The sequence below is a fragment of the Algoriphagus limi genome, from assembly GCF_024919275.1.
In the GTDB taxonomy this organism is placed as follows: Bacteria; Bacteroidota; Bacteroidia; order Cytophagales; family Cyclobacteriaceae; genus Algoriphagus; species Algoriphagus limi.
On record NZ_JANWGH010000001.1, the window covers coordinates 1,235,310 to 1,465,995 of the forward strand.

Sequence of the window (230,686 nt, forward strand, 5' to 3'; positions counted from 1 at the left end):
GTCAAAATGCAAACTACCCTCCAATTGAGCGGCAAGTTTTTCCAACAAAGGCAATAGGTTAGGCTGGTCTGAAAGCATGGGATAAAAATAGCTTTATGACTAGAATAAAGAAACGGAGTGAATAGAAATAAAAGGGATAATCTATTTATATATGCCAGTTTGAAAATTAAGTCCATCTAGCTTTTCTTTGTCCAAAAGCTAAAACCCATGTTCTTCTACCTCTCCCAGTTTTTAAGTTTTTTGGCTATGCCTTTGACCATCGTGCTGATTTTGATACTTGGGGGTACAATCTTTTTCCGAAGGAAATGGGGCAAAAAGTTGCTTTGGGCCGGCATCGGACTTTTGCTCTTTTTCACCAATCCTTTCCTTTCCAATTTGGCTTTATTGGCTTGGGAACCTGATTTTAAGTCTTTTGAAGAAATTGAAAACCATGAAATAGGCATTGTTCTCACCGGAGTTACCAATATGAGCAAAACAGCTTATGATCGGACTTTTTTCAACAAGGGAGCTGACCGCATTACCCATGCCCTCCAACTCTACCGCATGGGCAAAATCAAAAAGATCCTAATCACTGGCGGACAGGGACTTAATCCTGTAAATTCTCAGACAGAAGCTGAATTACTCAAGCGCTTTTTAATGATGACAGGAATGCCGGAATCTGATATTCTAATTGAAGATCAGGCAAAAAATACGGCTCAAAATGCTCAGTTTTCAAAGGAATTTTTGGAACAAAAGGGATTCGATACCAATCAGAAATTTCTTTTGATTACATCTGCTTTTCACATGTATCGGGCGAAGGGCTGTTTTGATAAAGTCGGGTTGAATACCGAAACATTTCCCGTGGATTATTATTCTCACGATGTCAAATACGACATTCCTTCCTTGTTATTTCCCGATCCTTTTTCATTGGAATATTGGACAAAACTTTTCAAGGAATGGATTGGGATTGTGGTTTATAAGTTGGTGGGCTATATGTAATTGAGACAATCAGAACCTTCGACTCCAGATCCAATCCCATTTCCAGCCTTTTTGCTCCAACAATATTGGATGATAAGCCATTGCTGCCTTTGCTGTAGGTGCATCAAAAAATCGTTGATCATCTGTCAAAACAGCCTTTTGGTTTCCCTGCTCATCAGTCCAAATTAAATCCATAACCGCTGAAGGTATTTTTCGGGAATAATGGGAATCTTCCTTCTCAAGCCTGGATTTCAAACTCCAGTCGATTTCAAAACCTTTTGCTAAAATTTCAGGAATAGGAATATCTGGATCCGTACTTTGTGTTTTTATCCAATGCAAGAATTCACGCAACAAACTCAAACCGGGATTTTTCAATTGGTTAGGTCTAAAATCTTCAGGTTCAATTGAACTGATCACATGGAGCATTTTTCGTGAACGGGTGATAGCTACATTCAAGCGATTTTCAGCTCCTGATTTACCCAACAATCCAAAATTGGTTACCAGTTTGCCTTCTCGATTCGGTGCATATCCCAAAGACAAAATCACCTGATCAAACTCATCTCCTTGTACATTTTCAATATTCCTGATTTTGATTCCTTCACCCTGAATTCCTGCATCCCAAAGAGTCTCACGAATCAATTCCATTTGGAAATAATTCCCTGTCACGATCCCAATGCTATCATTAGGCTTTTGGGATTTGATTTTTTTCACTCGCTCCAAAACTGCATCCGCCTCCATTCTATTCACCTGATTCTCCCAAATCCCCTCCACTTTTTTCCAGGTAAATGGGGTTTTTCCAGCCTTGATTGTCTCATAATCCGGTAAGGTTTCCAGCCGATTTCCGTAGAAATGAGAATTGGAAAAATAAATTAATCCGGGGTCTGCAGATCGATAATGCCCACGTAAATTGAGATTTTCAAAGAAATGAGAAGCCAATTCCAATAATGATTCCGCCTCATATTCCAATCCTTCTTCATCTCCTTCCCACTTAATCTGATAAAAATCTGACGGACGAAGCTGCTTGGAATCGCCTGCAATGACCACTTGCTTCCCCCTCAGCATAGCCGGAAGTCCTCGCTCAACCGGACATTGGGAAGCCTCATCGAAAATCACCAAATCCACAACCTGCTCATCAGGAAAAACAGCAGAGATGGTTTCGGGACTTCCTAGCCAACAGGGCATCACTCTAAAAACCTCTTCTCCCAACTCCTCAATCAGTTTCCGGATTGGCCATCTTTGACGCTTCTTAGAAACCTGATGGTGCAACTCTCTATAGGTAATTCGGTTGCCCAATCGGTTATATTCCAGATGTTCACAAACTTGTTCCCGAACTTTCAACAAAGCTAGATGCTGAGAATTTTGACGTTTTTTGATCAATGAATCCTTTAGCTCTTGCATTTCTTGAACCAAAGTCAAAGAGCCTAATTGTGCTAAATCAGGGTATTTTGCTTCCAAAAATCCAATCCAAGCAAGTCGCCAACTATTCCAAAAAACTTGAAGTTTGTTTTCAAAACTACTTTCCGAAAAATCATTTGAAAGCTGAAACCCTAATTCCTTGAATTGCCAGTTTTCCAAAAAGTGATCAAAGGCTTTTAATTCTGAAAATACCTTCGGCCAGTTCAGCGGATTTTCCGGAAATGCGGACTTCAATCCCTTTGAAATAATTTCTTGTACATGTTCCAGACTGAGCCAATTTTTCCAAGAAAAAATCTGAGAATGAATGTTCTGATCTAGGTTTTGAAATGAATTAAAATTCTCTGAAAATTCAGAAAAATCCATTGAAGACCAATTCGCCCAATTTTGAATAGCCTCTAATGCATTCCAAGAATGATTCCAGTTCAACAACTTATCTATTTGCTGCAAGTCTTTGGAAAAATCCCCAGAAGGCTTGAAGAAAGTACTTTCAGGTAAATCTAAAATCAACTTTTGGATTTCGATTCTTGACTGACATTCCTGTTGAATTTCTTCTAAAACTCCAGTCTGAAATTTCATTCCCTCTTGATTCAAAATTTGGGAAAGAAGCGGAAAATCATTTTTTGAAAAGTGAATCTTTAATTTGCCCCAAAAGGACTGACTTTGAGGTAAGGCTTGGAACAGTTCTTTCTGTAGTGCTTCCAAATTTTCAGGTAAAGAATATTTCCAGGAATCTGATGCTTCTTTTGCTTTAAGAAGAACTGATTGGATGAGACGTAAATGCTCCTTTTGTTCGGAATTAAAAATCAACTTGAAGCTATTTTCCTTGTCAGGTAAGTTTTGAAAGGCTTTTGAAAGCTCCTGAACCTTGTCATTAAAATCAATCTCTACCCATTTTACAGCAATCAATTCCAAAATAGGTTTGCCTTGAAATGATTCAGGAATAGTTGATCGAAACTTTTCTAATTCAAGCAGAATATTTGAGATCAAGGAAAAGTCTGAAATATCCACCTTCGAAAATGAGATTCTTTTTTCCCAGAAGCTCTTTTTAAACTTTTCTTGGTATTGCTCAAAAATCTTAAAATCCTGTTCGAATTTTCCTGCCTGCTCAGCATTCATTTGAGTAAGGCTTGGATGCGAAAAATGTGGATCTTGAACACTTGCTTCTAGGTACAATGCCTTGACAGGAATACCTGCCTCTACATCGCTAAAAAGAGCTTTTCTCAAGTCTTCAAACTTTTCAGCCAACCTCGAAATAGTCTTAGAAAGTTGGAAAAGCTCCCGTTCCAATTGAATGGCATCAATTCCCCGATTTTGATTTTGGTAATCCTCAATGGATTCTATTTGGTTGCGGATTTTTTCAAAAAGGCCTTTTTGGTCAGCTTTAAAATCATGAACCAGAGCCAAAAAAGGCCCGAATCCCATTTTTTCTAAGCGCTCATAAACTACATCTAAGGCCGCTCGCTTTTGAGATACGACAAGAACCTTCTTCCCTCGAGCAATAAAATCTGATACTAGGTTAGCGATCAACTGGGATTTACCAGTTCCGGGAGGACCTTGAACCACCAAACTTTTCCCTTGACGGACTTTGGTTAAAGCTAACTCTTGAGATGCATCCAAAGGAAAAACAGGAAAAAGATTCTCTTCCCGAATTTCAGATTCTTGACTTTTAGTGGAATAAAAATCCTGAAACAAGTCTTCTAATGAAGCGCTTGGATATTGCTTTAGCAGCTTTTCATAATCAGAAAAAAGGAAGCTTCCTTTTTGAGCAAATTGTCCTAAAACGGCATAAGACTTCAAGCTAATTTTCCCTTCTGAAAACTGATGCTGATCTAGTGCTAGTTGTGAATTTGGAAAAGGAATCAGTCGATCTTCTAATAAATTTGACTGAACTTGAATCGCTATGTTTTCGGGAATAATTCTAGCAAGAGCGGTTCGAAATTCCAAAGGGTCTTTCGATAAGTTTTCCAGCAAATCATCAGTTAAATTTTCCGAGAGATCCTGCTTAGTCGCATGTCTCCATGCAAGAAAAAAGGCCGGATTCCATTGCCAGTTTCCTTGAACTTGAAGTCTCCACTCCCCTTTTTCTTTTTTTAATTGAATTGATTTCAGTAGCAAAGGAGCCCTTACCACTTGCCCATTTATCAATTTGCCTTCCGCAAAAAGCCAGGTCAGGTAAAGGCTTTGTTCACCTGTTTCCTCTTGGGTCAATTGATCCCGAAAGGCCATTCTTGCTAATGATTTGGAAAGCTGATTGACCTCTCCTAATCGGGAATCAAATTCGGGTAAAATTGAAATTTCCTTTTTCCCCTGAATCAGTTTTCTAATAATCTCAAAGGAGGATTCTCCATTCAAAAAATCGAGACTCATCAAATCGATCATTCCAGCCCCTTCAAGCTTAGGCAAATACAAAGACCTATTTTTGGTAGACAGGTCTGTCAGCCGATGGAGGTAAGTTTGGAATATCGATTCTGGCATTTATTTAAATGGCGAGTCTTTTTCTTTTGCCATTTGATTATAGACAATTCCGTCGAGAATTCCCGGCATCCATTTATTCAAAAACACCGCTAATTTTCCCTGAGAGGTCAAAACGATATCCCGCTTTCGTTTTACAGTTGCTTTCAAAATATGCTCTGCGACCTCTTCAGAAGTCATCATCTTTGATTCATCTCGGGGAGATTCTCCTTGAGAAGAACCATCAGCAGTTAGGGCAGTATTTCGAATATTTGAGGCCGTAAATCCAGGAGCAACTACCAAAACGTGAACTCCCTTTTTCATCACTTCCGTACGGAGTGCTTCAAAAAATCCATTCATGGCATATTTACTAGCAGTATAAGCTGTTCGGGCAGGAGTTCCTCTATAACCATTGATAGAAGAAACGCCTATAATTGAGCCTTTGGATTCCAAAATTGCAGGAAGACAAAACTTGGTAGCATAAACGGTTCCCCAAAAATTGGTATCCATCACTTTTCGAAAAACTTCCAAGTCTAAGTCCTGAAATAAAGCGCGCATTGAAATTCCTGCGTTATTGATGAGTACATCTATCCTCCCAAAGTGCTCCAAAGTCTCTTTGGCCATGCGCTGATTATCAGCTTCAGAAGCAGCATCAGCCAAAATTGGAAGGACATCAAAACCTTTGTTCTGGAGATATGCAGTTGTTTGATCTAGTTTTTTAGGGTTTCTTCCTGTGATTGCCAATTTGGCCCCTTCCCTTCCAAAAACCTCTGCACAGGCTTCACCGATTCCGGATGTGGCACCGGTAATGATTACAACTTTGTCTTTGAATTTCATGGATAAAATTTGTTGGGTAAAGATAGGGATTAGGAAGGAAAGGACGAATCGGAATCAAATCGCCCTTTTTCCCTAATTTTGCAGCCATGTCGAGAAAAATGAAAAATAAAGTCATCACCAACCTACTGATCGAGCGAATCGCTTCAGAAGGGAAATGTGTGGGATATCATGAGGGAAAGGTGGTTTTTGTCTCCAATGTTGCTCCCGGAGATATGGTTGATGTACGAATTACACGTGGAAAAAGCTCCTTTATGGAAGGAGAAGCCATCAATTTTCATGAATACTCCAAAGACCGAATCGATCCTTTCTGCTCTCATTTTGGGGTATGTGGGGGTTGCAAGTGGCAGCACATCAATTATGACCTTCAAAAGAATTACAAGCGACAGCAGGTCGTAGATCAATTTCAGCGAATTGCCAAAGTTCCCATTCCCGAAGTGGCTCCTATTCTTGGCTCTTCAGAAACAAAATATTATCGAAACAAGCTCGACTTTACATTTTCAAATTCTAGGTGGCTTACCCGAGAGGAAATCAACTCTGGGAAAGAATTTGAGCGAAATGCTTTGGGGTTCCATATTCCAAAAATGTTTGACAAGATCGTCGATATTGAACACTGCTATTTGCAAGGAGGAATATCCAATAATGTTAGAAACTCACTACGGGAATTTGCTTTGAGCAATCAGTTGAGTTTTTACGATATACGTAATCAGGTTGGGCTACTAAGAAATCTAATCATTCGAACAACAAGCATGGGACAGACCATGGTTATTGTTCAGTTTGGAGAAAATGATCCAGAGTCTATTCCAATGGTGATGGAATTTTTGAAAAATAAATTCCCTGAAATCACGTCACTTCTCTACGTCATCAATACAAAAGGGAATGAAACTTTCCACGATTTAGAAATCGTAAACTATGCAGGCTTGCCCTATATCGAGGAAGAAATGGAGGGTTTGAAATTTAGAGTTGGCCCAAAATCTTTTTATCAAACCAATTCCAAGCAAGCCTACGAGTTGTATAAAGTCGCAAGGGATTTTGCTGAATTAAAGGGAGATGAAGTGGTCTATGACCTTTATACAGGAACAGGTACCATTGCCAATTTTGTAGCAAAAAATGCAAAGCAAGTGATAGGAGTGGAATATGTTGAAGCGGCGATCGAAGATGCGAAGCTAAATTCTCAAATCAATGGAATAGAGAATACCTTATTCTACGCTGGCGACATGAAGGATATTTTGACAGAGGATTTTATCTCAAACCATGCAAAGCCTGATGTGGTCATAACTGACCCTCCACGGGCTGGTATGCATGAAGATGTGGTAAATATGCTTTTGCGCCTGGAATCGCCAACTATAGTCTATGTTTCCTGTAATCCAGCCACGCAAGCTCGTGATGTGGCTTTGCTTGCTGAAAAATACCAAGTGGAACGAATTCAGCCTGTGGATATGTTTCCTCAGACCTACCATGTTGAAAATGTTGTACGCTTAACACTCAAATCATGATTTCTGATTTCAACGATCCAGAATTGAACGGGAAATATTTGGGAACTATTTCCAGTGACTTTGTCAAAATCTCAGATGTATTAAAGGAGGCTGCTTACCAAGTCAAGTCAAGAGGATTTTCTGATTTTCCCATTTTTCCTATTTCTAAAGAGAAGCAACCCATAGGTCAGCTTTTTCTAGGAAAAGAAGAAAAGAATCTTGAGTGGAATTATTACATCACTTACATAGACGAATTCGTCCAACGAAAACTGGTAGCAGAAGATGCTCTGGAAGATTTCAAAAAAGCCTACAAAGATCCAGATGAATTCTGCTGTCTTTTTGTAATGGATGGGGCATTTACAAGTTTTGTGTATATCCCTTATCCTGAGGAATAAACAAAACGAATCAAAAAAATATAAGCCGTGATTGAAGCGAATCACGGCTTTTTTTCGTCCCAAAAAAAACAAAATAATTAAACCACTATGATTAAATCCACAGTAACTCAATTTCATTCTTTCAAAATCAAATTAGCTGCATTCGCTTCGATCGCTATTTTGGGTACTTCCTGTCTGAATGATATAGACACCCCAGTAAGTACTCCTGCAGCTTATGTTTCCATTTATCAAAGCTCGCCGGACGCACCAGATATGGAAATTTTCGCAGATGCAAATCGAGTAACTTCTCAGCCTTTGGGTTTTTCGGAGTTTATTGCTTACAGCCCTTTCTTTACAGGCGAGCGACTATTTCGTTTTCTAAACTCTTTAAATGGAGGAACCCTTCTAGAAAAGAATTTTCAGCTCGAAGTAGATGAAATTTACTCCGTGTTCGTTTTGGACCATGCAACAAGCCTTGATGCAAAGCTTGTCAAGGATGGATGGGAAGACCCAAAAGCAGACTTTGCTCAAATCCGATTCGCTCACCTTTCTCCTGATGCTGGAGAAGTATATGTTGAATTTTCAGAACTGGAAACGCCCATTTCGCCAAATACAGTGTTCAAGGATGTGACCGGATTTATTGAGGTAGAAACTGGCACCTATGATATTCTGATCAAATCCGTGGAAAACGGTGAAACCATTATGGAAATCAGCGAGGTGGAAATCAGAGAAAAAAACGTCTACACCCTACTGCTGAGAGGTTTATATGAAGAACCATCAAATCCAAATTCACTAGACTTACAATTAATTACCAACTATTTTGATTTATAAACCACAATTGGGAGCAATCCTGTTTAAAGTCAGATTAGGCGGAGTCGAAATGTAGTTGTTGAAACAACAAACCTCGACTTCGCTCAGTCTGATTAAAACACTTTTTTTACTTCCTGTATTTACTTTTTCCCTGACATAAAATTCACCTTGAAGGTTGCTCCAACCATCCCCGGGTTCTCTACAAAACCAGAAAAATCTGTCATCGGCAAATTATAAAAAGGCATAAAGACGTAATTCACTTGCTCATTTTGAAAAACTCGAAGATTCAGTCCGAGATTAAACGTAGCAAAAGGATAAAAACGCTGATTTGAACTTTCTAAACTCGTTTTCTGAACAACTGATTCCTGTCTTACGACAGCGCTATTTATTCCATTTCCAGAAACCACAACTTGCCGATTAACAGTCGACTCCAAATCAACCTCTTGATTAAAGGAATAGATATTCGAAAAGCCTGCCCGAAGAGAAACTGAACGACTTCGATTAAGTGGATATTGAACAAAAATTGGGAGCTCAAGCTGGGCCTGACTTAAAGTGATTTTATCTTGGCTCGGAGCAATGGAACTCGCAAACATATTTCCTGGACTTGAGGAAAATTGACTCTGTTGATTGAGGGAGTTTATGGCTAAACCAGTCCCAATTTGGAGTTTGTCTGAAACCTCCATAGCCATTGCCATACCCAGCCCCAAACTATTACTCGTCACTTCTGTATTTTGGCTAGTACTACTTCCTCCAAAAGCCGGAGAAAGTCCAACTTCCCAACCTAATTTGGAATCCTTGTCAGAAGTTTTGATAACGGGATAATTATTGAATGCATATTTTGGAAACTCAGTTTCTGGAGCTTTTGGAGAAAAAGCTAAATGAAATTGATCAAGACTTGGTTTTTCAACTTCGAATTCCAATACATCTAAAATTCTCTGCTCAATATTTGAAAAGTCCTCAACCCTAGTCTCGGCAAGAAAAACAAAATTCTCATCTCCATTAGATGTTACTTTTGAATCAGCCCTGTCAATTGTGTTTGTTTCCTGATCGAATTCATTTTCATTAGTTACCCCCAGGTCAGTCATTTGATTCCTTTGGGAGCTTTTATCAGTTTCTGAAAATTCCTGAATGGAAAGAGACATATCACTTTCTGTCCTTCTTCCCTCGGTTGCTTGAGTTTCGGAAGAAATAGAACCGGATTGATTTTTTTCCGAAAGCGTATTGGCCAATTCAAATTTTGACATATCAGCATTTCCAAACCACCACCAAGCCATTCCTATCACAAGAGAGGCAGCTATACCAGCAGAAATCAGTTTCCACCATGGAAGCACTCCTCCTTTTCGTTTTTTATCAAAGGCCTCCCAAGCCCCTATTTCGTAAGGATGAAAGCTCTCCTCCTGATGTTTTTTGAGGGAATTTGCTATTTCTTGAGCTAGCTTATCTTCCTGCATATTCTTTCAAATGAATGTGAACTAATTGACGCAGTCGGGATTTGGCGCGAGCCAAATACACTCGGGAAGAGCTTTCTGTGATTCCAAGCTTTTCTCCTATTTCGCGATGACTGTATCCTTCTACTTCATATAAATTAAAGACCAATTTATGGTCCTCCGGTAGCTGCTGCAGCAATTTGATCAAATCTTCATAGGCCAAAGCGCTCAGTGCATGAACCTCATGATAGACCTCATTTTGCTCAGTGATATCTTGCTGCATGGCGTATTTTTTATTTTTTCGAAACCAATCAATAGCAGCATTCACAGTGATTCGTCTCAGCCAGGCTTTGACCGACTGATATCCATCCAGGCTTTCGATAGAGGCAAAAAATTTCAAAAATGAATCATGAACTATCTCCTTTGCCAAGTCAGAATCTTTGGCATAGGACAAACTGATACTCATGACATAGCCATAGTATTTTTTAAAAAATAACTCTTCATGCTTGGGTGATTGACGTTTGCAACCGTCAATCAACTCCTCGTCAGACCAATTCAACAGTATAGAATTCTACAATGGATTAATTAACGTTCCTCTATTGTGTTTGGGTTTAGATTTGAATCATCACTTTATCTGGTACGATTATATTTTATCGTACGCTACATCAGGATAAAAATTTTCCAATTCTATTTCTTATAAAACAAATGTGAAGGTTCATTTTTTTTCTCAAATAAAAAGCCACTCCGTATCGGAGTGGCTTAGTTTAGCTTGATTTTAATTTCAAATTATCGGATGAAAAGCATCTCACGATACTTAACCAAAGGCCAGCTTTCATCATCCACAAGCAATTCCAATTTGTCAACTGCATAGCGAATTTTATCAAAGAAAGCTTCTTTAACTTCCTTCTGATAGCCTTTTGCACGATTGATTACGTCTTCCTCTTTATTGAGCTTACGACGCGCATCAATCATAGCATTTACATTAGCTTTCAATGATTCAATATGCTTCGAAACTTCCTTAATTGTTTCAACAGCAGCTGAATTATCTAATCCAAGTCCCTTCAAGCCGTTGGCATTTTGGATCAACTTATTTTGATAAAGAATGGCAGTAGGAATTACGTGATTCAAGGCAAGGTCACCCATTACACGGCTTTCAATTTGCACCTTCTTCATAAAATTTTCCAACATGATCTCATGACGGGCATGAACCTCTAGTGCATTCATTACATTATGTCTTGCAAAAAGATCCTTGGTGGACTTTTTAGTATAAACATCCAATGCATCAGGCGTATTCTTCAAGTTGGAAAGACCACGCTTCGCAGCTTCCTTCTCCCACTCCTCTGAATAACCATCTCCCTCGAAACGGATCTTCTTGGAATCCTTAATGTACTTTCTAAGAACATTGACAATGGCAATTTTCTTCTCATGTCCGGCATCCATTTCTTTTTGGATATCCTTAGCCATTTGCTGAAGAACCTCAGCTACAATTACGTTCAAGGTAGCCATTGGACCAGCTGAGTTGGAGCTAGAACCTACTGCACGGAACTCGAATTTATTTCCTGTGAACGCAAATGGAGATGTTCTGTTACGGTCTGTGTTATCAAGAATGATTTCAGGAATCTTGGAAATACCAAGCTTCATATACATGTTGTCACCCTTCTCGATCTTGATGTTTCCATTTTTCTCCAACTCATCCAATACTCCGGTCAAGGTCTCTCCCAAGAAAACAGAAATGATTGCAGGAGGTGCTTCGTTAGCTCCCAAACGGAAATCGTTACCAGCAGAAGCGATACTTGCTCTAAGCAGATCTGCATTGTCATAAACAGCCTTTACAGTGGCTACCAAGAAAGTCAAGAATTGAAGATTTTCTCGAGCTGAATTGCTTGGCTGGAACAAGTTAACACCGGTATCAGTGATCAAAGACCAGTTATTGTGCTTACCAGAACCGTTTACGCCAGCAAATGGCTTCTCATGCAACAACACTTTCAAGCCGTGCTTTTCAGCTACCTTATCCATCAAATCCATTAACAATTGGTTGTGGTCAACTGCCTTGTTGATTTCTTCGAAAACTGGTGCAACTTCAAACTGACCTGGAGCCACCTCATTGTGTCTTGTTGAAACCGGAATTCCCAACTTGTGAGCTTCGATTTCAAAATCCATCATGAAATCCTTCACGCGAGTTGGGATAGAACCAAAGTAATGATCCTCCAACTGCTGCCCTCTTGCTGGATTGTGACCGAATACTGTTCTTCCCGCCATTACCAAGTCAGGACGAGCAGCAAACAAAGCCTTATCTATCACAAAGTACTCTTGCTCTACGCCTAGAGAAGGAGATACTTTACGAACGTTTCGATCAAATAACTGACAAATAGCTACAGCTGCTTCATTCACAGCCTCCAATGATTTCAACAAAGGAGTTTTATAATCCAAAGCCTCTCCAGTGTAAGACACGAAGATGGTAGGGATACAAAGGGTTTTGTCAAAAATGAAAATTGGAGAAGAAGGATCCCAAGCGGTATATCCTCTCGCTTCAAAAGTGGAACGAATACCACCGTGAGGGAAAGAAGATGCATCAGGTTCTTGCTGAACTAATGCTGATCCTTTGAATTTTTCCAAACCTGCATGTGCATCGAAGAATGAATCGTGCTTCTCTGCAGTGGAACCAGTCAATGGCTGGAACCAGTGGGTGTAATGAGTTACACCTTTAGATAAGGCCCAAGTCTTTACGGCAGAAGCAACTTCTTCTGCTGTAGCCGTATCGATTTTGGATCCCTTATCGATAGCTTCCATCACTTTTTTGAAAACGGATGGAGCCAAAGACTGCTTCATTTGATTGATCCCAAAAACATTGGTTCCGAAGAAGTCAGAGATTTTTGGAGCAGGAGCTTCTACTTTTACCCGTGGTCTGGTTTGTACCATCGCAAGGGATTGTTGTCTTAATGTTGCCATATCTACAATAGTGGTTTAAAATATTACCCACAAAAATAGAAAAATACTGACTTGAAAAAGCTTTTGACCGTTTTTTAGAGCAGTTTTTTAAAAAAATTACACTTTTTTCAATGGATCATGTGTTTTTTGAACCCAAAATCGGAATTTTTTATGCTTTTGAGTCCAGATTTTACAAAATTGAAAACAAAAGGAGATTGATTACCTTTGCAGTCTCATTATCAGAAGGGAAATTGTGAAAAAAGTCGCCTTTTATACACTGGGTTGTAAGCTAAACTTCTCCGAAACCTCCACGATTAGCCGTCAATTTGAAGACAGAGGTTATCAAAAAGTGGATTTTCAGGAGAATCCGGACATTTTCATTATCAACACATGCTCTGTGACCGAAAACGCAGACAAAAAGTGTAAGAAAATTGTCAAGGAGGCTAAAAAGATTTCCCCTAACTCTTATGTGGCCATTATCGGTTGCTATGCTCAATTGAAACCGACGGAGATTTCAGAAATCCAAGGCGTGGATGCAGTTTTGGGTGCAGCTGAAAAATTCCGCCTTCTAGAATTATTGGGTGATTTTGCTAAAGAACAGGAAGCTAAAGTCTTGGCAAGTGAAATTTCAGAAGCAAAATCCTTTAATAACGCATACTCAATCAATGACAGAACCCGGACTTTTCTGAAAGTTCAGGATGGATGCAATTATGGTTGTGCGTTTTGTACAATTCCACTTGCACGTGGAAAGAGCCGAAGTAATACCATTGAATCCGTGTTGGAAGCTGCAAGAGAAATTTCCGCTACTGATGTGAAAGAAGTTGTTTTGACTGGAGTCAATATTGGGGACTTTGGGATCGTAGATGGAAAAAGACAGGAGCGATTTGCGGATTTGGTTTTTGCTTTGGATGAAGTGGAAGGAATCGATCGATTTAGGATTTCCTCCATCGAGCCAAATTTGTTAACCAATGAGATCATTGAATTTGTGTCCAAATCCAAGCGCTTTGTGCCTCACTTCCACATTCCCCTTCAATCAGGATCTAATACGATTCTTCGTAGGATGGGGAGACGCTATCTGCGGGAATTATATGAAGATCGAGTTTCCAAAATCAAAAGATTAATGCCGCATGCTTGTATCGGTGTAGATGTGATTGTTGGGTTCCCGGGTGAAACAGATGAGTTGTTTTTGGAAACCTACAACTTCCTCAATGAACTCGATATTTCCTATCTCCATGTCTTCACCTATTCTGAAAGAGCAAATACCCGAGCTGTGGAAATGGATAGAGTCGTTCCCATGAAAAAACGAAACGAACGCTCCAAAATGCTTCGGATTCTTTCTGAGAAAAAGCGCAGAAAATTCTATGTGGAGAATCTAGGAAAAACTTACACGGTTCTTTTTGAAGAAGATATTGAGGATGGAAAAATGCATGGTTTCACAGAAAACTATATTCGCGTTGCTGCGAAATATGACCCAATGCTCATTAATGAGACCAAATTAGTCACGCTTGACCAAATCAATCCATCTGGAAATGTAGAAGTTCTTGAGCCAGAGATGGTTTATGAAAAACATTGATAAAGTTGGCTTGAAGCCCCATTTATAAGATCTAACACTAATATCATCACTTTTAAATATTTATATTCCAAGAAAGAGTAGCATCACATGGCGTTCCTCTTTTCTTTTTCAATCTCTACTTATCTGCTATCAAAAAATTGCTAAAAAGCCTTCTTTACCTTTCCCCTATTTTTTTTATAAATTCAGCTCATACTTAAATGAATTTTTTGTGAGCAAACATACTTTGACAATCATCAAGGATGAACCGTGGCTGGAACCCTTCGCTCCAGCCATACAAAGCCGATTAGAGCGATATCATAAAGCCATACATGCTATTAACGAATCCATGGGAAGCATCCTGGAATTCGCCAATTTTCACACTTATTATGGAATTCATTTCGAACCTGTTCGGAATGGTTGGATTTATCGGGAATGGGCTCCTGCCGCACGCCAATTGTATTTGATGGGTGACTTTAATTGGTGGGATCGAAATTCCCATCCAATGAAACGGAATCATCGAGGTGATTGGGAAATTTTCCTCCCATACGATCAATATAAGCACACTTTTGTTCACCAAAGCAAAATCAAAGTGCGTGTCGTTGATGCCCAAGGACGTGACCTAGACCGAATTCCTGCCTATATCACAAGAGTGGTTCAGGATGAAAAAACGCATGATTTCACAGGGCAACTTTGGTTTCCTGATGAAGAATTTGAATGGGCAGATTCTGATTTTTCTTTAAAAGAAATAGCTCACATGCCTCTTATTTATGAGTGCCATGTAGGAATGGCTCAGGAAAAACTCGGAGTAGGAACTTACAAGGAATTTGAAAAAAGCATCCTTCCGCGAATCAAAGATGCTGGCTACAATGCCATTCAAATGATGGCAGTTATGGAACATCCATACTATGGATCCTTTGGCTACCATGTTTCCAACTTCTTTGCTCCCTCCTCTCGCTTTGGCACTCCTGAAGAGCTCAAGTCTCTGATTAATACTGCTCACCAAATGGGAATTGCGGTAATCATGGATATCGTTCATTCTCATGCTGTAAAAAATGTGAATGAAGGATTGAATGAATTTGATGGAAGTGACCATCAATATTTTCATCCCGGAGAAAGAGGCTACCATGAAGGCTGGGATTCAAAGCTCTTTGACTATGGGAAATGGGAAGTTCAGGAGTTCCTCTTATCCAATATCCGCTATTGGATGGATGAGTTTCATTTCGATGGATTCCGATTTGATGGAGCTACTTCCATGCTCTATCACCACCATGGACATACCTCTTTCGATTCAGCAGAAAAATACTTTGATGAAGGAGTAGATCAAGATGCACTACTTTATTTCCAATTAGCCAATACCTTGATTCACCAATTGAATCCCGATGCTATTTCTATAGCAGAGGAAGTAAGCGGGATGCCAGGACTTTGCAGAAAAATCGAAGATGGAGGAATCGGTTTTGATTTTAGGTTAGCTATGGGAATTCCTGACTATTGGATTAAGACCCTCAAGCATAAACTCGACGAGCAATGGGACTTGTTTGAATTATGGCATGAACTGACCAACCGGCCCAAAAAGGAAAAATCAATCGCTTATGCTGAAAGCCACGATCAAGCGCTAGTTGGAGACAAATCCTTGGCCTTTTGGCTGATGGATAAAGAAATGTACACTTCCATGTCAGTTCTTGAACAGAACCTCGTCGTGGATCGGGGGATTGCAATTCACAAATTGATTCGAATGCTCACCCTTTCATTAGGAGGGGAAGGTTATTTGAATTTTATCGGGAATGAATTCGGACATCCGGAATGGGTAGATTTCCCAAGAGAAGGAAATAATTGGAGCTATCAATATGCCCGAAGGCAATGGTCCTTAGTAGACACCCCTCATCTTCGCTATCAACAATTGGACGCATGGGATAAGGCCATGATTCATTTGGCTAGAAAATATGAACTCTTAGCACAGCCACATGCGACGCAATTATACTTGGAACCTAATAAGAAAATCCTTGCCTACGAACGTGGCGAACTAGTCTTTACCTTTTCCTTCCATCCTACTGATTCCTATTTTGGATTCCCTATGCCAATGCCAAAAGCTGGAGATTATCAGATCATTTTGCATTCTGACCAAAAGGAATTTGGTGGCTTCGAACGATTGGATAAAAAGCTTATATACCCTACGGATAAGGAAAATAAAGTATCGCTTTACATTCCAAACCGGGTGGTGATGGTATTGAAAAGAAAGAAGTAAAAAGCTAGAATTGATCATTTCAGACTTTTCTACACCAATATGAGTATATCAACTTCTTAATAATTCAACCCCATATGGATGAAAAAGAACTTGCTGAATTCTTATGTAAGTAAACTGCTTGAATCAATCGAAAAGCAGCTTTCATCCTATCTGAAAGAAAAAGACCCCGAATGTCTTCATAAGCTTCGGGTGGAAATCAAAAAAATCAAAGCCATCAATTCCTTCGCTCGAAAAATCTACGAGCGAGATTTCAATTCTGAATTACTCAAGCCTTTATTTAAAAAAGCAGGGGAAATCAGAGAGACAGAATTGACTATTCAACTTCTCAAATCACTTTCACCCTCTCCGAATAACCTTATTTCAAAAGCTGAGTCCCAAAAAAGCGAACTTGTGCTTCAATTTTTAAGCTCTGGGTCAGAATATTTCCAAGCAATTTCGGAATACAGGAATGAACTTAGATTTCCTGAAAAACTCGGAGATAAAAAAGTCATCAAAGAATTCTTTGACAAGGCGAAAGATAATGCTCAAAAAATCCTTCTAGGATATGATCGAGAAGGAATGCATACCTATCGAAGAAAAATCAAAAACCTGGTCTACATCTACGACGTCCTACCCAAAAAACTGCAAGAGGAAATTGATTTAGATAAAAAGCTAATCCTAAAGCAACAACATCAACTTGGGGAATGGCATGACTTATATGTTGCAGTTCAGATTCTTTCTAGCCTTAAAATCTCCAATGGTGCACAAGAATCCATCGAAAAACTGAAGGTAGGTGAGGAAGAACAATTCCGAATAGTCCTTGAGAAAATCAGATCGAAATTTCAATTATGATTGATACTGAAAGCTAGGGACTTCGAACTAATCAGGACTCCTACTTTTTAATTCCCTACCTTAAAGGGCTAAATCACTTCTGCTCAATCCCACTCACCATGAAAAAAAGCATTTTTGTAGTTTTACTTTTATTGACAAATCTATTCCCAGCTTATTCTCAAAGCCCGGAAGAATTCATAATCGGAACTAGACACCAAATTTTTTCGAATGTTTTAGAAGAGGAAAGATCCTATTGGGTGAGTTTGCCTCAATCCTATCATTCACCCTACTCTTCCTATAAAGAATACCCTATACTAATTATCCTAGATGGAAACGCCTTCTTTAGACATATTTCAGGAATGGTGGATTTCATGAGTGCTGATTCCTATAGGAACAGACGTATTCCAGAAATGATAGTCGTAGCAGTTGAGAATGTAAATAGAAATCGAGATTTTACTCCAGATAAAATAATCACTCGTAGACCTAATGATTTTGGCGGAGGAGATAATTTTTTGAGATTTCTTGAAGAGGAACTGATTCCAGAAATAGATCAAGAATACCGCACAATCCCTTATCGAATTCTTTTTGGCCACTCACTTGGAGGCTTATTGGCTACGCACGCATATATGAAGGAAAACACTCTTTTTAATGCTTTTATCGCAGCGGACCCAAGTCTAGGTTCCTGGGATGCTGAGACCATGGATCAGAAACTTGAAAAGCTGACACAAAACTCTTTTGATCGATTTATCTATATAGCTACTGCGAATTGGGGTAAAAGAAACATTCGCAACCGAGATAGACATGTGCGATTATATGAATCCTTTCATGCAAAAAGTGAGGTTGAATTTCCGGGAGAATTAGAATATTTTGAAGATGAAAATCATGCCTTGGTTCCTTCTATTGCATTTTACAAGGGGATCTCTTCGGTTTTTGAGGGATATGGTATCGATTATCGGGAAATTCAAAATGTAGATCAGTTACACAAACATTTTTCTATTCTGTCCGATCGCCTTTCTTTCCAATTTCTTCCAACTGAAGCACTTGTAAATCAATTGGGTTACAGCTTTTTGAGAAGGAATGATGAAACAGAAAAAAGAAAAGCAATTGAGTTTTTTCAATTGAACACTAAAAATTATCCCAGATCCTATAATGCCTTTGATAGTTTGGCTGAAGCTTTTGAAGGTGTCGGAGATACGGATAAAGCAATCATAAACTATCAGAAATCCCTTGAGCTTAACCCTAATAATAGCCATGCTTCCGAGAGAATAGCTACTCTGGAAGCATCAAAAAACTAAATGCAATCAATGGAATCCAAATCAAGGCTTATATTCATATCCATCCTTTCACTAATCCTTCAACCTGTTTTGGCTCAAGAAACCATTTGCCTTTCACCTACCCAATCTCACAAAATTGATTCTGAGTTTTTAAAGGAAACCCGTGAATATTGGGTTGCACTTCCTCTGAATTACTCTGACTCGATTTCTTACCCAGTTATCTTTGTATTAGACGCTGAATGGAGATTTGAATTGGTTCGGCAGATCGCCTTTGATCTAGGTGGCCATCACAAAATAGATCGATCAATAATTGTTGGGATCCCTCATATAGAAGTTGAAAAGAAAAGAGGACAGGATTTAACATTTAGCCATTCCAAGATTGAATTCGATGGGGATATAGTGGACTGGTACGATGACAGCAATTCAGGCGGAGCAGAAAAATTTTATGATTTTCTCACCAAAGAACTGATTCCTGATCTATCAAATAATTATCCAATAAATAATCATCATACGCTGATTGGTCATTCCTATGGAGGATATTTCGGGGCCTATATATTAGATCGTCAACATCCTTTTGAAATACTCCATTTGTACGATCCTTCTATTTGGTATAGTGATGGCGAGGTTACTCGAAAGCTAAAAAGCAACCCATCGATTAAACCTGTAAAAATCCACCTTACCTACCAAGGTAAGCCTGCTTTTCATCGAGAAAAAATAGAAGAATTCATCCAAGAGCTAGAAAAACAAAAAGAAAGCATCTCTCTTTCGGTTGAATTTTATGAACTTGAAAATCATTTTTCTATTTTTCTAGATAGCTTTTACAAGGGAATTCAACTGACAAATCACCCAGAAAAGAAATAGTTTTTTAAAGACCAGAGAATTATGAAAGGAGTCACAAGCATACTAATCTTCGCTCTCTTACTTTCAATTGGTTGCCAACCCCTTAAGCTCCCTGAGGAAAAATATTATCAGTTTTTATTCAAAAAAGATCATACCTATGAAAACGATGAGCTCCAGATCAGGCTTTCAAATCCAGTCATGGCTCCTCTTCGTGTGTGGTTGAGCACATCATATTCTCCCCTTCAAGACAAATTTGACGCGCTAAACCCAATTGTAATCCAAGAAAAGCAAGACACACTTTTGATTTTTTCTGAACTCATGGAATTTCAAGATGACATTGCCTACAAAATTTCTTTAGGAGATCCATACAAGGAAATCGAAGACACTTCTATCGAGCTCCCTTTTCCGAAAGGAAAATCATATAAAGTCATTCAGGGAAATAACACCAATTTTACCCATAGTTCAAATTACTCTCGCTACGCCTTAGATTTCAAATTTCAAATAGGCGATACCGTGGTCTCAGTTTCGGATGGCTATGTGGTAGGTGTGATAGATCAATACGAGCAAGGAGGACCTGATCCCGCATGGAGACCTTACAGCAACTTCATCACAATCTATGACCGAGAATCAGGTCGTTTTTTCCAATATGTACATTTGAAGCAAAATGGAAGTCTTGTCAAGGTAGGGGATCAAATAAGTAGCGGGCAACCTATCGGCTTATCTGGAAATACAGGACAGACAACCGAGCCTCACCTTCATTTCAACTGTCTGAAGCCTATAAATGCTGAGGGTGAGATGATTTCCCACCCTGTAGAATTTGTAGAAGGATACGATGGAAAAAAGATCAAAAAGGGAGATGTTCTAAGAAAATAAACTCTTTTTTTAGCAATCCATCCATCTTTGAAGGGGATAAAATAGACAGATAAAAAATTCCATTGGGGTAAAGAGGAAATCAAAGCATTTTTTAAAAATCCTCCGAATATCTTCTTAAATTAAACTTAAACTTCAAACACATTCCATGCCTCGATGTGCCTTCCTTTCCATAGCCAATACTGAGGGTTGGTTTATTGACGACGATCTTGTTCATCCTTTCCTGAAAGATGTTGGGTGGGAAATCAAAAATATCCCATGGAATCAGGAAACTAATTGGAATGATTTCGACCTAGTAGTCATCCGAAGCCCTTGGGATTATCAGCAGCATATAGATGAGTTCATGAAGGTGCTTGCTACAATTGATCTGTCCTCTGCCACCCTTCTCAATTCCTTGGAAATTGTAAGATGGAACATCCACAAAAATTACCTTTTTGAACTGGAGGAAAAGGGAGTTGAATTGGTGCCAACAATCCGGTTTCAAAAGTTGGATTCATTTCAGATCGAGGAAGCATTCGCTAAATTCGATACCGGAGAAATCGTAGTAAAACCTTTAATTGGGGCGAATGCAGATGATACATTTTGGCTTAAAAAATCAAATCAGGATGATTGGCAAAAAGCATTGGATGTTTTCCAAAACAAAGAAGGGATGATTCAGCCTTTTATGCAATCTGTGGTTGATGAGGGAGAATTTTCCCTGATGTATTTTCAAGGACATCTTAGCCATACTATCCTGAAAACAGTTGGAGCAGGAGATTTCAGGGTTCAAGAAGAGCATGGAGGTGGCGTGATAGCTATCCAAAGTCCCGAATCCTGCATTATTGCTGCTGGTGAAAAAGCAATGGCTGCTTTACCACAAAAGCCTTTTTATGCACGTGTGGATTTAGTAAGAACAGCCCAGAACTCAATGGCTCTTATGGAATTGGAGCTTATAGAACCTTGTCTCTATTTTCGGTTTGACAGGCACTCTCCTGAGCGATTTGCAAATTATTTGGATGAATATTGGAAAGGATATTAGTGGAAATAAACCAATTTCCATAATGGATTAAAGATCAATTACTCAAAAACCAAACAGCCCTATGAAATATAAAGTACATAAACTCGAGGTCAACCGTGACAATATGCAAGAAAAGCTAGAATGGTTTTTAAATAGGCTGGATGGAGAAATTGTTTCTGTTATACCAAACGTCCGCCCAACCTTCCAATTCATGGGAGCTACTGCAAAAGTTGACTATCTGTTGATAGTTGAAAAGCTCGGCTAAGTAGGCTTTGAAAAACCTTCAACCAAAATCAAGACTTAGAGTTCCTCCTTTGTGGAAAGCCTTCAAATTGAATTCTGGCAATGATTTAGTCGCGAAGTACCTTTTTCGAGCTTGATTAAAAAGCTGTCGAATACTTTCTGCAATAGGCCCCTCTCCTTTCATTCGTCGACCAAATTGACTGTCATACACAGTTCCCCCATGTAATTCAGCAATTTGATTCATTACTTTTTGAAATCGATCAGGATAATTTTTTTGAAGCCAATCAGAAAAAATTTGCTCAAGCTGACCATTTAATCTGACAACTGTATAGCCTGCTCCTAATGCACCTGCATCTGAAGCTGATTTAAGAATTTTAGGGATTTCATGATGATTCAATCCAGGGATAATCGGAGCATTCATCACAGCAACTGGAATATTTGCAATTGCCAATGCCTCTAAAGTTGCCAGTCTCTTTTTTGCACTAGCTGTTCTTGGTTCCATTTTCCTTCGAAGACCTTCATCCAAAGTTGTAATTGAAATATAAACCTGCACCAAGCCATCAGATGCCAAATCCTCCAATAAATCCAAATCCCTTAAAATCAAACTATTCTTGGTAATCAAACCGACTGGATGTCGATATCGGACAAATACTTTCAGCAATTCCCTAGTTATCCCCATTTCCTTTTCCAATGGCTGATAGCAGTCTGTATTTCCAGATAATGAAATCGGTGTGACTTTCCAGGATTTACTGAGAAGTTTCCTTTCTAAAAGTTGAGGAGCATTTGGCTTTGCCATCAATTTTGTTTCAAAATCCAATCCTGCTGTATAGCCATAGTATTCGTGGGAGTTACGAGCATAGCAATAAATACATCCATGTTCACAGCCTTGATAGGGATTTAAAGAGAAGCTTAATCCCAAATCTGGGCTTTTAATAGGATTGACAATTGATTTTGGATGCTCAATCCGAACTTCAGTTTTTATCTGAGAATAGAGAGGCTCATCCAATCCTTCCTGATGCTCAGTCACAATTTGCTGAGCCAAAAAGCGATTTCCAGACTGAACTTGAGCTCCTCTTCCTTTGAAATAATCTTTATTGTTGTCAACCATTTTGTCAAAACCTTGACAATCAGTTTACAAAAAGCTGAATAAAATCAAATCACATTGTCAAAAAATGTCGGATCAAACGATCAGGGAATTTTAAAAAGGGAAAATCAATAGTGAATGTTGGCTTACCGTATTAAAGTCACGCCATACCCGGTTCAATTCTCCTTCTTCTCGTGCAGCTTCCAAGCCGGCAAAAGGATACATCTTTGAATTCCATTTTCTACAGCTTTGAGTAAGTGATCGACTTACCTTACTGATAGCAGCTAGTTGTGGGCTTGAAATCTTACCTTCCTTTTCCAATTCATACCAAGCTTCCTCTACCTGTCGGTAAAAGTTCGATCTTTTTTTATCAATTGATTTTCTGCTTTTCTTTTCCACCTCTTCAAAATATTCCAAATACTTCTGATCTAATGGCTTCACTTTTTGCCTGTTCCAGAAAATTTCTCGGATAAGATCTTGAAAATGAATTGAAATACCCAGGATATTTACAGCCAAAGTCGCTTCAGCAAATTGCAAAAAAGGCATCTTATAGATGACTTCATTCCGAGTCACTTTCTCAGGTGAAATTTCAAACAATCTGTTTTCAGGGACATTTAAATTTTCGGTTTTAAAAGAATGACTTCCAGTGGCCTTCATTCCCATAAATTTCCAAGCATCTAAAATTTCGACCTCCTCCCTTTTAAGGATAAATGCTTTTACGATCGGATTCCCAAAGGAATCTAAAATCGGATCTCCACCTTCCCAAATCTCACAATTGGCGGTAAAATGGGTCGCATGAAGTGCCCCCGAAGCATAGGTCCAATTTCCGGAAACAAGGAAAAAACCATTTTTCTTTTCGGCCCTTCCTCCAACATACCCACTACCGGCAAAACAAACTTTAGGATCTGAAAAGATCTCTTTTGAAATCCTCGGGTCTAAAAATCCAACAAACCAAGCAGCACCTGCACAAAGAGTTACAGTCCACCCCAAACTCCCATCTAAAAGTGCCAATTTTTCTTCCACTCTCAAAGCTTCAGGAAGACTCAACTCCAAGCCTCCCAAATCTTTTGAAACAAAAAGCTTAAACCATTTCTGATTATAAATCTCTTCCAACCATTCCGGAATTAGCCGTCCTGATTTCTCGGATTTTGAAGCAAAGTCAGAATTAAATATTTCCTTTTTTAGCATGGATATAAAAATAAAAATCAGTGGCCTTCGAAACATGAAAACCACTGATTTTAAAGCACGAGACTAATAAACCTTATTATTTCTTTTTCTGAGCTGCCAACCACTCCATGATAGTAACTGGCTTTCCATCCAACATCACTGGCGAACCATCAAAATCAGTTCTAGCCGTATTGGCGTGTGAATAGATCCAAGACCAATGTCCAGGGTAGAGATAATCTTCTCCTCCATAAAACCCTGTAATGTCAGTAACATGTTCATAATAGCTAAAAAAGACATTTTTAGCACCAGCTTCTTTCAGTCTATGATACAAAGGAACTACTGTGACATCAGGTTGGGTAGTGTTATCATCGGCAGAATGCACAAACCAAATCGGAACATTCTTAATGGATTTCACTTGCTCATCAGAAATGAATTCATTGCTATACGCAAGTGCACTAATGTATCCCGCGGCAAAATAATCAGGATGCTCTAAAATCAATTTCAATGACATATACCCACCATTGGAACAGCCTCCCACATAAATCCGCTTAGTGTCTATATCTGGATTTTTTGTGACATAGTCATCAATCAAGGCAAAAAGAGCTTCATGATACACATCTTCCCGATCTCCTCTTGTGTAAGTTCCATCTTCAGACTGCATCCAAAAAGTAGGAGATTGTGGAACAAGTACATGAGCTCCTCCAAAAAGAACCTGAATATCATCGGATGCATAATTTGCTGCACGATTCCCAAGCAAGGCGATAGTTGGATCATTTCCACCTTCGCCTCCACCATGTAGCCAGATGATTAAAGGAGATTTTTCAGATTTGGCTTCAGGGGTAAAAGTGGCATAAGACAGCGATACCTTATCCTGATAATTGAAGACTGGATCTAAATCAAAATCATCCACGATAGGCATGATTCTACCGGATTCCTGGTCCCAAACTTGTCGATTTTTAGTATTGACAACAGTCACTTGATAATCAATCCACACATTTGAGGCTCGATTACCTACTCGCATGTATTGAATAGGAGAACCAATAGGTTGGATAGGACTGACTTCCAAAACAAGTGTCATATGCGAACCATCTTGCTGACGATTTCCATTTTCATCAGAGGGATAGGTATATACCACCGATCTCTTACCTGATCGTAATGCTTCAGGAATCTCTCCTTCATTAGAACTTCGATTTACAAACACCTCAAAATCAGATGGTCTTGCATCTGATGGTGCATTGGATAAAATTACTTTTTGAACTGCAGGTCCCCAGTCAAATCCTCCTATCACTAGCTTGTATGGGTCTGCGGCTACGGCCTCTATTCCCCCCATTCCAAACAAAATAGAGGAAAGGAAAACCAATAGAATGAATTGAATTTTATTTTTCATAGGTCAGTTTGAGTTTGAAAGAGGAAGATTACAAAATATTGTATTGAATATCAGGGAAATTACGCAAGCGGTGATTTCCTTTTTTCTGAATGAAAACAAAAAAAGCCCATTCTAAAGAGAAGGGCTTCTAAATGAGTTCAGAATTCGATATTTACTCAAATCCTTTTCGAATCTTATCAGCGATTTCAGCCAATTCCTCTTGACTGAGTTTTAATTTTGGACGCGTAAAATTAATATCATCCATAGTCCGAAGCGGAACCAAATGGACATGCACATGAGGCACTTCCAAACCAATTACAGCAACCCCAATTCGAGTACAGGAAATAGTTTGATCCATGACCTTAGCTACTTTTTGAGCAAATAGGTGTAATGCAGTAAGGTCCTCCGGATCCAAATTAAAAATATAATCCACTTCTTTTTTTGGAACCACAAGTACATGTCCTTTTACCAAGGGCATGATGTCCAAAAACGCAATATTTCGCTCGTCCTCAGCGATAATCTGAGCGGGAATTTCTCGATTGATAATTTTTGTAAAGATGCTTGCCATAATATCAAAAATAAAAAATCCCGGCGAATACCGGGATTAATTTTTATAATGAAAATTCTTTTTAATAAGTGATTTCCAAAATCTCAAATTGAAGCTTTCCTGCAGGGGCGTTGATTTCGGCAACTTCGCCGACAGCCTTTCCAACAAGTCCTTTTCCAAAAGGAGACGCCAAAGAAATCTTTCCTGCTTTCAAATCTGCCTCTTCTTCTGATACAAGGGTATATGTGACAACCATACCATTCTTGACATTCTTGATTTTCACAGTGCTCAAAATTCCGACCTTGGAATGATCCATTTTTGAATTATCCAAGACTCGTGCATTTCCGACAACCGCTTCCAATTTGGCAATTTTCAATTCCAAAAGTCCTTGTGCATCTTTCGCCGCATCATATTCTGCATTTTCGGAAAGGTCACCCTTATCTCTAGCCTCTGCAATTTGACGGGCAATATCGGCTCTACCCTTGGTCTTCAATTCTTGAAGCTCATCCTTCAATTTCTTAAGCCCCTCTTCTGTGTAATATTGTACTTTTGACATAATTGACTCGATTTATACAGCACCAAAAAATAAAGTAACGGTCGCCAAATGGAGACCGTTACCTTATTTTCACTTTGCGTTATGTGATCACAAAAATATAAAATCTGACCTCACAAACAAAATCCTCTCGTTTTTGAAAATGTTATCAACGGGACTCTTTCCCAAAAGCTTTCCTGATTTTTTTCACCAAAACCTGGTTGATTTTCTCATAGGATTCAAAGGTCCAGCCTGCAACATGCGGGGAAAAAACCACATTTTCCCGATTGGCTAATTTTTCAAATTCTGACTTCTGCTCTGGAGTGAATTTTTGGAATTTTTCATTTTCAAGTACGTCTAAAACCGCCCCTTTAAGAATCCCTTCATCCAAAGCCTCATTCAAGGTCTTAAAGCTTATTACTTCACCCCGAGCAGTATTGATCAACCAGAAAGGTTTCGCAAAAGATCGAAGTTTTTCAATGGTGAAAAAACCACGAGTTTCTTCGGTCAAAGGAACATGAATACTCAACACATCTGCCTCTGCTTTTAGCTTTTCCCAAATAACCTCTTGAATCTTATCTGTTCCAAAATCAATCTTATACTTATCGTATGCTAATATTTCAACACCAAATCCGCGAAGACGTTTGGCAAAGGCCTTTCCCATGTTTCCGTAGCCCATGATTCCAACCGTCTTGCCTTTTAACTCATATCCTCGATTACCTTCTCTATCCCAAATTCCCTTTCGCACTTGAGTATCTCCTTTAATCATATGATTGAAAAGAGCCAAAAGACCTCCTAGAGCATGCTCAGCTACTGCATCGCGATTTCCTTCAGCAGCATGGAAGAGTTGGATATTTTTTTCACTTAAATAGTCCAAATCAATTTGATCCAAACCTGCTCCTGCCCGTGCAATAAATTTCAGAATGGAGGCATGCTCCAATAAGTCACGATCCATGGGAGTCTTGGATCGAATAATTAAGCCTTCAAATTGATAGATTTCAGTCTTTATTTCTTCCCTAGTGATATCAGGAGCATTGACAACATCATGTCCATCTTTTTCCAAAAGCTCCACGATACTCGGGTGCATTTGGTCAATTATCAATATTCTCATGGATTACAAATTCAGTAAATACATAGCCACCCCAAAATAAACGGCCAATCCTAAAAGATCGTTGGTGGTGGTGATAAAAGGTCCAGAAGCTATTGCTGGATTGATCCCAAAGCGATTGAGAACGAGCGGAGTAACAGTCCCCATAAAAGATGCAAGCAGGACAACGCAAAACAGTGCTGTCCCTACCGTTATTCCAAAAATTGGCTCGAACCCGTAGAGGAAAACCACCACTAGAAATACAAAAAGGGCAAGAAGTAAACCATTGAGCATGGCTACTAAAGTCCCTTTGACAAAACGCTGCCAAGGAGTATCATCAAAAACCGATTTGGATGCCAAAGACTGAACAATCAAAGAAGAGGCCTGAATACCAACATTTCCTCCTGTCGCCGCTACCAAAGGAATGAAAGAAGCCAATGCGAGATATTTATTCAATCCATCTTCGAAAAATCCGATGATTTTCGCCCCCATCAAGCCCCCAATTACGCCAATCAATAACCAAGGTAAACGGGCTTTGGTAATCATAAAAACAGAATCGGACTCCTCAATATCTCCTGAGATACCGGCCATCGCTTGGATATCTTCATCCGCTTCTTCCTGCACAACGTCCAAGATATCATCGACTGTAATCCTTCCGACCAACTTGTTTTTTGCATTTACCACTGGAACAGATTCCAAATCATATTTACGCATGATAGCCGCGACTTCCTCTTGGTCCATGTAGGTCGGAACAGAAATCACCTCAGGCTCATAGATATCCTCGATTTTGGTGTTTTCACCAGCCAAAATGATTCTTTTCAAAGAAACCCTTCCCAAAAGCTGCTGACGGTTATTCACCACGTAAATGGAGAAGATTTTCTCAACATTCTCAGCTTGGCGACGGATTTCATTGATGGTTTGGATCACATTCCAATTCTTATTGGCTCGGATAAATTCCTTAGCCATGATACCACCAGCTGTATCTTCTTCATAGCGGAGAAGGTCGACAACCTGATCAGACTTGAGCCTATCCTGAAAATTGGAAATAACCTCTTCCCGTTCTCTCTCCCCAAGCAGATTCAACAAATCTGCCGCATCATCGGAATCCATCAATTCGATCAAGGAGGCGATTTCAGGATTTTCCAACTCCTTCAACACTTTCCCAAGATTCCCTTCATCCAATTCGATGAGGATATCAGCTGCAACTTGCTTCTCTAATGCACGGAGTACGTAAATCGCCTCATCCAGTGACAATTCATCCAGAATCGCAGCAATATCCGCCTCATTGACTCCATCCAGCGAATCCTTGATGAAATCCAAATCCTGATTCTCAATGCCGTGACGCAGGCTCTCAAGATATTCTTTCGAAAGTTCAAATTGCTTAATGATGTCCACGGGAAGCTTGGATTTGTTGGGTTAAAAAAACAAAATCAGCCACATCCAATTGCTCAGCTCGCTTGTCAAGCAAGGGATGCGATTTGAATGATTCAGAAAGTTGGAAAGATTTTAAGGAATTCCGCAAGGTTTTCCTTCTATTTCCAAAACCTCCTTTGACGACTTTTATAAACAGAGATTCGTCACAATCCAGATTTTTAGTCTGATTCCTGAGTAATCGAATCACCCCAGATTGAACCTTGGGTGGTGGATTGAAAACTCCTGGCGGAACAGAAAACAGGTATTCAATATCATAGAAAGCCTGAAGCAATACTGATAGTATTCCGTAATCTTTATTTCCTTTTGGAGAAGCGATTCGCTGAGCCACTTCCTTTTGAAGCATACAAACCACTTCCGTAACCTGATTCCGATATTCCAAGACCTTGAAGAAAATCTGACTGGAAATGTTGTAGGGAAAATTACCTGCAATGGCAAATGGATCTTTAGACCAATTGCTCAAATCCATTTTTAGAAAGTCACCTTCTAGGATATGGCCTTCCAGCTGAGGAAAATTCTTTTTTAAGTACGCAATCGATTCGGCATCAATCTCAACCACGTATAGCTCCTGAGGGTTTTCTAGGAGAAATTGAGTCAATACTCCCATCCCGGGTCCTATTTCAAGCACCCTTTTCGCTTCAAGATGACCTGTAACCGACCGAGCTATTCGCTGGGCAATGCTCAGATCGGTCAGGAAATGTTGTCCCAGATGTTTTTTGGGTCTGACTTTTTCCATCGAATAGCTCCGGTAAAATTTTATAAATTGCAGCCTAAAATTAAGACAATATTCCTAAAGGCCTACCTTCGTCTTGTTTTCTGCGGGGCGATTTTTGAATGATCTTATGACAGCAAAACCAACCAAACCCATCATTGGAATCAGCATTGGAGACATCAACGGCATTGGTGTAGAGGTGTGCATGAAAGCATTGCAGGACAATCGTGTCCACAAAAACTTCACTCCGCTGATTTACGGCCATGGTAAAGCACTTAGCATTTACAAGAAAATGCTGGATATGGAAGGGTTCAACTTTCTTCAGATTCGAAATTTGGATGAAATTCAACCCAAGCGAATCAATGTCATCAACGTAGTAGAAGAATGCCCAGAAATTATCCCAGGGGTAGAAACTCAAGAAGCTGGAAAATTAGCTTTAGAGGCTCTTCAGCAGGCAGTAGACGACCTAAAAGAAGGGAAAATCCAAGCTTTGGTTACCGCTCCTTTAAATAAAAACAACATCAATTCTGAGGAATTAAAGTTTGTAGGCCATACAGAATATATAACCAACGCCGTCGGCGCAAAAGACAGTTTGATGTTCTTAGTTTCTGACAGACTTCGAGTAGGCTTGGTGACAGGTCATATGCCTTTGACTGAGGTCAGCAAAGCCGTAACTGTTGAAAAAATCAAGCAAAAGGCCAACTTGATGCTGAAAAGTCTAGAACAAGACTTTGGAATCAACAGGCCAAAAATTGCAATACTAGGACTCAATCCCCATGCCGGCGAAGATGGACTTCTTGGAAAAGAAGAACAGGAAGTAATTCGACCAGCTATCAATCAACTGAAAGAAGAAAATAAATTAGTCTTTGGACCATATCCTTCCGATGGGTTTTTCGGAATGATGCACCAGACAAAATTTGATGGAATTTTAGCCATGTACCATGATCAGGGATTGATTCCTTTCAAATCAATGTCTTTTAGTGACGGAGTAAATTTTACTGCTGGATTGCCTGTAATTCGCACTTCGCCAGATCATGGAACAGCTTACAATATCGCTGGAAAAGGGCTGGCCGATGAAGGTTCTATGCAGGCTGCCATTTTCCTTGCCGCTGATATTCTGAAGCAACATTATGTCGAAATGGAAGAATCAGAAGAAGGAGCGTAAAATATATCTTGCAGAAAATTTCAAAAACATAAAAAATTAGCTATTTTTGCGGTCTTAAAATCGAGAGGAGAAGTCGTGAAATTCTTGCAGCACTTTGATATTGAGGTGATTAAATACCGAGAGGGTGCTCACGAACTGGAATTCCAGGTCACTGATCGGTTTTTTGAAGAATTTGAAGACAATGACCTTGTCAATAAAGGAAATTTGACCGTACGGGTCAATTTGGACAAGGGAGTCAATTTGATTGAAATGGATTTCAAAATCCAAGGTTCTGTTCACCTAACCTGTGATCGTAGTTTGGAAGAATTCGATTATCCTTTGGATATCGAAGAATCAATTATTTTCAAATATGGCTCTGAAGAAAAAGAAATTGATGAAAATATTTTCATGATCACCAGGGATACGCCTAGTATCAATGTAGCCCAATTGATTTATGAATTTATTTTACTAGCGATCCCTGCGAAAAAAATTCATCCAGATTATCGAAATGAACTGGATGAGGAGGAAAGCGAAGCCGAAGGACAGTATGTTTACTTTGACTCTGAATCCGAAAAGGAAGATGAATCTAAAAACGATGAACCGGAAAGCATCGATCCACGTTGGGAAAAACTAAAGAAATTAAAATAAAGAACTGAAACTCTTAAATCACGCATAAAATGGCACATCCTAAACGAAAGATTTCTAAAACCAGAAGAGATAAAAGAAGAACTCACTACAAATTGGAAGCTCCTGGTTTGGCTAAATGTCCTACAACTGGTGAAATGCACCTTCCTCACAGAGCTTTCTGGCTTGACGGAAAATTGTACTACAAAGGACAAGTTATCATTGAAAAAGAGGTTTTGGCTTAATTCCAAAACAAAATCCATAAAAAATCCACTTCTTCACGGGAGTGGATTTTTTGTTTTTTAACTCAAATATAATTCATTACAAATCAGCTATTTAGCATTTTGTAATTGGAATATTTTTGGTGGAAAGGGGCATTTATGATATTTTTGACCTTCTTTACAAAAAACCTTTCAACCTAAAGAATACACAGCCTTTTCGGAGGCTTTTCTAACCCAATTCGAATGGAGAAAATTAGAGCCATGATCACCGGAGTTCAAGGATATGTTCCAGAATATCGGCTGACCAACAAAGAGCTTGAAAAAATGGTGGAAACCAACGATGAATGGATCACTAGTAGAACAGGCATTAAAGAAAGAAGAATTTTAAAGGGAGAAAATCAAGGTACTTCTGTACTGGGAATCGAAGCCGCTAAAGGATTGTTGGAAAAAACCAACACCGATCCCATGGACGTGGAAGTAATTATCTGCGCTACTGTGACCCCGGATATGCCCTTTCCTGCAACTGCCAACATTATTGCTGATAAAATCGGCGCTAAGAAGAGTTTCAGTTTTGACATCTCAGCAGCCTGTTCAGGCTTCCTTTACGCCTTGCAGCTAGGAGCCCAGTTTATCGAGTCTGGTACTCATAAAAAGGTAATGGTCATCGGAGCAGATAAAATGTCTTCCATCGTAGATTACCAAGATCGAACTACCTGTATCCTTTTTGGGGATGGTGCTGGAGCAGTATTATTGGAGCCAGCTGAGGGTGACTTGGGAATTCGAGACGCCATTCTTCGTGCAGATGGATCTGGCGAGCCTTACCTACACATGAAAGCAGGTGGTAGCCGTAGACCAGCCAGTCATGAGACCGTTGAAGCACGTGAGCATTATGCGTACCAGGAAGGTTCAACAGTTTTCAAATTTGCTGTAACAAACATGGCTGATGTGAGTGCCGAGGTAATGGAGCGAAACGGCCTAAAAGGTGATGATGTAGCTTGGCTCGTTCCTCATCAGGCAAATAAGCGTATCATCGACGCCACAGCCAATCGAATGGGAGTGGGACCTGAAAAGGTGATGATGAACATCGAACGCTATGGAAATACTACAGCTGCAACTATCCCGCTTTGCCTTTGGGACTATGAAAAGCAGCTTCATAAAGGTGATAACCTTATCTTGGCAGCATTTGGTGGTGGTTTCACTTGGGGAGCTATCTATGTAAAATGGGCCTATGACCCAAAATAAATCAGTATAAACTCAAATTTAATATGGCATCGACAGCAGATTTTAAAAACGGACTCTGTCTAGAAATGAATAATGACATCTGGAGTATTGTAGAATTCCAGCATGTCAAACCCGGAAAAGGTGCCGCCTTTGTCCGAACAAAGTTGAAAAGTTTGAAATCAGGCAAAACCCTAGATAAAACTTTCAATGCAGGTGAAAAAGTAACTACAGCCCGAGTGGAAAAACGTCCACATCAGTTCATTTACAAGGATGATATGGGTTACAATTTTATGGACACCAATACCTTCGAGCAAATTCTGATTCAGGAGTCTTTAATCGAGCGTCCAGAATTATTGAAGGAAGGTCAGGAAGTGGATATTTTGATTCATGATGAAACCGAAACCCCACTATCTGTCGAATTACCTCCATTCGTTGAATTGATGATTACATATACAGAACCAGGAATCAAAGGTGACACTGCAACCAATGCATTGAAGCCAGCAACCTTGGAAACCGGTGCAACTGTAATGGTCCCGCTTTTTGTCGATCAAGACACCATGATTAAGGTGGATACGAGAGACGGTTCTTACTCCGAGCGGGTAAAATAAATTCAAGCTACAGGGTAAACCTGTGGCTTTTCTTATTTAATATCGAACTACTAGCCTATGAAGGCCTTAATTTAAAGACCCTATGAAAGCAAAAGAAATTCAAGAACTGATCGATTATATCTCTAATTCTGGTCTTGCAGAAGTAAAGATCAAAACGGAGGAATTCGAACTTTCTATCAAGAAGTATGCTGATCAAAATGTTCGCATGGTAGAAGCAGCTCCAGCACCTGTACCAGTAGCAACTGCTCCGGCTCCTGCCCCTGCTCCGGCTGCTGCAGCTCCAGCTCCTAGCCCAGCAGATTCAACTTCTAATTTGGTGGAAATCAAATCACCAATGATCGGCACTTTCTACACTAGCCCTAACCCTGATTCTCCAACTTTTGTCAATGTTGGAGATACTGTGAAAGCTGGCCAAACAGTATGTATCATTGAAGCCATGAAGCTTTTCAATGAGATTGAATCAGAAGTATCTGGTAAAATCGTGAAAGTATTGGTTGCCAATGCTACGCCAGTTGAATATGACCAGCCACTTTTCCTAGTTGATCCAGCTGGTTAATTTTTCACAAAACCCAAGAAATTGTGTTCAATAAAATATTAATAGCCAATCGCGGAGAAATCGCCCTTCGGATCATCCGAACCTGCAAGGAAATGGGCATCAAGACGGTTGCAGTTTATTCTACTGCGGATAAGGATAGTTTACATGTCCGATTCGCAGACGAAGCCGTATGTATCGGCCCTGCACCTAGCCGCGAATCTTATCTGAATATTCCGCGGATTATCGCTGCTGCTGAAATTACGAATGCAGATGCCATCCACCCAGGATATGGTTTCCTTTCTGAGAATGCAGAATTCTCTAAAATCTGTGAAGAGTACGGCATCAAATTCATTGGAGCTTCTCCTGATATGATCGCCAAAATGGGAGATAAAGCTACTGCAAAAGCCACGATGAAGGCTGCTGGAGTTCCTACTATCCCAGGCTCTGAAGGCTTACTGGATACCGTAGAACAGGGTATTAAGATTGCTAATGAGATGGGTTATCCCGTGATCCTAAAAGCTACTGCTGGTGGTGGAGGTAGAGGAATGAGAATTGTCCGGGGTGACAATGAATTCCAAAAAGCTTGGGATGATGCCAAGATGGAGTCAGGAGCAGCGTTTGGAAATGATGGTTTGTATTTGGAGAAATTCGTTGAGGAACCTCGACATATAGAAATACAAATTGTTGGTGACAGTAAAGGCCGAGCTTGCCACCTTTCTGAGAGGGACTGTTCGATCCAAAGAAGACACCAAAAACTAGTCGAAGAGACTCCTTCTCCATTTATCACAGAAGAACTTCGAAAAGCCATGGGTGAAGCAGCCATCAAAGGCGCTGAAGCTATCGGTTATGAAGGAGCGGGTACCATTGAATTTTTGGTTGACAAAAACCGAAACTTCTACTTCATGGAGATGAATACCAGGATTCAAGTAGAACATCCCATCACGGAAGAGGTTACCGACTTCGATTTGATCAAAGAGCAGATCAAAGTTGCTGCAGGAGAAAAAATCAGCGGTAGAAATTACTTTCCAAAGCTTTATGCAATGGAATGTCGAATCAATGCAGAAGACCCTGCCAATGGATTCCGTCCAAGCCCAGGTAAAATCCAAAACCTTCACCTTCCAGGTGGTCGAGGCGTTCGTGTAGATTCTCATGTATATGCAGGATACGTCATTCCACCTAACTATGACTCCATGATTGCCAAGCTGATTGTCAGCGGGCAAACTCGTGAGGAAGTGATCGTAAGAATGAAGCGTGCGTTAGAAGAATTTGTGATTGATGGTATCAAAACTACCATTCCATTCCACATTGCCCTTTTGGACAACGAACAATTCAAAGAAGGAAACTTCACAACCAAGTTCTTAGAGACTTTTGACTTTTCAGTTGTAAAAGCATAAGACTTTAAAACATCAAAAACCAAAAAGCCATCCCCCCGGATGGCTTTTTCTTTTAGAGTAGATTATTAAACTCATTCCTCTCTTTTTTATCATTAATAAAAGATCTTTTCTAAATTTTTTCCATAACTTAAAATTGAAAATCAAGCATTTAAGTATGGTATTTTGGAGGAAAATCACTTTTGGGCTTATGGCTCTTGCTTCAGTTCTTTTGGTCTCTTGTGGTCAAGAAAGAGAAAACTCCTCCAACCTAAATTCTGCAGATCAAATCAGCTACAACTTCCACATCCGGCCTATCCTCTCTGATAAATGCTTCGCATGCCATGGACCTGACGCTAATAAGCGGGAAGCGGACCTTCGTTTAGATGTTGAATCTGCTGCATTTGCCGCTTTGAAAGAGAATCCAAGCAGACATGCTTTGGTGGCTGGAGAACCACTAGCCTCAGAAGTTTATGTACGGATTACCTCCGAAGATCCTGCTGAATTGATGCCTCCACCAGAATCAAACCTAGCTCTTTCAGGAGAAGAAATAGCTTTGATTAAAAAATGGATTGAACAGGGAGCCAAATATGAACCCCATTGGGCATTTGTAAAAGCTGAGAAAACCACCCCTCCACCTTCCAATGAATGGGTAATTAATGAAATCGATCAATTTACCTTTCAAAAAATGCAGCAAGTGGGTTTAGAGCCCAATCCTGAAGCTGCCCCTTATGAATTAATTAAACGAGCCAGTTTGGACTTAACCGGTCTCCCTCCTTCCCCTGAAATGATTGATAGGTTTGAAGATTTTTCAGGTGAATACTCTTATGAGGACTTATTAGATGGATTACTAAGTCAACCTTCATATGGTGAAAAGCTGGCAATTCTTTGGTTGGATATTTCTCGATACGCAGATAGCTATGGCTACCAAGATGACAATATTAGAACGCAATGGCCCTATCGGGATTGGGTCATTCATGCCTTCAATAACAACCTTCCCTATGATCAATTTATCACTTGGCAATTAGCTGGAGACTTACTCCCCAACCCTACCAAAGAGCAGATTTTAGCTACAGCCTTCAACCGTAACCATAAATACACAGAAGAAGGTGGAGTAATTGATGAAGAGTATCGAATCGAGTATGTGTTGGATAAGACCAACACCTTTAGCAAAGGCTTACTGGGACTTACAATGGAGTGTGCTCAATGCCATGACCATAAATATGATCCTATTTCCCAAAAGGAATACTTTGAATTATTCGCCTTTTTCAACAATACACCCGAAAAAGGGTATGAAGGTGATGTCAGCATTTCCAAACCAGCCAAAACACCCATTCTTTGGATCGAACAGGATGATTTGGATGGTATTTTGAACTTCATCAATCATTCAGATACTAGTCGGCTTAGTGTATCTGTGATGGGTGAATTTGATGAAGAAAAATCCAGAACTACATATATCTTGGATCGTGGTGTATATGATGCACCAACTGAGCCCGTTTCACCATCCACTCCTACTTCCATTCTTGAATTTCCAGAAAATCTCCCTCAAAACAGGTTAGGATTAGCCCAATGGACCACAAACCGTAACAACCCTTTGACAGCACGGGTATTTGTCAATTTGATTTGGCAGGAAATTTTTGGAACAGGCATCGTGAAATCTGCAGGAGACTTTGGAATGCAAGGAGATCTTCCCTCTCATCCTGAATTACTGGATTGGCTAGCTGTGGACTTTATGGAAAATGGTTGGGATATCAAGCGATTGTTTAAGCAAATCATGAGTTCGGCGACCTACAAGCAATCCGCAAAAGTCAGTTCAAAACAGCTTGAAATTGACCCTGAAAACGTCTATTTATCCAGAGCGCCTCGACTTCGCCTTCCTGCGGAGAATGTACAGGATTTGGTTTTAGCGAGTAGCGGACTTTTAGTCAAAAAATTAGGAGGACCAAGCGTAAAACCTTATCAGCCTGAAGGAATTTGGGAATCAGCCTCTTCAGGAAGAGGTGAATTGGCTACTTACCGACAAGATCATGGAGAAAGCCTTTATCGGCGCGGTCTTTACAATTTCATCAAATTAACTGTACCGCCTCCAAAAGCCATCATCTTTGATTCCAGTAATCGAGATCGCTGTGAAGTTGGCAGAGGGCGCACCAATACCCCATTACAAGCATTGGTAATGATGAATGATCCATTGGTTTTGGAAGCTTCGCGAGTTTTAGCAAGCAGTCTTCTTGAAAAACATGAAGATATTCAAGGGGCTATGGATGAAGCATTTAGACGCATCGTCTGCCGACCTATCAAGGATAAAGAAAAAGATCTATTAGCCAACTATTTTGAGGATCAACTGGATCGATTTGAATCCAATCCAGATCAAATTAGACCGACCTTGGTAGTGGGTGAATATCCATTGGACTCTGATGCAATCAATCCAAAAACTGCTGCATTGATGCAGGTCATTGTGAGTTTGTACAATTTAGAAGAAACCATTACCAAAATCTAGGCATGGAAAAGGAATTATTGGAGCATGGGCTTAATTTGAACCGGAGGAAATTCCTATCGAGGCTAAGTTTAGGTTTAGGAAGTGCAGCTTTGGGATCGCTGCTTATACCTGACCTTTTTCGAGGTCAAAGCAAAGAGGAAGATGCCATTATGGTGGCTTTGCCTCATTTTGCACCAAAGGCAAAACGGGTTATTTATCTTTTTCAAAATGGAGCTCCATCTCAACTGGAATCTTTTGACTACAAGCCATTACTTCAAAAAAGCTACGGGCAAGACCTTCCAGAATCAATTCGAATGGGTCAACGCCTAACTGGAATGACCGCTGATCAGGAGCGTTTCCCATTAGTAGGTTCTTATTATGATTTTCAGCAATACGGTGAAAGTAGAGCCTGGATTTCTTCTATTTTTCCTTACACTGCCAAAGTGGTAGATGATCTTTGCATCATCAAATCCATGCACACCGAAGCTATAAATCATGATCCTGCTTTGACCTTTTTTCAAACTGGTGCGCAAGTAGGAAACCGCCCTAGCATGGGTTCTTGGCTGAGTTATGGTTTAGGAAGTGAAAACAGCAATCTTCCTGCTTTTTGTGTGCTCCTCAGCAGAGGAAAAGGAAATGGTCAAGGGGTATATAGTAAATTGTGGAGCAATGGGTTTCTTGATGCTACCCACCAAGGAGTTCAATTTTCTAATTCGGAAGATCCTGTACTTTACCTCCGTGACCCTCATTCTATGAGCCGATCAGAACGGAGAAAAATGCTTGATCAAATTGCCTCAATGAATGAGTTGAATTTTCAGGAATTCAACGATCCAGCGATCACCGCCAAAGTTCAGCAGTATGAAATGGCTTATCGAATGCAAACGGCAGTTCCGGAAATCACAGATGTTTCGAAGGAGCCGGATTCCATCGTGAAATTGTATGGCCCCGACTGCCTTGTCCCCGGAACTTATGCGGCGAATTGTTTATTGGCAAGAAAGCTTTCCGAAAGTGGAGTCCGCTTCGTTCAGCTCTATCATCAAGGTTGGGATCAGCATGGCAATTTACCTAATGAAATGGCACAGCAAGCAAAAGACGTAGATCAAGCTTCAGCTGCTTTGATTACAGATTTGAAGCAAAGAGGCTTATTGGATGAAACATTGGTGATTTGGGGAGGAGAATTTGGAAGGACAAATTACTGCCAAGGTAAAATTCAAGTAGATAATTATGGTCGAGATCATCATCCGAGGGCATTTTCAATCTGGATGGCAGGAGGAGGTGTGAAGCCGGGAATTGTCTATGGAAAAACTGATGAGTTTGGCTATAACATTATCGAAAATCCGGTTCACGTTCACGACTTTCAGGCAACTGTACTTCATTTACTTGGAATTGATCACGAGCGTCTTACTTTCAAGCATTTGGGCCGACGATATAGGCTAACAGACGTTTCAGGTCATGTTGTAAAAGATATTCTTGTCTAAATGACCAATCCGCTTTCCAAACTCAACTCAATTCTGGAAAACCTACTATTTGTTTGGCTGGGTCTTTCCTTTATTCTTTTAATTGGAGAAAAAGCGATCAGCCTACCTCCCATTCTTCAGGTAATCGGAAGAGGACACCCACTTCTCCTCCATTTCCCCATTACCTTGATCCTGATTGGAGTTATTTTTTTACTGTTTCCTTCCCTAAGAAATAATGAAACTTTCCGAGATATTGGAGCCAAATCCCTGCTGTGGGGAAGCAATTTGGCTGGAATCACAGTTATTGCTGGATTAATTCTTGCAAGAGAAGATTACGAAGGCGATTCATTACTTTGGCATCAATGGGCGGGTATGGTAACCTTTTGGGGAGCTTCCTTCATTTATTTTTTCCAAAAACGAAACCTAAAACAGATTGCTATCCCTGCGGTTGCATTAGGAATTTGTTTGACACTCACTGGGCATTGGGGAGCTAATATCACCCATGGAGAAAACTATTTACTCGCCCCTTTAAACCCTCCTGCAGAGCAGGTTCCTTTGGCAGAGGCTGAAGTTTTCGATCACGTCATCCAGCCAATCCTACAGGCAAAATGTGAAAGCTGCCATCGCGAAGGAAAGACAAAAGGAGAACTTCGAATGGATAATCTATCGGAATTAAAAAAAGGAGGAAAATCTGGTCCTTTCGTTGTTTCTGGAGATTTGACACAATCGCTTTTGACCCAAAGGATAAATCTTCCACTTGAAGAAGAAGAGCACATGCCTCCAAAAAATAAAGCCCAATTGACTGAAGAGGAATTTCAAATTTTGACAACTTGGGTAGAGTCGGGAGCAAACTTTGAAGGAAAATTGGTAGACCTGCCTCAGGAAAGCGAGCTTTTCCAACTGGCATCACTTCGGTTTAGCAGTGAAGATTCTTATGATTTTGAACCTGCTTCAGGTTCAACAATTGAGGACTTAAACACCTATTTCAGAAAAGTCAGTCCGATTTATCCCGAGTCTCCAGCATTGGAAGTTTCTTATTTTGGGATATCTGCATTCGAACCAAGTTCTTTAAAGGATCTTCAAAAAATTAAAGAGCAATTGGTCAACCTTCGACTGGACAAAATGCCCCTATCTGAAGTCAATCTGGATTTTTTAAATGATTTCCCAAACCTCAGAGAATTGTCTTTGAATTTTACTGAACTGACGGCAGGGCAATTGGAGAGTTTTCCTCTTCTAGATCAATTGGAGGGCTTGTCTTTGTCCGGAAATTCATTGACTCCAGACGCAATTAATAGAATAGCGGAAATGGAAAATTTGCAGAACCTTTTTCTCTGGAATACAGGATTAAACGATTCTCAAAAACAACAACTTTCCGAACAATTACCCAATACAAAAATTGATTTTGGATTTGAGGGAAAGGACATCATTCTTCCATTGAACAGTCCCAAAATCACTCAAGACCGGGTTTTATTTTCAGACAGTCTTCGAATAGAATTAAGCCACCCTATTCAAAGCACAACCATTCGATTTACCCTAGACGGGACTGAACCTGATAGTATTTCGAGTCCAGTTTATTCAGAACCTATTTATGTAAAAACTTCTGGAAAAATCCGTGCAAAAGCATTTGCTCCTGAATGGATTGGCTCAGAGGAGATCACATCCGTTTTTATGAAATCAGGCTTGAAACCTCAAAATGTCGAACTCCTAACTCAACCTAGTCCCAACTACAAGGCACAACTAGCTGAAACCCTTTTTGATCAAATCAAGGGAAAAAACAACCACACTTCTGGAGAATGGTTGGGATATAGCGACAAGGCATTTGAAGCTGAATTTTCCCTTGAAGAAAATCAACACCCTACAAACATCGGCATCAGTTTATTGTACCATGAAGGAGCTTATATCTTTCCTCCGGTTAAGGTGGAAATTATGGGGTGGAGGAATGGAAAAGCCGAAACTCTTATATCCGATCAACCCACCCAATCAGAAAAAATAAGAGAAATTAGATCTGAACTTCTGACTTATAAACTCCCTGATGGAAACTTTGAAAAAATCAGAGTGAAACTTTACCCCATCCAATCTCTTCCAAAATGGCATCCTGGAGCAGGTGCAAAAGGTTGGGTATTTATTGATGAAATACTCCTAAACTGATGACTCAGCAAAAAGCCTTTCTTCGCTACCAACATAAGATTGAAAAGAAACTACAACAAGCCTTTTCACAAGTAGAAGCCATTGAAAAAGCAGCCAATTGGGTTGCTGACTGTATTCAAAACTTGGGTTGGATTTATACCAGTGGCACAGGACACTCTCATCTTTTGGCTGAGGAAATTTTTTACAGGGCTGGTGGGTTTGCGAGGATCAAACCGATTTTAGATCCTCCACTCATGCTTCATATAAGCGCATCCGAAAGTTCTCATATCGAGAGGCAGGAAGGTTATGCAACCAAACTTTTATCCGGTTATCAAATCACTGATAAAGATCTCTTTTTCCTATTTAGTAATTCCGGAAGAAACGCTGTCCCAATCGAAATGGCAATGGAAGCCAAAAAGAAAGGTGCTAAGGTCATTTGCATCACCAATTTAGCGCACAGCCAATCGGTTGAATCTCGGCATTCATCCAATTTGCGTCTATTTGAGATTGCTGATTTAGTGCTGGATAATTTTGGTGAAATCGGAGATGCTTCTGTTCCTATTCAAGGCCAAAATGGAAAAGTTGGAGCAACATCTACTGTCATCGGTACTGCATTACTTCAAGCTATCTTATGTCAAGCTGTACAAATTCTAGTTGATCGTGGTGTAAATCCAGAGATTTTCATCAGTGCAAATACAGAGGAAGGAGAAGCAGCTAATGATCGACTAATAGAAAAATATAAAAGAGAAGTTCCTCCTCTTTAGTCTTCCAATTGACTCACATTGCTTCCTTGCCCATTAGGTGAAAAGGCCCGGAATCGAAGATTGGGCGAATAGGTAACAGGTCCGGAATAAAGCGAATCAGTTCTACTTGGAATTCCCCCATTAACTGTATAGCGAATTTCCAATCCCGGTAATTGAAGGTTCGCAAAAACCTGGTCTCCCACTCGCTTCAGCCCTGGAGCTGGAATTCGGATTTTATACCCACCTTGAAATGATTCCAAGCGAGGAAGTTCTACTTGAGCCACTTGATTGACAAAAACATTCCATTCCTTTAATCGAAGGGCTTTTTTTTCTTCTATTGATGTGGCGCTTGACCAATCCGGATCACCTTCCCAAGCTCGTTGCACCAAACCAAAGATCTTGGGAATTACATAGTATTCTAGCATTTCAGGAGATTTGACTGTCTCGGTCCACAATTGTCCCTGAATTCCCAAAATATTCTTTTTACCCTCTTCTGTTAAGACTTCGAAACGCTCTTTCGCTTTCTCCCAATTCCAATCCTTCCCATCAATGGTTTGATCATGTGAAAGGTAAAATTTCCCGGGAACAGACTTCCAGCTTTGATACATATCTCCTACGCCTGACCAGGTATGTCCTCGTTCGCGCGGATCCCAATCATAAGCCAGGTCGAAATAGTAGTTGGCACTGGAGCTAATCACTACAGGAAAACCTGCATTAGCCAATCGGTAAGCCATGTCTTCTCCACCCCAACCTGCCACAGCATTCCAAGCGTATAATCTCCATTTTCTTTCTGCAAAGTTGGGGTTGGGAACAACCTTCCCATTATCCGCTAGTTGCCCAATCTCTTCCCAACCAGCTTGCTGTATTCCTTCATTTTTTAGAAAGAATCCAATTCTAGATCGAAAGTAAGGGCCCAAATCTTCTTGTTTCAAAGACTTGTTTTCAGCCAAAAATTCCTCGCAAATCGGTGATTTTTCCCAAACACCATAAGGAACTTCATCACCTCCGGTATGAAAAACTTTCAAAGGAGTTCCCACTTCTTGATACATTCCTTTCATTTCCATCACGACCGTCTCAAAAAATCTGTAAACTGACTCTTTACAAACGCAAACTGTATTATCCCGGAAATTTTGAGCGGAGAGATATTCAGATTGATCTTCAGGATCGATCAATCGAAATTCTTCGGCTTTTTCTAGATTACCAGCCTGTTGAAAACGCTCATAGCGCTTTTCCATGGACTTGATGGCAGCACGGGAATGAGCCGGAAAACCAATTTCAGGAATTACTTCTATTTGTCTTTCCTGAGCATAGCGCAGAATCTCTTTGAAGTCTTCTTGGGTATAAAATCCAGTTCCAGGATACTTATCAGGAGAAATTCCAGAGCCATAAAATGGCCACTGAAAATCAGCTTCATCTGTGGAGAAACCTCTCTTGGAACCGTATTGAGTAAGCTCGGGTAAAGCTTCTATCTCAATCCGCCAACCTTCATCATTCGCTAAGTTGAAATGAAAAGTATTCAGCTTATATAAAGCCATTAAATCCAAGATTCGGAATATCTCTTCTTTTGGCTGGAAGTTTCGTGCGACATCCAGAAAAAAACCTCGATAGGAATAAGCTGGATAATCTTCTATTGATATTTGTGGAAGAAGTAATCCTTCAGCATTCCCTTTCCAAAAATCCGCAGGCTGCAAAGCCAAAAAGGACTGAACACCATAAAAAGCACCACGCTCATCACTTGCCAAAATTAATACTCTTCGATCCCTGATTTCCAAGGAATATCCTTCAGCAGGAAAACCATCTTTTTTAGAAACCCGAATTTGAATGGGCTTTTCAGTTTTCAGAATTTCCGGATTGTAATTCTCTTTAATTCGCTTCGTCAGGAAAGTAGCTGCTTTGGCAAAGGATTTATCTCCCACCACTGCCAAACCGGCCTGAGTAACCCATTGTGGCTCTCCATTGATTTTCCAGGTTTTAGGAGTTGGAAGAAAAGGCGGTAAGTCTTCTTTTGGCAATACAGACAATCCTTCATTTTGCTCGAATAATCTATCAGGTGTTGGAATAGGTAATTGGGATTCACCTGCCTGATTCCGCAAATCCCAAACACTCATTTCGGATTTCTCAAATTGAATATCCGGAACTATTGTACCATTTGCCAAAGTGAAAATGGGAGCATCAGGGGCATGATGATTTTTCAAATGAGGATTCTTACTTCGATAAGAAACAGTCAAAATTCCACCTTTTGGAATCGCAGCTTCTTTTCCTCTTCCTGTCAAGACAAAAAAATCACCTGCAAGATGGGTCAATTCAATTCCCGGGGATTCAATTTGAGCATTTAAGTCAAAAAAAATGGAGTTGAAATATAGCTTCCATCCTGACTCAATAGTTTGACCCGAATGATTTTCAATGACAAATTGAGCACGACTACCTGAAGAATCATCAAGCTGATTTTCAATTAACTCCCATCGAATACTTAAAGCTTCATTCATACTGGTTTGAGCTTCACAGGAAGTTAGCAAAACTGAAAAGATGAGAAAAAAGGAAAGTACAAATCTACTCATGAAAAGAATTTTATAGGAAGGCTAGAAATTTTCAATTTCCAATGTTGAAGACAAAAGCGCGGTATTTCAATAAAGCTACGAAAATGGCTCCGCCGAAAGCATTCCCCAATAAGGCGGTAGATTGAAACTCCAGGTAATCAGCAAAAGAAATTTGATCTGAAACCAAAAATCCTGAGAACACTTCAATACTACCAATGATGCTGTGATGCAAACCTGCAAAAGCAAGAACAGAAGTAATCAGAAAGATCATCACAATCCGGCTAATCGTATCCCGGGAAGAAGCTAATAGCCAGGAAAGCAAGCCCATTAACCAACCCGCAATCACTGCACTTACAAATACCACTGGAATTGTTCCATGGGTTACATGAAGGGCAATGGTTTCTATCACCGAGTATTCAAAAATACCCAAGCGAGGTCCTAACCAAACCAAAACTGCACTCATAAAATACCCTCCCAATAAATTACCTGCGATAACTAATCCCCAAAGCCGCATCATACTTGGAAAACTTCGCTTTTTATTCAGTACAGGAAGGGTAAGAAGAGCTGTTTGCTCTGTAAAAAGTATGCTTTGACCCAAAACCACTAAAATGAAACCTAAAGGATAAACAAGTGAAATACTTTTAAAAATCTCCTCCTGATCTACTCTTCCATCGAGATAGAAGTAAAAAGTACATAAAAGGAGAAAACTAAAGCTGATTTCTAAGCCGGCAGTAAAGGAACTCAATAAAATACTGCTGGTGCTTTTGTCGTAGGTTTCTAGCGCTTCAGTGATTTGATCCCTGAGGATTTCACCATGTGTTTTCGCTCCATCTGACCTTTTATTTTTCGTCTTATTGATATGACGATCAATTTCCAGCTGTCTCTCCCGCTCTAGTTGTTCGGGAGTTTTTTCTTTCTTATTCCAAATCATAAACCTAGCAAAGGGGGCCTATCCTAGTAGCTTCTACAAGCAGAGACAATTTGATTTTCAAAAGCCTTATCATTTCTCAAGATATCAAAAAAATCACCCAAAAACCTGGAAGTTTCTCTATACTCAGCAGGACTAAGATAGGATTCATAATCAGATGCAATTTCCATGATTCGACCTTCCTTTTCCAAAAATTCAGTTCTAACCTCATCAAATACATCTCGTTCTCTACAAAATCCCCTATACAAACGATCAGTCACCTTTTCAATATCAACCAGATTACTGACTTGCGCATACGGAGGATTCACTAATCCCGTCATGTCAAAATCATAAGCGAGAGGAATAAGTCTTTCTTCAGGGAGCAAAAGAATCTTTGAATTGTGGCGGAATAGGCTGGAAAAATCAGTATTTCCAATCAACATCTGAAAATAATCGTGGCGAACAGAAGGCAAGGGTTCCATCAGGCTTCCTAAGATCTTTTTACCCTCCAAAATCTCTCCATCAAACCGATCCGCTACATCATCATCATCTTCTAGTAAAAAACCTAATAATTCTATTTCTTCTTGTTTTCTATCATCCTCATTAATAAAAGTAATCCGCATCATCCGAGTCTGAAAGGTATACTCTGAAACCTCCTCAAAGATCTGATAGGCCATAAATTCCTTGGCCACATAAGAATCTGCATTTTTGGCTCTGGAGCATGGAAAAACAACTTTTAAGCTTTTGTTTTCTTCAAAAATGGTCCCTTCGCGATTTTTCTTTTTGATCTTCATCCTCAAAGGAGGATAGTAGCAATTGGTTAATCGGAAATTCCCTCTAACTCGAAGCTCCACCGGAATTTCCTCCCAGTTACCTTCTGAATCTTTCAACCAAATGATTTCATCCACGAAAGTGCTATCATTGGTGTCTTTCCGAATATCCTTGACAGAAAATTGCATTTTCACATCAATGATTTCATCCGAATCAAAAAGATCCCCTTGAGCAAAAGCTGGAAATGATAAGAGAATTAGTATGGCAAGTAAAAGACCAGAAAAGGATCTAAATAGCAAGTTAAAGTAGCGCATGAGAGAAAAATTTGACCTAAATAAAGTTCAAATAAGCTACAAAAAAATCCTGAAAATCAAGCTTTTCCCATTTAAATAATTCTATTTAGGTCGAGCTTCCCAGATACGCATAAATAACATGTGGGCCATTCTTCGGGCATGTTCTTTTGCAAAATCTGCTACCTCACCTTCGAAGTATTGATCAATGGTTTCGAACCATAATTCCAGCCAATTACCGAAATGAACCTGATCGATTTGATGATCAACAGCTTCATCGACATCTCTATGAACTTGAGCCGGATTAAATTTTCCTGCTCCCGGACCTGATTGCAAAAGAATGATCTCCCAAAAATCACTAAGATGTTCTAAGTGATGATCCCAATCATTAACCACATGATTGAAAACTGGTCCAAGAAGATCATGCGCACGGATTTTTTCATAAAATATCCGAACCAAAAAATCGATTTCTTCCCGACTTTCTATCGGTAGACGTCCTTTCATCCTATTTTAATATAGGAGCCAAGACTTCTAATTTTCCGTCAATTCCATTTGGAACAGGCAGTCCCAAAATCTGGCAGATCAAAGGATAAATATGGTAATTCTCAAAAGGCTCAATTACTAATCCTTTCTTGATTTGAGGTCCTTTTGCATAAAAAATCCCTTGCATCTCCTGAAAATCAGGACTATAGCCATGTTCACCAAATACATCGGTTTTGTTCATGGCAGAGCGGTTTTGATAGCGGAACATTCCACGGTCATCCGCCAAATAATATCCCAAATCTGGCATAATCAGCAGATCCCCCATCAAGTCTGAATGCAAACTCAAATCTTTATAATACTCCCGGTCAGCTACATCTACCACATGGATATGCTGTCCCCGGCTTTCAATTATCTCAATAACCTTTTCCTTCTCCGAAGGGTCAGTCAAATGAATATGGGCCAAAGCTCCAGAGTTCACTATGCGGGCATCAATTCCTTCTGTTAGCTCTGTTAGATTGAGGAGATTTTCCTTAGGAACATCTACCATCCCATGGTCTGAAACAATTACTATAGTTATTGGCAAATCTAAACTCGCGACCCCTTCAAAAAGAGCTCCCAATTCATGATCCAATCTATACAAGGTCTTTTTCAGTTGCTCATCATTGTTTGGACCATAACGATGACCGGCATCATCCATGTCTGAAAAGTACATGGTAATCATCTGTGGACGCTCGGTCTCGGGAAGCTGAAGCCATTCAAACACTTTTGAAATTCTCGTCAGATTCGGAACATTTCCATCATAGTCATAATAGTAACTTGGTCGAATTCCCTGTATATCCGCTTCACTACCCACAAAAAAATAACTGGCTGACTTCATTGCATTTTGCTCCGCCAAAACCCAAAGTGGAGTACCTCCATACCAAGTTCCATCTGTCACCACTTCCCGATTGGAAATGGAGTATTGCATTTTCTTCTCGGGATTCCAGAAATTATTATCCACCAATCCATGATGTTCAGGCTTCAAACCTGTAGCAATGGTATAGTGATTGGGAAAAGTCTTGCTTGGAAAGGATGGAATCAATCCCTTTGCGGCAGTTCCTTCTTTGATGAATTGACTCAGGTTCTTTGGCTGAAAACGCTCTACATAATCATATCGAAAACCATCCAGAGAAATTAAAATCACATAATTTTTCTGAGCTTCTTGTCCTAAGGAAAAAGCAAAAACCTGAATGACAAGAATAAGAGAAAGGACAAAGCGCCGCATAGTTTTTTGCTCAAAATTATTTAGCATCCCCCTCTAATTCAATCTATTTCTTAAATTATTTGCTCGACATATAAATCCATCCATGAAAACCCAGTATTTACTCCTCTTTTCTTTCTTATTAGCCTGCTCTCCGGAATCCCAACCGGAAGAGAAAATTGAACGATCCTCAAGTATCTACCTTGGATTAAGCGATGAAGAATTACTTGATACAGTTCAATATTACACCTTCCAATATTTCTGGAATGGAGCGGAGGAAAATTCCGGAATGGCACCTGAGCGCATCCATATAGATGGGATTTATCCTGATAATGATGCGCACATTATTACCACCGGAGGAACAGGAATGGGATTAATTGGGGTTCTTGGAGCTATTGAACGAGGGTGGATTAACCGTTCAGAGGCTGTGGCCAGATTCGAAAAAATGCTAAACTTTTTAGAAACAGCAGATCGCTTTCATGGAATTTGGCCGCATTGGCTTGATGGCAAAACGGGAAAAGTCAAGCCTTTCAGTCCAAAGGATGACGGAGCGGATCTAGTCGAATCGGCATTTTTGATCCAAGGCCTTCTAGCTGTTCGGGAATATTTTAAAAACGGCTCAGAAACGGAACAAGCAATCAGCAATCGTATCCAGAAACTCTGGGAAGAAATGGAATGGGATTGGCACACTCAGGGCGGAAAAAATGTATTGTACTGGCATTGGTCACCTAACTATGGCTGGGACATGAACTTTGCCTTAGAAGGCTACAATGAGACCCTGATCACCTATATTTTAGCGGTAGCCTCTCCGACACATTCAATCGATCCAGCGGCTTATCATGAAGGTTGGGCTCGATCGGGAGAGATTAAGTCTGCTAATGCAGGAGCTTTTGGCTATCCCCTTCAGCTTAAACATAATGGAGCGGAAGAAATGGGAGGCCCGCTATTTTGGGCACATTATTCCTACCTAAGCTTAAATCCTCATGGACTTCGAGATCAGTATGCTGATTATTGGCAAGAAAACCTTAACCAAACATTAATAAATCGGGCTTGGTGTATAGAGAATCCTGGAAACTTTGAAGGATATGGAGAAAAGCTTTGGGGATTAACTGCCTCTTACTCGACTGATTTTTACCATGCCCATCGACCTGGAGATGATACAGGTGTAATTTCTCCTACTGCTGCTGTTTCATCCATCGTTTACACTCCCAAAGAGTCGGTGGAAGTGATTCGGAATCTGTATGAAAATTATGGAGAAAAGGTATTTGGACCTTATGGATTCTATGATGCGATGAGTCCACACCATGACTTCTTTCCACAGCGCTATCTGGCTATTGATCAAGGCCCTATGGTAACCATGATTGAAAATTATCGGACTGGCCTGGGTTGGCGATTATTTATGAATGCCCCTGAAATCCAAGAAGGACTTCGGAAATTGAATTTTGAATTTGAGGTTCCTTGATTTATTAACTGAGCATCAATTTTACAGATGCAAATAGAAGCACGAAGGCTAGGAGGTATTTGAGGGATTTGACAGAAAACTTTTTGGCTCCTAGGTAAGCTCCTAAAATCCCTCCTGCTACAGTCAAAGGAACCAAAATCCATAATTCCTCTTTCAAAGGAAGTTGGTAAATACTGGCACCCAAAAAGCCTGCAACGGAATTCAGGAAAATAAAAAGTGCACTGAGGGCAGCCGTTTCTTTGACACCGGCCCAACCAAGCATAAGCACTATTGGCGTAAGGATAATTCCTCCTCCAATCCCAATCATTCCTGATAGAAAACCTATCAGCAAGCCTAACAATGGCCCCATCCACCACTTTCGCTCTAGCTTCTTTTCATCGGCAATAGGAAAAACACCGGCAAATTTCAAAGCGGGAAAGAGTAACAAGGCTCCCAAGACTTTCTTGTAAATCGAAGCATCCAGTAAAATCGTCCCCCCGAGATATGCCGCCGGAATGGAGAAGATAATCAAGGACCAAAATAACTTGGTCGGAAAGACTCCTGCTTTCCGATAATTCAAAAAGGAAGCCATGGAAACCATCATATTGAGAATCAAGGCGGTTGGTCGAATTTCTTCAGGCGCAAAGCCCAATAAGGCCAATATCATCAAATAAGAACTTGCTCCTCCATGCCCCACGGAAGCATATAAAAATGCCGCAAAGGGCATGAGAATAAACAGTCCGTAGTAAATCAGATCTTCCATTACCAAGGATAAAACTTTACCAAAGAACCAGCATCCAGCTTTTCAACTTCTTCAGGGATTTCTACAAAACCAGAAGCAGTTCCGAAAGAAATCAAGTTGAAAGACTCCTGACCTTGCAAAACCCGAATTTGACTTCCCAATTTCTCTGCCTTCAAAAATTGAGTTAGGGGAATCTTTTTTTCAAATCCTTCCATCAAAGGCAGTAATTCAAACCGTTCCCAAGAAGAATCATCCCCTTTCCAGGAAAGCAGAAAAGGTTTGACGTATTGCATAAAACAAGAAAGAACCGAAGCGGGATTTCCCGGTAGGGCAAAAACCATTTTTGCACCTTTTCTTCCTACGAAAAGGGGTTTTCCAGGTCGCTGTTTGAGTTTATAAAAAAGTGGCTCAACTCCATTTTCTTGCATTGCCACCTGTACAAAGTCATATTCACCAACAGAAATTCCACCTGTCACCAAAACTATATCTGACTCTTCCAAAGCCTTTGCTATGGACTCAATCACTTTTTCTTTATCATCAGAAACTTTTCGAGTAGTTATTTTTCCGATTCCCAAAGAGGAAAGCCAAGCTTCCAATGCAGGTCCATTGGCATTGTATATTTGACCAACTTGGAGTTGTTCACCAACATTTTTAATCTCATTTCCAGTCAATAGAAGGCTAACTGATGGATACTTCCAAGCCTTTACCTCTCCTACTCCCACAGAAGCCAACAAACTCACCATTCCTGGAGTAATTTTTTTGCCTGGATTGGCGATAACAGCCCCTTCCTTACACTGAGAACCACGGTAGCGCACATGACTTCCTTTTTCCAAATGATCTTTTTGGATAAAAATTTGATCTCCTTGTCGCTGCACTTTCTCCTGCATGATAACCGTATCCGCTCCTAGTGGAATTGGTGCTCCGGTAAAAATCCGAACTGCCTGTCCCTTTTCTAAAACTTGATCTCTAAAACTTCCTGCCGCGACCTCCCCAACTACTTGGAGAGAAATACCTTCCTCTTTATTTTTCAAAAAATCATCATCCCAACAAAATGCATATCCATCCATTGCGGAATTATCAAAAGAGGGGACATCCAATCGGGAAGTAATTGCCTCTGCCAAAAAATAACCGCAGGATTCTGAAATGGGTAAAGTAATAACCTTCCTATGAATTTGCTGTTTTTGTAAAATGGCCTTTGCTTCGGAAACGCTGATCATATTAGCCTCCAATTTTGATCATACTTCGATTAATAATCTGATCGGGATTGGCCTTCAAATAATCTGGATCAAATTGTCCTCCAAGCGCTTTGTGTTTACGAGAAATAGACAATCGGATCAATTTTTCTACATCCTCTCCTTTTCGTAGAGCTCCCAATAAATCCAGCTCTTCTTTTCCAAAAAGGCAATTTTTGATTTTACCATCCGCAGTCAGACGAATCCTATTACAACCTGCACAGAAGTTTTCGCTCATGGTAGTGATGAAAGCAAAGGTTCCTGCAAAGCCCGGAACTTTGTACTTTTTCGCTGTGTCGTGTTTTTTGTCTTCGAGCTTTTCGATGGAATATTTTTCTTCTACCAAAGTCAACATCTGAGAAGCTGTCACCACCTTTTTGCTTTTCCAGTGATTTCCGGCAAATGGCATGAATTCGATAAAGCGAACATGGAGAGGTTGCTTTTCTGTCAAAGCAACAAAATCACAAATCTCATCCTCGATTAATCCATGAAGGGCAACTGCGTTGATTTTCACACGGAAACCTTCATCCAATAACAGAAGGATATTATTCCAAACTTGCTCGAGATTATCTCTTCGAGTCAGTTGTATGAATTTTTCACGATTTAAGGTATCCAAGGACACATTAACCGAGCGAACTCCAGCTTTTTTCAACGCATCAATATGCTTATTAATTAAAACGCCATTGGTTGTCAGCGTAAGTTCGACTGGGTGATGAGATAGGTGTTCTAGGATTTCAGGAAACTCCTTTCGAACAAGAGGCTCACCTCCCGTTAATCGGATTTTTTTGACCCCAAGTTGAATGAAGGTTTCCGCTAGTTTCAAGATTTCATCCTTACTCATCAGCTTGGACTGGGGCATCCATTCCATCTCCTCCTGCGGCATGCAATAGGTGCAACGGAAATTACAATGATCCGTCAGCGAGATGCGCAAGTAATCGTGAATACGTCCAAATGAATCCTGAAGCATAGTGCTATGATAGAGATTATTAGCTGAAGATTAAAATGATTTGGTATCAAGCGGAAAATCCTGCTATGATTGGCCTGATTTACGGAATTGAGTGGGACTAAGATTTATCTGTTTTTTAAAGAAATTATTAAAATGAGTCACCTCTGAAAAGCCAAGCGAATAGGCAATTTCAGACACATTCCAGTTACTCTGCTTTAGGAGAATTTTGGATTCTTGAAGCAACCTTTCAGAGATCAATTGGGTAGTCGTTTTCCCTGTCATTTCCTTCACAGCCCGGTTCAGGTGATTCACATGAATATTGAGCTGATTGGCAAAATCCGATGCAGAACGCAATTGGATTTGCCTATGATTTTCATCGATGGGAAATTGTCTTTCCAGCAATTCCATAAAAATGGAAGCAATTCGAAGTGATGCATTTCCTAGCTGAGCAGTCTGTACCTCAGCAGGCTGCAGCTTCATCCCAAAATGAATCAACTCAAATACAAGGTTACGAATTCGATCATATTTGTATTTGTATTCAGAATCGATTTCCTCCTGCATCTTTGAAAAGATTTCCTCAACCTCAATAGCTTCCTCATCTGTCAACTCGAATACATGGGTTCCATTGGGCTGAAATACCTCATACTGATGGATTTGACCAAAATTCATGAAGAAATGAGGATTGAATATGCAGTAAATTCCTGACGTAATCTGATCTAAATGGTCCCATTTGTAAGGAACCATGGGGTTTGAAAAAGACAGGGCTTGTTTTTTTACCTCATAAACCCGGTCGGCATAATGCACCGAACTGGCTCCCTTTACCAACATCAATTTGTAAAAATCCCTTCTTCGATATGGGAGCGTTTTAACCTTTCCTTCCAAGTAAGGCTCTAGCCGAAAAATATTAAAATGGCCAAAGTCATTCTTTAGACTTTCAGGAATCCAGTTAAACTTCCTTTTATAAAACTCCTCTAATGTCTCCTTCTTCTCCATGATTATTTTTTTGAAAAGGTGCTGTTAAACTTATACAGCAAACTCAGGTTCCAAACTAAATCGTCTCCGGCAATGGTTGAATTGACTTTTTGGTTGAAAAAAGCCTGAAACTGTATAGGATAGTCTCCCTTTTTGAAAGTAAAAGCAGAATTCAGATAATAGCCCGAATTCTCATCCACACTCAGAAAAAATATCTGAGGATTAATCATCAAACTCACATCTGACACTAAAACGATCTCAGGCAAACCAATGTTCAATGCCAGAAAATCCGAGTTTTGAGGTCCTGTGCGCTGAAGTCCTGATCCATGCAAAAAATACAGTCCCAAGGAGAATTTATCAGTAATTTGATACTTGGAATTTAGCTCTCCGGCCACATAGCGGTTCGCAACAAATTCTTTAGAAGGCTTACCATCTACAATCACATCTCTTTCCTGAAAAAGAAAAGCAGGGTGACCTCCCACGGTCAATGTAAAGCGCTTGTCTTTTACCAGCTTATATCGTCCCCAAAAGACAAAAGACCAAGGTTTTCCATCCATCCCAAAGCGAATCATAGGGTCAAAGGATAGTCGCTCTCCCCCCATCGTAAGGTCAAAGAATACGGCTGGACGGCCCAAAGAGAAGGAAGGAATGATCGACACCCCATTATTGGTCGCTGTTATTGTTCCTCCAATATGTCTTTCAGGTGATTGAGAGGTATCCCCTTCCTGAGCCAGTAATGGAGATGAGAAAAGCAATCCAAGCATAATCGAATAAAGGATCGCCGTTTTAAGATTTTTCATTGTTTTATCTAGAAGTAGGGTGAATAGGTTGTGCTGAAATTTTCAGACGGGTGCAAAATTCAGCTAAAGAGGAAGAAAATCCTAATTTAATTCAAAGTAAAACTTATATTTTTCAAACAATTTTTCCTTTCCCCTTTTCATGATCCCCACACAAAAAAACTCCAAAATAGAGCATAACATCTCTTCGATAAATTATTTGAAAATTGTAACTAATTATTTGAAGTAGGTAGGTTTAAATGAAATAAATCAAGGAAATTTGAAAAATAAAAAATACTCTGATGTTAGAAATTGACGATTTAAGATTAAAAATAGGCTTTAAATAGTCATTTTGAAACAATAACTGCATGATATCTTTCATTCTTTAATATTTGAAACAATATGAAATTTCGTGAACTTGGAAGCAGCGGATTAAAAGTTTCCACTCTAGGTTTGGGTTGCATGGGCATGAGTTTTGGCTACGGTCCTCCCAAAGACAAACAGGAAATGATCCAATTAATCCGAAAGGCAGTAGAATTGGGTGTCAATTTTTTTGATACTGCTGAAGTTTATGGACCATTTCTAAATGAAGAACTCGTTGGAGACGCACTCTACCCTTTTAAAGGCGAGGTCGTGATTGCTACTAAATTTGGATTTGCTCCCGATGAAAGAGGACGGTGGACTCAATTGAATAGCCGTCCGGAACATATTAAAAAGGCTGTCGAAGGCTCCTTAAAACGATTGAAAATTGATTGCATTGATTTGCTTTTCCAACATCGGGTTGATCCACAAGTCCCCATAGAAGATGTAGCAGGAGCTGTCAAGGAACTAATTCAGGAAGGAAAAGTAAAGCATTTTGGACTTTCGGAAGCCGGAGTAAAGACCATTCAGCGGGCTCATACCATTCAGCCGGTGACTGCCTTGCAAAGTGAGTATTCCCTCTGGTGGAGAGAGCCTGAAGAGGAAATCATTCCAACTTTGGAAAAGCTTGGGATTGGATTTGTGCCTTTTAGTCCTTTGGGAAAAGGATTTCTTACTGGAAAAATCACTGAGGAAACTACTTTTAACCCAACAGATTTTAGAAATGACGTTCCTAGATTTTCCGAGAATGCAAGAAAGGCAAACATGGCTTTGGTCAATCATTTAGAAATGATTGCCAATGCTCATCAAGCTACTCCAGCTCAGATTGCCTTAGCTTGGCTTTTGGAACAAAAACCTTGGATTATCCCAATACCTGGAACCACCAAACTACATCGCTTGGAAGAGAACATAAACGCTACAAACATCAAGCTATCCCAATCAGAATTAATAGATATTGAAAGGTCAATGAAAGATCTTCATATTATGGGAAACAGATACCCTGAATCTGCTCAAAAAATGATTGACCGATAATTTGATTAGGCCTAGATGAAAATCATTGACGAGCTTCTTTAAAAAAGACTATTTCTTTCATTTGCAGCCAACATTTCAATATCGTCGCAAATTTCCTTTAGCTAATTAGTAGCTAATAAAATTTAATTCACTGACTCCCGAAACTCCTTTGGAGACATTCCAACTTGTTGCTTGAACAATCGGGAAAAGTGCTGGGGGTATTTGAATCCTAATCCATAGGCTATCTCTGAGATGGAAAGTTCTGGATCATATATTCGTTGTTTTGCGATTTCGATTAGCTTGAGCTGTATAAATTCCTGTGCACTTTTACCGGTTTCCTTTTTCACCAAATCACCAAAATAATTCGGGGAAAGATTCTGCTCTTTTGCAAAATAAGCCACAGAAGGAATTCCTTTTTCTTGTGCTTTTCCAGACCGGATATAGGATTTGAGTGCCGATTCGAATTGCTCTACCACGTTTCTATTGACTGAATCCCTGGTAATAAACTGTCGATCATAAAAGCGCTGGCAATAATTCAAAAACAGCTCAATCGCTGAAAGGATGACTGTTTTACTGTGCTTGTCAATTCTTTCAGAAAGTTCATCCTGAATCTTGAAAAAGCAATCCATTACGATTTGCCGCTCTTTCGGTGACATATGCAGCGCCTCATAAGTCTCATAAGAGAAAAAGTTATAATCATCGATTATCTCACCCAGGTGAGTTCCTAGAAGCAGGTCCGGATGAAAAAGAAGTGCATACCCCGACATTTTTGGTCGCTTTCCGATTTTCGAAATATTGATTACTTGACCGGGCCCAATAAACACCAACGTTCCTTCTTGGAAATCGTAATTCTTACGACCATAGCGGATTTCACATTCCTCCCCTTCCTTAAGAAAAACTCCATAAAAATGGTAACGAACCGCCTTTGTTCCCGGATTCTTAGGCCACTCACCCTTTGATAAATCCACAACAGTGACCAAGGGATGCATACTTGTTAATTTCAAAGGAGCGCAGTAGTCGTTTACGCTTTGGAGATCTACGATTTCTTCCATGGCAAAAGGATTTGAATCAAAAATAAAAAGAGTCCCTGGATAAAATGGCCTTTCTGTAATAATGGTATGTAATTCAGTAATTAGGTTAAGTGTTTTATAATTAATGAGATATAATTTTGAACTAAAACAAAATCAATAGGCATATGAAAAAATTACTCTTTGGACTGACCCTTTTAGTGCTGACTTCTACTTGGTCATTAGCACAATCCACTATTGAAAAAGAAGTTTATGAACTTTCCATGAACAAATGGAAATGGATGGCCGAAAAAGACATCGCCAAGCTCACTCCCCTTTTCCATCCAGAAGCGAAGTTTGTCCACATGAGTGGTACCTGGACCACTGCCCGAGAACTCGAGATTATCGAAACAGGTAGCATTTGGTACAAAAATACGGCAGTTCATGATACAGCCATCGAATTGTTTGGTAATTCAGCAGTTGTTTGGAATCGAATCACCCTGACAGCTCATGTGAGAGGAAATGATGTGGAAAATGAATTTACCGTTACGGAAGTTTACCAAAAAGAAGGCTCGGATTGGAAAATGTTGGCCTTGACCTTCAGTAGTGTGCGTGATACTCACGAGATTCAAAAGTAAGTATTGAAACCCATTGCCCCGGTCAGTGTCTCCACTGACCGGAACTTTAAGATAAATTAAATAAGTGAGGACACTCAATTCGGCAATCCATATAAAACTATCCATCATGAAAAAGACACTAATCAGTTTATTTTTAGTCCTTTTGGCCACGCAGGTCACTTTCGGACAAACTAGTCCCGAACAACAAGAGATCATCGAACTCTCCAAAACCAAATGGCAGTGGATGGCAGACAAAGAAGCTGACAAACTAGCAGAGCTGTTTGATGACAAGTCTGTCTTCGTCCACATGGGAGGCTCATGGGGAAAAGAGCGAGAAATCGACATCATTCGAAGCGGTGGAATTTGGTATAAAAAAGCAGATATCCATGAGGTTTCGGTAGAAATCATTGACAATACGGCCATCCTCCTCAACCGTATCACGCTAATAGCGGAAGTTGGGGGCAATGAGGTTACCAATCCGTTTGAAGTAACGGAAGTGTACATCAAAAAGGCTGATGGATGGAAGCTGGGTTCACTCTCCTTTACCCGATTGATGACTCCAGGTGGACAATAAACAATGAATGCGATGAGGAATATTTTCTTGGGGTTCTTCCTACTTTTTTCACTTTCAAGCTCCTGCCAAACTAATTCAGGAACGTCAGTGAAAAATATTCAGATGGATTCTGAAAAAATCCTCATCGTTTATCTCTCCCGAACCAAAAATACCAAAGCAGTTGCAGAAATGATTCAGCAAAAAGTTGGAGGCGACTTGGTCGAATTGGAACTGGAAAAACCCTATCCAGAAAATTATCAAGCCATAGTAGCTCAAGTGGCTAGAGAAAACGAAACTGGCTTTTTGCCTCCACTGAAAACGAAGGTCGATATTTTAAAATACAACACCATCTTCTTAGGTTTTCCTACCTGGGGAATGCAACTCCCCCCTCCTATGAAAAGCTTTCTGCACGAAAATGACCTGAGTGGAAAAACAGTTATTCCCTTCAATACAAATGCAGGATATGGAGTTGGAAGTAGCTTAAATACAGTGAAGGCCTTATGCCCGAAAAGTCAGATTTTAGAAGGCTTTTCTACAAAGGGAGGAATCGAACGGGACGGAGTATTTTTTGTCATGGAGGGAGAGCGGGAAATCGAAGTGAACAAAGAAGTGGAAAACTGGCTCAAAAAAATAGGGATGATGGATCAGGATAGTATATAAAGCTCAAAACCTTACTTTTAAATAAATCTTTGTCACATGCTACGAAAACTAACTTTCCTATTTGCCGCTTTATTCTTCATTTTCAATCTAAAAGCACAAACCAATCCTGTCCTAAAATTTTTCCCGGAGGGCACTACTCTTCATGGGAATATCCCCTACCAAGGCGATACGCTGAAAAAACATCTGTTGGATATTTACCTCCCTCCGAATGCAAAAGGAAATATACCGCTGGTGATTTGGGTGCATGGAGGAGGCTGGCTAAGTAATGACAAGTATGCGGATATGGGATACATGAAAGAAACCATAGCCCGTATTATGAATGAAGGTTATGCCCTGGCTTCAATTGATTATCGATTCAGCACTCAAGCTGTCTTCCCAGCTCAGATGCTGGATTGTAATGCAGCTGTATCTTACCTTTTCGAAAATGCTGATAAATATGGTTTCGACACCGAAAAGGTAGCCCTCATGGGGTTCTCTGCTGGTGGACATTTGGCTTCCATGCTTGGATTGTCCAAAAATCAAAATGTAGAAGCTTTTTTCCTTCCTGGAACAAATAGAAACTTCAAATTCAAAGCGGTGGTGGACTTTTATGGTCCTGCAGATTTAACGCTTTTCCCTGGCGCTGTCGACCCCAAATCACCAGAAGGTTTACTGATTGGAGCGGCTCCATTGGATAGACCGGATTTAGCCAAAGCAGCAAGCCCAGTTGCTTATGTAGATGAAAATGATCCTCCATTCCTAATTATTCATGGGGAAAAGGATGACTTGGTATCTCCCCGACAATCCCAACTCTTGAATTCTTGGCTCAAAGTGAAAGGTGTGGAGACGGAATTGATAGTGGTGAAGGACGCTCCCCATTTCGGTTCCATGTTTGACGTAGAGGAAATCCGAAATTCAGTCTTTTCTTTCCTCGAAAAACACTTAAAATGAGCCTATTAGAAAGATTTGTTTGAAAAGTATAAGTATAAAAAAATCAAGATTTCTAACTTGTAAGAGTACAATTAACCCTTACTGTCCAAAATGAGCAATCCCAACAAACTAAACCGAAGGTCTTTTCTAAAAGTCTCTGCTTTAGCAGGCGGAGGACTGATCCTCAGCTTTAATTGGCTGGCAGGATGCAAACCTGAGGAAATTGAAGAATTGGGACTTCCGAAAGAATGGTTTAGACTAAATGGCTATATCAAAATCGGAGAAAATGGATTGATTACCATTATGTCTCCTAATCCGGAAGGGGGTCAAAATGTCAAAACCTCCATGCCACTGATAGTAGCAGAGGAGCTAGATGCTGATTGGAAAAATGTAGTGGTCGAACAGGCTCCCTTGGATACCGATAATTTTACCCGACAATTTATAGGAGGAAGTCAGGCTATCCGAATCGGGTGGATTCCTTTGCGTACTGCCGGAGCAACAGCGAGACAACTTTTGATCAATGCTGCCTCCCAAGAATGGAATGCCCCTGCAGCTGAAATCACCACTGAATCAGGCTATTTGATCCATCAAGCCAATAATAAAAGGGCCCATTTTGGGGAAATGGCGTCTTTGGCAGCAACTCTTCCTCTACCTGAAAATGTAGAACTCAAGGATATCTCCGAATTCAAACTCATTGGGAAATCCCATAAAAATGTAGAGACCAAAAATATCATTACAGGAAAACCGCTTTTTGGGATTGATTACAAAAAGCCGGGAATGCTGATTGCCATGATTATTCATCCTCCAGCTCATGGGATGAAATTGAAATCATTCGACGACTCGGCTGCCAAAAACCTTCCCGGGATTAAAGGGATTTTTGAATTTAAATCCTTGCAAGATGATTACCCGAGGACATTTTTTGACACTGTTTCATTTACTGATTTGATTGCCATCGTCGGCGATAGCACTTGGCAGGTTCTCCAAGCCAAAAAGGCAATTAGCGCAGAATGGGAACCCATACAAGGCTATGAGGAAAAAAGGGATCGATTTGGAGCACCCGAAATTAGAATTGTTCCAACTGGACTTGAAAGCGAGGAAAGTCAGCGACTCAAAATGGAAGCCGCTGCTGAGAGCCCAAGAACTTTCAGAAAGGACGGCAATCCCGAACAGGCTTTTCAAAATGCAGCTCAAGTAATAGAGCGAACTTACGAAGCTCCTTTCCTCTCCCACAACTGTATGGAGCCAATGAATTTCTTTGCTCATGTGGAGGGAGATCGAGTGAATTGTGCCGGACCTCTTCAAAAACCGGAATTAACGGAGCAAGCACTTTCTCAACGGTTGGGTATTCCTGTAGAAAATATTGAAATCGAAATGACCCGCTTGGGCGGAGGTTATGGAAGGCGCTCCTATGCGCATTGGCTTGTAGAAGCGGCAGTTATTTCCCAAAAAATGAATGCTCCTATCAAGCTCATATATACTCGGGAAGATGATATGTCGGGAGGAATTTATAGATCCCGTTATCATGCTACTTATCGCGCTGCTTTAGATGAAAATAATCAATTGATTGGTTTTCATTTGATTGCAGGAGGCTTACCAGAAAATCCACTTTACCCAGATCGTTTCCCTGCAGGAGCAGTTGACAATTATTGGGCTGAAGGATGGGAAGTTCCTTCCAACCTAACAACAGGTTCTTTCCGGGCTCCCCGATCAAACTTTATGGCCGCTGTCGAGCAATCCTTTTTGGATGAAGTAGCTGAAGCTGCAGGAAAAGATCCAATTGACTTCCGCATGCAGCTTTTAGAGAAAGCCAAAGCAAATCCTGTTGGAGATAGAAATGACTATGACCCGGAACGCTATGCAGGAGTTTTGGAATTGGTAAAAAGCAAGTCAAATTGGGGACAGACTCCCGCTGGAATTTCAAGAGGAGTTTCGGCTTATTTCTGCCATAATAGCTACGCTGCACAAGTAGTGGATTTGAAAGTAGAAAATGGAGAAGTACAGATTGACAAGGTTTTCAATGCAATAGATTGTGGATTGGTAGTCAATCCGGATGCTGCCAAAAACTTGTGCGAAGGTGCAGTAGTGGATGGAATCGGAACAGCACTTTTTGGTGAGCTAAAGTTTAATCAAGGCATGCCTGACCGAATGAATTTTGATCGATATCGAATGATCCGGATGAAAGAAGCTCCAAAAGAGATTGAAACACATTTTGTAGAAAGTCAGATTGATCCAACTGGATTGGGTGAACCTGCCTACCCACCGGTTTTCGCAGCCTTAGCTAATGCACTGTATCAAGCGACAGGAAAACGATTCTACAAACAACCTTTCATTCATGAATTGATTGGATAAAAATGATTTCCTAAGCTTATCCGCTTGATTTATAATAGTTTCAGTTTGAATTTCGTAAGGTTTATCCCTCTTGGAATAATTATATTTAAGACTTAATTGAAAATACTATGGCTCAATTCAACCTCAATGTAAATGGAAAAACCCAACAGGTAGATGTAGATCCTTCTACTCCGCTTCTTTGGGTATTGCGAGATCATTTGGATCTTGTAGGAACAAAATTCGGTTGCGGTATCGCTCAATGCGGTGCTTGTACCATTCACTTAAATGGAACTGCGGTTCGCTCCTGTCAGCTTCCTGTTTCGGCAGCAGAAGGCGCCCAAATCACCACCATTGAAGGACTTTCTGAAAACGGAGACCATCCGGTGCAGCAAGCTTGGATGGAGCATGATGTTCCTCAATGTGGCTACTGCCAAGCTGGTCAAATCATGACTGCGGCTGCCTTGCTTCAGCAAAACCCTAATCCAAGCGATGAGGAAATTGAAAATGCAATGAACGGGAATATTTGCCGCTGCGGCACCTATTTGAGAATCAAAGCAGCTGTAAAAACTGCTTCACAGAAACTTTAAACCCTTTCAATCATGACCAAAGTAAACACAAAACTCGACCGAAGATCATTTTTGAAAGTTTCAGCATTAGCTGGAGGTGGCATGATGCTAAGCTTTAGCTGGTTGGCAGGTTGTAAGCCAACAGTTGAAGAAGAACTGGGATTGCCCAAGGAGTGGTTTGAATTAAATAGCTATATCAAAATAGGAGAAAATGGAGCTGTGACTCTTTACTCTCCAAATCCAGAATTTGGATCCAATGTCAAAACTTCCATGCCGATGATCTTGGCGGAAGAGCTTGATACTGATTGGAAAAATGTATGGGTAGAGCAAGCTGATTTTTATCCAGAACGATTCGACAGACAATTCACAGGAGGAAGTCAAGGTATCCGAATGGGATGGACTCCTTTGCGGACTGCTGGTGCTACAGCAAGAGCCATGCTGGTAGCTGCAGCTGCACAAAGTTGGAATGTCCCTGCAAATGAAATCACCACTTCAGCTGGAATGTTGGAGCATAAAGGCAGTGGTAAAAAAGCTAATTATGGTGAAATGGCTTCCCTAGCTGCCACCTTGGAAGTTCCTGAGGAGGTAGAATTAAAAGACATCAACGATTTCAAAATCATCGGTCAGTCCAAAAAGAATGTAGATGGACAAAAAATCGTAACAGGAAAGCCACTTTTCGGAATCGATCATAAGGTAGAAGGAATGAAATACGCTGCCATCGTACATCCTCCTGCTTTTGGTATGCGCCTCAAATCCTTTGATAAAAGTTCAGTAATGGGAATGTCAGGCATTCAGGATGTCTTCTCCATTAATGTATTCAAGGATGATTATGTCCAAAACTTTTTTGACACCACTACTTTCCCAGAGATTATTGCCATCGTAGGTAACTCTACTTGGGAAGTAATGCAAGCCAAAAAGAATTTGGTTGCGGAATGGGAAAAAGCTCCTGAAACAAAAATCGCAATGGCTGGATTCGGTGGAAACAGCATGGAAGTAACTGTTCCAGCAGGATTAGAGAATTCTTCCAGTCATAAATCAAGAATGGCTGAATTCCTAAAAAAGCCAGGAACAGTAGTTCGAAAAGATGGAGATCCTGAAGGCATGTTTAAAAAGGCTGCTAAAGTCATCGAACGAACGTACTCAGCTCCATTCTTGGCCCATAATACAATGGAACCTATGAACTGCTTTGCTGATGTTAAAGGTGATAGAGCCGTGATTTATGGTCCTACCCAGGCTCCTGAATTTATTATGGGTACAATTTCTAGTAGTTTGGGAATTCCTCGAGAAAATATTCAGATCAATTTAGCCCGTATGGGAGGTGGATTTGGAAGAAGGGCCTACAGCCACCACATGGTGGAAGCGGCTTTGATTTCTCAAAAAATACAGGCTCCTGTGAAGATGGTTTATTCACGGGAAGACGATATGTCAGCTGGTGTTTATCGTCCTACCTATTCTGCGACTTATCGAGCAGCTTTGGATGAAAACAACAATCTCCTTGCCCTGCATGTAAAGGCAGGTGGAATACCTGAATCTCCATTGCATGCTAATCGATTCCCTGCTGGTGCTTTAGATAATTACTTAGCCGAAAGTTGGGATATCCCATCCAATATCACAATAGGTGCTTTCCGAGCTCCACGATCTAACTTTATCGCTGGAGCTGAGCAAAGTTTCTTAGATGAATTGGCTGAGGAAATGGGAAAAGATCCAATTGATTTCCGTCTGGAATTACTTAAGCGAGCTGAAACTGATCCGGTTGGCAGCAATAATGATTATGATCCAAAACGCTATGCCGGAGTATTGCAGTTAGTCAAGGAAAAATCAAACTGGAGTCAAGCCCAATCAAATATCCACCGTGGTGTTTCTGCTTATTTCTGTCACAATTCTTATGTGGCTGAAGTCGTAGACACAGTCATCAAAGACAATAAGCCTGTAGTAGAGTCAGTCTATGCAGCAGTAGATTGTGGAATAGTAGTCAATCCTGATGCAGCTGCCAATATGGGTGAAGGTGCAATTGTGGACGGTATTGGAAATGCTTTCTTTGGGGAATTGGCCTTCAATAATGGAGCGCCGACAAAAACCAATTTCGATACTTACAGAATGATTCGACAAAAAGAATCTCCAAAGAAAATCGAGGTTCATTTTGTAGAATCCACCGAAAATCCAACTGGTTTGGGAGAACCACTCTTCCCTCCTGTTTTTGCAGCATTGGCAAATTCACTATACAAGGCAACTGGCAAGCGCTACTATGAGCAGCCATTTGCACCACAGTTGGAAATGGAAAATTTGAGAATGTAAGATTTGAATAAACCTTTGAGTTTTTCAAAACCTCGAAGGTTTACATTTAAAACAATTTTAACTGAATAGCCCGAGGAGAAATCTTCGGGCTTTTTTAGAATACTTGAAAAAGTTAGAAAACGTTCAACTGTTCAACGATGCTTCCATGCTGTCATTGATTTTGTCCAAATCAATGATATAGCCAGTTCCTTTCTCTGATAATATTGGCACAAACTTTCTTCCCCAAACAAATTCATTGTAGAGATAGGAAGTCCTGACATGGACAGAATCTGAATAAGCATCATTCATTCCTTCTACAGCTATTAAAATCTCTGTGTCCGAAGCAGCCATTTTCTCGGGTGTTTCTTTAAAAAATGGACTATCTGGAGTAATTGGATGAACTACCGTCCAGCTGGTTGAAAAGAACTGAATAAAATCCCGTTCCAAAGCTAGATTATAATACTTCCTGGTCAATTTCCCAGTTTCATCTTTTTCGTTTCGACTCATCATGACATTGACTTTTACATTAATCAAATGGCTATTCCGCTCATTGATCATTCTAAACATCAATCCATTCATATCCAGATAGGGTGATACCAAAATATTTCTACTGAATAAAATTTTCGGACTAGGGGTACTAAAGCGACCATAGACCAATCCCGTAATCAATGCAAACATCATCAAACCAACCAAGGCCTCCACAGCAGCCACTGCATTCGTCAAGCTTCCCAAAGGGCTGATATGCCCATATCCTACTGTGGTTAGTGTTTGACTACTAAAAAAGAAAGCTCCCCAAAAGGGAGAAACGAATTGGGTTTGCTCATCAATACCGCTGAGATGCTCTATTCCTATCGAGTAATATATACCTGCAAAAACCAGATTAACAATAAAATAGGAAAAGGCTATTACCAAAACGAATTCAAAAACCGGCATGGTAATCATCCGATGATAAAGATTGAGCCATGCCGAAAATGACTGCCCCTTTCTTTTAACATTAAAAGATCCATCAGGGAGGATTAACCTTGCACGATTACTTGTGGTGGCAGTACCAAATCCTGAATCTTTCCGATTCCTCTCCTCTTCTAATTTGGATATTTTCGCCCCGACTTTTTTACTCATTTGTGCTCATTTTTTGAAAAGAAAATTCACCAAAAACCAATAAGACTGTTGATTCTGCTCTTCGCTTAAAGAAAACAAAATAGAAATTTATCTCTACTTGCAGAAATCCATTTTTTGAGGATAGCCAAAGGAAGAGCACGAAAAAACTTATCCATATCAGAATAACAATTACTCACATTTCCCTTGAGAAGTAGCAATTATTCAGACTAATCAATAAATTCTGATCTCAAAACCCTAATAGCCTATGAAACCAATCACTTTAAGTAGAATTCAAGCTACTTTCCTGATTATTACTTTCCTTGTAGCATTTTCTCCGATAATAGCTTTCGGCCAACAATCCCCTTTAAAACCCCGAATTATCATCACAGCAGACCCCGAATTGGATGATAATAATTCTCTGATTCGAATGATTCTCTACAGTTCAGATCTTCAAATAGAGGGCTTAATCTATGCAAGCAGTCAGTTTCATTGGAAGGGAGATGGAAAAGGTACCAAGTGGTTTGTACCGGGAAGAGAGTATGATCGATTTGGAATGAATGAGTGCCCCTGTGAGTCTTGGAGGTGGGCTGATGATGAGCGATTTATTCATGAAATCGTGGAAGCTTATGAAAAATCGTATCCGAATCTAAAAATCCATAATTCTGATTACCCTAACCCGGAACAATTAAAATCAGTCATCCGATATGGAAATATTGAATTTGACGGGGACTACAGTAAAGATTCACCTGGTTCAGAATTGATAAGGGAATTAATCCTGGATGAAAAACCCGGAAAACTATTCATTACCGCTTGGGGAGGTGGCAGCACGATTGCCCGGGCATTATATTCTATACAAAGAGACTTTGAGTTTACTGAGGACTGGAAAGAAATTCAAGATAAAATCAGCAGAAAAGTAGTGCTTTTACCCTCTGGAGATCAGGATGATACGTTTGCCACTTACATCCGTCCCAATTGGCCAAATATCGAAATTCGGCAATTCCGTCAGGTACCAAGCTATGGCTATGGAGCACAAATCAGAGCTACTCCTGAAAATGCGCCTTTTTTAACTTCCCAATGGATGAAAGAAAATATCTCTGACAGCGGACCTTTTGGAGAACTTTATCGGGTTTGGGGCGATGGAAAGCAAATGGTTGAAGGCGATAAGGTTGATTATTTTGGATTTGCAGGGTATACCAATGAACAGCTTAAGGAGATGGGGTACTTTGTTTGGCTACCCGTACAAGAAAAAGGTTCTTGGCTAGGTGAAGGAGACAATCATACAGTAATGAACATGCTTGGAAATGGGCTTCGGGCATTTGAAAAAGGAACTTATGGCGGATGGGGAGGTAGAACCATTCTTACTGAACAACCCAGTCAAGTTCCTGGAATGGGCTCAACCGGATCGGCTGAAGATATGGCTGCTCTACTTTCTTCGCAAAATAGAGCGCAAAACGAATTAGAAGATTTCCCCAATTATTTCCCTGCAGCCCAACGAGACTTTGCAGCTAGAATGAAATGGTCTGTAAGTCCAAAATTTGAAGATGCAAATCATCCTCCCATGGTCAAGGTTCAAGGACCTTTGACCTTAGCTGTATCTCCCGGTCAAAAAATCAAACTACATGCTGAATCGAAGGATCCTGATGGCAACCAAGTAGAGCTTTCTTGGTATCAAACCCCAGTCAGTGGAAATGAAGTAAAAGCATCCTTTTCCCAAACTTCAGGCAAATCCATAGAGCTAAGTATTCCGGAAGATGCAATCCCCGGTCAAGAAGTTCATGTGATTGTGGCAGGCACCGATGATGGCTCCCCTAAATTGACAAACTATCAGAGGGTGACCATTATCATTAAAGGCCAATAATCCTTATAAAAAAATCCCCTGAAAATTCACTTCAGGGGATTTTTCAATTTAAAAATGTTTCCAACCTTGGGCTTTAATCTGTACGGCTGTTCCACTTTTAGTTACCAAGAATTTGCCTTCTTCTGCTTTGGTGATATGACCAATAAAATGGATGTCGGGATGCTTTTCCAATTTTGGAAAATCCTTCTGGTCAATTGAAAACAACAACTCATAATCCTCTCCCCCATTCAAAACACAGGTAATAGGATCAATTCCAAGTTCTACTGCCGTATCATAAGTCTGCTTGTCGATCGGAAGTTTGTCTTCATAAATGGTTGCCCCTACACCGGAAGCTTTGCTGATATGGAAAATTTCAGAAGCCAAACCATCTGAAATATCCATCATGGAAGTTGGAACAACTCCAAGGTCTCTGAATTCGTGGATGATATCCATTCGAGCATCTGGCTTCAATTGACGACCACTCACAATGGCATATTTTTCCAAATCAGGCTTCATATTAGGATTGGCTAAATACACCTGTTTTTCCCGCTCCAAAACCTGAAGTCCAACCAAAGCTCCTCCCAAGTCGCCAGTAACACAAAGAATGTCATTGACTTTGGCTCCACTTCGGTAAGTCACTTGTTCTTTTTTAGCTTCTCCGATAGCGGTAATGGAAATAACCAAACCTCCCCTTGAAGCCGTCGTATCACCTCCAACCAAATCCACTCCATAATGCTCACAAGCAGCATTTATTCCTGAATAGATGGCATCTACTGCCTCCACAGAAAAACGATTGGAAAGCGCAATACTCACAGTTATTTGCTTGGGAATGGCATTCATGGCTGCAATGTCAGATACATTCACAGCAACAGCCTTAAATCCCACATGAGGCAAAGGAGCATAGGCCAAATCAAAGTGAACTCCTTCCAACAATAAATCGGTGGTCACCACTTTCACATGGTCGCCAGCATCAATTACTGCCGCATCATCCCCAATTCCTTTTAGCGTGGATGAATTCTTGATTTGAACCTTTTCATTCAAATGATCGATGAGCCCAAACTCACCCAACTCACTTATTTCTGTTCTTTTTTCAGACATATCTTATTGTACCAAGTATTAAGTCCAAAGTACCAAGACTGCATATTTTCGACTTGGCATCTTTAAAGTCGGACTTTTTTCTACCTACGATTTACTACTTACAAATTCTTCTCTTGGCAAAGTTCTACCAACACCCCATTTGTGCTTCGAGGATGCAAAAATACCACTAATTTATTATCGGCTCCTTCTTTGGGTGTTTCATTTAAAATTTCAAACCCAGCATCCTTCAAGCGCTTTACTTCCAAATGAATATCTGCAACATCGAATGCTATATGGTGGATCCCCTCATTTCGTTTTTCCAAGTATTTGGCAATGGGACTATCCGGACGGGTAGCTTGAAGTAATTCCACTTTTGTTTCTCCAACTAGAAAGAAAGAGGTTTCCACACCTTCACCTTCCACTCTTTCGGATTTATATGCCTCTTTCCCCAACAATCTGGCAAACAACTCATTGGATTTTTCTAAATCCGCAACCGCAATCCCGATATGCTCAATTTTTCTCATGTTGATAATTCTTATATTTGTAAGTGAATTATTTAGAACGAGGGTGCGTTTACCCTGCTAAATAAAATTGGAAGACGTAAAGTTAAGAATATATGATCATCGTATCTGATAAGGCGAAAGAGCGGATTTTGGAATTAAAGAAAGAAGAAGGCCGAACCGAAAATGAAAACATCCGCGTATCCGTAAAAGGTGGTGGTTGCTCAGGATTGATGTACGACCTGAATTTTGATGCTCAAACTACCGAAACAGACCATGTTTTTGAAGACAAAGGAATCAAAATCATCGTGGATCGAAAAAGTTTGCTCTATTTGGCTGGAACCACGCTAGAATTTAGTGATGGACTTAATGGAAAAGGTTTTCAATTCATCAACCCGAATGCAAGTCGCACCTGCGGTTGTGGAGAAAGTTTTTCAGTCTGATAAAATTTAACGCAATTTGAAAGCAACCTTCGGGTTGCTTTTTTTATGGAAAAACTTAATGCTAAGTCCTTTTCCGGCCTCGTGTCTATTTTTTGTACAAATTCCTTTCCTCAAAATCCGCCTCAATCCTTACCTTTGGCGACAAATCAAGTCAATCATGGAAGAAGCAGTCAAAAAAATCCAACTCAACGATTTACACGAGGCCCTAGGAGGCAAAATGGTTCCTTTCGCAGGTTTTAATATGCCTGTTCGCTATAGTTCCGATAAAGAGGAGCATCAATGTGTCCGTCAGGGAGTTGGGGTCTTTGATGTTTCCCACATGGGAGAATTTATGGTTGAAGGACCAAATGCTTTGGAATTGATCCAAAAGGTGACTTCCAACGACGCTTCCAAATTGGTGGATGGACAGGCACAGTATTCCTGCTTTCCAAATCAGACTGGAGGCATCATTGATGACTTGATTGTATACAAGTTTGCAGATGAAAAATACATGCTGGTAGTCAATGCTTCCAATATTGAAAAAGATTGGAACTGGGTCAATCAGCACAATACCATGGGTGCCAAGCTCAAGAATATTTCAGATGAAATCTCCCTTTTTGCCGTTCAAGGCCCAAAAGCCATCGAGGCTGTTCAATCCCTGACCCCGGTAAATCTTTCCGAAGTAAAATTCTATCATTTTACTGTAGGTGAATTTGCGGGCGTTCAAGATGTCATTATTTCAGGAACAGGCTATACAGGTGCTGGAGGTTTTGAGATTTATGTAAAAAATGAAGATGCCGAAAAGGTTTGGAATGCCATTTTTGAAGCTGGAAAGGACTTTGACATCAAGCCAATCGGATTGGGAGCAAGAGACACCTTGCGATTGGAAATGGGCTATTGTCTATATGGAAATGACATTGACGACACCACTTCACCAATCGAAGCCGGATTGGGATGGATTACCAAGTTTACCAAGGATTTCATTAACTCTGAGGCATTAAAAGCTCAAAAAGAAGCTGGTGTAACCCGGAAATTGGTCGGATTCGTGATGCAGGAAAGAGGTATCCCAAGAGGGCATTATCCAATTGTCGATGCTGAGGGCAACTTGATAGGTGAAGTAACAAGCGGAACCATGTCTCCATCCATGGAAGTTGGAATCGGTTTGGGTTATGTCAAAACTGAATTCAGTAAACCAGGAATAGAAATTTTTATTCAAGTCAGAAATAAAAATCTGAAAGCTCAGGTAGAAAAACTTCCTCTTTATAAAGGATGAATCAATTAGAAGTTTGCTTTAGCCCTGAACTGATTCACTTGCACGATTTGGAAGGAAAAATCGTGGTGGTGGTTGATATTTTTAGGGCTACTTCTACAATGATCGCTGCTTTGGCAAATGGCATTGAAGAAATTCAAACCTTCGCCGATTTGGAAAGCTGTCGTTCCATGAGGGAAAAAGGCTATCTAATTGCAGGAGAGAGAAATGGGAAAACTGTTGAAGGGTTTGATTTGGGAAATTCTCCTGTAGCTTTTTTAGAGGAATATTATGGAGGGAAAAAATTGGCAATGACCACCACCAATGGAACCTTAGCCATTTCCAAATCCCAGTCAGCTGATGAAATTCTAATCGGAGCTTTCCCTAATTTTTCTTCAAGCATTCGCTATATCCAAGCACAACAAAAGGATGTCCTGATTCACTGCGCAGGCTGGAAGGGCCGTTTCAACTTAGAGGACTCCCTTTATGCAGGGGCTTTGGCCAAGGCTCTTGAAGGCACCCATTCAAGTGATGATGATGGAGCCTTAGCCATGAAAACCCTTTTCGAAAAAGAGGGACATCAACTCAAACAATACCTCAGTAAAGCATCCCACGCCAAGCGCCTTCAAAACCAAGGAATCGAAAAGGACATTGATTTTTGCCTGACTTTGGATTTGTATTACCTGGTGGGGAAGGTGGTTAACGATAGGGTAAGGCCAATTTCTTTTTGAGATACTGAAAACTTTCTTATTGCGCTAGGAAAGGTTACTTTCAGAAATTAAAGAAGCATCCTCTTTACCATTCTAGAAAAATGAAAACCTTCAACTACCAAAACAGAAACCTTTTTTCAGGCCCTCATTTATTAGGTTTAATTTTAGTATTGGTAGGAATTTTTGTTTTGATCAGCCCGTCTTTTTTAGAAAGTGGAAGTTCCTTGGAAAAAGTCATTACAATTGGAGTAGCAACTCTTATCATTGGACTCATCATTCTTTCATCCTACAGTGGGACCCTGCTCGATTTTTCGAAAAATAGGTATAAAAACTACTTTTCCATTTTGGGCTTTCGATTTGGAGATTGGAACCAATTACCTCAAATATCCAAAATTGAAGTACTTCCCTACAGCTATAAAAGTCAAAATGTACCCAATGGAATTAGCCCCACGCTTTCCGGAACAGTAAATTCTTTTAAAGTCAGTTTGTTTTCTAAATCCCATCAACGTGTCTTTTCTTTTCATTATTCCAAATTGAATAAAGCCGTCAAAAAAGCGAATCAAATTGCGGTTGATTCTAACGCGGACTTAATTATTTCGTCAATTCAATGAATTTGTTTTTGAGAAATAATGGAGACTTTATCTTTGGAATAAGTGTCCATTTTCCAAACAAAGATTTTCCCAATCCCCCCTTTCTTTCAGAACTTTCCAAAATTGCTGGTATTTTCAGGATTCCATTTAAACCAGCAAATGATGAAAAACCTTTTTGGCCTTTTACTGATTTGTCTACTCTTCTCCTGTCAGCCGGAAGAAAAACTTCCACGAATTGCTATAGCAGGATTAGCGATCGAATCCAGCACGTTTTCTCCAGCTAGATCTACGGCAGAATCATTCAAAGCACGAATCGGGGGTGATATTTTCAATTACTACCCATTTCTAGCCGATAGCTCTTCCAATCGAAGCCGGGCCGAATGGTTCCCAACTTTAAGAGGACATGCGATTCCTGGCGGTATGGTTACTCGCGATGCCTATGATTCTTTAGTCAATTTGACCTTGGATATGTTGAAAGAAAATCTGCCTTATGATGGACTTTTCTTTGATATTCACGGTGCAATGAGTGTAGAAGACTTAGATGATCCTGAGGGAGATTTTATCATCAAAGTACGAGAGGTAGTGGGTCCGGAAACCATAATTTCCACATCCATGGACCTTCATGGCAATGTTTCCCAGCGATTAGCAGAAAACACTGATTTGATAACTTGCTACCGAATGGCTCCCCATGAAGACGCCTTGGAATCAAAACAACGCGCAGTTGAAAACCTTCTCGATCGACTAGAAAGCGGAAAAGGAAAACCTGCCTATAAAGCCTGGATTCCTGTCCCAATTTTATTGCCAGGAGAAAAAACAAGTACTAGAATTGACCCAGGAAAATCGCTTTACGCAAAAGTGGATCCTCAGACAAAAAAAGAAGGAGTGATTGATGCGGCTATTTGGATAGGCTATGCTTGGGCTGATGAACCTAGAAATCATGCCGTTGTCATGGTAACTGGAGATGATGAAAAGGAAGTAAAAGAAAGTGTAGAATACCTTGCTCAAAGTTTTTGGGATGTTCGAAATGAATTTGAATTTGTAGCACCTGTGGCATACTTGAATGAAAGCTTGGAAATGGCTCTTAATAGTGAGAAAAAACCATATGTTATTTCCGATATGGGGGATAATCCAACCGCAGGAGGAGCAGGTGACGTTACTTGGACCTTAAATGAGATTTTAAAGCGTCCTGAATTCCAATCCGAAAATGGACCTGAGTTGATTTATGCTTCTATTCCCGGTCCTGAATTGATTGAAAAGGCCAAATCGGCACAAGTTGGTGAAAAAATTTCGGGATATGTAGGAGCTATGGTAGATGATCGTTTTGCTCCTCCAATTTTGCTAGAAGGAAAGCTTTTGGCAATCAAAGAAGGGGATCTTGATGGAAAAACTGAAATAGTCGTCCAAGTAGGTTCGGTAAAAGTAATTGTCACCGAAAAACGTAAGCCTTACCATCACGAAAAGGATTTTACAGACCTACAGCTTGATCCTCGAGGGACTGATGTTTTGGTTGTAAAAATTGGCTATTTGGTCCCTGAACTTTACGATCTCCGTGGAGATTGGATTATGGCTTTGACTCCGGGAGGTGTGGACCAAGACCTTCAGCGATTGGGATATCAGCGAATTAATCGTCCCATGTTCCCGCTTGATCCTGATATGGCAGACCCTGATTTAAGTGTTAGATGGATTAAAAAATCTGGGTCTTAAAGATTCGAAAAACAAGATCTGTATTCGGAGACTAGGTGATTTTTGTCATTAGAATACCGGCGAAAATCACCTAATATTAAGTATACCAAAAGTTCGAATACCATGATCAAGAAACATCCATTACAGGAAGAATTCCCGGAGTTTGAAGATAAAATCAGTCAATTGAAGGTAGAGGATGACTACTTTAAAAATCTCTTTAATGACTATGATGAGGTAGATCATGAAATCTACCGAATTGAAACAGAAACTGAGCCGGCATCCGATGAAACAACCAATCAACTTCACATCAAACGGATGCGTCTAAAAGATGAAATATATCGGATTTTGAAGGAAAACTAATTGAAAAGAGGCTGTCAGGTTTAGTCTTTTTGTCACATTGGGTTCTTTCATAGCTCTCAAGCAGGCGCTCAGTCTGACTAAGAATAAACTTAAATAACAGCCTCTTTTTTATTTCAACTTTTCATTATTTCGATGACGGTCTTTATCTCGAATATTTTTCTTTTCAAAATTCCGTCTCAAAGCTTCCGTAAGGTCTACCCCGGTTTGATTCGCTAGGCATATCAAAACCCATAACACATCAGCCATTTCGTCTCCTAGGTTTTTATCCTTGTCTGATTCCTTGAAGGACTGTTCCCCGTAAGTTCTAGCCATGATTCTGGCCATCTCCCCCACCTCTTCCATCAAGATAGTCATATTGGTTAGTTCATTGAAATAGCGAACTCCCACAGTTTTGATCCACTGATCAACAAGCTCTTGGGCTTCGGAAATTGTAATTTCTGATTTGATATCACTCATGTTTAAATAGTTCAAATTCCGGAACAAATAAAATGATTTTTCGAAGAGCAGCCCCAGATCAAAACAAATGAAGTTTTGATCTCTCATAATTTTGGAAATGAAAAAAATAAATTACCTCAAATAAATATTCTCAAATTCAATCACATAGATTGCTGAAAGTCTTTTTCAAAGTACCCACAAAACACCTCCACATGCATCCCAAACCTAGTTCAGTTGAAGAATATATCAGCTGGTTTTCTCCTGAGATTCAATCAAAGCTTCAGCAAATCAGAGAAATACTAAAAAAGGCCTTGCCAGAGGCAAAAGAAGTTATTAGCTATCACATGCCGGCATTTAGAACCTCTGAAGTCTTGGTTTATTATGCAGCTATGAAAAACCATTTAGGCTTTTACCCAACGAGTTCAGGAGTAAGTAATTTCAAAGACCTACTCGAGGATTACGAAACTGGAAAAGGGGTAATTCAAATTCCATACGATCAGGAAATCCCAGAAGAATTAATCACCCAAATCGCACTCTTTAGAAAAGCTGAGGCTAAGGAAAAACAAGAGCGAAAGCTTAAGAGGTGATTCGCTTGATTTCGTTCAGGAAGAAATCTATTTCAGCTTTGGAGTTGTAGATATGCGTGGATACCCGGATGGCGTTGAGATTTGCCTCATGAACTCCCCGGATCCGTATCTGCTTTTGGCTTAAAGCTGAGGCTATTTCACGATAATCCATTCTTGGAACACGAAATGAAACCACACAAATTCTTGATTCCCGTTCCTCAGGGGTTAGAATCTCCAATTTTTCAATTTGCTTCAAACCTTCATATAGATAGTCATTCAATTCCCGAATTCGAGCTTCGATTCTATCCCTTCCAATTTCTTCATGAAAATTTACAGCAGCCACCACCCCTACATGCATAGGAGTACTTTGAGTACCATAATCGTATCGATGAGCTGTATCTACATATCCTCCAAATTCCCTTTCATCTACCGAAAGTTTCCAGCTTTTTTCAGATTTTGCTCCAACTTGGTAAGCCTGTAATTGATCGAGCATTTCTTCTCGCACAAACAAAAAGCCACTACCATTTGGTCCAAGCATCCATTTATGAAAACATCCGGCATAAAAGTCACATCCTAATTCCCGGAGATTGAGTTGGACTGTACCTGCGCCATGGGCTCCATCAATTGCAGTATAAATTCCTCTTTCTCTCGCAAAATCAGCTATTTCACGAATGGGAAACACCGTACCAGTAGTACAGGTAATATGTGGAATGGCAATCGCTCGGGTTTTTGAAGTCACCAAACTTTTGATGATTTCCAAATTCTTTTCTTGAGTATCAGAAGGTTGAAAAACCTTCAAAACAATTTGATCTAAATGAGCTCGATTTAACCACGGAATCGCACTTCCCGCATGTTCATGGGCAGTTACTATCACCTCATCCCCCGCCTGAAGAGGCAACCCTTGAGCCATGATATTGATACCCTCCGTGGTATTATGAGTCAGCGAAATCTCGGATTTTTTTACTCCAAAAAAATCGGCGATCCGCTCTCTTCCTGAATCAGGGTTACCATAGACACCTGTTTCATTGGTTTCTTGGAAAGATAGATGAATAGCCTCCAAAACCGACTTTGGAGAAGGTCCAAAGGTCCCGTTATTCAAATAAATTCGAGACTTCTGAAGGGGAAACAGTTCCCGGATTTCTTCCCAGGATTGTTCGGATAATGGCAAAAAATTGCTTTGGTCAAGATTGCTTAGAAAAGAAGGAGCAAATAAACCCAGCCCCATTTTTTGAATGAAATCCCTTCGATTTCCCATAATTTTTAGAATTGATGCGAGTGAATGATAAGAGAATTGAAGATACCATTTTGCCTCAGATATAAAAGCTCAAAAAACAGCAAGGTCAAAAAATCAAATTTTAGCGGAATGTGACCGCAATTCTATTACAATCAGATAAAATCTCAATCTTAAAGTTGGAAAACTCGGTCTACTGAAGCAGGAACATCCTCGGGATAATGACTTACAAAAATCAATGTCACGCCAGAAAATTCGCAGACTTTCTGCACTGTTTCTTTAAACAAATTCCGTTTTGCTTCATCCAAACCTTGAGAAGCTTCATCCAAAATCAATAGCCTTGGCTTTTTAATTAGCGCTCTAGCAAGAAGTGTCCAGCGTTGTTGCTCAAGGGCTAAGCGCTGAATTGGAATGTCTGCAAACTCTTCCAATTCAAATAATTTCATCCATTGTTTAGCAAGATTTTCTTGTTCTGGAGAAACCTTTTTAAACAAGCCCATGGTATCAAAAAGACCAGAAAGAATCACTTTCCTACAGGTTTGATTGGTTGGAAAAAATCTAGCCAACTCAGGTGCTACAAAGCCGGTTGGTCGTTTTACATCCCAAATGGATTCACCAGTTCCTCTCTTTCTTCCAAACAACCAGATATCTTGAGAATAGGATTGTGGATTTTCGCCGATTAACAAGGAAATCAAGGTCGATTTTCCAGAACCATTTGCTCCCCTCAATTGCCATTTTTCACCCACTTCAATGCTCCAATTAACTTGATCTAGGATCTTTTTCCCTTGATAAGAAATGGAGACATTTTTCAACTCAATTATTGATTCACTACTTCCATTTTTATCATCCTTTACCAACTCCTGAAGTAAACCCCAATCCCAGTTCTTTTTCAAATTGAGATGCTCTACTAGATGGAATTCCTCCTTTTTCCAAATTCGGGCTATTCCGGAATAATCCAATTGAGCAATGTGAGTTACGCCATCAGGAATATCTTGAGCGTTACAAGTAAGTAAGACTTGGGTTCCAGCATCCAGAATACTTCGAAGCACTTTCCCAAAATTTGCTCTACTTTGAATATCAAGCCCTGTCGTTGGATGGTCCATGAGAAAAATGCTTGGCTGACGCATCAAGCCACTCGCCAAAGCCAACCTCCTTGTTTCTCCATTAGAAAGTTTAAGCAGAGACTCATCCCGAAGTCTGTCCAAGTCAAGCAAATCCAAAACTTTCTGAAGCGTCCAAGGTCCTTGAACTTTCGGCTCAACTTCCCTAAGATATTGCTCAACTGTTGCCGTCTCCTCTGATTCTGAGGAATTGAAGCGTTGCTGGAAATAAAAGTTTTGTTGGTTGAATTTGTTTCGAAATTCATACTTCTGAGACACATATGCCATCAAATCCCGAAAGCTGTGAACTTCTTTTTGAGAAGATTTTTCTTCTATGTATTCTTGAGCAAAATGTGTTTGAAATTTCCCATTACGAATCAGCGTATTTCCCCGAAGGGTTTCTAGAAACGCAGTTTGAAGCCATCCGGACTCACTGATAATCGCCCAGGTCTGACCTTCCTCCCATTGAAAATTCAGATTTTGGAATGCTTGCTTACCCTTAAAAAAAACTTGGGCTTGTTGAATATTTAGAAGGATAGATTTCATTTCTCTTCAAAAATAGAAGAAAAATCAAACCTTGTTTTTGCTGTCAATCACAATCGTGACCGGTCCATCATTGATTAAAGAGACTTTCATGTCCGCTCCAAACTCACCTGTACCAATTGGTTTTCCTAATTCCTGCTCTAAAGAAAGTATCATTTTTTCATATAAAGGAATCGCCACAGGTGGTTTTGCCGCCTTGATATAGGAAGGTCGGTTACCTTTTTTGGTACTTGCATGCAAAGTGAATTGGGAAATCAATAATACCTCGCCTTTGACTTCTAAGAGGCTTCGATTCATCACCTCATTTTCGTCAGGGAAAATACGGAGATTGACAATTTTCTTCGAAAGCCAGTCAATGTCTTCTTGATTATCTGCATCCTCGATTCCTAAAAGAATCATCAAACCTGTTCCAATGGAAGATTTGATTTTCCCTTCAATCTTTACCGAAGCTTCGGAGACTCGCTGAATGACTGCTATCATGACTTTTTCTTTGCTGTGAGATCTTGCATTTCGCCGGAGCTAATTCGCTCTAAACCACTTCTCTCAGAATCCAGGTCAACCTTCACCATGGATTTGGCAACCTGATAATCATAAATCGGTCTGAAATTCTTGAACAATTTCAACCAAACCAATGGCTTCATCAGGATAGTTGCTACCAATTCTCCAAACCTAAATTCATGTCGATTTCCAAGCAAAAGAGAAGGCTGATAAATCTTTAAGCAATCAAAACTTAAGGATTCAAGATCTTTTTCGGTTTTCCCTTTTACCTGATTGTAAAAAATACCTGATTCGGCATTTGCACCCATTGCAGAGACATAATGGAAGGAATTTGCCTCTAATGATTTTACCCAAGAGGCAAAAGCGATGACCAAATCATGATCTATTTCAAAAAACCGCTCTTTGGAACCTGCTTTTTTGATAGTGGTTCCTAAAGAACAAAAGCCTGAAATTTGAGCTGATTTGGACTCCAAAGCCAGAACCAAATCTCGATATTCACCTCCTATAGACTCAGCATTGATTGATTCAGCCCAATTCCAATCCTGGATTTTTGCCAGATTACCTTCCAACTGAACTAGCTTAGGATGCTTCAAGGTTAGTTTCCTACGTCCTACACTGATTACATAATCATAAGCAGCACTTTTAAGCAATTGATCCAGCAACTGCATGCCGATCAATCCGGAAGTTCCAGACATTATTGCAATTCTCATATATCAAATGCTTGGGAGAAACAATCCCCTAATTCCTGCTCCAAAGATTGGTTTTTATCCCTTGCATACCAAAGGTGTACTTCTTGAGTGAATTCTTTTGAAGTTTTGCCTTTAGGATCCTCCCGAAATGCTCTTTGTTTTTCAATCAAATACTTGGGTTTTGGCCCCCAAGAAAAATATTCTTTATTAAGTCCGGGACTTAATGCGATCAACTTAGGAATAGACCTAGCGCCATTTGTCAAATGCGCATCGATGATGTCTGGATTTTCATCCCGAAGAATCAATCGAAGCTGAATTCCAGGATTCAAATCCGCTAATTTATTCATGTAAGGAATGGTTTGACCAGCATCTCCACACCAAGCTTCAGTTATAACCAACCAAATTTGAGGAGGAAGCTTTTTGACCCGCTCTTCCATTTCCGGTGAAACCTTCGCCACCTTATCCCAGCGATTCATCCGCTGAATTGCCATGCGGGTGTATTCCAAATAAGCCTCTGATTGATTTTCTCCAGTGGTTTTCCCTTCGGAAAAAAGCGCATCTACCAGCTCGCGATATTGCGAGTAGGTCATGGCATTAGCAATCGTATCGGAAGTAATGGTTTTTGGTTTCGTAATTTGGTCCAACATAAATTCTCGGATTTGGACTCTAAACAGACTAGTTTATATCTGAGTTCGCTCCCAATCTAAAAAATCCGTCACCTCGTCTTTTACCTTGGTAAAAATGGCCATAATCACAGACAAGTCATCTGCAAATCCGAAGAAGCCCAAAAAATCCGGAATAATATCTACAGGAGATAAAAAGTAAACCAATCCCAATAAAATCAATCCCAAAGTCGAAGCGGATAGCTTATGTGCACCTGAAAAATGAGCTTTAATCATTCGAATAAAGACTGAAATTGGTTCCACCAGTTTTTTTACCCGGGGATTATCCTTTAATGCAGTCAATTTATTCTTAACCCCTGAAAGCAATTCACGGACTTTCGCTTCCTTTTGAGCCAAGGCTTCCACCTGCTTCCCAAAAAGCGCTCGAGCTTGCTCGATTAATTGGCCGGTTTTGTCTTTCAGTTTTGACATGAGATTAGAAATAAATATTGATCTCTGACTTTACCTGTTTCAAAGCAAAGGCAATCGCATCATTTTTTCGATCCATGGTTACGGAGAAAATAGCTTTTGCCAAGTCCATCCCACTATCCTGACCTTCGGTCAAACTTTGTCTTCCTAAATTCACAATGGTGGTTACCTCCTCTATTGCACGCTTGACAGCTTCCCAGGTTTCATCCGAGAAATACACCTGCTGGGAATAGTTGTGGCTAAATTCATCCCGTACTTCAGTCAATAATTGGGAATGAAGCTCAGCAGCACTCATTCCGGAAACATTGGCTCTACGAACCAGATTATTTGGAGTAATCCGCTCCAGTAACAAACACAAGCGCTCTGCTGCCTGTAAACGTATAGGAAGGATGCTTTGCGTATTTTGAGTTTTTAAATCCACGAGCATTTTTTCCCTTTCCTTTGAAAGAAAAGAAACTACGACAAGGTACATCCCATAAAGTACAGCTCCAGCAGGAAGCAAAATTTTCAGTAAATCAACCAGGTAATCCATATCTCTTAAGTAGAATCTTCGAATATCCGCAAATTATCCCGCCTTGAAAACGGTTCCTTGTGTAAATTTGATTCAAATTCGAACCAATTTCCTGCCAAAATCATTCGAAGTACATGCTAATTCCGATTACAATTACAGAAAAAGCTGAGGCTGAGATCAAAAACATCATGGCCAATAAAAATATTCCTTCCGATTATTTCCTTCGGGTTGGAGTAAAAGGTGGAGGTTGCGGAGGCATGTCCTATGCCCTGGGATTTGACAAACCCAAAGAAGAGGATCAGCAATTCGATATTGGAGGAATTCCGGTGTTAATTGAGAAAAAGCACTATATGTTTTTGATGGGGATGCAAATTGACTTTTTCGAAAGCGATGAAGCAAGGGGGTTCACTTTTGTAAATCCTGATATCCCTAAACGACATGATCAATAATTCTTTGTATCTTCTGATCTTTAAACCCCAAGAACATGAAGATATTTTTCAGCATTTTGCTTTGCCTAGGCATTAGCAATTTTTCTTTCGCACAGGTCAGAAATCTCGCAGAGGGAGAAAAATCGGGAAAAGGTACGGTTGAAAACCTTGATTGGCTGGTAGGGTATTGGTCAGGAACTGGATTTGGGGGAGAATGTGAGGAGGTATGGATGCCGGAAGTAGACGGGCATATGGTTGGCACTTTTCGATTTTGGGAAAACGGCCAATTGGTTTTCTCTGAATTCATGAATTTGATCCAAGATGGAGAAAGTGTCACTATGAAGCTGAAGCATTTTAGTCCCGACTTAGAGGGCTGGGAAGAAAAGGAAGAATGGACAGTTTTTCAGTTGATCGAGCTAGGTGAACAAAAAGTCTGGTTTAATGGAATGACCATTGAACGAAAAGGAGATCAATTGATATATCATCTCAATGTTTCGGATGGAGCTGAAACTAAAACCGAAATACTGAACTTATCAAAAAAGGCTCTCTAGAGTCTCAATTTTAAAGTTTTTGATCTAGTTAGAACAAAGATTTGATGCCAATTAACTGAAGACCTAGAAGAGTTTTAGTGATCAAAAATCTTCAAATCCGGGCTTCACTAAATCCCAAAATTCATCCAAAGCGATTATTCTTGGTTTTAAAAATGAGATGATGGAAGGCCAATCATTTTCATTCATTACATCTACTCCTTCCATTCTTTTTTCCACTTTGGATATGAGCTGACCAAATTCATTGGATTGATGAAGTTGCCAATCCCAAACTTCTCCAGTACACTGTTCCAAGATCTTTCGAAGTTGCATCAGATGCTCGAAAAATAACTGCTGCAATTCTTCATCCTTATGAGTGACCTCAATTCCTACTGTGGCAAAGCCTCTTTCGGCTCGCAAACGAAAATAAATATCCTTGACTCCGGTCTTATAATTTTGCCAATTGACTCTTCCTCCCTGAACATTTGGAACAGGTTTCATATACTGGCCAAAAGCTATCCAAAAGCTCTTTCTGATTCGGGATGTTTCGGATCGGGAATACAAAACCTTAGCTGTAATCTTCGGGGTATTGGATTTGTACGGAAGAGAAATTCACCAAACCTCCCAATGAAGGATGGTGCTTTTTCAATGTGAGTTTGATTTGCTTGGTTTCTGGATAGGCTTCCAAAATATCTTGGACGATTAAATGACCTAAATGCTCTAACAACTTGACCTTCTCTCCCATTCTTGCCTTGATGAGCTGATATAATTTGGAATAGTCCACCGTTCCATTCAAATCATCATGAAGCATCGCTTCTTTGAAATCAGTATCTAATTCTAAATCCAGTGTAAAACGATTCCCAAGAATAGCTTCTTCAGGGTAAACTCCATGATATGCATGAAACTCAATGCCTTCGAGTGCAACTTTTCCCATCAGTCAAATTGGTCAAAGAAAGAACCTGATTGTTTGTTTGGATCTTCTTCTTTTGGAGATTCAGTTTCTTTTTCAGCCGGAGTAGGAGTTTCATTTTTCACTTTTTTCACATCCTCTTCTTCAACTTTAGGCTCGATTGTTTCTTCCTCTTCTGGTTCTACTTCAGGAGCTTCACCTTGTACATCAGGTGTAGAATCATGGATTTCAATTTCCAATTCTTCCTCGATCACCTCCATTTCAGCCATTGGATCCTCCTCCTCTTGTTCTACCGTTATTTCGGTTTGGGAAAGACTCTGACCTACTTGTTCAGCAAGGCTCTCTAGATTACCAAAAGTAAAAGCTTGGGACCGACTCAATTCCTCCACAGCCCGAGCAAGTGCCTTCGCATCAATTCTGGAAAAATGAGCATCTGAAAGTTCAATTTGATTGAGCATGTCCTGAGAAATTCGGCGTAAGCTTTTCACCAAATTTTCTCGCTGCTCCACCAAGCTTTCATAACTACGCACCAATCCCTGCATGCTTTCACGAAGTTCAACGATTACTTCTTTAGCCTTTGCTTCTGCAGCAGCGATGATTATAGCCGCATCAGCTTCCGCTTTTTGCTTGGTCTCTTTTATGATTTTTTCAGCATACTCATTTGCATGCTTCGCATTGTAATTTGCTTCCTCGATGATTTGATCCGCAGCAGCATTTGCTTCCTCGATGATACTAGCCCCAGTATCTTCAGCAGTCTTGAGCGTTCGAAAAAGGCTATCCTCTACATCTTTGAGTCGCTTAGCTTCACTCTCCACTTGCTGCAGCTTGCTTTTCAACTCTAAATTTTCCTGACAAACCTGATCAAATGATTGACTCAATTGATCCAGAAACTGCTCCACTTCTTTTTTTTCATATCCCCGAAAGGATGTTTCGAATGACTTCTTACGAATCTCTGTGGGTGAAATTTTCATGCTTTTAAAGTTCTAAATTCCAAATAGAAATAGTGCGGTCATCCGAAACGGAAATAACATCTTGACTGTAGGTACTCCAAATCACTTTGTTGATGGAGGTTCCGTGCCCGGCATTTCGTGCCTTATCGATGACTTTTAATAATTTTTGCTGTTGAGTATCCCAGACTTTAATTGATTTATCCATGGAGCAGGTCACAAAATATGCCCCATCTTCCCGGAATGAAAGGTAATTTATCGCATACATATGTGCGATGATATTTTCTTTCTGTGTGTAAGAATTGGTCTCCCAAAATTTTAAATGGGCGTCTCTAGCTCCGCTGATTAACAATTCCTCATCAGGAGAAAAGCTCAAGGCAAATACCGAATTACTATGTCCTGTGAGATTTGCTATGGGCTTGAAATCCTCAGACAAATCCAAAATTTTGACTGTATGATCAGATAAACCGATCGCAAGGTGCATTTTCTTCAAAGCCACATCCATCACACGGATACTTTTTGAACTCAGCTTGATATGCTTTCGCACAGCTTGACTTTGAATATCCACCACAGTCAAAACTCCATCACCAGTGCCTACTAAAATTTCATCTCCAAGTACAGTGATGTGAAAAATAGCCTGATCGGTAAGCTTCAGTGACCAAATTTCTTTATTCTCCTGAAGATCAATCACATGAATTCCTTCAAAATTATGCCCAATAATCAGCCAATTTCGAAGCCGATCAACTGCTAAGGCATAGACTGAATGCGGAAGTTTTGCAACTAATTTACCGTCTTTGGGCTTATCTAAATCCCATTCTACTACCATCCCATCCCCGGCACCTGTATAAAAAAATCTAGGATCAGGCCCTTCTGCTAAAGCATAGATGCAATCATTGTGGCCGGTAAGGGTGTGTAATTTATTAACTTGGATTTTTGACATATATTGGCTTTTGTTTGGGAATTCCCCATTTGCCTATGCAAACAAAAATAGAAAAAATTGATTCTCAATCGGCCTTGGTTTTGAAGATTATTGAAGACCAGCCACTGACTCAGTTAGATTTTTTGAGTTTTCGGGAAAGGCTTTCCTATGCAAATATTTCTCATTCCGAAAAAAAGCGGGAATGGGCTTCCTCAAGACTAGCCATCAAACAGGCTATGGATGAGCTGAAACTCCCCTATCCGGGGTTTTTCAAAGACGAACACGGAAAATCACAAGCCATGCAAGGAGGCGGTCATGTTTCCCTCACGCACACCTTGGGATATGCAGGTGCAATTTTCCATCGAGAATTACCTGTTGGGATCGATATGGATTTAATTCGGGAAAAAATCATTCGAATAGGCTTCCGATTTTTGGATCCTTCTGAGTTGGATTTTTTGGAAAAAGACCCTGTCCATTATACCCTCGCATGGTCAGCTAAGGAATCAATTTTCAAGTGCCAAGGAAAAAAAGGTGTCTCTTTTCGAGAAAACATCCTATTGGAACCATTTGATAAAAATGCCAAAACAATCAAGGGGAAAATTCACGGAACGGATTTTGCAAATCATCATTATGAAGTGAAAGCTGAAATTATTCAAGACGTGGTATTGACCTATACCATTTGGTAAAATTGAAAGCCTATGAAACTTAAAGCCATATTCCTGTTTTTCTTCTTAACATGGGCCAACATCTCATTTGCTCAAAGTCTTGAAGAAATCACTTTGACAGATGCCATCACCAACAAGCCTTTAACAATTGCCTCTTTGAGTGATCAAGAAGGTTTGGTTTTACTTTTTTATGATCTCAAATGTCCTTTTGCGAAGATGTATGAGGAAAGAATCAAAAACTTACGTACCTCCTATTCCAACAAAGGGATTCGATTTGTTTTGGTGAATCCTAACGCAACTTTAGCAGATCAAGCATCACTCAAGGATTATGTAGACAGTTCAGGCATAAACCTCTCGTTTTTAATAGATTCAGAAAAAACACTATCCAAGAAATTAGAAGTTTCTAAAATCCCCGAGGTCTTCCTATTGACAAAAGTTGAAGGAGAGATTCAGCCGGTTTATCACGGAGCTATAGACAACAACCCTCAGGCTGAAGATGCGGTCAGCGAAAAATTCCTCGAGCGAGCAATAAATCAACTTTTGCGTGGAGAAACACCTAGCCCTTCTCAAGTCCGAGCTACAGGCTGCAATGTGCGTTCCTTCTAACTAGTCTAATAAAATTTGAATTAGGCTTTTGATTTCCTCGACTTTCTCGGCTTCTCCTAATTTTTCAAAAGAATTGGCGAGGTTCCGAAGTGATCTCAAAATAATGTGAAAGGAATCCGTAGGCTCAAAATACTCGTCCTTCGGCGGAATTTTTAAATGCTCCAAATAATTGAACACATCCTGTCTTCTGAAAATCAAACCTTTATTGAAGACATTGATGTAAAAAGTCACATCCTCAGATTTATAAGTCAACACAAAAAGGTTAGGCAAATTCACACCATAGACAGGCAACCCCAACTTTTGAGCCACCAACAAATAGATAGCACAAAGGGAAATAGGGTTGCCCTTTTTCGTATCCAAAACCGTTGACAGCATAGAATTCCCAGGGGAATGGAAATTCTTGGTATTGGCTGAAAACCTAAGCTTATTGAATAGGACATTATTGATGATTTTGATCTGATCATAAGGCCCCAAATCATTGCTGAAAGCAGTCCATACCTCGAAATAAATCTGATGCATGTCAGCATTGAGTTTTTGAAACTCCAGGTCCGGATACTGATAGGTATTAATAATCCAAAGTCCCGCCAATAAATCCCGGTCTTCTGATTTTTTCCAATCCTCAAGACGGGCTTTTAGCTGGGAAAACTGGAGCTCATGAACTAAAAACTCCAATTCCCGCTGAATCTCGGGATTAAAATTCGTCTCCCATTTTTCTTCCAAAAAAGGAATGATATCCGCACCAAGCGACATCAATCTGTCACGCACATGCCCTTTTACTTCTTGATCCGTGTCATCAAGAAGAGAAATAAGTGCATTTAATTCAGAAGGACTTAGCTGATCCATTACCCAATGAAAATACAAAAAATTGTCAAGTTTGAATCACTCCAACATTGAACCGATTTTCAATCGGAGCATGATTAGCTGCTTCAATTCCCATGGAAATAACCTTACGGGTTTCTCGAGGGTCAATCACTCCATCCACCCATAACCTTGCAGCTGCATAATATGGGCTAAGTTCCTCATTGTATTTATTGGTAATTTCTTCCAAAAGTGCTTTTTCATCTTCTGGTGAAATTTCTTTCCCAGCCTTTTTCAAAGCCGAAACTTTTATTTGAAGCAAAGTTTTGGCAGCTGAAGATCCAGACATTACTGCCATTTGGGCTGTAGGCCAAGAGTAGATCAGGCGCGGGTCATAAGCTTTGCCACACATTGCATAATTACCAGCGCCATAAGAATTCCCTATTACCAAGGTAAATTTGGGCACGACAGAATTTGCCATGGCGTTTACCATTTTAGCTCCATCCTTGATGATACCTCCATGTTCGGCTTTTGAACCTACCATAAATCCACTCACGTCCTGAATGAATACCAAAGGAATTTTTCGCTGATTACAATTCATAATGAAACGTGCTGCTTTATCTGCCGAGTCTGAATAGATTACTCCACCCATCTGCATTTCTCCTTTGGCATTTTTGACAACCTTCCGCTGATTGGCAATGATACCCACAGCCCAACCATCAATCCGTGCTGTGGCGCAAATCAAGGTTTTTCCATAATCCTTTTTGTATTCATCCAATTCCCCTCCATCGACTAGCCCCTTCAGCACGTCAAGCATATCGTATGGCTTTACACGGTCAATGGGAAATTTCTCCAAAACCTCATTGATAGAAATGGAAGGAGTTTTGGGTTCTTTTCGGTCAAATCCTGCCTTTTCAGAAGCTCCGATTTTGTCAAAAATCCTACGGATAGCATCTAAGCACTCTTGATCGGAATCGTATTTATTATCAGTTACTCCAGAGATTTCACAATGAGTAGTCGCTCCCCCAAGAGTCTCATTGTCCACCTGCTCACCTATTGCAGCTTTTACCAAATAGGATCCGGCTAAAAAAATCGTTCCAGTCTTATCAACAATCATTGCCTCATCTGACATGATCGGCAAATAAGCTCCTCCAGCCACACAGCTTCCCATGATCGCAGCGACTTGAACTATTCCCATGGAAGACATCTTGGCATTATTCCGAAACTGACGTCCAAAATGCTCCTTATCAGGAAAAATCTCATTTTGCATAGGAAGGAAAACACCTGCGCTATCGACTAGATAAATGATAGGGAGGCGGTTTTCCATTGCCACTTCTTGAGCGCGCAAATTCTTCTTGGCAGTCATCGGAAACCAAGCACCTGCTTTCACTGTGGCGTCATTAGCAACTATGACGCACATTTTCCCACTCACATATCCAATTCCTGTTACCACTCCTGCAGAAGGACATCCACCCTCTTCTTCATACATTCCATCCGCAGCAAAAGCCCCTATCTCTAAAAATTCAGATTCTTGATCTATTAAATAATCAATTCGCTCCCGGGCAGTCAATTTCCCTTTTTCATGCTCCTTTGCAATTCTCTTTTCCCCTCCACCCTTTTTTACAGTCTCATACTTAGTTTTCAATTCATCCAATAAGGAATCAAAATTCAAAGTGGGAGTTTTTCCGGTAGTATTCATGAAGTTGATTTTGGGTTTATGAGATTTAAAACTCCAATCTACAAAAGGAAGTTTGGTTTTTGGGAAAAGAAAAAGCCCTTTTTCAAAACAAAAAAGGGCTAATTCCTTGAAAGACAGCTTAAAGCTTAATTTCCTTCAATTTCATTTTTATAATCACGAATAGATCTGAAAATTGCAGAAGCCATGTATTCCTGTCCTTGTTTGCTCATCAGGAATTGCTCTTCCGAGCTATTGGACAAGAATCCCAACTCGACCAAGACGGATGGCATAGAAGGAGTCCAAAGCACATAAAAAGGCCCTTGCTTCACTCCACGGCTCTTTCTCCCTACCCGATCTTTAAACTGCTTTTCGATTTGATCAGCCAAAGTCAGCGAGTTTTCGAAAAATGCCTGAGACATCAGATTGAACATGATATAGGATTCGGGAGAAGAAGGATCAAAGCCTTCATATTTTTCCTGATAGCCGTCTTCTAGCAGCATCACGGAGTTTTCCCGTTTGATAATATCGAAGTTGGATTCGAAGTGCTTCATCCCCATAATAAAAGTCTCTGTACCATATGCCGACCGGCTAGCCGCTGAATTAGAATGAATGGAAACAAAAAGATCTGCTTTATTATTATTGGCAATTCTAGGTCTATCCTTCAAAGATGGAAAGCTGTCATCCTTTCGAGTGTAAATCACCTCGACGTCTGGCATGTATTGATTAATGTATTTTCCAACAAGTAACGTTACGGCCAAGTTGATATCCTTTTCGCGGGATTTAGAACCCAAATTCCCGGGGTCTTTTCCACCATGTCCAGCATCCAAAACAATTTTTTTCATCCGAAACGCCGGCATCATCGTTTCATCAGGAATGAAACCTCCAAACAGAAACGGGATCATCAAAATCAGAGAAAGAATAAATTTTTTATTTTGAAACCTTTCCATGAGGGCAATAAAATTAACTTTACGCGATATTTCCATTAAATCAGCAAATAAGGCAGCGACTGTGCAGGGATTGAAACTCCTACTTTTGAGCTTATGTATATTTTTGCTTTTGCCCCAAATGGCTGAAGCTCAGCGATCCAGGACTACTCAAGAGAGAAGGTTGACTGTACCTGACACCTTAGAGGCTCCTGCTCGAATTATGGGAGATACAGTTTCCATCCCTGCTGATACCTTATCCTTGTCAGATTCGACAAAAATTGTGCCCAGCAGCTCAATAATGAGCGAAATCAATTACTATGCTGAAGATAGTATTGTCACTGACTTCAAAACCAACAAAGTCTATCTATACAATCAGGCATGGTTTGAGTACGGAGAAATGCGTTTGGATGCAGATCGGATCGTGATTGATTGGAAAAATAATGAGCTCTATGCCTCAGGTGTTACGGATAGTCTAGGAAATATCCAAGGAAACCCATTCTTCAAAGATCGAGGGCAAGTCTATGAGATACGGAAGGAAATGAGGTATAATTTCCAAACCCAAAAAGCCATCATCAAGGATGTAGTCACCGAACAACAAGATGGGATTTTGAGAGGTGAAACCATTAAGAAGACTGATGATGGCAGCATCTACCTCGATCATGGATACTACACTACCTGTAAGCTTACAGAACCGCATTGGCATATATCTTCTAATAAGATCAAGTCCATCGAAGGAAAGCAAGTGGTCTCTGGGCCTTTTAATCTTTATTTCAATGGAATTCCAACTCCACTCGGTCTTCCATTCGGTATAATTCCAAATACTCCTGAAGAAAAAGCATCTGGAATCATTTTCCCTACTTATGGAGAGGAACAAGTTCGTGGACTTTTCCTCCGGGATTTTGGATACTATTTTGCTTTCAACGATTACATACACTCCAGAATTACCGGGGACATTTACTCCAAAGGAGGCTGGGGTCTCAAGTCCCAATCAATTTATAAAAAGCGCTATCGCTTTAGCGGAGCATTCAATTTTGATTTTCAAAAATTCAAATCTCCGGAGACTGAATTAAATCCGGTTGATTACAATACGTTCCGTATTTCTTGGTCACACAATCCGGAAAGTCGTGGGACAGGAAGATTTTCCGCATCTGTAAATGCAGGTAGCACTTCCTATTTCAACAATGTCATTAATCCGACAAATTTCCAGAATAACGTTACCTCAGATCTTCAGTCAAATATCAATTATACGAAACAGTTTTCGGGTACGCCTTTCTCCATGTCAGCAAGTGCCCAGCATTCCCAGTCGGTATCAACTGGTGAGGTAAGACTTCGATTACCTTCTTTTAATGTCTCGATGAACCGACAGAATCCATTCCGAAATGTGGATTTTGAACCCCTCAAAACATTGAATATTGCCTGGAACTTTGATATTCAAAACTCAATCACAAACCGGATTCAGTCCCCTACCCCTATTGATCCTGAATTGGGTGGAAGCACTGCCCCGGAATTGATCCCTTTTACACCGGAGAACTTTAGTCTTTTACTTAAAAACGCCAATAATGGAGCTCAGCATAGAATTCCGATCAGTTCCAATTTTACCCTATTCAAATACTTTACGGGAACAGCTTCCGCAAACATCACGGAACTATGGTATTTGCAAAAGCTTCGATTCTTCTACAATCCTGAATCCGAGCGGGTGGATCAAATCGTAGAGAATGGGTTCAATCGAGTGAGCTTTTACAATAGCTCATTTGCAATGAATACCAACCTCTATGGGTTCTATAATTTCAAAGGGGGAAAAATTCAAACTATCCGACATCACATTCAGCCTACATTCGGATTTAGCTATACGCCGGATTTCACCGATGAGTCATTTGGATACTTCCAAAATGTACAGGTAAATACTGAAGGTGATACCCGACTTTATAATAGACATCAAGGATTTATTTATGGTGGTGCTCCGCAAGGAGAATCAAGATCTTTGACCTTTGGATTGCGATCTGTTTTGGAAGCAAAAATCAAAACTGCTGAGGATTCTACGGATGAAGAAAGCACCAAAAAGATTCCTATCATCGAGAACCTGGATCTAAATACTTCCTACAATTTCGCAGCAGATTCCTTCCAGCTTGCACCTTTGAGAATCAGTGCACGAACAAGCTTTTTTGAAAGGAGATTGTCTGTAAACGTGAGTACAACTTTGGATCCTTACGCAACAGCCACTTTCACAAATACCAATGGCACAGAAACCACCCGAAGAATCAATGAATATGCATGGAAAAATGGGCAAGGCATAGGCACCATCCGAAATGCCTCACTCAATATTAATGCATCGATAAATCCAAGCAACTCTCAAAATCCAAATGAAGTTCGGGATGAACTCACCAATCAATTCCTTCAGCAAGGAGGAATCATGAATGAGTTTGTGGAGAGTCAGATTAACCAAATTGTCACTGATCCAAGCCAGTACATCGACTGGAATATTCCATGGAATTTGACGGTAGGCTATAATTTGGCATATAGCAAACAATCCAATGGAAGTACGAATGTCACTTCAGCTGTACAACTTTCAGGAGATATTTCCCTTTCAGAAAAGTGGAAAATCAATTTTAATACTGGTATCAACTTAGTGGATCAGGCGATTACTCAATCCATGATAGGAATTGCCAGAGACCTGCATTGCTGGCAGATGAATGTCAACTGGATACCTTTCGGACGATTTACTTCCTACAACATTGACATTCGCGTCAAATCCAGCATCCTTCAGGATTTGAAGGTTTCCCGAAGAAGGTCCTTCTTTGATAGGTAATCAGGAATTGATTTAGAGATTTTTCAAAAATTTTCTCGCCCTTTCCAAATCCTCCGAAGTATCAATTGCAATGGGTTGGTGGCTTGTTTTTACCATCCGAATTTTAATCCCTTTTTCCAATAACCGAAGTTGCTCCAGCATCTCGATTTGCTCTAGTTCACCCTTTGGCCAAGTAGTAAACTGACTTAAAATATCGCGTCTGTATGCGTAAACGCCAATATGCTTTTTGTAGGTCAGGTTTGGCAACTTATCTCGATTGAAAGGAATCGGTGATCTCGAAAAATAAAGTGCATCGCCTTTTTCATCAAGGACTACTTTTACCGCATTAGGATTTTGAGCTTCTTCTTCTGAAATCTCATGAAATAGGGAGGCCATCTGAACTTCATCATCCTGAAAAACCTCCACCAAAGACTTTAAAGAATTAGCATCTTGGAATGGTTCATCTCCTTGAACATTGACAATCAATTCGGCATCGACTTGATCAAGTGCTTCAGCTATTCGATCCGACCCACTTTCGTGTTGTCTTTTACTAAAAAACACCTGACCGCCAACCTGCCTGATTTGATTGGCAATTTCTTCATGATCAGTCACTACCCATACTTCATCGAAAACTCCAGTATCCAAAGTGCTTAAGTAGGTCCGCTGTATCACGGATTTCCCACCTAAATCTTGGATAAGTTTAGCTGGCAAACGAGTAGATGCGAATCGTGCAGGGATAAGAGCGGCAGATTTCAAAGTTTGGGATTTTGAATGAATATTTTCAATAAATCAGGGCCAAAAATAAAGAAACCAGAGCTTGTAATGAATTGCTCTGGCTTCTCTTTTTAGATTATTCTAGACTTTTGGGACTTGCCAACCATTATGGTAATGAGCTTTCATAAGATCATTGGCATCAGAATCAGTGAACTGATTATTGGAGGCATCCCAATAAATTTTCTTTCCTGTCTTGAAGGCGATATTACCCATCTGAGCATTGATTGCAGCCACTGATCCCGTTTGGATCGCACACTTCAATCTACTTGGATCATTTGCCATCACAGACTCCACAAAATTCTGGGCATGGGAATCCAAAGCGCTTCCAGTAGGGCGAGTATGTGGAACCTCTGCTACTTTTGGTTTTCGCTCTCCTTCCACAGTTTCTGTTTCTGGGATTACTTTCCAACCTCCTCTATTCACTACTAAAGTTGCATTATTTCCGATAAAAGCAATCCCTTCTGTCGTACCGTAATTTCCTCCATCAATACCTGTGGCATGCTCCCAAAGCATATTGAAACCTTCATATTCATAAACAGTTTGCAGGGTATCAGGAGTCTCGGAAGCATCATCAGGATAAGCAAATTTACCTCCCGAGGCCATAATAGATTTCGGGGCACTTACTCCCATCGCATAAAGTGCAATATCAATTTCATGAACACCCCAATCAGTCATCAAACCTCCCGCATAATCCCAAAACCATCGGAAATTAAAATGGAATCGATTTGGATTGAATGGTCTTTTTGGAGCTGGGCCCAACCACATATCATAATCCACACCAGCCGGAGCAGGGCCGTCAGGTTGAACAGGAACAGGTTTCATCCAACCTTGATAAGCCCAGCATTTTACCAAACGAATCTGACCTAGCTTTCCTGATTTGACATATTCAATTGCCTGATCATATTGAGAACCAGATCGCTGCCATTGACCTACCTGAACAACCTTTCCATAGCGCTCTTGAGCTTTCACCATGATTTGACATTCCTCGATCGTATTCGCAATGGGCTTTTCAACATAGACATGCTTTCCGGCAGATACTGCATCCACCATATTCAGGCAATGCCAATGGTCAGGAGTACCGATAATCACCACGTCAATATCAGGATCTTCCAACATCTTTCGATAATCCTTGTATTGCTTAGGCCGGACACCTCTTAATTTGAATACATCCTCAGTTCGCTGATCCAAAACTGATTGATCGATATCTGCAAGTGCAACGCAATTAACATTGGGGATTTTTAGATGCGCATTCATATTAGACCAACCCATTCCTTTACAGCCAATTAGGCCGTAGTTGATTTGGTCTGAGGGCTTTATTTTTCTAGTAAAAGTACCAAAATCAGCTGCCGTCAATATCGATGGCATACTAAGACCAGCTCCCATGAGCATGGTATTTTGGAGGAATTTTCTTCGTGAAGACATAGGTTATTGGGTTATTGAGTTATTGATCTTGTAGTTAGTAGGTGATAATTCAAGAGCACCTACCAGCCAATAGTAAACTTTTTACCGCTTACTATTTACTGTTAACTGTTTAAAGAGGTCTCAGCCAGATATTTCTAAATCGGACAGGATTTCCATGATCCTGAAGTATGATTGGAAGTTCTTCTGGGTGTACTTTGTAATTTGGAATCCCAATGTATTCAGTCGGCCCACGAAGAATCACGTGATTTTGCACCAAAACCCCATTGATCATCACCGTAACTGTTGCTGGGGATGTCAACACTCCATTTTTGTCAAAACGAGGAGCTTTAAAGATGATATCGTAATAATTCCACTCACCCGGAGCTCTCAAAGGATTTACTAAGGGTGGATATTGCTTGTAAATACTACCTGCTTGTCCATTGGTGTAGGTTTTACTTTCATAACTATCCAGAATTTGCACCTCATACAATCCCATTAGGAAAAAACCCGAATTTCCCCGGCCTTGCCCTTCTCCTTTAATCTCAGTTGGCGCTGACCATTCAACATGGTACTGGGCATCTCCAAAAGGCAATTTGGACTGAATATCACCTTTTCCGGCAACCACTACCAATTCGCCATTTTCGATTTTCCACTCTGCGGGGCTTGAACCATCTCTAGCTGAAACAAAGCCATTCAAACTACTTCCATCGAAAAGAACAATCGCATCTGAAGGCGGTAAATGATTTTGAGCACCTGGAGTAATCTTTGGAGGAACAGGAGTATAAAATTCCGTTGCCTGAGGAGGTAAAGGTGGTGGGGTTTGTTCCTGAGCACTTACCAAAGAGGATCCAACAAGTAGAAATAAAGCTGTAAAAAAGAGCTTATGGGAAATTTTCATATGTAAAATAAATTAGGGTTGATAAATTGGATGAATAAATTAAGAGCAATTGTCCTGAATCAAAAGACCATTAATGGATTTTTGGTTGTAGAGGGCAAAAGCTTTCCTAATTTTCTGAAAAATACAGCATATGAAAAAATTATACTTTGCTTTGATCGCCTTCTTGGTAGGAATAAGTCAGTCTATGGCTCAAACTGATTATTTCTTCCCGGGAGAAAGTTTTGACTCGACAATTCCATCTCCTGAAGAGTTTTTAGGATATCCTATCGGAGATTGGCATACCCGCTATGACTTAATCGTAAAATACTTCGAAAAGCTGGATGAAGTCAGTGAGTTAGCCACTCTTCAAACCATAGGCTACACGCATGAGCACAGGCCAAAAGTAATTTTGACCATTGCATCCCCTACTCATATGGCTGATTTGGAACAAATTCGTCAGCGGCAAATACAACTTGCAGACCCAACTCAGGAAAAACCTGATGTAAGTTCCATGCCAGCGATTGTCCACCTAGGTTATGGAGTACATGGAAATGAACCTTCCTCTGCCGAAGCAGCTATGCTGACGGCCTATTGGATATTAGCTGGACAATCTGACTTAGCAAAGCGAGTTCGAGAAGAAGCAGTTATTCATATTGACCCTACTTTAAATCCTGATGGACGGGATAGGCATAGTTTGTGGGCTGATTCAAATAAAGGATTCCCTCCTGTCGCTGATCCTTTGGATCGGGAGCATAATGAGGCTTGGCCTGGAGGTAGAACCAATCATTATTGGTTTGATTTGAATAGAGATTGGTTACCCCTTGCACATCCTGAATCCCAAGTGAAAGTGGAATGGTACCATCAATGGTACCCTAATGTTACTACGGATTTCCATGAAATGGGGACCAATAGCACCTATTTCTTTGAACCTACCAAGCCTTATGGCTCTGAGAATCCGGTTGTTCCTCGAAAAAACTATGATGATATCAATCCGCTATTCGCGAAATATTTCTCCAAATACATGGATGAAATTGGTAGCCTATACTGGACAAAAGAAGTGTTTGACAATAGCTACCCAGGCTATGGCTCAACCTATCCAGATATTCATGGAGGATTGGGGTTGGTATTTGAAACTGCAAGTAGTCGAGGGCATTTGCAGGCCAGTCAACGAGGAGATATTTCTTTTGCATTTACGATTAGAAATCACCTAGTCAATTCCTTGGCAACAATGGAAGCTTCTATTGATAATCGGGAATACATGCACGATTACCTTCGAGAGTTCTTTGTTACCGCAGTGGATGAAGGAAGAAAAGACCCAGCAAAAAACTATGTCTTTGGTGATGAATTTGATGCCAGTCGAAACCGACTATTCCTACAATTTCTTTTGGACCATAAAATCAAAGTTTATGAAAATGATGCGGACCTTCGAGTTGGTGGACAAGAATTCAAAAAAGGAAAATCTTGGTTAGTTCCTACAGCACAGCCTCAGTATAGAATGGTTCGCACCATGTTTGAGTACGTGAAGGAGTTTGCGGATTCGGTATTTTATGATGCCTCAGCCTGGACCATGGCCGCAGCCTACGGAATGCCTTTTGCTACTGCCCCTACTGCCAAATTAGGAACTGAGCTAAATACAATTGAAGCACCGGATTACACATTCCCAAGTGGAAAGGCATATGCCTATTTGATTGACTGGGCCGATTATTTTGCTCCAAAAATGCTTCATGATTTACAAACTGCGGGGATTCATGTCGAAGTCATTAATAGACCATTCAGTTCTCAAACGCAAAATGGCCCTTTTGATTTTGCCGCAGGCACTTTGATGATTCCTATAGGTTTCCAAAGCTTAAGTCAGGAGGAAGTTGCTTCTAAAATGGAAGCGTTGGCAAAAATCAATCAGCAAAAAGTCTACAAAGTAGAAACAGGTCTCAATTTGACTGGAATTGATTTAGGTTCCAATCTCGTGGGTGCGGTACAAAAACCAAAAGTCATCATGCTTGTTGGCCCTGGAGTATCTAGCTATGAAGCAGGTGAAATCTGGCACTTATTGGACACTAAAGTTGGAATGCCCATAACCAAGGTAAATACCGACAATTTCGGTCGAGTTAATCTATTCAATTACAACACCCTGATACTTCCTTCCGGGAATTACAGTGAATTGTCTGAGGCCTCTATTGAACATTTGAAAGATTGGGTAAATCGAGGCGGAACGGTGATTTCTTTAAAGAGTGCTAGCCTTTGGCTAAACCGAATCGGGCTTACAAAAGAATCTCCGGTTCAATTGGAAGGAGAAAAAGATCCATCTGAGCTTCCATTTGCAATAAGAAGGGATTTTGAAGGCGCAAAACAAGTTGGAGGAAGTATCTACCTAGCAAGAATGGATCTTACACACCCGATTTCCTATGGCTACAGAAGTGAAAATATTCCGGTCTATAGAAACACGAACATTTTCATCCAACCTAGCCAAAACAAATATTTGACTCCTATCCGATATACAGAAAACCCACATTTGGGAGGCTACATTTCTGACTCAAATTTGGAGAAGCTAAAGCAAAGTGCAAGCGTAGTTATTTCTTCTTCAAGAAGTGGACGTGTTATTCATTTCTTCGATAGTCCGAATTTTAGAGGCACATGGTTTGGAACAAACAAGCTGTTCTTAAATGCCATTTTCTTTGGAAATCAAATGGACTAAAAGCTAAAAAAACCGCAGGATATCCTGCGGTTTTTTCTTTATCGTCAGCTTTGAATTACTTTTTATCGCCTATAGGTCAATGTAATAATCCCGGCTATTTTACCAAGAGGTGATTCAAATTCCACCTCATGTTTTGTAACCAGTTCTTTATCTGTGAAAGAAAGAATTTCATATCGAGTAACTTCACCCACATCGTAGTTCATCACAAGATCGCCACCGTCAATTTCCCAAGTACCCAATCCATTCAAATCTCCTTTTCCAGCAAAAATCCTGAAGGTACCGTTTTCATTGAGTTCTAGCCTCCCATCTTCGTGAAGCATTCTTCCTCCCTCAATCATAGCTGCCATTTCTCCACCCTCGGATTGTTCAAAGTTAAAGTCCGTTCCAATCCAGGTTCCAACCAAGTCCTCTTTTTGGATTCCACCAGAACAGGAAACCAAGATCATGAGTCCCAAAAAGAAAGGAATGATCGTTAAAATTCGGCTTTTTGAAGAAGGAGGGTTCTTTTCGATTAGTATCATTTGATGTTGATTTTTTTTCGATGATACAGAATTAAGTTTGAAAAAGCACCGCTACCGTAAATCAAACTGATGTTTGAAAGACTTTTTTTAACTAATCACTTCACACAAAACGCCACTTCCAAATGTGATTAATTTCCATGAATCTAGAGGAAACTCAATATATATCAAATCCCCTGGCTGCATATTGAGGTATTCTCCATCACTCAAATTCGCTGCAAAAAGACTAATCAAAGGATTATGTCCAACAATTAAAACTTCATTAAAGTCTTGAGGAGTATTTTCCAAAATATCCATCAGGTCTTGCAAATCCCCATCATAAATGGATCGGACATATTCCTGATTTTTAATCAAAACTCGCTCAGCGACGATGTTTGCAGTTTCTTTGGTTCGTTGTGCAGGTGAACAATAGACCTTCCCAATTTCAGGAGCTAATTCGTTTAGACGTGCCGCAACATGCGAAACTTTTCCCTTTCCTTTTGGTGTGAGAGTACGATCAAAATCCAAATCAGCAGAAAAACTAGCCTCTCCGTGTCTCAATAAAAATAATCGTTTCATAAGTCCAAATTATTCAAAATTTCAAGCCTAAAAACAGTCACAAGAATCCTTCCATCCGATCACCTGAAAATTTAATAGTTGCAGGTGAAAACAATGCCTTCTATTTTTAGCTTTTCAAAACAAGCCCTCAGGCCTAATTCTGAAATTTTTATGTCCAAAAATATCGTCATAGTCGAGTCCCCTGCCAAAGCAAAAACCATTGAAGGATACCTTGGCAAAGATTTCAAGGTTGCATCCAGTTATGGACACATTCGAGATTTGCCCAAAGGTGACAAGGCAATTGATATACATAATCGCTTCAAGCCCACCTATGAGATCACTCCAGATAAAAAAGAAGTGATCAAAAATCTTCGAAGCTTAGTCAAAGATGCCGACACCATCTATCTCGCGAGTGACGATGACCGTGAAGGAGAAGCGATTTCTTGGCATTTGAAAGAAGTCTTGAAACTTAAAGACGAAAATACCAAGCGGATAGTTTTTCGAGAAATCACCAAAAATGCTATTCAACGTGCTATTGAAAACCCACGGGGGATTGATTACGACTTGGTAAATGCGCAGCAGGCAAGGAGAATTTTAGATCGATTGGTAGGCTTTGAGCTTTCACCTGTACTTTGGAAAAAAATCAAAACCGGACTTTCAGCAGGTAGAGTTCAATCTGTTGCTGTTCGCCTGATTGTAGAAAGAGAGCGAGAAATTGAAGCTTTTGAAGCCAAATCTTCTTTCCGAATTACAGCTCAGTTTGAAGTAGATGGAAAAACTTTTCAAGCCGAATTACCCAAAAAATTTGAAACAAAGGCAGAGGCAGAAGCTTTTCTAAAAGCCTGTCTTCAAGCAGAATTTACGGTAGGAAATCTTGAGAAAAAACCTGCCAAAAAATCTCCGGCTCCGCCTTTTACTACCTCCACCCTTCAGCAGGAAGCTTCCAGAAAATTGTACTTTTCGGTAGCTCAAACCATGTCTGTCGCACAGAAGCTTTATGAGGCTGGTAAGATCACCTACATGCGAACCGATAGTGTGAATCTTTCCGAAGAAGCCATGCGATCAGCTGAATCTGCGATCAAGAATGAATTCGGAGATCAATATCATAAGGCCAGAAAATACACTACCAAGTCCGAAGGGGCTCAGGAAGCTCACGAAGCAATTCGACCTACGGATTTTTCCAAACCGGAAATCAGCGGGGATAGAAATGAGCAACGATTGTATGATTTAATCTGGAAGCGAGCTATTGCTTCTCAAATGGCTGATGCTCAGCTTGAAAAGACCAACATCACCATTCAAATCTCCAACTCGGACTTGACACTTTCTGCTCATGGAGAAGTAATCAAATTTGATGGATTCCTAAAAGTATACATGGAATCAACCGATGATGAAAACGAGGAAGATGACAACCAAAACAAGACGCTTCTCCCTCCTATGCAAATCGGTCAGGCTCTTCAGCTTCGGGAAATGAAGGGTAAGGAAAGTTTCACGAGACCAGCTCCAAGATATACCGAAGCGAGTTTGGTGAAAAAACTAGAGGAGCTTGGAATTGGTAGACCGTCGACCTATGCCCCAACTATTTCCACTATCCAAAAACGGGAATATGTAATTAAGGAAAGTCGGGATGGAACGCCTCGTAATTATCAGGAAATGGTAATTGCTGATAGAGAGTTTAAAGAATCTACCAAAACAGAAATTACTGGCGCGGAAAAACAAAAGCTTTTCCCTACCAATATTGCCATGGTGGTAAATGACTTTTTGGTAGAGCATTTTCCAAATGTGATTGATTACAATTTCACCGCAAAAGTGGAGAAGGAATTCGATGATATCGCTTCGGGAGGTCAGGATTGGCAGGATATGATTGATAATTTCTACGGAAAGTTTCACCACAGTGTGGAAGAGACCGAACAGGTTTCTCGTCAAGATGTCAATTCCAGTCGATTCTTGGGCAATCATCCTGAAAATGGAAAACCCGTCACTGCACGTCTGGGCAGATTTGGACCATTGGTTCAAATTGGTGACAATGATGATGAAGACAAGAAATTCGCCAGCTTAAAGAAAGGTCAATTCATAGAAAATATCAGCCTAGAAGATGCACTTGAACTGTTCAAACTTCCACGTGATGTGGGAATGTTTGAGGGTAAAAAGATGGTAGCAGCAATTGGGCGCTTTGGTCCATACATTCGACATGATGGAAATTTTGTTTCCCTGAAGAAAGAACAGGACCCCCTTAGCATCACTGAAGAAGAAGCAATTCAACTCATTCAGGATAAGCGCGAAGCAGATGCCAAAAAGCATATCAAAACCTTCGATGAAAATCCTGAGATTCAGATTCTGAATGGTCGATGGGGACCTTACATCAAGTTTGGAAAAAATAATTACAAGATCCCAAAAGGTAAGGAAGCTGAAAACCTAACTTATCAGGAAACCATTGAAATCATTGAAAACCAACCTGATACTAAGAAAAAAGGCGGACGATTTGCCAAGAAAAAATAAACTTAAAACCGATCTATGGATCGGTTTTTTTGTTCCTAAACATGTCTAGAATGAAAAAATTGGTTGTCTTAACCGGAGCAGGCATCTCCGCAGAAAGCGGAATCAAAACCTTTCGGGATAGCGGGGGGCTTTGGGAAGGTCATGATGTGATGGAAGTAGCTACCCCTGAGGGCTGGTATCGAAATAAAGAGTTGGTCTTGGAATTCTACAACCAACGTAGAAAACAAGAACGCGAATGTAAACCAAATCTAGCCCATCAAATTCTGGTAGAATTAGAGGATTGTTTTTCTGTTCACATAGTCACTCAAAATGTAGACAGTCTTCATGAGCGGGCAGGGTCTTCTCAAGTCCTTCATTTACATGGAGAATTAAACAAAGCACAAAGCACCTTGGACCCCAAGTTGATTTACGAATTAGACCATTGGGAATTGAAATTGGGGGATAAATGTGAAAAAGGAAGTCAGCTTCGCCCTCATGTGGTTTGGTTTGGGGAAGCTGTGCCGAATATGATGCCTGCCATTCAAATCGCTCAAAAAGCTGATATTTTTTTGGTTGTCGGGACATCCTTGCAGGTATATCCGGCAGCTGATTTGGTTTCCTATATTCCTGAAAATACTCCGGTTTATTTGGTTGATCCAAATCTCCCAACTTACCGTCTTCCAAAAAACGCAACCCTCATCAATCAAGTAGCAACTGAGGGTATGAAAATACTCAAAAAGGAATTACTCAGTCTTCTTTGATTTCAAAGCTTTCAGGAAAAGCTATAAATTACAGACTAGATTGAAGTTGAATTTCCATTTTTTGGTAAATAAAAAACCCGAATAACAATTTATGAATCACAAAGTAGCCATCATTGGATGTGGACCTTCCGGTATTACTGCGCTAAAAAATCTCCTTGATCAAGGAATAGAGGCAGTAGCATTTGACCGGAATCAGGATGTTGGAGGAAACTGGATTTACAGCGAGGACGAAAGCCATTCCAGTGTTTTTGAAACTACGCACATCATTTCATCCAAGACCTTATCTCAATACGAAGACTTTACATTTGATGATTTCGATCCTGAGGTGGCTGATTATCCATCTCACGACGAACTCAGAAAATATTTTCAAGCCTATGCAAGACATTTTGGCTTGTACCCATACATCCGATTTGGCACCATGATTCTCCACTGTGAATGGATTGATGCTAACACTTGGGAAATCACAACAGAAAAAGACGGTCAAAAACAAACCGAGCGATTTACCCACCTAGTCGTGGCAAATGGACATCACTGGAAACCACGCTATCCAAATTACCCCGGCGAATTTACCGGAGAATTCCTTCACTCTCATAATTTCAAAAAAGCAGAGCCTTTTCGAGGAAAGCGGGTATTGGTAATTGGAGGAGGCAATTCTGCCTGTGATGTTGCTGTGGAAACGAGTCGAGTTTCAGAAATGACTGCGATCTCATGGAGAAGAGGTTATCGGATCGTTCCAAAATTTATTTTTGGAATGCCATCCGATAAAGTTGCAGAACGTTCCAAATGGATTCCTCCCCGAATTCGAATGTTTTTGAATTCGATTTTGCTTCGGGTAATTATTGGGAAAAATGAAGCTTATGGGCTTCGTCCTCCAACAGAACCTTTTGGAGCCACCCATCCTACAATCAATGATGAGCTTTTGCATAAAATCCGCCATGGCAAAGTCAAGCCACGATTAGATATCAAACGCTTTGAAGGCAAGAAAGTAATCTTTGAAGATGGGAAAGAGGAGGAATATGACAGTATTGTGGCATGTACAGGCTACTGGCTAAGTCATCCATTTTTTGACAAGGATTTTATCGACTATAGCAATGGACCAGTTCCCTTGTACTTGAAAATGTTCCATCCTTCCATCACCAATCTTTACTTTATTGGGATGTTCCAGCCTTTGGGTTGTATTTGGCCGGGAGCAGAACTTCAGAGCAAATTAATGGCTCAAGAATTAATCGGGAATTGGAAGCGCCCAGAAAACATAGAGGAACTCTGCGAAAAAGAGGTTAAAAATCCCGATTACAAGCAAATTAATACTCCTAGACATACGATCACGGTAGATTTTCATCGATTCATTCAAGATCTAAAAAAACAGCTTCCTAAAAATTACATTTCCAAAAACCCGGTCCCACAATTAATAAATCAGCAGGAGGTATGAAAAAATTAACCTTCCCTCACCCGCTCATCATTTTGGTGGGGTTTGTTCTACTTTCCTGGGTTTTCACCTTTTTGATTCCTTCTGGGAACTATGAAAGAAAACCAGATGAGCAGACGGGACGTGAAGTAGTTGTCCAAGGAAGTTATGAGTTGATTGAAAAGCAATCTGTTTCTTTTAAGGAAATGCTACTGGCAATTCCAGAAGGAATAATTCTGGGAAGTGACATACTTGTCCTTATCCTACTTATCGGCGGAGCTTTTTATGTGGTAGAAAAAACCGGTGCTCTACAAGCTGGAGTCGAAGCCTTGATTTATCGATTTCATAAAAGACAAAATCTCCTTCTCATTTTCCTTTCCTTGGGATTTTCTTTTGCAGGAGCCACCATAGCCATGCAGGAAGAAATAATTGCGATGGTTCCGATATTGGTGATTCTGGCTAAAAATCTCCGAATGGATATCCGCTCAATAATAGGTTTGTCTTTGGGCTCATCATTGGCAGGCGCTGCATTTTCACCAATCAACCCCTTCAATTCACTTTTGGGGCAACAACTAGCAGAATTAGACCTTTCAGAAGGATTGATTTTCAGAATGCTCGTTTTCGCCCTAGGAATAGGTTTATGGACTTTTTTGATGATTCGGAATGGAAAGTCCAAAGTAGCTATCACTGAATCACTGGAATTCGAACCAAGCCCAATTGGCTGGAGACATGGCTTGATTTTATTTCTTTCTTTGGGAGGAATAATTGTTATGGGATGGGGAATCACCCAACATGATTGGGGATACAATGAGATGTCTTCTCTATTTTTTGTGATTGGAATATCCTGTGGTTTAATCGGGAAACTTGGAGTAAACGGTACCGCTAAAACCTATACAGAAGGTTTTGGAGAAATGATCTTTGCTGGAATTATCGTTGGCTTGGCAAGATCTGTTTACTTGGTTTTAGAAAAAGGAAAAATCATCGATACAGTTATTTACTCATTTTTTAATCCTTTGGAAGGACTTCCTGATTTAGTAGCGGTAAATGGACTTTTCCTAGCGCAATGCTTAATTCATATTCCCGTACCTAGTACTTCTGGTCAAAATGTTTTGACTATTCCATTGGCCGTTCCCTTAATGGACTTGTTGGGGATTTCAAGACAACTCGCTGTATTATCCACCCAATATGCAGTCAGTATGATGGATATGATTACTCCAACTAATGGGGGGATGATGGCTGTTGTTGCCGCTGCCGGAGTAAAATTCAATGACTGGATTCGATTTATCATTAAAAGTTGGCTAGCTGTTGTTGGAATCTGTTTGTTATCCCTAATAATCGCCTTAATTTGGTTTCATTAAACCTAAATAACCTTGATTCATGAATATTAACGATCATAATCCCCTACCCACTTACATAGCTGCTGAAAATCGGTATCAAGGAATGAAATACCGAAGAACCGGGAAAAGCGGCTTAATACTTCCAGAAATCAGCCTTGGTTTGTGGCATAATTTTGGGCACAATGCGGACTTTACGCTTGGCAGAAGAATTATCCGAAGAGCTTTTGATTTGGGAATTTCCCACTTTGACTTAGCTAATAACTACGGACCTCCTTATGGTTCGGCTGAGGAAAACTTTGGAAGAATCTTCAAAAAGGACTTGCTCCCATACCGTGATGAGCTGATCATTTCTTCCAAAGCTGGATGGGATATGTGGCCAGGTCCTTACGGAAACTGGGGATCAAGAAAATACCTGATTGCTAGCTGCGATCAAAGCTTGAAGCGAATGGGACTGGATTATGTAGATATTTTCTACCATCACCGTCCAGATCCAGAAACTCCGCTAGAAGAGACAATGGGTGCCTTAGATCAATTGGTGCGTCAGGGTAAAGCTCTCTATGTGGGAATTTCTCAATATAGTGCAGAAGAAACAGCCCGCGCTTATTCTATTTTAAAGGAAATGGGCACACCGCTTCTGATTCACCAACCGAGATATAGCATGCTTGATCGATGGGTTGAAGGCGGTCTTTTAGATGTTCTTGAAGAAAAAGGAATAGGAAGTATAGCTTTCTCACCATTGGAGCAAGGACTTTTGACGAATAAATACCTGAAAGGAATTCCTGAAGACTCCAGAGCTGCCAAAGATGGCCGGTATCTGAAACCTGATCAGATCAGTGAAGACAAGATTCAGATGATCAAAAAGCTTAATGATATCGCTATTTCAAGAGGACAAACCTTAGCTCAGATGGCTATTGCTTGGCTATTGAAAGATCATCGAATTACCTCTGTTTTGGTTGGTGTTTCCAGACCTGAGCAACTGGATGATAATGTTGCATCTATCAAAAACACCCAATTCAGCGATTCGGAGATAACAGAAATCAAATCAATTATCGGAGCCTAATGCGGCGCATTCAAGCGGGAAGTGCCCTAACGATCATTGTGATCTCCCAATTTCTGGGTACTTCCCTTTGGTTTGCCGGGAATGCAGTTATTCCTGAATTGAGTCAGAAGTTAGGCCTTCCCGAGCTCACAGGAGCAATGACCTCGGCTGTCCAATTTGGCTTTATTTCCGGAACTTTAATTTTTGCCATCCTTTCAATACCAGACCGGTTTTCTCCAAGTAGAGTTTTTTTAATCAGCTCTTTTTTAGCCGCTGGATTTAACCTCCTGATCACAGTATTTCCGCTAAGCTTCGAGTTTTTATTGACATTTCGATATTTGGTTGGTTTTTTTCTCGCGGGGATTTATCCAGTGGGAATGAAAATCGCTGCCGATTATTTTGAAAAAGGCCTCGGCAAGGCTTTGGGATTACTGGTCGGAGCATTGGTACTTGGTACGGCTCTTCCCTTTTTGATTCGAGGATTGGATTACCAATATTCCTATGAACTTATTTTTTGGATTACCTCTAGCCTAGCTGTTTTAGGAGGAATTGCGGTGGGCCTATTTGTTCCTGATGGACCTTTTCGCACTCGCAACCCAAAATTCGATTGGAAAGTACTTCCTCGCCTCAGTCAAATAAACTCTCTTAAAGGAGCGGCATCGGGATACTTTGGTCATATGTGGGAACTTTATACTTTTTGGGCTTTTGCACCACTAGCCTTAGCTTATTTCACCAATTGGCAGACAGGGAATCCAAGCAATTCAATCGGAGTGTTTTTCATTATCGCCATAGGTGCTTTTTCATGTGCTTTAGGAGGATTTATAGCAGCAAAAAAAAGTAGCCGAACCGTTGCACTTTCCTCTTTACTAGGATCAGGAATTTGCTGTATTTTGGTATTTCTATTGCCTGAAAATTTCGGATTTCCGGGCTTCCTTTTTCTCCTAATTTGGGGCGTTCTCGTCACTGCTGATTCCCCGCAATTCTCCACTTTAGTTGCCCAATCTACTCCACCCATCTATCGAGGTACGGCACTTACATTGGTTAACTGCCTCGGTTTTGCATTGACTATTTTTTCGATTCAGCTTACCGAATGGCTAGTACCCAGACTGGGAGTTTCAACCTCTCTAGGACTTTTAGGAATTGGACCCATGATCGGGTTATTTCTATTTCGCTTTTTCCAAAAAAAAGAGGCCCTGTCTCAAGGCCTCTCGAAGTAGCGTCAAACCGGACTATTGCTACCTAACTACATTTTCTAAAGTTGCTAAATAAACCCACTTTTGCTCTCTAGAGTTCAAGCCCTCATTCACAGCCCTTCGGTCCGCCTCTGTTTGATCTAAATCCTCATAGGCTTGAGCATTGAAAAACTGCATGTAATCCTTATACATATTCAAGGTAAGATGAGTTGATTTGGCTTCAGTTCCTAATGGTAAAGCTGTTCGCAAAAGACTCCAATGCCCCATCAAACCTTGCTCGATTCGCTTCTGATGAATAGGCTTAAACACTTCCTCTTCTGCTTTTTCATAAGCTGCAAAATTACCCTCTTTCGCCTTCATCAGATCAAAGGAGGCTAAAACCCCTGGTCTCATGTGAAAATCATCCTCTGTCTTCACAATCTCTCTCATATACAATCGCATTGGCATTTCCCGCATAGAGAGAGAATTTTCGAATAACTTGACCACTTGGGCATCATTCAGGTGAGGGTAAGCGATTTTGGTGTATTCGATCATTTTAGTCTCATCCAATCCGTCCATCATTTTCACAGGATCATCATAATAGGTAATCATAATGTACTGGAAGTCTGAATGGCTTGCTCCTGACTGAAGGGCCCAAAAGTCCCATCCCGTGATTTGATTATCATTCAAGGCTTGTCTGTAAACCTTCTCCATCAAGTCTTTAAACTCGATGTAATCAAAAAGTTGGTCACTTTCTACCTTGACAAATTCAAGTACCATGTATTGATCTTTTTGAGCTTTTGCTGAAAAAGCCCAAAGCATGATACCAACGAGGAGAAAAACATACTTTTTCATAATTAACTGGGTTAAGTTGTTGTGCTTTCGTATAATTTAAAAAATTATTCTGCCACTTATATAAATTTTGGAATTTTATTTTTCAAAACACCATCCCCTCAAAAAAAATACTTGCACTTATCAGGCCTCTATTCTGTAATTTTTTTAATTTAACTACCTGAATTTTGGTATTTCTCCAATAAAACGAAAAGAATATGAATGGATTGTCAAGAAGGAATTGGCTAAAAAAAGTAGGGCTTGGAAGTAGCGTAGCCATGATGGGAGGAGGCTTACTCAGTCCCCTTACTGCTAAAGAGGTCGAAAAGTTCAATCCCAGGCGATTGGATGGACCAATCCGATTGGGGTCAAATGAAAACCCTTTTGGTCCTTCTCAAAAGATGAGGAAGGCTATGATGGATCACTTTGATCTAGGCTGCAGGTATCCTTGGGGATACAATGCCGATTTGGTTAAACTTCTAGCAGAGAAAGAAGGCGTTCCTGAAGATCACATTGTCTTGGTTGCAGGCTCCACAGAGGGCCTCAAAGTAGCTGGAATCACTTTTGGTCAAAGCGGTGAAATTATTTCTTGTGCACCAACCTTCCTCTCCATGATGGATTATGCGGAGCTTTGGGGTACAGATATCAACTGGGTCCCATTAAACAAGGATTTAGATTTTGATCTTGATGAAATCGAAAAACGAGTATCCTATCAAACCCGATTGGTATTTCTATGCAATCCAAATAACCCAACAGGAAAATTACTCCCAGCAGATCGAGTGAGAGACTTTTGTGAAACGGTAAGTAAGAAAACCGTGGTATTCAGTGATGAGGCATACTATGACTTCATCAAAGAGCCTAATTATCCTTCCATGGTAGAGTTGGTCAAAAAAGGAATGGATGTGGTAGTCTCCCGCACTTTCTCTAAAGTATATGGCCTTGCTGGAATCCGATTGGGTTATTTGATCGCAAGACCTGCTTTGGCACAGCGCCTTCGCGAGCGGGTGGTTGCCAATACAAATATCATGGCGATCGAGGCAGGTAAAGCAGCCTTGGCAGATCAAGAGTTTTATGACTTTACCCTTCAAAAAACCAACGAAGCCAAAGATGCCATTACCAAAACTTTGGATGAATTGAAGCTACCTTATTTGGACAGTCATGCAAACTTTGTCTTCTTCCAATCCGGAAGAGATATCAAAGAATTGAATAAAGCGTTTGCTGATAAGGGCATGATCATCGGGAGACCATTTCCACCACTGAATGATTGGTGTCGTATCTCTACAGGTACCCCAGAGGAAGTCAACCTATTCAATCAATACTTAAAAGAATTGTACAGTTGATAGAAGAAAATCTCATTTTAGAAAATGAAAAAATCCTGCTTCGCCCTATTAAGGAGCAGGATTTTTCTTTGCTGTTGGAATTGACTCAAGACCAAAGCCTTTGGGAATATTTCACGCATAATCTAAGTACAATGGATGGAATCCAATCTTGGGCTCTTCCGGCTTTACAAAAGGAGCGGCTTCAATTTGTTTTGATTGACAAAGACTCTGGGAATCTTATGGGTTCCTCTGGTTTTGGGAATTATTCGGAAAGAGATGAAAGGATTGAAATAGGTTGGACTTGGATAGGAAAGCCTTTTCAAGGTACTGGTGTGAATGCTCAAATGAAATTCCTGATGATGGAATATGCTTTTGAACAAATGAAGCTCGAACGGATAGAATTAAAAACAGATGTTTTGAACTTACCTGCTCGGAAGGCTTTAATCAAATTGGGATTGGTAGAAGAAGGAATTTTGCGGAGCCATACTCTGCTATCTACTGGAAGAAGAAGGGATACGATTTACTATAGCCTTTTAAAAAATGAATGGGAAAGGTTTAAAAAGTCATTTAAAGAAGCGTAGAAAAGAGGCTGTCTTTTAAATTCCTATTGTCATAATGAGCGAAGTCGAAATGTAGCAATATTAAATGCACTTGGACTTCGACTTCGCTCAGTCTGATAAAAAATAAGCTTTAAAGACAGCCTCTTCCTTATTTCAACCAATCCGGCTTAGTTGTTTCGACTTCAGCTTGAAGCTGATTTAATAAATTGTATAACCCGAAATAGGTTCGGTTGATATACAATCCATGTCTCGAGCCACGTGCCTGACGGGATTTTTTGAACATTTTATCATTCGAGATTCGATCTCCTAATTCAAAGATTTGCTCAAAGAATCCATCATCTGCGAAATCAAATCGTTCTGCATGAAAAGGTTTTCCAAGCAGAGAAATCATCTCTTTGAAGACACCTTTGAAATAGACTTTTTCTTCTTCCGTATCTTGGTCTGAGATGAATTCGAGCCCATAGAAAATTTCATTCAGTTCTTCTTCTTTGATCAATAAATCCTTTTTGATTAAAGAAAAATAGCCCTTGTAAAAATCTTCAGGAATGACTTTCACACAACCAAAGTCAATAATTCCCAAAACATCTTTATCCTGAATAATGAAATTACCGGGATGCGGATCCGCGTGAACCTGCTTCAAATTATGGACTTGATGATGATAGAAGTCCCAAAGTGCTTGTCCTACTTGATTTTTGGATTCCTGACTTGGATTAGTCTCGAGCCATTCTTTGATATGTTGCCCTTGAATCCAATCCATGGTAATGATTCGTTCTGAACTGAACTCATCATAATAGTTGGGAAAATTCAGATTAGGAATATGTGAACAAGCTTCCGAAATCTCTCGAGATCGCTCGATTTCCAGTAAATAATCTGTCTCTTCCAATAGTCTCTCTTCGACCTCTTCCATGTAATGATCCAATTCTTTTTCATTCATATTTAGAAGTCGAAGGGCGAAAGGGCGCACCAATTTCAAGTCAGAACTTACAGAATCAGCCACCCCTGGATATTGGATTTTAACGGCTAATTTTTTACCATCCAAGGTCGCCTGATGAACTTGACCAATGGAAGCAGCATTGACAGCAGATCTTGTGAAAGTGTTAAAAAGTTGCTCAGGCCCTTTTCCAAAATACTTCTGGAAAGTTTTAACCACTAACGGATAAGAAAGCGGTGGTGCCGAATATTGTGCCATGGTAAACTTGTCCTGATAAGCTCGAGGCAACAGGTTTTTATCCATGGACATCATTTGAGCAACTTTCAAAGCCGAACCCTTCAGTTGGCTAAGAGACTTATAAATATCCTCAGCATTGGACTGATGAAGAGATTCCTTGTCCAATGAAGGATTGACCATTTTTTTAGCGTAATGTCGGACGTAATTCCCTCCAACCTTGGCGCCTGTTGAAATAAATTTGGCGGCCCGCTGTACTTTGGAAACCGGGATGGATTCCTGCTCTTTCAATTTCTCAGCCATTGTTACTTGCTTTGATAAAGGAATTTGGCGAAATCTAAGAAGCTATCCAGTGCACTTTTTCCCATCAGGTCAAAAGCCAAATTGACCGATTTTTCGATAGCTGCATCTGTCTTTTCAAAGCCAGGAGACTGATCTTTCAACCAGTAATTGAACACAAACAAAACCTGAACCCATAGCGCCTCATCATATCGATCCGAAAGGATAGGTCGATTTGCAATTTCCTGAGTTTCTTTTCCTTCCAAAATAATCTCGCCTGCATAATCCTTGAATTTGCTTCGAAACTCTTTCAATTCAGTAGGAAGGCTGGTAAGTGACTTTAATTTCTCTGAATACAAGCTCAACAAGTAAGAACGGTTGTTCTTTAGAACTTCAATCCAAGTGAATAGAAATCCCAAAAACTTTTCTCTTGCAGAGTATTCTTTATAAACTTCCTGTGCTTCCAACTGAGAGACAGTCTCATCAAATAGCTGCACCCAAATCTCTGATTTAATTGCATCGAAGGAAGTAAACCAAGTATAGAATTCCCCTTCGGTCATTTTCAGCTCCTTTGCAAATTTGAAAATGGAGGCAGGCTCCTTTCCAAATTCCAAGACATGCTGCTGATAACTTTCAAGGATTAACTTTCGATAGTCTTTTTTAGATGTTTTCTTCTTTGCTGTAGTTTCCATGAATGGATAATTGTTTTTCATGAATAACACCTGAAAACAGCAGGAGGTTTAAATAAAAGTCATAAAAAAACCGGACCATCTGATCCGGTTATTTATTTTGATTGGTTTCAATCCTTCACTTTCTCTATCACCAAGTTATGATTGGTGTAAATGCAAATGTCAGCAGCTATCTGAAGACTCTCTCTGACCATTTCTTCGGCCGACAGCTGAGGAGCAAATTTTTTCAAAGCTCTAGCTGCTGATTGAGCATACATGCTTCCAGAACCAATGGTGGCAATTTCCATGTCCGGCTCAATAACGTCTCCGGTTCCCGAGATGATTAAAATATCATCCTTGTCAGCCACGATCATCATCGCTTCCAATTTGCTAAGCATGCGGTCCATTCGCCATTCTTTGGCAAGTTCCACAGCAGCCCGCTTCATGTTATTTCCAAAAGCTCCAAGCTTTTCTTCAAACCTTTCCAATAAAGTAAATGCGTCAGCAGTTGACCCAGCAAAACCGGTCACGATTCTACCATTTTGCAACACGCGAATTTTCTTGACGCTACTTTTCGCAACGGTATTTCCCAAAGTAGCCTGTCCGTCTGCGCCGACTACAGTTTGTCCATTGTGACGAATCGCGACGACGGTTGTTGATTTAATTTTTTCCATGAGAATAAAAATTTTCTTCTTTGAATTTCTGATTCGAACTTTCCTACTCAAGTAGGTGAAGATTAGATACCAATAACCGTTCTAAAGCAAAAAGTCCTGCGAAAACAGGACTTTTTGACAGGTTATTGATTAAATCAAAATTCTTACTGGATCTTCGAGTAAACCTTTTAAGGTTAGAAGGAAAGCTGAACCAACAGCTCCGTCAACTACTCGGTGGTCACAAGAAAGCGTTACTTTCATTACGTTTCCAATTTTCATTTGACCATCCTTTACGATAACGGTTTCCTTGATTCCTCCAACTGCCAAGATACAAGCATCTGGTGGGTTGATGATGGCAGTGAATTCTTCAATACCAAACATTCCCAAGTTAGAGATAGTGAAGGTATTTCCTTCCCAATCTTTTGGCTGCAATTCTTTGTTCTTTGCTTTCCCCCCCAAAGTTTTTGCTTCAGAAGAAATTTGAGATAAGGACTTGCTATCTGCGAATCGAATTACTGGAACCAACAATCCTTCTTCAACGGCAACTGCCATTCCGATATGGATATGATCATTGTATCGAATCTTATCTCCTAGCCAGCTAGAGTTCACTTTTGGATGTTGGCGCAATGCAGCAGCAGCAGCTTTGATTACCATATCATTGAAGGAAATCTTTACTGGAGAGACCTCGTTCATGCTCTTTCGAGCTTCGATAGCCTTGTCCATGTTGATTTCCATGGTAAGGTAAAAATGCGGTGCCCCAAACTTACTTTCAGAAAGTCGCTTGGCAATCACCTTCCGCATTTGAGAAACATTCTCCTCTCGGTAGCTTTCTTGACCAACAGCTGGAGCTACTCCCGTTGCAGCAGCAGCTACAGGGGCAGCTGCAGGAACGTAATTTTCAACATCCCGCTTAATGATGCGACCGCCTTCACCAGTACCCGGCACAAGTCTAATATCGATTCCTTTCTCTTCAGCAATTTTCTTCGCAAGAGGAGAAGCTTTCACCCTTTCTCCATCCGCCAATACTGGTGCTGGAGCAGCAGTTGTCGCCACCGGTGTGGAAGCAGCTTCTTTCTTAGGCTCAGGCTTTGATTCAGCTTTTGCTGGAGCAGTTTCTTCAACTGGAGCAGCGGTTTCTTGTTCGTGGGCCTTTAGAAGCGTCTGATAATCCGCCCCCTTTTCACCGATTACAGCGATTACGCCATCCACAGGAACACTATTTCCAGCCTCTACACCAATATATAAAAGCGTACCATCCTCGTAAGATTCAAGTTCCATGGTAGCCTTATCTGTTTCAACCTCGGCAATGATTTCACCGGATTTAATATCGTCTCCTACCTTTTTCAACCAAGATGCAATGGTACCCTCTTGCATGGTATCCGACATCTTAGGCATGGTAATAACAGTAGCATTAATAGCAGAGGTATCGATTTTTTCAGCCGTCTTTTCAGGAGCAGCCGACTTCATTTCTTCTGCAGGTTTTTCTTCCTTGGTCTCAGAGGCTGCACCATTTTCGGTTAGGAGATGATCAAACTTCTCTCCTTTTTCACCAATCACTGCGATAATTCCATTCACTGGAACTGCCTCTTTCTCTTGTACTCCGATATGTAATAGGACACCTTCATCATAGGATTCTAGCTCCATGGTCGCTTTGTCAGTTTCCACTTCTGCAAGGATATCTCCCGGCTTTACGGTATCTCCGACTTTTTTCAACCAAGCAGCGATCACCCCTTCTTCCATGGTGTCACTCATTTTAGGCATTCTAATTACTTCGGCCATAGGTTTTTGCGCGCTTATCGTTTTTTAAAGTGTCCAAAAATAGTTTTTATAAACTCTTTATTCAAATTTAGACTTGTATTTTCGAGCAGATGATTTCGGGCTTTCTCGCGACAAAAATATGCCATTAATTTCCAATAGTAGTTACCAAAGACCTAAGTGGCTGTTTAACCGTCATTTGGAAACCATCTACCCAGCCCTGTTTCGAAATATCGAACTTCGAAAACCCGAATCAGAACGAATTCCCACACCTGATGGAGATTTTTTGGATTTGGACTGGTATCAAGCCAAAAACCGCCACCTTATTATCATCTCTCATGGTCTAGAAGGAAACAGCAGACGTCCTTATATGTTGGGGATGGCTCAGATTTTTTTGAAAAATAATTACGATGTTCTGACTTGGAATTATCGCGGTTGCGGAGAGGAATTAAACCAACAACCTATCTTTTATCACTCCGGAGCTACTTATGATTTAGATACTGTTGTAGGACATGCTGCAAAAAAATATGATTGGATTTCATTGGTTGGCTTTAGTCTAGGTGGAAATCTTACATTAAAATACCTTGGAGAAGATCTTTCAAAGGATAAACCCATCCAGAAAGGTGTAGCAATTTCAGTTCCCTTACATCTTTCATCAAGCAGCAAAAAGATTTCTTCAGGCGAAAATCAATTGTACTCCAAACGCTTTCTGAAAACACTGCGAGAAAAAGTGATTCGAAAAGCACATCATCATCCTGAAGAAATCCCGGTTCACTTTTTAAGAAAGATAAAAACGCTGAGTGACTTTGACGATTATTTCACAGGTCCCTTGCATGGTTTTAGTGATGCAGAAGAGTACTATGAAATCAATTCTTCTATTTTTTTCCTGGAAAAAATAAACATACCAACCTTGGTTTTGAACGCGCAAAACGATCCATTTCTTTCAGACCATTGCTTTCCTGTAAGGCTTGCAAAAGAGCTGGATCAGGTCTTTTTTGAATTCCCAAAACAAGGAGGTCATGTAGGATTCTCTGTTTCAGGAACAAAAGACCCCTATTACTCGGAAAAAAGAGCATTTGAATTTATTGAAAGGGATTTCTAACTTCCGCAAATAAAGAATCAGCAAATGTGCGGACGATATTCCCTCAGCAAAAGTAAAATTGAACTGGAAGAGCGATTTCAGGCGGAAATGCTTGCGGACTTTTCACCACGATACAACATTGCTCCTACTCAGCTAGTGCCGGTAATCACTTCAGATAGTTCCAAGGGCTTCTCCTTCTTTTATTGGGGAATTACTCCTGAGTTTGGAAGAAACAAGCCGGTTTCACAAAAACTGATTAATGCCAGAGCAGAATCCGTTCATCAAAAAGCGTCCTTCAAAAATTCATTCAAAAGAAGGCGTTGCATCGTTCCTGCAGACGGATTTTATGAATGGAAAAGATTGGGAAAGAAAACCACAATTCCTCATCGATTTACCTTGGAAAATAATGCGTTGTTTTCCTTTGCAGGAATCTGGGATGAATACGAAACAGTAGATGGAGAAAACCAGCACACCTTTTTGATCTTAACCACAGAACCCAATCAACTCGTATCCGATGTTCATGATCGAATGCCGGTCATTCTTGACAAGAGTTCTGAAAAAAAATGGTTGGACTCTTACAGCTCGGAAGAAGAATTAATCGACTTATTGAAACCATACCCTGCCGATCATATGATTAGCTACCCTGTCAGTCCTTTGGTTAATTCCATCAAAAATGACAGTCCGGCTTTGATTCGGAAGACTTCTCCCATGGATCAACATGGGAATTACACCTTATTTGGATAGGCAAAAGGCTTCAAATCCTTTTTTGTTTTCCAATCCTTGGTTCGGATATTTGTTGTCCGACTTTGAGAAACCCAAAATACTAATGAGAAAATCCAAGATTCTTGGCGTGGGTCATTGTGTACCTGAGCGAATAGTAACCAATGAGGAGCTGTCCAAAATGATGGACACCAACAATGAATGGATTGTAGAACGAACTGGAATTCATACAAGACATTGGTTTACCCCAGGAAAAGACACTATCACTTCTCTTTCCAAAAAGGCAACCGAAATGGCCCTTGAAAGAGCAAATCTTACAGCCAAGGATATTGATTTTATTGTTTTTGCTACCATTACTCCTGACTATTTCATACCTGGGAATGGGGTTTTACTGCAGCGAGAACTTGATTTTGACAACATCGGTGCCTTGGATATTCGGAATGCTTGTTCTGGATTTATCTATTCGCTTTCCATAGCGGATCAATTCATCAAAACAGGTATGTATAATCGGGTTTTGGTAGTCGGGGCAGAAATTCAATCCTCGGCTTTGGATAAAAGTGATGAAGGCCGATCTAGCTCGGTGATTTTTGCAGATGGAGCCGGAGCAGTTGTTTTGGGTCCAAGTACTTCTGAAAATTCCGGGATTCTTTCAACACACCTTCACTCACAGGGTAAATATGCTGAAGAACTTTATTGTAAAGACCCTGGAAGTAGTCGGGAAGTACGACTTTCTCCGGAACTTATCGAATCAGGCAGCTTTTTCTTGAAAATGAATGGAAATGCGGTTTTCAAGCATGCAGTGGTTCGATTTATGGAAGTAATTCAGGAAGCCTTGGACTACAATGGCTTAGATAAATCCGATATAAATCTTTTTATCCCTCACCAAGCGAACCTTAGAATCAGCCAGTACATTCAGCAGAAGTTGGAACTTCCTGATGAAAAAGTCTTCAATAACATAATGCACATGGGAAATACCACTGCTGCAACTATTCCAATCGCCATGAGTGAAGCTTGGGAACAGGGAAAAATAAAAGAAGGAGATTTAATCTGTCTTGCGGCATTCGGATCAGGGTTCACTTGGGCTTCGGCACTTTTGCGCTGGTAAAATGGATGAGTTGGATTTAGACCTTTGGGGGAATGAAGCACTTATCCGAAGACAAAATCAATTGAAATATCAGTTTTGGACTTTATTGGGAAGGGTCGGCGATGAATTTTCTCAGAACTTTCTAAGTTCAATTCATCCCGAATCCAAAGGAAAAAAGTTGGCTCAGGGACAGGATTTGGGAGGGCTTCCCTATCAAGTATTGGATATCATTCGGGACTTCGACTTTAATAATGGTTTGAATATCCGGCTTCTCAACTGGTTCGGAAAAGGTGTTTTTTTGTTCGTTTTAGCAGGCAATGAACGCTATACAGATTTTGATTTCTCCAGCCTTGGGTTGACTCCAACTTATACAGAAGGTCCCTTTGATTATGAAGAAATAATTGACGAGAAGCAGAATCCATCTCAAAAAAACGCTTCTCCAAAATATCAGCAAGGTTTTCAGCGTTTACCACTATCGAGTAGTATGGAGAAAAACTTTCAAAACTGGACACAGTCCATAAAGACAATTTTGGAAGTTCTAAGAAGTGATGAAGCGAAAAGTGTTAAATGATTTTTTTTAACCAATCTTAGACATTCTCCGTACTAATATTCTAAATTGGTAAAGAATATTGCTTCCAAAGCCAATAAAATTCTGATTACAAACTCTATGAGATACCTACTCATTCTTCTCTTTTTTACTTGCAGCTCACTTTTTGCCCAGGAAAATCAACTGGTAAAACAATACAGCCAAGATTCCAGCCTGATCGCAACTGGTGTCATCAGTGATCAAATGCGACAGGGTCTTTGGAAGATTTATGATGCCAAGACCAATAAACTGATAACCTCTGGGATTTTTGAAAATGGTCAACGAGAAGGCACTTGGACATCCTATTTTCCAGACGGTAAAAAACAAGCAGAAGTAGAATACAAAGAAGGAAAACTTTTTGGCCCAAGCATCCTTTATGATGAGGATGGTTTCCCTATTCGGGAAATGATTTTTAAGGATAGTTTATTAGTCGGGAAGTATGTAGAATATTATGGAAAAACAGGAAGACCAGCAGGTGTAGACCCTTTTCAGGTATCTCAAGAGGGGATGTTTGAAGAGGGTAAGAAAACTGGTCAGTGGATTAAGTATTTTTTTAATGGAGTAGTCTCAGTTCGAGAATATTACCAAAATGGTTTACGGGAAGGCCCTTATTTAGAGTATGATTCGTATGGAAATTTGACATTGGAAGGCGCCTATAAGCAAGGTCAAATGGAAGGCACTTTTAAAAGGTATGCTTTCGGGAATCAGGTTTATGAGGAAGGCGAGTATAAAAACGGGAAAAAGGTAGGCAAATGGCTTCGCTATTTCCCAGAAACCAAAATTTTAGAAGCGGAAGAATATTATGATTCTAATGGAAATCGCATTGGAACATGGAAATATTACTACGATAACCGCCGAGTGGCTCGAATCGAGAAATATGAAAACGGAATAGCCGTTGGGACTTGGGAAGAATACTACCCGAATAAAAACCTCGCTAAGCGAAAAACTTACGAATTGGGAGTACCGGTAGGAAACTACTATGAATACTTCGAGAATGGCAAAGAATCCGTAATTGGTCAATATTCCAATGGGATGAAAACTGGGGTTTGGAAAAGCTATTTCCCGGATGGCGTTTTGTATTCAATAGGAGAATATCGAAATGATACCAAAACAGGTCTTTGGAAATATTTTAACAAAATAGGAATCCTCATTGCTGAAGGAGAGTACGAGTTGGGCTTAGAAAATGGGCAATGGGTATATTATTATGACGGTGGCCAATTGAAATCCATCGGCTCCTATGTTTTAGGATTTGAGGATGGTATTTGGGGACTTTTCTATGACAATAAGCAATTGACTCAAGAAGAAACTTGGGATAATGGTAGATTGATGAACGTCTCCGATTACAACAGTTACGATGGCTCAACCACCTACGATAAGGGAACCCTGAAAGATGGAAACGGCACTCGGATTACCTATTATGTAAATGGCAAAAAAGAATCCGAAGGAAGTTTCAAATCAGGCAAAGCCGAAGGAAATTGGATCTTCTTCCATGAAAATGGCAGAAAGGCATCTGAAGGAATCATGAAGGATGGAAAGAAAGAAGGGAATTGGAAATATTATAATTCCGCTGGAAGACTTATTGATCTAATTAACTACAAAGATGATGAAGTGGTAGATGGTATAAATACTGATGAAGAATTTAATATCAATTTTTAAACCTCTACCCGGAATTTCGGTTAGTCTATAAAAAACTATGTTTGGACTATTCAAAAAGAAAACCGAGGCAGAAAAACTGCAAGAGCTTTACAAGAAAACATTGGAAAAAGCTCATAAGCTTTCCCATATAAACCGAGCAGAATCAGATAAATTAATGGCTGAGGCTGAGGAAATCGCTAAAAAAATCGAAAAAATACAGTAAAAAGTATTTTAACAACACTAGGGTTATTTTTATACACAAATATTTGGATTTCAAATATTTATGATTACCTTTAGATACTTTAAAGCTAGTCCTTAGTGAATTTTTTAATCTTGATTGAATAAATTTTAAGGGTGATTGAGCTACGGACCAACGTTTTAAAAAAAATATCCCGGCCTAACGGTCGGGATTTTTATTTATTATTTTCTCGAATAATCATCCTGCAATCTGACAATATCTGATTCATCAGATGGATTTAATGGGTCTGTGTGCATCCAGATTTCAGCAACTACTCCCCAATTATTTTTCCCAACTAATCGGTGACGCTCTCCCTGAGACAATTTAACCGTTTTACCTTTGGCCATACTTCGCTCCTCTCCTATTTCATCAGTCATACTTCTGACAATTCCTGCTTCTCCAAAAAGCAATTTCCAAATCTCAGCTCTACGAAAATGATATTGCCAAGATAATCTTGCATCAGGAGCAACGAGCAAGAATTTCGGGCTTAATTTCTGAGCATACTGTTCCTCTGTGAATGGAACATCAGGGAAAAATACATCATGGAACTTTTTGATTTGCTGTTCATCAATTACAAAGAAACCACCCCAAGGTCGATCTCTATCCTGAGAAACAATGGAAAATCCCTCTGACTCAAGATATTCCAAGACTTGCTGAAAAACCTGATCTTTCGGACTGGTGGGTGAAAAAAGCAATTCGTTCATACTTATTAAAACAATCGATATTGAAAATCTTTTTTTCTAAAATGACTTACAAAAGAAATAAATCGAATTAATATTTAAAATCTTTAGCTTGTTTAATGATTTTTTTTTGAAAGTTTTTTTTGATAGACAAAAATTACCTTATTTCAAGTATATCTTTCTGCCATGAACCTAATTAATCCTCAAGCCGTCATTGATCAAATGGACGGGGTAGTTGAAATCAAGAGCTACCTCAACAAAATTAAGATCATTAAAAACCTTTACCTCAAGGGCGCAAATACAGCTAGTGAAATATGTAGCGAAGTAGGAATTTCTCTTCCTACGGTAAATTCACTCCTTAATGATTTGATGAACTCTGGAGAGATTATTAAGCAGGGCCGTGCGGAATCTCAAGGTGGAAGAAAACCTGATCTATACAGATTAGCAGAGGATGCTTTTTATGTTCTATCTGTAGACCTCTCCAAATTCACCATCAATTTGGGACTTTATTCCTGCCACAACTCCTTAGCATTCCCAAAGGAATCACACAAGATCGTCTTGAATAATGAAAAGGAGACATTCGATCAGATTTGTGATTTGATGGAGCAATACCTCGAAAAATCAGGGATACCATCGGATAAAATTATTGCAATCGGAATTTCTATGCCTGGTTTGGTAGATGCTGTCGGTGGAGTGAATTACACCTATTTGAGATTCGGAAGAAAAACACTTTTAGAAAACTTTGAATCCAGATTCGATAAGAAAATATTCCTGGAGAACGACGCAAGGTCCATGACGCTAGCCGAATTCAAATTTGGATCGGAACACGAGCACAAGAATGTTCTAGGACTTTTTGTGGGTTGGGGAATAGGTTTGGGAATTATTATCGAAGGAAAAATCTATCGTGGAGCTTCAGGTTTTGCAGGGGAGTTTTCTCACTCTCCTATTTTCGAAAATAGAAATGTCACTTGTTCTTGCGGTAAAAAAGGTTGTCTTGAGGCAGTAGCATCAGGCACGGCCATCGTCAGAATGGCTGAGGAAGCCATCAAATTGGATACCGACAGTATCTTGGCAAGAATGGTTCGCGATCATCAAGGTGAACTTGAACCTGCACTTGTTGTGGAAGCTGCATTAGCAGGAGACCAACGAGCTATCACCATTCTTTCAGAAGCAGGATTGGATTTGGGAAGAGGAATTTCAATTCTTATACAACTCCTCAATCCCGATCTCATAATTATCGGAGGTTCGGTCGCTGAAGCTAATCAATACCTTATCACACCAATCCAACAGGCTCTTAACATTTATAGCATGGCTAAGTCCCGTGAAAAATCCAAATTGGCCTTGTACCAATTGGGTGAAGATGTCGGCTTGATGGGTGGTGTAGCAGTAGTCAACGAACAATTGTTCGAAGACGTACTGAACCGCTTAGGATAGGAACCCATCGAAAAAAGTGAAGAATTAATCCTTTATAAAAAAAGCCTGATTTGATCAGGCTTTTTTCAATTTCTCCCAATTATGGTATCCATTTAATTTTACTGAAATCAGGCTTTCGCTTTTCTAAGAAAGCATTTCTACCTTCTTTCGCTTCATCTGTCATGTAAGCCAATCGAGTAGCTTCTCCAGCAAATACCTGCTGCCCCACCATTCCATCATCAGTTAGATTCATAGCAAATTTCAACATCTTGATGGAGGTTGGAGATTTTTGAAGGATTTCCTGAGCCCACTGATAGGCTGTATCTTCCAATTCATCATGAGGAATTACAGCATTCACCATCCCCATTTCGTAAGCTTCTTGGGCTGAATAATTTCTTCCCAAAAAGAAAATTTCACGGGCCTTTTTCTGACCTACCATTTTCGCCAAATAGGCAGAACCATATCCACCGTCAAAGCTGGTCACATCTGCATCGGTCTGTTTGAAAATTGCATGCTCTTTACTCGCCAAAGTCAAATCACAAACCACGTGCAAGCTGTGTCCACCTCCTACAGCCCATCCCGGAACAATCGCTATCACAACTTTAGGCATAAAACGAATCAGGCGCTGAACCTCTAAAATATTCAATCTATGGTACCCATCATCACCCACATAGCCTTGATGTCCTCGTGCTTTTTGATCTCCTCCTGAGCAAAAAGCCCATTTTCCATCTTTTGGAGAAGGTCCTTCGCCAGATAAAAGAACCACTCCAATTGAAGTGTCTTCTTGGGCATCATAAAACGCATCGTACAACTCAGCCGTAGTTTTAGGGCGAAAAGCGTTTCGCACTTCCGGGCGATTGAAGGCGATTCGGGCTACCCCATTGCACTTTTTATAGGTGATATCTTCGTATTCTTTTGCTGTAATCCACTCCATTTGTTTCGATTTGGTTTAAAAATTCGATTTTTTTGCAAGATAACAGGCTTGCTTCAAATTTGTTGATTTCCAATTAAGCTTCCATTCCAATAGCTCCATCAGCATGTTCCAAATTCATTTTGAAAATCAAATTTTCCGAACGCTTGAAGATTTTAGCGTTTCTTCTGAAAATGAAGTTTTGAAACAGGCACTTTCATTTTGTAGGGAATGGATGGAAGGAAAAGAAACATTCCTTCAAAAAACTTCTGGCTCTACTGGAACTCCCAAAGAAATTGAAATCACTAGAGCCCAAATGATTGCCAGTGCCAAAGCTACTGGGGAGTTCTTCAAAATAAATTCATCAGACTTTCTTTTAGCCTGCCTTAATCCCAATTACATCGCGGGAAAAATGATGCTGGTTCGTGCAATGGTTTGGGATTGCCCTATTCAACTGGTAGAACCTAGCAGTGATCCTCTTCAGGATTTATCCGAAAATAGGCTACCCGACTTTGTGGCAATGGTTCCGCTTCAGGTTCAAAACAGTCTTAAAAACCCAGAATCAAAACAAAAACTTCAGCAAATAAAAAATATCCTGATTGGCGGAGCTCCTTGTTCACTTCAGCTTCAACAAGAACTTTCCGAAAATAGAATTAATGCCTGGCAAAGTTTCGGGATGACCGAAACTGTTTCTCATATCGCACTCGCAAAAATCACCGGTTCTGCCCTTTGGTATCATCCGCTGCCTGGTGTTAGGATAGGCCAAGATGAGCGGGAGGCTTTATGGATCGAAAGTCCAATGAGTGGGAATCAACGAATTCAAACAAACGATAGAATCGCCTTTAATTCCTCTGGGAATTTCCAATGGTTAGGAAGAGTTGATTTCGTGGTTAATTCCGGTGGAATCAAACTTTTCCCCGAAGCCATCGAACCTCAAATTGAAAAAGAGGTAAATAAACTATTCCCAGAAAAGCGTTTCTTCTTAGGAGGAATTTCTGATCCTGTTTTAGGTCAAAAGTTGATCCTATTGATAGAATCCCCGGAAAAGGATCTTGAAAAGGTAAAGATTTTGCTTGAGCAACTGAAACCCAAAATTTCCCGTTATGAAAGACCTCGGGAAGTAATCTTCCTAAATCAATTCGAAGAAACCTCCAGCGGTAAAATAAACCGATTCAAAACCCTAGCACATGTATCTCTGGATCATTAATTTATCCTTTTTTCTAATGGGAATTTTGCCTCAGAGCACCACCCAACTGGAGCTACATGTTACAAATAGTGATTCCGACCAAGGATTAATCCGAATATTAGTTTTTGATCATCCAGAAGGTTTTCCGGATAATCCCAAAAAAGCCAAGCTAGCCCTAAGCCTTCCGATTGAGAACCTAAAAACCGAGACTCTAATCAGTTCCTTACCTCCAGGGAAATATGCCATCTGTGCTTTCCATGATGAGGATGAGAATGGAAAAATCAATAAAAATCTCGTTGGCTATCCAACTGAATCTTTTGGATTTTCTACTAATCCAAAGGTTGTTTTTTCAATTCCATCTTTTGAAAAATGCCTAATCGAAGTGGAAGAAGGTATAAAAAACAAAGTGACAATTGAGTTGAAAAAGTAGGGTTTTTAACTGTTATTCAACTGAATCTTGAAGGCTCACCCCAAAAGATTTCATTCAAAAAGGCTACTTTTGCACCAATCAAAAATTAAAGATTTTGAGCAAGCAAGAATTAGAAGGAATTGTTCTAGAATATCATTCCGGAATTATCCCTCCACCTTACAGCCATGTTTTTCGACTTTCTCTTGACTGGAAGAAAGGATCGCTTTACGCTTCCCTAAATCTTCATTACACAGACCGGGAAGATCTTTCAGAAGAAGAAATTTTAGAAGAAGGTTTCACCATGAATGATGACTATCACTACGATGGTACTTTGGATTCAGTTTGGAAGAAGCCTGTTTTGGAATTAATCGAGCAGACACGCTACTCCTCACGTGTAGAAGGTGAAGGTGAAATCACCGTAGCAACTGTGGAACAAGGAAAAACCTCTCCTCTTAAATCTCCAACAAACCAAGAAGCTTGGCAGCTTTTAGCTCAAGATCTCATTCAAGCCATTTATGAAACTGCCAAAAAGGAAAGTCCTCTTCAAATCAACTTTAGAGTGGTCGAAAAAGACAGTATACACAACGCTTCTATCAAACTTCATTTTGCTGACCGAAAGGTGATTTTTGAACATAATGGAAAAAAGGAAAATCTAAACTGGGAATATGCTTTTCAATTGATGAAACTCATTTTCACCCCAGATTATGATTATGATATCGCAAAAGAAACTCCTGGAAAGAAACGGGGAATTTATCTCGATTGTGGAGATGGATATTGGCACGAGTTAGGAAAAGGAGTGATCAATATAGACCCAAGCTTCGATGCCGTAGGACAAATCGAAAAGAACTTTAGAAATCTGGTAGAATCATAAAAAGCCGGCTCTATCACCGGCTTTATGGTTTTAATTTCTTCAAATCCTCTTGAATATCCTTCAGCATTTCGCCCAAATCAGAAAGGCTGAGGGATTTCTTTTTATCACCCGGATTCGGAAAATCTGTACTGATAAAAGCTTTTGCCTCCCAAACTTCTAACACATCTTCCCCCCGAACTTCGTAAGGTTTGTAATGGTCATTATCAGAAACTAGAAACAATTTTCCATTTTCCGCCAAATAATTGAATACTCGTTTGTACACAATTCCTTCTGATTGCGTCACCAAAACATAAGTGCGGCCGCTTTTGATCTCAGAAGGATGCTCGACATAAGAACCGATAATGATCGTGCCAGCGATGAGCGGTAACATGGAGTCACCAGCTAATTCAAAAGCCCGATAAGTAGCATGCTTTGGAAGATTAGGCAGATGAAACTGCGGCAACTGCTCCATGAATTCCGGATCAGCGAATCCGTTCAAATATCCGGCAGAAGCCTTCTGTCCTACCCAGGTGATATTTTCCCGATCCGATTCATCTGCTGCAATGGTCAAAATCTGAAGATTTCGCTTTTGAAGTACTTTCCGACCTTCGTTCTCAATATCGTGCTCTAGCAATTCCTCAATCCCTACCTCCAAAATTGTACAGATTTTTAACAAAGAGCTCAATTTTGGCTCAGACCTCCCATCTTCATAGGCAGAAATCATGGTTCGTTGAACTTCCAGCTGATCAGCTAAATCCTGCTGGGTCAAACCTTTTTGCTTTCGCAAATACCGAAGGTTGCTAGCTAAATAACTCATGCTGAAAAGAGGTAAAAGTCATAGTCTTCAGGTTCAGGAGCCAATGGGAAAAGTGGATCAATATTTCGCTGTGCAGCCTTTCGCTTTGCTAATCGAGCCTGAATCTCCAATATAATTTCTCCCACAGGTTTGGGCTCCCGAACGAGCAAATATCCATATTCGGAACCTTGCTCATTCTCTACAAAAAACTTTACCTGAACATTCCCGGAGGAAAGTGGCTTGGTGCTGATGTTAATTTTTCCCATGTCTTCCATTGCTCCATCTGTTTCTTCTGCTAAGATAAAAATGTTGCTTTTATAAACATTCTATCGTTTAAAAAAATAACATCGTTTTGTGACAGCTTTTGTCAAAGACTTCCAATTCCATTGAGTTCATGGATAAGAAAACTTGTCATTTCGAAAAATTACATGATCGGCGTGCAGTTCATTCAAGCTAATGACCGCTTAGCCTAAAAAAGTAAAACAAAAATTCCATCCACTCTAATTTTGTGTTATAGCTAAACCCAATTAAACCAACTATATGAAAATCAGAGTGCTATTTCTTTTTTTATTTTTTGTTTCCTGGGGAAGTCTTGCCCAAACTTTTTTTCTAAAAGGAAAAATTCAGGATGCTAAAAACAAGGAAACTATTCCCAACGCCACAGTCCTTCTATTGCGGGTAAATGATTCTACCCAAGTGGACGGGATGATTTCAGACTTAGACGGAAATTTTGAAATCCAATCCATTCGGGAAGGAGAATACCTATTGAAAATTCAGTATCTGGGCTATGAAAACTTTTTTCGGACACTCCAAATCTCTGGAGATCTGGATTTAGGCATTGTATCCATTCGTGAACAGGCAGTGGGCTTGGATGAAGTGACTGTAGCGGCCCGAAGATCAACTAGTCAAAACAAGTCGGACACCACCATGTTCAATGCGGACGCATTTAAAACAATGCGGGATGCAAGTGCTCAAACCCTTATAGAAAAGCTTCCCGGAGTCACTTCAGAAGATGGTGGGCTACAGGCCCAAGGTGAAGCAATCGCTCAGATATTGGTTGACGGAGAACCTTTCTTTGGAAATGATATCAAAACCGCCCTACAAAACATTCCGGCCGAGGTAATCCAAAGTATTGAGATTTTTGACCAATTAAGTGAACAATCCCGACTCAGTGGATTTGATGATGGAGAGCGCTTAAAAACTATCAACATCATCACAAAACCCAACCGCAGAAAAGGGCAATTTGGTCGTACATCGGCAGGTTATGGCACAAATGACCGCTATATCGCAGGAGCTAGCATCAATGACTTTGATGAGGACAGAAGAATTACTTTCACCAGTCTTTCCAACAATATCAACGTGACAGATTTTTCATCTGATCCAAACGCTCAGGATAATTCCCGACCGCAGAATGGCATTATTCAGACACATATCTTGGGTTTAAATTACTCAGATAATTGGGGGGAAAAGGTAAAAGTCACTGGAAGCTATGTATACAGCAGCCGGGAAAATTTCGGTCAGGCTATTCGCTTCCGGGAGTTTATCACTAATGGAGAAAGCAATCAGTTATACAACGAGGTCAGCACTGATACACGTCTGAACAATAGACATCAGTTCAACCTTAGATTGGAATACAATATTGATGAGCGAAACCGGATTTTGTTTATTCCACGTCTATCGGCCCGATTTGAAACGGAAAACTCAGACTTCTCCGGTGAAACTTCGAATGGAACCGATTTGATCAATACCGTCGTCAATACTAGAACTGCCGATAATTACGATTATGACTTATTTAATCGGATTTTCTACAGTCATAAATTCAACAAGCCTGGTCGAACGATGACCATCCGGGGCAGAATCAGTGACAATCGAAATCAAGATGAGGCAAATCGAATTGCAGAAAACCAGTATTTCATTCCAGACCCTCGTTCTGAAATCATTAATCAACAGATCAATCGTGACAGAAAAGGGTCCTCTTGGCAAACTGGTATTTCATTCACAGAAGCCTTGAGTGAAAAAAGTATGCTTGAATTGGAATATGAAATTGGAAACCGACTTAATGATTCTGATCAATTGATCTATGATGTCATCGACGAAGATCCACAAGCGATCGAATATCGCCTAGATACGGCATTGAGTAATACATTTGAAAGCAAATACCTAACTCAGGAAACGGAGCTGGGCTACCAGTTTAAAACCGATAAAATTCGAATCCAAACAGAATTACAATACCAAAATGCACAATTGGACAATTCCCAAGGATTTCCCGTTCCTTTTGAATTAAAAAGAACTTTTGAAAGCCTTCAGCCTACTGTTCGCTTTAATTATCAGATTACGTCAAATACCAATTTGCAATTTGATTACGATACGCGTACTCAAGAGCCGGATTTAAGACAGTTACAACCAGTAGTTGATAATTCAAATCCACTTCAATTGTATGTCGGTAATCCTGGCTTAGACCAATCCTACTCAAACCGACTTCGCGTTCGCTTCCGAAGTAACAACCCGGAAACTGATCAAAACTGGTTCTTCTTTGGGCAATCTTCTTTTGTCAATAATATCATTGCTAACAGTTCCTTCATTGCAGAAGAAGCTACGGAAATCCAACCTGGAATTATCTTGGAACCCGGTTCCCAACTTTTCAGCCCGGTCAATTTGGACGGTTATTGGGATCTACGTTCTTGGTTTGGATACGGGATGCCAGTAGGCTTTATCAAGTCCAACTTGAATATCAATGGTGGGCTGGGCTACACTAAACGCCCTACCTTGGTAAATAATGAAACTGGGTTTAACAATTCCCGCCGAATCAGTACAGGTATTTCATTGAGCAGTAATATCTCTGATCAAATAGACTTCAATATTTGGACCCGATTCTCTTTCAATCAAGTAGAAAACACGCTCAACCCTAATTTGAACAACAAGTTTTTCAATCAAAGAGCTCGAGTGAACTTCAACTGGATTATTTGGGAAGGTTTTGTGTACAGATTAGACTTGAACCATCAAGTCAATTCAGGTCTTTCTGATGGTTTTGACACCAATTTCACCTTGGTGAATATGAGTTTGGGCAAAAAAATCTTCGCCAATCAGCGGGGAGAAATCAGCTTGAATGTTTACGACCTTTTCCGACAAAACAATAACATCCGTCGAAATATTACCGACACCTTTATTGAAGACGTGCAGACCAATGTGCTGCAGCGCTACTTCATGCTGACTTTCTCCTACAATATTCGCCGTTTCTCCAAGGGAATGGACATGGATGATTACAATGAAATGATCAATACCGGCGGAGGGGATGACAGAGGAGGAAGACGAGATTAAACTTTCGGATTATTGAGGTAAAAGGTAAACTGTATGGTTTACCCTTTACTTTTTACATCTTACAAAAATTCAAATCATCGGAATTTACCTTTGAGCATCGCCAATTTTTCAGCCATGGTGCCTTGAGGCTCTTCCTTGCGCTCTGATTTGGAGTTTTTATCCATCTTTTTCCCTCGCTCCGCAAAAGGATCAGCCTTCATACTTAGACCGATTCGCTTCCGAGGTATATCCACATCCAATACAGTGACAATCACCTTTTGGTTGACCTGTACAATTTCATTGGGATCTTTGACAAAGCGATCTGCTAGATGACTCAAATGCACCAAACCGTCCTGATGTACTCCAATATCCACAAAAGCACCAAAGGCAGTAATATTGGTAACAATGCCGGGAAGTTTCATCCCTCGCTTCAGGTCTTCGAGGTGATTGACACCCTCCTGAAACTGAAATACTTCAAACTGCTCACGCGGATCGCGACCAGGTTTGGAAAGTTCTTCCAAAATATCCTGAAGAGTCGGTAGGCCAACGGAATCAGAAAGGTAATTTTTCAAATTGATTCGATTGCGAAGGGAATCAGATTGCATCAATTCACTAACTGTCGTACCCAAATCTTTTGCCATTCGCTCAACCAATTCGTATCGCTCAGGGTGCACAGCAGAACGATCCAAAGGATTCATCCCTTGTCGTATTCTCAAAAATCCAGCTGCCTGCTCATATGCCTTTTCACCCAATCGAGGTACTTGTAAAAGTTGGGAACGGCTGGTAAATGGCCCATGCTGGTTTCGATAGTCTACAATATTTTGTGCTAAAACAGGCCCTAATCCAGAGACATAGGTCAACAGCTGCTTGGATGCAGTATTTACCTCCACTCCTACTCCGTTAACCGCAGAAATCACCGTATCATCCAAGGCATTTTTTAAAGCGGATTGATCTACATCATGCTGATATTGACCCACACCGATGGATTTTGGATCAATTTTCACCAGCTCCGCCAAAGGGTCCATCAAACGCCTTCCAATGGAAACTGCACCCCGGACAGTCAAGTCCAAATCCGGAAATTCCTCCCGTGCAACTTCAGATGCCGAATAAATTGAAGCCCCTGATTCATTGACCATAGTAACGATCACCGATTTCGAAAGACCTATTCCTTTGACAAAAGCCTCAGTTTCTCTTCCCGCTGTACCATTTCCAATAGCAATTGCCTGAATGTCAAATTTCTCCACCAATCCACGAACAGTCATAGCCGCCTCTGTTGTTCTTCGCTGAGGTTCATGGGGAAAAATGGCCTCATAGTGTAGCAGCTGCCCTTGAGGTCCTAGACATACCAACTTACAACCGGTACGAAAACCAGGGTCTATTGCCATCACGGCTTTTTCACCTAAAGGAGCTCCCAAAAGAAGCTGACGAAGGTTTTCTGCAAAGACTTTGATTGCTTCCTCATCTGCTTTTTTCTTAGTGATTAGACGAACTTCCGTTTCCATACTTGGTTTGAGCAATCGCTTATAGGCATCCTTGATCGCCAATTTTACTTGAGATACAGAAGTGTTTTCAGCATTGATCAAGATTTGTCGCTCTATCAAGGCAATTGCATCTGCCTCTTCAGGGCAGACATCCAACAATAAAAACAGTTCTTTTTCTCCCCTTCTCATCGCCAAAACCCGGTGCGAAGGAGCTGAGTGAATTGGTTCTGACCAATCGAAATAATCCTTGTACTTAATAGCTTCCTGTTCTTTCCCCGGAATAACTCTTGAGCGGAAAAACCCTTCTTTCAAAAAGAGCTGCCTCATTTTTTCGCGAAGCCCTGCATCCTCATTGATCCATTCAGCAATGATATCTCGAGCACCTTGAAGTGCTTCCTCAACTGAAGTCACTTCTTTTTCAGCGTTGAGGTATTCGGTAGCTAAAGACTCTAATTCTAGAGACTCTTGCTTAAAAATTATTTCTGCCAAAGGCTCTAGTCCTTTTTCCCGAGCAATAGTTGCCTTGGTTCTACGCTTTGGTTTGTATGGTAAATAAATATCCTCCAATCGAGCCATGGTCTCCGCTTCCAAAATGGCTTTTTGGAGTTCCGGAGTCATTTTTCCTTGCTCCTCAATTGACTTAACAATTGCTTCTTTCCGCTTATCCAAGTCCCGTAATTGCTGGATTCGATCCCGAACCGTAGCAACCTGAACTTCATCCAAGCTTCCAGTCACTTCTTTTCTGTATCTGGAAATAAACGGAACAGTCGCTCCTCCGTCCAATAGGTCAATTGTGGCTTGAACTTGCTGATTTTTTACTTGTAACTCTTCGGCTATTTTGTGGGAATAATTCATGTGATTCAATCAAATTCTCTTCAATTTTCCCGCAAGATAGGAGTCCTTTTTAAGACAAAAAGTGGGAAATGTAGCGCTTGTCACTAAGGGTCTGATTTTAAGAATGTAAAATTGAAGCAGAATTTAAAAGATTTGAAAATTGAAGTTCAGTAGAACTGTGGGAATGTTGAAAAGTAGAAAGGTTACTTGTTTGATATAATAATTCAAACTCTTAATAATTCGAAACCAATTATTCCCTTTTTTGATCCCAAATTTCAACATTAAAAGTAACCTCGTAATTAGTAAATCGTATTTCGAAATTCGATATGGACTGGAAAAAAGAAATAAAATCTTGGGGCTTGATTTTGGCCTTTTTCGCATTCTTATATTTCACTGGCTTACTGCCGGTCGTGCAGGGAGCACTCCAATCTGTTTTACTTTCCACGGGTTTAATTAAACCCAAATTAGAGCGAGTTGATCTTACTAATAAGAATTTCGATTATGCTGGAACTTTTCAGGATTTTGATGGAAATACAATTCGCTTAGCCGATTATAAAGGAAAGACTGTTTTCATCAATCTTTGGGCTTCTTGGTGTGGACCATGTCGAGCAGAGATGCCCCACATTTCTGAGCTGTACAAATCTGTCCAAGACCAAGAAAACCTCGAGTTTTTAATGATAGGAGTAGATAATGACTATCAGAAAAGTAAGAATTTTATAGAAGGAAAATCCTGGTCTTTCCCTGCTGTTCATGCCAGTTATGGCCTAAACAAGTCCTTGCTCAGCGAATCAATCCCGACAACCCTGGTGGTCAACCCTGAAGGAAAAATCGTGTTCTATCAGGAGGGAATGAGCAATTTCAACACGGATGAGTTTCGGGATTTTTTGATTAACCAATAAATCGCCGTTTAAAAATTTTTGGCTTTTTTATACTCCAACTTAATCTTCTGAATCACAAACTCAGACTAAGAAATCTGTCTTAGTTCGGTTCCTTATTTTAGGAGAATCTGAAAAACTCTCTATCTTTCTTTCATGAAAATTCCCGATACGGAAGTTATCATCATCGGAGCTGGTTTTTCAGGAATTGCTGCTGCAAAAAAACTTCATGAAGCTGGCATTAGCTTTATAATTCTGGAGGCCCGAGATCGAATTGGAGGAAGAGTTTACACAAACTATCTAAAAGAGGATCTGTATGTTGACCTAGGAGGACAATGGATAGGCCCGACTCAGGATAGAATGTATGAACTGTGCAAGGAATACGGCATCTCCTATTTTGAGACCTATGATGAAGGCAAAAACGTCCTAAATCTTCGGGGTAAAATCCGGACCTACAAAGGAATCATTCCGAAAATGGACCCTATTTCCTTAATCAATTTGGATATTTTGATGAGGAAACTGGAACGAATGGCAAGACAAATAAATGTTCATTCTCCTTGGTCCCACCCCAAAGCTCCAAAATGGGATCAAATGACCTTGGAAACCTTTCTTAGAAAAAATTCCAAAACCAAGTCCTGTTACGAAGTCATCAAAATTGGCTGTGAAACAATTTTTGCCTGCGAACTGAATGAAATCTCATTACTTCATGCACTATTCTATATCCGTTCGGGAACATCTTTAGACTGCTTGATTAACATTAAGGATGGAGCGCAACAACACCGAATTGTTGGCGGGATGCAAAGTATTGCGGAAGCAATGGTCGCCCCATTTCATGAAAAAATTATTTTCAATTGCCCCATAGAAAAAATTATCCAAGGTGCTGATCAGTTGGAGGTGATTTCTAGCGAGAATAGTTTTTTTGCAAAAAGGGTCATTTTGACTGTACCTCCTCCTCTCCTCAAGAATATAGATTTTGAACCAGGCTTAAGCACTGAAAAAAGCCAACTTTTGGAAAATTATCCAATGGGCCGTGTGGGCAAGTGCTTCATGATTTACGATACTCCTTTTTGGAGAGAAGATAACTATAGTGGACAGGTAGTTTCAGATGATCCACTAACACATCAGACGCTTTTTGATTGCTCCCCAGTGGATGGAAAGTACGGCATTCTGATGGGATTTACGATTGGGAATCGAGCGGACGAATATTTTGGAAGAAGTGAAGAAGATCGAAAAAAGCGAATGATTTCCCAATTGGTTCAGTATTTTGGTGAAAGAGCTAAAAACCCCATCCAATACATAGATTTTACTATGAGTGATGAGACTTGGTCTCAAGGTTGCTATGCTGGGCTGATGCCTATCGGTGCCTGGTCAAATTGGCGGGACGCCTATAGAAAACCGGAAGGAAATCTCCATTTTGCAGGAACAGAAGCAGCCACGGTTTGGCATGGTTACATCGAAGGGGCAGTTCGCGCAGGAGAAGCAGCGGCTTCAGAAATCATTGAATTGAAAAAGAAAGAAAAAATATGAGTGTGAGAAGATTCATCGTCTCATCTATATTATTGGTCATATTCATTTGGCTGATTTGGTCCTTTGCAGGAAGAAGCTATCCGCCTGATCAACCTGAGACTTTTTTAGATATAGTAGAAGAAGTTAACCCTAGCGATTCTCTCTATAACAATATCGTGGGGATTCAACCCTACATGCTTGCAAAAGACTATATAGATCAGGAAACCTTCTACCGAAAAATGGAGCTTTACCTGGATGCTGCCCGGAAATCCCAACTTATCCATTCAAATACAGTGGTTTTGCTTCCAGAGTATGTTGGAACCTGGTTGGTTTTATCTGGTGAAAAACATGTGCTGGCAGAAAAAGACAATCTGAAAGATGCCATGTCCACCTTAGTACTTTCAAATATTGTCGATTTTGTAGTCAATTATTTTCAAAGTCATGAATTGGATAGACCCACTGGTACCCTATTTCGAATGAAGGCAAGAAAAATGGCTGAAGATTACTTCAATACCTTCAGCCAATTGGCACAACAGTTCAATTGTTATATCGCGGCTGGAAGTATTATTCTCCCACAGCCTTATGTAGAAGAGGGGGAATTATATGTTGATAAAGAAGGCCCTCTTTATAATGCCTCATTCATTTTTGGCCCTGATGGTAAAATAATCGGGGAGCCTGTTTTAAAAGCATTTCCTATCGAATCGGAAATTCCTTTTGTTAGTGGAGAAGCGGTGGAAAAAATTCCTGTATTTAACCTTCCTATGGGAAAAACCGCCCTACTGATTTGTGCTGATAGTTGGTATCCAGAACCGTATCAGGTAGCCAATCAGTCACAAACAGAGATCATTTTAGTGCCCTCTTATCTCACCGGCGATGAGGGTATGAAAAAACCTTGGCAAGGTTATAATGGCGCTCCAGCTCCTGTTGATACGAATCTCAATGATATTGAGAAAATCAGTGAGTGGGAAGCCTGGAATAAATATGCACTACCAGGAAGAATTGGGCAAACAAATGCTCGAATTGGCTTAAATGTGTTTTTACGGGGAGAGCTTTGGAATTTAGGCGCTGATGGTCAGCCTTTAGCTGTCCTATATGGCCATCAACTAGAATTAAACCCTGCAAATCGAGCTGGAATCTGGTCCATAAATTTTTAGCATATGTGCGACACCCTGGTAGCTCTTGGGAATTACACCCAATCCGGAAATTTGATCTTTGGCAAGAATTCTGATCGGGAGCCTTTAGAAGCACAGGAAATCAGTCATTTCCCCAGAAAAACCCAAACCGAAAAAACGCTTGATTGCACATTTATTTCCATTCCCCAAGCGGAACAAACATGGGAAGTCTACTTATCCAAGCCTTTTCAAATGTGGGGAGCAGAAATGGGTGTTAATGAATGGGGTTTAACCATTGGAAATGAAGCCGTTTTCACTCAGGTCAAAATCAATAAAAAGAAGTCCGGATTGACTGGAATGGACTTACTTCGTCTAGCATTAGAGCGAAGCAAAAAAGCCGAAGAAGCAAAAAACCTGATTATTCAACTCCTTTCGATTTACGGTCAAGATGCCTGCGGAGGTTATCAAAACAAAGATTTTTATTATCACAATAGCTTTCTAATCGCTGATACTGAAGAAGCTTTTATTTTGGAAACTGCAGGAAAATCCTGGGCTTGGAAAAAAGTCAGAGACACTGCCAGCATATCAAATTGTCTTAGTTTGGATGATGATTATGATGAGATTTTCATAGAGAAAGAAGCCAAACATTTAAGCTCCTTCTTTCGCTCAAAAAAAGGATTCAAATCCCGATTTTCTGACTTCCTCTACACCTATTTTTCCAAAGCAAGTAGCAGAAAAGCAATAACAACAAATCAACTGGAAAATCAAGCTGGTCATTTAAGCACTTGGGAGTTTATGAAAACACTCCGGACGCACAATATGCCAGATAGCGAATTTCATCCCAGAAACTGTTCAGCAGCTTCCATTTGCATGCATGCTACCGGACTGACAAACCCCTCGGATACGACAGGAAGTTTGGTAACTGAGCTTCGAACAAGCCGACCAAATACAATTTGGCTTACAGGCACTCCTCATCCTTGCCTTAGCCTGTATGTTCCTTTCTATTTCGGTACTAATACTGATTTTCTGAACTTTCCTAGTTCAAAAAAGGATAATTCCCTTTGGTGGCAAGCGAGATATCTTCATGAATTGATTGACAAGAACCGAAGCCAACTTTTCCCAAAAATCCGACAGGAATTGGATGAAATTCAAAATAAATGGATCAAGAAAGACGCCTTGATTACAGATAAAAACCCAATCAAATCAGAACTACAAGAATTTAGTCAAAGCTGTTACCAGTTTTATCTAAACTGGGTCCTAGAAAAAATCCACGACTTGAAGTAACTAGCAAACATTTTAGACAAAATGCTCTAACAGCCAGCTGTAGGGAAGAGACCAAAAGCACCTAAAATTCATTAACTTGGAAAAAAGCCAAATCATGAAATCCCTGCCAATCTTATTGTTACTTCTTTTTCTTGGTTCATTTTCTATTCAGGCTCAAGACATTCGAGTTTATAAGGAGCCGGAATTTGGATTTGACTGGAGTAAGCCTTCAGAATATCCGGATAGAATAGTACTGACTTTTGGAGAGGATGCAACTTCAGAAATTAGCGTGAATTGGCGAACCAATACAGAAATAAAAACAGCTTTTGCTGAATTAGCTGTCGCAACCGGAGCTCCGAAATTTTGGAGAAATGCCATTACACAAAAAGCTCAGACTGAAGTCTTTGAAGCCTCACAAATAGCGACAGCCGAAGTGGATGCAAATTACCATAGTGCCACTTTTTCGAATTTGACTCCAGAAACAGTTTATGCCTATCGAGTCGGTGATGGAACTCGATGGTCGGAATGGTTTCAGTTTAAAACCCCAAGTGATCAAGCTGGAAAGAAATTCTCCTTTCTTTATCTAGGTGATGCCCAAAATTACATTTTGGAATTGTGGGCCCGCTTAATCCGTGAAGGCTATAGAAAAGCTCCAGATGCGGATTTTATCATTCATGCCGGGGATTTGATTAATTATGCCCATCGAGAACAGGAATGGCACGAGTGGTTTACAGCAGGTGGGTTCATTCATAGTATGCTCCCAACCTTAGCAGTACCCGGAAATCATGAATATAATTACCTGAATGAAGCAGACCGGGAAAGTAGAAAGCGAAGCCTTTCCATACAATGGAAACCCCAATTTAGCTTTCCTTTAAATGGCCCAAAAGGACTAGAAGAAACTGCCTTTTTTATTGATTACCCAGATGCCAAATTTATTTTTCTTGACAGTAATCGAGACCACGAACTCCAAGCAGCTTGGCTTGAGGAAACCCTTCAAGCAAATAACAAACAGTGGGTTATTGTCAGCTATCACCACCCCCTCTTTTCAGCTTCAGCAGGAAGAGACAATGAAGCATTAAGAAAGCTTTGGAAACCCATTTTCGACAAATATCAAGTCGATTTAGCATTACAAGGGCATGATCACAGTTATGGAAGAGGCAGAGTTTCTCCCGGTGAAAATGTAATGGATGGTATGAACATGCGAGACAAAACAGGAACTGTCTATGTGGTGTCTGTGAGCGGTGGGAAAATGTATGGAATCAAGCCTGATGGTTGGGAAGAATGGGGAGCAGTAAGGGATCGAGCCGCTGAAAACACTCAGCTTTTTCAGGTTGTTAGCATTGAAGGCAACAAACTTCTCTTTGAGTCCTATACAGCCATCGGAGAACTTTATGACAAATTTGAACTTACGAAAGGCGAAGATGGAGTCAATCAATTCCGTGATTATAAAGAAGAGCTTCCAGCGGAATTCAGATTTTCAAATACCACTCCTTATGAAGACCAACTTCCCCAAATCGTAGAAGAAGGTTTGTTGAAGGCTTATCCGGGTTTTGAAGTTAGGCAGGTTCGGTTTTTTGAAGAAAAAGGCAAAGCTAGAATTCGGGTAATTCTTCAAAAAGATGATCAAACCAAAGATCTTATATTAGATCAGGAAGGACGAGTACTTTCCGAAAAAGAAAATTGAAAGGCCAAATCTTGAATCATCGGGCAAACTTATGTCAGAGAAAAGACGCATTACGCTAAAGGATATCGCACGAGAATTGGGAATCTCTGTTTCCACAGCTTCTCGAGCTTTGAACGAGTATCCTGGAATTTCAGAGGAGACCATCAAAATGGTACAGGAATTCGCCAAAAAACACAATTACGTCCCTAATTCCATTGCGGTCAATTTCCGAAAAAACAAAACCATGACTATTGGGATGATTGTCCCGGAAGTGGTTCATTATTATTTCTCTTCTATCATTAGTGGAGCATTACAGGCAGCTACTAAGAAAGGATATAGGCTTTTAATCAGTCAGACAGAAGAAAAAGCAGAACTGGAAATGCATGCTTGTCATGGAATGCTTGCTGGAAATGTTGATGGCCTTATCATCTCGATCTCCAATGAGACATCCGATGTCTCCCATATTCAAGAATTTTTGGACGAGGGAAAGCCTGTAATACAGTTTGATAAATATTCTGAAAAACTCAAGACACCAAAAGTCATCACCGACGACTATCAAGGTGCATATGGGGCCGTAAAGCACTTAATCGAACAAGGATATACGAAAATCGCCCACATCAACGGTCTCGAAAATGTCCAAAATTCAGTGGACCGTTTGGCAGGATATCGGCAAGCTTTAGTCGACCATCATTTGGAAGAAAATTCGGATTGGGTGCCACATTGCCAGCAAATTACAGAGCAAGAGGGTTACCATTTTGCAAAGCAGTTGATGGAAAGCAAGAATCCCCCTGATGCTATTTTTTGCATAACAGACTTGGTGGCTCTTGGAGTTATGAATTACCTGCGGGAAAGCAATCGGAAAGTGCCAGATGAGGTAGGTGTAATGGGATTCAGCAACTGGAAAATTTCTGAAGTGATGCAACCTTCCCTCAGCACAGTGGAACAGCATGGATACCAAATCGGAAAACGTTCTACCGAACTACTTATTGAATCTCTTCAGAGCACTGATAAAAGCCTAATTGATCAGAAAATTGAAATACCAAGTGATTTAATAATTCGGAATTCTACGCTGCGAAAAGGGTAGACTTTTCTATTCCTTTACCTCAAAAATCCGAAATCCATAAGGTTCCAAAATCAGGTAATTATCATCAGAACCGACCTCAATAATCTTTTTGGACCAATGGTCATATAAGGTGTGGGGCAAAAAACCAAACTCCTTCAAAGCATACCAAGTCAAAAAAGCTGTTTCAGATGAATAATTTCCAATGACAAAAACCTTTTGCCCATCCATCTCCCGAAGAAATCCTGCGACGTGAATATTATGAGGTTGTATCCACTGAATATTATTGAAGTCCGCTATAGCAGAAAGTTTTTTCCGAATTTTTATCAGTTTTTGTGTGCCTGAAAAAACCTCATTCTCAATAGTCCCCTTCTCTTTTCGAAGTCCTGCTTTATCCCAATCAATAATGGGCCTATGCATCCAGCGATTATCATAACTTTTGGCGGGATCCTGCAAAAATGAATAATCATTCAAATAGCCCAACTCATCTCCATAATAAAGCATTGGCAATCCTCCGGTGAACATGGAAAAAACCTGCATCAATAAAATTTTTTGAATCGAGAGCTGAATTTGATCTGGACCTTGGGCGATTAAGGCAAATTCCAATCCGCAAAGGGAAGCTAATGAACCTGAGATTCGGGCATCACCCGTTTTAGGATTGCTGGAAAAAAGCGCCCCTTTTGCTGGACTATTCGGGAATTTCCCAGAGTAATAATCCTTCAAATAACTTCTATGTTGATACGGGTCTTTTCCAGCCTGTGCAATCATATAATCATCATACCCCAAGCCAATATCATCATGGCAACGAGTGTAAGAAATCCAGCTTGTCCCCAAAGGCTTTTGTTGGAGAATGCCTTGAGCTTGCAACATCACTCGAGTATCTCCCGTAGCCAACATATCCCATTGAAGGGCCATTTGGGTAGCATTATAGGCAAAATCACATTCCTTCCCCGCTCTATCCTCTTTCCCAAAATATTCCATAATGGCCTCGGGGGCAACTATAGCTTCTCCCAAAATAGCCATTCCCGGAGTCGCCATTTGCACAGCCTGTTTAATGAGTTGCAATAGCTGATGAGCTTGAGGTAAGTTTTGAGAACTTGTCCCCGTCTCTTTCCAAATAAAAGCCGGAGCATCAATCCGAAGTAGATCAACCCCCAAATTGGCATAGAAAAATACATTATCCAGCATTTCCCGCAGTACATGCGGGTTACGATAATTCAGGTCCCATTGATAATGATGAAAAACGGTCATCACCCACTTCTGACACTCATCACACCAAGTAAAATTCCCTGGTGAACTCTCGGGAAAAATCTCCGGCATGGCTGCTTCATACTGATTGGGAATCCAGCGATTATCGTACATGTAGAAATAATCTTGGTATCGCTTATCTCCGGCTTTGGCCTTTTCTGCCCATTCATGTCGATGTGAAGTATGATTGAGGACAATATCCAACATTAGATTCATCCCTTGAGCATGCATACTTTTTCGCAATGCTACCAAATCCTGCAAATTGCCAAACTTGGGATCTACTTTTCTAAAATTGGATACTGCATAGCCTCCATCACTTTCACCTGCCGGACTTTCGAAAAGTGGCATTAAGTGGAGAAAGTTTACTCCTAACTCCTCAAAATAATCCAACTTTTTATGGAGTCCATTTAGATTACTCGCAAAGCGATCCACGTAAAGACTCATGCCAGCCAGTTGATTGCTAAGAAACCAGTTTCCTTGCTTTTCTTTGGTTTTATCTCTTTTCTTAAGATCCTGCTCTCTTTCCAAATAGGCGACAATAATGGACTTTAAAAGTTCCTCAAAAACATCTTCGAATTCGGAAAAATCCCCGTAAACAGATCGATACAAGGACTCGAGATTTGCAATTCCCTGCTGAAATCTTTCATAGAAAACCCGGTGTGTTCCAGATGAGCGAATCCCAAATTCCTGAAGCAAAGCCTCCCAAGGCATAGTATCCTTTTCCATTAATCTTTCTACTATCATTAATGACCTCCACCAGCTATAGGCTGATCAATCGTTACGTTTTTATTTTCCTTAATATTCAGAGTGGCCAAAGCAGCAATAATCAATAAAACACCGCCAAATATGATGGCTAACCCAGGGTCATTACCCAAGAAGGTTTTGGAGATAACTCCAAATGTCAGCGTCTGAAGAATCATTGGAATTACAATCATCATATTGATAATTCCCATGTATACACCATAGCGCTCTTTTGGAATTTCATTGACCACCAAGAGATAGGGCACTCCCATCATACTAGCCCAGGCGATCCCAAACCCAGCCATAGGAATAAATAGAGCATATTTATTCGTGAGCTGAGGAAAAATCATCAAACCCACTCCTGCCATAAGCAAACAGATGAAATGAACTTTTTTGGGACCGAATTTTCTGGCCATGCTAGCCAAAAAGAATGCGGAAAGAAAGGTCACCACATTATACCAACCATTGACCAATCCAGTCCACCCAACGGCCTCTTCATAAAGCTTTGGGTCACCAGTTGGTGTGGTGTTCCAGACAGACTGAGCGATACTTTTCGCTGCATTTTGCCAATAGCAAAACAAGGCATACCATTGAAAAAGATATATCAAGGCAAGCTTCCACATCACTCCCGGCATCACCATGATGGACTCAATAATCTCTACGTTTTGCGCAAAAAGTACTCGAGTTTTGGGATTAGTTTTGGTTTTTTCTAAAACCCGCTTAATCAAGCCTTTTGAGAAAATGGCAGGAATTAAAAGTGCAAAAAACACCAAATAGGCGACCAGAGTAGTGAGAATAGACAAGAAGAACTGGATGGCAGGATGAGGCATTCCTTCATTCCGTTTTTTCAAGGCCGCCAACTCTTCAGGACTAGGTGGGATTTCAGGAGTTTTGGAAATACTCCACATCACCGAGCCTATGGAACAAACCGTCCCTAAGAAAAACGAAGCATAAACCCAATAGGGAAGCGAACCCCAAGTTCCAGTGATATACTTTTGGAAAATGAAAAGCGAAACATTGGCTAGAGTAATACCCAGTCCCGTGAAAAAGCTTTGTGTCAAAAAGCCGGTACTATATTGCTCATCTGGCAGTTTATCTGCAATCAAGGCCCGATAAGGTTCCATAGCCGTATTGTTTGCGGCGTCTAAAACCCAGAGCAAACCTGCTGCCATCCAAAGCGAACTACTGAATGGATAGAAAAATAGCGTAATACTACAAAACAACGCTCCAATGAAGAAAAATGGCTTTCTTCTTCCATACTTAGGACTCCAAGTATTATCACTCAAAGCACCAATGATTGGCTGAATCAAAAGTCCTGTCATGGGACCTGCCAAATTCAAAATGGGAATTTCGTCAGGAGCTGCTCCCAGCATATCGTAAATAGGATTTACAGCACTTTGCTGAAGTCCAAAACTGTACTGAATGCCAAAAAAACCGACATTCATATTGATAATTTGGGAAAAGGAAAGCTGCGGTTTTTTCATGAAAACCTGGGTTAGTTTGGGTTAGAAAAGGGTCAAAAGAATTTTGTCAGCATTAAAGCCATGTTGAACATACCAAATTTTAATTGGAGAAAAACTATGTTCAAAAAGAATTGAATGAAAAAATTAATGCAAACGATTGATAATTTTGACTTGGCTAAAAATTCAATCGATTACAAAAAATCCCGCCAACTCTGGCGGGATTAAAATCGGATGGTAATTACTTGATTGGAACTTTCTTATAAGAAGATAGATCGTTTATAAAGTCCTTTAAATGCTCAATCTCCACATGATCCATCAATACGATTTTATACCATTTATTTCCTTCATCATGAGTCTGAGGGACCAAATTGTATTTATGGGCAATTTCTTCTGGTACTGCAAAGGAGCGGATAGTAACAATATTCATTTCAGGTTCTCGGAAATATGGAACCTCCAACATATCCAGTTGCTTACACAACCAATTGGTTCGCATCTTTAATACTGAAATTTTCTCATACCATTTATGCGGCCCATAAGTGGTCAAAATGGTCCAAACAGCCACTGCATTTGCCCCCGACCGACTTCCGCATAGCGTCAGATCCATTCCCTCCACGTACTGAGCTTCTGTGGTCAAAACATTTTCTATCAACCCCTTTCGACACACAAAAATCCCTGTCCCGTAAGGTGCCTGAAGCATTTTGTGAGCATCAATGGTAATGGAAGAAATTTTCGGGTTGGTGAAATTAATTGTGTTTTCCCCTTCAGAAAACGGAAAGACAAAACCACCATAAGCTCCATCTATATGCAAGCGATAAGGCACTTCAAATTCCTCTAGCACTTCAGTCATCGGTACAGGATCATCCACGGATCCAAACATGGTTGTACCCATATTGGCAATGACGATAAAATATTTCTTGCCTTCTTCCAGAGCAGATTTCACCGTATTTCTAAAATCCTCTCTACTAATATCCCGAGTGACTTCGTCAACCGGAACCTTCTTCCATTCCAACATCAATAAATTAGCTCCCTTTGGAATGGAATAGTGCGTATCATCGGAAGCAAGGATAGCTATCTCGTTCAATTCAGCACCATAGGTTTTCATGAATTCATTTCGATAAACCCACATTGCCTGAACATTGGCTTCAGTACCTCCCGGAGAAATGTATCCATCATATTCGCCTTCTTTTGCCTTGAAGAGGTCTACTGCAATCATATCCAATACTTCACGCTCGATTTCCTGAGTTCCTTTAAAGGAATATTCAGAAGTACCATAGGTGTGGCAACCGATATGATTTGGGTTGGCGATATAAGTATTCAAAACCGGCATCTCCCGGAGAAAAAGCGATTCATTAGTAAATACTTTCTCATCTAGTCTAGATGCAGGATAGCCGAGGTTTGCATCTTTACTGAAGTCCACATTTTCCTTTAAGGCACGTTGGACCCGATTAAGCCGCTCCTCAGGAGTCAGCTTTTTCCAAAATTTCATATCAATTTGCATCAGTATCTGGGTTTATTGATTCACTTTCCAAACATGCTCATCCGTATCGAGCAATTCCTTTCCCCAAACGGGCAGTTCTGCTTTGATTCGCTCCACTAATTCATCACAGGCATCCATTGCTGCTCTTCTATGCTTGGATGAGGTAAAGACAAAAAGACAAAGCTGGCCTACTTCTACCCTTCCCAAACTGTGATATATATGCATACAGGTTAGCGGGTATTTCGCAAAGATATCTTCCCGGATTTCAAAGGCTTTTTGAAGAGCCATCTCCTCATAAGCTGTGTACTCGATCGCTACTACCGTTCCATTCTCCTTTTGGTCTTTTCTGACCTGTCCTAAAAAAATCGAATGTCCGCCGATGTCAGTTTTGCTTTGATGATTGGCAACAGATTGTGCTATTTTTTCAGGACTAATCGGTCCTTGGACAAAAATATTTTTAGGAGTTCGTTGTTTTTCCATGTTCATCTATCTTTGTAATTGCTTGAATTCCCCCACGGATTGAAAATACCGATTTTTGAGGAAAATCTTTTTGCCAAAGGCGAACGGCCTTAAGACTTCGAACACCACTTTGACAAAAGAAATAAATCAAATTCTTTTCGTTAATGAGATCACAATTTTCTTCCAATTTGGAAAAAGGGATTAAGACTGGATTCCATTGATCAAGTTTGGGTAATTCTTCGGGTTCCCGTAAATCCACCAAAACAGCTTCGGAAGAAATTTGGGAAGGTATATCATTCCAAGATACTTCAGGAAGACCACCACACACCAATTCATAATCAGTTCTTGAAAGCTCTTCCAGGCTTTTTGGAATCATCTGTTTCACTTTCAGATTTGGTCTTATCTGAACTTCATAAAAGCTCGCTGTCTTTGCCTGATAAAAAAGCACTCGGTTCTTTAATGGACTACCAAATCCTGTCAAAACCTTTACAGCTTCCATAGCCATTAAATTCCCAATGATTCCAGGCAGCACACCGATCACACCTGTTTCTGAGCAATTGGGAACTTCATCCGCTTGAGGGGGATTAGGGAAAATATCCCGGTAGTTACAGGAATCTTCTCCCAAATTGAAAACAGAAACCTGTCCTTCATGCTGAAAAATTGCTCCAAAAACCAAGGGTTTATTTAGCAATACACAGGCATCATTGATCAAATATCGAGTGGGAAAATTATCTGATCCATCGATCACCAAATCATAGTGTTGAATTAAATCAACCACATTCTCAGAGGTAATAAAAGTGACTGTTTCTGAAATTGAGCAGTCCGGATATTGAGAACGCAAAAAATTGGCAGTTACTTCAGCTTTGTTTTTCCCTACATCATTTACACCGTATAAAACCTGCCGGTTGAGATTTGAAATAGCCACTTGATCACCATCGACTATTCCAATTTTCCCCACTCCCATAGCGGCCAAATAAAGTAAAATAGGCGAACCTAATCCTCCAGCACCCACGACTAAAACCGAGGAATTTCGAAGTTTTTCCTGTCCCTCTACCCCGAATTCGGGAACCAGTCGCTGTCTTTCAAATCGATCAGACATTAGCCTCCTGAGAATGGTGGTAATAGAGCAACTTCAGCTCCTTCCGGAATTTTTTCATCCCCCTGAGCAAGTTGCTGATTGACGGCAATAGAAAATTTCATGGATTGTAGCTTAGGAAATTGAGAGTACAAAAACTCCTTTAATCGCTCTGTAGAATCCAACTGATCCAAGACCAATTCAGACTGCCCAATTTCTTCGGCAATCATTCCAAATGTCCTAATCCGAATTTTTTGATCCATCTGCTAAAGTTACGGCCTTTAGCAGGAATGCCCAAGAAAGAAACTGGCTAAACCTAGTTTCTATTAAAACGATTTTTCTTGTTTTACTTTCTTAAGACGTTAAAAACCCAAATTTTTTATAATTATCTAGATTTATAAAAACGGCCATTAGAGCCAATAAAGGCATATTTATCCGACAGCAAACGACTACTTCCGGATACAAACGGATACAAACGACTGATTCCCGACTTCGCTCTGAGCCCTGTTGCAACTTTGGATCATCAAGTTTTTCCTCTGGCGGAAACGAACAAAAAAAATTTCTAACCAAAACACACGTAATCATGAACACGCTAAGAAACAAAGTTCAACTAATCGGTCGCATGGGCGACAACATCGAAGTAAAAACTCTAGAGTCCGGATCTAAGATCGGAAAGGTAAGTCTCGCGACTAATGAAACTTACAAGAATCAGCAAGGTGAGAAAGTCACTGAAACCACCTGGCACAATTTGGTGATCTGGGGAAAGCAAGCGGAGCTTTTGGAGAAGTATACTTCCAAAGGATCAGAAATCGCGATTGAGGGAAAAATTTCTAACCGCAGCTACACGGATAAGGACGGTATTAAGCGCTACATTACCGAAATCGTAGTTCATGATTTCCTTTTCATGGGAAGTGCCAAAAATCAAGAAAATGGTGCAGTGACTGAAGAAGCTGATCTTCCTTTCTAAAAAGTCACTTTGAGACTTCTAGACTAACCTTTTCAGGCACCAAAACCTGAAAAAGAAAAACCCCCGAGGACATTGTCCCGGGGGTTTTGTTTTAAAAAACCACCAACCTTAAATCAATCATGTTTTAATTTTTAACCTTACGGAACTTCATATTTACCTTATCGGCCAATAAATACATAACTGGTACGATCACTAACGTAAGAAATGTAGCAAAGGTTAACCCAAATATTACTGTCCAGGCCATTGGTCCCCAGAAATCTGCATTGTCCCCTCCCACATAAAATTGTGGGTCAAAAGAACTCAACAAGGAACCGAAATTGATATTCATTCCGATGGCTAATGGAATCAATCCAAGCACTGTGGTAATTGCTGTTAAAAGCACTGGACGAAGTCGAGTCTTTCCAGATTCAACGATACTTCCGACCAAATCATTATAGGAAAGGAATTCATCTGCACCAATTCCTAAAGACTCTCGTTTTCTCGCTCTAACCAAGTTGGTATAGTCTATCAAAACGATGGCATTATTTACAACGACACCCGCCAAAGAGATAATACCTATACCCGTCATGATGACTACGAAATCCATATTGAAAATCACCAAACCAAGGAATACTCCAATAGTACTCAAGACCACCGAAGCCATAATGATAAACGGCGTAGTCACGGAGTTAAACTGGGCAACGATGATCAAGAAAATAAGAGATACTGCAATTGCTAGCGCACGCACCAAGAACTCCATGGATTTTACCTGCTCTTCTTGTTCTCCTGTAAACTTGACAGTGATTCCATCAGGGACATCGTATCCAGCCAAATATTCCCGGATAGAGTTGTTGATTTCGGTAGCGTTATAACCATCCAATACATTGGAGTAAATAGTTACCGCTTTCTCCAAATCCTTACGCTTCACAGAACCATAAGTCGAACTGAATTTAACATCAGCCACAGCTGAAACAGGAACTTCCCGCTTCGTTCCAAACTTATCTCGGAAGCCAATTTTCTTATTGACCAAGGCATCGATATTATATCGATACTCTTCATCCAAACGAAGTTGGATAGGATAATCATCCTCCCCTTCCTTAAACTTGGATACTTCCAAGCCGAATAGGGATGTTCGTAATTCTGTTGCGATAGTCGAGGTAGATAACCCAAATCGACGCGCTTTATCACGGTCAATATCTACGATCAACTCAGGACTTCCCAAAGAAAGGTCTGTCTTAAGTTCTTCAATACCAGGGATATTCTTACTATTTATAAATTCCAAGGTCTGATTCACATAAGTAATCAACTGGTCATAATCTTCCCCTGAAAATTCAATATTGATTGGTTTACCAACCGGCGGACCAGCCCGCTGCTTATCAACAGTAATCAATACCCCAGGATAGTTCTCCGCCAATTCACGGATTTTCTCCATGGCTTGATTGGTGTTGATTCCCTGACGCTCAATATAATCCACGAAACCAATCGTGATTTTTGCCTTGTGAGGAGTGGCTTGTCCAGAATTACCTTCTGTTGGGTCACCGGTTCCCTCACCTACCTGAGAAATCATGGAATCGATGATGTCCTGATAATCCTTCAACACATTCGCTACCTGATCTTCAAATTCATCCACAAATTCATTAGTCGCTTCGATATCCGTTCCAATTGGGAATTCTACATAGACGTTGACCAATTGTGGCTGATTATCTGGGAAGAACAATACCTTAGGCGCTCTGACGAAATAAAGGGAAACTGATAGAATCAGTAGAATATTTACTCCAAAAAAGAAGAAATAAGGATTTTTCCCTCTAAGAGCAAAGTTCAAAGTTTGTTCATAAGCATTCTCTAATCGAACCAAAAAGACGGTTTGGAACCATTTAATCGCTCCTCTAAGAAGAAACACATTGAATAAAGTCAAAATAGAGGCAACCAAAGCAAGAGACCCCATGGCAGTCCACCCAGTCAAATAGAAAAGGGTAGAAAGGATCAAAAATGCACCGGCAACAGTAATCGGTTTTCTTTTTGACTTTACCTTATTTACATCTTCCACTTTCATGAACATGGAGGTGAAAACAGGATTGATCACCAATGCCACAAAAAGTGAAGATGAAAGTACAATGATCAGGGTGATTGGAAGATATTTCATGAAATCTCCAATCGTATCCTCCCAGAAGGCCAATGGCAAGAAGGCAGCTAGTGTGGTAGCTGTAGATGTAATAATTGGCCAGGCCACTTCTCCCACTCCTTCTTTTGCGGCTCGCATTGGGGATTTTCCTTCCGACATCAATCGGTAGATATTTTCTACTACCACAATTCCATTATCCACCAACATCCCCAAAGCCAATATCAGTGAGAAAAGAACCATTAAGTTTAAGGTGATTCCAAAGGAATTAAGTACCAAAAAGGAGATAAACATAGACAAAGGAATCGCTGAACCCACAAAAAGGGCATTTCGGAATCCCAAGAAAAACATCAAAACCAAAACCACCAGAATCACCCCAAAGATGATGGAGTTTTCCAAGTCATTTACCTGAGTTCGAGTAGTCTTACTTTGATCATTATTGATGGTAATTTCCAAATCCGGTGGAAAACGATTCGCTTTTGTCTCGTCAATGATTTGCTTGATTTGGTCGGCAGCGTTCAATAGGTTTTCACCACTTCGCTTCACCACGTTGATGGTTACTACAGGAAGGTTTTTCATCCGAGCATAAGAACTTCTGTCTTTGTAGGTATCCTTGACCTCAGCCACATCGCGGAGATAGACGATTTTTTCATTGTCGGTTTTGACAATTACATCTAGAATATCCATCGGGTCGGTAAATTCACCATCCACCCGCAAGGTTCTCTGAAAATCACCCCCACGAATGCTACCTCCTGAAATGGTTACATTCTCTGATCGAACTGCATTCGCAATATCATCAAAGGTCACACCTACCGACTCCATTTTATAAGGATCGGCATTGATCTGAATTTCCCGCTCTACGGTACCAGCCAAGTCTGCTTTTGAAATTTCTGGAAGCTTCTCGATTTCATCTTCCAAATACTCTCCAAATTTCTTCAGTTCAGCTTCAGAGTAATTTCCCGAGATATTCACGTTCATAATCGGGAAATCCGAAGTATTGATTTCTAAGACATTTGGATCCTGATCCAAGTCTGAAGGTAATTCACTCTTAGACTTATCAACTGCATCCTTTACGTCCTGAATAGCCTTAGAAATCTCTACTCCTGGGTTAAACTCCACGACAATGGAAGAGAAATCCTGAACGGATGTGGATTTGATATCCTTGACGTCATTTAATGATTTGAGTTCCTTCTCAATCGGACGAGTGATTAGGTTTTCCATATCCACCGGCGAGTTACCAGGATATGGTGTTCCCACATAGACAGTAGGAATTACTACTTCTGGAAAACTCTCCTTGGGCATGGTCCGATAGGCTCCCAATCCCAAGACGGTAATAATCAGTGTTAGAATGACCACTGAGGTGGAATTATCCACACTCATACTGGTCAAACCAAACTCTCTTGTTGTTTTTGGACTTGATTGTTCGGCCATGACTTACTGCTGTGCAATAGTTACGTTGAAATTATCCCCTACCTCGCGGAATCCTTTATCCACCAATTTTTCCTCACCTGTTAGGCCTTCCAAAACCTCAGTAAGTTGTTGGAAAGTCTTTCCTCTCTGAATGTAAGTTTTGACCGCTTTTCCATCTCGAACGACAAAGACATAGTCACCTCTATTATCACTTAAAACCAATTTGGAAGGTACTACCACTGCTTCTGGATTTTCATAATCCTTAATATCCAAAATAGCCAGCATATTAGGCTTTACTAGGTCCATCTTTGGAAGGTACACCTCCACTTTGAAGGTTCTGTTGTTTGGGTTGATAATAGCACCAACAGCTGAAACTCGAGTTTCGATTTCTTTCCCTATGGACGGGAAACTTACACGTACAGAGTCACCTTTTCCCAAAACTCCTACATAAGCTTCGGAAATATCTGCTTCAATAAAGAGATCACTTTCTCCTACAAACTGGAACATTGGAGATCCTGGTTGTACTAATTCACCCAATCGAACGGTTACTGTTTCAACAGTACCATCGAAAGGCGCCTTCACGATAGATTTATCCAGTTGGGTTTTCAAAGAGGCTAGGCTTCGCTCAAGACCTTCTTTTCTGTTTTTGGCTTCTAAGTACTGGACCTCAGTTCCAATTTCCTGCTCCCACAATCTCTTTTGCTTTTCAAAAAGCGTATTTGCCAAACTCAATGAATTTTCAACTTCATCGATATTTCGCTGAATTACCTCAGCATCGATTCTAGCCAAGATTTCGCCTTTTTTGACGCGCATTCCCTCCATTGCAGGAATTTCTAAAACCTGACCTGCTGTCTCGGCTGAAATACTCACGTTCTTTTTGGATAAGACAGAACCTGTCACTTCCACAAAATGCTCAAAGCGCTCTTTTTTAGTATCTGCTGTGGTGATCAAAACAGACTTTTGATTTTGCTTCGCAAATTCAGGATCCAATTGCATAAGTTCTGCCTCCAAGACCCGAATGTCTCCATTCAATTCAACCACTTGAGCCTTCAACTCCTCCAGTTTCGCTTTTTTAGCATCCACTGATTCATCCTCCGCACAAGCAAAACTCATTACTAGAGCAAATGTGATGGGTAAAAATCTCAAAATTGTTTTCATGTGTTTGATTTATAATTTCCCGGAAGGAAAGGTGTTGGTTTAGTTTATTAAATCGTTTTTCAATATTCCTAAGGCTTTTTCCAAATCCACTTTGGCTACTAATCCATCATAAAGGGCAGTTAGATAGTTGATTTCTGCCTCAATAAGAGCTGCATCGGCTTCCACTACTTCCAAATTGGATCCGACACCCTCTTGGTATTTGATTTTGGCTATGTCATATACCTCACGAGCCAAATCAAGATTTTCCCGCTGTACCCGAAGGATATTCAACTCGTTTCGAAGATTAGACTTAGCTGTATAAACCTCATTTTTAATGCTTTCTCTCAAGAAAAATCTTTGATTCTCTAATTGCTGAAGTTGAACTCGGTTTTGCTGAATCCTTGCGCTTTTTAATAGACCATCAAAAATTGGGATTTGCATACTTACTCCAAGCAAGGAGCTACCAAACCAATTCTGCTTGTCATAAACAGTATTAAAGGTATTTCCGGCACCGGATCGAATACCATTTGCCACAAAGTCGATCGTTGGCATATATTGAGATTGGTTGTTTTTCAAATCCAGTTTGACCAATTCCAAATTGGTATTCAACTGAGAAACTTCCACTCTCTCCATTCCTTCTTCTAATAAAAGCGCATTGATTTCGTCGATCGGATTCAACTCTGCCAAAGTCTCAGAAAGTACCACATCATACTCCATAGGAAGCCCCATTTGTAGCTTTAGGATTTGCTCACTAATCTCCAATGCTGTCCGGCTTCTTTCTAATTGAGAGTAGGTATTGTTTCGCTGAACTTGAATTCTAGAAACATCTACCTTTTCAGCAAACCCAGCTTCATTCAATGATCTGGTTTCTGCTAATAAGGTATCAATTCGAGATAGGTTCGCTTCAGCAAGACGAATCCGCTCTTGATTTACTAGAACCCCGAAATAAGCTTTCTTTACTGCCTCGATGGCATCATTTTCAGTTTTGATTTTATCCAAGTCAGTCAACTCCCGATAGGTCTTGGCTGCCCGAAGACCAACGAAAAAGGAACCGTCAAAAATCATCTGGCGAACATTCACTCCCAGACTGGATTGGAAACTCACCCCAAATCTTGCCGGAATCACATCTCCAGGAATACTTGGATCACCAAAAGGAGGCTGATTAGGTAGAAAGACAACAGGAATAGATGGATTGTAATTCAGGTCAAAATTCCCTGTGATTTGAGGAAGTCCGGATGCAGTGGTCTCCTTGATAGTTGCCTTGGCAATCAAGGTTTCCAGCTGTGCATTCTTGACGTCAATGTTGTTTTCCAAGGTGAAAGTCAATGCTTCCTCCAAGGTCAATTCAACAATCTCCTGTGATTGAGCCTGATATGCCAGACCTAAACCAAAAAAGAATAGAATGAATATTTTTTTCATTTCAATGAGATTCAATTAGTATGTTCTTGCTGAGTTTTATAAGCTTCCCGTCCCTTTTCTGTGAATATTCCGTGGAGAAAATGATCCATCATTTCCAATTGGATCTTGACGATATCATAATTTGCATCTTGGAAATTTGTAGAATCCATTGCGCTAGTGATTTGATCTACTCGGATTCTGGCCAAAATCGGTACTTCTATTTCCTTCCTGAAATAGCCCAACTTTTTGCCTCGTTCAAGGATCTCCATCATCTGAGAAAGAATCACTTCCTCTTTATGATGAACAAATATTTGCCAAGCATCAGGAAAATATTTCTGAACTTCCATAATGGTGATTGGATTGATGGACTGCAAACGCTCGCGCATCATCCGAGATAAATGAACTAAGGTTTCGATCACCTGATCATCCGAACCATTCATTAAAGCCTCAATATTATTTTGGTCGTGCTTCAAAATCTGGTCGAAAGCAATCTTCACCAACTCCTTTTTGTCAGAAAATTCCTGATAGAGCGTTTTCTTTGATATTCCCAAATGCCTGGCAATATCATCCATGGTGACACTTCGGACCCCATACTTTGAGAACTGCTCTATCGCCGCTTCCAATATTTTTTCGCGCATGGCTACTTTTCTCTTTAGGCCGACAAAACTATGGAAACGATTAGAATGTTCAAAGTTTCCAAAGTTTTTTTTGAAATTTTATTTCGTGAGCAATTATCAAAAAATCATTAAAACGTTCGGTTTCGAACAAAAATGTATTTTTGTAATACAAAATTTTGTACTCTAAGTTTTTTGAAATAGGAAATTTGATTTTTTATAATTTTAGTGCTGCTTTTTAACTTTTCGATGAAATTCAGCCAAAATCCATTCGGAAAACTCCATTACCAAATCGAAGGTAAGGGAGAAGAAACCGTGCTCCTTTTTCATGGGTTCGGGCAGAGTATGGAGGACATGAAGCCTTTCAGCCAAATTCGAAAACCAAATCAACGCTTCATTTACATAGACATTTTTTACCATGGAAAAAGTCAATGGTTTGATTCGAAAAAACCGCTTTCAAAAAATACCTGGAAAGCATTCATCCAAAAACTTAAGCAGGAAATAGGTTTTCAAAATTTTCATCTAATCGGATACAGTATGGGTGGAAAGTTTGCCCTACTTACTTTTGAATTATTTAATAGAGAAGCTCAAAGCCTGACCCTACTTGCTCCAGATGGAATTAAAACAGGACTATGGTATAGCATCTCCAGCTATCCGGGCTCTTTTCATGGAGTATTCAAAGGTGTGATTTTCAAGCCTCACTTATTTTTTGGATTGATGAATGGTCTGAATTCAGCAGGATTACTCGAAAGCAGTATTGTGAAATTTGTGCAAACCCAAATGGAAACCCGCTCCAAACGGGCTCAGGTATACTTTACTTGGAGAGTTTTCGGTGGAATTCACTTGCATTTAGGAAAAATTATTCGTCAGGCTAAAAAAAATAAGACTCCAATCAAGCTATTCATCGGAGAATACGATAAGATGATAACCCATGAAAATTTGAACCGATTTTCGTCCAAAATCCCTCAAATACAAGAAGTGATTTTACCTGTTGGCCATGGGCAATTAATTACAAAAACGGTGGAATATCTCAAAAAAGAGTCTTCTTAATTTTCCTTTCTCCGTACGATCAGATACCAATCCCCATCCAAGGGCAGGTAGCCATAATCATAGCAAAAGTGGTAAATGCTCCCCTTCTTGGTCTCAATGGTATGCGTCTGATACTGAAAATCAAACCCTTCTCTGAGCAATCTATCTTTGGTAGTCTTCGCCATATCCTCACCGGAAGGAATGAAGGATTCTAAAATATTCCGATTCTTCTTGATCTTATGATTGATCCGTCGGATAAAATTACTATTGTCGGCATACTGCTTATAGTTGTAATTATTCCGACACTGATCATCACAAAATTTCTTATCGGAACGCCCTTGCAAAGGTGCTCCACAATTCAAACAAGTCTTTTTCTCCATGATTTAAAAAGTTTGTTTGAATTTATAAAATTAGTTGAAAAATACAAACAACTATTTCCTTGCTACTAAGCGAATGACCGAAGAAAGCCCAAGATGAAAATCCCCTTCCATCATCTCAGTTACCGTCTTTTCAAAATACAACCAGTCCAACTGACCAAAATCCCGGTCTAATTCTTCCTTGGAAAAAAGCATATTGACATCTTTTGGCCCTCCCGCTTTTGGATTGATCGAGTTGTACTTCAAATGCTCTTTTGAGAAAGCCTCCAAAATCAAAGTGCCTCCCGGCTTTAGCAACCGAAGCAGATTTTGATGCAAAGAGTGGCGAACTTCTCCAGGAAAATGCGCAAAAATCAAGACTAAGAGATCAAAACTTTCAGCTTCAAAATTCATTTGCTCCAACGTTCCAACCTGATAATGGATTGTTACGTTCCGCTCTGCAGCCAATCGCTCTGCTTTCTTTTTCCCAGAATCACTAATATCAAAAGCATAAACTTCCCAACCATTCTCAGCTGCAAACACACTATTTCTCCCCTCTCCTTCTGCTGGAAAAAGTGCTTTCCCAGGTTTTAAATCGAGAAGTTTGGCTTGAAAAAAACGGTTAGGCTCTTTCCCATAAACATATTCTTCAGCAGCGTAGCGGTCATCCCAAAATTGCTTCATGATTTTAATTTTTGATAAGAAAGAAAATGGGGAACCGGAAAGTTCCCCATTCACTTAGCGTTTGAAAAGAATACGATCGAGATTGAAGGTATTCCAAATGGAAATTCCCGAATCTGTACGCAAAACGAAATACAAATCTTGAATTTCATTCGACTCCTGCAAATTGACAGTTACTGGGAAATATCCGCTTTGATTCCCTTGCTGCAGTTCTCTAGTCTTACCTAGAATTGGTCCCTCGGGGCTTCCTGTCCGAATTTCTAATACGCCTTTGATTCCCGCTGGATTTACCCAAAGTTGCAATTGCTTGATTCCAGTTAGATCGATTTGATCGAATGCTATCCAAGAATCCTTTTCCGTATAACGGATAAAATTCAAACCATTCGCATTGGCTTTGGCAGTATTTTCAAATCGGTCAGCGGTGAAGGCTTTTATCATTGGATTTCGTAAGACAAACTGATCATTGCCTCGCAAAGGATCCATGCCATTCGCTCCTTGATCGGTATAATTTGCCTGAATCAAATAATATCCTTCAGAGTTTTCAGTTGGATCAATTTTGAAAGTGCCAGAAAGCGGTAATTTTTCTTTTCCAAAATCAGGATCTTCCAAGCCCAAAATAAAATCAACCATTTGAGATACTTGATCCTCTGGAAGGTGAGTATGTCCCGGCATGATTCGCTCACCCCATACACCTCCACCTCCATTGCGGATTTTATCAATTAAATATGCTTTTGCCTCGCCTTGGCCTTTATACTTAGAGGAAACATCTCGATAAGTAGGCCCGACGGATTCATTTTCGATGGCGTGACAGGCTTTACAACCGGCTTGGGTAATGAAGTTTTCACCTACGGAAACTTGCTCTTCTTGATGACCTGCTTGAATTAAATCATAGCCTCCGGCAATGAAATCGATGGTAAAATCAATTTGATCGGAATCAATACTTCCATCTTCTTTATCTGAAACTTGAACTGAGTAAGGAACCTCATCATTTTCGAAATAGAAACTGCGATTTCCATTCCATTGAATTGAAACCTCTGGCCTTTCATTACCCACTTGGATTTCCAAGGAAGCATTGGCTTGCTTTCCTTCCAAATCTTTCACAGTCAACACTACCTGATAAGATCCCGGAGAATCAAAAGTGTGACTAGGGTTAGGGTCAAAAACTTCAGAGCAACCATCCCCAAAATCCCAAGAATAAGTCAAACTGTCCTGAGGATCAAAATCAATGGAACCTTCTGAGGAAAACCGGACAGAAAGCGGAGCAGCTCCAGTACGCTGACTGGCTGAAGCTTTAGCAACAGGCTGGCGATTCCCCGGTGCAAATTCGATTTTATACAAGCCAGAATCATCGTTTTGAGCTCTCCAATAGGTTCCATATTCCAAAACATAAAGCGAACCGTCTTTTGCGAATTGCATATCAATGGGCTTCACAAATTGAGTAGAAGGCATAAAACGCTCCATGGTATCGTACTCAAAATTCTCTGTAAGATTCACCGTAAAAACCCAATTTCGCATCCAATCGAAGATGAATAATTTTCCATTGTAATAGCCAGGAAATCGAACATCCGACTTATCATAGTCTTCTCGGTAATAAACAGGTCCTGCCATGGCATTCCTACCTCCTGTCTCTAGCATGGGGAATTCCACGGATTCATCATAGGGGTACCAAATCAAAGCTGGCTGAGCTGGTGGCAGTTGTTCTAATCCTGTATTGTTTGGAGAAGTATTAATCGGAGCTGCAGGATCAAATTCAAATAAGCTTTCCTGCGTAGCAAAGTCATACTTCCAATAAGGCTTGTTATTCCCCACGAAATAGGGCCAACCGTAAAAGCCTGGTTTTCGAGCCAAATTGATTTCATCATGACCCTTTGGGCCTCGTCTTGCAGAATCCACTGAAGCATCTGGACCCACTTCTCCCCAAAAAAGATTGCCATTATGCTGATCCAAGGATATCCGATAAGGGTTCCGATTACCCATCACATAGATTTCAGGTCGGGTATTGGGTGTTCCGGGAGGAAATAAATTTCCTTCAGGAATGCTGTAAGTTCCATCTGGCTCAGGTTTAATTCGAATAATCGCTCCCCGCAAATCATTGGTATTCCCTGAGGTCTTTTGTGCATCTACATTGGCAGGTCTATCCTGACGCTCGTCGATAGGATTGTAGTTATCAGATTCAAAGGGTGTGGTATCGTCTCCAGTAGAAAGGTATAGCAAGCCATTGGCATCAAACTCGATAGAGCCACCAGAATGACAGCAACCTCTAAAAACGGGGATTTCTAAAATCACCTTTTCAGATGCTAAATCCAGCCGGTTTTCCTTAAACTCAAACCGGGAAAGCCGATTGACATCCGGAGAATAATCTAAAGGTGCATAGTAAAGGTAAATCCAGTGGTTCTGATTGAAATTAGGGTCTTTTGCCAAACCCAGTAAACCATCTTCATGCTCCAAGTAGACATTCAATTCCCCTACCACGGTGGTTTCCCCAGTAGCTGCTTCGTACAATTTCAACTTCCCTGCCCGCTCAATAAAAAGTACATCCCCGTTATCCATAACCTCCAGCTCCATGGGTTCATTGAGTTTTTCAACGAGGGATATTTTGGTAAATCGACTTTCATCAGGTTTGATAGTCGCAAAAGGATCAACGTCTTTTGGGGTACAGCTCCAAATCATTCCCCAGCACACGATAAGTGCCAAAGACAAGCGATTTTTCATACGAAAGGCTTTTTAGGTTTATTGAGGGGATAAGATAGGAAGGAATCCCCAAAGGAATAAACCAATGGTGGAAATGGAGGAAATTGCCTTTGGCATATCACTCACTCATTAGCAAGCGATACCGCCATACTTCCCGAACTTGATCAATAGCTACCTCAAAAGGAGGGTAAATTGGGTTAGAGGAACAAAGTAAAAGTTGTTGATCAGTCTTGATCCGATTATAGGCGATTTTAAAAGTAACCCCATCCTGCTCGGTAACAATCACATAGCGATCCCCATCTTTAATCCCCATCCAATCATCCACATATTCACAGATAATCCATGCTCCATCGGGAATCGGCAACATGGAATCTCCGTCAACCTGAAATACTCGATGCTTCTTATCCGTAGGTAAAAAAGGCAAAGAAAAGCGAGGCAATTCAGAGATAAATTCAGGATCAGCAAAACCAGCCAAATAACTGGCCTTAGCCCGCTGGGAAACCACTTCAATCAGTTCTCTACCATCCGCATCCACTGTAGTAGAAAGAATCCTGAGTTTTCTTCCCCGGAGAAACTGATCTGTTTCCAGCAATTCCCGGAGTTTGTATTCGGAATAAGAAGACAAATCTTCTTTGATCAGAATATCCAGAGAAACCCCAAAATACTCGGAGAATTTGACCAGAATATCCAAGGGAGGAGTAATGGTCAATTCGTATCCCGCCAATTTCGAGCGGGAAATCGACAACCTATCTGCCAGTTCCTGCTGGGTTAAGTTTTTCTTTTTTCGGAGGAATTTGAGATTTGTATTAAGAAGCATGTTTTTTAAACTTTTCTAGAATGACAATTGGTAAGATATTCTTTAAGATAGCTACGCAGATACTTTGTTAAGATAGCCCTATGGGCAGATAGCATATCTCGCTGAACGAAGTGAAGCATATCTTTGGCGAAGCCATATCTCATCTTCCTTATTTCAAGATAGCTACGCAGATATTTTTTAAGATAGCCCTGCGAGCAGATAGACTACTTTGATAAGTCTTTATCTTTTGCGTCATAAGCAATTTTAATTTGATGGTTTAATTTGATCTGAAGCTCCTTTGATACAGTCTTGATTTCTTTGCATTCCTCTTCAGTTACAATTTTTCTCTCAAATCCCAAATCAATCCAATGTTCAACACTTTCTGATAGTGATGCTCTCGAGATATAGTAAAATCGAATTCTTTCTAAAAAATGGAATCTCGCATATCCTTCGGCGATATTGGCTCCCACAGAATCCATGGAACTTATCATTTGATTCCCCCAAGTTTTTCTCAATTGGTAATCTAACCTTTGATAAATGATCCAAGCTAACGCAGAAAGTCTCCTTGATAAAACATAGATATCAAGCTCTTTGAGAGGAATGTAATTTGATTTTTTACTACTCATGATCTCTTAAATTTTTTTTCTCACTGAACGAAGTGAAATATATCTAGCGTAGCCTATCTTCTTATCTCAAGACAGCTACGCAGATATTTTTAAAGATAGCTCTGCAGACAGATAGACTATCTCGCTGAACGAAGTGAAGCATATCTTTTTTACAATGACAACTTTCTAGCTAATCGATAGACTTCCAAGTCTCTAAGCGGTATAAATTTTCCCTTAGTCCCCATAACTTAACTAGTTACCAACAACTTTTTGATAATCCGATCTATCTAATTGTATTTCGTCGAGCGAAACGAGACATATTTCCATCGTATTTCGCAAAGCCTATTTCCACTTTATTTCACCGACCAAAGGGAGGTGTATTTCTATCATATTTCCTATCAGTATTATGACAACTTCCGCCACTCCCCTCTCCCAAATGTAAGAATATTGATTAAATTATAAACATTAAAATGTTGAAATAATTAACAAAAGGCTATGGAGGGGAAACGGAATATTGCGCATATGGATCTGGATTCATTTTTTGTGTCGGTGGAGCGGCTTTTTGATAGCCGACTGAATGGCAAACCCATCCTGATTGGAGGTTCGAGCGATCGAGGGGTAGTTGCGTCCTGCAGCTACGAAGCACGAAAATTCGGAGTGCACTCAGCCATGCCCATGCGAACGGCGAGGCAGCTTTGTCCCGAAGCAGTAATCGTTCGGGGAGATTTTGAAAAATACAGCCAAAAGTCCCACGAAGTCACTGAAATCATCAAGGAATCCGTCCCTCTTTTTGAGAAATCTTCCATCGATGAATTCTACATGGACCTGACAGGTATGGATCGATTTTTTGGCTGCTTCAAATTGGCTCATGAACTCCGACATCGTATCATCAGGGAAACTGGACTTCCCATTTCTCTCGGACTGTCTGAAAACAAAACCGTCTCCAAAGTTGCCACGGGTGAAGCCAAGCCCAACAATGAAAAACAAGTTCCTTTCGGGCAGGAAAAGCCTTTCCTTGCTCCACTCTCGGTACGTAAAATCCCCATGATCGGTGAGAAAACCTCCCAAACCCTCTACAACATGGGGGTGAAAAAAGTACAGACACTGCAGCAAATGCCCTCCCAATTGTTGGAAGCGACCTTCGGAAAAAACGGAAAGATGATCTGGGAAAAGGCAAATGGAATCGACCGCAATCCGGTCATCCCCTACTCCGAAGCGAAGTCTGTTTCCTCCGAAAACACCTTCGAAGAAGACACCATTGATGTGAAAATGCTGGAAGCGACCCTGGTGGCGATGACCGAGCAACTCGCCTCCAAGCTTAGACAGAAAGGCCAACTCACCGCCTGTGTAAGCGTGAAGATTCGCTATTCGGATTTTGAGACACATACCATGCAGCAGCGAATCCCTTATACTTCGGCAGACCACAGCATATTGCCGATCGTGAAGGAACTCTTCCGTAAGCTGTACAGCCGTCGTCTGTTGATTCGCCTGATCGGAGTTCGTTTCAGCCACCTGGTCTATGGCAATTATCAAATCAATCTCTTCGAAGACAGCCAAGAGCAAATCAACCTCTATCAAGCCCTCGACAAGCTAAACGTAAAATACGGTGACAAAACCGTCTGCCGGGCTGTGGCCATGGCCGTAGGAAGGAGAAGGTTCAATCCTTTTAATGGGGTGGAAGTTTGAAAAACTAAATGATGTTTTTTTTACATTCTTTCCTTAACCCACTCCAAAATCTCACGGAGAACCTCTTCTCGGTCTAGGTCATTGAGAAGTTCATGATAGGCTCCTTGCAGCATGCGAAGGGTTTTATCTGATGAGGGTGATTTTTCAAAAAGTATTTGGGACCCTTTGGGATTGGTAAGCCGATCCGCGGTGCCATGCATAACCAAAAATGGAAAATCAAATAGTGATGCCTGATCCTGAACATATCGCATCATTTGCAACAGTTCATAGCCCGTCCGTACGGGTATTTTCCCCTGATAGACTAAGGGATCATTTTTATATTTCTCTACTTCCTCAGGAATGCGTGAAATCCCTTCAATGTCCAAAGCCAAAGCTTTCAACTTTGGAGAAATCTTATTCAAAATTCCTGAAAGCGCCACCAATAATGCGGATGTCCCTTCTGCTTCTTTGATAGCGGGAGCGGAAAGAATTATCCCGCTTGTTTCAGGTCGATATTTCAGTGCAAAAGCTGCGGCCAAACCTCCTCCCATGCTATGCCCAAAAATAAATGTAGGAACACCGGGGACATAAGCTTTTACCTTACCATATAAAGCCTGTATATCCTTTAAATAATCTGCATAAGAATCGACATAAGCTGTTGGTCCATCAGCGGATGATTTCCCATGCCCTCTCTCATCAAACGTAAAAACTGCAACTCCTAATTCAACCAATCCTTCAACTAATGCAGAATATCTCCCGCTGTGCTCCCCTAAACCATGAATCAGAAGAATGGATGCTTTTGATTTTCCTGGCATCCAGGCTTGAAGATAAAGTTTCATTCCATCAGGAGTTTGATAGCTGGTTTCGAGATGTTGCATAAAGAATAGACTTTGAAAAACTGAAATTACAAAAGAAAAACAAATCGTTTTTGACTTGTACCAAAGTAGCTATTTAGACATAGAATATTCCCAAAATTTTGAACTAAAAATAAGGTGTTCGATAATTTGACGATCGGTCTAAATGCCCGATTTTGAGTATTTTAGTTAATCCTGAAAATTAACCACTAGTAGGGAAATTTATCCTGAAATCATAAAATAGCTTAAAGCCAGAACCCAAAGCATACTCCGTGAGTATTTGTAGTACCATTGTCAAAGTATGTTTTGCTGCTCATACGGAGAGTAAAGCTTTTCTTATAGTTTAGTTGATGAAGACATGGTTGAAAGCTCCCTTGGGAGCTTTCTTTTTTGTTAAAATCTGATGAATCCTCGCTTTAAAAAATAATTTGGGCCTGAAGGAAATAGCGAAAGTTAATTTCTTTGTGTTTTACATAAGATTTCCTGATGTTTAGTCTAATAATTCGTTCATTTGACGAGTCTAAACACCACTGAATAAACAAAGCTCATGAGAACTATTTTTCTAACCCTGATTTTTTGGAGCTTTATCTTTGAATTTTCCTTTTCTCAAGATCAGCAGGAATTTCAGCCTAATAAATTCAACGATTTTAAATTAGTCCCCTTACCAGCTGTGGCATCCAACCCCGCCAATGGCTGGATGTTTGGCTTGGCCCCTTCAGCGACCTGGTATATGGGAGACCCTGAATCCACCAAGCTCTCCAACTTGGTTGGAAACTTACTCTACACCACTAAAAAGCAATGGATATTTAGTATCCGCAGTAATATTTTCACCCATGAAAATCGCTTGATTTTAATGGGAGATTGGAGGTATTTTATCACCTCCCAACCGACTTATGGATTAGGAAGCAGCACTCCCAATGAACCTAGTCAAGACCCATTTTTTCGTGAACCACCGGGGATTTTATGGGGTGAGCAACAAATGGATTTTAGTTTGATTCGGTTCTACGAGACCGTTTTAAAAAGAGTATCAGACAGCAATTTTTATTTGGGTTTGGGGTATCATTTAGACATTCATTCCAAAATCGAAAACTTCCTTCTAGAAGATCAAACGGAAACTCAGGGACAATTCACCCATGATACCTACAACAGCTTCCATGGTTTCGACACTGAATCCTATACCCTATCGGGCATTACGCTGAATGCAATCTATGAAAACCGGGATGTAGCAGTTTCTCCTTACGAGAAAAATTATGCCTTTGTCTCCCTGAAAATCAATCCCTCGTTTTTAGGATCTGACCAATCTTCGTCCACTTTATTGATGGACTACCGTCATTATTTCAATCTAAATCCAGACAGAAAAAGACATTTGATAGGAGTTTGGGCCTATGGGAATTTCCTAATGACAGGAAATCTTCCTTACATGAACCTACCCTCACTAGGCTGGGATATGTTTGGTAGAAGTGGACGTGGATATGCCCAAGGAAGGTTTAGAGGTGAAAATATGCTGTATTCAGAAGTTGAATACCGCTTCCCACTTCAGCAAAACAAAGAAACCTTTGGGGGCACTATTTTCTTGAATGCTAACTCATTTGGCAGTAAATTCAATAGTGAGAAATTATTGGAAAGCATCAATCCAGGGTATGGTCTTGGACTTCGGGTCATGATCAACAAAGAAAATCGAACCACAATTTCTGCTGATTATGCCTTTGGCAGAAAAGGTAATTCAGGCTTTTACCTAAATATCAACGAATCATTTTAACCGTTTTTCCAGCCTTTTAACTAGCAATATTTTAAATAATTAATCCATTAACCTTTTTTGACAGTATGAAAAAAATTAGCCTTCTATTTATTTCCTTCTTTTTATTGGGAGGAATAGCGCTAGCACAAGACATCAATGATGAAATCACCTTAATTCAGGCAGAATTTGGGATGGAAAAAAGACAGATCGTAGAAGCCGTGATGGAGCTTCCAGAGCCTTTAACTCAAGGCTTTTGGTTTGTTTACCAACAGTATGAGGCAGAACGGCAGTTATTGGCAAGAGAACGGATCTTGATCATCGAAGATTATTTGGATAAATATGATGTAATTGATGATGAAATAGCCAATTCACTGGCTTTAAGTACTTTAAAAAATGATGCAGCCTTATCCAAATTGCATTCCAAGTATTATAAAAAACTCAAAAAGGCTACCACTGCAAAATATGCAGCCAAATTCTTTCAGTTAGACACTTACATTCACAATACTATTCGAAACTCAATCCAACAAGAATTGCCTTTCATTGGCGAATTTTAATCAATTTTATTTTACAACATGACGCATAACTTTAAATCCTGGATCCTCTTAGGATTATTATCCATCTCTATTGGATCCTGTATTCCAGCCGAACCCACTTATGTGGATGAATTGGACATTGTTTACACGAATCATAACCAAGACTTTGATTTCACCGGTCAGGAGACTTATTCACTTCCCGACAAAGTAATCAAAATCACAACCGAATTAGTTGGTGGCGAGCCTGGATATGAGCCTGAATTCTTGGATCCAGTTTACTCAACCACCATTATTAATTCCCTCCGGTCCAATATGAATGCATTGGGCTATAGAGAAGTAGATAAATCAGCAAATCCGGATTTAATCTTACTTCCTTCTGCCTTGCAAACAGATCAGTTGTACATCTATTATGATTGGTGGTATTGGAGTTGGTGGTATCCTGGATGGGGTCCTGGATGGGGCTGGTATTATCCTGGATATTATCCACCTCAAGTTTCTAGAATCCGAACCGGAACTGTTTTTATCCAAATGGTAAATCCTGCAGGACAAAGCCCAGCTGACAAAGTCCCCGTTCAATGGTCTGCTATTGTAAACGGACTTTTGGAAGGCAGCAAAGATCAAGTAGCCACAAGAATTACAAATGGTATTGATCAGGCATTTTCTCAATCACCATACTTAGCAAACTAATCATGAAAAAAATATTTGTTTTCCTTTTCACTTTTGGCTTACTAGGCTTAAACACCTTGTTGGCGCAACAATCCGCTTTTACAATTGAAGTACCCCTAACTATACCACTTGGTAATACAGCTGATTTTATCGATCAGGTAGCCTTGAGAGGAGTCAATATTCAATACCAGCGTTTTATTAAAAAGACATTCGCTGTTGGGGGAGAAATCGGCTATTCGACTCTTTATAAAAAAGAAGATCAAAAAGTATACACAGAAGGTTCTGCTTCGCTGTCAGGTATCCAATATCGATATCAGCATGCATTCCCTATTCTAGTAACCGGAACTTATTTCCCAATTGTGGAAGGATCTTTAAGACCTTATGCGGGACTAGGCATTGGAACAATTGCTCAGGACAGAAGGATAGATATGGGTATTTTCACTTCTGAAAAAACTCATTGGCAGTTCGCCATAAGACCGGAGTTGGGTGTGATACTTCAGCCTTCAAATTCGGTGGGTTTCAAATTGGGAGCAAAATATAATTCCTCCTTCGCCACTTCTAATCTTGATGGACAATCCAATGTTTCGATTAATTTCGGAATAGTGTTTTTGAATTAACCTAAAAACTCCACCTATGAGAAAGTCTAATATCATTCTTCTTTTGCTAATAAGCATAGCTGTAGCATGTACAGGAAAAAAGTATGTGACAGTGCCCAAGGGAATTTACGATGACTTTGATTTAGCGAAGTATCAAACATTTGATTTTTATGAAATGAAAGGCCCTGATGAACCTGGACCAAACTTCACTCAAAACGTTCAGTACCTTCAGGATGCCATCACCAAAAAACTGGAAGAGAGAGGATTGAAAAGAGATAGCTCAAACCCTGATTTAAAGATTAATTTGGGAATCCGAGTTCAGGACAAAGTTCAGACCCGAGAAACCAATCTTACTACAGACCCCTTCATGTATACCGGTCAAAGGAACTATACTTGGTCTGTAAGAGAGGTTCCTGTCAATACGTACAAAGAGGGTAGTCTCACCATGCATTTGGTAGATAATCAAAGCAATGAGGCTGTATGGATAGGAACCATTGATCGAGCTCTTCCAAATAAAGAAAAAAATCTACCTGCTACCATTCAGGATGCAGTCGATATTTTGTTTGCTAAAATTGACAACTAAAACTCAACCATATGAAAAAATTCAATTTCATTTTATTGCTTTCACTGGTAGCGGCAGTCATTTCTTGCTCCCCCAGTGTAAAAATTCTTGGCTCATGGACAAGCCCAAGCAAACCTGCGGAAGGATACAATAATGTATTTGTAACAGCGCTGACAGAAAATTTTCTTGCCAGACAGGCAGTTGAAAAAGATCTTGTGGATCTCATCCAATCTCATGGGATTTCCTCTTCAAGTAGTTTTGAAGTAATTCCTCCCGGGTTTAAGGCAAAGGAATCCGATAGAGAGGAAATTGTAGCTAAAATTAGAGAATTGGGGAATGATGCGATCTTGACAGTAGCACTTCTCGACCAAACAAACGAGACTCGATACGTACCCGGCTCGACAATGTACACGCCAATGCGATACGGGTACTATGGTCGATTCTGGGGTTATTACAATTACTACAACCCTGTAATGTATGATCCAGGATATTATACCACCGATAAAAATTATTACTTAGAGGCAAACCTATATGATGTAGCCTCAGAAGAACTTGTTTGGTCTTCCCAGTCTGAAACTACCAACCCATCTTCTTTGGAAACCTTCTCCGTAACATTTGCCGAATCAATTGTTAAGCAATTGATTAAGGATGGACTTATTTCAGAATAAAATTTTCAATAATTACCGTCAAAAAAACCTCAGCAGGACCTCTGCTGAGGTTTTTTATTTCTTGTTCATCAAGATTTATGCGGCATTCCTAGCTGCATTAATGATACCGAACATACTACGTAAAATCAGTTTTTGAAGCACTGCTTTATCCTTTCCATCTTCCAACATAGTCTGGATTGCATATTGCTGAATTGTGATTAATGGAAGTACAATTTTTTCCCTGATAGAAATAGATGTTTTGATCACCGGATTATCCTTCATCAATTCATCCATTTCGGCAACTTTCTTAATCGCCTCAATCGATCGCTGATACTCTTCAAACATTAATTCCCAAAATTGACTGTACTCGGGATTTTTTTTCAAATAAGCGGTAGCTGGGTAAAAGCACTTATTCAAAGACTGCATAGAGTTACCCAAAAGCGTTCTAAAAAACAGGCTCCTCTGATATAAATTCTTCAACTCCTTAAGCTTGCCTTTTTCTTCCATTTCGGAAATGGCAGCTCCAACTCCATAATACCCCGGAATATTTTGCTTCATCTGAGCCCAAGACCCTACGAAAGGAATTGCCCTTAGATCCTCGAACTTCAAGCCCTCGGATTTTCCTCGCTTCAATGGACGAGAGCCAATGTTGGTCATTCCGAAATACTTGAGCGGAGTGACATGCTCCAAATAGGGAACAAACTTCGGGTGGTTTTTGAATTGCTTGTAAGCCTCATAGCCACTATCAGCCAGCTCTGCAATTAACGTTCGCTGAGATTCGGAAAGGTTTCGTTCCTCATCTGAGTACAAATGATTTTCCATCCCTGCGCTGAGCAATTGCTCGAAATTGTAAGTACAGGAGGCTTGTTTTCCATAATTAGCCGAGATAGTTTGGCCCTGAATGGTCACTTGGATTTCGGCATTTTCTACTTGTTCTCCCAAAGAAGCATAGAAATTATGCATATTTCCTCCACCTCGAGCAGGAGGCCCTCCCCGACCGTCAAAAAACACCACGGTAATTCCATTTTCTCTAGAAACTCGAGTCAATTCCTCCTTGGCTCTAAGAATAGACCAGTTTGCTTTTAAATAACCTCCATCTTTGGTTCCATCAGAGAATCCCAGCATGATGGTTTGCTTGTTCCCTCTTTGCTCCAAATGCTTTTGATATACAGGAAGCTGATAGAGGAAACTCATAATCTCAGGTGCAGCCGCCAAATCATCTACTGTTTCAAACAGAGGAACAATATCCAAAGGAAGCCCTGTATTTTCTTGATCCAAGGTCAGCTTAGCCAATTGGAAAACCTCTAATAAATGTTTGGCGGATTGACAATTGGAAATAATGTATCGATGGAGTGCATCCTCCCCATTTTCCCGTTGAATATGACCGATTGATTCAATCGAAAGAAGCATTTCACGATGGAATTCATCCTTGAAAGCTTCCACTTTCGGCAATTTCTTCAATGCCAAAATCTGCTCAATCTGCCCACTTTCTTCGGAATCCCATTCTGCCTTTTCAATCCCCATCAATTCATCCCAAAGCCCATCATGTTTACGGCTATCTTGGCGCACATCCATGTAGGCAAAATGAAAACCGAAGATCCGAACCTTTAAAATAAACTGATCAAGTAATTCCAAGAAGAGCCCATCATGATGTTTAATAAGAGCTTCCCTAGCTAAAAGGAGTTCTTCGATCAATTGTTCTGCACTATGAAAAACAGGTTTTTCCTCGAAAAGCGTAACATAAATTCCTCGTTCCACACGAAGCATCACTTCCTCCACATGCTTGAAAGTCAATCTTCGCCGAAGCTTTCGAAGATCTCGATAATAACATCTTAAGATCCACTTTTTCAAGCGCTCTGCTACCTGCATGGTAGTTTGATGAGTTACAAATGGATTCCCGTCCCGATCACCACCTGGCCAAAATCCAATTTTCAATAGACCCGGATTTTCCCAAGTGTGAAGTGGCTGATCCAACATTTTCAGCAAGCGAATCATAATATCTGAGACACTCTGGTAGAATATATTTTCCAGATACCAGATCAAGCTGACTGCTTCTTCATATGGACTTGGTTTTTCTCGCTTGATGAACCCTGTTTTACCTAATTGCTGTAATAGCAAATTGATTCGGCCGATATCATCATGCCGAATCGCATCTTCCATATCGGTAATGATCCCAAGGACATTTCCCGGATAAAACTGAGTTGGGTGGGCAGTCAAAGTCAATCGAACTGAAAAGGTTTTCAATTTCTCGATCAATTCCTCCTTTTTTCGATCATCTCCAGCCCGAGTAATCAAAGCCTTGATAGATCCTTTTCCTCCTAGGTCATTGATTTTTTCATAAGCAGCATCTTCTATTGAGTCAAAAAGCACCACTTGTCGCTCCACATATTGGATCATTTGAAACAATAAATCATTCTGTTCCTTTTCGGAGTTTTGGGGCATCATTTCTTCAAAAAAGCCCTCAATTATTTCCCTGGGTGACTTTCCGTCTTCAAAGCCCTTTTGACAAGAAGTCGCCAACAAAGGCAACATGGTACCGGTTCGAAAAATATTATCGAATGGTAAATCCAGAAAAAGTGAATTGTAGATCGTGAATCTTTTCGCTACTTCAATATCGTAGGTTGTATACATTTCAATAGGTTTAATAAGTAGGCTTAAATTAAAAATAATTCGCCTTTTTAGCGAAAAAATTAGCAATTCTTCAAAAAGAAACCTCAATCATTTTCTTTCTTTCAGAGGACTATTTTGACAAGTTAGCTTTCATTTTTTTTGTACTTTTCTAAATGAAAAAAATCATCCCTATCCTTTTTTGCCTGGCTGTTTTTTCATGCCAAGAAAAAAACCTTGAAACCACTGAGAAGATGAGCTATCAGTTTTTAGTTGGATCTTACACCGAGGGTCCCGAGGAAGGCATAAGTATTTTGGATTTTTCACCAGATGAAAAATCATTATCCCTTCGCACTGTTGCCCCTGGAGTACAAAACCCTTCTTTCGTAATAGCAGAAAATGATTTCGTGTTTTCAGTTGAGGAAATCGAAGGCATCACCGGCGGAAATGTATTGAGTTTTAAATGGGGTCAAGAAAGCCAAAATCTTCAACAGATTGACAATACGCCTTCTAATGGAAACCATCCTTGTCATTTGTCATATCAAGATGGATTTCTAATTGTGAGCAATTACTCAGGAGGCAATTTCTCCATCATTAAAGTGCAGGAAGACGGCAAACTTGTTCCTAGGCAGACAATACAACATAGCGGAAACAGCGTTAATACGGACAGGCAGGAATCTGCCCATGTGCACAGTGCGAATTTTAGTCCAGATGGTCACTATTTATTTGTATCTGATTTGGGGACTGATAAGATTTACAGCTACTTATTTGAACCTGAAAAGTCAGAACCTTTTAGTCTTTTCGAAGAATTCCCTATGACTCCTGGAGATGGCCCAAGGCATTTGACTTTTTCCCAAGATGGAAAAGAGGCATTCGTGGTTCAGGAATTAACTGCTGTTTTGGAAGTTTTCTCTTATGAAAATGGCAGAATCAACTCCAAACAAAGGCTTTCTTTGATTCCTGAAGGATTTGAGGGAGCAGTTGGTGCGGCAGAAGTTCGGGTATCTCCTGATGGAAAAAATCTCTACGCTTCAAATCGAGGTGACGCCAATACTATTTCAGTTTTTGCCAAAGCTGAAGATGAAAGTTATTCATTAGTTGAACATGTTTCATCCGGTGGTATTATGCCTCGAAACTTCATCTTAACTCCTGATGGGGAATATGTATTGGTAGCCCATCAAGCCTCAGAGGATATTGTTGTTTTTAAAAGAGAAAAAGAAACAGGAAAATTGACTCCTATCTCGTTAAGCATAGAAGTTCCCAAACCGGTTTACTTATTTGGTCTTTCTAATTAGGAAGGTTCTTCCCAAGGAATAGTTGAATTATACTTGATTTCGCCATTGGAAATAAACAATGGTGATTGGAGGTTATTGTAGTATAGCTGTCCTGTCCCCAATCCTTGCGGTATGGTAGGGTCGTAACTTGACGCTAACTGGGAAATAGCATTTAGTCCAATATTGCTTTCCAAAGCAGAAGTCATCCACCAACCAATATTTCTATTTTCAGCTTCAGCTATCCATTCCTTTGTTTCTAAAAAACCTCCCACTAAGGTTGGTTTCAAGATGATATGCTGCGGATTAATTTGCTCAAGAAGAGGGCCTTTATTTTTCACTCCGATTAATTCTTCATCAAGGGCAATAGGCAAAGGTGTCTTTTCGCAAAGCCTAGCCATTTCCTCCCATTGCCCAGCTCGAATCGGCTGCTCAATACTATGGATATCCAAGTCTGCCAGTTTTCCTAATTTTTCCATGGCTTCAGCCGGTGAAAAAGCCCCATTCGCATCAACACGTAGAACCAAATCCTCATTTCCATATTCGGACCGAATGTATTTCAGCAAACCTAATTCCTGATCAAAATCAATGGCTCCAATCTTCATTTTGATACAAGAAAATCCCTGCGAAATTTTGGCATCAATTTGCTGACGCATGAATTCTTTTTCCCCCATCCAAATCAAACCATTGATAGGTATTGGCTTCTTGTTGTCATAAAATGAGTTGGGGAAAAAGCGCTTTCTACCACCCTGCATCAAGTCCAAAATAGCCATCTCCAGAGCAAACCGGAAAGAAGGCAAATGAGAAGGCACAATGGATTGAATAAATGAAAGGGTCTTTCTTTCTTCCTTTGGAAAGTCAATAGATCGAAACTTATCTAGGAGTTCTAATACTTGTGCCTCAAAATCAGGAAGGTCATCTATACTTAATTTCACAAGTGGAGCTGCCTCCCCCCATCCAAAACGATCAGGATTCCCTGAATCTTGGGCTTTAATCCACCAAATTTTGCGGCTTTTCAAAACCCCACGGGAGGTTCCTGCTTCAAATTTAAAATCCAAAACTCTGGGTATACAGCTAAACTTCAAAATCATAGCTTCTGATTGAATTTGATAGGGTTTAATCGAATGGCCTATATTTGCAGCGAAATTGCTAAAGCCTGTGCAGAAAGTAAACTTAAAAGACTACGAATATACGCTCCCAGAGGATCGAATTGCGAAATACCCTTTAGAAAAAAGGGATCACTCCAAATTACTGCATTATCGAAAAGGGGAAATCACACATTTTCGTTTTTATGATTTACCCCAATTCTTGGAAGAGGGAACACTTTTGGTTTACAATGACACTAAAGTAATTCCTGCGAGGCTGATTTTTCAACGTGAAACAGGTGCAAGAATTGAGATTTTTCTTTTGCATCCTGCAGCTCCAACGACAGTGATTCCTGAAATCATGTTGGCTACCCATCCCGTCACTTGGGAAGTAATGATCGGTAATGCCAAAAAGTGGAAATCCGATGAAATCCTCAGAGGAAGATTAACTGTTCAAGGAAAAGAAATCGTTTTGGAAGCCAGGTTGGTAGACCGAGAAAAGAAATTGGTCGAATTCAGCTGGAATTCTACAGAAATACCTTTTGTGGACATCGTTGAAACGAGTGGTGAAATCCCACTACCTCCCTATCTTAACCGACAAGCCGAAGAATCCGACAAGGATCGCTATCAAACGGTTTACTCCGAGAAAGAAGGAGCCGTTGCTGCTCCTACTGCTGGACTCCATTTCACAGAAAAAGTATTCGAAGAGCTTAGAAACAAGGGAATCCAAGAGGCTCAAGTCACCCTTCACGTCAGTGCAGGCACTTTCCAACCCATCAAGGTGGATGATGTCACGCTTCATCCCATGCATAGCGAACAAATCCATATTTCCGCAAAAACTATAAAGCAATTACTTGAAAATGAAAATCCTACTGTCGCTGTAGGGACTACCTCAGTTAGAACTCTTGAAAGTCTTTATTGGTATGGAGTGAAGCTTTTGGAAGATTTAGGCAATGACTTTTTAATCGAAAAACTCTTCCCATATCGAGACAGAAGTAAAATCCCTTCTAAAAAAGAGGCACTGCAAGCCATTTTAAACCAGATGAAAAAGGATGGTAAAGAAGAAATTATGGGAGAAACCGAGATTTTTATTTTCCCGGGTTACGAGTTCAAAATGATCGAAGGATTGATCACTAACTTTCATCAGCCAGGCACCACGCTGATGTTACTGATCGGATCAATGATTGGAGATGATTGGAAGAAGGTATATCAAGAGGCTTTGGATAATGATTACCGATTCTTGAGTTATGGAGACAGTAGCTTGTTGTGGTTATAAATTATTCTCCCCCTAGTTTCTGAATACCTTCAATCAGGCGCTGATAATAAGTTCTACCAACAGGAATGGAGTGTTCTTCAACCTTTACCTCTCGGGTAGAGATAGAAGTAATCTCCTCGAGTCGGACAATATAACTTTTATGAATGCGCATGAATTGATCTTTGGGAAGTACGTCTTCAAAGTCTTTGAGAATGTTTCGCACAGAAACTCCAAATCCTTTGGTAATTAAAGTCGTGTAATTGCCATCAGCTTGTAACCAAAGAATATCTTGGAATTTCACTTTCACCAAAGCCCCTTCCTGTCTTACAAAAATGGCATCTTTGATCAGTAACCTGGAAGTATTTTCAAGAGCTGCCTGACCATTTCCATTCCCATTTTTTTTAACACCTTCTATTAACTCTCTCATTCTGTGCCCATTTACTAGATGGCAACTGCTAATCTTATAGCATTGTTTATAATTGTTTCTTAATTCCCTCTATTCTCTCCTATTTCGTATTTTTAGACCAATGAAGTTTGTTTGACTTTTGCTGGAATTTTCATCTTTTCAATTATTTGAATCTTTGGTGTTTAATTTGAAAATGAATTTTTACGCTTGACAGTGAATTTGAAATAACCTGTGAACCAAAATCAATCATGAAATACCGGATCATTCTTTTTTTGATTATTCCTTTCCTATGGTCCTGTGGGGATGAACCGCCCGCTCCAGATCCTGTCATCCCGCCCGGTAGCTCAGAAGTGCAAATCCAAGCTATTCAATTGAGTAATTACTCAGAAAGTACGGATCACCAATTTGAGCCGGAGTGGAATCTGATTTTTAAAAACATGGAGACAAAGGAAACCCAATCTTTGGTATTCCTTCCAAATCGATTCCCTCATCAAGAAAAAATCACCCTTCCTTTTGGAAAGTACAGCTATGCATTTGAATCTGCTGAAACCCCAGAATTTTCTGAATTTCTACCTGTTCGGATTCAAGGTGAATTTGAATTAAAAACTGAAAAATCTGACCTGAATTTATCGGGTATTGGCCTCAGTGAAATCATTCAAATAAATCCCAATTTTTCTATTTCCGCTCCTCAGATTGTAAGCCCTTCTGAAAAGACTTTTTATCCTGTTCAAGAGTTTTTCAGACTCTACACTAGCTCAGATCAATTGCTCAAAATAAGAGTCGAAAACCCTGGAAGCTTTGACTTTCTCACGCTCTTTCAAAATGCCTCCAATTCAAGTTCAATCAGACTTTATTGGCCCGAATCAGAATATATTTATGATGGAGGCATTCGATTGAATGGAGATGGTTTTCCATTAACAATGCCTTCTACTCCACTAGCTGAATTGGATGAATCACAGAACGAGACCTCAGGATTGGCTCAGTTTGGCGGGAGGTTATTTGCTATCAATGATGGTGATAACCCTAACCGCATTTATGAATTGGATCCTGAAACAGGAGAAGTTCTTCGAAGTGTTCTTGTTGAAAATGCCAACAATAGAGATTGGGAAAGTTTGGCTCAAAGCGAGACACATTTGTTTATTGGTGATTTCGGAAACAATCAGGGAACTCGTCAAGATTTGGCGATTTATCGGATTCCTTGGCAAGAGGTATTAAATCAAGAAACTGTCCAAGCAGAAAAAATCAGCTTTCGTTATCCCAATCAAATTGATTTCAGCCCCAGAGAAAATCATCGATTTGATTGTGAAGCCTTTTTATTTTGGAAAGGGAAACTTCACCTTTTCACAAAGAATAGGAAAAGTGAGGATAGCGATCATTATACTTTACCTAGTGAGCCGGGCAACTATACCACTGAACTAATTGAGACTATTCCAGTAAACAAATTAGTCACTGGAGCCTGTATTGATCCAACAAGCGGAAAAGTTATTCTTTTGGGATACAAGCTGCCTCTCCAGGGCTTTATTTCCCTTTGGGAAGGAATGGAAGGAGAATTGTTGGGTGAAAACTTTCGACGGATTCAAATAGGTGAATTTCCAATGGGTTTAACCGAAGGAGTAATTCTTAATCCTGAAGGAAATGTATGGATCAGTTCCGAACGAGTAGGAATTACAAATGTGGTGGAGTTGAAACCTCAATTAAGCATCTTAGGACTTGAGGGGATTTTTTAATCAAAAGAAGCTACCTGTTTGGCATTCGTCCGAATCACTTGATCAAGTTCCTCTGCCAAAGGACGTAAGTAGGAAAAATACTTTCTGTTTTCAGAGTCTAACTTTCTGGAATCAATCAAATCCAACAATCCCAACATAGATGAAAGTGGAGATCGGAGAATATAGGATGGCTGAACCACCAATTCTTTCAATTGCTCATTTTCTAGCTGAATATTTTCTACCCGCTTCTGAATATGGCTCAAATCAACTCCCTGAATCAAATAAACTTTGGAAGAATCTATTTTTTTGATTCGGAATTGCCATAATTCCCATGAACTTGAAGAAGTAATTTTCCACTCAAAGCAACTCTCCTCTCCCTCTTTTAAAACCTCAATTTTATTGAGGATTTTCTCATAGAAGCTGAGTCTTTGTCCAAGATTAAGTTCAAGCCCCAAAGAAGGCTGACGGTAAGCCCAATCCTCTGCAACTCGAATTGCCTTGGCATTGGACTGCAATAAAATCAGCTTTTCATCAATCAACCAAACTGGCCCAGGGATCAATTCTAAGGCATCCTGAGGAAAATATTCATTTGAAGATTTTCGGGCCTTTGCAATAGGATCAGAACCTAGCAAAATCAGTGTGTTTTCACCTTGTTTAAACAAGGTCAATTTTAAACTTGCATGAAAAGAGGTTGTCGCTTCCAATTGCAAAAACTTCTCCTCGCCATTCCATTGGCTTAGCTTTTCACGTTCTTCTGGCAAAAAGCAAATGAATGATTCTAAGTTTAAGTCTTGTTTTTTGGAGATAGGTATTTGAAGAAGATTTCTTGAAAAATCATCCACTTCTAAAATCTTCCACTTGGAATCTACTTTTATCACTCCATAATCCAAAAGGTCCAAAAGATGCTCCATCGGGAGATTCTCCTCCAAATAATGAAGGGGCAAACCTATTCCAATAAAGCCAATAGGATCATTTTCCTGATTGACAACCATAGAAAACTCCCACCAAATCGAATCTGAAAGACTTTCAGACTCCCATTTCATTAAAAAATGTCTTTTCGATTTTGGATTTAAGAGTAAGCTTTCCAGAAGTTCCTCCATTTCATTTTGACTATCAGACATGATCAAATCAAAAATTGAAAAAGAGGCTTTCTTCTTTGCTTGCCGGAAAAATAATTGGTTTGCTTCACGGACATTTCCTTCCACATCCATAAGGACACAAAGGAAGTGCTCCGATTCTTCCAGAAAGACTGGAATTCTTTTCTCTTTATCAGTGAAGCTTACCAAAACAGGAATGGGATGGGTGATAATTTGAGCTAACTCAGTCCAAATGTTAAAAAATATTTTTATAAAAAAAATTGATTTTTCTTCAAACAAAATTCTGAAAAATACTGATTATCAGCATTTTATTTGTTCCAATAAAAGAAAAAGTAACTACTGATTCGAAAAATGTTTTTCATCCCAAGCAAGACGAATGAAAAAAAATTAAAAAATTTTTAAACGAAATCAGAAAGCTGTCCGAATTCCTTGTAATCAATCTCTTTTACCAATAAAATCAGACAATGCGCAAACTCCTGTTTACATATTTTCACTTCAAAAGGCCACTGATGTCCTTGTTCTATTTTGGTTTCTCCGGATCCAAATAAGCGCTCCATTTCTTCTTTACTATCGGACTGAACCAAAAGAAGATCCTTTTTCTCAGAAATATTAGAGATTAAAAACTTAGCTGTTCTGGTGTGAATAAGCATCTTGGAAAAATTTGAAGGCAAATTAGAAAAAGGTTGGAAACCAAAAATCCCATAAACTGGGTAATTTTTGACTTTTGAAGAAAATTGTCAGAAAATCAATGTGAAAATGAGAGGGTTGTAAAATATTTATAAAAAGGATGTCAGAAGCACCTCAATTAACTTGTTTTAATCTTGTCAATTAAATTATATTTGCGACTCATTTGGGAAGAGACCAAATGATTTCCCTATGGGCAGCTAGGGATACAACCTACAGAGAGTTGGGTGAGTGGCTTAAACCAGCAGTTTGCTAAACTGTCGTACGGGTCAAACCGTACCGGGGGTTCGAATCCCCCACTCTCTGCTTAATTTCTTGGCGGAGCTGGGAATGAAGTAATCAAAATCTCAAATGGAGATTTTCTACAAAAAGCTTTAAAATATTCGGGGTGTAGCGTAGCCCGGTTATCGCGCCACATTTGGGATGTGGAGGTCGCAAGTTCGAATCTTGCCACCCCGACTTAATATTTTATTGCGGACGAGGAAAAGTTTGATAGTGAATTATCTTCAGGCTGAAGAGCCTTCAGGTATCGCGGTTCGACCCTTTTAGTCCGAACAAAATCCTCATTTCGATCAATCGGAATGGGGATTTTTTTTACCCATCCAAAAAAACCAGCTTTTTGAGCCTTTCAGAGGCTTCTTGGGAACAGAGTCGCTCAGCAAAAAACCAAAAGCTTCCAAGCCTTCACTTCGCTCCAAGCTTATCTTCAAAACCCCCACCAGAGGAATAAATAATACCATTCCGGAAATCCCCCATAACCAGCCTCCCAACAAAATCGCTAAAATTACTGCCAAGGCATTGACTCGAACCTGGGAGCCTACGATCCAAGGAGTAATAATATTATTCTCCAACAATTGAATACTCCACAAAACTCCTAATGTCAAAAGAGGGAAAATAAAGGAATCAGTGGTCAAAAAGACATACAAAATGACGATTAAGGAAGATACCACCACTCCGACATAAGGAATCAAGTTCATGATGGCAATAAAAGCTGCAAACAAAAGGAAATACTTTACTCCAATAAGGAAAAAGAAAATCCCTGATAGAATAGCCACAATAATGGTAACCAGGATCATACCGGTCAAATAGGATTGAATCACGCGACCGGAATCCTTTGCCCATGTAAGTATTCTCTCTTTGCTTTTCTCAGAGTATCGGATCAAAAAAGCAACAAAGAAATCACGGTAATACATCAAAAGAAAAATGTAAAGCGGAATAATTCCGGCTAGTGTTAATGACTTTCCGGTCTCAAATAAGGTACTATTCAGATTTTCAACTTTCAAAATAGACCAAAGCTCACCTTGATGCTCTGGAAAAACGACCTGAGTCCCTAGCATGGAGTTGATCTGCTCCATGTATTTACCAACTTTTTGTACAAAATTCTCCCCAATCTCAGGTATATCCTTGATCAAGCCAATCATTTGATTGAGCAAAACATAAACAATCCCCAAAGCAACAAGGGTGACAATCAAAATGCTAAAAAGAATGGCCAAGCTCCTTGGCATCTTTTTTCGCTCCATCCAATCTGATAGCGGAGAAAGGGCAAATGCAAAAAACACTCCCCAAACCATAGGCACTAGGATAAAGGATCCTTCCCGAAGGACGATTGCACCAAAGACAATAATAATTAGAAAAAATGCCGTCTTTTTGAGTTTTTCCATGGTCTTTAATCATTCACAAGGGAATATAGTAATTCTTCAAAGGAAGTATTCCCCCAACTATCAAATTCCCTCCTGTGGATTGCTCGATTATTTATAAATTCCCAAAATGATTCTTTTGTAGAATCCTCAAACCAGACAACACCTAACAGCATTATGAAAAAACTATTTACCCTCCTCTTTTTTCTGCCAATAGCCTTATTCGCCCAAGTGGACACGATTAACGTCCAGAGCCAATTCATGAATAAAACTCTCAAAGCTGCAGTAACAGTACCTGGCAGCTATTATTCAGGGCAAAATCAATACCCAGTACTTTACCTTCTTCACGGAGGAAGTGGGGCCTTTAGTGATTGGCATCAAAAAGTAACCGAGCCAGGCTTAGTACCCAGATTAGCCAATGAATATCAAGTGATAATTGTAACTCCTGGAGTCGGGCCATCCAGCTATTATTATGACAGTCCACTGATGGACTCTGTGAAATATGAGAGTTACATGATCAAAGAATTGATTCCTTTTGTAGATAAAAACTACCGAACTCTTGCCAAAAAGGAATCAAGAGCGATAACGGGCTTATCCATGGGTGGCCATGGAGCCATGATGCTAGCTGCCAAACATCCTGATTTATTTGTTGCTGTTGGTACCATGTCAGGTGTTATGAATATCGACACAAGACTTTGGGAGGTTCCAGATGATTTCAGAAACCTACGTAGAACAGGCCAAAAAGAAATGCTTGGAGAAGATCTAAACTACGAGGCTCCTGATTTCAATCCATACACCATCGTAGGATTGGTAGATCAAATTCAGGAAAATGGCCATGCAATCATCATTGATTGTGGAGTGGATGATTTTTTAATCAAAACTAATCGTCAGTTGCGCCAAATGCTTTTGGAAAGAAAAGTCCCGCATGAATACATAGAAAGACCGGGGGCTCACACTTGGAAATATTGGACAGAAGCACTTCCAGTACACTTGCTTTTCTTTGACAGATATCTCCAAAGAAATTAAGTAATTCCATTCTTTGTACTTTAATTCGATTAGAAAGCAATCGGAATTCTTCCTTTAAATTTGCTTTTTGCGATAGCTTATTACCCCAGACTATGTCAAAATTTGATTCAATCAGACCTTTTTTTGATGCTGAAGCAAATAAGGCCATCTTGGAGATCTTAGATGACCCCATGCTAGTGGCTATGATGGAATTCACCTTTCCAGAAGACAAAACTGGATTATGGAAGGAGCTTATGCGTCATACCCATTCCCTTCGCGACTTCCAGATTAATTTCATCTATCCCGGACTCATGAAGGTTTTGGAAAGAACTTCTGACGGCTTGAGCACCTCGGGTTTTGAACAATTGGAGCCAAATACAGCCTATTTGTTTATTTCAAACCATCGGGATATAATTCTTGATACCTCTCTCCTTAATGCTTGTCTTTATGAAAATGGACTGGTAATGACTACCTCTGCTATAGGAGATAATCTTATCAAAAAACCATTCCTTTTGACGCTTTCTCGGCTAAACCGAAACTTTGCCATTAGGAGAGGATTAAAGGGTCGTGAACTTTTAGAAAGCTCTCAACTGGCCTCGGAATTTATTTTCAATTCTTTAAGCCATGAAAATCGTTCTGTTTGGATTGCTCAGCGGGAAGGACGTACAAAAGACGGCAATGACCTTACCCAAAAAGGAGTACTTCGAATGCTGACTTTAGCAGAAAAGGATGCCGAACCATTTTCTTACTTCCAAAAAGTACAGCTTGTACCAGTTTCTATTTCCTATGAATATGACCCTACGGATACGCTAAAAATCCCTGAGTTGATCGCAAAAGCCAGGGACGAAAAGTATATCAAAAGTGAGAATGAGGACTTTTTGAATTTGCTTCGAGGAATTATAGGAACCAAGAAGCGAATCCATATTTCAATTAATGGATTTTTAAATGAGGAGGTTGATGAAATTGCTGGACTAGATATTCCCTTATCGGAAAAATTGAGCCAATTGGCAGAAAAGATGGATGAAAAAATCTGGGAAGGTTATAGACTTTGGCCTAGCAATTTTATTGCTCATGATTTATTGCATTCCAAGGAGGAATTCAAATCCCATTACACCGAAAAGGAAAAGGCTGATTTTGAAAAGCGAATTGAAGCAAAAATCAATTCCAAAAATCCTGAGGAAGTTGAGAAATACCTATCCATGTATGCCAATCCGGTGGACAATAAGCGAAAAGTAGTCACTATTTCCTGAGGACATTATTTTCCTAATAAAGGAATAATTCCATCAAATTCTGGACACTTTTAGTGATATCATGTAACTTAAAAAAGAATTGAAATCATCACCTGGGTTTCAATTCTTTTTTAACCCGATAACCTTAAGCCATGCACCATAACCTCATCTGGTTGTTTGTTAGCCTGCTACTCACAATTACACCAGAAGAAAAAATTCCTATGGGTCAAATTTTGACTCCTTTGGGAGAAATCTTAATCCAATTAGATAATCGAACCCCCAATCATCGGGATAGCTTCATCCAACTTGCAGAAGCAGGATATTGGGATTCCTTAACATTCAACAGAGTAATTCCAGATTTTGTGGCTCAGGGAGGATGTCCAGATACTCCGGAAGGATTCAATGATCCAGAATATTTATTAGAACCTGAATTTCATCAAGAATTAACCCATGTATATGGTGCTGTCGGTGCTGGAAGAGATGATAATGAGGGTAAAGTTTCGGCCCGATGTCAATTTTACATCGTTCAAAATAAAGATGGCTTGCATCGTTTGGATGGAAACTACACCGTATTCGGAAAAGTCATTAAGGGAATGGATATCTTAGATCAAATTGTACATGTTGAAAGAGATGATCAAGATGAACCCTTAACACCAATTACACTGGATATCAATATTTTATACCTCTCTCCAAATGAAATAAAAAAGCTAACAACCCAAGAAAATTAAATTATGAATAAACCCATTCGAATCTTAGTAATCGGTTGTGGAAATATGGGAGCATCTCATGCAACAGCCTACCATCATATGCCTGAATTTGAAATTTGTGGTCTTGTTTCCAGAGGAGAAAGTAAAACTAGGCTCAATAATAAATTAGGTGTCAATTATGCACTTTTTGAAGATATGGATACTGCTTTGAATGAGACTAAGCCAGATGCAGTTTGTATTTCTACATATCCGGATACCCATGAAGAGTTTGCTTTGAAGGCCTTGGATCATGGATGTCATATTTTTATCGAAAAACCACTGGCAGATACCATAGAAGGAAGTCAGCGAATTATTGACAAAGCCAAAGAGACTGGCAAAAAGGTAGTAGTGGGCTATATCCTAAGGCATCATCCTTCGTGGATTCGCTTCATTGAAGAAGCCCAAAAAATGGGAAAACCGCTGGTGATGCGAATGAATCTAAATCAGCAAAGTCATGGCTTCATGTGGGATGTACATCGGAACCTAATGAAAAGCCTAAGTCCTATTGTGGACTGTGGAGTACATTATATTGATGTAATGTGTCAAATGACCCGATCTAAGCCAATGACGGTTTCAGCCATTGGTGCCCGAATGACAGACGATATTGCACAAGACAACTACAACTATGGACAACTTCAGATCCGCTTTGAAGATGGATCAGTTGGGTGGTATGAAGCTGGATGGGGTCCCATGATTTCAGAAACAGCCTTCTTTATCAAAGATGTTTTTGGACCAAAGGGGTCAGTTTCCATTGTCGCAAAAGATGCAGGTAGCAGTGGCAAATCTGATGACGTGGACTCCCATACAAAGACGGAATCTATCAGAGTTCACCATGCGGATATTGATGAGAAAAACCATTTCACTAAAAAGGACGAGTGGATTAATATGAAAGATGAACCAGGTCACCAAGAACTCTGTGATCGAGAGCAAGCCTATTTTCTAAGAGCAATTGAGGAAGATTTGGATTTGACCGATCATTTGGAAGATGCTTTGAATAGCCTGAAAATCGCATTTGCCTGTGATGAATCTGTGAAAACCGGTAAACTAGTCCATTTATAAACTTTTATTTCAACACAATGAAGAACAAATCCATCCTTATCACGGGAGGAGCAAGCGGAATTGGGCTAGCTATGGTACAGAAATTTGCCAGGGAAGGAAGCCAAGTTTATTTCATCGACTCCAATGTTCCTGCAGGTGAAAAAGTCAGGCATGATGAGCAAGAAAAAGGGCATTCGGTTAATTTTTGGCAAGCCGATGTGACTGATTTCGATTCTGTCAATCACCATATCCTTCGTCATCCCGGAAAATTCCATGTCCTCATCAATAATGCGGGGATATCCCATATTGGAAAAGTTGAAAATACCACCGAGGAAGATTTTGACCGCCTTTTCCAGGTCAATGTAAAAGGCATGTTCATTTGTACCAAAGCAGTTCTTCCCAAATTGATTCAGGATGGCGGAGGTTCTATTCTTAACATGTGCTCAGTAGCTGCTACCATGGGATTACCCGACCGGTTTGCTTACAGCATGACAAAAGGCGCTGCGCTTTCCATGACTTTCAGCATCGCACGTGATTATGTAGACAAAGGGATCCGATGCAATTGTCTCAGCCCTGGGCGAGTTCATACACCATTTGTGGATGATTTTCTTTCAAAAAACTATCCGGGTCAAGAACAGGAGATGTTTGAAAAGCTAGCAACCACACAACCCATAGGTCGAATGGCTTCTCCCGAAGAAATTGCCGAACTGGCTTATTTCATCAGTTCGGATGCCAGTGGATTTATTACTGGCGCCAACTATAACATTGACGGTGGATTCCTCCACTTAAAAATGTAAATTCAATTCATCCCAATTAACCTTACCATAACCTATTATGAAATTATTTCGATTTGGCCCAAAAGGACAAGAAAAACCAGGAATTCAAACGCCAGATGGAAAGAACTTAGACTGTTCAAGTTTTGGGGAAGATTGGAACGAAAATTTTTTCGCCAATGAAGGTCTCTATCGCTTGAGGCATTGGTTAGTTGACCATCAGGATTCCCTGCCGGAAGTTCCAAAAAATGCCCGGATAGGATCTCCGATTGCAAGGCCGTCTAAAATAATCTGCATTGGACTCAATTATCGAAAACATGCTGAGGAAGCAGGAATGCAAGTCCCAGAAGTTCCCATCATTTTCATGAAAGCTACTTCTTCCCTGAGTGGTCCTTATGACCCCATTTTCATCCCTAAAAACTCAAAACAAACTGACTGGGAAGTAGAATTGGCTGTGATTATTGGAAAGCGTGCCAAATATGTATCTGTTGAAGATGCTATGGATTATGTAGCTGGGTATACGGTTCACAATGATGTCAGCGAGCGTGACTTTCAACTTCGGCATGGAGGTCAATGGGTAAAAGGAAAAAGCGCGGATAATTTCGCGCCTCTTGGGCCTTTTTTGGTTACTACAGATGAAATCCCAGATCCTCATAATCTTCGTCTTTGGTTGAAACTAAATGGAAAAATCCTTCAAGACAGCAATACATCAGATCTCATTTTCGACCTCCCAACAATAATATCCCATCTCAGTCAGTACATGACTTTACTGCCGGGAGATGTGATTTCCACTGGGACTCCTTCCGGTGTAGGAATGGGGTTGAAACCAGAGCCTCGCTACTTGGAACATGGAGATGTAGTCGAGCTGGGTATTGAAGGTTTGGGAAGCTCCAGACAGGTAGCCATGAATGACCCTGAGGCATGAGAATAGACGCTCATCAGCACTTTTGGAAATATCATCCAAAAAGACATGAATGGATTGATGAAAGCATGAAATCCATCCGTCGGGATTTTTTGCCTACTGATCTAAAACCAATAATTGATCATGTTGGAATTGATGGTTGCGTAGCTGTTCAGGCAGAGGAAAGCTTAAAAGAAACAGACTTTTTGTTGGATTTAGCCGAGGAAAATGATTGGATTCAAGCTGTAGTTGGATGGGTGGATATTGGATCTTCGGATTTAAGTAAAACTATAGACCAATACAGCCATTTCACCAAACTCAAAGGTTTTCGGGAAATTCTGCAGGCCAAAGACCCAAAATACATGCTTCGAGAGGAGTTTATTAAAGGCCTACAGCTCCTTCACGCTAAAGGATATACCTACGATATTCTAGTCTATCCCCATCATTTATCTGCCGTTCTTGAATTGGTGAAAAAATGCGAGGGACATTCATTTGTAATAGATCATCTAGCGAAGCCTTATATTAAAGACGGAGAATGGAAAGAATGGAAAAAAGCCATGAAACCTATTGCCGAACGGGATTTCATGTACGCCAAAATCTCCGGATTAATCACAGAAGCAGATTGGAAAAATTGGAATAGCGAGCAAATCCTACCTTACATCGAAATTGCGCTTGAATTATTTGGCCCTGATCGATTGATGTTTGGAAGTGATTGGCCAGTCTGTTTGGTAGCAGGAGAATATGAAACTGTTTGGAGACTTATCGAAGACTTTACTTCTACCCTGTCTCCACATGAAAAAGACCAAATAATGGGTTTAACTGCCATGAAATTCTATAAAATCCCTCAAGCATGAATCTAAATCTTCAAAATAAAGTCATTTTGATTTCCGGGGGAGCCAAAGGGATTGGTGCTGCGATCAGCATAACCTTGATTGAAGAAGGAGCTATTCCGGTAATCATTGACCCTTCATCTGAAGGAGAGCAATTAGTGGAATTGGCTAATGGGAAAGCCCTTCATATTCCTCTACGATTAACTGAGGAAGAGCAGGCAAAAAATGTCGTTCAACAGAGCATTGAAAAATTCGGTAAAATCCATGGCTTGGTGAATAATGCCGGAGCAAATGATAGTATAGGACTTGAAAACGGAACCCCCAAAGATTTTTTGAATTCACTATCCAAAAACCTTCTCCATTATTACAACCTAGCTCATTTTGCTCTTCCTTATTTGAAAACTACAAAAGGGAGTATTGTAAATATCTCTTCCAAAACGGCTATCACAGGACAAGGAGGCACATCCGGCTACGTTGCTGCTAAAGGTGCTCAATTGGCACTTACCAGAGAATGGGCAGCAGAATTACTCCCCTATCACATCCGAGTAAATGCAGTAGTACCAGCCGAGGTGATGACCCCTTTGTATAAAAATTGGCTGGGAACCTTTCCGGATCCTGAAGCCAAATTAAAGGAAATCACTGATCGAATTCCCTTAGAAAAACGAATGACGCTACCCGAAGAGATCGCTTCCATGGTTGTCTTTCTGCTTTCTGAAAAAGCATCTCACATCACTGGTCAACATCTATTCGTAGACGGTGGCTATACCCATCTTGACCGAGCCCTATGAAATCCAAAGCCCCACTTGTCCCAAAACAGCTACTTATTCCATTTATCCTGATTACTTCCCTTTTTGCACTTTGGGGTTTTGCCAATGATATTACCAATCCCATGGTAGCTGCATTTAAGCGGGTTTTGGAACTGAATAATGTACAGGCTTCTTGGGTTCAATTGGCTTTCTATGGAGGCTATTTTACCATGGCTCTCCCTGCTGCTTTCTTTATCAAAAAATACTCCTATAAAACTGGGGTTCTACTTGGGTTGGGACTTTATGCCTTTGGAGCCTTACTATTTTATCCCGCCGCCTCTTGGGAAAGCTATGGTTTTTTCCTCGCCTCCCTCTACATTCTCACATTTGGATTGGCATTTTTGGAGACGACAGCCAATCCCTACATACTTTCCATGGGACCAGAGGAAACTGCGACTCAACGACTCAACTTAGCCCAAGCATTTAATCCAATGGGCGCTTTGGCCGGTCTTTTTGTTGCAAAACAATTCATCCTCAACTCTCTCCAATCAAATGCAACCGATGAAAATGGTTTGATCATTTATGAGAACTTAGGGGAATCTGCAAAGGCTGCTATCCGAACGAATGACCTAATGGTAATTCGAGATCCTTATGTGATGCTGGGGCTCGTGGTTTTGGGAATCTTGGTTTTGATTGCCTTGATCAAAATGCCTGAAAACAAGGATAATTCCGGGAAAATCGACTTTTGGCCTACGATGGGCAGGTTGTTTTCCAATCCCAATTTTGTGGAAGGAACCCTTGCCCAGATGTTTTATGTAGGAGCTCAAATTATGGCCTGGACATACATTTACCAATACGCTGAGGCTATGGGAATTGATAATGCCTCAGCAGTGAACTATGGCTATGCGGCGCTGATTGTCTTCTTGCTCGGAAGGTGGGTATGTACATTTCTGCTACGCTTTATCTCCGGTCCAAAGCTGCTGACCATTTTCTCTATTCTTGCAATGGGGTTCACTTTAGGAGCTATTTTCTTACCCGGAATGATTGGTCTTTATAGCTTGGTAGGAATCAGCTTTGCCATGTCCTTGATGTTCCCTACGATCTATGGAATTGCACTTGAAGGTCTGGGAGAAGACTCCAAATTTGCAGCAGCATTTCTTGTTATGGCTATCGTAGGAGGTGCCATTATGCCAACCTTGCAAGGATTAATTCTGGATTGGGGAGGAAGCGGATATACCGATATCGAGATTCTAGGGGTATCCGAAGTTCGCTTTTCATTCATTTTACCACTCATTTGTTTTCTGATGGTTGCTCTATTTGCGATTAGGGTCAGAAAAATTTAAACCCAAAAAGCCATGCAGACTTTCGTACTGATTTGTGATTTGAAAGATGAACCAGAAGCTATCGAAGCTTATGTCGCTTGTCACCAGGCTGTTTCACCGGAAATTTTAGAAAGTATACAGGTCGCTGGTATTCTTGAAATGAGTATCTATCGCTGGCAAAATCGACTAACTATGGTCATGAAAACGGATGATGGCTTTACCTTCGAGAAGAAAGCTAGGCTTGATAATGCAAATCCAAAAGTTCAGGAATGGGAAGCATTTGTAGGCCAATATCAAACCAATCTACCTGGTACTCCACCAAATTGGCGATGGGCTTTGATGGAGAGGATTTTTGAATTTAAAGCAGTAGAAAAAAAATAACCTTCACATGAAACGAATTGGAGCACTTCTAGTAATTCTGTTTTTAACAAAAATGGCTTTTGCACAAAATCATATCATCCCGCTATGGGAAGGAACTCCTCCCCTACAAAAAGAAATGGATCTCAAGGAAGAAGCTGTTCAGGAAGGTATTCTCCGAATTTCCAACGTGCAAAAGCCCACAATTGAAGTTTATTTACCCACCAAACAAATTGCCACCGGAGAAGCAATAGTGATTTTCCCTGGAGGAGGATATGGAATCCTGGCCTATGATTGGGAAGGAACTGATTTTGCGAAATGGCTTAATTCTCAAGGAATAGCAGGTATTGTAGTCAAATACAGACTTCCTATTTCCAAATCCTTAACAGATCCAAAGGAGGTTCCTTTGCTTGATTCTCAGCGGGCAATCCGTTTAGTGAGACAGCATGCTTCTGAATGGAATATTAACCCTGATAGAGTGGGGATTATGGGATTTTCTGCCGGAGGACATCTAGCGTCCACCCTCAGCACCCAATACGATCATTCAATTGATCGAGACCAGGATTCCATTGATCAACTATCCGCAAGACCTGATTTTTCCATCTTGGTTTATCCGGTCATAACTTTCAATGATCGATTTACCCATGGCGGATCCAAGAAAAACCTACTCGGGGAAAGTCCTGATCCTGAATTGGTGAAGCGTTTTTCCAATGAACTCAATGTGAACGAAAATACCCCTCCTACATTTCTTGTGCATGCACAGGATGACCAAGCAGTTCCATTGGAAAACAGCACGCTTTATTATCAAGCTCTACATGCTAACCAGGTGAAAGCTTCCCTTCACATCTATCCTACTGGAGGTCATGGATTTGCCTTTGGAATGGGTCGTGTAGCTGTTGAAAGCTGGAGAGACACACTTCTGGATTGGATAAAAAACCTAGAATAATGTCCATTAAAGTAATCGCCTTCGATGCCGATGATACCCTTTGGGTGAATGAACCTTTCTTCCGAGAGGCAGAAGAAAAATTCTGCTCACTTCTTGAAGATTTTATGCCCGCCCATGCCATTCTCAAAGAATTGTATCATACGGAAATCAGCAATTTGAAACTGTATGGCTATGGAATTAAAGGTTTTATGCTCTCCATGATAGAGACAGCTATGAGGATTTCTAATAACCAAGTACCCATCGCCCTGGTAGAAAAGGTCATTCAAATCGGTCAGGAAATGCTCGAAAAACCAGTGGATTTACTACCCGGTGTAGAAGAAGTACTCCAAAATCTTAATGGAGATTTTCGGATGGTTCTAGCTACTAAAGGAGATTTGGTCGATCAAGAGCGGAAACTGAAAAAATCAGGTTTGGAAAAATACTTCCACCATATCGAAATCATGAGTGAAAAACGCACGGAAGATTTTGCAAAACTTATCCGTCATTTAGATGTGGCCCCAGAGCATTTCGTCATGCTAGGGAATAGCCTGAAGTCGGATATCCTTCCTGTCTTGGAATTGGGAGGTCATGCTATTCATATTCCTTTTCACATCACTTGGATTCATGAACAAGTCCATCATGAGGTCAAGCACGAAAGATTTGCTTCGGTTGAAAACATCCAACTTGCAGCCGCATTGATCCGAGAAATGTAAAATTTTGAGCCTTTTACATGAAATACGATAGGCTGCAATCCAATTATCACTTGATTCTCGGCTATAAAAAAAAGTTTATGTATAAGAAAAGCGCCCCCACATTCTTCGTTCTCATTCTCATTTTAAATATTCTGAGTGCTTGTCAATCAAAAGAAAAGCAAGCACCAAATATTATTTTTTTCCTTGTTGACGATATGGGCTGGCAGGACACTTCAGTGCCTTTTTGGTCGGAAAAGACGCAATTCAATAACCTGTACAAAACGCCAAATATGGAAAAACTGGCTGCTCAGGGAATGATATTTACTCAAGCTTACGCTTATGCAGTTTGCTCTCCTAGCCGAACCAGTCTGATGACCGGAATGAATGCCGCTCGGCATCGTGTTACAAATTGGACACTTCGATACAATACTTCCACAGACAGCAGGGATTCAGTACTTCAAATGCCAAGTTGGAATGTCAATGGACTTCAACCTGTAGATACAATCGAAAACTCGATTTATACCAATACGCTACCACATATCCTAAAAGAAGAGGGGTATTTCACTATTCATTCCGGCAAGGCACATTGGGGATCTGGGGGAACTCCGGGAGCAAACCCATTAAATCTAGGTTTTGACGTGAATATCGCTGGTCATGAAGCAGGAGCGCCTGCCTCCTATCAAGGAGAAAACAACTACGCTAGCTCAACCGATGATAAGACCTGGAACGTACCCGGCTTGGAAAAATATTATGGTAAGCCTATCAACTTGACAGACGCTCTAACGCTTGAGGCCATCGAAGCTATGGATCAGGCTCGGACAAAAAACAAGCCTTTTTACCTCTACATGGCTCATTATACAGTTCATGTACCTTTGGAGCCTCACCATCCTTACTACCAGAAATACAAAGATTTAGGTTTGGATGAGCGCGAAGCCCGCTATGCTTCCATGATAGAAGGAATGGACAATAGTTTGGGTCAATTGATGGATTATTTGGAGGAAAATGGAATAGCGGATAACACGATCATCCTATTCATGTCTGACAATGGAGGGCTAAGTGCTCATGCTAGAGGTGGTGAACCCCATACTCATAATTGGCCGCTGAAAAGCGGAAAGGGCTCTGCATATGAAGGTGGGATTCGAGTTCCAATGATGGTAAGTTGGCCGGGAACGGTTCAAGCTGGATCGAAGTCAAGTTCACCTTTAATCATCGAAGATTTCTTTCCGAGTATTTTAGAAATGGCGGGTATTCAGGACTATGAAACCATCCAAAAAGTAGATGGAAAATCATTTTTACCAAGCTTAAAGCAAGAGCATATTTCTAATACCGAGGATAGAAGCCTCGTTTGGCATTTTCCCAACAAATGGGGCGGAACTGGCCCTGGGATTGGAACAACAAGCACTATAAGAAAAGGAGACTGGAAGCTTATCTATTGGTATAAAAACCAAAAACTGGAACTATACAACCTTGCAGAGGATATTCAAGAGGAGAATAATTTAGCCAGTCAAAACCCTGAAATAGTTGGACAACTTGCCACTGAACTCGGGGATTACCTTCGAAGTGTAAATGCTCAGCGTCCTAGCTTTATTGAAACAGGCAAACCAGCTCCATGGCCGGATGAAATTGAAATAAACTGATTTATCGTTTTCCAGCCAAAATCTGTCCCATCACCTCATCTAATTGGTCCGCTCCTAATCGTTTTAGGACGATTCTTTTATCCTGATCCAAAATGTAAATAGTCGGGGTGCTTTTGACATCATAAACAGCATGAACTTGAGCATTTCCATTTGGATCTACAGCATGAACCCAGTCAGCAATTTCTGTTTCTTTTACATAATCCCAACATCCTCCTACCTCATCGCCTGTCTTCATACAGACAGCCATAATCTCAACCCCCTGATCTTTATATTTTTCAAAAAAACTCCTCAAAATTGGAGTTGAAGTCTGACAAGCTCCACAATCATACCTCCAAAAATAAAGCACGGTGTAGGGAGAGTTTAGCTCATGTAAGGTAACTGATGATCCATCTTGCCTTTGAAGTTTAAGGTCAGGGGCGACTTTCCCTATCAATAAAGGCTCAAGCGTTTTGGCATTACTTACGATCTTCTCCAATTGCTCAGGATCCGTCCAATCAGCCTGCCCTTTAGCATAATAATTCAATGCAAGATGGACATACACCGCATCCATTCCGATAATCTTGGATCGGGCATAGGTGTTTAAAAAATGAATCAAATAGAATTTGAAAGTCTCTTCGGATGGTTTTGCCTCTTTCAATATCCAATCTATAGATTGAATGAGAGAATCTGGATTTTGATAAGTTAGTCGCTGAATGTAATTATCAATTCGGGAGAAGAGAAAAGGAGTCCTCAGCATTCGAGGGTCGGAAATATCCAGATTATCAAAATAATGGTCTTTGGTAAAGCGATATTGACTCATTTGAATCTCCTCAGGACTTCCTTCAAAGTCAGGATAGTCCATCGGCAAATTAGCTTTGATAATCGCTGCAGTAAAACTTTCTGGATGTTCCTGAATCAACTTGTCCTGATATTCCCGGACTTCAATGTTGATTTGATCGAGTTGAGACTGGATATTTTGTTGGGAAGCTTGGTCAGCACTGTTTGAAAGTTCTTCCTGAAGTTTCGTTGACTGAGGCCTTTTTTCTTCTAGGAAATGAAGGTATTCATAGAAGAGCTCATTATCTGGTGCAAATTGAAATGAAATATCCTGCATATAGTTGTCTTTGGATGTAGAGACAGAAAAGCTCTGTTCATCTTCGTCAACTATCAATTGAAAAAAGCTATTATCAGGCTCCATGACAACCATGTAAATCCCAGGCTCAAGTGTCTCTTCTCCAGTAAAAACAAACCTGCCGTTTGAGTCTCGCTGAACTGTATCCTTCACGTATTGCTTGTCCCCGTAATAGTAGGCAAGGTACAAGTTTGGGTGATCATACTCTGTGATTTCTACTTCGATTCGATGTCCTTGTTGGGCATACAATGAAAATCCAACAAAAAGAGTGAAAATGGATATAAGTAATTTTTTCATAGTGTTCGAGGCTGTTGGTACAAGATAAACAGATTAGTCAAGTCACGCTAATGCTGCCCAATTCGAAAAAAGGTCAACTGAAGAATTTACTTATCAGTTTTTTGCCAGCTTCTTCAAAGCCACATTGACCTGAGAAAGTGGATATCCTCCTAAAATCCCACGAAAAGAACCGGAAGGATGAATAACCACAAAACTTCCGCATGGATAAGGATATTTAAAAAATTGATTTCGGAAAACATCATCTGGATCCTCTCGCCAAGAAATCAACCCTTCATATTTTTCCAATCCACTAGGCTCCAAATAAATATAAATCGGTTCGGTAGCTCCATATTTTTCAGCCCATTTGAGAAGGGTTTTATGTTCTTTTTGGAAGGAAGTTGCATTATTTCCTAGACCAGAGGAATTGCATTCATCTTTTCCCGGATAGTAAATCACAAGGAGCATTTTACCCTCTTGAAAAGCCTTCAATTGCCCCGTTTTTTCATAAAAAATTCGCGGATTATCTACCAATCCAACAGGCATCCGATGAACCAGCATCTTACCACCTTTTCCATCAGGAATTCCAAAATAAGGTCCTTCGAGAATCTGCTGCTCAAAAAAATCCCTACTAATTTCCCTACCTAGTTCATCACGATATCCAGTTTGTGCTGAAGAGTAAACTGGTCCAAGAAGGAAAACTAGAAAAAAACATACTTTCAGGAAGGATGACATATTGTCAATAAAATCTAGGATTTGAATATCACAAACCTAATTAATCGAAATAAGATCACATCAGACTAAATGCTCCTTTAGTCAAGATCATCGCGTTTTCATCCAATTCAGAAAGTGGGATAACTTCCACAAATCTGTTTTTTGAAATCCCTACTTTTACTTTAATCGGTTCCAATTCAAAACCAGTTTCAGTTTTGGATTTTTGAATTAAAATAAAATTCTCATCCTCCACTTCGACGACTGCTGTTTCAGGTAAAACTTTCACCAATCGATCTTCCAAGTCCAACTCTGCTTCGACATACATTCCTGGGACCAAGGACTTCTCTAACTCATCATCTAAAATATGAGCATGAATCAATACCTGTCGATCCTCATTGATGGATTGACTGATAACATATATTTCAGCCATGATTTCCTGAACATCCAGATCAGGGATTGAAATCCTAACTTTTTGACCAGTCTTGATTTTTGCAGCATCTTTTTCATATGCGATCAATTCGATATGCAGATGATCTCGATTCAATAAAGTAAGGGCACGGCTTGTTTCACTGATATATGCTCCGGGAACCACATCGATGGTTTCCACAAAGCCATTAATCGGTGAAAATACAGGGATTTTTGAGCGGATATTTTCAGGCTGAAGTGCATCTACATTGATGGACAACATAGCCAATTGCTTGGTTAATCCAGCCAACTTTGCCTGAGTGGTTTTGTACTCTGCTTCAGCTTTCAAAAAGTTCTTTTGAGCGGAAATCTGCTCAGAATACAAGGTCTTTTGGCGCTCATATTCAGCTTGCAAGTAATCCAATTGCCCTTTCGATTCTAGATATTCCTGCTGCAAGCGAACAAACTCTGGATTTTCCAAATAGAAGAGAATTTGACCTTTTTTGATTTGCTGACCTTCAATCAGTTTGAGATCGGAAACATAGCCCCCATAGATGGCAGTAATTTCCTGTCTGCCCTCTGTAGGCACCCGAACCATTCCCAGTAAGCTTAAATGCTCGGAGAAATTCCGCTCCTCGAAATTTCCCCAAGTCATATTCAATGCCGCAAATTGCGCATTGGAAAGTTCAATCTGCTCGACTGAAGCGACTGCTTCTTCTACTTCTATTCCCTCCATTTCATTGGAAGAATTTCCACAGGAAAACAAAACAGAGAAGGTAAAAAGCGATGTGATATATGGAATAATTTTTTTCATCAGATAGAAAGATAAATGAGTTCTAGGGTAGCCAATTGGTATTCAAGTTTACTTTCCAGGTATTGGATCCGAATATTTCGGGAATTTTCTAGCAGTTGAACGAATTGAAGGAAATCGATCTCCCCCTCTTGAAAAGATCGGCTTGCCTGGGTCTCAAGTTGATCAGCCAAGTTTCGTCCCTCTTCTTGATAATACTCCAGGACACTTTGGGCTTTTTGAATTTGCTTTTCCAATTGGGCCTTTTTCGCTTCCAAAGACATTACTAATGCCGATGCCTCCAGCTCCAGCTGTTCTTCATAAATACTAGCTGCTTTTACTTTGGATTTATAAGACCCAAAAAACAAAGGAACTGTCACACCGGCCTGAAAACCAGGATAAACTCGGGCTTCAGGACCTGGGTTGGTACCTCGGAAAAGTTCGAAATTCAAATCCGGAAGCATAACCCTTCTTACTTCTTTGACAGCAAAAGAGGCTTGTTTTTGTTGGGCTTCCATCCAAAGTTCCATAGGATGAACGGGATTCTCCAAATTCAATAATTCCAAATCAGGTTCTTCCTCTTCCAAAATCAAGGTGTCAGTGGTATTAAGTAGCCGCTGAAGGCTAATCAGGGAAGTAGCAAAATCCTGTCTAGCAGCCCTCAATCTTAAACCAACTTCCTGTAATTTGCTTTCTGCTGTCAGTTTTTCCAAGAGATTACTTTCACCCAATTCAAAACGTCGGCTTGCTGCTCTAGCAAATTGACCGTAAAGGCTATCCAAATAGTATAAATTTCGAATAGACTCCCTCCAATAAAATGTCTGCACGTAAGCCATCCCCACAGCCTTCTCCACTTCCCGCTTCTTTAGCAAAAATTCCGCATTGGTTTTCTCAGTTTGAGCTCTAAAAATTGCTGTCCGAGCTCCATAAACAGAAGGAAACTCTAATTGCTGTTGAACTCTCCATACCCGATTATAAATACCATTTTCAGCAATATCGTTTTTGTCATAGCCATAAGAAACCGAGGTTTTACCTATATCCCAACCTGCCCCGATCAATGATTCCGAGCGATCAATTGCCTTTCGGGAAGATTGAAGGTCCACGTTCTGTTCATTAGCTAATTGAATAGCTTGTTGAAGTGAAATAGATGAGCTTTCCTGCCCAAAAACCGGGGCAAGTGTTACCATAAAAAGAACCAAAAATGCTCCAAGATTTTTGCCTGATCCACTCAATGAAATTTTGGTTTGATGAAACATGTAATAAAGAACCGGCAATACGAGTAAGGTCAATAAGGTAGCAGAAACCAATCCGCCGACAACCACCGTTGCCAAAGGCCTTTGAACTTCTGCTCCTGCAGAACCGGAAACCGCCATTGGCAAAAAGCCCAATGCAGCTGCTGAAGCCGTCAAAAGAACAGGTCGAAGTCGCTCTTTGGCTCCAAAAATCACTAGATCACGCACAGAATCGAATTTGGATTCCAAAGATTTGAAATGCTCGATCAACACGATTCCATTCAAAACAGCAATCCCGAATAGTGCGATAAAGCCCACTCCTGCCGAAATACTGAATGGCATATCCCGCACCCAAAGCAATAACACTCCTCCGATGGCTGAAAGCGGAATAGCTGAATAAATCATCAGGGCATCCTTGCTGGATGAAAAAGCGAAATACAACAGGATAAAAATCAAAACCAATGCTACCGGAACAGCGATTAGAAGTCTAGAACGCGCCTGCTGAAGGTTTTCAAATTGTCCCCCATAGTCCACTCGATAGCCTTCCGGGAGGACAATTCGCTGCCCAATGATCTGCTGAATATCATCCACCACAGACTGCAAATCCCGATTTCGAACATTCACACTGACCACTACCCTTCTTTGAGTATTATCACGGGAAATTTTAGCTGGGCCTTTTGTGTAGGATATATCTGCTAATTCTGAAAAAGGAATGGAGCGACCGTCTGAAAGCTTGACGGTAGTATTCTGTAAACTTTGAAGATCTTTTCTGAAATCCTTATCAAATCGGACTACCAAATCAAATTGACGCTCTCCTTCGAAAACTGTTCCTGCAGCTTCGCCCGCAAATCCCATAGTAACGATGGAATTCAAATCAGAAATATTGAGACCGTATTTGGCGATTTTAGAGCGGTCATATTCAATTTTCATTTGAGGCAGACCGTCCACTTTTTCTAAAATGATATCAGCTGCACCTTCAACATTTTGAATTGCTGCCTCCACTTCCTGACCTAACCGAAGCAATTCATCTAAATCTTCCCCAAAAATCTTAATCGCTAAATCTGCCCGAACACCCGTAATCAATTCATTGAACCGCATTTCTATGGGTTGGGTAAATTCAAAATCCAAACCTGGAATGATTTCTAATGCTTCTTTGAATTTGTCCGCCAATTCATCTTTAGTCTCGACAGTAGTCCACTCACTTGGAGGATGTAAAGTCACGATCACATCACTTTCCTCCATGGACATAGGATCAGTTGGGATTTCGGCTGCGCCGATACGAGTTACGACTTGTTTTACTTCCGGAAATTCTAGAAGAATCTTCTCAATACTTGTAATTGTCTCAACAGTACTGTTAAGGGAAGTCCCTGTTTTCAATACAGGTTGAATTACAAAATCTCCTTCATCAAGAGTAGGAACAAATTCCGAACCCATGGTTGAGAAAATCAAAATTGCGGAAATCAAAATCCCTACGGCAAAAAGAAGAACAGCTTTTCCATGGTCCAAAGCCCATCGAAGTGTGGGATCATAGGCTTTATTGATAGCCTTGATTATCCGAACTGAAATATTCTTGGGGCCTTGAACAGTAGATTTCAAGAAAAGCGAAGAGGCCACAGGGACATAAGTCAATCCTAAAATCATTGCTCCAATCAAAGCAAAGCTGAATACTTCAGCCATAGGTCGAAACATTTTTCCTTCAACCCCTGAAAGCGAAAGGATAGGAATAAAGACAATGATGATGATAATCTGACCAAAGATGGCGGAATGCATCATTTTGGAAGATCCCTCGAAGGAAATTTTATCTCGCTCGAACTTTCGATCTTCTTTCGCCAAACCTGATAAAATTTCTGAGGACTTTGTGAATCGATAGGCGATATACTCTACGATAATTACCGCTCCATCAATGATAATCCCAAAGTCAATCGCTCCTAAGCTCATCAAATTTGCATCTACGCCAAAAATGAACATAAGCGAAAGTGCAAAAAGCAAACTGAGCGGGATAACAGAAGCGACCACCAAACCCGATCGCAAATTCCCCAACAACAAAACCACTACAAAAACCACGATCAAACAACCTAAAATCAGGTTTTCAGCGATCGTGAAAGTAGTTCGACCAATCAATTCAGATCGGTCCAAAAACCCATTGATATAAATCCCCTCAGGAAGAGACCCTTCAATTTCGGATATCCGTTCGCGTACTAGATCGATGGTTCGCTTAGAGTCTGCTCCCTTTAACATCATGATCTGACCTAATACTTTTTCACCTTCACCATTTGCAGTAATGGCTCCAAATCGATTGGCAGCACCAAAGCCGACCGTGGCAATATCCCGGATGAAAATCGGTACTCCCGAACGGGTTGTTACCACAATTTGACCTATGTCATCCAAAGAAGTCGTTAATCCCTCACCTCGGATAAAGTAGCTTTGATTGCTTTTTTCTATGTATCCTCCACCGGCTACTGAGTTGTTTTTCTGAAGAGCTGTGAAAACTTCCTCAATACTCAAATCCATCGCACGCAAACGCTCAGGATTTATGGCAACTTCATATTGTTTCAAAAAGCCTCCCCAAGTATTCACTTCTACTACTCCAGGAATTCCTGCTAATTGACGTCGGACAACCCAATCCTGAATCGTTCGCAAATCAGTAATGGAGTATTGATCTTCATAGCCGGGTTTTACGTCGATAATATATTGGTAAATCTCGCCAAGGCCGGTTGAGATCGGTCCCATAAAAGGACTTCCAAAACCTTCTGGAATCCGTTCTTGAGCAATTTTGATTCGCTCAGCGATCAATTGTCGGGGTAAATAGGTCCCCAAGTCATCTTCAAAAACGATGGTTACTACTGAAAGCCCAAATTTCGAAATGGAGCGGATTTCTTTCACCCCAGGCAAATTTGCCATCTCCAATTCTACCGGGTAAGTGAGGTATTTTTCTACATCCTCAGTAGCTAAATTGCGGGAGGTAGTGATTACCTGAACCTGATTATTGGTTACATCAGGTACTGCACCAATGGGAATATTTGTGAGGGAATAAATACCAAATCCAATCCATAAAAGGATAAAAATGCCGATTAGTAGCTTATTGGCTAAACTCCATCGGATAATCGAATCTAACATAGGTCAGTCTCTGTTCTTTAACAAAGATGCCTACCTTCTCTTAGGTTTGATTTAGGATATTCTTAAGATTTCCTTAAAATTCAGGTATTCCAAAGCAAGCGGAACTTACTTCCTTTGTCTTCTTCACTTTCAACCGAAATCTGAATATTCAATTCATCGCAAAGCTTTTTAACGATTGCCAAGCCCAATCCAGCTCCAGGCTTTCTACTTCCCAAAACGCTATCTCCTCTATAAAAAGGATCAAAAATCCGCTTTTGATCTTCCATTGAAATACCAGGGCCTCTATCCTCTACCTCAAGAAAAACCTCTTTCCCATCTTTTCCTAAAATGACCTCAATGGGCTTTGATTCATCAGCATATTTGATTGAGTTATCTACCAAATTGTCTAAAATAATCTGAAGCGATTTTTCATTGGTCTTTAAAAAAATAGGATGGCCCACTTGTGGAAGAAAATTGATTTCTCGGTCTGTATTTAGCTTTTTCTGAAAAACATAATCCTCACAAAACGCCAAGAGATCTAGCTCCTCCAAGATGATTGACTGACCGCTTTCCACCCTAGCCAACACCAACAATTGCTCAATAGTGGCCGTCATCCGGTCAATACTTTGCAAAGCCAGCTGGATTTTTTGCTGATATTCTTCTTGAGTTCGAGGCTTTCGAATCATTACCTCTAGCGTACCACGTAAAACAGAGAGTGGCGTCCGCAACTCGTGGGAAGCATCTGAGGTAAATTGCTTCTCCCTCTTCAAGGCTTGCTCTAATCTATTGAGCAAATCATTAATGGATCGGGTAAGCTGCTCAATTTCATCATTGGGACCAGAAAGCGGGATTCGCTCATTCAGATTGGACTGTGTAATTAAATTAGTCTTCTGAATGATCTGCCGAATAGGTTGAATACTCTGATCCGCTTGATTACGCATGATCAGAAAAAGAGAAATCAAAATCACCGGATACAAAACCAAAAGCACATTCCTCAAGTTAGTTAAGGTTTCCCGGGCGTCCTCAAAAGATTTGGCTACCAACAAATAACCTTCAATCATTCCTTGATTGTAAAGCGGAATCTGCATTTGTCTAAGTTCTCTTGACCCAGCTTGAACCGTCCAAGCCTCACCGCTTCCTGCTCGATCCGGAAAAAAACTAAGATGATTATTGAGCAAATTCGGTGAGCGGTCCATGCTATTTCCCTCTGCATCCACGATTTCAATAAAAATCGGATTCAGTTGAAGTTGGCTGTGCTCTTCCTCCTGCCATTCTCCTTTATGTATGAAGCGGATTTCTCCATTTACCAAAAAAATCTGGCTTTTATGCTCATCAGTTTCCAGCTGCAGATCTCGATCGATATTGGTAACGACTGTCAACCGGACTACCCCATATATGATCGCAAACACCACCAGAATTATCATAGCAGTGGTAGCCGTCAATCTTCGGGCAATCCGCTCTTTGTATGAAATACTCATGGTTCCTTAGCCATATATCCCACTCCCCGAATAGTTTGAATATAGTCTTCTTCCTTATTCAGGTTTAATTTTTTGCGAAGAGAATTGATATATACGTCAATTACCCCAGTGTTGTATTCAAAATGAATATCCCAGACATGTTCGATGATCCGCGTCCGGCGACAAACCCGATTTTTATTACTCACCAAATATTCCAAAAGCGCAAATTCCTTTTGAGTAAGGGAAATTTCCTGGCCACTTTTTAATACCTGATGGGCTGCAGGGTTAATTTGAATATCACCGAGTTCCAGGATTTTTTCGGCAGCTGGATTCTTCCGCAATTGCACTCGGATTCTTTCCAAAAGTTCCTCGAAGTGAAATGGCTTTTTGATATAGTCATTCGCCCCAGCTTGAAGCCCAAAAACGGTTTCATCCACTGTGTCTTTGGCGGTAAGAAAAATAATGGGAGTTGAAGGCTGCTCCTTTCTAAAAACCCTGGTAAGTTCAATCCCACTCATTCCGGGTAGCATCCAATCTAAAAGCAACAAGTCATAAGCTCCCGATAAAGCAAGCTCCAGCCCATCCTTTCCGTTATCGGCAACGTCAACGGCATAACTCTCTTCCTCCAAGCCTTGCTTTAAGAAATTGGAAATTCCCGGTTCATCTTCCACAACGAGTATTCTCATACCCTAAAATTTCGGGAATTTTGGGAAAAAGGAAGCTTATTTAGCTTAAAGTTTACTTAATTTTTAAAAAGCTTGACTTCGAAAGGATTAAAAAAGGACCTGAAAAAAGGTGATTTCATAGATTTAGAAAACAACTTGAAAGATTTACGCAAATTCCATTTGTCTCTCCTTAACCTTCCTCTTCTTGGATGACTTTTTCTTTTTCCGCTTATTCCACCAAATCAACGTACCAGTAATAGGAAGTGAGGTAGCAATGAGACAGGCAATGAACCAGATAAACTTGGTAAAAGACCCAAATATTTCACCGGTATGAAGACTTTTTACAGAGCGACCGATTTGCTGTCGAGTCGACATATCTGAAAACAAATTCATCTCTGACACCGACAAATCCGCCTGATTTAAGGTGAGTTGATCCGCTCCGGCTCGAGCAAAAAAACCTGTTCGGTACTTATTGATAGAAATAGCCTGCTCATCATTTTGAGGCAGAGAAATCCGAAGGTTGCCGGCATAAGGGAGGGCTTCATTTGCTTTCGAAACTGCCTGATCCAAAGAAAAATCTAAAGCTGGACCCGGAACCACTTTTTCAGCTTCCTCTCCCTTTTTCGCTTCTCTAGGAGCTTGGTAGGTGTCCCAGGTTTTCTGCCATCCTTCGCGATACCACTGAAAGGACCAAAACAAACCTGTGGCAGACATGATAAACAAGGCGGTCAAGGAATAAAAAGCCAAAGTATTGTGCAGGTCATGATTAATTCTTTTCCAATTACCTGACCACTTGATCTTCAAACCTTGTTTCCAGCTTTTCACTTTTTGCGGCACCCAGATTACCATTCCGGTCAAGACACCCAAAAGAAACAAAGAGGTAGCTATTCCATTGATTAATCTACCCAATTCCCGATTGCTCATTGATTCTAAAATCGGTTCTTCAATCCGGTCAATTAAAAGCCAACGGTGCAGCGAAAATTGTGTACTCATAAACTCCTCAGCAGCGGTCCGCTCGGAGTTATCGGCTAAAATCTCTCCGGTGTAAGGATTTACAAAATAGGTGGTTCCTCTCCCCTTTTCTCCCTCTTTCAAAAGTGTAAACTGTACTGATCTATCCGCATCCTCGTGTACAAAGGCAGCAGTTACTTCCCCATTCAATTGGGATTCCAACCCACTTTTTAATTCATCCAAGGATTTCATTTCCCCAGAGGGCTCTACAAAATAACGTTCAGAATCTGCCCATTCCTTGATTTCAGTATTATACACGTAAATCGTTCCACTAAGACAAACCAATATCACGATGATTCCAGAAATCAATCCAGCATACAAGTGAATATCATTGAATAGTTTTCGGACGGTTTTCCAAGTGGATTTTGAACGGGCCATTTTCTTATTCTTATTTAGACTGTGTCAAAATTAAAAGAAAATCTTTTATTATTAAGACTAATTCTAAAAAAAATAAATCCTGCAAAAAGCTTTTTTCAAAAGCCCTCTGAAAAGGGAAAAAAGAATCGAAAGTCTTTATCTTTCCAACAGAAAAATTGAATTAGCATGAACTCATTTACCAAACTTGTTTGGGCCGCCTTTATCACCCTTTTGATTATTTCCTGTGAAGAAAAGAAACCAGATCTACGCCTAGAGCAGCCGGAGGCATTTAAAAAAGTACTTGATGCTCATGGAAATTGGAGTAAATGGGTAAATTCTGAGGCATTCTCCTTCACCATGTTCCATGAAACAAACCTTACCCAAGAGAATTATTTCATCAATTTGGATTCAAGGGAAGTGAGAATTGACGGACAATTTTTTCAAATCGGATATGATGGAGAAAAGACTTGGATCAGTCCAAACCGACAAGCTTTTGGCGGACCATCTGTCAAATTTTATCAGGATTTCTACTTCTACTTTTTTGCCATGCCATATATTTTAACTGATATGAAGGCAGAGGTTGTTAAGGTCGAAAACCAAAAATTGAATGGAAAAGACTATGAGGCATTTGATGCAACTTTTGAGTCAGGATATCATTCAGGACCTTCCAATCAATATACCCTGCTTGTAGACCCTGAGACTAGAAAACTAGAATGGGTACTTTACAAAGTCACATTCTTCAATAACCCAAATCCCCCGCTCCAGGCTATGAAATATGAAGATTACCGAGATGCAGGAGGTTTGATTTTCCCTAGGGTAATTACTGGCTATTCCATTGCGGGAGATTCTACTGAGAGATTCCGAAGCCAAGTGAGTTTTGCAGATGTGGTTTTGACAGAGGATATATTCGATCAAGACCTTTTTGAAATGCCTGAAAAACTTGCTGTAGTCGCAAATTAATTAGGGCTCGATCATTTTCAGATCCACAAAAGTATGTAAGCTGGATTTGGCTGCCCCAAAAAAGAACCCCTTTACTGGCATGGTTTCATACGGTTCAGGATGCACAGCCAAAGGAATATAATGATGATCAGTCAATAGCCCCAAACTTGGATCCAAGCCAATCCAACCTGCGCCAGGCAAATAAACTTCCATCCACGCGTGCAATTCATGTCCATCATCCAGTTTGGGATTAAAGGCATATCCACTTACAAACCTGCAGGCAAGCCCCATAGATCGGAGCATATCCATTTGCATCCATGCCAAATCCCTACAGGATCCTTTTTTCTCCGAAAAGGTAAAGGATGGCTCCCAGATATTTTGCTCATGACGAATCAAATGAGGCCAGTTCTGATAGATTTCTTGGGTTAGGTTTACTAAAAAATCCACTAAGCCATTTGAGTTTTGCCTGATTGGAAAAAGGAAGGATTGGTAATCTACCGCCTCCTTTCTGATTAAAAATGGTCGTGAGAACTCTTCTGATTTTTGATATTGAAACATCGGCAAATCAGCCTCTCCAGCGGATTGTTCAAAATCATAATCAATGATAAATCCGAAAGGATTGAAAGGATAGAGCTCGAAACCCCAATCGGTTTGAATTTGAAAAATATCGGTCTCTCCCGAAAACCAAACTTGCTGATACCAATTCCCTGCTAAATCCTGTCGGTCATGGCTTCCGTCCGGCTGGGGTTCAACTTTAATTTCTTGACTTTTGATCCGGAAGTGTGAGCGATATTGGGGTAACAAATAAAGCTGATGCACACCCAAACCCACTTTTTCGGTGTATGTATAGTGAGTTTGATGATGAACTTGAATCAGCATAGTTCTAAAACTTATATCGCTTCATTGAGGATATCAGCAGGCACTTCGGTGATAAGTTTTTTGAGTTTGGTATTCCAAAATGCTGAAATATGCTCTAATTCTTTCTGATCAAACCTTGTCTCTTTGGTAAAATATTCCCCATCCTTCAATACCACCGTATCGATCGGAAAATCTACATCATTGGCTGAAATACGCGTAGCATCAAATGCCAGAAAAGCACACTTCAACGCATACTCCAAAGAATCCTCATAATGAAAAGATCGCTTCAGAATCGGATTTCCAAAACCTGAATTCCCAATGATTACGAAAGGCGTCCCCTTCCGAATTTCTATCCAGTTTCCTTGCGGATACAGCAAATACAACTTTGGTTCGGTATCATGCTCCAGTTGTCCTCCGATAATTGAATACAGATTAAAATTCAATCCCGCTCCCTCCAAAAACTCCTTATCTTCTTTCGCTACTATTTTAACCTGATTCCCGAATTCATTGACAGCATGATAGAGTTTCGTAAAGGATTCATCCTGCTGCTCAATCACTTCTGAGAAATAAGTGATCGCCTTATCTCTTACAGACCGAAGTCCGCTTGTCATGATGAAGAAAGAGTGTTTTTCCCGATTAACTGTGAAAACCTTTTTGGAAGATGTGGTCTCATTTCCAGAGGTGATTCTGGTATCTGAGAGACCAACCAAGCCATGCTTGGTCTTGATGCCGAGGCAGAATGTCATTATTGATCCTGATTTTGCGAAATAAAATTATCCCGAAGCCGAAAGTACGTACTGTCGATCAGATCTGATAGTTTATTCATCTTTATTTGCAGATTATCCAAATACTCATGCAAACCATAGTCGATGATTTCTTTTACCTCAGCGAATTCTAAATGAGAACGCAACTCACCGGCTGCTTTTTCGGCAGGATTAATAAAGCCTCCATCTCGATTTCCAGAAATATGATGAAGGCAGGATTCTGCCTCTTTGAGACAATAGTAAATGGATCTAGGGAAATATTTATTTAGGACCAAAAACTCCACTACATTGGATGGGTCAATATTCCCATACACCCTTCGATAGGTATTGAATCCCGTAACAGATTTCAACAAAGCCATCCAATGCAAAAAGTCTAAGGGAGTACCAACATCTTGCCCTGATGGCAATAAAATGTGGTACTTGACATCTAAAATCCGGGAAGTTTTATCTGCCCTTTCCAGAAATTGCCCCAATTGGCGGAAGTACCAACCCTCCACACGAGCCACACTACTATCAGCAATTCCATAAATTAGAAGAATCTGATTTTTAACTTTTTCAAAAAATGGTCGAGGATCCACTTTTTTCCAGATTTTCTTATCAGCTCCTTCCTGCATCATCATGTAGAGCTGATTGGTCTTTTCCCAAGTCTCCTTGCTGAGATTTTCCCGAATAATCCGGGCATTTTCCCTGGCTCGGGAAATAGCTGAAAGCATAGAGTTGGGGTTTTCTAAATCAAAGGCTAAAAAGTACAAGACCTCATTCTTTTCAAACTTTTGATTTTTGGAAATAAATAAATCCCAATCTCCAGTGGCAGCAACCAATGGCTGCCATTGCTCTTTGAGATCAACGGGAAGATCCTGCATCAAATTAAAATTGACATCTATAAATCGAGCGTAGTTTTCGGCTCGCTCCAGATATCTTCCCAACCAATAAATATGATTTGCTACTCGGCTTAACATGTCTTCGATAATTAATTATACAATACCCATGTATCCTTACTTCCTCCACCTTGGGAGCTATTGACTACCAAGGAGCCCTTCCGAAGTGCTACTCGGGTCAAAGCGCCTGGAATAACCTCAATTTCTTTCCCATACAAAATATAAGGGCGCAAATCCACATGGCGTCCCTCCAGTCCTCCTTCTTCACAAAGGGTGGGAACTGTGGAAAGTGAAAGAGTAGGTTGGGCTATGTAATTGTTCGGGTTGGACTTGATCAATTCTTTGAATTTTGCATGCTCTTCTTTGGTAGCTTTCGGCCCGATAAGCATACCATATCCTCCCGCTGCATTGGTTTCTTTCACAACCAACTCTTCAATATGATCTAAGACATATTGCCTGTCTTTTTCCTCTCTGCATAAGTAGGTAGGCACATTATTCAGAATAGGATCCTCATCTAAGTAATATTTGATGATTTTTGGAACATAAGCATAAACAGCCTTGTCATCTGCCACTCCCGTTCCCGGAGCATTAGCGAGGGCAATATTTCCAGCTTTATAGGCATTGAAAATCCCCGGAACGCCTAGCATGGAATCAGGCCGGAAGGTCAAGGGATCCATAAAAACGTCATCAATTCTTCTGTAAAGCACATCAATTTGCTGAAGGCCATGAGTCGTTTGCATGAAGACCTTATTATCCTCCACAATAAGATCGACCCCATTAACCAACTCTACTCCCATTTGCAAGGCTAAATAGGAATGCTCATAATAGGCAGAATTATAAATCCCTGGCGTCAACACCCCCACCACCGGCTTGGATTTATTGCTCAAAAATTGGAGTATTTTCAGAAGTTTAGCTGGATAATCCGATACCGGCATGACTCCTCCTTTATTGAAAAGATTAGGAAAAGCTCGCTTTATGATTTCTCTACTCTCCAGCATGTAAGAGACACCAGATGGACAGCGGAGATTATCTTCGAGGATGTAGTATTCCCCGTCCTTATTTTTGATCAAATCCGTACCGGTAATGTGGCACCATATTCCCTTTGGAGGAGTCAAACCAATACATGGCTTCAAGAAATCCTTAGAACCTAAAATTAAGTCGCTGGGAACGACTCCGTCTTTCAAGATTTTTTGATCATTGTAAATATCCTGAAGAAATAGATTTAAGGCATAGGTACGCTGCTTAAGTCCAGATTCTAACTTCTTCCATTCCTCATTGGGGATGATTCTGGGAACGATGTCCAAATGAAGAATTTTTTCCAAACCCTGATTGTCATGATAGACATTGAAAGTCATCCCCATTGCTCGTTGTGTTTGATTGGCAGAAAACTGAAGATGATTCATCTTCTTGTAGGGAGTTTTTTTCAGGTTTTGAAAAAACTCTTGGTAGTGAGGTCTAACATCCCCTTCGGATGTAAACATTTCATCGTAATGCTCTTTGGATTGATATCCTTCTATTTTCATAAAGTTTAAAAATTAAGAGTCGCACAATAAGTTAGAACAAATACAGAATATTCCAAAACGATAAAATAATTAACAAATCAGTAATCAATCCAATCATTTAGCACCAGAAAATTAACGGACCTATATTTTTTATAGGAATTTGAAAAAGAACTGAATTCCTATTTTTCTCTTATTTTCGGATATGGTAAAGCAACTCCTCAACATTCCCAATGCAGCTTGGGCTCAAAAAGTAACCATTTGGCGACAAGTAAAAGATGTGCTATTTATCGGGATCGGAGTGGTAATGGCGAGTATTGGTTTGAAAGGATTTCTACTACCCAATGGATTTTTTGACGGGGGTGCGATGGGAGTTTCCCTTTTACTGGAAATTCTTACTCCTGTTGACCTTTCCTTTCTGATCATCTTGGTCAATTTGCCCTTTATCTATTTAGGATACAAGCAGCTTTCCTTCCGATTTGCAGTGAAAAGTACTCTGGCGATTTTTGCTTTGGCTCTGCTCGTTCATTATATCGAACTACCCGTCATCACAGCTGACAAATTATTGATCGCTGTTTTCGGGGGCTTTTTTCTGGGAAGTGGAATTGGTTTTGCAATTCGGGGAGGTGCAGTCATCGATGGAACCGAAGTATTAGCTATTCAGATTTCTCGTCGATCCAGTTTGACAGTCGGTGACTTTATCACTGTATTCAATGTCTGTCTCTTCATTATTGCTGCTTTTTTGGTAGGATTAGAGACGGCCATGTATTCCATGTTGACTTACTTTTCAGCATCCAGAACAGTCGATTTCTTAATTAATGGAGTTGAAGAATACATTGGAGTAATGATCATTTCTGATTTTGCAGATGACATAAAAAGTAAGGTCACCTATGATTTGGGCCGTGGTGTGACAGCTTTTAAAGCTGATGGGGGATTCGGAGAAAAAGCTAAAAACCCTGATAGAAACGTCTTATTCACTGTAGTGACGCGCCTAGAAGTAACCCGAGTCTTAACAGAAATCGAAAAAATTGACCCGAAAGCTTTTGTGATTCAATATCCGATCAAGGATACTAAGGGGGGAATGATTAAAAAGAGACCTTTGCATTGATCTCTGGTATCACGAAATCAGAATTTTGATTTTTTAAGAAAAGAAAGAAGGCTGTCTCGGATATGAAATCTGCCACATTAAGCAGGTGGCAAAAACATCTGAGACAGCCTAATCTTGATTTTTGATACCAGATACTTGGTACTTAAGAAATCGTCGATCCACTCGCAGTTCCTTCGTGAGGAACAAGAAGTTTTAGCTTTCCGTCTTTATCTTCTGCCATCAGAATCATTCCTTCTGATTCGATTCCCATCATTTTTCTTGGAGCCAAGTTGATCAGCATAGTCACTTGTTTACCTACCAAAAACTCAGGTTCAAAATGCTCGGCCACACCACTCAAAACTGTTCGATGACCTAATCCAGTATCCACTTTCAGCTTGATCAATTTCTTGGATTTCGGCATTTTCTCTGCTTCCAACACAGTCACCACCCGCATATCCAATTTTGCAAAGTCATCATAGGTGATAATATCCTTCATTGGAGCAACAGGGGCATTTGCAGCTTCATTCATTTTTTTAGCGTCTAGTAATTTTTGAACTTGTTTTTCTACGGTTTCGTCTTCAATCTTTTCGAATAGCAATTCAGCTTTTCCAATTACCTGGCCTGCTGAAAGCAATTCAGAATTTCCAGCCAATTCCCATTTTGCATCGCTCATTCCAAACAAATCATACAATTTGGTAGCTGTAAATGGCAAGAAAGGCTCGGAAACAATCGCTAAGTTTGCAGCGATATTCAAAGCAATATTCAGGATGGTTTCAGTTCGCTTTTCATCCGTTTTGATGGTTTTCCAGGGCTCTGTATCAGCCAAGTATTTATTACCCAAACGGGCTAAATCCATCATTAAGCCAAGAGCTTCACGGAATCGGAATCGCTCAATGGAAGAAGCAATTTTCTCAGGAAACTCAGCCAAAGCCGCCAAAACTTCCTCATCATAAGCCGTCAAAGCCCCTCTCAAAGGAATAACCCCTTGGTAATATTTGTGAGTTAACACGACTGCGCGATTCACAAAATTCCCATAGATAGCTACCAGCTCTGAATTATTTCGAGACTGAAAATCCTTCCAGGTGAAATCATTATCCTTGGTTTCTGGAGCATTTGCAGTCAATACATAACGAAGCACATCCTGCTTACCCGGAAACTCTTCCAAATATTCATGCAACCAAACAGCCCAATTTCTGGAAGTAGAAATCTTATCTCCTTCGAGATTTAGGAATTCATTGGCTGGTACATTATCCGGTAAAATATAATCTCCATGCGTCTTCAAAATAGCAGGGAAAATAATGCAGTGGAATACGATATTATCCTTCCCAATAAAGTGTACTAGCTGGGTTTCCTCATCCTTCCAATATGGCTCCCAGTCTTTTCCATTTTCAGCTGCCCATTCCTTAGTAGAAGAAATGTATCCGATCGGTGCATCAAACCATACATATAAAACTTTCCCTTCAGCATCCGGTAAGGGAACTTTAATTCCCCAGTCCATATCTCTCGTCATGGAACGGGCCTGAAGACCTTCTCCGGCTTCCAGCCAAGAACGGCATTGGCCAAGCACATTGTTTTTCCAATCATTAGCATGCTCTTCCAAAATCCACTTTTTCAGAAAACCAGAATAGCGCGCCAAATCCAAAAACCAATGCTTAGTTTCCTTCAAAACAGGCTTGCTTCCACTCAGCTTAGAGCGAGGATTGATAAGTTCGGTAGGACTGAGTGAGGACCCACATTTTTCACATTGATCCCCATAGGCATTCTCAAACCCACATTTTGGGCAAGTACCTTCAATATATCGGTCAGCCAAAAACTGTCCTGCTTCTTCGTCGTAATATTGCTCTGTACTTTGCTCTAAAAACTCTCCTTTTTCATAAAGATCCTTGAAAAATCCCTGAGCAGTTTCGTGATGAACTGGTGCCGAAGTACGGGAATAGTGATCAAAAGAAATTCCGAATTCTTCAAAACTCTTTTTCATCAACCCGTGGAAATGGTCAACCACTTCTTGGGGTGTTTTTCCTTCCTTCCGAGCCTTGATGGTAATAGCTACTCCATGCTCATCCGATCCACAAACATAAAGCACATCTTTGCCTTGAGATCGCAAAAAACGAGCATAGATGTCAGATGGCACATAACAGCCCGCTAAATGTCCAATATGCAAAGGGCCATTAGCATAAGGCAAAGCAGAGGTAATCGTGTAGCGTTTGAATGATTTATTCATTGAAAAAGGAGGGTATTTCGTTCAAATCAGGTCGCAAAGATAGGGAAATCATCCTATCAAATCAGGTATTCTCGAATTCAGCTCTTGCCTCTTCCGTCATTATTCCATTATAAATAATCGTGATCGCCTGATCAAAGATATCAGCAGCTGGAATTCGCATGTCTTTTTGAATGGATTCTGGAAACCCTTGTCTAAAACTCGGGTCAAGTAAAGAACGAACCGCACTCGCATACATCATTACGACCAAACCCACATTGAGATTGGCTTTTACCAATCCTTGCTCTCTTCCCTCCTGTATCAATCGCTGAAATCTCAAAAAAGCAGATTCATTAATGTAATCCATTAAGTCTTCCCAAACCTCCGGTGCATGATCCCGAAGATCTTCGAAAAGTTCGGGATTAATCGGAGCCAAATAATTGGCCACGACAGAGAGGCTTGATTTTAATTTCAATGGAAATGGGATGTAGCGATTGTCCAAAATCGCCTCTACTTTGGCAGTCATTCGAAGTTTCAATTTTTCAAAAGCTGCTGATAATAAGTCTGACTTGGAAGAAAAAAATTTGTATAGCGTTTTCTTGCTCATCCCCAAAGCCTGTGCGATATCGTCTACGGTGGAATGGCGATAGCCTTTTTCTAAAAAAAGCTTGTAAGCAGCATCAATAATTTTTGCTTCTTGGTTAATTTTTTGAGTCATAGGGGATTTTGAACCTTAGGAGATAACAAAGGTAAATCCTCCAAGAAACTTTTCCACCCTACAATTTTACAAGCTTCCAACTTCAGTTTAATTTAGCTATCATTTTGAAAATCATGACTCATCAGGAAGCTAAGAAAAGGATCGCCGAACTAACCAAGGAAATCAATTACCACAATAACCTTTATTATCAGGAGAGTCGAATTGAAATCTCAGATTATCAATTCGATCAATTGTTGGAGGAACTAATCCGCTTAGAAACTGAATTTCCAGATCTTTTGGATCCTGACAGCCCAAGTCAGCGGGTAGGCGGAACAATTACGAAAGAATTCAAAACTGTCGTTCATGAATATAAAATGCTTTCCCTTGGCAACACCTATACCATCGAAGAGCTTCAGGCTTTTGATGAGCGGGTCGAAAAAGGATTAGGGACTACAGATTATGAATATTTCTGCGAACTCAAATTCGACGGAGTTGCCATCAGCCTGGTATATGAGGATGGAAAATTAGTTCGAGCAGTAACTAGAGGAGATGGAACCAAAGGAGATGATGTCACAGCTAATGTCAGGACAATTCAAAACATCCCCTTGACCGTAACCGGGAAACACATTCCAAAGAAATTCGAAGTAAGGGGGGAGATTTTTCTTCCAATCCGAGAATTCGAAAAAATAAATGCAGAACGGGAAAAGAAAGGTGAAGCTTTACTAGCCAATCCGCGAAATGCTGCTTCCGGAACACTCAAAATGCAGGACAGCAGCATCGTTGCCAAACGCCGACTTAACTGTTGCCTCTATCAACTTCTAGGTGAAGATTTAGGAATAAAAACACATTCAGAAGCCATTCACTTGATCGAAAGTTGGGGCTTTAATGTCTCCCAAACTTATCAGAAAGCAAAAAACCTAAATCAAGTACTAGAATACATTGAAAAATGGCGGGAAGATCGCCATAACCTTCCCATGGAAACTGATGGAGTGGTACTCAAAATCAATGATTACGATCAGCGGGAAGAACTGGGATTTACAGCCAAAAATCCCCGATGGGCAATTGCTTATAAATACAAAGCCGAAAGCGCCGCAACCGAATTATTATCCATTACCTATCAAGTAGGAAGAACAGGCGCCATTACTCCAGTAGCTAACCTTTCACCTGTAAGCTTAGCCGGAACCACCGTAAAGCGAGCATCCCTTCACAATGCCAACGAGATTCAAAGACTCGGAATCTATGAAGGTGACACCCTTTTTGTGGAGAAGGGCGGCGAAATCATACCAAAAATCACAGGGGTAGATGTAAGCATGCGAAAAGCTCATGCTGAACCTATCCATTACATTGAATCCTGTCCAGAATGCGGCACCAAACTAGTTCGAAAAGAGGGAGAGGCAAAGCATTTTTGCCCAAATGCCGAAACCTGTCCTCCACAGATTCTGGGACGAATTGAGCACTTTGTTTCAAAGAGAGCCATGGATATTGACTCTTTGGGCACAGAGCGAATCCGGGCTTTGATCGATCAGGGTTTTATTAAAAATTACGCTGACATCTATGACCTTGAGTCCAAAGAAAAAGAGCTGCTTGGACTGGAGATGAGTCATGATCAATACGAAAAAGAGGAAAGCGGTTTGCTTTACATTACGGTAGAAAAAGCCCTTTTCGCTTTAACGGAGCAGATTTCTTTCAAACAAATTCAGGATTTCTTACAGGAGGCTGCCGAGCTTCCGCTTTTTGAAACTTTAAAAGCCTTTCAGGAAAAAATCAGGAAATGGAAAAAGAAAGTGCCATCCAATGTTGGGATGATAGAGATGTTGATCAACACGCTCAAAGACCAGCATGAGCTTCCCAAGATGGAAGATTATGTACCTGTCGCGGTGGTATTGGAAATATTTCTTGGAAGGCGTGTTGAGTTTTCAGATATATTAAAAGCTAGCAAGAAGGAAGGCACTATCCACGGAATCATACTGCGGCTTGATTTGGATTTGCCAAATGAATTGCGGGAGCGAATCAAAAAACTAAAAGCAAACACCTTCCAAGAAGGAGTAATTTCCAATATGTTGGATGGAATCAAGGCATCTAAAGAACAGCCGTTTGAAAAGGTACTATTTGCCCTCGGAATTCGAAATATCGGCGAAAATACAGCCCAACTCCTGGCCCGTCATTTTGGAAGTATTGAAAAGCTGCAAGATGCAAGCACTGAACAATTATTGGAAATCAATGGTGTCGGGGAAACCTTGGTTCAAAGTATTCAGGACTTCTTTGAAAATTCAGAAAACCAAACTCTGATTCAAAGGCTTAAAAACCATGGACTGCACTTTGAGATTCAAGAAGACTTAAACGCCGTAAAAAGCGAGGTTTTGGCAGGAAAGCGGATTTTGGCTTCGGGAAAACTTCAAAACTTTAAGCGAGATGAAATCGTCGATTTTGTCCAAGCTCATGGAGGTCAATATATTTCTTCCGTATCCAAAAACCTAGACTTTATCATCGAAGGGGAAGGAATGGGGCCAAGCAAAAAAGAGAAAGCTGAAAAGCTTGGAATTCCAATGATTTCAGAAGAGGAGTTTTTGGATATGGTGGGTTCGACTCCGCAAAACCCCAACTGAAATTATTTAAGGAATATTGGTTTTGACTTTCTAGTATAATAGACTGGAAGTCAAAACCAACTTCTAAAAAATCACATATCCTTACCCTATTTTTGACGATCGGTCCATTCAAAATGTAGAAGACCTTATCTTTGCACCTCGAATCTGAATGCGAACCATGAAAAATTTCTACGGTACCGGTGTTGCTTTAATTACTCCTTTTTTGGAGGATGAAAATGTTGACTTTCAAGCCTTTGCAAAATTGATTGAGCATTGCATTGAAGGTGGGGTTGATTATTTGGTTGTTCTAGGAACTACCGGAGAGGTAGCTACCCTTTCCAAAGAAGAGAAAAAGCAAGTTCTTCAAGAAGCGATTTCAATCAACAAAGGAAGAGTTCCGCTTGTCTATGGACTAGGAGGAAACAATACGCAGGCGATTTTGGATGAAATCAGCCTAACCGATTTTGAAGGAATAGATGCCATTCTTTCTGTCAGCCCTTACTACAATAAACCTTCACAGTCGGGAATCATTGCCCATTATCAGGTTATCGCTGATGCATGCCCAGTTCCGGTGATTCTTTACAATGTTCCTGGGAGAACTTCTTCTAATCTTTCTGTGAAGACTACGCTGACTCTTGCTAATCACCCCAATATTATTGGAATCAAAGAAGCTTCTGGTGATTTGACACAATGCATGGAAATTGCGGCTCGTAAACCGAATGATTTCTTGTTGATTTCGGGTGACGACATGCTAACAGTCCCTATGGAAAGTATAGGAGGAGTTGGGGTGATTTCAGTTTTAGCCAATGCTTACCCTGAAATTTTCAAAAAACTAACCAAAGGAACTCCGCAAGAAAAGAAAACCGCAACCCTCTCCCTCTTGGAAATCAATCCTCTAATGTATGCTGAAGGAAATCCAGTAGGTCTTAAATTCCTTTTAAAGGAGATTGGCATTTGTGGGGATCAAGTCCGATTGCCTTTGGTAAAAGCTAGTGCAGAACTTCAACAAATGATCAAAAAAGCTCACCAAGCTATTTAAAAACGCATGCAAAATGCACTCTCTATTTCTGAACTAGGATACCTCATTAAATCAACTTTGGAAAATGAGCTAAACCCAACTTATTGGGTAATTGGAGAGATTGCAGATTTTCGAGTAGCTGCTCAAGGTCATGCTTATTTTGAGTTGGTTGAAAAGCAAGGAACACAGGTTTTAGCCAAAATGCGCAGCAATTGCTGGCAATTCACTTACCGAACTATTGCTTCTCGATTTGAAAGTTTGACTGGTACTGGGATCAAAAACGGAATGAAAGTTTTGGCTCAAGTCCAAGTCACTTTTCATCCTGTTTATGGCTTTAGTCTCAATGTAAAAGACATTGATGCGTCTTTTTCTTTGGGAGAAAGAGCAAGAATCCGTCAGGAAACAATCGACAGATTAACCAAAGAAGGCCTTCTTCGGCTTAATACTAATCGTCCCCTTCCCAAAGTAGTACAGCGGATTGGGATTATCTCAAGCGCCACAGCAGCGGGATATGGAGATTTTGTCAACCAATTGGAAAAAAATCAATACGGATATAAAATTTATCATCGTCTCTTCCTTTCATTGATGCAGGGGAATGAAGCTGTTGGAAGTTTGATAGCAGCTATTGAAAAAGCAGAGAATCTTCAAGAAAAGTTAGGTTTGGAAGCTCTAGTGATTATTCGAGGAGGAGGCGCACAACTTGATCTGGATTGCTTTGATGATTATCGCTTAGCTGTTAAAATCGCGAATTGTAAGCTTCCGGTTTTGACTGGAATTGGTCACGAGCGTGATGAGACCATAGCGGATTTGGTAGCACATACTAAGCTAAAAACTCCAACTGCCGTTGCAGAATTCATCTTATCTAGTTTTCGGATTTTTGAGGACAATATTTTATCGCTGGCTAATAGAATTGATCGAATTACGCAGCAATACCTGAAGCTGGCACAAAATCAAATTGAAGGGATAAGTCATCGAGTTCAAGCGATTATGCTCGGCCAACTTCGCCTCGAAAAAGAAAAAGTTGAGAATCAAAAAAGCAGATTAACAAGAGCTTCCTTGGGTCAGGTTTCTCATCAAAAAGACCTTTTGGCCAATCTTCAAAAAGGAATCTCTGCATTCTCATCTCAGCTAATCCGATCCGAAAATCAACGCCTTTCCAGCATGGATAAGATGCTTCAGCAATTGGACCCGAAGGCAATATTATTAAGGGGCTATACTCGAACAGAAATTGCAGGAAAACCTATACATCTTTCAAGCCCGAAAGTTGGAGATCAAATGACTACTATTACTTCCAAGCAGCGAATCGAAAGTACTATCAACCAAATCGAAAAAGAGAAATAAGATGAAATACAACGAAGCCATAGAAAGATTGGAACTCATTCTCAGTCAATTGGAAGAGGGAAAGAAAAGTGTTGACGAACTATCCGACTTGGTAAAGGAAGCCGCAGACCTAGTCAAATCCTGCAAGGAAAAACTCAAAAACACCGAGGAGGAAATTCAAAAAGCATTTGATGAGGAGCAAGGATAAAATCTTTTCCTTTTCACAATAATCCAAAAGGATTGAAGTTTAAACCTTTGTAAATCAAGCATTGGCATATTTGTTGCCATTTTTCAAATCATTCAAATCCTCTATATCAGGTTGATTTCCATGAGTTCCATTATCAAGTTTTCGGCTCTTATTTTGTTTCTGACTTTACCTCTAATGGCAAATGCTCAGAATTTTTATCGTGAGCGAATCTCTCGGGACAACATCCTTTCTATTGGGATTGGACCTTCCTTCGCCTATTTGGACAATGGAGGCCAATACCGAGATTTTAATTTTGAAATCAAGCCTGCTATTTCTGCCTCAATAACCAAAAAAATGACTCCTGCATTAGACCTTAGAGCCACCTTGGGCGTGCAGTTTATTAGCAGTGGTGGAGATCCTAGTACCCAAATCCGTGATATGTGGCACGCTAATTTTGCTTCTTTTACTGCAAAAGGTCCAGCTTTTTATTTTGATGTTATTCCCAGCATCAATCTAATTCCATTTTCCAATCACATGCACCGTTCACGATTCAATATTTATGGAGGTGTTGGATTAGGAATTATGCATGTCATGACCGAACAGACCAAATCGTATAGTCCGGAGGAGACCCCTACCAAACATCAGGTGACCACCGGGTATGTCCCAGTTCGGGCCGGATTAAGCTATAGTATAGGACCTTATTCTGATATAGCAGGTGAAGGCACTATGCTTTGGACTTTTTCAGATAATCTTGATGGAAATGTAGGGTTCAACCGATTTGGTGACCACCTATTTCAAGCCCAAATCGTTTTCCGACGGTATTTCAAACCTAAAAATCTGGAATAGAAAAATCCTTTAGCTAGCAGCTTCTTTCTTTGGAAGTACTTGAAGAAATTTCCTAGGGACATTAATAAGCATGTTTTGGTAAATCCCTGGAATTCGGATAACAAAGTAATCTTTGTTTCCCTTTTCAATGCACTCCCCTACCATATTTTGAAGCGGGCCACCCATCACTTGGACTTGCTCTCCCGGTTCGATTTCTCCTCCATCTGTCTCCACAGCAACGCCCGTTTCCACTACTCTTCGGATTTTATCCAAATCCTCCTCACGGACTGTCGCATGATTCCCAGAAAAATGAACAAACTTTACGGAACCTGGAACTTGAAGACATTCCCAAAGTTGATTTCTATGGGTTTTTACAAAAACATAGCCATTGAAAAGAGGACGTTCCACCTTCTTCTTTCGGTCTGACCATTGTCGCAATTCCGTGACAAGAGGTAGATAAACCTCCCAGCCTCTTTCTCTTAATCTTGTTGCAACTTTTTTCTCAGACCGCGATGTGGTGTACATCACATACCATTTCAATTCACTCATCTCTTCTGCATTCATTTGGGTTTACAAAAATACAAAATCCTTCAGTCCTCGTCGAAGGAATGGGAATAGATTTGAATCAAATCGTATCAATTAGATTCTCGCCTGATAGGTATATAATTGGAAATAACGTCCTTGCAAAGCAATCAATTCTTCATGCTTTCCTCTTTCGACTATTCTACCTTGCTCAATCACCAAAATCTGATCAGCCTGACGAATCGTGCTCAATCTATGCGCAATGACAAAAGTCGTTCTTCCCTTCATCAATTCTTTCAAACTAGCCTGAATCAAGGTCTCTGACTCTGTATCCAAATTAGAAGTTGCTTCATCCAAGATCAGAATCTTTGGATCCGCTAAAATCGCTCTCGCAATTGCAATTCGTTGACGCTGTCCTCCTGAGAGTTTCACCCCTCGCTCCCCAATCAAGGTATCAAGGCCTTCTTCAAATCTATCTGTAAACTCCCCCACATGAGCAGCTTTTACTGCTGCAAATAGCTGCTCTTCTGTAGCATCTGGCCTAGGGAAAAGAATATTTTCTCGAATTGTCCCTTCGAAAAGAAAATCATCTTGCAATACCACTCCCAATCGGGAACGATAAGATTCCAAGGTGATTTCATTTAGATCATGTCCATCTAGGCTAATCTTTCCGGAATCCGGCGTCAAAAAACTTGCAGCCAAACCGGCAATGGTTGTTTTTCCTGAACCGGAAGTCCCTACCAAAGCGGTCACCGAACCGGCTGGCGCATCAAAACTCACTTCATGAACCACCTCTTTTCCTTCTTCATAGGCAAATGAAACCCGATCGAATCTAATATCACCTCGGAATTCATGAAGATTAAGTGTTCGTTTTTTATCATCTGACTCAAGTGGAGCATTCATGATTTCCTCAGTCCGGTCAAGGCCAGCAAATGCCTCGGTCAATTGAGAACCGATATTAGACATCTGAACGATTGGAGCAATCATGAATCCTAAATAAAGGGTAAAGGCCAAAAAGTCTCCAAAGGTCATTTTCCCCTCCATAATCATCCAACCTCCAATACCCATGATTCCCGCCGAAGCCAATCCTAAGAGTAAAGTGCCTGCAGATGTTACAAAAGAGGTTGCCGTCAAGCTAGCTTTGACATTTTGAAAGAGTTGATCCACTCCTTTTTCAAAGGTTTTTATTTCCTGTGCCTCTGCATTAAACCCTTTGATTACTCGAATCCCACCCAAAGTCTCCGTCAATCTGCCTGTCACTTGGGCATTGATTTTTCCTCTTTCACGGAAAATAGGTCTGATTTTTCCGAAAGCCTTCAAAGAGACCAAGCCGAAAACAGCCACAGGAACTAGCACATACAAGGTCATCAAAGGGGAAATACTAATTAATAAAATAAGAGAAACCACCGCTGTCAAAACTCCCCCAATCATCTGTGCGAAGCCAGTTCCTACCAAGTTTCGTACCCCCTCCACGTCACTCATAATTCGGGAAACCAGTTCACCCGTTTTAGTATTGTCAAAAAAGCGGATAGGAAGGCGAATGATGTGGCTTTGAACCTGTGAGCGAAGTTTTGCAATCAGATTCTGTGCTTCTACAGATAAAATCTGCGTCAAAGCATAGGAAGTAACAGATTGGATGACAATCGCAGCTACTACAGCCAAAATAAGCCACTTCAATAAATTCAAATCGCTGGAGGGAATAACATCATCAATCAAATATTTACTAGCTCCAGGCAAAACCAAACCTGAAAGTCTACTGATAATAATCAAACCTAAGCCTAATAAAAGTTGCTTACGTCTTGGCCAGACAATCGTCGCAAAGACTTTTTGAATGCTGACCCTTTTTTCTTGCTGTTTTTTCATAAGAGTGGAAAAGTAACCCCTTGATATAAATTCTGGTTCAATTTCAAATTACTTCATTCAATTGGAATAGAGATTACCTATTTGCCAAAAGGAATTTTAAGACGGTAAAAACCAACAAAAAAAGCTGCCCCTATCAGAGACAGCTTTAAGTTTAGAGTTCGTCAATTTTTATTTTGTACGTGGTAAAACGTTAGAAATCAAAGATACTTTCTCAATTGGTTCGGAAGCATTGGAGTAAATTCTCACCACTGAGTTTTGCTTACCCATTTTTCCCGCTGAATTGAAGGAAACTTCGATTTTTGCAGTACTTCCTGGAGCAACTGGCTCCTTAGGCCAGCTTGGAACGGTACATCCGCAGGTAGCTGCCACATTAGAGATTACCAGAGGAGCATCTCCAGTATTAGTGAATTCGAAGGTATGAGATACCTTAGCTCCTTGAACAATATCCCCGAAATCAATGGATTTTTCTTTGAAAGTAAGGACGGGGCCTGATTGTGCTTGAGCCTGGAAAGCCACTAATACAATCAACGCGCTTAACAATAATCCTAGTTTTTTCATGATATGGTAGGTTTAACTTTTCAAATATTCAATTTTAGATAGCTTATTCAAAATTCAGACCAAGGTTCCGAATTCAGGGAATAACTCTTAAGCAAAGAATACGGATTGAAAGTTCAAAAGATACAATTCTTCCTTTGCTCTCGTTACTGCAGTATAAAGCCAACGGATATAATCCCGGTCTATTTGCTCATCGGGAAGATAACCTTGATCCACAAAAACCGCATCCCATTGCCCACCTTGGGCTTTATGACAGGTAAGTGCATAGGCAAACTTAATTTGAAGAGCGTTGAGATAAGGGTCCTTCCTGATCAATTCCATCCGCTCATTTTTATTGGCAACATCCTCATAATCCCTAGAAACTTGATCATACAAGCTTCGATATTGTTCACCCGTAAGTGACGGAGAAGGAGAATACAAAGTATCTAATAATACTTTCGCCTCAAATTGAGGTTCGTCTGGATAATCCAACAAACGAAGCTCCAGTGTAGCAAATCGGAATCCGTACAGCTCTTCAAAAGTCCGGATTTTCATAATCTCTACCATATCTCCATTGGCCAAAAAACTAACCCGATCCGAATCAGCCATATAGGTATAATTGTTTTTAACAATCATCAGAAGGTCACCTGTATCGATTTCATTTTCATAAAAATGAATCATGCGACGGATATACTGATTGTACTGCACCGCATTCTTATTAGATCGAGTAACGATTACTGTATTTTCTGTTCCATATTTATCATAGGCATATCGGAGGCCGTCTTCTAGTCGCTCCCCTGTCATTCGATAAATATCCGGAAAGCCTGAAGTTCGCATTTGAATAGAGGGATTTTCAACCTGAAGTAGCTGTCGAAGTTGGGTCGCATTGAATAAAATCCCGGATTCTGTACGTTGCCGCATTACTTCCGTCAGCTCAAGCTGATCTGCTGAAAGCCTAAATTGTCGCAACAGGTACCCTGATTCCAAAGCGGGACTGTAAGTACTCCCAACAGGTGGGAGCTGAGCAGTATCACCCACCAATAACAAGCGATTTCCTGTACCGCTAAAAACAAAACGTATCAAATCTCCCAGCAAATTACCCGACATACCTCCATCATCGGAAAGCATGGAAGATTCATCGACTATAAATAAGGTGTCTTTGAAATAATTCTTTTGAAGAACAAACCCCAGCCCCAAACCAGTGGATTCTTCTTTGGGTTTGTAAATAATCTTATGAATAGTGAAAGCCGATCGATTACTGTAATTACTCATCACTTTGGCTGCTCTTCCAGTTGGAGCAAGCAATAACGAGCGCATATTGAAGTGAGGCAGCACTTTTACCAAAGCCGAAATGAGACTCGTTTTTCCTGTACCGGCATATCCTCTAAGCACGAATGTAGGTTTCTCCTCAGCAGGTAAAAGCAGGAAGCTATCCATTTTTTGAAAAAAATGTGCCTGACCCCTCGTAGGCTCATAGGGGAAATATTTTGAAAAAAACCGGGAAGGCTTTAAATCTGCCTGAGTATCTTTACCCATAGAGACGAAGGTACATGACAAGAGACAAAATTGGGAAGCAAATCGAATCAAAATTCGGAAACCGACTCCGGACACGGGTAAATGGCATTTTAATCCAAGATGAAAAATTGCTAATGGTCCGTCACTTAATGGGGGACAAGCAAGAATTTTGGTCCGTCCCAGGAGGAGGAATGCGGTTTGGTTCGGACGCTAGTTCCAATTTGAAGAGGGAATTCATGGAAGAAACTGGACTGGAAATTTCAGTTGGGGACTTTTTGTTTGTTCATGAATTCCTCGAACCTCCACTTCATGCTATTGAATTATTCTTCAAAGTAAACCTTCAAGGAGGGGAATTGACCTTAGGTCATGACCCGGAATTAGAGGGATTACAGCAAATTATCACCGATATTCAATGGCTAAGCTTACCGCAAATCCAAAAAATTCCTAAAAAATCCCTCCATCAGGTATTTTGGGCAATTAATTCCTTTGAAGATATAGGATTGTGGAAAGGATATTTTAATTTTGAAAATAAATACCTAAAATAGCACGGTTTAAAAACACCATCAACCTTACCTAGATTTTAAAATTCTAACTAAAATGAATCTAACCAAAGTACTTTCCTTCGTCTTCTTGCTAGCAGCATTAGGTCTCGGATACCTCCTATGGAAAGGAGTTGACGACGTAGTTGAAGAAGAAAAAAGAATCGCTCTTGTAGAAGCAGCTATCATTGAAAAACTTCAAATGCTTCGAGATGCCCAACTAGCTTATGAAGCATCCAACGGAAAATATGCCTCTACTTGGGATAGCTTGAAAACATTTATCCAAGAAGGTGAAATCTGGTTGATCCAGCGAACTGAAACCACCAAATTATTGGATTATGGTAAGGAAGAGACAACCGTTACTTTCGACACCTTAGGTTCTGTCCCTGTGATTGACTCCCTATTCAACGAAAGAAAATATCCTGACTTCAACTTGGAAGCTTTGGCAGTAGTGCCAGGTTCAGGAGGTAAAGTGTTCGAATTCTTTGCAGATAAAATCGAGCGAAACAGCTACGAGGTAAACGTATTTGAGATTCGTGACCCAGCTCCGATTAACCCTGAAAGAAGATTGAACAACAACGAAAAAGCATTGCGAGTAGGATCCAGAACTGACGCTTCTACAGAAGGTAACTGGAAATAATCCCAGCAATTTTGGAAACCACTTTGAAAGTTTTTAAGAGTGATAAGTTTGATGTGGAAGACACTGCGAGCTTATCACTTTTTTTATACCCTGAATTTTTAGCAGTTTTTGCCAAAGATCAGAATCAGGCAAATACCGGAATTCATTTTTACCCTGACTTCGAATGGGATAAACTAGATAAGCTGATTATCTCGGATCCCCTTTTGAAAAATGACGTGCCAGTTCGGGTATATGTGCACCAGTCTGGATTCAGTTTAGTGCCGGGGGTTTTATTTGCCCCGGAGAATGAGGGAAAATACTTGGAATTTGTACATGATTTACCTCCTCAGGCACATTTCTTTCATACTCCGCTTGACAGCAATAATCTCCAATTAGTTTCATTTGTAGACGAAAAACTCAAGAAATCTCTTCAGGCTCGATTTACCGAAATCAATTTTCACCATGGAGCATGCTCCTTCCTTTCCTATCTTTTCAAGGAACGATTCAATTTGATAGGACAGGAAATTTTAGTGAACGTCTTTGGTAGAAAAATGTATTTAGCCGCCTTTACAGATCAGGAGCTTAGTGCGTTTAACATGTTTGATATTCCTACCGATGAGGATTTTTTAAAGTACATTCTCATCATGATTAAACAACTGAAATACTCTTCCAAACATGTGAGAGTGACGATTTATGGACTTCCACAAAAGTCCTCTATCACAGAAGATTGGGCAAAAGAGTATTTTCATCATGTGCGGATTTTAACTCCACATGCCAATCAAAATTATTCACATGGATTCAAACGAATCAAAGATCTTGGTTTGTTTGAGGTTTCATGGCAATATCTATAAGCATGAAAAAAGTAGCCATTTTCCCGGGAACCTTCGACCCTTTTACGATGGGGCATCATGACATTGTCGAGCGAAGTCTGAATTTATTCGATGAGGTCATCATCGGAATTGGCTATAATTCCACCAAAAAGAATAGATATTTTGACATTGATATGATGGTGGGAAAAATAGAATCCGTGTACAATGATAATCCTAACGTCAAAGTCATAGTTTATAATGAACTTACTTCCACCCTCGCCAAAAAACATGGGGCTGGCTTTTTGATTCGTGGATTGAGAAATACTACTGATTTTGAATACGAAAATACCATATCGCAGATGAACAGGTATTTGAATGAAGAACTAGAAACGGTATTTCTAATCACTTCTCCTCAATATGCCGCGATCAGCTCGACCGTTATCCGCGAAGTTCATCGGTATGGGGGTGATGTCAGCGAGTTTCTTCCTTACTCGATTTAACCTTTTTGTTTTTTTTTCTTTCAGCAGGATTGAAATAAGATTTTAACACCTGCTTAAATAGCCACCGCATGGAAGGATAGGAATTAATCAAAGCTGTCTTAGCTTCAGGAATTCTAAACCATCTAATATCGACTATACCTTCTTCCTCCTGTGGAGCCATTTTTCGATCATTCGTGCAATCCATCGCATACCAATAGGTCTTTTTCAGAATGCTTTTTCGATCCTGCATATAAGTATGCCAGGTATTACAAATATGCTTTCCTAGCCTTACTTCAATAGCACACTCCTCCTCTACTTCCCGAACTGCACAAGCAGCTGCTGTCTCACCTTTATCGAATTTCCCTTTTGGAAAATCCCATTTTCCTAAGCGGTGAATCAATAAAACCTGATCATCTTTCATCACAACTCCACCAGCTGCTTTGATGATAAAAAAGCGGCTTTTGATAAAATCCCGAAGCTCCTTTTTAGTATTCGTCACCAAAGTAATTGAATCCAATTCCCGCAATTTCCTGGTTCTTAGTTGATACAATATCCGAATCACTAAATCAAAGGAAGGTTCATGAAAAAGCAAATCATCTACCCATTCAGAAGCAGGAGGTAGATCATTTGGGTCTTTGAAAACTCTATCAAACTCTTTGGTCTTGGGCAATTCATCATAACTGATCAGATCCAAAGGCTTATCGTTGATAAAAATTCGCATGGAGAGCTATTTTCTATTATATGAGTTTGGTCAGGATTGTTCCAAAAATGCATAAAATTTTCCCCCACTCCAATAAGAAGATGAAGCCTATCCCTTATTTTTGAGATATGGAAATTATATCCTCAGAAATCGCCGCTGAAGTAGCCGATCAACTACTCCAAATCGAAGCAATAAGACTACAACCCAAGCAACCTTTCACTTGGGCTTCGGGATGGAAATCCCCTATTTATTGCGACAATAGACTTTCCTTATCGTTTCCAAAGGTCCGAAATCTAATCCGCGATTCTTTGACCCGAGCGATCCAACACTGCTTTCCGGAAGTAGAGGCGATCGCTGGTGTTGCAACAGCAGGAATCCCACAGGGAGCCCTTTTGGCTAACGAGTTGGAACTTCCATTTCTTTACGTTCGCTCCAAACCAAAAGGGCATGGAATGGAAAATATGATCGAGGGAAAAATCGTCAAAGGTCAGAAAGTAGTTGTTGTTGAGGACTTGGTTTCTACTGGAGGAAGTTCTCTAAAAGCCGTTGAAGATCTTCGAAAAGCAGGATTTGAGGTTTTGGGAATGGTTGCCATTTTTAGCTATGGATTCCCTATTGCTGATGAAAATTTCGAAAAAGCTGGTGTCCGTTTGGCTGTACTTTCACACTATGAGGCATTACTTCCTCGGGCTGTTCAGAAAAAATATATCGATGACGAAGCGTTAAAATCACTGGAGGTTTGGAGAGAAAATCCTTCTCAATGGAATCCTTAAAAAAGTAAAGCCGAGATCCTCGGCTTTTTTTATTTCTGAAAATTAATTCAGTTACTTTTTGAAAAGACCAATTGAGGCTCCTACCCAATCCTTGTCCTTGTTGTATTTCACACCTATCATTTCACCGCGACTTAGTCTAGCTAGATTACCCACCAAAGTCGGTGATTCATCCTCTTCGGGCCATAGGGCTAAAATCCGAATCTCCACTTTCACTCCTCCATTTGGCGCTTGAATCACAGGAGCATAATTCACTTTTTTCTGTAGAATAAATTGATCCGGATGCTTCAAATTTTCGATATCAGAGGGCTTTACATTGAAAATCACACCTGCTCCAGAGAATGAAAAAAGCGATTTGAGCACATAATTTTCCAAATCTTTGGGAATCTCTTTCAGTTCACTCATCAGAGTGGTATCAATGAAATAGGGACTATCCAAATAAGGAAGTATGAACTTGGAAACTCTAGTATACCAATTCGGATGTCCAGCCCATTCCACATCCAAATCATCCAAAAAGCTAAAGTTCATCTTTAGATCCGGGCGAGAATTTAGCTCATCAAAAATAACCCGATTATAAATCCGTCGAATCTGAATTTTACTTCCTTTCGAATCCCTATAGAATAATTTCCTCCCCTCTTTTTCAATCTCCGTTACACAGCAAACTGGAATTCCCAAATCCTTTCGGCAATAATAGAAGTCGATCTTTGTATTTTGATTTTCAGGCTCAATTTCCAATAACACAACTTCCTCAGGTTGGAACTTCCCCAAAATGGTCTTCCTGAGTAATTCCAGATATTTCTTCTCATCATACCCACTTAGATAAGGGGTGAAATCTCTCAAAAAAGGATAAACAGAGCGAAGCTTTTGAAATAGATTAAACTGAAAATTAAATACGGTTGGGAAGCCTTGGACTTCAATCAATTTCGGTAATAAAACCCCGTTTTCTTCACAAATCCCAAAGTCAATCGCTAAAAATTGGGAATGTGGATCCTCATTTGGCACCTCTGTATTCAGGTCAAGTGCTCGTTGAGTCAGTTGTTTAAAATCCGGCCTTTTCAGAAAGGAAATCAATTCCTCACATGCTTCTAATAGTTGAGATTTAAGCTTTTCTGAGATAAAAAAGGGAGTTTCCGCAATTCGAAAAGCAGGAAGAAAATCAAAATCCTTTTGAATACTCTGTAAAAGCTCTTGGTATTTTTCCTGCGAAAAAGCAGCATTAAATTGCTCGCGGACAGATGAAATCATAACAATTAAATCAAAGCTTTGGATGTTTTTTGACTTCGAACTTGATTGATACTGTGGCGAAGGAAATTAGGAATCAATTCCTCATTAGTACGATAGATTTTATCTTCATCTACTAAGTCCTCCAGCATCGTTCGGAATTTAGCCTTCCCTTTTAGCGCAATGATCTTATCACGAACCTCATGTTTTTTCAAATGTGCCAAAAAGGATACTGGATCCGCTTCCGGGTGAAACTGAGTCCCAACAATTTCATCGGTGAATCGAATCCCCATAATTGCCCGCTCGTACTCTACGTGATTTCTGATTTTTTCAAGGGCAATAATTTTAGCTCCTAAGAGGTTAAATTTTCGCTTGTGGGGCTGAACTACCTGGTAATCCCGACTATCTACTGCCCAAAATGGATTATCCAAATTCTGAAAAAGTGGATCTACCATCCCTTCCTGGGTTTTGTGAATAGTCATTACTCCAAACGAGGTTGATTTTCGTTTGTTGATTTCACCTAAGCCAAAATGCTTACAAGCCATTTGAAAAGAATGACAAATCAACAACAGATATTTTTTAACAGAATGGTTTTGATTCCAAATCCAGATTTGGTCCAAAAAATCATTGTATTTGATATCCCAATCCCCATTTCCTTCAAGTGGATTTCCGGGACCTCCTGTGGAAATATACAGGTCAAAATCAGTGACTTCGGGAAGTTCAGACTTTCCTCTTACATCAAAAATCTTGTAAGAAATGTCATGATGAAAGCGGCCCAATATATCCTGAATGCAGCGCATTCCTTGATTAGGCTCCCCATCATACATATCCAATATGGCCAACTGAATCTTAGACTTTCCCACAACGACTGATTTTAGGCCTCAAAGGTACAGGAATTCCTTAAATCCCTTCTGTAAATTTGCTGGTTATAAAATCGACCACTTTGGTCAAATCCTTAGTTTCTTCGAATACTTTTAATTGCTGATCTGCGCCGGTTCCATTCTTTAGAATTTGATGAACATAATTGACTTCCTCACGGCTTCCTAATTCATCAACCACATCATCTATGAAATCCAGCAGCTCCATGATCAAATCCACGGTTGGGACTTCCTGCTTTTTGCCAAAATCAATCAGTTTTCCTTCTATTCCATTTCGGGCAGCACGGAATTTATTTTCTCGGATGAGCGCAATTCGGTAAACATTATAAGAGATGTTGCTCATGATCAATTTGTACAATTTGGCAACAACGGCTTGAATCAAGGCCACGATGCAAGTAGTCTCCTCAACCGTAAGGCACATATCGCAAATCCTGAATTCAATCGTGCTAAAGAAAGGATGCATCCTAAGATCCCACCAGATTTTCTTTGGATTATCAATACAGTTTGTCTTCACTAAGGTCTCCAAAAAATTATCATAGGACTGTACTGAGTCGAAGTATTCTGGCAAACCGGTTCTTGGAAACTTCGCAAATATCTTTGCTCTAAAAGCTTTGAATCCAGTATTTCTCCCTTCCCAAAAAGGCGAATTGGTTGTCAAGGCATATATGTGAGGTAGAAAATAACAAGCCTGATTCATCACCTGCAAGGCTACTTCCCTACTCTCTATCCCCACATGCACGTGCAAGCCAAAAATCAAATTAGAACGGGCGATATCCTTCAATTCATCAACAATGGTGTGGTATCGTGGGTCATCTGTAATCTCCTGATCCTGCCATTTTGAAAATGGATGCGTACTTGACGCACCGACAATCAACCCCTGCTGAGCAGCAAGTTCTGAGATTTTATTTCGTAGAAAGGCAACTTCCTTTCGGGCTTCCTGAACATTTTGGCAAATGTTTGTCCCTACTTCCACCACCGATTGGTGCATTTCTGCCTTGACCTGCTCCCGTAGATGGATTTTCCCCCCATCAACTATTTTGGACATATGAGAACGAAGATCCCGCGTAGTAGGATCAATGATCTGATATTCTTCCTCTACCCCAATTGTAAACTGAGGTAATTTCTTGATTACTGCACACATAAAAAGTGATTTTTAATCTTAAAAACGTTTGGTTCCTTCCACCGCATTTCTCATAAAGGTTCCCCAGGTCAAATTCATTTTTCCTGGTTTTTGGGCTTTTGCATAGCGAATCGCCATGTTTGCGGCTTCTTCAACAACCCATTCGAAATTTTCCTGGCCTACAGAATTAACATCTGCATCAGGAGCAGGATTACCAAAGTCAATAGCATAGGGAATCCCGTCCCTCACAGCAAATTCAACCGTATTGAAATCATAACCCAATCCCTTGCAAAGCGTAAGCGTATATTCTTTCACTTTTGCCAATAATTTTCTGGAAGCAGGAGCCCGATCTACTACATAGCGTAAATGATGTGGATTTCGAGGTTCATATTCCATAATCCGAACTGCTTTTCCACCCAGGCAATACACTCTGAAATATTCATCAAAAACTATCTCTTCCTGAAGTAACATTACCAATTGACCTGTTTCAGGATGCTTTTGGAAAAATTCCTCTTTGTTTTCCAGTCTATAGACATTTTTCCAACCTCCGCCCGCATAAGGTTTCATATACGCAGGAAATCCTACGTAATTGAATATTCCCTCCCAATCTAGCGGAGCTTCTAGGTTACGAAATGATTTTGAAGTAGTATCAGTAGGATGCTCTGCAGAAGGAAGGATGACTGTTTTTGGTAAAGGAACTCCCAGCTGATCAGCTAGACAATTATTGAAAAACTTATCATCAGCGCTCCACCAAAAAGGATTATTGATTACAGCCGTACCTGTTAAAGCAGCATTTTTTAAATAGGCTCTGTAAAAAGGGACATCCTGAGATATACGGTCAATAATCACTGCATATTCTGTCAATTGATTTTGAATCACTTTGTCAATCTTCACGGCCTCTGCCATGATTCCCTTCTCGGCTTTTTGGTTTACCCGGTCGATGAAGGCTTGAGGGAAGGTATCTTCCATCCCGAAAAGTATTCCGATCTTTTTCATTTTTAGATACAGTTAAAATGGCTAATCAAACTTAATTCTGCTTAAATAATGAGGAAACATCTCTTTCCATACGTCCCAGTCATGCACCCGATTTTGCCGGACATCCAACCAATGTGGCACCTGCTTTTGATTGAGCACATGGGACAATTTTAGGTTGGCATCGTAGCAAATATCCCAGTTGGAAGTCCCCAAAACGATATCCATATTCCAAAGCTCATGATCATTTAAACCCGGAAGATATTCCAAAGGGCTGTTGTAATAGATATCGTCATGATTATACCCGTCCATGAAATTGCGGATGTCAAAAGCACCTGACATACTGAACATGTGGCTAACATATCCTGGGTGTCTAAATGCAAAATTGGCTGCATGATAGCCTCCAAAACTACAACCTGCTACCACCACCTTGGCAGTTGAGGTATTTAGCCGAATCCGCTCAACCAACTCATGACAAATCATCTTATCATAAGCCACATGATTTTGAATTCGCTGATGGGGATGTACATTTTTATTATAGAAACTTTGGGCATCGTTGCTTTCCGGACAATAGATCTGAATCAATCCCTGTTCTATGTACCAATGTGCCGATCCAATCAATCCCATGTCCTTGTTTTCATGAAAAGAACCTTTGGAGGTAGGAAAAACCACTACGGGATAACCTGCATGACCAAATACTAACATTTGCACATCCCGCTGTAGATGGGGAGAAAACCACTTAAAATATTCCTCTTTCATAAATTTTTCAAAATGCTTCCAAATCGGTAAGCAAGAGAAAAACTATTCAAAATATCTCGAAATGCAAAGCTTATATTTTCAGTAGGCGGAAATAAAAAATTTAGAGCTTTATGAAGAAGAGGAGGAAGTTGAAAATTTCTCCGAAAAATAGTACTTCCAAATTCCCAATATAATAATAATAAACATGATCGCTACGGCTAGCCATTTCAGGGTAGTAAAGCCAGATGCAATGAGGGTGATTAATCGGTTGGGCTCAGGAAACAACTTTAAAATCCGTAGCACCATCAGATTTTCAAAAAAATCAAAAATCGCAATCAAGAATGGGACAACAACTAAAGCACGAGACCCCCATAAGCGACAAAGTATTCCAGCAAAAAATAAACTATACACGATCATATATGGAAAATCTAAAGCCCAAATTCCAAATCGATAAAACTTTCTCGTGTCAGAATCCATTTCAGCTAGAGATTGATAGGCTTCTGAAAAGGTGTAGGCAAATTTCAAATCCAAAGCATGATCCTTTGGCATAAAGAAAGAAAGTGAGAGATTGAGAGCTACCATCAACAGAAAAAGCGCAATCAAAATCCTCTTGTCAGAAACAAAATCAATAACAGTATTCATAAAAAAATTGAGTTGAAAAACGAATTTGAAATTACTAAAAATCAACGACTTAGAAAAGTCAAGGTTTCATGAATTCTATTTTTCTTCAAACCATTTTGAATACATAGGATAGTTTTTTGCAGTTCGCATAATTACTTCCTCCATCTCAGGACCGATTTCTTTGACCTTTTTAGCTGGCATCCCCGCATAAATTGAATTTGGTTCCACCACAGTATTTGCCAAAACCACGGCTCCTGCTGCAATAACGGACCCCGAATGCACAACTGCTCCATCCATCACAATCGCTCCCATACCTATCAAAACCCGATCATGAATAGTACAGCCATGGATGATAGCATTGTGGGCGATGGATACTTGATTCCCGATATATGTCCCGGCCTTCTTATATGTACAATGAATCACAGCCCCATCTTGAATGTTAGTTTGATTCCCAATCCGAATTTCGTGAACATCTCCCCGGATTACTGCATTGAACCAAACGGTACACTCATCCCC

The 230,686-nt window shown here is 40.3% G+C and carries 213 protein-coding genes and 2 tRNA genes (2 of these 215 only partly in view); 110 read left to right on the forward strand and 105 right to left on the reverse strand.

Annotated features, from left to right (window positions below; all coding sequences use genetic code 11):
* Nucleotides 1–78: the 5' portion of an FAD-binding and (Fe-S)-binding domain-containing protein gene (locus tag NY014_RS05335; protein WP_259413517.1), read on the reverse strand. The gene continues 2,868 nt to the left of window position 1, outside the view; 78 of the gene's 2,946 nt are visible here — the first part of the coding sequence; it begins with the start codon at nt 76–78; its stop codon lies off the left edge, out of view.
* A gap of 129 nt (nt 79–207) precedes the next feature.
* Between NY014_RS05335 and NY014_RS05340 the strand changes: the two genes are divergently transcribed.
* Nucleotides 208–978: a YdcF family protein gene (locus tag NY014_RS05340; RefSeq protein ID WP_259413518.1), complete on the forward strand. Its 771-nt coding sequence runs from the start codon at nt 208–210 to the stop codon at nt 976–978.
* Between the two features lie 9 nt (nt 979–987).
* On the opposite strand, the gene NY014_RS05345 is transcribed toward NY014_RS05340, so the two are convergent.
* Both NY014_RS05345 and NY014_RS05350 read right to left on the reverse strand, forming a co-directional pair.
* Nucleotides 988–4,848, reverse strand: a complete 3,861-nt coding sequence (locus NY014_RS05345) for an AAA domain-containing protein (protein WP_259413519.1) — start codon at nt 4,846–4,848, stop codon at nt 988–990.
* Entirely contained in the window at nt 4,849–5,661 is an 813-nt protein-coding gene (locus NY014_RS05350) for an SDR family oxidoreductase (RefSeq protein ID WP_259413520.1), read from the reverse strand.
* Nucleotides 5,662–5,747: 86 nt separating this feature from the next.
* Here NY014_RS05350 and rlmD point away from each other — a divergent pair, with 86 nt between their 5' ends.
* From rlmD to NY014_RS05365, 3 genes are all read left to right on the forward strand, one after another.
* On the forward strand, nt 5,748–7,154 hold the full coding sequence (gene rlmD / locus NY014_RS05355; protein ID WP_259413521.1) for a 23S rRNA (uracil(1939)-C(5))-methyltransferase RlmD: 1,407 nt from the start codon (nt 5,748–5,750) through the stop codon (nt 7,152–7,154).
* The gene (locus NY014_RS05360; protein ID WP_259413522.1) at nt 7,151–7,528 is read left to right on the forward strand and encodes a hypothetical protein; all 378 of its coding nucleotides are present in this window, start codon (nt 7,151–7,153) and stop codon (nt 7,526–7,528) included. Before rlmD ends, NY014_RS05360 begins: the two co-directional genes overlap by 4 nt.
* Nucleotides 7,529–7,615: 87 nt before the next feature.
* Nucleotides 7,616–8,338 carry a DUF4397 domain-containing protein gene (locus NY014_RS05365; RefSeq protein WP_259413523.1) on the forward strand — a complete coding sequence of 241 codons (723 nt, stop codon included), beginning with the start codon at nt 7,616–7,618 and terminating at the stop codon, nt 8,336–8,338.
* 119 nt (nt 8,339–8,457) lie between these two features.
* Here the strand turns inward: NY014_RS05365 and NY014_RS05370 are convergent, their stop codons facing one another.
* The 3 genes from NY014_RS05370 to NY014_RS05380 form a co-directional block, all read right to left on the reverse strand.
* A complete protein-coding gene (locus tag NY014_RS05370; protein WP_259413524.1) occupies nt 8,458–9,768 on the reverse strand; it encodes a hypothetical protein in 1,311 nt (436 codons plus the stop codon).
* Nucleotides 9,755–10,303, reverse strand: coding sequence for an RNA polymerase sigma factor (locus tag NY014_RS05375; protein WP_259413525.1), 549 nt, complete (start codon nt 10,301–10,303; stop codon nt 9,755–9,757). Before NY014_RS05375 ends, NY014_RS05370 begins: the two co-directional genes overlap by 14 nt.
* A gap of 227 nt (nt 10,304–10,530) precedes the next feature.
* Complete coding sequence (locus NY014_RS05380; protein WP_259413526.1) at nt 10,531–12,693, reverse strand: glutamine synthetase III family protein; 2,163 nt, start codon at nt 12,691–12,693, stop codon at nt 10,531–10,533.
* 232 nt (nt 12,694–12,925) lie between these two features.
* On the opposite strand from NY014_RS05380, the gene mtaB reads away from it, so the two are divergent.
* The 8 genes from mtaB (at nt 12,926) to NY014_RS05420 (ending at nt 21,522) form a co-directional block, all read left to right on the forward strand.
* Nucleotides 12,926–14,245, forward strand: a complete 1,320-nt coding sequence (mtaB, locus tag NY014_RS05385) for a tRNA (N(6)-L-threonylcarbamoyladenosine(37)-C(2))-methylthiotransferase MtaB (RefSeq protein WP_259413527.1) — start codon at nt 12,926–12,928, stop codon at nt 14,243–14,245.
* A 208-nt stretch (nt 14,246–14,453) separates the two neighbouring features.
* Nucleotides 14,454–16,466, forward strand: a complete 2,013-nt coding sequence (locus NY014_RS05390; RefSeq protein WP_259413528.1) for an alpha-amylase family glycosyl hydrolase — start codon at nt 14,454–14,456, stop codon at nt 16,464–16,466.
* Nucleotides 16,467–16,544: 78 nt separating this feature from the next.
* The gene (locus NY014_RS05395; protein WP_259413529.1) at nt 16,545–17,297 is read left to right on the forward strand and encodes a CHAD domain-containing protein; all 753 of its coding nucleotides are present in this window, start codon (nt 16,545–16,547) and stop codon (nt 17,295–17,297) included.
* A 98-nt stretch (nt 17,298–17,395) separates the two neighbouring features.
* Nucleotides 17,396–18,571 (forward strand): alpha/beta hydrolase-fold protein, encoded by a 1,176-nt coding sequence (locus NY014_RS05400; protein WP_259413531.1) that lies wholly within the window; start codon nt 17,396–17,398, stop codon nt 18,569–18,571.
* Nucleotides 18,572–18,580: 9 nt separating this feature from the next.
* Nucleotides 18,581–19,411 carry an alpha/beta hydrolase gene (locus NY014_RS05405; protein WP_259413532.1) on the forward strand — a complete coding sequence of 277 codons (831 nt, stop codon included), beginning with the start codon at nt 18,581–18,583 and terminating at the stop codon, nt 19,409–19,411.
* 21 nt (nt 19,412–19,432) lie between these two features.
* Nucleotides 19,433–20,263 carry a M23 family metallopeptidase gene (locus NY014_RS05410; RefSeq protein WP_259413533.1) on the forward strand — a complete coding sequence of 277 codons (831 nt, stop codon included), beginning with the start codon at nt 19,433–19,435 and terminating at the stop codon, nt 20,261–20,263.
* Between the two features lie 145 nt (nt 20,264–20,408).
* Nucleotides 20,409–21,278 carry an ATP-grasp domain-containing protein gene (locus tag NY014_RS05415; protein WP_259413534.1) on the forward strand — a complete coding sequence of 290 codons (870 nt, stop codon included), beginning with the start codon at nt 20,409–20,411 and terminating at the stop codon, nt 21,276–21,278.
* A gap of 61 nt (nt 21,279–21,339) precedes the next feature.
* The gene (locus NY014_RS05420; protein ID WP_259413535.1) at nt 21,340–21,522 is read left to right on the forward strand and encodes a hypothetical protein; all 183 of its coding nucleotides are present in this window, start codon (nt 21,340–21,342) and stop codon (nt 21,520–21,522) included.
* 18 nt (nt 21,523–21,540) lie between these two features.
* On the opposite strand, the gene NY014_RS05425 is transcribed toward NY014_RS05420, so the two are convergent.
* From NY014_RS05425 to rsmA, 8 genes are all read right to left on the reverse strand, one after another.
* Nucleotides 21,541–22,608: a PA0069 family radical SAM protein gene (locus tag NY014_RS05425; RefSeq protein WP_259413536.1), complete on the reverse strand. Its 1,068-nt coding sequence runs from the start codon at nt 22,606–22,608 to the stop codon at nt 21,541–21,543.
* A 90-nt stretch (nt 22,609–22,698) separates the two neighbouring features.
* Nucleotides 22,699–23,772 carry an acyl-CoA dehydrogenase family protein gene (locus NY014_RS05430; RefSeq protein ID WP_259413537.1) on the reverse strand — a complete coding sequence of 358 codons (1,074 nt, stop codon included), beginning with the start codon at nt 23,770–23,772 and terminating at the stop codon, nt 22,699–22,701.
* 76 nt (nt 23,773–23,848) lie between these two features.
* On the reverse strand, nt 23,849–25,138 hold the full coding sequence (locus NY014_RS05435) for a prolyl oligopeptidase family serine peptidase (protein ID WP_259413538.1): 1,290 nt from the start codon (nt 25,136–25,138) through the stop codon (nt 23,849–23,851).
* Between the two features lie 151 nt (nt 25,139–25,289).
* On the reverse strand, nt 25,290–25,685 hold the full coding sequence (locus NY014_RS05440; protein ID WP_259413539.1) for an HIT family protein: 396 nt from the start codon (nt 25,683–25,685) through the stop codon (nt 25,290–25,292).
* A 61-nt stretch (nt 25,686–25,746) separates the two neighbouring features.
* Complete coding sequence (greA, locus tag NY014_RS05445) at nt 25,747–26,220, reverse strand: transcription elongation factor GreA (RefSeq protein ID WP_259413540.1); 474 nt, start codon at nt 26,218–26,220, stop codon at nt 25,747–25,749.
* A gap of 145 nt (nt 26,221–26,365) precedes the next feature.
* Nucleotides 26,366–27,307: a 2-hydroxyacid dehydrogenase gene (locus NY014_RS05450; protein ID WP_259413541.1), complete on the reverse strand. Its 942-nt coding sequence runs from the start codon at nt 27,305–27,307 to the stop codon at nt 26,366–26,368.
* Nucleotides 27,308–27,310: 3 nt separating this feature from the next.
* Nucleotides 27,311–28,678, reverse strand: coding sequence for a magnesium transporter (gene mgtE, locus NY014_RS05455; RefSeq protein ID WP_259413542.1), 1,368 nt, complete (start codon nt 28,676–28,678; stop codon nt 27,311–27,313).
* Nucleotides 28,665–29,450, reverse strand: coding sequence for a 16S rRNA (adenine(1518)-N(6)/adenine(1519)-N(6))-dimethyltransferase RsmA (gene rsmA / locus NY014_RS05460; protein ID WP_259413543.1), 786 nt, complete (start codon nt 29,448–29,450; stop codon nt 28,665–28,667). The genes mgtE and rsmA overlap by 14 nt, the downstream gene beginning before the upstream one ends.
* 106 nt (nt 29,451–29,556) lie before the next feature.
* Between rsmA and pdxA the strand changes: the two genes are divergently transcribed.
* The 11 genes from pdxA (at nt 29,557) to NY014_RS05515 (ending at nt 41,973) form a co-directional block, all read left to right on the forward strand.
* Complete coding sequence (pdxA, locus tag NY014_RS05465) at nt 29,557–30,591, forward strand: 4-hydroxythreonine-4-phosphate dehydrogenase PdxA (RefSeq protein ID WP_259413544.1); 1,035 nt, start codon at nt 29,557–29,559, stop codon at nt 30,589–30,591.
* Nucleotides 30,592–30,666: 75 nt separating this feature from the next.
* Complete coding sequence (locus tag NY014_RS05470) at nt 30,667–31,218, forward strand: YceD family protein (RefSeq protein WP_259413545.1); 552 nt, start codon at nt 30,667–30,669, stop codon at nt 31,216–31,218.
* A 29-nt stretch (nt 31,219–31,247) separates the two neighbouring features.
* The gene (gene rpmF, locus NY014_RS05475) at nt 31,248–31,439 is read left to right on the forward strand and encodes a 50S ribosomal protein L32 (RefSeq protein ID WP_008201274.1); all 192 of its coding nucleotides are present in this window, start codon (nt 31,248–31,250) and stop codon (nt 31,437–31,439) included.
* Nucleotides 31,440–31,658: 219 nt separating this feature from the next.
* Complete coding sequence (locus NY014_RS05480) at nt 31,659–32,657, forward strand: beta-ketoacyl-ACP synthase III (RefSeq protein ID WP_135073237.1); 999 nt, start codon at nt 31,659–31,661, stop codon at nt 32,655–32,657.
* Between the two features lie 23 nt (nt 32,658–32,680).
* Nucleotides 32,681–33,244 carry an elongation factor P gene (gene efp / locus NY014_RS05485; protein WP_259413547.1) on the forward strand — a complete coding sequence of 188 codons (564 nt, stop codon included), beginning with the start codon at nt 32,681–32,683 and terminating at the stop codon, nt 33,242–33,244.
* Nucleotides 33,245–33,326: 82 nt separating this feature from the next.
* A complete protein-coding gene (gene accB / locus NY014_RS05490) occupies nt 33,327–33,800 on the forward strand; it encodes an acetyl-CoA carboxylase biotin carboxyl carrier protein (protein WP_259413548.1) in 474 nt (157 codons plus the stop codon).
* Between the two features lie 23 nt (nt 33,801–33,823).
* Entirely contained in the window at nt 33,824–35,173 is a 1,350-nt protein-coding gene (gene accC / locus NY014_RS05495; protein WP_259413550.1) for an acetyl-CoA carboxylase biotin carboxylase subunit, read from the forward strand.
* Between the two features lie 187 nt (nt 35,174–35,360).
* Nucleotides 35,361–37,646: a PSD1 and planctomycete cytochrome C domain-containing protein gene (locus tag NY014_RS05500; RefSeq protein WP_259413551.1), complete on the forward strand. Its 2,286-nt coding sequence runs from the start codon at nt 35,361–35,363 to the stop codon at nt 37,644–37,646.
* Between the two features lie 2 nt (nt 37,647–37,648).
* Complete coding sequence (locus tag NY014_RS05505) at nt 37,649–39,103, forward strand: DUF1501 domain-containing protein (protein ID WP_259413552.1); 1,455 nt, start codon at nt 37,649–37,651, stop codon at nt 39,101–39,103.
* Nucleotides 39,104–41,230 (forward strand): c-type cytochrome domain-containing protein, encoded by a 2,127-nt coding sequence (locus NY014_RS05510; RefSeq protein ID WP_259413553.1) that lies wholly within the window; start codon nt 39,104–39,106, stop codon nt 41,228–41,230.
* A complete protein-coding gene (locus NY014_RS05515) occupies nt 41,230–41,973 on the forward strand; it encodes a sugar isomerase domain-containing protein (protein WP_259413554.1) in 744 nt (247 codons plus the stop codon). Before NY014_RS05510 ends, NY014_RS05515 begins: the two co-directional genes overlap by 1 nt.
* Here the strand turns inward: NY014_RS05515 and NY014_RS05520 are convergent.
* The 5 genes from NY014_RS05520 to NY014_RS05540 form a co-directional block, all read right to left on the reverse strand.
* The gene (locus NY014_RS05520) at nt 41,970–44,510 is read right to left on the reverse strand and encodes a family 20 glycosylhydrolase (protein ID WP_259413555.1); all 2,541 of its coding nucleotides are present in this window, start codon (nt 44,508–44,510) and stop codon (nt 41,970–41,972) included. The genes NY014_RS05515 and NY014_RS05520 overlap by 4 nt on opposite strands.
* 31 nt (nt 44,511–44,541) lie before the next feature.
* On the reverse strand, nt 44,542–45,420 hold the full coding sequence (locus NY014_RS05525; protein WP_259413556.1) for a formate/nitrite transporter family protein: 879 nt from the start codon (nt 45,418–45,420) through the stop codon (nt 44,542–44,544).
* Nucleotides 45,421–45,443: 23 nt separating this feature from the next.
* A complete protein-coding gene (locus NY014_RS05530; protein ID WP_259413557.1) occupies nt 45,444–46,481 on the reverse strand; it encodes a hypothetical protein in 1,038 nt (345 codons plus the stop codon).
* Nucleotides 46,482–46,562: 81 nt separating this feature from the next.
* Nucleotides 46,563–46,961, reverse strand: a complete 399-nt coding sequence (locus tag NY014_RS05535) for a group III truncated hemoglobin (protein WP_259413558.1) — start codon at nt 46,959–46,961, stop codon at nt 46,563–46,565.
* A 1-nt stretch (nt 46,962) separates the two neighbouring features.
* On the reverse strand, nt 46,963–48,204 hold the full coding sequence (locus tag NY014_RS05540) for an alkaline phosphatase family protein (RefSeq protein WP_259413559.1): 1,242 nt from the start codon (nt 48,202–48,204) through the stop codon (nt 46,963–46,965).
* A gap of 82 nt (nt 48,205–48,286) precedes the next feature.
* Between NY014_RS05540 and NY014_RS05545 the strand changes: the two genes are divergently transcribed.
* On the forward strand, nt 48,287–49,642 hold the full coding sequence (locus NY014_RS05545; RefSeq protein ID WP_259413560.1) for a glucoamylase family protein: 1,356 nt from the start codon (nt 48,287–48,289) through the stop codon (nt 49,640–49,642).
* Nucleotides 49,643–49,646: 4 nt separating this feature from the next.
* On the opposite strand, the gene NY014_RS05550 is transcribed toward NY014_RS05545, so the two are convergent.
* From NY014_RS05550 to NY014_RS05570, 5 genes are all read right to left on the reverse strand, one after another.
* Nucleotides 49,647–50,384 carry a sulfite exporter TauE/SafE family protein gene (locus tag NY014_RS05550; RefSeq protein WP_259413561.1) on the reverse strand — a complete coding sequence of 246 codons (738 nt, stop codon included), beginning with the start codon at nt 50,382–50,384 and terminating at the stop codon, nt 49,647–49,649.
* Entirely contained in the window at nt 50,384–51,580 is a 1,197-nt protein-coding gene (locus tag NY014_RS05555) for a molybdopterin molybdotransferase MoeA (protein ID WP_259413562.1), read from the reverse strand. Before NY014_RS05555 ends, NY014_RS05550 begins: the two co-directional genes overlap by 1 nt.
* Before the next feature lies 1 nt (nt 51,581).
* Nucleotides 51,582–52,562, reverse strand: coding sequence for a GTP 3',8-cyclase MoaA (gene moaA, locus NY014_RS05560; RefSeq protein WP_259413563.1), 981 nt, complete (start codon nt 52,560–52,562; stop codon nt 51,582–51,584).
* A 63-nt stretch (nt 52,563–52,625) separates the two neighbouring features.
* Complete coding sequence (locus tag NY014_RS05565; protein ID WP_259413564.1) at nt 52,626–53,534, reverse strand: helix-turn-helix domain-containing protein; 909 nt, start codon at nt 53,532–53,534, stop codon at nt 52,626–52,628.
* Nucleotides 53,535–53,536: 2 nt separating this feature from the next.
* Nucleotides 53,537–54,313, reverse strand: a complete 777-nt coding sequence (locus NY014_RS05570; RefSeq protein ID WP_259413565.1) for a hypothetical protein — start codon at nt 54,311–54,313, stop codon at nt 53,537–53,539.
* Between the two features lie 378 nt (nt 54,314–54,691).
* Between NY014_RS05570 and NY014_RS05575 the strand changes: the two genes are divergently transcribed.
* The gene (locus NY014_RS05575) at nt 54,692–55,681 is read left to right on the forward strand and encodes an aldo/keto reductase (protein ID WP_259413566.1); all 990 of its coding nucleotides are present in this window, start codon (nt 54,692–54,694) and stop codon (nt 55,679–55,681) included.
* A gap of 122 nt (nt 55,682–55,803) precedes the next feature.
* Here the strand turns inward: NY014_RS05575 and NY014_RS05580 are convergent, their stop codons facing one another.
* On the reverse strand, nt 55,804–56,712 hold the full coding sequence (locus NY014_RS05580) for a helix-turn-helix domain-containing protein (RefSeq protein ID WP_259413567.1): 909 nt from the start codon (nt 56,710–56,712) through the stop codon (nt 55,804–55,806).
* A 143-nt stretch (nt 56,713–56,855) separates the two neighbouring features.
* Between NY014_RS05580 and NY014_RS05585 the strand changes: the two genes are divergently transcribed.
* The 7 genes from NY014_RS05585 (at nt 56,856) to NY014_RS05615 (ending at nt 64,595) form a co-directional block, all read left to right on the forward strand.
* Nucleotides 56,856–57,305: a nuclear transport factor 2 family protein gene (locus tag NY014_RS05585; RefSeq protein ID WP_259413568.1), complete on the forward strand. Its 450-nt coding sequence runs from the start codon at nt 56,856–56,858 to the stop codon at nt 57,303–57,305.
* A gap of 106 nt (nt 57,306–57,411) precedes the next feature.
* Entirely contained in the window at nt 57,412–57,858 is a 447-nt protein-coding gene (locus tag NY014_RS05590; protein WP_259413569.1) for a nuclear transport factor 2 family protein, read from the forward strand.
* A 12-nt stretch (nt 57,859–57,870) separates the two neighbouring features.
* Entirely contained in the window at nt 57,871–58,497 is a 627-nt protein-coding gene (locus NY014_RS05595; RefSeq protein ID WP_354003165.1) for a flavodoxin family protein, read from the forward strand.
* A 36-nt stretch (nt 58,498–58,533) separates the two neighbouring features.
* Nucleotides 58,534–59,427, forward strand: a complete 894-nt coding sequence (locus tag NY014_RS05600) for an alpha/beta hydrolase (protein WP_259413570.1) — start codon at nt 58,534–58,536, stop codon at nt 59,425–59,427.
* 90 nt (nt 59,428–59,517) lie between these two features.
* Nucleotides 59,518–61,755: a xanthine dehydrogenase family protein molybdopterin-binding subunit gene (locus NY014_RS05605; RefSeq protein WP_259413571.1), complete on the forward strand. Its 2,238-nt coding sequence runs from the start codon at nt 59,518–59,520 to the stop codon at nt 61,753–61,755.
* A gap of 107 nt (nt 61,756–61,862) precedes the next feature.
* Complete coding sequence (locus NY014_RS05610) at nt 61,863–62,321, forward strand: (2Fe-2S)-binding protein (RefSeq protein WP_135073280.1); 459 nt, start codon at nt 61,863–61,865, stop codon at nt 62,319–62,321.
* Nucleotides 62,322–62,333: 12 nt separating this feature from the next.
* The gene (locus NY014_RS05615) at nt 62,334–64,595 is read left to right on the forward strand and encodes a xanthine dehydrogenase family protein molybdopterin-binding subunit (RefSeq protein ID WP_259413573.1); all 2,262 of its coding nucleotides are present in this window, start codon (nt 62,334–62,336) and stop codon (nt 64,593–64,595) included.
* A gap of 123 nt (nt 64,596–64,718) precedes the next feature.
* Here the strand turns inward: NY014_RS05615 and NY014_RS05620 are convergent, their stop codons facing one another.
* Nucleotides 64,719–65,693, reverse strand: coding sequence for an ion channel (locus NY014_RS05620; RefSeq protein ID WP_259413574.1), 975 nt, complete (start codon nt 65,691–65,693; stop codon nt 64,719–64,721).
* Nucleotides 65,694–65,937: 244 nt separating this feature from the next.
* Here NY014_RS05620 and NY014_RS05625 point away from each other — a divergent pair, with 244 nt between their 5' ends.
* Nucleotides 65,938–67,530, forward strand: a complete 1,593-nt coding sequence (locus tag NY014_RS05625; protein WP_259413575.1) for a DUF1593 domain-containing protein — start codon at nt 65,938–65,940, stop codon at nt 67,528–67,530.
* Between the two features lie 48 nt (nt 67,531–67,578).
* Here the strand turns inward: NY014_RS05625 and thiL are convergent, their stop codons facing one another.
* Nucleotides 67,579–68,607 carry a thiamine-phosphate kinase gene (thiL, locus tag NY014_RS05630; RefSeq protein WP_259413576.1) on the reverse strand — a complete coding sequence of 343 codons (1,029 nt, stop codon included), beginning with the start codon at nt 68,605–68,607 and terminating at the stop codon, nt 67,579–67,581.
* Between the two features lie 98 nt (nt 68,608–68,705).
* A complete protein-coding gene (gene mce, locus NY014_RS05635; protein ID WP_259413577.1) occupies nt 68,706–69,110 on the reverse strand; it encodes a methylmalonyl-CoA epimerase in 405 nt (134 codons plus the stop codon).
* 92 nt (nt 69,111–69,202) lie between these two features.
* Between mce and NY014_RS05640 the strand changes: the two genes are divergently transcribed.
* The 6 genes from NY014_RS05640 (at nt 69,203) to NY014_RS05665 (ending at nt 74,100) form a co-directional block, all read left to right on the forward strand.
* Nucleotides 69,203–69,529 (forward strand): HesB/IscA family protein, encoded by a 327-nt coding sequence (locus tag NY014_RS05640; protein WP_259413578.1) that lies wholly within the window; start codon nt 69,203–69,205, stop codon nt 69,527–69,529.
* A 157-nt stretch (nt 69,530–69,686) separates the two neighbouring features.
* Nucleotides 69,687–70,781 carry a glycine cleavage system aminomethyltransferase GcvT gene (gene gcvT / locus NY014_RS05645; RefSeq protein WP_259413579.1) on the forward strand — a complete coding sequence of 365 codons (1,095 nt, stop codon included), beginning with the start codon at nt 69,687–69,689 and terminating at the stop codon, nt 70,779–70,781.
* On the forward strand, nt 70,778–71,488 hold the full coding sequence (locus NY014_RS05650; RefSeq protein ID WP_259413580.1) for a 2-phosphosulfolactate phosphatase: 711 nt from the start codon (nt 70,778–70,780) through the stop codon (nt 71,486–71,488). Before gcvT ends, NY014_RS05650 begins: the two co-directional genes overlap by 4 nt.
* Before the next feature lie 80 nt (nt 71,489–71,568).
* Nucleotides 71,569–72,078 (forward strand): hypothetical protein, encoded by a 510-nt coding sequence (locus NY014_RS05655; RefSeq protein ID WP_259413581.1) that lies wholly within the window; start codon nt 71,569–71,571, stop codon nt 72,076–72,078.
* 141 nt (nt 72,079–72,219) lie between these two features.
* Nucleotides 72,220–73,761 carry a M81 family metallopeptidase gene (locus NY014_RS05660; RefSeq protein ID WP_290426998.1) on the forward strand — a complete coding sequence of 514 codons (1,542 nt, stop codon included), beginning with the start codon at nt 72,220–72,222 and terminating at the stop codon, nt 73,759–73,761.
* Between the two features lie 102 nt (nt 73,762–73,863).
* The gene (locus tag NY014_RS05665; protein WP_259413583.1) at nt 73,864–74,100 is read left to right on the forward strand and encodes an HP1242/YdcH family protein; all 237 of its coding nucleotides are present in this window, start codon (nt 73,864–73,866) and stop codon (nt 74,098–74,100) included.
* Nucleotides 74,101–74,208: 108 nt separating this feature from the next.
* Here the strand turns inward: NY014_RS05665 and NY014_RS05670 are convergent, their stop codons facing one another.
* Complete coding sequence (locus NY014_RS05670; protein WP_202615356.1) at nt 74,209–74,556, reverse strand: nucleotide pyrophosphohydrolase; 348 nt, start codon at nt 74,554–74,556, stop codon at nt 74,209–74,211.
* A 191-nt stretch (nt 74,557–74,747) separates the two neighbouring features.
* Here NY014_RS05670 and NY014_RS05675 point away from each other — a divergent pair, with 191 nt between their 5' ends.
* Nucleotides 74,748–75,122: an iron chaperone gene (locus NY014_RS05675; RefSeq protein ID WP_259413584.1), complete on the forward strand. Its 375-nt coding sequence runs from the start codon at nt 74,748–74,750 to the stop codon at nt 75,120–75,122.
* Here the strand turns inward: NY014_RS05675 and NY014_RS05680 are convergent.
* From NY014_RS05680 to NY014_RS05710, 7 genes are all read right to left on the reverse strand, one after another.
* Nucleotides 75,112–76,356 carry an aminotransferase class V-fold PLP-dependent enzyme gene (locus tag NY014_RS05680; RefSeq protein WP_259413585.1) on the reverse strand — a complete coding sequence of 415 codons (1,245 nt, stop codon included), beginning with the start codon at nt 76,354–76,356 and terminating at the stop codon, nt 75,112–75,114. The two genes, NY014_RS05675 and NY014_RS05680, sit on opposite strands and share 11 nt — an antisense overlap.
* 149 nt (nt 76,357–76,505) lie before the next feature.
* Complete coding sequence (locus NY014_RS05685; protein WP_259413586.1) at nt 76,506–77,978, reverse strand: ATP-binding cassette domain-containing protein; 1,473 nt, start codon at nt 77,976–77,978, stop codon at nt 76,506–76,508.
* Between the two features lie 24 nt (nt 77,979–78,002).
* The gene (gene dtd, locus NY014_RS05690; protein ID WP_259413587.1) at nt 78,003–78,455 is read right to left on the reverse strand and encodes a D-aminoacyl-tRNA deacylase; all 453 of its coding nucleotides are present in this window, start codon (nt 78,453–78,455) and stop codon (nt 78,003–78,005) included.
* Complete coding sequence (locus NY014_RS05695) at nt 78,452–79,183, reverse strand: Rossmann-fold NAD(P)-binding domain-containing protein (protein ID WP_259413588.1); 732 nt, start codon at nt 79,181–79,183, stop codon at nt 78,452–78,454. Before NY014_RS05695 ends, dtd begins: the two co-directional genes overlap by 4 nt.
* Entirely contained in the window at nt 79,180–79,809 is a 630-nt protein-coding gene (locus tag NY014_RS05700; RefSeq protein WP_259413589.1) for a thioredoxin family protein, read from the reverse strand. Before NY014_RS05700 ends, NY014_RS05695 begins: the two co-directional genes overlap by 4 nt.
* Before the next feature lie 33 nt (nt 79,810–79,842).
* Complete coding sequence (locus tag NY014_RS05705; RefSeq protein WP_259413590.1) at nt 79,843–80,256, reverse strand: YkvA family protein; 414 nt, start codon at nt 80,254–80,256, stop codon at nt 79,843–79,845.
* Between the two features lie 4 nt (nt 80,257–80,260).
* Nucleotides 80,261–80,785 (reverse strand): DUF7935 family protein, encoded by a 525-nt coding sequence (locus NY014_RS05710; protein WP_259413591.1) that lies wholly within the window; start codon nt 80,783–80,785, stop codon nt 80,261–80,263.
* 113 nt (nt 80,786–80,898) lie between these two features.
* On the opposite strand from NY014_RS05710, the gene NY014_RS05715 reads away from it, so the two are divergent.
* Entirely contained in the window at nt 80,899–81,213 is a 315-nt protein-coding gene (locus NY014_RS05715) for a HesB/IscA family protein (protein ID WP_259413592.1), read from the forward strand.
* Between the two features lie 35 nt (nt 81,214–81,248).
* On the forward strand, nt 81,249–81,743 hold the full coding sequence (locus tag NY014_RS05720; RefSeq protein ID WP_259413593.1) for a DUF6265 family protein: 495 nt from the start codon (nt 81,249–81,251) through the stop codon (nt 81,741–81,743).
* A gap of 81 nt (nt 81,744–81,824) precedes the next feature.
* Here NY014_RS05720 and NY014_RS05725 read toward each other — a convergent pair whose 3' ends face one another.
* Genes NY014_RS05725 through NY014_RS05740 form a run of 4 tightly spaced genes read right to left on the reverse strand, consistent with a single transcriptional unit; the run spans nt 81,825 to nt 84,516 of the window.
* On the reverse strand, nt 81,825–82,283 hold the full coding sequence (locus tag NY014_RS05725) for a DUF4268 domain-containing protein (RefSeq protein ID WP_259413594.1): 459 nt from the start codon (nt 82,281–82,283) through the stop codon (nt 81,825–81,827).
* Nucleotides 82,284–82,287: 4 nt separating this feature from the next.
* Nucleotides 82,288–82,653: a dihydroneopterin aldolase gene (gene folB / locus NY014_RS05730; RefSeq protein ID WP_259413596.1), complete on the reverse strand. Its 366-nt coding sequence runs from the start codon at nt 82,651–82,653 to the stop codon at nt 82,288–82,290.
* A complete protein-coding gene (locus NY014_RS05735) occupies nt 82,653–83,600 on the reverse strand; it encodes a DivIVA domain-containing protein (RefSeq protein ID WP_259413597.1) in 948 nt (315 codons plus the stop codon). Before NY014_RS05735 ends, folB begins: the two co-directional genes overlap by 1 nt.
* A gap of 4 nt (nt 83,601–83,604) precedes the next feature.
* A complete protein-coding gene (locus tag NY014_RS05740) occupies nt 83,605–84,516 on the reverse strand; it encodes a WD40 repeat domain-containing protein (protein WP_259413599.1) in 912 nt (303 codons plus the stop codon).
* A 35-nt stretch (nt 84,517–84,551) separates the two neighbouring features.
* On the opposite strand from NY014_RS05740, the gene NY014_RS05745 reads away from it, so the two are divergent.
* Together NY014_RS05745 and NY014_RS05750 are read left to right on the forward strand one after the other, a co-directional pair.
* A complete protein-coding gene (locus tag NY014_RS05745; RefSeq protein ID WP_259413600.1) occupies nt 84,552–85,181 on the forward strand; it encodes a 4'-phosphopantetheinyl transferase family protein in 630 nt (209 codons plus the stop codon).
* 12 nt (nt 85,182–85,193) lie between these two features.
* Entirely contained in the window at nt 85,194–85,766 is a 573-nt protein-coding gene (locus tag NY014_RS05750) for a redoxin domain-containing protein (RefSeq protein ID WP_259413601.1), read from the forward strand.
* Here NY014_RS05750 and NY014_RS05755 read toward each other — a convergent pair whose 3' ends face one another.
* From NY014_RS05755 to NY014_RS05765, 3 genes are all read right to left on the reverse strand, one after another.
* Nucleotides 85,767–86,609, reverse strand: a complete 843-nt coding sequence (locus tag NY014_RS05755) for a transglutaminase-like domain-containing protein (protein WP_259414132.1) — start codon at nt 86,607–86,609, stop codon at nt 85,767–85,769.
* A 25-nt stretch (nt 86,610–86,634) separates the two neighbouring features.
* Nucleotides 86,635–88,263: an acyl-CoA carboxylase subunit beta gene (locus NY014_RS05760; protein ID WP_259413602.1), complete on the reverse strand. Its 1,629-nt coding sequence runs from the start codon at nt 88,261–88,263 to the stop codon at nt 86,635–86,637.
* Nucleotides 88,264–88,388: 125 nt separating this feature from the next.
* Nucleotides 88,389–89,189, reverse strand: coding sequence for an N-acetylmuramoyl-L-alanine amidase family protein (locus NY014_RS05765; RefSeq protein ID WP_259413603.1), 801 nt, complete (start codon nt 89,187–89,189; stop codon nt 88,389–88,391).
* Between NY014_RS05765 and NY014_RS05770 the strand changes: the two genes are divergently transcribed.
* The gene (locus NY014_RS05770; protein ID WP_435520607.1) at nt 89,188–91,974 is read left to right on the forward strand and encodes a putative LPS assembly protein LptD; all 2,787 of its coding nucleotides are present in this window, start codon (nt 89,188–89,190) and stop codon (nt 91,972–91,974) included. The two genes, NY014_RS05765 and NY014_RS05770, sit on opposite strands and share 2 nt — an antisense overlap.
* A gap of 12 nt (nt 91,975–91,986) precedes the next feature.
* Here the strand turns inward: NY014_RS05770 and kdsB are convergent, their stop codons facing one another.
* The 3 genes from kdsB to NY014_RS05785 all read right to left on the reverse strand — a co-directional run bounded on the left by kdsB (nt 91,987) and on the right by NY014_RS05785 (nt 95,026).
* Entirely contained in the window at nt 91,987–92,709 is a 723-nt protein-coding gene (gene kdsB / locus NY014_RS05775) for a 3-deoxy-manno-octulosonate cytidylyltransferase (RefSeq protein ID WP_259413605.1), read from the reverse strand.
* Between the two features lie 99 nt (nt 92,710–92,808).
* Nucleotides 92,809–94,149, reverse strand: coding sequence for a Gfo/Idh/MocA family protein (locus tag NY014_RS05780; protein ID WP_259413606.1), 1,341 nt, complete (start codon nt 94,147–94,149; stop codon nt 92,809–92,811).
* A 109-nt stretch (nt 94,150–94,258) separates the two neighbouring features.
* Nucleotides 94,259–95,026, reverse strand: a complete 768-nt coding sequence (locus NY014_RS05785; protein ID WP_259413607.1) for a 3-keto-disaccharide hydrolase — start codon at nt 95,024–95,026, stop codon at nt 94,259–94,261.
* Nucleotides 95,027–95,156: 130 nt separating this feature from the next.
* On the opposite strand from NY014_RS05785, the gene NY014_RS05790 reads away from it, so the two are divergent.
* Nucleotides 95,157–97,697, forward strand: coding sequence for a M14 metallopeptidase family protein (locus NY014_RS05790; protein WP_259413608.1), 2,541 nt, complete (start codon nt 95,157–95,159; stop codon nt 97,695–97,697).
* 62 nt (nt 97,698–97,759) lie between these two features.
* Here the strand turns inward: NY014_RS05790 and NY014_RS05795 are convergent, their stop codons facing one another.
* Both NY014_RS05795 and sixA read right to left on the reverse strand, forming a co-directional pair.
* Entirely contained in the window at nt 97,760–98,218 is a 459-nt protein-coding gene (locus NY014_RS05795) for a lipocalin-like domain-containing protein (protein WP_259413609.1), read from the reverse strand.
* 87 nt (nt 98,219–98,305) lie between these two features.
* The gene (sixA, locus tag NY014_RS05800; protein ID WP_259413610.1) at nt 98,306–98,773 is read right to left on the reverse strand and encodes a phosphohistidine phosphatase SixA; all 468 of its coding nucleotides are present in this window, start codon (nt 98,771–98,773) and stop codon (nt 98,306–98,308) included.
* Nucleotides 98,774–98,923: 150 nt separating this feature from the next.
* Between sixA and topA the strand changes: the two genes are divergently transcribed.
* The 6 genes from topA (at nt 98,924) to NY014_RS05830 (ending at nt 106,986) form a co-directional block, all read left to right on the forward strand.
* Nucleotides 98,924–101,248, forward strand: a complete 2,325-nt coding sequence (gene topA, locus NY014_RS05805; RefSeq protein ID WP_259413611.1) for a type I DNA topoisomerase — start codon at nt 98,924–98,926, stop codon at nt 101,246–101,248.
* A 50-nt stretch (nt 101,249–101,298) separates the two neighbouring features.
* A complete protein-coding gene (locus NY014_RS05810) occupies nt 101,299–101,988 on the forward strand; it encodes an SIR2 family NAD-dependent protein deacylase (protein WP_259414135.1) in 690 nt (229 codons plus the stop codon).
* Nucleotides 101,989–102,079: 91 nt separating this feature from the next.
* Nucleotides 102,080–103,417 carry a flavin-containing monooxygenase gene (locus tag NY014_RS05815; RefSeq protein ID WP_259413612.1) on the forward strand — a complete coding sequence of 446 codons (1,338 nt, stop codon included), beginning with the start codon at nt 102,080–102,082 and terminating at the stop codon, nt 103,415–103,417.
* Nucleotides 103,414–104,751, forward strand: coding sequence for a YfcC family protein (locus NY014_RS05820; protein ID WP_259413613.1), 1,338 nt, complete (start codon nt 103,414–103,416; stop codon nt 104,749–104,751). Before NY014_RS05815 ends, NY014_RS05820 begins: the two co-directional genes overlap by 4 nt.
* A 19-nt stretch (nt 104,752–104,770) precedes the next feature.
* The gene (gene mgrA / locus NY014_RS05825; RefSeq protein ID WP_259413614.1) at nt 104,771–105,790 is read left to right on the forward strand and encodes an L-glyceraldehyde 3-phosphate reductase; all 1,020 of its coding nucleotides are present in this window, start codon (nt 104,771–104,773) and stop codon (nt 105,788–105,790) included.
* Nucleotides 105,790–106,986 carry an MFS transporter gene (locus NY014_RS05830; RefSeq protein ID WP_259413615.1) on the forward strand — a complete coding sequence of 399 codons (1,197 nt, stop codon included), beginning with the start codon at nt 105,790–105,792 and terminating at the stop codon, nt 106,984–106,986. The genes mgrA and NY014_RS05830 overlap by 1 nt, the downstream gene beginning before the upstream one ends.
* Before the next feature lie 18 nt (nt 106,987–107,004).
* Here the strand turns inward: NY014_RS05830 and NY014_RS05835 are convergent, their stop codons facing one another.
* Complete coding sequence (locus NY014_RS05835) at nt 107,005–107,796, reverse strand: hypothetical protein (protein ID WP_259413616.1); 792 nt, start codon at nt 107,794–107,796, stop codon at nt 107,005–107,007.
* Nucleotides 107,797–107,990: 194 nt separating this feature from the next.
* On the opposite strand from NY014_RS05835, the gene NY014_RS05840 reads away from it, so the two are divergent.
* Together NY014_RS05840 and NY014_RS05845 are read left to right on the forward strand one after the other, a co-directional pair.
* Complete coding sequence (locus NY014_RS05840) at nt 107,991–109,112, forward strand: pyridoxal phosphate-dependent aminotransferase (protein WP_259413617.1); 1,122 nt, start codon at nt 107,991–107,993, stop codon at nt 109,110–109,112.
* The gene (locus NY014_RS05845) at nt 109,109–109,672 is read left to right on the forward strand and encodes a GNAT family N-acetyltransferase (protein WP_259413618.1); all 564 of its coding nucleotides are present in this window, start codon (nt 109,109–109,111) and stop codon (nt 109,670–109,672) included. Before NY014_RS05840 ends, NY014_RS05845 begins: the two co-directional genes overlap by 4 nt.
* Nucleotides 109,673–109,799: 127 nt before the next feature.
* Here the strand turns inward: NY014_RS05845 and NY014_RS05850 are convergent, their stop codons facing one another.
* From NY014_RS05850 to NY014_RS05865, 4 genes are all read right to left on the reverse strand, one after another.
* Nucleotides 109,800–111,119 (reverse strand): ABC1 kinase family protein, encoded by a 1,320-nt coding sequence (locus NY014_RS05850; RefSeq protein WP_259413619.1) that lies wholly within the window; start codon nt 111,117–111,119, stop codon nt 109,800–109,802.
* A gap of 2 nt (nt 111,120–111,121) precedes the next feature.
* Complete coding sequence (locus NY014_RS05855) at nt 111,122–111,787, reverse strand: TetR/AcrR family transcriptional regulator (protein WP_259413620.1); 666 nt, start codon at nt 111,785–111,787, stop codon at nt 111,122–111,124.
* A 107-nt stretch (nt 111,788–111,894) separates the two neighbouring features.
* Complete coding sequence (hslV, locus tag NY014_RS05860) at nt 111,895–112,437, reverse strand: ATP-dependent protease subunit HslV (RefSeq protein ID WP_259413621.1); 543 nt, start codon at nt 112,435–112,437, stop codon at nt 111,895–111,897.
* Nucleotides 112,438–112,566: 129 nt separating this feature from the next.
* A complete protein-coding gene (locus tag NY014_RS05865) occupies nt 112,567–114,195 on the reverse strand; it encodes a pyruvate dehydrogenase complex dihydrolipoamide acetyltransferase (RefSeq protein ID WP_259413622.1) in 1,629 nt (542 codons plus the stop codon).
* A 118-nt stretch (nt 114,196–114,313) separates the two neighbouring features.
* On the opposite strand from NY014_RS05865, the gene NY014_RS05870 reads away from it, so the two are divergent.
* The 6 genes from NY014_RS05870 (at nt 114,314) to NY014_RS05895 (ending at nt 119,500) form a co-directional block, all read left to right on the forward strand.
* Nucleotides 114,314–115,273 (forward strand): YheT family hydrolase, encoded by a 960-nt coding sequence (locus NY014_RS05870; protein ID WP_259413623.1) that lies wholly within the window; start codon nt 114,314–114,316, stop codon nt 115,271–115,273.
* 24 nt (nt 115,274–115,297) lie between these two features.
* On the forward strand, nt 115,298–115,996 hold the full coding sequence (locus NY014_RS05875; protein ID WP_259413624.1) for an SOS response-associated peptidase: 699 nt from the start codon (nt 115,298–115,300) through the stop codon (nt 115,994–115,996).
* A gap of 82 nt (nt 115,997–116,078) precedes the next feature.
* The gene (locus NY014_RS05880) at nt 116,079–117,077 is read left to right on the forward strand and encodes a 3-oxoacyl-ACP synthase III family protein (RefSeq protein WP_259413625.1); all 999 of its coding nucleotides are present in this window, start codon (nt 116,079–116,081) and stop codon (nt 117,075–117,077) included.
* Between the two features lie 10 nt (nt 117,078–117,087).
* Complete coding sequence (locus NY014_RS05885; protein WP_259413626.1) at nt 117,088–117,627, forward strand: hypothetical protein; 540 nt, start codon at nt 117,088–117,090, stop codon at nt 117,625–117,627.
* 96 nt (nt 117,628–117,723) lie between these two features.
* Complete coding sequence (locus tag NY014_RS05890) at nt 117,724–119,298, forward strand: toxin-antitoxin system YwqK family antitoxin (RefSeq protein WP_259413627.1); 1,575 nt, start codon at nt 117,724–117,726, stop codon at nt 119,296–119,298.
* A gap of 37 nt (nt 119,299–119,335) precedes the next feature.
* Nucleotides 119,336–119,500: a Lacal_2735 family protein gene (locus NY014_RS05895; RefSeq protein WP_259413628.1), complete on the forward strand. Its 165-nt coding sequence runs from the start codon at nt 119,336–119,338 to the stop codon at nt 119,498–119,500.
* Between the two features lie 197 nt (nt 119,501–119,697).
* On the opposite strand, the gene NY014_RS05900 is transcribed toward NY014_RS05895, so the two are convergent.
* Nucleotides 119,698–120,219 (reverse strand): cupin domain-containing protein, encoded by a 522-nt coding sequence (locus NY014_RS05900; protein WP_259413629.1) that lies wholly within the window; start codon nt 120,217–120,219, stop codon nt 119,698–119,700.
* A gap of 162 nt (nt 120,220–120,381) precedes the next feature.
* On the opposite strand from NY014_RS05900, the gene NY014_RS05905 reads away from it, so the two are divergent.
* Complete coding sequence (locus tag NY014_RS05905; RefSeq protein ID WP_259413630.1) at nt 120,382–121,629, forward strand: ROK family transcriptional regulator; 1,248 nt, start codon at nt 120,382–120,384, stop codon at nt 121,627–121,629.
* Nucleotides 121,630–121,708: 79 nt separating this feature from the next.
* Here NY014_RS05905 and NY014_RS05910 read toward each other — a convergent pair whose 3' ends face one another.
* Nucleotides 121,709–122,542: a 1,4-dihydroxy-2-naphthoyl-CoA synthase gene (locus tag NY014_RS05910; protein WP_259413632.1), complete on the reverse strand. Its 834-nt coding sequence runs from the start codon at nt 122,540–122,542 to the stop codon at nt 121,709–121,711.
* A 103-nt stretch (nt 122,543–122,645) separates the two neighbouring features.
* Here NY014_RS05910 and NY014_RS05915 point away from each other — a divergent pair, with 103 nt between their 5' ends.
* The 3 genes from NY014_RS05915 (at nt 122,646) to NY014_RS05925 (ending at nt 124,984) form a co-directional block, all read left to right on the forward strand.
* A complete protein-coding gene (locus NY014_RS05915) occupies nt 122,646–123,725 on the forward strand; it encodes an AMP-binding protein (protein ID WP_259413633.1) in 1,080 nt (359 codons plus the stop codon).
* Complete coding sequence (locus NY014_RS05920; RefSeq protein WP_259413634.1) at nt 123,706–124,134, forward strand: DUF2141 domain-containing protein; 429 nt, start codon at nt 123,706–123,708, stop codon at nt 124,132–124,134. Before NY014_RS05915 ends, NY014_RS05920 begins: the two co-directional genes overlap by 20 nt.
* A gap of 94 nt (nt 124,135–124,228) precedes the next feature.
* Nucleotides 124,229–124,984 (forward strand): hypothetical protein, encoded by a 756-nt coding sequence (locus tag NY014_RS05925; RefSeq protein ID WP_259413635.1) that lies wholly within the window; start codon nt 124,229–124,231, stop codon nt 124,982–124,984.
* Between the two features lie 22 nt (nt 124,985–125,006).
* Here the strand turns inward: NY014_RS05925 and NY014_RS05930 are convergent, their stop codons facing one another.
* Together NY014_RS05930 and NY014_RS05935 are read right to left on the reverse strand one after the other, a co-directional pair.
* A complete protein-coding gene (locus NY014_RS05930) occupies nt 125,007–125,780 on the reverse strand; it encodes an XRE family transcriptional regulator (protein ID WP_259413637.1) in 774 nt (257 codons plus the stop codon).
* A complete protein-coding gene (locus NY014_RS05935; RefSeq protein WP_259413638.1) occupies nt 125,777–126,025 on the reverse strand; it encodes a hypothetical protein in 249 nt (82 codons plus the stop codon). Before NY014_RS05935 ends, NY014_RS05930 begins: the two co-directional genes overlap by 4 nt.
* A 274-nt stretch (nt 126,026–126,299) precedes the next feature.
* On the opposite strand from NY014_RS05935, the gene NY014_RS05940 reads away from it, so the two are divergent.
* On the forward strand, nt 126,300–129,077 hold the full coding sequence (locus NY014_RS05940) for an outer membrane beta-barrel protein (RefSeq protein WP_259413639.1): 2,778 nt from the start codon (nt 126,300–126,302) through the stop codon (nt 129,075–129,077).
* A 74-nt stretch (nt 129,078–129,151) separates the two neighbouring features.
* Here NY014_RS05940 and NY014_RS05945 read toward each other — a convergent pair whose 3' ends face one another.
* Complete coding sequence (locus NY014_RS05945; RefSeq protein ID WP_259413640.1) at nt 129,152–131,392, reverse strand: Tex family protein; 2,241 nt, start codon at nt 131,390–131,392, stop codon at nt 129,152–129,154.
* 305 nt (nt 131,393–131,697) lie between these two features.
* Here NY014_RS05945 and NY014_RS05950 point away from each other — a divergent pair, with 305 nt between their 5' ends.
* The 6 genes from NY014_RS05950 to NY014_RS05975 all read left to right on the forward strand — a co-directional run bounded on the left by NY014_RS05950 (nt 131,698) and on the right by NY014_RS05975 (nt 138,874).
* Nucleotides 131,698–132,270, forward strand: a complete 573-nt coding sequence (locus NY014_RS05950) for a TlpA family protein disulfide reductase (protein ID WP_259413641.1) — start codon at nt 131,698–131,700, stop codon at nt 132,268–132,270.
* A gap of 132 nt (nt 132,271–132,402) precedes the next feature.
* The gene (locus NY014_RS05955; RefSeq protein ID WP_259413642.1) at nt 132,403–133,773 is read left to right on the forward strand and encodes a flavin monoamine oxidase family protein; all 1,371 of its coding nucleotides are present in this window, start codon (nt 132,403–132,405) and stop codon (nt 133,771–133,773) included.
* Nucleotides 133,770–134,906 carry a nitrilase-related carbon-nitrogen hydrolase gene (locus NY014_RS05960; RefSeq protein WP_259413643.1) on the forward strand — a complete coding sequence of 379 codons (1,137 nt, stop codon included), beginning with the start codon at nt 133,770–133,772 and terminating at the stop codon, nt 134,904–134,906. Before NY014_RS05955 ends, NY014_RS05960 begins: the two co-directional genes overlap by 4 nt.
* A 3-nt stretch (nt 134,907–134,909) precedes the next feature.
* Nucleotides 134,910–136,148, forward strand: a complete 1,239-nt coding sequence (locus NY014_RS05965; RefSeq protein ID WP_259413644.1) for a carcinine hydrolase/isopenicillin-N N-acyltransferase family protein — start codon at nt 134,910–134,912, stop codon at nt 136,146–136,148.
* Between the two features lie 94 nt (nt 136,149–136,242).
* Nucleotides 136,243–137,811, forward strand: coding sequence for a purple acid phosphatase family protein (locus NY014_RS05970; protein WP_259413645.1), 1,569 nt, complete (start codon nt 136,243–136,245; stop codon nt 137,809–137,811).
* Nucleotides 137,812–137,842: 31 nt separating this feature from the next.
* Nucleotides 137,843–138,874, forward strand: a complete 1,032-nt coding sequence (locus NY014_RS05975) for a LacI family DNA-binding transcriptional regulator (protein ID WP_259413646.1) — start codon at nt 137,843–137,845, stop codon at nt 138,872–138,874.
* A 6-nt stretch (nt 138,875–138,880) separates the two neighbouring features.
* On the opposite strand, the gene NY014_RS05980 is transcribed toward NY014_RS05975, so the two are convergent.
* The 6 genes from NY014_RS05980 to NY014_RS06005 all read right to left on the reverse strand — a co-directional run bounded on the left by NY014_RS05980 (nt 138,881) and on the right by NY014_RS06005 (nt 145,576).
* Nucleotides 138,881–140,824, reverse strand: coding sequence for an amylosucrase (locus NY014_RS05980; RefSeq protein ID WP_259413647.1), 1,944 nt, complete (start codon nt 140,822–140,824; stop codon nt 138,881–138,883).
* Nucleotides 140,825–140,841: 17 nt separating this feature from the next.
* On the reverse strand, nt 140,842–142,323 hold the full coding sequence (locus tag NY014_RS05985) for an MFS transporter (RefSeq protein ID WP_259413648.1): 1,482 nt from the start codon (nt 142,321–142,323) through the stop codon (nt 140,842–140,844).
* Nucleotides 142,324–142,540: 217 nt separating this feature from the next.
* Complete coding sequence (locus NY014_RS05990) at nt 142,541–143,800, reverse strand: pyridoxal phosphate-dependent decarboxylase family protein (RefSeq protein WP_259413649.1); 1,260 nt, start codon at nt 143,798–143,800, stop codon at nt 142,541–142,543.
* 12 nt (nt 143,801–143,812) lie between these two features.
* Complete coding sequence (locus NY014_RS05995; protein ID WP_259413650.1) at nt 143,813–144,259, reverse strand: molybdenum cofactor biosynthesis protein MoaE; 447 nt, start codon at nt 144,257–144,259, stop codon at nt 143,813–143,815.
* The gene (locus NY014_RS06000) at nt 144,237–145,337 is read right to left on the reverse strand and encodes a HesA/MoeB/ThiF family protein (protein ID WP_259413651.1); all 1,101 of its coding nucleotides are present in this window, start codon (nt 145,335–145,337) and stop codon (nt 144,237–144,239) included. The genes NY014_RS05995 and NY014_RS06000 overlap by 23 nt, the downstream gene beginning before the upstream one ends.
* Nucleotides 145,337–145,576 carry a MoaD/ThiS family protein gene (locus NY014_RS06005; RefSeq protein ID WP_259413652.1) on the reverse strand — a complete coding sequence of 80 codons (240 nt, stop codon included), beginning with the start codon at nt 145,574–145,576 and terminating at the stop codon, nt 145,337–145,339. Before NY014_RS06005 ends, NY014_RS06000 begins: the two co-directional genes overlap by 1 nt.
* Before the next feature lie 320 nt (nt 145,577–145,896).
* Here NY014_RS06005 and NY014_RS06010 point away from each other — a divergent pair, with 320 nt between their 5' ends.
* The gene (locus NY014_RS06010) at nt 145,897–146,280 is read left to right on the forward strand and encodes a single-stranded DNA-binding protein (RefSeq protein WP_259413653.1); all 384 of its coding nucleotides are present in this window, start codon (nt 145,897–145,899) and stop codon (nt 146,278–146,280) included.
* A 124-nt stretch (nt 146,281–146,404) separates the two neighbouring features.
* Here NY014_RS06010 and NY014_RS06015 read toward each other — a convergent pair whose 3' ends face one another.
* From NY014_RS06015 to NY014_RS06030, 4 genes are read right to left on the reverse strand one after another with little or no spacing between them, the layout of a single operon-like run.
* Nucleotides 146,405–149,809, reverse strand: a complete 3,405-nt coding sequence (locus NY014_RS06015) for an efflux RND transporter permease subunit (protein WP_259413654.1) — start codon at nt 149,807–149,809, stop codon at nt 146,405–146,407.
* A 3-nt stretch (nt 149,810–149,812) separates the two neighbouring features.
* Nucleotides 149,813–150,946, reverse strand: coding sequence for an efflux RND transporter periplasmic adaptor subunit (locus tag NY014_RS06020; RefSeq protein ID WP_259413655.1), 1,134 nt, complete (start codon nt 150,944–150,946; stop codon nt 149,813–149,815).
* 39 nt (nt 150,947–150,985) lie between these two features.
* Complete coding sequence (locus tag NY014_RS06025) at nt 150,986–152,344, reverse strand: TolC family protein (protein ID WP_259413656.1); 1,359 nt, start codon at nt 152,342–152,344, stop codon at nt 150,986–150,988.
* Between the two features lie 11 nt (nt 152,345–152,355).
* The gene (locus NY014_RS06030) at nt 152,356–152,961 is read right to left on the reverse strand and encodes a TetR/AcrR family transcriptional regulator (protein ID WP_259413657.1); all 606 of its coding nucleotides are present in this window, start codon (nt 152,959–152,961) and stop codon (nt 152,356–152,358) included.
* A 225-nt stretch (nt 152,962–153,186) separates the two neighbouring features.
* Between NY014_RS06030 and NY014_RS06035 the strand changes: the two genes are divergently transcribed.
* A complete protein-coding gene (locus tag NY014_RS06035; RefSeq protein WP_259413658.1) occupies nt 153,187–153,987 on the forward strand; it encodes an alpha/beta fold hydrolase in 801 nt (266 codons plus the stop codon).
* Here NY014_RS06035 and NY014_RS06040 read toward each other — a convergent pair.
* The 5 genes from NY014_RS06040 to NY014_RS06060 all read right to left on the reverse strand — a co-directional run bounded on the left by NY014_RS06040 (nt 153,984) and on the right by NY014_RS06060 (nt 159,116).
* Nucleotides 153,984–154,346: a DUF2116 family Zn-ribbon domain-containing protein gene (locus NY014_RS06040; protein ID WP_135073439.1), complete on the reverse strand. Its 363-nt coding sequence runs from the start codon at nt 154,344–154,346 to the stop codon at nt 153,984–153,986. The two genes, NY014_RS06035 and NY014_RS06040, sit on opposite strands and share 4 nt — an antisense overlap.
* Nucleotides 154,347–154,397: 51 nt before the next feature.
* On the reverse strand, nt 154,398–155,006 hold the full coding sequence (locus tag NY014_RS06045) for a class I SAM-dependent methyltransferase (RefSeq protein WP_259413660.1): 609 nt from the start codon (nt 155,004–155,006) through the stop codon (nt 154,398–154,400).
* A gap of 54 nt (nt 155,007–155,060) precedes the next feature.
* A complete protein-coding gene (locus tag NY014_RS06050; RefSeq protein ID WP_259413661.1) occupies nt 155,061–157,715 on the reverse strand; it encodes a PQQ-dependent sugar dehydrogenase in 2,655 nt (884 codons plus the stop codon).
* A 97-nt stretch (nt 157,716–157,812) separates the two neighbouring features.
* Entirely contained in the window at nt 157,813–158,511 is a 699-nt protein-coding gene (locus NY014_RS06055; RefSeq protein ID WP_259413662.1) for an XRE family transcriptional regulator, read from the reverse strand.
* Nucleotides 158,512–158,714: 203 nt separating this feature from the next.
* On the reverse strand, nt 158,715–159,116 hold the full coding sequence (locus tag NY014_RS06060; protein ID WP_259413664.1) for a four helix bundle protein: 402 nt from the start codon (nt 159,114–159,116) through the stop codon (nt 158,715–158,717).
* Nucleotides 159,117–159,590: 474 nt separating this feature from the next.
* Between NY014_RS06060 and dinB the strand changes: the two genes are divergently transcribed.
* Entirely contained in the window at nt 159,591–160,781 is a 1,191-nt protein-coding gene (dinB, locus tag NY014_RS06065; protein WP_259413665.1) for a DNA polymerase IV, read from the forward strand.
* A gap of 20 nt (nt 160,782–160,801) precedes the next feature.
* Here dinB and NY014_RS06070 read toward each other — a convergent pair whose 3' ends face one another.
* The gene (locus NY014_RS06070; protein ID WP_259413666.1) at nt 160,802–161,638 is read right to left on the reverse strand and encodes an alpha/beta hydrolase; all 837 of its coding nucleotides are present in this window, start codon (nt 161,636–161,638) and stop codon (nt 160,802–160,804) included.
* Between the two features lie 523 nt (nt 161,639–162,161).
* Here NY014_RS06070 and NY014_RS06075 point away from each other — a divergent pair.
* The 6 genes from NY014_RS06075 to NY014_RS06100 all read left to right on the forward strand — a co-directional run bounded on the left by NY014_RS06075 (nt 162,162) and on the right by NY014_RS06100 (nt 166,377).
* Nucleotides 162,162–163,373 carry a BamA/TamA family outer membrane protein gene (locus NY014_RS06075; protein ID WP_259413667.1) on the forward strand — a complete coding sequence of 404 codons (1,212 nt, stop codon included), beginning with the start codon at nt 162,162–162,164 and terminating at the stop codon, nt 163,371–163,373.
* 65 nt (nt 163,374–163,438) lie between these two features.
* Complete coding sequence (locus NY014_RS06080; RefSeq protein ID WP_259413668.1) at nt 163,439–163,906, forward strand: hypothetical protein; 468 nt, start codon at nt 163,439–163,441, stop codon at nt 163,904–163,906.
* A gap of 18 nt (nt 163,907–163,924) precedes the next feature.
* Entirely contained in the window at nt 163,925–164,572 is a 648-nt protein-coding gene (locus tag NY014_RS06085; RefSeq protein WP_259413669.1) for a DUF4136 domain-containing protein, read from the forward strand.
* 2 nt (nt 164,573–164,574) lie between these two features.
* The gene (locus tag NY014_RS06090) at nt 164,575–165,168 is read left to right on the forward strand and encodes a hypothetical protein (protein ID WP_259413670.1); all 594 of its coding nucleotides are present in this window, start codon (nt 164,575–164,577) and stop codon (nt 165,166–165,168) included.
* Nucleotides 165,169–165,184: 16 nt separating this feature from the next.
* Nucleotides 165,185–165,730: a DUF4136 domain-containing protein gene (locus NY014_RS06095; RefSeq protein ID WP_259413671.1), complete on the forward strand. Its 546-nt coding sequence runs from the start codon at nt 165,185–165,187 to the stop codon at nt 165,728–165,730.
* An 11-nt stretch (nt 165,731–165,741) separates the two neighbouring features.
* Nucleotides 165,742–166,377 (forward strand): hypothetical protein, encoded by a 636-nt coding sequence (locus NY014_RS06100; protein ID WP_259413672.1) that lies wholly within the window; start codon nt 165,742–165,744, stop codon nt 166,375–166,377.
* Between the two features lie 75 nt (nt 166,378–166,452).
* On the opposite strand, the gene NY014_RS06105 is transcribed toward NY014_RS06100, so the two are convergent.
* On the reverse strand, nt 166,453–168,987 hold the full coding sequence (locus tag NY014_RS06105; protein WP_259413673.1) for a phosphoenolpyruvate carboxylase: 2,535 nt from the start codon (nt 168,985–168,987) through the stop codon (nt 166,453–166,455).
* 230 nt (nt 168,988–169,217) lie between these two features.
* Here NY014_RS06105 and NY014_RS06110 point away from each other — a divergent pair, with 230 nt between their 5' ends.
* The gene (locus tag NY014_RS06110; RefSeq protein WP_259413674.1) at nt 169,218–170,258 is read left to right on the forward strand and encodes a lactonase family protein; all 1,041 of its coding nucleotides are present in this window, start codon (nt 169,218–169,220) and stop codon (nt 170,256–170,258) included.
* Here the strand turns inward: NY014_RS06110 and NY014_RS06115 are convergent.
* Nucleotides 170,255–171,325: an o-succinylbenzoate synthase gene (locus NY014_RS06115; protein WP_259413675.1), complete on the reverse strand. Its 1,071-nt coding sequence runs from the start codon at nt 171,323–171,325 to the stop codon at nt 170,255–170,257. The genes NY014_RS06110 and NY014_RS06115 overlap by 4 nt on opposite strands.
* A gap of 67 nt (nt 171,326–171,392) precedes the next feature.
* Here NY014_RS06115 and NY014_RS06120 point away from each other — a divergent pair, with 67 nt between their 5' ends.
* Nucleotides 171,393–172,595 (forward strand): S-adenosylmethionine:tRNA ribosyltransferase-isomerase, encoded by a 1,203-nt coding sequence (locus NY014_RS06120; RefSeq protein WP_435520608.1) that lies wholly within the window; start codon nt 171,393–171,395, stop codon nt 172,593–172,595.
* Between the two features lies 1 nt (nt 172,596).
* On the opposite strand, the gene NY014_RS06125 is transcribed toward NY014_RS06120, so the two are convergent.
* The gene (locus tag NY014_RS06125; protein ID WP_259413677.1) at nt 172,597–173,001 is read right to left on the reverse strand and encodes a LytR/AlgR family response regulator transcription factor; all 405 of its coding nucleotides are present in this window, start codon (nt 172,999–173,001) and stop codon (nt 172,597–172,599) included.
* 227 nt (nt 173,002–173,228) lie between these two features.
* Here NY014_RS06125 and NY014_RS06130 point away from each other — a divergent pair, with 227 nt between their 5' ends.
* A complete protein-coding gene (locus NY014_RS06130) occupies nt 173,229–174,707 on the forward strand; it encodes a hypothetical protein (RefSeq protein ID WP_259413678.1) in 1,479 nt (492 codons plus the stop codon).
* On the opposite strand, the gene NY014_RS06135 is transcribed toward NY014_RS06130, so the two are convergent.
* Nucleotides 174,704–175,972 carry a hypothetical protein gene (locus NY014_RS06135; RefSeq protein ID WP_259413679.1) on the reverse strand — a complete coding sequence of 423 codons (1,269 nt, stop codon included), beginning with the start codon at nt 175,970–175,972 and terminating at the stop codon, nt 174,704–174,706. The genes NY014_RS06130 and NY014_RS06135 overlap by 4 nt on opposite strands.
* A gap of 209 nt (nt 175,973–176,181) precedes the next feature.
* The gene (locus tag NY014_RS06140; protein WP_259413680.1) at nt 176,182–176,433 is read right to left on the reverse strand and encodes a hypothetical protein; all 252 of its coding nucleotides are present in this window, start codon (nt 176,431–176,433) and stop codon (nt 176,182–176,184) included.
* A 251-nt stretch (nt 176,434–176,684) separates the two neighbouring features.
* On the opposite strand from NY014_RS06140, the gene NY014_RS06145 reads away from it, so the two are divergent.
* Nucleotides 176,685–176,773 (forward strand) — tRNA-Ser (locus NY014_RS06145).
* Nucleotides 176,774–176,851: 78 nt separating this feature from the next.
* Nucleotides 176,852–176,926 (forward strand) — tRNA-Pro (locus tag NY014_RS06150).
* Nucleotides 176,927–177,039: 113 nt separating this feature from the next.
* Here NY014_RS06150 and NY014_RS06155 read toward each other — a convergent pair.
* On the reverse strand, nt 177,040–178,128 hold the full coding sequence (locus tag NY014_RS06155) for an AI-2E family transporter (protein WP_259413681.1): 1,089 nt from the start codon (nt 178,126–178,128) through the stop codon (nt 177,040–177,042).
* Nucleotides 178,129–178,365: 237 nt separating this feature from the next.
* Here NY014_RS06155 and NY014_RS06160 point away from each other — a divergent pair, with 237 nt between their 5' ends.
* The 13 genes from NY014_RS06160 (at nt 178,366) to NY014_RS06220 (ending at nt 190,305) form a co-directional block, all read left to right on the forward strand.
* Nucleotides 178,366–179,130, forward strand: coding sequence for an alpha/beta hydrolase (locus tag NY014_RS06160; protein WP_354003166.1), 765 nt, complete (start codon nt 178,366–178,368; stop codon nt 179,128–179,130).
* Nucleotides 179,131–179,222: 92 nt separating this feature from the next.
* A complete protein-coding gene (locus tag NY014_RS06165) occupies nt 179,223–180,359 on the forward strand; it encodes a 1-acyl-sn-glycerol-3-phosphate acyltransferase (protein WP_259413683.1) in 1,137 nt (378 codons plus the stop codon).
* A 131-nt stretch (nt 180,360–180,490) separates the two neighbouring features.
* Nucleotides 180,491–181,066: a peptidylprolyl isomerase gene (locus NY014_RS06170; protein WP_259413685.1), complete on the forward strand. Its 576-nt coding sequence runs from the start codon at nt 180,491–180,493 to the stop codon at nt 181,064–181,066.
* A gap of 3 nt (nt 181,067–181,069) precedes the next feature.
* The gene (locus tag NY014_RS06175; RefSeq protein WP_259413687.1) at nt 181,070–182,143 is read left to right on the forward strand and encodes a Gfo/Idh/MocA family protein; all 1,074 of its coding nucleotides are present in this window, start codon (nt 181,070–181,072) and stop codon (nt 182,141–182,143) included.
* A gap of 17 nt (nt 182,144–182,160) precedes the next feature.
* On the forward strand, nt 182,161–182,919 hold the full coding sequence (locus NY014_RS06180) for an SDR family NAD(P)-dependent oxidoreductase (RefSeq protein ID WP_259413689.1): 759 nt from the start codon (nt 182,161–182,163) through the stop codon (nt 182,917–182,919).
* Nucleotides 182,920–182,956: 37 nt separating this feature from the next.
* The gene (locus NY014_RS06185) at nt 182,957–183,820 is read left to right on the forward strand and encodes a fumarylacetoacetate hydrolase family protein (RefSeq protein WP_259413690.1); all 864 of its coding nucleotides are present in this window, start codon (nt 182,957–182,959) and stop codon (nt 183,818–183,820) included.
* The gene (locus NY014_RS06190; protein WP_259413691.1) at nt 183,817–184,650 is read left to right on the forward strand and encodes an amidohydrolase family protein; all 834 of its coding nucleotides are present in this window, start codon (nt 183,817–183,819) and stop codon (nt 184,648–184,650) included. The genes NY014_RS06185 and NY014_RS06190 overlap by 4 nt, the downstream gene beginning before the upstream one ends.
* Complete coding sequence (locus NY014_RS06195) at nt 184,647–185,414, forward strand: L-fucose dehydrogenase (protein WP_259413692.1); 768 nt, start codon at nt 184,647–184,649, stop codon at nt 185,412–185,414. The genes NY014_RS06190 and NY014_RS06195 overlap by 4 nt, the downstream gene beginning before the upstream one ends.
* A complete protein-coding gene (gene fucP, locus NY014_RS06200) occupies nt 185,411–186,715 on the forward strand; it encodes an L-fucose:H+ symporter permease (protein ID WP_259413693.1) in 1,305 nt (434 codons plus the stop codon). Before NY014_RS06195 ends, fucP begins: the two co-directional genes overlap by 4 nt.
* Nucleotides 186,716–186,727: 12 nt before the next feature.
* On the forward strand, nt 186,728–187,075 hold the full coding sequence (locus NY014_RS06205) for an L-rhamnose mutarotase (protein ID WP_259413694.1): 348 nt from the start codon (nt 186,728–186,730) through the stop codon (nt 187,073–187,075).
* A 7-nt stretch (nt 187,076–187,082) separates the two neighbouring features.
* Entirely contained in the window at nt 187,083–187,997 is a 915-nt protein-coding gene (locus NY014_RS06210) for an alpha/beta hydrolase (protein WP_259413695.1), read from the forward strand.
* On the forward strand, nt 187,997–188,689 hold the full coding sequence (locus NY014_RS06215) for an HAD family hydrolase (RefSeq protein WP_259413696.1): 693 nt from the start codon (nt 187,997–187,999) through the stop codon (nt 188,687–188,689). Before NY014_RS06210 ends, NY014_RS06215 begins: the two co-directional genes overlap by 1 nt.
* Before the next feature lie 77 nt (nt 188,690–188,766).
* Complete coding sequence (locus NY014_RS06220; protein ID WP_259413697.1) at nt 188,767–190,305, forward strand: sulfatase; 1,539 nt, start codon at nt 188,767–188,769, stop codon at nt 190,303–190,305.
* Nucleotide 190,306: 1 nt separating this feature from the next.
* Here NY014_RS06220 and NY014_RS06225 read toward each other — a convergent pair whose 3' ends face one another.
* The 7 genes from NY014_RS06225 to NY014_RS06255 all read right to left on the reverse strand — a co-directional run bounded on the left by NY014_RS06225 (nt 190,307) and on the right by NY014_RS06255 (nt 201,437).
* Entirely contained in the window at nt 190,307–191,713 is a 1,407-nt protein-coding gene (locus NY014_RS06225; RefSeq protein WP_259413698.1) for a TlpA family protein disulfide reductase, read from the reverse strand.
* A gap of 93 nt (nt 191,714–191,806) precedes the next feature.
* Nucleotides 191,807–192,424, reverse strand: a complete 618-nt coding sequence (locus tag NY014_RS06230) for a hypothetical protein (RefSeq protein WP_259413699.1) — start codon at nt 192,422–192,424, stop codon at nt 191,807–191,809.
* Nucleotides 192,425–192,479: 55 nt separating this feature from the next.
* Nucleotides 192,480–193,622 carry an efflux RND transporter periplasmic adaptor subunit gene (locus NY014_RS06235; RefSeq protein ID WP_259413700.1) on the reverse strand — a complete coding sequence of 381 codons (1,143 nt, stop codon included), beginning with the start codon at nt 193,620–193,622 and terminating at the stop codon, nt 192,480–192,482.
* Nucleotides 193,622–197,947 carry a CusA/CzcA family heavy metal efflux RND transporter gene (locus tag NY014_RS06240; RefSeq protein WP_259413701.1) on the reverse strand — a complete coding sequence of 1,442 codons (4,326 nt, stop codon included), beginning with the start codon at nt 197,945–197,947 and terminating at the stop codon, nt 193,622–193,624. The genes NY014_RS06235 and NY014_RS06240 overlap by 1 nt, the downstream gene beginning before the upstream one ends.
* Nucleotides 197,948–198,027: 80 nt before the next feature.
* Nucleotides 198,028–199,404 carry a sensor histidine kinase gene (locus NY014_RS06245; RefSeq protein ID WP_259413702.1) on the reverse strand — a complete coding sequence of 459 codons (1,377 nt, stop codon included), beginning with the start codon at nt 199,402–199,404 and terminating at the stop codon, nt 198,028–198,030.
* A complete protein-coding gene (locus NY014_RS06250; RefSeq protein ID WP_259413703.1) occupies nt 199,401–200,069 on the reverse strand; it encodes a response regulator transcription factor in 669 nt (222 codons plus the stop codon). Before NY014_RS06250 ends, NY014_RS06245 begins: the two co-directional genes overlap by 4 nt.
* Before the next feature lie 144 nt (nt 200,070–200,213).
* Nucleotides 200,214–201,437, reverse strand: coding sequence for a PepSY-associated TM helix domain-containing protein (locus NY014_RS06255; protein ID WP_259413704.1), 1,224 nt, complete (start codon nt 201,435–201,437; stop codon nt 200,214–200,216).
* 165 nt (nt 201,438–201,602) lie between these two features.
* Here NY014_RS06255 and NY014_RS06260 point away from each other — a divergent pair, with 165 nt between their 5' ends.
* Nucleotides 201,603–202,376 carry a hypothetical protein gene (locus NY014_RS06260; protein WP_259413705.1) on the forward strand — a complete coding sequence of 258 codons (774 nt, stop codon included), beginning with the start codon at nt 201,603–201,605 and terminating at the stop codon, nt 202,374–202,376.
* On the opposite strand, the gene NY014_RS06265 is transcribed toward NY014_RS06260, so the two are convergent.
* From NY014_RS06265 to NY014_RS06280, 4 genes are read right to left on the reverse strand one after another with little or no spacing between them, the layout of a single operon-like run.
* Complete coding sequence (locus NY014_RS06265; RefSeq protein ID WP_259413706.1) at nt 202,377–203,234, reverse strand: transglutaminase family protein; 858 nt, start codon at nt 203,232–203,234, stop codon at nt 202,377–202,379.
* An 11-nt stretch (nt 203,235–203,245) separates the two neighbouring features.
* Nucleotides 203,246–203,959 carry a proteasome-type protease gene (locus NY014_RS06270; RefSeq protein ID WP_259413707.1) on the reverse strand — a complete coding sequence of 238 codons (714 nt, stop codon included), beginning with the start codon at nt 203,957–203,959 and terminating at the stop codon, nt 203,246–203,248.
* A complete protein-coding gene (locus tag NY014_RS06275) occupies nt 203,959–204,936 on the reverse strand; it encodes an alpha-E domain-containing protein (protein ID WP_259413708.1) in 978 nt (325 codons plus the stop codon). Before NY014_RS06275 ends, NY014_RS06270 begins: the two co-directional genes overlap by 1 nt.
* An 11-nt stretch (nt 204,937–204,947) precedes the next feature.
* Nucleotides 204,948–206,378: a circularly permuted type 2 ATP-grasp protein gene (locus tag NY014_RS06280; RefSeq protein ID WP_259413709.1), complete on the reverse strand. Its 1,431-nt coding sequence runs from the start codon at nt 206,376–206,378 to the stop codon at nt 204,948–204,950.
* Nucleotides 206,379–206,559: 181 nt separating this feature from the next.
* On the opposite strand from NY014_RS06280, the gene NY014_RS06285 reads away from it, so the two are divergent.
* Nucleotides 206,560–207,462 (forward strand): YitT family protein, encoded by a 903-nt coding sequence (locus NY014_RS06285; protein WP_259413710.1) that lies wholly within the window; start codon nt 206,560–206,562, stop codon nt 207,460–207,462.
* Nucleotides 207,463–207,604: 142 nt separating this feature from the next.
* Here the strand turns inward: NY014_RS06285 and metG are convergent, their stop codons facing one another.
* Both metG and NY014_RS06295 read right to left on the reverse strand, forming a co-directional pair.
* Nucleotides 207,605–209,662 (reverse strand): methionine--tRNA ligase, encoded by a 2,058-nt coding sequence (metG, locus tag NY014_RS06290; protein ID WP_259413711.1) that lies wholly within the window; start codon nt 209,660–209,662, stop codon nt 207,605–207,607.
* 61 nt (nt 209,663–209,723) lie between these two features.
* Nucleotides 209,724–210,356, reverse strand: coding sequence for a TetR/AcrR family transcriptional regulator (locus tag NY014_RS06295; protein ID WP_259413712.1), 633 nt, complete (start codon nt 210,354–210,356; stop codon nt 209,724–209,726).
* A gap of 113 nt (nt 210,357–210,469) precedes the next feature.
* Here NY014_RS06295 and ligA point away from each other — a divergent pair, with 113 nt between their 5' ends.
* From ligA to NY014_RS06320, 5 genes are all read left to right on the forward strand, one after another.
* The gene (ligA, locus tag NY014_RS06300) at nt 210,470–212,941 is read left to right on the forward strand and encodes an NAD-dependent DNA ligase LigA (RefSeq protein WP_259413713.1); all 2,472 of its coding nucleotides are present in this window, start codon (nt 210,470–210,472) and stop codon (nt 212,939–212,941) included.
* A gap of 157 nt (nt 212,942–213,098) precedes the next feature.
* A complete protein-coding gene (gene dapA, locus NY014_RS06305; RefSeq protein WP_259413714.1) occupies nt 213,099–213,959 on the forward strand; it encodes a 4-hydroxy-tetrahydrodipicolinate synthase in 861 nt (286 codons plus the stop codon).
* Between the two features lie 6 nt (nt 213,960–213,965).
* A complete protein-coding gene (xseA, locus tag NY014_RS06310) occupies nt 213,966–215,279 on the forward strand; it encodes an exodeoxyribonuclease VII large subunit (RefSeq protein ID WP_259413715.1) in 1,314 nt (437 codons plus the stop codon).
* A 1-nt stretch (nt 215,280) separates the two neighbouring features.
* Nucleotides 215,281–215,466, forward strand: a complete 186-nt coding sequence (xseB, locus tag NY014_RS06315; RefSeq protein ID WP_259413716.1) for an exodeoxyribonuclease VII small subunit — start codon at nt 215,281–215,283, stop codon at nt 215,464–215,466.
* 120 nt (nt 215,467–215,586) lie between these two features.
* The gene (locus NY014_RS06320) at nt 215,587–216,291 is read left to right on the forward strand and encodes a hypothetical protein (RefSeq protein ID WP_259413717.1); all 705 of its coding nucleotides are present in this window, start codon (nt 215,587–215,589) and stop codon (nt 216,289–216,291) included.
* Between the two features lie 9 nt (nt 216,292–216,300).
* Here the strand turns inward: NY014_RS06320 and NY014_RS06325 are convergent, their stop codons facing one another.
* The 4 genes from NY014_RS06325 to NY014_RS06340 all read right to left on the reverse strand — a co-directional run bounded on the left by NY014_RS06325 (nt 216,301) and on the right by NY014_RS06340 (nt 220,725).
* Nucleotides 216,301–216,834 carry a UpxY family transcription antiterminator gene (locus NY014_RS06325; protein WP_435520609.1) on the reverse strand — a complete coding sequence of 178 codons (534 nt, stop codon included), beginning with the start codon at nt 216,832–216,834 and terminating at the stop codon, nt 216,301–216,303.
* 75 nt (nt 216,835–216,909) lie between these two features.
* On the reverse strand, nt 216,910–218,655 hold the full coding sequence (locus NY014_RS06330) for an ABC transporter ATP-binding protein (protein WP_259413718.1): 1,746 nt from the start codon (nt 218,653–218,655) through the stop codon (nt 216,910–216,912).
* Nucleotides 218,656–218,823: 168 nt separating this feature from the next.
* A complete protein-coding gene (locus NY014_RS06335; protein WP_259413719.1) occupies nt 218,824–219,213 on the reverse strand; it encodes a DUF1573 domain-containing protein in 390 nt (129 codons plus the stop codon).
* An 87-nt stretch (nt 219,214–219,300) separates the two neighbouring features.
* Nucleotides 219,301–220,725, reverse strand: a complete 1,425-nt coding sequence (locus NY014_RS06340) for an ATP-dependent DNA helicase (RefSeq protein WP_259413720.1) — start codon at nt 220,723–220,725, stop codon at nt 219,301–219,303.
* Between the two features lie 14 nt (nt 220,726–220,739).
* Here NY014_RS06340 and NY014_RS06345 point away from each other — a divergent pair, with 14 nt between their 5' ends.
* The 4 genes from NY014_RS06345 to coaD are packed head-to-tail and all read left to right on the forward strand — an operon-like array spanning nt 220,740 to nt 223,171.
* Nucleotides 220,740–221,249 carry an NUDIX domain-containing protein gene (locus NY014_RS06345; RefSeq protein ID WP_259413721.1) on the forward strand — a complete coding sequence of 170 codons (510 nt, stop codon included), beginning with the start codon at nt 220,740–220,742 and terminating at the stop codon, nt 221,247–221,249.
* A gap of 52 nt (nt 221,250–221,301) precedes the next feature.
* Nucleotides 221,302–221,883 carry a hypothetical protein gene (locus NY014_RS06350; RefSeq protein WP_259413722.1) on the forward strand — a complete coding sequence of 194 codons (582 nt, stop codon included), beginning with the start codon at nt 221,302–221,304 and terminating at the stop codon, nt 221,881–221,883.
* Between the two features lie 23 nt (nt 221,884–221,906).
* Nucleotides 221,907–222,713, forward strand: a complete 807-nt coding sequence (locus NY014_RS06355) for a DUF3822 family protein (RefSeq protein WP_259413723.1) — start codon at nt 221,907–221,909, stop codon at nt 222,711–222,713.
* A gap of 2 nt (nt 222,714–222,715) precedes the next feature.
* A complete protein-coding gene (gene coaD, locus NY014_RS06360; RefSeq protein ID WP_259413724.1) occupies nt 222,716–223,171 on the forward strand; it encodes a pantetheine-phosphate adenylyltransferase in 456 nt (151 codons plus the stop codon).
* Here coaD and NY014_RS06365 read toward each other — a convergent pair.
* Nucleotides 223,143–223,871, reverse strand: a complete 729-nt coding sequence (locus NY014_RS06365) for an NUDIX hydrolase (RefSeq protein ID WP_259413725.1) — start codon at nt 223,869–223,871, stop codon at nt 223,143–223,145. The two genes, coaD and NY014_RS06365, sit on opposite strands and share 29 nt — an antisense overlap.
* Before the next feature lie 107 nt (nt 223,872–223,978).
* On the opposite strand from NY014_RS06365, the gene pyrE reads away from it, so the two are divergent.
* A complete protein-coding gene (pyrE, locus tag NY014_RS06370) occupies nt 223,979–224,623 on the forward strand; it encodes an orotate phosphoribosyltransferase (RefSeq protein ID WP_290426999.1) in 645 nt (214 codons plus the stop codon).
* A gap of 51 nt (nt 224,624–224,674) precedes the next feature.
* Here the strand turns inward: pyrE and NY014_RS06375 are convergent, their stop codons facing one another.
* From NY014_RS06375 to NY014_RS06405, 7 genes are all read right to left on the reverse strand, one after another.
* Nucleotides 224,675–225,865, reverse strand: a complete 1,191-nt coding sequence (locus tag NY014_RS06375) for a hypothetical protein (protein WP_259413726.1) — start codon at nt 225,863–225,865, stop codon at nt 224,675–224,677.
* 5 nt (nt 225,866–225,870) lie between these two features.
* Nucleotides 225,871–226,704, reverse strand: coding sequence for a type 1 glutamine amidotransferase (locus NY014_RS06380; RefSeq protein WP_354003167.1), 834 nt, complete (start codon nt 226,702–226,704; stop codon nt 225,871–225,873).
* Nucleotides 226,705–226,741: 37 nt separating this feature from the next.
* Nucleotides 226,742–227,860, reverse strand: a complete 1,119-nt coding sequence (locus NY014_RS06385; RefSeq protein ID WP_259413727.1) for a carboxylate-amine ligase — start codon at nt 227,858–227,860, stop codon at nt 226,742–226,744.
* Nucleotides 227,861–227,878: 18 nt separating this feature from the next.
* On the reverse strand, nt 227,879–228,835 hold the full coding sequence (locus NY014_RS06390; RefSeq protein ID WP_259413728.1) for an ATP-grasp domain-containing protein: 957 nt from the start codon (nt 228,833–228,835) through the stop codon (nt 227,879–227,881).
* Nucleotides 228,836–228,856: 21 nt separating this feature from the next.
* Nucleotides 228,857–229,570, reverse strand: a complete 714-nt coding sequence (locus NY014_RS06395) for an esterase family protein (RefSeq protein ID WP_259413729.1) — start codon at nt 229,568–229,570, stop codon at nt 228,857–228,859.
* Between the two features lie 108 nt (nt 229,571–229,678).
* On the reverse strand, nt 229,679–230,191 hold the full coding sequence (locus tag NY014_RS06400; protein WP_259413730.1) for a hypothetical protein: 513 nt from the start codon (nt 230,189–230,191) through the stop codon (nt 229,679–229,681).
* Between the two features lie 75 nt (nt 230,192–230,266).
* On the reverse strand, nt 230,267–230,686 hold the 3' portion of the coding sequence (locus NY014_RS06405; protein ID WP_259413731.1) for a gamma carbonic anhydrase family protein. 102 nt of this gene lie beyond the right edge of the window; the window shows 420 of its 522 coding nt (coding positions 103–522); the start codon falls outside the window, past its right edge; the stop codon is at nt 230,267–230,269.

Coding starts and splice junctions, on each gene's coding strand:
- NY014_RS06395 (WP_259413729.1), bottom strand. CDS start 229,570: ATGAAAGAGGAATATTTTAAGTGGTTTTCTCCCCATCTACAGCGGGAT.
- NY014_RS05910 (WP_259413632.1), bottom strand. CDS start 122,542: ATGGAGTGGATTACAGCAAAAGAATACGAAGATATCACCTATAAAAAG.
- NY014_RS05405 (WP_259413532.1), top strand. CDS start 18,581: ATGGAATCCAAATCAAGGCTTATATTCATATCCATCCTTTCACTAATC.
- NY014_RS06000 (WP_259413651.1), bottom strand. CDS start 145,337: ATGTCTGATCGATTTGAAAGACAGCGACTGGTTCCCGAATTCGGGGTA.
- NY014_RS05370 (WP_259413524.1), bottom strand. CDS start 9,768: ATGCAGGAAGATAAGCTAGCTCAAGAAATAGCAAATTCCCTCAAAAAA.
- NY014_RS05545 (WP_259413560.1), top strand. CDS start 48,287: ATGAAAACCCAGTATTTACTCCTCTTTTCTTTCTTATTAGCCTGCTCT.
- pdxA (WP_259413544.1), top strand. CDS start 29,557: ATGACAGCAAAACCAACCAAACCCATCATTGGAATCAGCATTGGAGAC.
- NY014_RS06265 (WP_259413706.1), bottom strand. CDS start 203,234: ATGCTGATTCAAGTTCATCATCAAACTCACTATACATACACCGAAAAA.
- NY014_RS05450 (WP_259413541.1), bottom strand. CDS start 27,307: ATGAGAATATTGATAATTGACCAAATGCACCCGAGTATCGTGGAGCTT.
- NY014_RS06010 (WP_259413653.1), top strand. CDS start 145,897: ATGAACACGCTAAGAAACAAAGTTCAACTAATCGGTCGCATGGGCGAC.
- NY014_RS05975 (WP_259413646.1), top strand. CDS start 137,843: ATGTCAGAGAAAAGACGCATTACGCTAAAGGATATCGCACGAGAATTG.
- coaD (WP_259413724.1), top strand. CDS start 222,716: ATGAAAAAAGTAGCCATTTTCCCGGGAACCTTCGACCCTTTTACGATG.
- NY014_RS06215 (WP_259413696.1), top strand. CDS start 187,997: ATGTCCATTAAAGTAATCGCCTTCGATGCCGATGATACCCTTTGGGTG.
- NY014_RS06205 (WP_259413694.1), top strand. CDS start 186,728: ATGCAGACTTTCGTACTGATTTGTGATTTGAAAGATGAACCAGAAGCT.
- rsmA (WP_259413543.1), bottom strand. CDS start 29,450: ATGGAAAAAGTCAGACCCAAAAAACATCTGGGACAACATTTCCTGACC.
- fucP (WP_259413693.1), top strand. CDS start 185,411: ATGAAATCCAAAGCCCCACTTGTCCCAAAACAGCTACTTATTCCATTT.
- NY014_RS05835 (WP_259413616.1), bottom strand. CDS start 107,796: ATGAAAAAGTATGTTTTTCTCCTCGTTGGTATCATGCTTTGGGCTTTT.
- NY014_RS05875 (WP_259413624.1), top strand. CDS start 115,298: ATGTGCGGACGATATTCCCTCAGCAAAAGTAAAATTGAACTGGAAGAG.
- rpmF (WP_008201274.1), top strand. CDS start 31,248: ATGGCACATCCTAAACGAAAGATTTCTAAAACCAGAAGAGATAAAAGA.
- NY014_RS05425 (WP_259413536.1), bottom strand. CDS start 22,608: ATGGTTGACAACAATAAAGATTATTTCAAAGGAAGAGGAGCTCAAGTT.
- NY014_RS05855 (WP_259413620.1), bottom strand. CDS start 111,787: ATGGAAACTACAGCAAAGAAGAAAACATCTAAAAAAGACTATCGAAAG.
- NY014_RS05505 (WP_259413552.1), top strand. CDS start 37,649: ATGGAAAAGGAATTATTGGAGCATGGGCTTAATTTGAACCGGAGGAAA.
- NY014_RS05765 (WP_259413603.1), bottom strand. CDS start 89,189: ATGGAAAGGTTTCAAAATAAAAAATTTATTCTTTCTCTGATTTTGATG.
- NY014_RS06160 (WP_354003166.1), top strand. CDS start 178,366: ATGAATAAAACTCTCAAAGCTGCAGTAACAGTACCTGGCAGCTATTAT.
- NY014_RS06235 (WP_259413700.1), bottom strand. CDS start 193,622: ATGAAAAAAATTATTCCATATATCACATCGCTTTTTACCTTCTCTGTT.
- NY014_RS06070 (WP_259413666.1), bottom strand. CDS start 161,638: ATGCAACATCTCGAAACCAGCTATCAAACTCCTGATGGAATGAAACTT.
- NY014_RS06100 (WP_259413672.1), top strand. CDS start 165,742: ATGAAAAAATTCAATTTCATTTTATTGCTTTCACTGGTAGCGGCAGTC.
- NY014_RS06075 (WP_259413667.1), top strand. CDS start 162,162: ATGAGAACTATTTTTCTAACCCTGATTTTTTGGAGCTTTATCTTTGAA.
- NY014_RS05380 (WP_259413526.1), bottom strand. CDS start 12,693: ATGGCAACATTAAGACAACAATCCCTTGCGATGGTACAAACCAGACCA.
- NY014_RS05550 (WP_259413561.1), bottom strand. CDS start 50,384: ATGGAAGATCTGATTTACTACGGACTGTTTATTCTCATGCCCTTTGCG.
- dapA (WP_259413714.1), top strand. CDS start 213,099: ATGAAAAATTTCTACGGTACCGGTGTTGCTTTAATTACTCCTTTTTTG.
- NY014_RS05740 (WP_259413599.1), bottom strand. CDS start 84,516: ATGTCAAAAATCCAAGTTAATAAATTACACACCCTTACCGGCCACAAT.
- NY014_RS06060 (WP_259413664.1), bottom strand. CDS start 159,116: ATGAGTAGTAAAAAATCAAATTACATTCCTCTCAAAGAGCTTGATATC.
- mce (WP_259413577.1), bottom strand. CDS start 69,110: ATGAGAAAAATTGAGCATATCGGGATTGCGGTTGCGGATTTAGAAAAA.
- NY014_RS05590 (WP_259413569.1), top strand. CDS start 57,412: ATGAAAAAGACACTAATCAGTTTATTTTTAGTCCTTTTGGCCACGCAG.
- NY014_RS05895 (WP_259413628.1), top strand. CDS start 119,336: ATGTTTGGACTATTCAAAAAGAAAACCGAGGCAGAAAAACTGCAAGAG.
- NY014_RS05480 (WP_135073237.1), top strand. CDS start 31,659: ATGGAGAAAATTAGAGCCATGATCACCGGAGTTCAAGGATATGTTCCA.
- NY014_RS05350 (WP_259413520.1), bottom strand. CDS start 5,661: ATGAAATTCAAAGACAAAGTTGTAATCATTACCGGTGCCACATCCGGA.
- NY014_RS06140 (WP_259413680.1), bottom strand. CDS start 176,433: ATGCTTATTCACACCAGAACAGCTAAGTTTTTAATCTCTAATATTTCT.
- moaA (WP_259413563.1), bottom strand. CDS start 52,562: ATGCTTCAGGATTCATTTGGACGTATTCACGATTACTTGCGCATCTCG.
- NY014_RS05980 (WP_259413647.1), bottom strand. CDS start 140,824: ATGGAAAAGGATACTATGCCTTGGGAGGCTTTGCTTCAGGAATTTGGG.
- NY014_RS05700 (WP_259413589.1), bottom strand. CDS start 79,809: ATGTTGGACCAAATTACGAAACCAAAAACCATTACTTCCGATACGATT.
- pyrE (WP_290426999.1), top strand. CDS start 223,979: ATGGAAATTATATCCTCAGAAATCGCCGCTGAAGTAGCCGATCAACTA.
- thiL (WP_259413576.1), bottom strand. CDS start 68,607: ATGTCTGAAAAAAGAACAGAAATAAGTGAGTTGGGTGAGTTTGGGCTC.
- NY014_RS05785 (WP_259413607.1), bottom strand. CDS start 95,026: ATGAAAATTTCCCATAAGCTCTTTTTTACAGCTTTATTTCTACTTGTT.
- NY014_RS06220 (WP_259413697.1), top strand. CDS start 188,767: ATGTATAAGAAAAGCGCCCCCACATTCTTCGTTCTCATTCTCATTTTA.
- NY014_RS06230 (WP_259413699.1), bottom strand. CDS start 192,424: ATGTCATCCTTCCTGAAAGTATGTTTTTTTCTAGTTTTCCTTCTTGGA.
- NY014_RS05970 (WP_259413645.1), top strand. CDS start 136,243: ATGAAATCCCTGCCAATCTTATTGTTACTTCTTTTTCTTGGTTCATTT.
- NY014_RS05780 (WP_259413606.1), bottom strand. CDS start 94,149: ATGTCTTCACGAAGAAAATTCCTCCAAAATACCATGCTCATGGGAGCT.
- NY014_RS06280 (WP_259413709.1), bottom strand. CDS start 206,378: ATGAAAATAGAAGGATATCAATCCAAAGAGCATTACGATGAAATGTTT.
- dtd (WP_259413587.1), bottom strand. CDS start 78,455: ATGATAGCAGTCATTCAGCGAGTCTCCGAAGCTTCGGTAAAGATTGAA.
- NY014_RS06050 (WP_259413661.1), bottom strand. CDS start 157,715: ATGAAAAATCGCTTGTCTTTGGCACTTATCGTGTGCTGGGGAATGATT.
- NY014_RS06090 (WP_259413670.1), top strand. CDS start 164,575: ATGAAAAAAATATTTGTTTTCCTTTTCACTTTTGGCTTACTAGGCTTA.
- NY014_RS05715 (WP_259413592.1), top strand. CDS start 80,899: ATGCTAATTCCGATTACAATTACAGAAAAAGCTGAGGCTGAGATCAAA.
- NY014_RS05920 (WP_259413634.1), top strand. CDS start 123,706: ATGTATCTCTGGATCATTAATTTATCCTTTTTTCTAATGGGAATTTTG.
- NY014_RS06245 (WP_259413702.1), bottom strand. CDS start 199,404: ATGAGTATTTCATACAAAGAGCGGATTGCCCGAAGATTGACGGCTACC.
- NY014_RS05745 (WP_259413600.1), top strand. CDS start 84,552: ATGCAAACAAAAATAGAAAAAATTGATTCTCAATCGGCCTTGGTTTTG.
- xseB (WP_259413716.1), top strand. CDS start 215,281: ATGAAATACAACGAAGCCATAGAAAGATTGGAACTCATTCTCAGTCAA.
- NY014_RS05830 (WP_259413615.1), top strand. CDS start 105,790: ATGCGGCGCATTCAAGCGGGAAGTGCCCTAACGATCATTGTGATCTCC.
- NY014_RS05615 (WP_259413573.1), top strand. CDS start 62,334: ATGACCAAAGTAAACACAAAACTCGACCGAAGATCATTTTTGAAAGTT.
- NY014_RS06055 (WP_259413662.1), bottom strand. CDS start 158,511: ATGCTTCTTAATACAAATCTCAAATTCCTCCGAAAAAAGAAAAACTTA.
- NY014_RS06250 (WP_259413703.1), bottom strand. CDS start 200,069: ATGAGAATACTCGTTGTGGAAGATGAACCGGGAATTTCCAATTTCTTA.
- NY014_RS06270 (WP_259413707.1), bottom strand. CDS start 203,959: ATGACATTCTGCCTCGGCATCAAGACCAAGCATGGCTTGGTTGGTCTC.
- NY014_RS05600 (WP_259413570.1), top strand. CDS start 58,534: ATGCTACGAAAACTAACTTTCCTATTTGCCGCTTTATTCTTCATTTTC.
- NY014_RS06080 (WP_259413668.1), top strand. CDS start 163,439: ATGAAAAAAATTAGCCTTCTATTTATTTCCTTCTTTTTATTGGGAGGA.
- NY014_RS05345 (WP_259413519.1), bottom strand. CDS start 4,848: ATGCCAGAATCGATATTCCAAACTTACCTCCATCGGCTGACAGACCTG.
- NY014_RS05880 (WP_259413625.1), top strand. CDS start 116,079: ATGAGAAAATCCAAGATTCTTGGCGTGGGTCATTGTGTACCTGAGCGA.
- NY014_RS05810 (WP_259414135.1), top strand. CDS start 101,299: ATGAAAAAATTGGTTGTCTTAACCGGAGCAGGCATCTCCGCAGAAAGC.
- NY014_RS05685 (WP_259413586.1), bottom strand. CDS start 77,978: ATGAAATCTATCCTTCTAAATATTCAACAAGCCCAAGTTTTTTTTAAG.
- NY014_RS05960 (WP_259413643.1), top strand. CDS start 133,770: ATGAGTGTGAGAAGATTCATCGTCTCATCTATATTATTGGTCATATTC.
- NY014_RS05430 (WP_259413537.1), bottom strand. CDS start 23,772: ATGCTAAAAAAGGAAATATTTAATTCTGACTTTGCTTCAAAATCCGAG.
- NY014_RS05945 (WP_259413640.1), bottom strand. CDS start 131,392: ATGAATTATTCCCACAAAATAGCCGAAGAGTTACAAGTAAAAAATCAG.
- NY014_RS06180 (WP_259413689.1), top strand. CDS start 182,161: ATGAAGAACAAATCCATCCTTATCACGGGAGGAGCAAGCGGAATTGGG.
- NY014_RS06275 (WP_259413708.1), bottom strand. CDS start 204,936: ATGTTAAGCCGAGTAGCAAATCATATTTATTGGTTGGGAAGATATCTG.
- NY014_RS06350 (WP_259413722.1), top strand. CDS start 221,302: ATGAATCTAACCAAAGTACTTTCCTTCGTCTTCTTGCTAGCAGCATTA.
- NY014_RS05410 (WP_259413533.1), top strand. CDS start 19,433: ATGAAAGGAGTCACAAGCATACTAATCTTCGCTCTCTTACTTTCAATT.
- NY014_RS05815 (WP_259413612.1), top strand. CDS start 102,080: ATGAATCACAAAGTAGCCATCATTGGATGTGGACCTTCCGGTATTACT.
- NY014_RS05540 (WP_259413559.1), bottom strand. CDS start 48,204: ATGCGGCGCTTTGTCCTTTCTCTTATTCTTGTCATTCAGGTTTTTGCT.
- NY014_RS06035 (WP_259413658.1), top strand. CDS start 153,187: ATGAAATTCAGCCAAAATCCATTCGGAAAACTCCATTACCAAATCGAA.
- NY014_RS05340 (WP_259413518.1), top strand. CDS start 208: ATGTTCTTCTACCTCTCCCAGTTTTTAAGTTTTTTGGCTATGCCTTTG.
- topA (WP_259413611.1), top strand. CDS start 98,924: ATGTCCAAAAATATCGTCATAGTCGAGTCCCCTGCCAAAGCAAAAACC.
- NY014_RS05555 (WP_259413562.1), bottom strand. CDS start 51,580: ATGATCAGCGTTTCCGAAGCAAAGGCCATTTTACAAAAACAGCAAATT.
- NY014_RS05820 (WP_259413613.1), top strand. CDS start 103,414: ATGAAAAAATTAACCTTCCCTCACCCGCTCATCATTTTGGTGGGGTTT.
- NY014_RS05790 (WP_259413608.1), top strand. CDS start 95,157: ATGAAAAAATTATACTTTGCTTTGATCGCCTTCTTGGTAGGAATAAGT.
- NY014_RS05930 (WP_259413637.1), bottom strand. CDS start 125,780: ATGAGTTATTTAGCTAGCAACCTTCGGTATTTGCGAAAGCAAAAAGGT.
- NY014_RS06005 (WP_259413652.1), bottom strand. CDS start 145,576: ATGGATCAAAAAATTCGGATTAGGACATTTGGAATGATTGCCGAAGAA.
- NY014_RS05585 (WP_259413568.1), top strand. CDS start 56,856: ATGAAAAAATTACTCTTTGGACTGACCCTTTTAGTGCTGACTTCTACT.
- NY014_RS06330 (WP_259413718.1), bottom strand. CDS start 218,655: ATGAAAAAACAGCAAGAAAAAAGGGTCAGCATTCAAAAAGTCTTTGCG.
- NY014_RS05650 (WP_259413580.1), top strand. CDS start 70,778: ATGAATCAATTAGAAGTTTGCTTTAGCCCTGAACTGATTCACTTGCAC.
- NY014_RS05640 (WP_259413578.1), top strand. CDS start 69,203: ATGATCATCGTATCTGATAAGGCGAAAGAGCGGATTTTGGAATTAAAG.
- NY014_RS05915 (WP_259413633.1), top strand. CDS start 122,646: ATGTTCCAAATTCATTTTGAAAATCAAATTTTCCGAACGCTTGAAGAT.
- NY014_RS05905 (WP_259413630.1), top strand. CDS start 120,382: ATGAACCTAATTAATCCTCAAGCCGTCATTGATCAAATGGACGGGGTA.
- NY014_RS05570 (WP_259413565.1), bottom strand. CDS start 54,313: ATGAAAAATCTTAAAACGGCGATCCTTTATTCGATTATGCTTGGATTG.
- NY014_RS05625 (WP_259413575.1), top strand. CDS start 65,938: ATGAAACCAATCACTTTAAGTAGAATTCAAGCTACTTTCCTGATTATT.
- NY014_RS06130 (WP_259413678.1), top strand. CDS start 173,229: ATGAAATACCGGATCATTCTTTTTTTGATTATTCCTTTCCTATGGTCC.
- NY014_RS06390 (WP_259413728.1), bottom strand. CDS start 228,835: ATGAAAAAGATCGGAATACTTTTCGGGATGGAAGATACCTTCCCTCAA.
- accB (WP_259413548.1), top strand. CDS start 33,327: ATGAAAGCAAAAGAAATTCAAGAACTGATCGATTATATCTCTAATTCT.
- greA (WP_259413540.1), bottom strand. CDS start 26,220: ATGTCAAAAGTACAATATTACACAGAAGAGGGGCTTAAGAAATTGAAG.
- NY014_RS05435 (WP_259413538.1), bottom strand. CDS start 25,138: ATGAAAAATAAAATTCAATTCATTCTATTGGTTTTCCTTTCCTCTATT.
- NY014_RS05440 (WP_259413539.1), bottom strand. CDS start 25,685: ATGGCAAGCATCTTTACAAAAATTATCAATCGAGAAATTCCCGCTCAG.
- NY014_RS05850 (WP_259413619.1), bottom strand. CDS start 111,119: ATGGCTGAGAAATTGAAAGAGCAGGAATCCATCCCGGTTTCCAAAGTA.
- NY014_RS05655 (WP_259413581.1), top strand. CDS start 71,569: ATGAAAACCTTCAACTACCAAAACAGAAACCTTTTTTCAGGCCCTCAT.
- NY014_RS06045 (WP_259413660.1), bottom strand. CDS start 155,006: ATGAAGCAATTTTGGGATGACCGCTACGCTGCTGAAGAATATGTTTAT.
- NY014_RS05665 (WP_259413583.1), top strand. CDS start 73,864: ATGATCAAGAAACATCCATTACAGGAAGAATTCCCGGAGTTTGAAGAT.
- NY014_RS05750 (WP_259413601.1), top strand. CDS start 85,194: ATGAAACTTAAAGCCATATTCCTGTTTTTCTTCTTAACATGGGCCAAC.
- NY014_RS05940 (WP_259413639.1), top strand. CDS start 126,300: ATGAAAATCAGAGTGCTATTTCTTTTTTTATTTTTTGTTTCCTGGGGA.
- NY014_RS06085 (WP_259413669.1), top strand. CDS start 163,925: ATGACGCATAACTTTAAATCCTGGATCCTCTTAGGATTATTATCCATC.
- NY014_RS06175 (WP_259413687.1), top strand. CDS start 181,070: ATGAATAAACCCATTCGAATCTTAGTAATCGGTTGTGGAAATATGGGA.
- metG (WP_259413711.1), bottom strand. CDS start 209,662: ATGAATAAATCATTCAAACGCTACACGATTACCTCTGCTTTGCCTTAT.
- NY014_RS06285 (WP_259413710.1), top strand. CDS start 206,560: ATGGTAAAGCAACTCCTCAACATTCCCAATGCAGCTTGGGCTCAAAAA.
- NY014_RS06170 (WP_259413685.1), top strand. CDS start 180,491: ATGCACCATAACCTCATCTGGTTGTTTGTTAGCCTGCTACTCACAATT.
- rlmD (WP_259413521.1), top strand. CDS start 5,748: ATGTCGAGAAAAATGAAAAATAAAGTCATCACCAACCTACTGATCGAG.
- NY014_RS05755 (WP_259414132.1), bottom strand. CDS start 86,609: ATGGATCAGCTAAGTCCTTCTGAATTAAATGCACTTATTTCTCTTCTT.
- NY014_RS06190 (WP_259413691.1), top strand. CDS start 183,817: ATGAGAATAGACGCTCATCAGCACTTTTGGAAATATCATCCAAAAAGA.
- NY014_RS05500 (WP_259413551.1), top strand. CDS start 35,361: ATGGCTCTTGCTTCAGTTCTTTTGGTCTCTTGTGGTCAAGAAAGAGAA.
- NY014_RS05395 (WP_259413529.1), top strand. CDS start 16,545: ATGAAAAAGAACTTGCTGAATTCTTATGTAAGTAAACTGCTTGAATCA.
- NY014_RS05675 (WP_259413584.1), top strand. CDS start 74,748: ATGCATCCCAAACCTAGTTCAGTTGAAGAATATATCAGCTGGTTTTCT.
- xseA (WP_259413715.1), top strand. CDS start 213,966: ATGCAAAATGCACTCTCTATTTCTGAACTAGGATACCTCATTAAATCA.
- NY014_RS06185 (WP_259413690.1), top strand. CDS start 182,957: ATGAAATTATTTCGATTTGGCCCAAAAGGACAAGAAAAACCAGGAATT.
- NY014_RS05965 (WP_259413644.1), top strand. CDS start 134,910: ATGTGCGACACCCTGGTAGCTCTTGGGAATTACACCCAATCCGGAAAT.
- NY014_RS06105 (WP_259413673.1), bottom strand. CDS start 168,987: ATGTATACAACCTACGATATTGAAGTAGCGAAAAGATTCACGATCTAC.
- NY014_RS05890 (WP_259413627.1), top strand. CDS start 117,724: ATGAGATACCTACTCATTCTTCTCTTTTTTACTTGCAGCTCACTTTTT.
- NY014_RS05525 (WP_259413556.1), bottom strand. CDS start 45,420: ATGATTTGGAATAAGAAAGAAAAAACTCCCGAACAACTAGAGCGGGAG.
- NY014_RS05535 (WP_259413558.1), bottom strand. CDS start 46,961: ATGAAAGGACGTCTACCGATAGAAAGTCGGGAAGAAATCGATTTTTTG.
- NY014_RS06115 (WP_259413675.1), bottom strand. CDS start 171,325: ATGATTTTGAAGTTTAGCTGTATACCCAGAGTTTTGGATTTTAAATTT.
- NY014_RS05995 (WP_259413650.1), bottom strand. CDS start 144,259: ATGGAAAAACAACGAACTCCTAAAAATATTTTTGTCCAAGGACCGATT.
- NY014_RS05680 (WP_259413585.1), bottom strand. CDS start 76,356: ATGGGAAATCGAAGGGATTTCATTCAAAAAATGGGGCTGGGTTTATTT.
- NY014_RS05985 (WP_259413648.1), bottom strand. CDS start 142,323: ATGAAAAAACCGCAGCTTTCCTTTTCCCAAATTATCAATATGAATGTC.
- NY014_RS05900 (WP_259413629.1), bottom strand. CDS start 120,219: ATGAACGAATTGCTTTTTTCACCCACCAGTCCGAAAGATCAGGTTTTT.
- efp (WP_259413547.1), top strand. CDS start 32,681: ATGGCATCGACAGCAGATTTTAAAAACGGACTCTGTCTAGAAATGAAT.
- NY014_RS05990 (WP_259413649.1), bottom strand. CDS start 143,800: ATGCAAATTGATATGAAATTTTGGAAAAAGCTGACTCCTGAGGAGCGG.
- NY014_RS05950 (WP_259413641.1), top strand. CDS start 131,698: ATGGACTGGAAAAAAGAAATAAAATCTTGGGGCTTGATTTTGGCCTTT.
- NY014_RS06015 (WP_259413654.1), bottom strand. CDS start 149,809: ATGGCCGAACAATCAAGTCCAAAAACAACAAGAGAGTTTGGTTTGACC.
- sixA (WP_259413610.1), bottom strand. CDS start 98,773: ATGAAACGATTATTTTTATTGAGACACGGAGAGGCTAGTTTTTCTGCT.
- NY014_RS06375 (WP_259413726.1), bottom strand. CDS start 225,865: ATGATTTCATCTGTCCGCGAGCAATTTAATGCTGCTTTTTCGCAGGAA.
- NY014_RS05420 (WP_259413535.1), top strand. CDS start 21,340: ATGAAATATAAAGTACATAAACTCGAGGTCAACCGTGACAATATGCAA.
- NY014_RS06040 (WP_135073439.1), bottom strand. CDS start 154,346: ATGGAGAAAAAGACTTGTTTGAATTGTGGAGCACCTTTGCAAGGGCGT.
- NY014_RS06095 (WP_259413671.1), top strand. CDS start 165,185: ATGAGAAAGTCTAATATCATTCTTCTTTTGCTAATAAGCATAGCTGTA.
- hslV (WP_259413621.1), bottom strand. CDS start 112,437: ATGGAAAAAATTAAATCAACAACCGTCGTCGCGATTCGTCACAATGGA.
- NY014_RS05865 (WP_259413622.1), bottom strand. CDS start 114,195: ATGGCCGAAGTAATTAGAATGCCTAAAATGAGTGACACCATGGAAGAA.
- NY014_RS06110 (WP_259413674.1), top strand. CDS start 169,218: ATGAGCTATCAGTTTTTAGTTGGATCTTACACCGAGGGTCCCGAGGAA.
- NY014_RS05610 (WP_135073280.1), top strand. CDS start 61,863: ATGGCTCAATTCAACCTCAATGTAAATGGAAAAACCCAACAGGTAGAT.
- NY014_RS05565 (WP_259413564.1), bottom strand. CDS start 53,534: ATGGAGAAGAAGGAGACATTAGAGGAGTTTTATAAAAGGAAGTTTAAC.
- NY014_RS05360 (WP_259413522.1), top strand. CDS start 7,151: ATGATTTCTGATTTCAACGATCCAGAATTGAACGGGAAATATTTGGGA.
- NY014_RS06345 (WP_259413721.1), top strand. CDS start 220,740: ATGACAAGAGACAAAATTGGGAAGCAAATCGAATCAAAATTCGGAAAC.
- mgrA (WP_259413614.1), top strand. CDS start 104,771: ATGAATATTAACGATCATAATCCCCTACCCACTTACATAGCTGCTGAA.
- NY014_RS05760 (WP_259413602.1), bottom strand. CDS start 88,263: ATGAATACTACCGGAAAAACTCCCACTTTGAATTTTGATTCCTTATTG.
- NY014_RS05620 (WP_259413574.1), bottom strand. CDS start 65,693: ATGAGTAAAAAAGTCGGGGCGAAAATATCCAAATTAGAAGAGGAGAGG.
- NY014_RS06335 (WP_259413719.1), bottom strand. CDS start 219,213: ATGAAAAAACTAGGATTATTGTTAAGCGCGTTGATTGTATTAGTGGCT.
- NY014_RS06210 (WP_259413695.1), top strand. CDS start 187,083: ATGAAACGAATTGGAGCACTTCTAGTAATTCTGTTTTTAACAAAAATG.
- NY014_RS06400 (WP_259413730.1), bottom strand. CDS start 230,191: ATGAATACTGTTATTGATTTTGTTTCTGACAAGAGGATTTTGATTGCG.
- NY014_RS05735 (WP_259413597.1), bottom strand. CDS start 83,600: ATGAAAATTTCACCCACAGAGATTCGTAAGAAGTCATTCGAAACATCC.
- NY014_RS06125 (WP_259413677.1), bottom strand. CDS start 173,001: ATGAGAGAGTTAATAGAAGGTGTTAAAAAAAATGGGAATGGAAATGGT.
- NY014_RS06155 (WP_259413681.1), bottom strand. CDS start 178,128: ATGGAAAAACTCAAAAAGACGGCATTTTTTCTAATTATTATTGTCTTT.
- NY014_RS06320 (WP_259413717.1), top strand. CDS start 215,587: ATGAGTTCCATTATCAAGTTTTCGGCTCTTATTTTGTTTCTGACTTTA.
- NY014_RS06020 (WP_259413655.1), bottom strand. CDS start 150,946: ATGAAAACAATTTTGAGATTTTTACCCATCACATTTGCTCTAGTAATG.
- dinB (WP_259413665.1), top strand. CDS start 159,591: ATGGAGGGGAAACGGAATATTGCGCATATGGATCTGGATTCATTTTTT.
- NY014_RS06340 (WP_259413720.1), bottom strand. CDS start 220,725: ATGGGTAAAGATACTCAGGCAGATTTAAAGCCTTCCCGGTTTTTTTCA.
- NY014_RS06255 (WP_259413704.1), bottom strand. CDS start 201,437: ATGGCCCGTTCAAAATCCACTTGGAAAACCGTCCGAAAACTATTCAAT.
- NY014_RS05660 (WP_290426998.1), top strand. CDS start 72,220: ATGAAAAACCTTTTTGGCCTTTTACTGATTTGTCTACTCTTCTCCTGT.
- folB (WP_259413596.1), bottom strand. CDS start 82,653: ATGGGAAAAGTTGCACTCGAAGGCATTGAGTTTCATGCATATCATGGA.
- NY014_RS05365 (WP_259413523.1), top strand. CDS start 7,616: ATGATTAAATCCACAGTAACTCAATTTCATTCTTTCAAAATCAAATTA.
- NY014_RS05770 (WP_435520607.1), top strand. CDS start 89,188: ATGAGGGCAATAAAATTAACTTTACGCGATATTTCCATTAAATCAGCA.
- NY014_RS06365 (WP_259413725.1), bottom strand. CDS start 223,871: ATGCGAATTTTTATCAACGATAAGCCTTTGGATCTGATCAGTTATGAT.
- NY014_RS06165 (WP_259413683.1), top strand. CDS start 179,223: ATGTCAAAATTTGATTCAATCAGACCTTTTTTTGATGCTGAAGCAAAT.
- NY014_RS05605 (WP_259413571.1), top strand. CDS start 59,518: ATGAGCAATCCCAACAAACTAAACCGAAGGTCTTTTCTAAAAGTCTCT.
- NY014_RS05710 (WP_259413591.1), bottom strand. CDS start 80,785: ATGGATTACCTGGTTGATTTACTGAAAATTTTGCTTCCTGCTGGAGCT.
- NY014_RS06385 (WP_259413727.1), bottom strand. CDS start 227,860: ATGTGTGCAGTAATCAAGAAATTACCTCAGTTTACAATTGGGGTAGAG.
- NY014_RS05580 (WP_259413567.1), bottom strand. CDS start 56,712: ATGGAAGAAATCGTAGATCTCCAAAGCGTAAACGACTACTGCGCTCCT.
- NY014_RS05795 (WP_259413609.1), bottom strand. CDS start 98,218: ATGATACTAATCGAAAAGAACCCTCCTTCTTCAAAAAGCCGAATTTTA.
- NY014_RS05520 (WP_259413555.1), bottom strand. CDS start 44,510: ATGAGTAGATTTGTACTTTCCTTTTTTCTCATCTTTTCAGTTTTGCTA.
- NY014_RS05575 (WP_259413566.1), top strand. CDS start 54,692: ATGAAATTTCGTGAACTTGGAAGCAGCGGATTAAAAGTTTCCACTCTA.
- NY014_RS05510 (WP_259413553.1), top strand. CDS start 39,104: ATGACCAATCCGCTTTCCAAACTCAACTCAATTCTGGAAAACCTACTA.
- NY014_RS05720 (WP_259413593.1), top strand. CDS start 81,249: ATGAAGATATTTTTCAGCATTTTGCTTTGCCTAGGCATTAGCAATTTT.
- NY014_RS05400 (WP_259413531.1), top strand. CDS start 17,396: ATGAAAAAAAGCATTTTTGTAGTTTTACTTTTATTGACAAATCTATTC.
- NY014_RS05695 (WP_259413588.1), bottom strand. CDS start 79,183: ATGAGAATTGCAATAATGTCTGGAACTTCCGGATTGATCGGCATGCAG.
- NY014_RS05840 (WP_259413617.1), top strand. CDS start 107,991: ATGAATGGATTGTCAAGAAGGAATTGGCTAAAAAAAGTAGGGCTTGGA.
- NY014_RS05515 (WP_259413554.1), top strand. CDS start 41,230: ATGACTCAGCAAAAAGCCTTTCTTCGCTACCAACATAAGATTGAAAAG.
- NY014_RS05935 (WP_259413638.1), bottom strand. CDS start 126,025: ATGGGAAAAATTAACATCAGCACCAAGCCACTTTCCTCCGGGAATGTT.
- NY014_RS05955 (WP_259413642.1), top strand. CDS start 132,403: ATGAAAATTCCCGATACGGAAGTTATCATCATCGGAGCTGGTTTTTCA.
- NY014_RS05705 (WP_259413590.1), bottom strand. CDS start 80,256: ATGTCAAAACTGAAAGACAAAACCGGCCAATTAATCGAGCAAGCTCGA.
- NY014_RS06225 (WP_259413698.1), bottom strand. CDS start 191,713: ATGAAAAAATTACTTATATCCATTTTCACTCTTTTTGTTGGATTTTCA.
- NY014_RS05530 (WP_259413557.1), bottom strand. CDS start 46,481: ATGCGCTACTTTAACTTGCTATTTAGATCCTTTTCTGGTCTTTTACTT.
- NY014_RS06030 (WP_259413657.1), bottom strand. CDS start 152,961: ATGCGCGAAAAAATATTGGAAGCGGCGATAGAGCAGTTCTCAAAGTAT.
- NY014_RS06295 (WP_259413712.1), bottom strand. CDS start 210,356: ATGACTCAAAAAATTAACCAAGAAGCAAAAATTATTGATGCTGCTTAC.
- ligA (WP_259413713.1), top strand. CDS start 210,470: ATGACTCATCAGGAAGCTAAGAAAAGGATCGCCGAACTAACCAAGGAA.
- NY014_RS06195 (WP_259413692.1), top strand. CDS start 184,647: ATGAATCTAAATCTTCAAAATAAAGTCATTTTGATTTCCGGGGGAGCC.
- NY014_RS05870 (WP_259413623.1), top strand. CDS start 114,314: ATGCCATTAATTTCCAATAGTAGTTACCAAAGACCTAAGTGGCTGTTT.
- NY014_RS06325 (WP_435520609.1), bottom strand. CDS start 216,834: ATGAATGCAGAAGAGATGAGTGAATTGAAATGGTATGTGATGTACACC.
- NY014_RS05595 (WP_354003165.1), top strand. CDS start 57,871: ATGAGGAATATTTTCTTGGGGTTCTTCCTACTTTTTTCACTTTCAAGC.
- NY014_RS06240 (WP_259413701.1), bottom strand. CDS start 197,947: ATGTTAGATTCGATTATCCGATGGAGTTTAGCCAATAAGCTACTAATC.
- NY014_RS05415 (WP_259413534.1), top strand. CDS start 20,409: ATGCCTCGATGTGCCTTCCTTTCCATAGCCAATACTGAGGGTTGGTTT.
- NY014_RS05670 (WP_202615356.1), bottom strand. CDS start 74,556: ATGAGTGATATCAAATCAGAAATTACAATTTCCGAAGCCCAAGAGCTT.
- gcvT (WP_259413579.1), top strand. CDS start 69,687: ATGGAAGAAGCAGTCAAAAAAATCCAACTCAACGATTTACACGAGGCC.
- NY014_RS06260 (WP_259413705.1), top strand. CDS start 201,603: ATGAACTCATTTACCAAACTTGTTTGGGCCGCCTTTATCACCCTTTTG.
- NY014_RS06025 (WP_259413656.1), bottom strand. CDS start 152,344: ATGAAAAAAATATTCATTCTATTCTTTTTTGGTTTAGGTCTGGCATAT.